Origin of the sequence: Amycolatopsis sp. 195334CR (genome assembly GCF_017309385.1) — a bacterium.
Taxonomy (GTDB): domain Bacteria; phylum Actinomycetota; class Actinomycetes; order Mycobacteriales; family Pseudonocardiaceae; genus Amycolatopsis.
In genome coordinates, this window is record NZ_JAFJMJ010000001.1 from 2,758,464 (window position 1) to 2,979,853 (window position 221,390).

General features: G+C 70.7%; 235 protein-coding genes, 4 tRNA genes and 1 riboswitch (2 of these 240 cut by a window edge). Of the genes, 144 read left to right on the forward strand and 95 right to left on the reverse strand.

Going from position 1 to position 221,390, the window contains the following annotated elements:
- Together JYK18_RS13435 and JYK18_RS13440 are read right to left on the reverse strand one after the other, a co-directional pair.
- Positions 1-282: the 5' end (the start) of a lysozyme gene (locus tag JYK18_RS13435; RefSeq protein ID WP_206802393.1), read on the reverse strand. The gene continues 525 nt to the left of window position 1, outside the view; the window shows 282 of its 807 coding nt (coding positions 1-282); it begins with the start codon at positions 280-282; its stop codon lies off the left edge, out of view.
- Positions 283-377: 95 nt separating this feature from the next.
- The gene (locus JYK18_RS13440; protein ID WP_206802394.1) at positions 378-998 is read right to left on the reverse strand and encodes a type VII secretion system-associated protein; all 621 of its coding nucleotides are present in this window, start codon (positions 996-998) and stop codon (positions 378-380) included.
- Positions 999-1,062: 64 nt separating this feature from the next.
- On the opposite strand from JYK18_RS13440, the gene JYK18_RS13445 reads away from it, so the two are divergent.
- Positions 1,063-1,443 (forward strand): sterol carrier family protein, encoded by a 381-nt coding sequence (locus JYK18_RS13445; RefSeq protein WP_206802395.1) that lies wholly within the window; start codon positions 1,063-1,065, stop codon positions 1,441-1,443.
- A gap of 3 nt (positions 1,444-1,446) precedes the next feature.
- Here JYK18_RS13445 and JYK18_RS13450 read toward each other — a convergent pair whose 3' ends face one another.
- Positions 1,447-2,283, reverse strand: a complete 837-nt coding sequence (locus JYK18_RS13450) for an SAM-dependent methyltransferase (protein ID WP_242579094.1) — start codon at positions 2,281-2,283, stop codon at positions 1,447-1,449.
- Between the two features lie 211 nt (positions 2,284-2,494).
- Here JYK18_RS13450 and JYK18_RS13455 point away from each other — a divergent pair, with 211 nt between their 5' ends.
- The 6 genes from JYK18_RS13455 (at position 2,495) to arfB (ending at position 7,400) form a co-directional block, all read left to right on the forward strand.
- Positions 2,495-3,316, forward strand: coding sequence for a helix-turn-helix transcriptional regulator (locus tag JYK18_RS13455; RefSeq protein ID WP_206804216.1), 822 nt, complete (start codon positions 2,495-2,497; stop codon positions 3,314-3,316).
- A 239-nt stretch (positions 3,317-3,555) separates the two neighbouring features.
- Positions 3,556-3,771, forward strand: coding sequence for a DUF397 domain-containing protein (locus tag JYK18_RS13460; protein WP_206804217.1), 216 nt, complete (start codon positions 3,556-3,558; stop codon positions 3,769-3,771).
- Positions 3,758-4,156 carry a hypothetical protein gene (locus tag JYK18_RS13465; protein WP_206802396.1) on the forward strand — a complete coding sequence of 133 codons (399 nt, stop codon included), beginning with the start codon at positions 3,758-3,760 and terminating at the stop codon, positions 4,154-4,156. The genes JYK18_RS13460 and JYK18_RS13465 overlap by 14 nt, the downstream gene beginning before the upstream one ends.
- A gap of 186 nt (positions 4,157-4,342) precedes the next feature.
- Complete coding sequence (gene purF / locus JYK18_RS13470; protein WP_206802397.1) at positions 4,343-5,881, forward strand: amidophosphoribosyltransferase; 1,539 nt, start codon at positions 4,343-4,345, stop codon at positions 5,879-5,881.
- A 30-nt stretch (positions 5,882-5,911) separates the two neighbouring features.
- On the forward strand, positions 5,912-6,982 hold the full coding sequence (purM, locus tag JYK18_RS13475; RefSeq protein WP_206802398.1) for a phosphoribosylformylglycinamidine cyclo-ligase: 1,071 nt from the start codon (positions 5,912-5,914) through the stop codon (positions 6,980-6,982).
- Positions 6,963-7,400 carry an alternative ribosome rescue aminoacyl-tRNA hydrolase ArfB gene (gene arfB / locus JYK18_RS13480; protein ID WP_206802399.1) on the forward strand — a complete coding sequence of 146 codons (438 nt, stop codon included), beginning with the start codon at positions 6,963-6,965 and terminating at the stop codon, positions 7,398-7,400. Before purM ends, arfB begins: the two co-directional genes overlap by 20 nt.
- 41 nt (positions 7,401-7,441) lie before the next feature.
- Here arfB and JYK18_RS13485 read toward each other — a convergent pair whose 3' ends face one another.
- The 3 genes from JYK18_RS13485 to JYK18_RS13495 all read right to left on the reverse strand — a co-directional run bounded on the left by JYK18_RS13485 (position 7,442) and on the right by JYK18_RS13495 (position 10,550).
- The gene (locus JYK18_RS13485) at positions 7,442-8,116 is read right to left on the reverse strand and encodes a VanZ family protein (protein WP_206802400.1); all 675 of its coding nucleotides are present in this window, start codon (positions 8,114-8,116) and stop codon (positions 7,442-7,444) included.
- A gap of 140 nt (positions 8,117-8,256) precedes the next feature.
- On the reverse strand, positions 8,257-8,946 hold the full coding sequence (locus tag JYK18_RS13490; protein WP_206802401.1) for a response regulator: 690 nt from the start codon (positions 8,944-8,946) through the stop codon (positions 8,257-8,259).
- Positions 8,943-10,550 (reverse strand): sensor histidine kinase, encoded by a 1,608-nt coding sequence (locus JYK18_RS13495; protein WP_206802402.1) that lies wholly within the window; start codon positions 10,548-10,550, stop codon positions 8,943-8,945. The genes JYK18_RS13490 and JYK18_RS13495 overlap by 4 nt, the downstream gene beginning before the upstream one ends.
- A gap of 168 nt (positions 10,551-10,718) precedes the next feature.
- On the opposite strand from JYK18_RS13495, the gene JYK18_RS13500 reads away from it, so the two are divergent.
- The 3 genes from JYK18_RS13500 to JYK18_RS13510 are packed head-to-tail and all read left to right on the forward strand — an operon-like array spanning position 10,719 to position 13,758.
- Positions 10,719-11,705 carry a tripartite tricarboxylate transporter substrate binding protein gene (locus JYK18_RS13500; RefSeq protein ID WP_206802403.1) on the forward strand — a complete coding sequence of 329 codons (987 nt, stop codon included), beginning with the start codon at positions 10,719-10,721 and terminating at the stop codon, positions 11,703-11,705.
- Positions 11,702-12,244 (forward strand): tripartite tricarboxylate transporter TctB family protein, encoded by a 543-nt coding sequence (locus tag JYK18_RS13505; RefSeq protein ID WP_206802404.1) that lies wholly within the window; start codon positions 11,702-11,704, stop codon positions 12,242-12,244. Before JYK18_RS13500 ends, JYK18_RS13505 begins: the two co-directional genes overlap by 4 nt.
- Positions 12,244-13,758, forward strand: a complete 1,515-nt coding sequence (locus JYK18_RS13510) for a tripartite tricarboxylate transporter permease (protein ID WP_206802405.1) — start codon at positions 12,244-12,246, stop codon at positions 13,756-13,758. The genes JYK18_RS13505 and JYK18_RS13510 overlap by 1 nt, the downstream gene beginning before the upstream one ends.
- Before the next feature lie 57 nt (positions 13,759-13,815).
- On the opposite strand, the gene JYK18_RS13515 is transcribed toward JYK18_RS13510, so the two are convergent.
- Both JYK18_RS13515 and JYK18_RS13520 read right to left on the reverse strand, forming a co-directional pair.
- Complete coding sequence (locus tag JYK18_RS13515) at positions 13,816-14,451, reverse strand: TNT domain-containing protein (RefSeq protein ID WP_206802406.1); 636 nt, start codon at positions 14,449-14,451, stop codon at positions 13,816-13,818.
- Positions 14,452-14,502: 51 nt separating this feature from the next.
- On the reverse strand, positions 14,503-15,405 hold the full coding sequence (locus JYK18_RS13520) for a Gfo/Idh/MocA family protein (RefSeq protein WP_206802407.1): 903 nt from the start codon (positions 15,403-15,405) through the stop codon (positions 14,503-14,505).
- Between the two features lie 55 nt (positions 15,406-15,460).
- Between JYK18_RS13520 and JYK18_RS13525 the strand changes: the two genes are divergently transcribed.
- The 7 genes from JYK18_RS13525 (at position 15,461) to JYK18_RS13555 (ending at position 22,359) form a co-directional block, all read left to right on the forward strand.
- Entirely contained in the window at positions 15,461-16,126 is a 666-nt protein-coding gene (locus tag JYK18_RS13525; RefSeq protein WP_206802408.1) for a hypothetical protein, read from the forward strand.
- Between the two features lie 10 nt (positions 16,127-16,136).
- Positions 16,137-16,263: riboswitch (cobalamin riboswitch) on the forward strand.
- A gap of 81 nt (positions 16,264-16,344) precedes the next feature.
- Entirely contained in the window at positions 16,345-17,748 is a 1,404-nt protein-coding gene (locus tag JYK18_RS13530) for a hypothetical protein (protein WP_206802409.1), read from the forward strand.
- Positions 17,745-18,605, forward strand: coding sequence for an ABC transporter substrate-binding protein (locus JYK18_RS13535; protein WP_206802410.1), 861 nt, complete (start codon positions 17,745-17,747; stop codon positions 18,603-18,605). Before JYK18_RS13530 ends, JYK18_RS13535 begins: the two co-directional genes overlap by 4 nt.
- On the forward strand, positions 18,595-19,677 hold the full coding sequence (locus JYK18_RS13540) for an energy-coupling factor transporter transmembrane component T (RefSeq protein ID WP_206802411.1): 1,083 nt from the start codon (positions 18,595-18,597) through the stop codon (positions 19,675-19,677). The genes JYK18_RS13535 and JYK18_RS13540 overlap by 11 nt, the downstream gene beginning before the upstream one ends.
- Positions 19,674-21,272 (forward strand): ABC transporter ATP-binding protein, encoded by a 1,599-nt coding sequence (locus tag JYK18_RS13545; protein WP_206802412.1) that lies wholly within the window; start codon positions 19,674-19,676, stop codon positions 21,270-21,272. The genes JYK18_RS13540 and JYK18_RS13545 overlap by 4 nt, the downstream gene beginning before the upstream one ends.
- Positions 21,269-21,517: a hypothetical protein gene (locus tag JYK18_RS13550; protein WP_206802413.1), complete on the forward strand. Its 249-nt coding sequence runs from the start codon at positions 21,269-21,271 to the stop codon at positions 21,515-21,517. The genes JYK18_RS13545 and JYK18_RS13550 overlap by 4 nt, the downstream gene beginning before the upstream one ends.
- Positions 21,514-22,359 (forward strand): ECF transporter S component, encoded by an 846-nt coding sequence (locus JYK18_RS13555; RefSeq protein ID WP_206802414.1) that lies wholly within the window; start codon positions 21,514-21,516, stop codon positions 22,357-22,359. Before JYK18_RS13550 ends, JYK18_RS13555 begins: the two co-directional genes overlap by 4 nt.
- On the opposite strand, the gene JYK18_RS13560 is transcribed toward JYK18_RS13555, so the two are convergent.
- A complete protein-coding gene (locus tag JYK18_RS13560; protein ID WP_206802415.1) occupies positions 22,350-23,207 on the reverse strand; it encodes a 3-hydroxybutyryl-CoA dehydrogenase in 858 nt (285 codons plus the stop codon). The genes JYK18_RS13555 and JYK18_RS13560 overlap by 10 nt on opposite strands.
- Before the next feature lie 95 nt (positions 23,208-23,302).
- Positions 23,303-23,491 carry a DUF3073 domain-containing protein gene (locus JYK18_RS13565; protein WP_153036347.1) on the reverse strand — a complete coding sequence of 63 codons (189 nt, stop codon included), beginning with the start codon at positions 23,489-23,491 and terminating at the stop codon, positions 23,303-23,305.
- Between the two features lie 185 nt (positions 23,492-23,676).
- Between JYK18_RS13565 and JYK18_RS13570 the strand changes: the two genes are divergently transcribed.
- Positions 23,677-24,588 carry a hypothetical protein gene (locus JYK18_RS13570; RefSeq protein ID WP_206802416.1) on the forward strand — a complete coding sequence of 304 codons (912 nt, stop codon included), beginning with the start codon at positions 23,677-23,679 and terminating at the stop codon, positions 24,586-24,588.
- Here JYK18_RS13570 and JYK18_RS13575 read toward each other — a convergent pair.
- The 3 genes from JYK18_RS13575 to JYK18_RS13585 form a co-directional block, all read right to left on the reverse strand.
- Positions 24,585-25,541, reverse strand: a complete 957-nt coding sequence (locus JYK18_RS13575; RefSeq protein ID WP_206802417.1) for an asparaginase — start codon at positions 25,539-25,541, stop codon at positions 24,585-24,587. The two genes, JYK18_RS13570 and JYK18_RS13575, sit on opposite strands and share 4 nt — an antisense overlap.
- The gene (locus JYK18_RS13580; protein WP_206802418.1) at positions 25,538-26,110 is read right to left on the reverse strand and encodes an aerial mycelium formation protein; all 573 of its coding nucleotides are present in this window, start codon (positions 26,108-26,110) and stop codon (positions 25,538-25,540) included. Before JYK18_RS13580 ends, JYK18_RS13575 begins: the two co-directional genes overlap by 4 nt.
- Positions 26,111-26,194: 84 nt before the next feature.
- Complete coding sequence (locus JYK18_RS13585; RefSeq protein ID WP_206802419.1) at positions 26,195-27,322, reverse strand: folate-binding protein YgfZ; 1,128 nt, start codon at positions 27,320-27,322, stop codon at positions 26,195-26,197.
- Positions 27,323-27,351: 29 nt separating this feature from the next.
- Here JYK18_RS13585 and JYK18_RS13590 point away from each other — a divergent pair, with 29 nt between their 5' ends.
- The gene (locus JYK18_RS13590) at positions 27,352-28,200 is read left to right on the forward strand and encodes an aminodeoxychorismate lyase (RefSeq protein WP_206802420.1); all 849 of its coding nucleotides are present in this window, start codon (positions 27,352-27,354) and stop codon (positions 28,198-28,200) included.
- Here the strand turns inward: JYK18_RS13590 and JYK18_RS47990 are convergent.
- The 10 genes from JYK18_RS47990 to JYK18_RS13635 all read right to left on the reverse strand — a co-directional run bounded on the left by JYK18_RS47990 (position 28,191) and on the right by JYK18_RS13635 (position 34,624).
- The gene (locus tag JYK18_RS47990) at positions 28,191-28,895 is read right to left on the reverse strand and encodes a hypothetical protein (protein ID WP_307795898.1); all 705 of its coding nucleotides are present in this window, start codon (positions 28,893-28,895) and stop codon (positions 28,191-28,193) included. The two genes, JYK18_RS13590 and JYK18_RS47990, sit on opposite strands and share 10 nt — an antisense overlap.
- 17 nt (positions 28,896-28,912) lie before the next feature.
- Positions 28,913-29,773, reverse strand: coding sequence for a biotin-dependent carboxyltransferase family protein (locus JYK18_RS13600; protein WP_206802421.1), 861 nt, complete (start codon positions 29,771-29,773; stop codon positions 28,913-28,915).
- Positions 29,770-30,381, reverse strand: a complete 612-nt coding sequence (pxpB, locus tag JYK18_RS13605; RefSeq protein WP_206802422.1) for a 5-oxoprolinase subunit PxpB — start codon at positions 30,379-30,381, stop codon at positions 29,770-29,772. The genes JYK18_RS13600 and pxpB overlap by 4 nt, the downstream gene beginning before the upstream one ends.
- A gap of 11 nt (positions 30,382-30,392) precedes the next feature.
- A complete protein-coding gene (locus JYK18_RS13610; RefSeq protein WP_206802423.1) occupies positions 30,393-31,007 on the reverse strand; it encodes an FABP family protein in 615 nt (204 codons plus the stop codon).
- Between the two features lie 175 nt (positions 31,008-31,182).
- On the reverse strand, positions 31,183-31,491 hold the full coding sequence (locus JYK18_RS13615) for a DUF1416 domain-containing protein (RefSeq protein WP_162788664.1): 309 nt from the start codon (positions 31,489-31,491) through the stop codon (positions 31,183-31,185).
- The gene (locus JYK18_RS13620) at positions 31,491-32,327 is read right to left on the reverse strand and encodes a sulfurtransferase (protein ID WP_206802424.1); all 837 of its coding nucleotides are present in this window, start codon (positions 32,325-32,327) and stop codon (positions 31,491-31,493) included. The genes JYK18_RS13615 and JYK18_RS13620 overlap by 1 nt, the downstream gene beginning before the upstream one ends.
- A 47-nt stretch (positions 32,328-32,374) precedes the next feature.
- Positions 32,375-32,809, reverse strand: a complete 435-nt coding sequence (locus JYK18_RS13625; RefSeq protein WP_206802425.1) for a DUF4395 domain-containing protein — start codon at positions 32,807-32,809, stop codon at positions 32,375-32,377.
- An 87-nt stretch (positions 32,810-32,896) separates the two neighbouring features.
- Positions 32,897-32,998 (reverse strand): putative leader peptide, encoded by a 102-nt coding sequence (locus JYK18_RS48295; RefSeq protein ID WP_374195014.1) that lies wholly within the window; start codon positions 32,996-32,998, stop codon positions 32,897-32,899.
- Positions 32,999-33,063: 65 nt separating this feature from the next.
- A complete protein-coding gene (locus tag JYK18_RS13630) occupies positions 33,064-33,450 on the reverse strand; it encodes a thioredoxin family protein (protein WP_206804218.1) in 387 nt (128 codons plus the stop codon).
- A 295-nt stretch (positions 33,451-33,745) separates the two neighbouring features.
- On the reverse strand, positions 33,746-34,624 hold the full coding sequence (locus JYK18_RS13635) for a DUF2993 domain-containing protein (protein ID WP_307795899.1): 879 nt from the start codon (positions 34,622-34,624) through the stop codon (positions 33,746-33,748).
- A 186-nt stretch (positions 34,625-34,810) separates the two neighbouring features.
- On the opposite strand from JYK18_RS13635, the gene JYK18_RS13640 reads away from it, so the two are divergent.
- The 6 genes from JYK18_RS13640 (at position 34,811) to pstB (ending at position 40,619) form a co-directional block, all read left to right on the forward strand.
- Positions 34,811-35,557 (forward strand): response regulator transcription factor, encoded by a 747-nt coding sequence (locus JYK18_RS13640; RefSeq protein ID WP_206802427.1) that lies wholly within the window; start codon positions 34,811-34,813, stop codon positions 35,555-35,557.
- A gap of 9 nt (positions 35,558-35,566) precedes the next feature.
- Positions 35,567-36,442: a mycothiol synthase gene (mshD, locus tag JYK18_RS13645; RefSeq protein ID WP_206802428.1), complete on the forward strand. Its 876-nt coding sequence runs from the start codon at positions 35,567-35,569 to the stop codon at positions 36,440-36,442.
- Between the two features lie 222 nt (positions 36,443-36,664).
- A complete protein-coding gene (gene pstS / locus JYK18_RS13650) occupies positions 36,665-37,804 on the forward strand; it encodes a phosphate ABC transporter substrate-binding protein PstS (RefSeq protein WP_206802429.1) in 1,140 nt (379 codons plus the stop codon).
- 55 nt (positions 37,805-37,859) lie between these two features.
- Positions 37,860-38,906, forward strand: coding sequence for a phosphate ABC transporter permease subunit PstC (pstC, locus tag JYK18_RS13655; RefSeq protein ID WP_206802430.1), 1,047 nt, complete (start codon positions 37,860-37,862; stop codon positions 38,904-38,906).
- Between the two features lie 3 nt (positions 38,907-38,909).
- On the forward strand, positions 38,910-39,836 hold the full coding sequence (pstA, locus tag JYK18_RS13660) for a phosphate ABC transporter permease PstA (protein ID WP_206802431.1): 927 nt from the start codon (positions 38,910-38,912) through the stop codon (positions 39,834-39,836).
- 6 nt (positions 39,837-39,842) lie between these two features.
- Positions 39,843-40,619 (forward strand): phosphate ABC transporter ATP-binding protein PstB, encoded by a 777-nt coding sequence (gene pstB, locus JYK18_RS13665; RefSeq protein WP_206802432.1) that lies wholly within the window; start codon positions 39,843-39,845, stop codon positions 40,617-40,619.
- Between the two features lie 7 nt (positions 40,620-40,626).
- Here pstB and JYK18_RS13670 read toward each other — a convergent pair whose 3' ends face one another.
- Positions 40,627-41,196 carry a TIGR03086 family metal-binding protein gene (locus JYK18_RS13670; RefSeq protein WP_206802433.1) on the reverse strand — a complete coding sequence of 190 codons (570 nt, stop codon included), beginning with the start codon at positions 41,194-41,196 and terminating at the stop codon, positions 40,627-40,629.
- 85 nt (positions 41,197-41,281) lie between these two features.
- Here JYK18_RS13670 and JYK18_RS13675 point away from each other — a divergent pair, with 85 nt between their 5' ends.
- The 3 genes from JYK18_RS13675 to JYK18_RS13685 all read left to right on the forward strand — a co-directional run bounded on the left by JYK18_RS13675 (position 41,282) and on the right by JYK18_RS13685 (position 43,176).
- The gene (locus JYK18_RS13675) at positions 41,282-42,190 is read left to right on the forward strand and encodes a DMT family transporter (protein ID WP_206802434.1); all 909 of its coding nucleotides are present in this window, start codon (positions 41,282-41,284) and stop codon (positions 42,188-42,190) included.
- A 306-nt stretch (positions 42,191-42,496) separates the two neighbouring features.
- Positions 42,497-42,697, forward strand: a complete 201-nt coding sequence (locus tag JYK18_RS13680; RefSeq protein ID WP_206802435.1) for a hypothetical protein — start codon at positions 42,497-42,499, stop codon at positions 42,695-42,697.
- Positions 42,694-43,176: a helix-turn-helix transcriptional regulator gene (locus JYK18_RS13685; protein ID WP_206802436.1), complete on the forward strand. Its 483-nt coding sequence runs from the start codon at positions 42,694-42,696 to the stop codon at positions 43,174-43,176. The genes JYK18_RS13680 and JYK18_RS13685 overlap by 4 nt, the downstream gene beginning before the upstream one ends.
- Here the strand turns inward: JYK18_RS13685 and JYK18_RS13690 are convergent, their stop codons facing one another.
- Positions 43,177-43,758 carry a TetR/AcrR family transcriptional regulator gene (locus JYK18_RS13690; protein WP_206802437.1) on the reverse strand — a complete coding sequence of 194 codons (582 nt, stop codon included), beginning with the start codon at positions 43,756-43,758 and terminating at the stop codon, positions 43,177-43,179.
- Positions 43,759-43,811: 53 nt separating this feature from the next.
- Between JYK18_RS13690 and JYK18_RS13695 the strand changes: the two genes are divergently transcribed.
- The 3 genes from JYK18_RS13695 (at position 43,812) to JYK18_RS13705 (ending at position 45,618) form a co-directional block, all read left to right on the forward strand.
- Positions 43,812-44,450 (forward strand): 1-acyl-sn-glycerol-3-phosphate acyltransferase, encoded by a 639-nt coding sequence (locus tag JYK18_RS13695; RefSeq protein WP_206802438.1) that lies wholly within the window; start codon positions 43,812-43,814, stop codon positions 44,448-44,450.
- A 4-nt stretch (positions 44,451-44,454) separates the two neighbouring features.
- The gene (locus JYK18_RS13700; protein WP_206802439.1) at positions 44,455-44,883 is read left to right on the forward strand and encodes a hypothetical protein; all 429 of its coding nucleotides are present in this window, start codon (positions 44,455-44,457) and stop codon (positions 44,881-44,883) included.
- Between the two features lie 111 nt (positions 44,884-44,994).
- Positions 44,995-45,618 carry a GGDEF domain-containing protein gene (locus JYK18_RS13705; protein WP_307795900.1) on the forward strand — a complete coding sequence of 208 codons (624 nt, stop codon included), beginning with the start codon at positions 44,995-44,997 and terminating at the stop codon, positions 45,616-45,618.
- 303 nt (positions 45,619-45,921) lie between these two features.
- Here the strand turns inward: JYK18_RS13705 and JYK18_RS13710 are convergent, their stop codons facing one another.
- A complete protein-coding gene (locus tag JYK18_RS13710) occupies positions 45,922-46,566 on the reverse strand; it encodes a hypothetical protein (RefSeq protein ID WP_206802440.1) in 645 nt (214 codons plus the stop codon).
- A 2-nt stretch (positions 46,567-46,568) separates the two neighbouring features.
- Here JYK18_RS13710 and JYK18_RS13715 point away from each other — a divergent pair, with 2 nt between their 5' ends.
- The 4 genes from JYK18_RS13715 (at position 46,569) to JYK18_RS13730 (ending at position 53,365) form a co-directional block, all read left to right on the forward strand.
- On the forward strand, positions 46,569-48,215 hold the full coding sequence (locus JYK18_RS13715) for an LCP family protein (protein ID WP_242579095.1): 1,647 nt from the start codon (positions 46,569-46,571) through the stop codon (positions 48,213-48,215).
- An 86-nt stretch (positions 48,216-48,301) separates the two neighbouring features.
- On the forward strand, positions 48,302-48,970 hold the full coding sequence (gene phoU / locus JYK18_RS13720; RefSeq protein ID WP_206802441.1) for a phosphate signaling complex protein PhoU: 669 nt from the start codon (positions 48,302-48,304) through the stop codon (positions 48,968-48,970).
- Positions 48,971-49,139: 169 nt separating this feature from the next.
- On the forward strand, positions 49,140-50,879 hold the full coding sequence (locus JYK18_RS13725; protein ID WP_206802442.1) for an SDR family NAD(P)-dependent oxidoreductase: 1,740 nt from the start codon (positions 49,140-49,142) through the stop codon (positions 50,877-50,879).
- On the forward strand, positions 50,879-53,365 hold the full coding sequence (locus tag JYK18_RS13730; RefSeq protein WP_206802443.1) for an acyltransferase domain-containing protein: 2,487 nt from the start codon (positions 50,879-50,881) through the stop codon (positions 53,363-53,365). Before JYK18_RS13725 ends, JYK18_RS13730 begins: the two co-directional genes overlap by 1 nt.
- On the opposite strand, the gene JYK18_RS13735 is transcribed toward JYK18_RS13730, so the two are convergent.
- Positions 53,307-55,763: a helix-turn-helix transcriptional regulator gene (locus JYK18_RS13735; protein ID WP_206802444.1), complete on the reverse strand. Its 2,457-nt coding sequence runs from the start codon at positions 55,761-55,763 to the stop codon at positions 53,307-53,309. The two genes, JYK18_RS13730 and JYK18_RS13735, sit on opposite strands and share 59 nt — an antisense overlap.
- A 321-nt stretch (positions 55,764-56,084) precedes the next feature.
- On the opposite strand from JYK18_RS13735, the gene JYK18_RS13740 reads away from it, so the two are divergent.
- Positions 56,085-56,903, forward strand: a complete 819-nt coding sequence (locus JYK18_RS13740; RefSeq protein WP_206802445.1) for an AfsR/SARP family transcriptional regulator — start codon at positions 56,085-56,087, stop codon at positions 56,901-56,903.
- Between the two features lie 54 nt (positions 56,904-56,957).
- Positions 56,958-57,614, forward strand: a complete 657-nt coding sequence (locus JYK18_RS13745; RefSeq protein WP_206802446.1) for a ScbR family autoregulator-binding transcription factor — start codon at positions 56,958-56,960, stop codon at positions 57,612-57,614.
- Here the strand turns inward: JYK18_RS13745 and JYK18_RS13750 are convergent.
- The gene (locus JYK18_RS13750) at positions 57,601-58,254 is read right to left on the reverse strand and encodes a ScbR family autoregulator-binding transcription factor (protein ID WP_206802447.1); all 654 of its coding nucleotides are present in this window, start codon (positions 58,252-58,254) and stop codon (positions 57,601-57,603) included. The genes JYK18_RS13745 and JYK18_RS13750 overlap by 14 nt on opposite strands.
- A gap of 222 nt (positions 58,255-58,476) precedes the next feature.
- On the opposite strand from JYK18_RS13750, the gene JYK18_RS13755 reads away from it, so the two are divergent.
- Complete coding sequence (locus JYK18_RS13755; RefSeq protein WP_206802448.1) at positions 58,477-59,454, forward strand: ScbA/BarX family gamma-butyrolactone biosynthesis protein; 978 nt, start codon at positions 58,477-58,479, stop codon at positions 59,452-59,454.
- Positions 59,455-59,457: 3 nt separating this feature from the next.
- Entirely contained in the window at positions 59,458-60,471 is a 1,014-nt protein-coding gene (locus tag JYK18_RS13760) for an NAD(P)-dependent oxidoreductase (RefSeq protein ID WP_206802449.1), read from the forward strand.
- Between the two features lie 3 nt (positions 60,472-60,474).
- On the opposite strand, the gene JYK18_RS13765 is transcribed toward JYK18_RS13760, so the two are convergent.
- From JYK18_RS13765 to JYK18_RS13790, 6 genes are all read right to left on the reverse strand, one after another.
- Entirely contained in the window at positions 60,475-60,891 is a 417-nt protein-coding gene (locus JYK18_RS13765) for a hypothetical protein (RefSeq protein ID WP_206802450.1), read from the reverse strand.
- Entirely contained in the window at positions 60,888-61,112 is a 225-nt protein-coding gene (locus tag JYK18_RS13770) for a hypothetical protein (protein WP_206802451.1), read from the reverse strand. The genes JYK18_RS13765 and JYK18_RS13770 overlap by 4 nt, the downstream gene beginning before the upstream one ends.
- Positions 61,113-61,121: 9 nt before the next feature.
- Positions 61,122-61,799 (reverse strand): Crp/Fnr family transcriptional regulator, encoded by a 678-nt coding sequence (locus JYK18_RS13775; RefSeq protein ID WP_206802452.1) that lies wholly within the window; start codon positions 61,797-61,799, stop codon positions 61,122-61,124.
- A gap of 36 nt (positions 61,800-61,835) precedes the next feature.
- On the reverse strand, positions 61,836-62,981 hold the full coding sequence (dusB, locus tag JYK18_RS13780) for a tRNA dihydrouridine synthase DusB (RefSeq protein ID WP_206802453.1): 1,146 nt from the start codon (positions 62,979-62,981) through the stop codon (positions 61,836-61,838).
- A gap of 41 nt (positions 62,982-63,022) precedes the next feature.
- On the reverse strand, positions 63,023-63,394 hold the full coding sequence (locus JYK18_RS13785; RefSeq protein ID WP_206802454.1) for a hypothetical protein: 372 nt from the start codon (positions 63,392-63,394) through the stop codon (positions 63,023-63,025).
- A 310-nt stretch (positions 63,395-63,704) separates the two neighbouring features.
- The gene (locus JYK18_RS13790) at positions 63,705-64,259 is read right to left on the reverse strand and encodes a superoxide dismutase family protein (RefSeq protein ID WP_206802455.1); all 555 of its coding nucleotides are present in this window, start codon (positions 64,257-64,259) and stop codon (positions 63,705-63,707) included.
- A 116-nt stretch (positions 64,260-64,375) separates the two neighbouring features.
- On the opposite strand from JYK18_RS13790, the gene JYK18_RS13795 reads away from it, so the two are divergent.
- A complete protein-coding gene (locus JYK18_RS13795; RefSeq protein ID WP_307795901.1) occupies positions 64,376-65,290 on the forward strand; it encodes an EamA family transporter in 915 nt (304 codons plus the stop codon).
- On the opposite strand, the gene lysA is transcribed toward JYK18_RS13795, so the two are convergent.
- The gene (gene lysA / locus JYK18_RS13800) at positions 65,287-66,609 is read right to left on the reverse strand and encodes a diaminopimelate decarboxylase (RefSeq protein ID WP_206802456.1); all 1,323 of its coding nucleotides are present in this window, start codon (positions 66,607-66,609) and stop codon (positions 65,287-65,289) included. The genes JYK18_RS13795 and lysA overlap by 4 nt on opposite strands.
- A 121-nt stretch (positions 66,610-66,730) precedes the next feature.
- The gene (locus JYK18_RS13805) at positions 66,731-67,477 is read right to left on the reverse strand and encodes an SDR family oxidoreductase (protein ID WP_206802457.1); all 747 of its coding nucleotides are present in this window, start codon (positions 67,475-67,477) and stop codon (positions 66,731-66,733) included.
- 98 nt (positions 67,478-67,575) lie between these two features.
- Here JYK18_RS13805 and JYK18_RS46655 point away from each other — a divergent pair, with 98 nt between their 5' ends.
- A complete protein-coding gene (locus JYK18_RS46655; RefSeq protein WP_206802458.1) occupies positions 67,576-67,995 on the forward strand; it encodes a MarR family winged helix-turn-helix transcriptional regulator in 420 nt (139 codons plus the stop codon).
- On the opposite strand, the gene JYK18_RS13815 is transcribed toward JYK18_RS46655, so the two are convergent.
- On the reverse strand, positions 67,975-68,556 hold the full coding sequence (locus tag JYK18_RS13815; protein WP_206802459.1) for an alpha/beta fold hydrolase: 582 nt from the start codon (positions 68,554-68,556) through the stop codon (positions 67,975-67,977). The genes JYK18_RS46655 and JYK18_RS13815 overlap by 21 nt on opposite strands.
- A gap of 101 nt (positions 68,557-68,657) precedes the next feature.
- Between JYK18_RS13815 and JYK18_RS13820 the strand changes: the two genes are divergently transcribed.
- Positions 68,658-69,194: an ATP-binding protein gene (locus tag JYK18_RS13820; RefSeq protein ID WP_242579096.1), complete on the forward strand. Its 537-nt coding sequence runs from the start codon at positions 68,658-68,660 to the stop codon at positions 69,192-69,194.
- On the opposite strand, the gene JYK18_RS13825 is transcribed toward JYK18_RS13820, so the two are convergent.
- Positions 69,166-70,821, reverse strand: coding sequence for a serine/threonine-protein kinase (locus JYK18_RS13825; protein ID WP_206802460.1), 1,656 nt, complete (start codon positions 70,819-70,821; stop codon positions 69,166-69,168). The genes JYK18_RS13820 and JYK18_RS13825 overlap by 29 nt on opposite strands.
- Entirely contained in the window at positions 70,818-71,594 is a 777-nt protein-coding gene (locus JYK18_RS13830; protein WP_242579097.1) for a hypothetical protein, read from the reverse strand. Before JYK18_RS13830 ends, JYK18_RS13825 begins: the two co-directional genes overlap by 4 nt.
- 277 nt (positions 71,595-71,871) lie before the next feature.
- Here JYK18_RS13830 and JYK18_RS46660 point away from each other — a divergent pair, with 277 nt between their 5' ends.
- The 4 genes from JYK18_RS46660 to JYK18_RS13850 all read left to right on the forward strand — a co-directional run bounded on the left by JYK18_RS46660 (position 71,872) and on the right by JYK18_RS13850 (position 75,159).
- The gene (locus JYK18_RS46660; RefSeq protein WP_242579098.1) at positions 71,872-72,528 is read left to right on the forward strand and encodes a hypothetical protein; all 657 of its coding nucleotides are present in this window, start codon (positions 71,872-71,874) and stop codon (positions 72,526-72,528) included.
- A 96-nt stretch (positions 72,529-72,624) separates the two neighbouring features.
- Positions 72,625-74,172: a carboxylesterase/lipase family protein gene (locus tag JYK18_RS13840; RefSeq protein ID WP_242579099.1), complete on the forward strand. Its 1,548-nt coding sequence runs from the start codon at positions 72,625-72,627 to the stop codon at positions 74,170-74,172.
- Between the two features lie 32 nt (positions 74,173-74,204).
- Positions 74,205-74,549: a helix-turn-helix transcriptional regulator gene (locus JYK18_RS13845; RefSeq protein ID WP_206802462.1), complete on the forward strand. Its 345-nt coding sequence runs from the start codon at positions 74,205-74,207 to the stop codon at positions 74,547-74,549.
- Positions 74,542-75,159 carry an SRPBCC family protein gene (locus tag JYK18_RS13850; protein WP_307795902.1) on the forward strand — a complete coding sequence of 206 codons (618 nt, stop codon included), beginning with the start codon at positions 74,542-74,544 and terminating at the stop codon, positions 75,157-75,159. The genes JYK18_RS13845 and JYK18_RS13850 overlap by 8 nt, the downstream gene beginning before the upstream one ends.
- Positions 75,160-75,347: 188 nt before the next feature.
- On the opposite strand, the gene JYK18_RS13855 is transcribed toward JYK18_RS13850, so the two are convergent.
- Positions 75,348-75,965, reverse strand: a complete 618-nt coding sequence (locus tag JYK18_RS13855) for a TetR family transcriptional regulator (RefSeq protein ID WP_206802463.1) — start codon at positions 75,963-75,965, stop codon at positions 75,348-75,350.
- Between the two features lie 129 nt (positions 75,966-76,094).
- On the opposite strand from JYK18_RS13855, the gene JYK18_RS13860 reads away from it, so the two are divergent.
- Entirely contained in the window at positions 76,095-77,261 is a 1,167-nt protein-coding gene (locus JYK18_RS13860) for a lipase (RefSeq protein ID WP_206802464.1), read from the forward strand.
- On the opposite strand, the gene JYK18_RS46665 is transcribed toward JYK18_RS13860, so the two are convergent.
- Both JYK18_RS46665 and JYK18_RS13870 read right to left on the reverse strand, forming a co-directional pair.
- Positions 77,251-78,030, reverse strand: coding sequence for a hypothetical protein (locus JYK18_RS46665; protein ID WP_242579101.1), 780 nt, complete (start codon positions 78,028-78,030; stop codon positions 77,251-77,253). The genes JYK18_RS13860 and JYK18_RS46665 overlap by 11 nt on opposite strands.
- A gap of 20 nt (positions 78,031-78,050) precedes the next feature.
- Positions 78,051-79,091: an NAD(P)-dependent alcohol dehydrogenase gene (locus JYK18_RS13870; protein ID WP_206802465.1), complete on the reverse strand. Its 1,041-nt coding sequence runs from the start codon at positions 79,089-79,091 to the stop codon at positions 78,051-78,053.
- A gap of 86 nt (positions 79,092-79,177) precedes the next feature.
- Between JYK18_RS13870 and JYK18_RS13875 the strand changes: the two genes are divergently transcribed.
- Both JYK18_RS13875 and JYK18_RS13880 read left to right on the forward strand, forming a co-directional pair.
- A complete protein-coding gene (locus JYK18_RS13875; protein ID WP_206802466.1) occupies positions 79,178-79,765 on the forward strand; it encodes a TetR family transcriptional regulator in 588 nt (195 codons plus the stop codon).
- Positions 79,766-79,852: 87 nt separating this feature from the next.
- Positions 79,853-80,257: a hypothetical protein gene (locus JYK18_RS13880; RefSeq protein WP_206802467.1), complete on the forward strand. Its 405-nt coding sequence runs from the start codon at positions 79,853-79,855 to the stop codon at positions 80,255-80,257.
- 52 nt (positions 80,258-80,309) lie between these two features.
- Here JYK18_RS13880 and JYK18_RS13885 read toward each other — a convergent pair whose 3' ends face one another.
- The 3 genes from JYK18_RS13885 to JYK18_RS13895 form a co-directional block, all read right to left on the reverse strand.
- Complete coding sequence (locus tag JYK18_RS13885) at positions 80,310-81,524, reverse strand: peptidoglycan-binding protein (protein ID WP_206802468.1); 1,215 nt, start codon at positions 81,522-81,524, stop codon at positions 80,310-80,312.
- 32 nt (positions 81,525-81,556) lie between these two features.
- Positions 81,557-81,868 (reverse strand): hypothetical protein, encoded by a 312-nt coding sequence (locus tag JYK18_RS13890; RefSeq protein WP_206802469.1) that lies wholly within the window; start codon positions 81,866-81,868, stop codon positions 81,557-81,559.
- A gap of 133 nt (positions 81,869-82,001) precedes the next feature.
- Positions 82,002-82,074 (reverse strand) — tRNA-Lys (locus tag JYK18_RS13895).
- Positions 82,075-82,202: 128 nt separating this feature from the next.
- Here JYK18_RS13895 and JYK18_RS13900 point away from each other — a divergent pair.
- Positions 82,203-82,829: a maleylpyruvate isomerase family mycothiol-dependent enzyme gene (locus JYK18_RS13900; RefSeq protein ID WP_206802470.1), complete on the forward strand. Its 627-nt coding sequence runs from the start codon at positions 82,203-82,205 to the stop codon at positions 82,827-82,829.
- On the opposite strand, the gene JYK18_RS13905 is transcribed toward JYK18_RS13900, so the two are convergent.
- Positions 82,813-83,148, reverse strand: coding sequence for a hypothetical protein (locus tag JYK18_RS13905; protein ID WP_206802471.1), 336 nt, complete (start codon positions 83,146-83,148; stop codon positions 82,813-82,815). The two genes, JYK18_RS13900 and JYK18_RS13905, sit on opposite strands and share 17 nt — an antisense overlap.
- Before the next feature lie 146 nt (positions 83,149-83,294).
- Positions 83,295-83,849: a dihydrofolate reductase family protein gene (locus tag JYK18_RS13910; protein WP_206802472.1), complete on the reverse strand. Its 555-nt coding sequence runs from the start codon at positions 83,847-83,849 to the stop codon at positions 83,295-83,297.
- A 381-nt stretch (positions 83,850-84,230) separates the two neighbouring features.
- On the opposite strand from JYK18_RS13910, the gene JYK18_RS13915 reads away from it, so the two are divergent.
- The 4 genes from JYK18_RS13915 to JYK18_RS13930 all read left to right on the forward strand — a co-directional run bounded on the left by JYK18_RS13915 (position 84,231) and on the right by JYK18_RS13930 (position 91,412).
- Positions 84,231-84,371 carry a hypothetical protein gene (locus JYK18_RS13915; RefSeq protein WP_206802473.1) on the forward strand — a complete coding sequence of 47 codons (141 nt, stop codon included), beginning with the start codon at positions 84,231-84,233 and terminating at the stop codon, positions 84,369-84,371.
- A 128-nt stretch (positions 84,372-84,499) separates the two neighbouring features.
- Positions 84,500-85,522, forward strand: a complete 1,023-nt coding sequence (locus JYK18_RS13920) for a multicopper oxidase domain-containing protein (RefSeq protein ID WP_206802474.1) — start codon at positions 84,500-84,502, stop codon at positions 85,520-85,522.
- 78 nt (positions 85,523-85,600) lie between these two features.
- The gene (locus JYK18_RS13925; RefSeq protein ID WP_206802475.1) at positions 85,601-89,485 is read left to right on the forward strand and encodes a ThuA domain-containing protein; all 3,885 of its coding nucleotides are present in this window, start codon (positions 85,601-85,603) and stop codon (positions 89,483-89,485) included.
- Positions 89,486-89,567: 82 nt separating this feature from the next.
- Entirely contained in the window at positions 89,568-91,412 is a 1,845-nt protein-coding gene (locus tag JYK18_RS13930) for an OmpL47-type beta-barrel domain-containing protein (RefSeq protein ID WP_206802476.1), read from the forward strand.
- A gap of 35 nt (positions 91,413-91,447) precedes the next feature.
- On the opposite strand, the gene JYK18_RS13935 is transcribed toward JYK18_RS13930, so the two are convergent.
- A complete protein-coding gene (locus JYK18_RS13935; protein ID WP_206802477.1) occupies positions 91,448-93,082 on the reverse strand; it encodes an Hsp70 family protein in 1,635 nt (544 codons plus the stop codon).
- Between the two features lie 90 nt (positions 93,083-93,172).
- On the opposite strand from JYK18_RS13935, the gene JYK18_RS13940 reads away from it, so the two are divergent.
- The 3 genes from JYK18_RS13940 to JYK18_RS13950 all read left to right on the forward strand — a co-directional run bounded on the left by JYK18_RS13940 (position 93,173) and on the right by JYK18_RS13950 (position 95,292).
- A complete protein-coding gene (locus JYK18_RS13940) occupies positions 93,173-93,790 on the forward strand; it encodes a hypothetical protein (protein WP_206802478.1) in 618 nt (205 codons plus the stop codon).
- A gap of 43 nt (positions 93,791-93,833) precedes the next feature.
- Positions 93,834-94,415 (forward strand): TetR/AcrR family transcriptional regulator, encoded by a 582-nt coding sequence (locus tag JYK18_RS13945; protein WP_206802479.1) that lies wholly within the window; start codon positions 93,834-93,836, stop codon positions 94,413-94,415.
- A gap of 121 nt (positions 94,416-94,536) precedes the next feature.
- Positions 94,537-95,292 carry a hypothetical protein gene (locus tag JYK18_RS13950; RefSeq protein ID WP_206802480.1) on the forward strand — a complete coding sequence of 252 codons (756 nt, stop codon included), beginning with the start codon at positions 94,537-94,539 and terminating at the stop codon, positions 95,290-95,292.
- On the opposite strand, the gene JYK18_RS13955 is transcribed toward JYK18_RS13950, so the two are convergent.
- From JYK18_RS13955 to JYK18_RS13975, 5 genes are all read right to left on the reverse strand, one after another.
- A complete protein-coding gene (locus JYK18_RS13955; protein ID WP_206802481.1) occupies positions 95,274-95,909 on the reverse strand; it encodes a DedA family protein in 636 nt (211 codons plus the stop codon). The genes JYK18_RS13950 and JYK18_RS13955 overlap by 19 nt on opposite strands.
- Positions 95,894-96,610, reverse strand: coding sequence for a lysophospholipid acyltransferase family protein (locus JYK18_RS13960; protein ID WP_206802482.1), 717 nt, complete (start codon positions 96,608-96,610; stop codon positions 95,894-95,896). The genes JYK18_RS13955 and JYK18_RS13960 overlap by 16 nt, the downstream gene beginning before the upstream one ends.
- Positions 96,607-97,332: a GNAT family N-acetyltransferase gene (locus JYK18_RS13965; protein ID WP_374195015.1), complete on the reverse strand. Its 726-nt coding sequence runs from the start codon at positions 97,330-97,332 to the stop codon at positions 96,607-96,609. The genes JYK18_RS13960 and JYK18_RS13965 overlap by 4 nt, the downstream gene beginning before the upstream one ends.
- A 111-nt stretch (positions 97,333-97,443) precedes the next feature.
- Positions 97,444-97,686 (reverse strand): hypothetical protein, encoded by a 243-nt coding sequence (locus tag JYK18_RS13970; protein WP_206802483.1) that lies wholly within the window; start codon positions 97,684-97,686, stop codon positions 97,444-97,446.
- Positions 97,683-98,003, reverse strand: a complete 321-nt coding sequence (locus tag JYK18_RS13975; protein ID WP_206802484.1) for a winged helix-turn-helix domain-containing protein — start codon at positions 98,001-98,003, stop codon at positions 97,683-97,685. Before JYK18_RS13975 ends, JYK18_RS13970 begins: the two co-directional genes overlap by 4 nt.
- 144 nt (positions 98,004-98,147) lie before the next feature.
- Here JYK18_RS13975 and JYK18_RS13980 point away from each other — a divergent pair, with 144 nt between their 5' ends.
- The 13 genes from JYK18_RS13980 to JYK18_RS14040 all read left to right on the forward strand — a co-directional run bounded on the left by JYK18_RS13980 (position 98,148) and on the right by JYK18_RS14040 (position 112,791).
- The gene (locus tag JYK18_RS13980; RefSeq protein WP_206802485.1) at positions 98,148-98,792 is read left to right on the forward strand and encodes a molybdopterin-dependent oxidoreductase; all 645 of its coding nucleotides are present in this window, start codon (positions 98,148-98,150) and stop codon (positions 98,790-98,792) included.
- A 334-nt stretch (positions 98,793-99,126) separates the two neighbouring features.
- The gene (gene lanKC, locus JYK18_RS13985) at positions 99,127-101,697 is read left to right on the forward strand and encodes a class III lanthionine synthetase LanKC (protein ID WP_206802486.1); all 2,571 of its coding nucleotides are present in this window, start codon (positions 99,127-99,129) and stop codon (positions 101,695-101,697) included.
- A 22-nt stretch (positions 101,698-101,719) separates the two neighbouring features.
- Entirely contained in the window at positions 101,720-101,866 is a 147-nt protein-coding gene (locus JYK18_RS13990; RefSeq protein WP_206802487.1) for a SapB/AmfS family lanthipeptide, read from the forward strand.
- Between the two features lie 118 nt (positions 101,867-101,984).
- Positions 101,985-103,658, forward strand: a complete 1,674-nt coding sequence (locus JYK18_RS13995; RefSeq protein WP_206802488.1) for an ABC transporter ATP-binding protein — start codon at positions 101,985-101,987, stop codon at positions 103,656-103,658.
- Complete coding sequence (locus JYK18_RS14000; RefSeq protein ID WP_206802489.1) at positions 103,655-105,376, forward strand: ABC transporter ATP-binding protein; 1,722 nt, start codon at positions 103,655-103,657, stop codon at positions 105,374-105,376. The genes JYK18_RS13995 and JYK18_RS14000 overlap by 4 nt, the downstream gene beginning before the upstream one ends.
- A 9-nt stretch (positions 105,377-105,385) precedes the next feature.
- Positions 105,386-105,925: a hypothetical protein gene (locus JYK18_RS14005; protein ID WP_206802490.1), complete on the forward strand. Its 540-nt coding sequence runs from the start codon at positions 105,386-105,388 to the stop codon at positions 105,923-105,925.
- A gap of 116 nt (positions 105,926-106,041) precedes the next feature.
- Positions 106,042-107,679: a thiamine pyrophosphate-binding protein gene (locus JYK18_RS14010; RefSeq protein ID WP_206802491.1), complete on the forward strand. Its 1,638-nt coding sequence runs from the start codon at positions 106,042-106,044 to the stop codon at positions 107,677-107,679.
- A gap of 103 nt (positions 107,680-107,782) precedes the next feature.
- A complete protein-coding gene (locus JYK18_RS14015) occupies positions 107,783-107,959 on the forward strand; it encodes a hypothetical protein (protein ID WP_206802492.1) in 177 nt (58 codons plus the stop codon).
- Positions 107,960-108,206: 247 nt separating this feature from the next.
- On the forward strand, positions 108,207-108,410 hold the full coding sequence (locus JYK18_RS14020) for a cold-shock protein (protein ID WP_206802493.1): 204 nt from the start codon (positions 108,207-108,209) through the stop codon (positions 108,408-108,410).
- Positions 108,411-108,540: 130 nt separating this feature from the next.
- The gene (locus tag JYK18_RS14025; RefSeq protein ID WP_206802494.1) at positions 108,541-109,656 is read left to right on the forward strand and encodes a sensor histidine kinase; all 1,116 of its coding nucleotides are present in this window, start codon (positions 108,541-108,543) and stop codon (positions 109,654-109,656) included.
- Positions 109,653-110,288, forward strand: coding sequence for a response regulator transcription factor (locus JYK18_RS14030; protein WP_206802495.1), 636 nt, complete (start codon positions 109,653-109,655; stop codon positions 110,286-110,288). Before JYK18_RS14025 ends, JYK18_RS14030 begins: the two co-directional genes overlap by 4 nt.
- A gap of 92 nt (positions 110,289-110,380) precedes the next feature.
- Entirely contained in the window at positions 110,381-111,826 is a 1,446-nt protein-coding gene (locus JYK18_RS14035) for a hypothetical protein (protein ID WP_242579105.1), read from the forward strand.
- A complete protein-coding gene (locus JYK18_RS14040; RefSeq protein ID WP_206802496.1) occupies positions 111,823-112,791 on the forward strand; it encodes a glutamate ABC transporter substrate-binding protein in 969 nt (322 codons plus the stop codon). Before JYK18_RS14035 ends, JYK18_RS14040 begins: the two co-directional genes overlap by 4 nt.
- Here the strand turns inward: JYK18_RS14040 and JYK18_RS14045 are convergent.
- The gene (locus tag JYK18_RS14045; protein WP_206802497.1) at positions 112,782-113,567 is read right to left on the reverse strand and encodes an IclR family transcriptional regulator; all 786 of its coding nucleotides are present in this window, start codon (positions 113,565-113,567) and stop codon (positions 112,782-112,784) included. The two genes, JYK18_RS14040 and JYK18_RS14045, sit on opposite strands and share 10 nt — an antisense overlap.
- Before the next feature lie 123 nt (positions 113,568-113,690).
- Between JYK18_RS14045 and JYK18_RS14050 the strand changes: the two genes are divergently transcribed.
- From JYK18_RS14050 to JYK18_RS14065, 4 genes are all read left to right on the forward strand, one after another.
- On the forward strand, positions 113,691-114,797 hold the full coding sequence (locus JYK18_RS14050; RefSeq protein ID WP_206802498.1) for a mandelate racemase/muconate lactonizing enzyme family protein: 1,107 nt from the start codon (positions 113,691-113,693) through the stop codon (positions 114,795-114,797).
- The gene (locus tag JYK18_RS14055; RefSeq protein ID WP_206802499.1) at positions 114,797-116,236 is read left to right on the forward strand and encodes an aldehyde dehydrogenase; all 1,440 of its coding nucleotides are present in this window, start codon (positions 114,797-114,799) and stop codon (positions 116,234-116,236) included. The genes JYK18_RS14050 and JYK18_RS14055 overlap by 1 nt, the downstream gene beginning before the upstream one ends.
- The gene (locus tag JYK18_RS14060) at positions 116,233-117,288 is read left to right on the forward strand and encodes an iron-containing alcohol dehydrogenase family protein (RefSeq protein WP_206802500.1); all 1,056 of its coding nucleotides are present in this window, start codon (positions 116,233-116,235) and stop codon (positions 117,286-117,288) included. Before JYK18_RS14055 ends, JYK18_RS14060 begins: the two co-directional genes overlap by 4 nt.
- Positions 117,289-117,354: 66 nt before the next feature.
- Entirely contained in the window at positions 117,355-120,345 is a 2,991-nt protein-coding gene (locus tag JYK18_RS14065; RefSeq protein ID WP_307795903.1) for a tetratricopeptide repeat protein, read from the forward strand.
- 48 nt (positions 120,346-120,393) lie between these two features.
- Here the strand turns inward: JYK18_RS14065 and JYK18_RS14070 are convergent, their stop codons facing one another.
- From JYK18_RS14070 to JYK18_RS14100, 7 genes are all read right to left on the reverse strand, one after another.
- Positions 120,394-121,536 carry a metallophosphoesterase gene (locus JYK18_RS14070; RefSeq protein WP_206802501.1) on the reverse strand — a complete coding sequence of 381 codons (1,143 nt, stop codon included), beginning with the start codon at positions 121,534-121,536 and terminating at the stop codon, positions 120,394-120,396.
- Positions 121,536-122,114 carry a PaaI family thioesterase gene (locus JYK18_RS14075; protein WP_206802502.1) on the reverse strand — a complete coding sequence of 193 codons (579 nt, stop codon included), beginning with the start codon at positions 122,112-122,114 and terminating at the stop codon, positions 121,536-121,538. The genes JYK18_RS14070 and JYK18_RS14075 overlap by 1 nt, the downstream gene beginning before the upstream one ends.
- Before the next feature lie 43 nt (positions 122,115-122,157).
- Entirely contained in the window at positions 122,158-123,540 is a 1,383-nt protein-coding gene (locus JYK18_RS14080) for an MFS transporter (protein ID WP_206802503.1), read from the reverse strand.
- A 32-nt stretch (positions 123,541-123,572) separates the two neighbouring features.
- The gene (locus JYK18_RS14085) at positions 123,573-124,064 is read right to left on the reverse strand and encodes a hypothetical protein (protein WP_206802504.1); all 492 of its coding nucleotides are present in this window, start codon (positions 124,062-124,064) and stop codon (positions 123,573-123,575) included.
- Positions 124,061-124,612: a SigE family RNA polymerase sigma factor gene (locus JYK18_RS14090; RefSeq protein ID WP_206802505.1), complete on the reverse strand. Its 552-nt coding sequence runs from the start codon at positions 124,610-124,612 to the stop codon at positions 124,061-124,063. The genes JYK18_RS14085 and JYK18_RS14090 overlap by 4 nt, the downstream gene beginning before the upstream one ends.
- Positions 124,613-124,616: 4 nt before the next feature.
- On the reverse strand, positions 124,617-124,970 hold the full coding sequence (locus JYK18_RS14095; protein WP_206802506.1) for a hypothetical protein: 354 nt from the start codon (positions 124,968-124,970) through the stop codon (positions 124,617-124,619).
- A gap of 92 nt (positions 124,971-125,062) precedes the next feature.
- Entirely contained in the window at positions 125,063-126,247 is a 1,185-nt protein-coding gene (locus tag JYK18_RS14100) for an Ig-like domain-containing protein (protein ID WP_206802507.1), read from the reverse strand.
- A 388-nt stretch (positions 126,248-126,635) separates the two neighbouring features.
- On the opposite strand from JYK18_RS14100, the gene JYK18_RS14105 reads away from it, so the two are divergent.
- Positions 126,636-126,839 carry a cold-shock protein gene (locus JYK18_RS14105; protein WP_027941311.1) on the forward strand — a complete coding sequence of 68 codons (204 nt, stop codon included), beginning with the start codon at positions 126,636-126,638 and terminating at the stop codon, positions 126,837-126,839.
- Positions 126,840-126,903: 64 nt separating this feature from the next.
- On the opposite strand, the gene JYK18_RS14110 is transcribed toward JYK18_RS14105, so the two are convergent.
- Complete coding sequence (locus tag JYK18_RS14110; RefSeq protein ID WP_206802508.1) at positions 126,904-127,347, reverse strand: hypothetical protein; 444 nt, start codon at positions 127,345-127,347, stop codon at positions 126,904-126,906.
- A 707-nt stretch (positions 127,348-128,054) separates the two neighbouring features.
- Between JYK18_RS14110 and JYK18_RS14115 the strand changes: the two genes are divergently transcribed.
- The 4 genes from JYK18_RS14115 to JYK18_RS14130 all read left to right on the forward strand — a co-directional run bounded on the left by JYK18_RS14115 (position 128,055) and on the right by JYK18_RS14130 (position 128,977).
- A complete protein-coding gene (locus JYK18_RS14115; protein ID WP_206802509.1) occupies positions 128,055-128,306 on the forward strand; it encodes a hypothetical protein in 252 nt (83 codons plus the stop codon).
- Between the two features lie 397 nt (positions 128,307-128,703).
- Positions 128,704-128,776 (forward strand) — tRNA-Glu (locus tag JYK18_RS14120).
- A gap of 22 nt (positions 128,777-128,798) precedes the next feature.
- Positions 128,799-128,872: transfer RNA gene (locus JYK18_RS14125), tRNA-Asp, on the forward strand.
- 31 nt (positions 128,873-128,903) lie between these two features.
- Positions 128,904-128,977 (forward strand) — tRNA-Phe (locus tag JYK18_RS14130).
- A 600-nt stretch (positions 128,978-129,577) separates the two neighbouring features.
- Here the strand turns inward: JYK18_RS14130 and JYK18_RS14135 are convergent.
- Entirely contained in the window at positions 129,578-130,732 is a 1,155-nt protein-coding gene (locus JYK18_RS14135) for a Fic family protein (RefSeq protein WP_206802510.1), read from the reverse strand.
- Positions 130,733-130,802: 70 nt separating this feature from the next.
- Between JYK18_RS14135 and JYK18_RS14140 the strand changes: the two genes are divergently transcribed.
- On the forward strand, positions 130,803-132,017 hold the full coding sequence (locus JYK18_RS14140; RefSeq protein WP_206802511.1) for a hypothetical protein: 1,215 nt from the start codon (positions 130,803-130,805) through the stop codon (positions 132,015-132,017).
- Between the two features lie 165 nt (positions 132,018-132,182).
- On the opposite strand, the gene JYK18_RS47515 is transcribed toward JYK18_RS14140, so the two are convergent.
- Positions 132,183-132,881 carry an HAD family hydrolase gene (locus tag JYK18_RS47515; RefSeq protein ID WP_206802512.1) on the reverse strand — a complete coding sequence of 233 codons (699 nt, stop codon included), beginning with the start codon at positions 132,879-132,881 and terminating at the stop codon, positions 132,183-132,185.
- Complete coding sequence (locus JYK18_RS14150; RefSeq protein ID WP_206802513.1) at positions 132,878-133,720, reverse strand: GntR family transcriptional regulator; 843 nt, start codon at positions 133,718-133,720, stop codon at positions 132,878-132,880. The genes JYK18_RS47515 and JYK18_RS14150 overlap by 4 nt, the downstream gene beginning before the upstream one ends.
- Positions 133,721-133,996: 276 nt before the next feature.
- Here JYK18_RS14150 and JYK18_RS14155 point away from each other — a divergent pair, with 276 nt between their 5' ends.
- From JYK18_RS14155 to JYK18_RS14200, 10 genes are all read left to right on the forward strand, one after another.
- Positions 133,997-134,416 carry a hypothetical protein gene (locus tag JYK18_RS14155; RefSeq protein ID WP_307795904.1) on the forward strand — a complete coding sequence of 140 codons (420 nt, stop codon included), beginning with the start codon at positions 133,997-133,999 and terminating at the stop codon, positions 134,414-134,416.
- Positions 134,416-134,694, forward strand: a complete 279-nt coding sequence (locus tag JYK18_RS14160) for a hypothetical protein (RefSeq protein ID WP_206804230.1) — start codon at positions 134,416-134,418, stop codon at positions 134,692-134,694. Before JYK18_RS14155 ends, JYK18_RS14160 begins: the two co-directional genes overlap by 1 nt.
- 283 nt (positions 134,695-134,977) lie before the next feature.
- Positions 134,978-135,208 (forward strand): hypothetical protein, encoded by a 231-nt coding sequence (locus tag JYK18_RS14165; protein WP_206802515.1) that lies wholly within the window; start codon positions 134,978-134,980, stop codon positions 135,206-135,208.
- Positions 135,209-135,442: 234 nt separating this feature from the next.
- A complete protein-coding gene (locus JYK18_RS14170) occupies positions 135,443-136,936 on the forward strand; it encodes an FtsK/SpoIIIE domain-containing protein (RefSeq protein ID WP_242579107.1) in 1,494 nt (497 codons plus the stop codon).
- The gene (locus JYK18_RS14175; protein WP_206802516.1) at positions 136,933-137,316 is read left to right on the forward strand and encodes a hypothetical protein; all 384 of its coding nucleotides are present in this window, start codon (positions 136,933-136,935) and stop codon (positions 137,314-137,316) included. The genes JYK18_RS14170 and JYK18_RS14175 overlap by 4 nt, the downstream gene beginning before the upstream one ends.
- Positions 137,316-138,923: a replication initiator gene (locus JYK18_RS14180; protein ID WP_242579109.1), complete on the forward strand. Its 1,608-nt coding sequence runs from the start codon at positions 137,316-137,318 to the stop codon at positions 138,921-138,923. Before JYK18_RS14175 ends, JYK18_RS14180 begins: the two co-directional genes overlap by 1 nt.
- Before the next feature lie 12 nt (positions 138,924-138,935).
- Positions 138,936-139,145 (forward strand): helix-turn-helix domain-containing protein, encoded by a 210-nt coding sequence (locus JYK18_RS14185; RefSeq protein ID WP_206802517.1) that lies wholly within the window; start codon positions 138,936-138,938, stop codon positions 139,143-139,145.
- Complete coding sequence (locus tag JYK18_RS14190; RefSeq protein ID WP_206802518.1) at positions 139,145-140,278, forward strand: site-specific integrase; 1,134 nt, start codon at positions 139,145-139,147, stop codon at positions 140,276-140,278. The genes JYK18_RS14185 and JYK18_RS14190 overlap by 1 nt, the downstream gene beginning before the upstream one ends.
- 725 nt (positions 140,279-141,003) lie before the next feature.
- Complete coding sequence (locus JYK18_RS14195) at positions 141,004-141,981, forward strand: hypothetical protein (RefSeq protein ID WP_242579111.1); 978 nt, start codon at positions 141,004-141,006, stop codon at positions 141,979-141,981.
- 495 nt (positions 141,982-142,476) lie between these two features.
- Positions 142,477-144,357, forward strand: coding sequence for a lyase family protein (locus JYK18_RS14200; RefSeq protein ID WP_206802519.1), 1,881 nt, complete (start codon positions 142,477-142,479; stop codon positions 144,355-144,357).
- Positions 144,358-144,408: 51 nt separating this feature from the next.
- Here JYK18_RS14200 and JYK18_RS14205 read toward each other — a convergent pair whose 3' ends face one another.
- Complete coding sequence (locus tag JYK18_RS14205; protein ID WP_206802520.1) at positions 144,409-147,435, reverse strand: PQQ-dependent sugar dehydrogenase; 3,027 nt, start codon at positions 147,433-147,435, stop codon at positions 144,409-144,411.
- A gap of 165 nt (positions 147,436-147,600) precedes the next feature.
- Positions 147,601-148,275, reverse strand: coding sequence for a TetR/AcrR family transcriptional regulator (locus JYK18_RS14210; protein ID WP_206802521.1), 675 nt, complete (start codon positions 148,273-148,275; stop codon positions 147,601-147,603).
- Positions 148,276-148,833: 558 nt separating this feature from the next.
- Between JYK18_RS14210 and JYK18_RS46685 the strand changes: the two genes are divergently transcribed.
- On the forward strand, positions 148,834-149,244 hold the full coding sequence (locus JYK18_RS46685) for a nitroreductase family deazaflavin-dependent oxidoreductase (protein ID WP_307795905.1): 411 nt from the start codon (positions 148,834-148,836) through the stop codon (positions 149,242-149,244).
- 86 nt (positions 149,245-149,330) lie between these two features.
- Positions 149,331-150,287 carry an SdrD B-like domain-containing protein gene (locus JYK18_RS14220; RefSeq protein ID WP_206802523.1) on the forward strand — a complete coding sequence of 319 codons (957 nt, stop codon included), beginning with the start codon at positions 149,331-149,333 and terminating at the stop codon, positions 150,285-150,287.
- Here the strand turns inward: JYK18_RS14220 and JYK18_RS14225 are convergent.
- From JYK18_RS14225 to JYK18_RS14240, 4 genes are read right to left on the reverse strand one after another with little or no spacing between them, the layout of a single operon-like run.
- Complete coding sequence (locus tag JYK18_RS14225; RefSeq protein WP_206802524.1) at positions 150,232-150,660, reverse strand: thioesterase family protein; 429 nt, start codon at positions 150,658-150,660, stop codon at positions 150,232-150,234. The genes JYK18_RS14220 and JYK18_RS14225 overlap by 56 nt on opposite strands.
- 9 nt (positions 150,661-150,669) lie before the next feature.
- Positions 150,670-151,515, reverse strand: a complete 846-nt coding sequence (locus tag JYK18_RS14230; protein ID WP_206802525.1) for an oxygenase MpaB family protein — start codon at positions 151,513-151,515, stop codon at positions 150,670-150,672.
- A 10-nt stretch (positions 151,516-151,525) separates the two neighbouring features.
- Positions 151,526-152,080, reverse strand: coding sequence for a TetR/AcrR family transcriptional regulator (locus JYK18_RS14235; protein WP_206802526.1), 555 nt, complete (start codon positions 152,078-152,080; stop codon positions 151,526-151,528).
- The gene (locus JYK18_RS14240) at positions 152,077-153,450 is read right to left on the reverse strand and encodes an amidase (RefSeq protein ID WP_206802527.1); all 1,374 of its coding nucleotides are present in this window, start codon (positions 153,448-153,450) and stop codon (positions 152,077-152,079) included. Before JYK18_RS14240 ends, JYK18_RS14235 begins: the two co-directional genes overlap by 4 nt.
- A gap of 57 nt (positions 153,451-153,507) precedes the next feature.
- Between JYK18_RS14240 and JYK18_RS14245 the strand changes: the two genes are divergently transcribed.
- Positions 153,508-154,470, forward strand: a complete 963-nt coding sequence (locus JYK18_RS14245; RefSeq protein ID WP_206802528.1) for a D-cysteine desulfhydrase family protein — start codon at positions 153,508-153,510, stop codon at positions 154,468-154,470.
- Here JYK18_RS14245 and JYK18_RS14250 read toward each other — a convergent pair.
- On the reverse strand, positions 154,463-155,137 hold the full coding sequence (locus JYK18_RS14250) for a DUF998 domain-containing protein (protein WP_206802529.1): 675 nt from the start codon (positions 155,135-155,137) through the stop codon (positions 154,463-154,465). The genes JYK18_RS14245 and JYK18_RS14250 overlap by 8 nt on opposite strands.
- Before the next feature lie 73 nt (positions 155,138-155,210).
- A complete protein-coding gene (locus JYK18_RS14255) occupies positions 155,211-155,972 on the reverse strand; it encodes a hypothetical protein (protein ID WP_206802530.1) in 762 nt (253 codons plus the stop codon).
- A gap of 61 nt (positions 155,973-156,033) precedes the next feature.
- Here JYK18_RS14255 and JYK18_RS14260 point away from each other — a divergent pair, with 61 nt between their 5' ends.
- Together JYK18_RS14260 and JYK18_RS14265 are read left to right on the forward strand one after the other, a co-directional pair.
- Entirely contained in the window at positions 156,034-156,243 is a 210-nt protein-coding gene (locus JYK18_RS14260) for a helix-turn-helix domain-containing protein (RefSeq protein ID WP_113695664.1), read from the forward strand.
- Position 156,244: 1 nt separating this feature from the next.
- A complete protein-coding gene (locus JYK18_RS14265) occupies positions 156,245-156,793 on the forward strand; it encodes a Clp protease N-terminal domain-containing protein (protein WP_206802531.1) in 549 nt (182 codons plus the stop codon).
- Here JYK18_RS14265 and JYK18_RS14270 read toward each other — a convergent pair.
- The gene (locus JYK18_RS14270; RefSeq protein WP_206802532.1) at positions 156,770-157,411 is read right to left on the reverse strand and encodes a YitT family protein; all 642 of its coding nucleotides are present in this window, start codon (positions 157,409-157,411) and stop codon (positions 156,770-156,772) included. The two genes, JYK18_RS14265 and JYK18_RS14270, sit on opposite strands and share 24 nt — an antisense overlap.
- A 61-nt stretch (positions 157,412-157,472) precedes the next feature.
- Here JYK18_RS14270 and JYK18_RS14275 point away from each other — a divergent pair, with 61 nt between their 5' ends.
- Positions 157,473-158,915 (forward strand): PLP-dependent aminotransferase family protein, encoded by a 1,443-nt coding sequence (locus tag JYK18_RS14275; protein WP_206802533.1) that lies wholly within the window; start codon positions 157,473-157,475, stop codon positions 158,913-158,915.
- 420 nt (positions 158,916-159,335) lie between these two features.
- Here JYK18_RS14275 and JYK18_RS14280 read toward each other — a convergent pair whose 3' ends face one another.
- The gene (locus tag JYK18_RS14280) at positions 159,336-160,409 is read right to left on the reverse strand and encodes a hypothetical protein (protein WP_206802534.1); all 1,074 of its coding nucleotides are present in this window, start codon (positions 160,407-160,409) and stop codon (positions 159,336-159,338) included.
- A gap of 311 nt (positions 160,410-160,720) precedes the next feature.
- On the reverse strand, positions 160,721-161,887 hold the full coding sequence (locus JYK18_RS14285; RefSeq protein ID WP_206802535.1) for a pyridoxal phosphate-dependent aminotransferase: 1,167 nt from the start codon (positions 161,885-161,887) through the stop codon (positions 160,721-160,723).
- Between the two features lie 29 nt (positions 161,888-161,916).
- Here JYK18_RS14285 and JYK18_RS14290 point away from each other — a divergent pair, with 29 nt between their 5' ends.
- The 4 genes from JYK18_RS14290 (at position 161,917) to JYK18_RS14305 (ending at position 165,245) form a co-directional block, all read left to right on the forward strand.
- On the forward strand, positions 161,917-163,203 hold the full coding sequence (locus tag JYK18_RS14290) for a DUF445 domain-containing protein (protein WP_206802536.1): 1,287 nt from the start codon (positions 161,917-161,919) through the stop codon (positions 163,201-163,203).
- A 118-nt stretch (positions 163,204-163,321) separates the two neighbouring features.
- Positions 163,322-163,696, forward strand: coding sequence for a DUF6069 family protein (locus JYK18_RS14295; RefSeq protein WP_307795906.1), 375 nt, complete (start codon positions 163,322-163,324; stop codon positions 163,694-163,696).
- 11 nt (positions 163,697-163,707) lie between these two features.
- The gene (locus JYK18_RS14300) at positions 163,708-164,058 is read left to right on the forward strand and encodes a YciI family protein (protein ID WP_206802538.1); all 351 of its coding nucleotides are present in this window, start codon (positions 163,708-163,710) and stop codon (positions 164,056-164,058) included.
- A complete protein-coding gene (locus JYK18_RS14305) occupies positions 164,055-165,245 on the forward strand; it encodes an RNA polymerase sigma factor (protein WP_206802539.1) in 1,191 nt (396 codons plus the stop codon). The genes JYK18_RS14300 and JYK18_RS14305 overlap by 4 nt, the downstream gene beginning before the upstream one ends.
- A 137-nt stretch (positions 165,246-165,382) precedes the next feature.
- Here JYK18_RS14305 and JYK18_RS14310 read toward each other — a convergent pair whose 3' ends face one another.
- Entirely contained in the window at positions 165,383-165,910 is a 528-nt protein-coding gene (locus JYK18_RS14310) for a CGNR zinc finger domain-containing protein (protein ID WP_206802540.1), read from the reverse strand.
- A 39-nt stretch (positions 165,911-165,949) separates the two neighbouring features.
- Here JYK18_RS14310 and JYK18_RS14315 point away from each other — a divergent pair, with 39 nt between their 5' ends.
- The 3 genes from JYK18_RS14315 (at position 165,950) to JYK18_RS14325 (ending at position 167,424) form a co-directional block, all read left to right on the forward strand.
- Positions 165,950-166,327, forward strand: coding sequence for a VOC family protein (locus JYK18_RS14315; RefSeq protein WP_206802541.1), 378 nt, complete (start codon positions 165,950-165,952; stop codon positions 166,325-166,327).
- A gap of 68 nt (positions 166,328-166,395) precedes the next feature.
- Positions 166,396-166,785 carry a zf-TFIIB domain-containing protein gene (locus tag JYK18_RS14320; protein ID WP_242579115.1) on the forward strand — a complete coding sequence of 130 codons (390 nt, stop codon included), beginning with the start codon at positions 166,396-166,398 and terminating at the stop codon, positions 166,783-166,785.
- A 3-nt stretch (positions 166,786-166,788) separates the two neighbouring features.
- On the forward strand, positions 166,789-167,424 hold the full coding sequence (locus tag JYK18_RS14325) for an AAA family ATPase (RefSeq protein ID WP_206802543.1): 636 nt from the start codon (positions 166,789-166,791) through the stop codon (positions 167,422-167,424).
- Here the strand turns inward: JYK18_RS14325 and JYK18_RS14330 are convergent.
- Entirely contained in the window at positions 167,413-168,558 is a 1,146-nt protein-coding gene (locus JYK18_RS14330; protein ID WP_206802544.1) for a methyltransferase domain-containing protein, read from the reverse strand. The two genes, JYK18_RS14325 and JYK18_RS14330, sit on opposite strands and share 12 nt — an antisense overlap.
- A gap of 146 nt (positions 168,559-168,704) precedes the next feature.
- Between JYK18_RS14330 and JYK18_RS14335 the strand changes: the two genes are divergently transcribed.
- The 7 genes from JYK18_RS14335 (at position 168,705) to JYK18_RS14365 (ending at position 173,721) form a co-directional block, all read left to right on the forward strand.
- A complete protein-coding gene (locus JYK18_RS14335) occupies positions 168,705-169,109 on the forward strand; it encodes a helix-turn-helix domain-containing protein (protein WP_242580858.1) in 405 nt (134 codons plus the stop codon).
- Between the two features lie 8 nt (positions 169,110-169,117).
- Complete coding sequence (locus JYK18_RS14340; RefSeq protein WP_206802545.1) at positions 169,118-169,825, forward strand: hypothetical protein; 708 nt, start codon at positions 169,118-169,120, stop codon at positions 169,823-169,825.
- An 87-nt stretch (positions 169,826-169,912) separates the two neighbouring features.
- Complete coding sequence (locus JYK18_RS14345) at positions 169,913-170,209, forward strand: DUF2516 family protein (protein WP_153036213.1); 297 nt, start codon at positions 169,913-169,915, stop codon at positions 170,207-170,209.
- Between the two features lie 41 nt (positions 170,210-170,250).
- Positions 170,251-170,802 carry a YbaK/EbsC family protein gene (locus tag JYK18_RS14350; RefSeq protein ID WP_206802546.1) on the forward strand — a complete coding sequence of 184 codons (552 nt, stop codon included), beginning with the start codon at positions 170,251-170,253 and terminating at the stop codon, positions 170,800-170,802.
- Positions 170,803-170,876: 74 nt separating this feature from the next.
- Positions 170,877-171,413, forward strand: a complete 537-nt coding sequence (locus JYK18_RS14355; protein ID WP_206802547.1) for a YbaK/EbsC family protein — start codon at positions 170,877-170,879, stop codon at positions 171,411-171,413.
- Positions 171,410-172,417 carry an ornithine cyclodeaminase family protein gene (locus tag JYK18_RS14360; protein ID WP_206802548.1) on the forward strand — a complete coding sequence of 336 codons (1,008 nt, stop codon included), beginning with the start codon at positions 171,410-171,412 and terminating at the stop codon, positions 172,415-172,417. The genes JYK18_RS14355 and JYK18_RS14360 overlap by 4 nt, the downstream gene beginning before the upstream one ends.
- Positions 172,414-173,721: an aromatic amino acid lyase gene (locus JYK18_RS14365; protein WP_206802549.1), complete on the forward strand. Its 1,308-nt coding sequence runs from the start codon at positions 172,414-172,416 to the stop codon at positions 173,719-173,721. The genes JYK18_RS14360 and JYK18_RS14365 overlap by 4 nt, the downstream gene beginning before the upstream one ends.
- Here the strand turns inward: JYK18_RS14365 and JYK18_RS14370 are convergent.
- On the reverse strand, positions 173,675-174,409 hold the full coding sequence (locus JYK18_RS14370; RefSeq protein ID WP_206802550.1) for an ABC transporter permease: 735 nt from the start codon (positions 174,407-174,409) through the stop codon (positions 173,675-173,677). The two genes, JYK18_RS14365 and JYK18_RS14370, sit on opposite strands and share 47 nt — an antisense overlap.
- Positions 174,406-175,089 carry an ABC transporter permease gene (locus tag JYK18_RS14375; RefSeq protein ID WP_206802551.1) on the reverse strand — a complete coding sequence of 228 codons (684 nt, stop codon included), beginning with the start codon at positions 175,087-175,089 and terminating at the stop codon, positions 174,406-174,408. The genes JYK18_RS14370 and JYK18_RS14375 overlap by 4 nt, the downstream gene beginning before the upstream one ends.
- Before the next feature lie 130 nt (positions 175,090-175,219).
- Here JYK18_RS14375 and JYK18_RS14380 point away from each other — a divergent pair, with 130 nt between their 5' ends.
- The 4 genes from JYK18_RS14380 (at position 175,220) to JYK18_RS14395 (ending at position 177,930) form a co-directional block, all read left to right on the forward strand.
- On the forward strand, positions 175,220-176,128 hold the full coding sequence (locus tag JYK18_RS14380; RefSeq protein WP_206802552.1) for an ABC transporter substrate-binding protein: 909 nt from the start codon (positions 175,220-175,222) through the stop codon (positions 176,126-176,128).
- Between the two features lie 52 nt (positions 176,129-176,180).
- Positions 176,181-176,612 (forward strand): SRPBCC family protein, encoded by a 432-nt coding sequence (locus JYK18_RS14385; protein WP_206802553.1) that lies wholly within the window; start codon positions 176,181-176,183, stop codon positions 176,610-176,612.
- A 75-nt stretch (positions 176,613-176,687) separates the two neighbouring features.
- Positions 176,688-177,698: an NADP-dependent oxidoreductase gene (locus tag JYK18_RS14390; protein WP_206802554.1), complete on the forward strand. Its 1,011-nt coding sequence runs from the start codon at positions 176,688-176,690 to the stop codon at positions 177,696-177,698.
- Complete coding sequence (locus JYK18_RS14395; RefSeq protein ID WP_206802555.1) at positions 177,691-177,930, forward strand: glutaredoxin domain-containing protein; 240 nt, start codon at positions 177,691-177,693, stop codon at positions 177,928-177,930. The genes JYK18_RS14390 and JYK18_RS14395 overlap by 8 nt, the downstream gene beginning before the upstream one ends.
- 19 nt (positions 177,931-177,949) lie before the next feature.
- On the opposite strand, the gene purU is transcribed toward JYK18_RS14395, so the two are convergent.
- The 4 genes from purU to JYK18_RS14415 are packed head-to-tail and all read right to left on the reverse strand — an operon-like array spanning position 177,950 to position 180,750.
- Positions 177,950-178,816: a formyltetrahydrofolate deformylase gene (purU, locus tag JYK18_RS14400; protein WP_206802556.1), complete on the reverse strand. Its 867-nt coding sequence runs from the start codon at positions 178,814-178,816 to the stop codon at positions 177,950-177,952.
- A complete protein-coding gene (locus JYK18_RS14405; RefSeq protein WP_307795907.1) occupies positions 178,789-179,418 on the reverse strand; it encodes a VTT domain-containing protein in 630 nt (209 codons plus the stop codon). The genes purU and JYK18_RS14405 overlap by 28 nt, the downstream gene beginning before the upstream one ends.
- 52 nt (positions 179,419-179,470) lie before the next feature.
- Entirely contained in the window at positions 179,471-180,271 is an 801-nt protein-coding gene (locus JYK18_RS14410) for a class I SAM-dependent methyltransferase (protein ID WP_206802557.1), read from the reverse strand.
- Positions 180,253-180,750, reverse strand: coding sequence for a DUF2505 domain-containing protein (locus tag JYK18_RS14415; protein ID WP_206802558.1), 498 nt, complete (start codon positions 180,748-180,750; stop codon positions 180,253-180,255). The genes JYK18_RS14410 and JYK18_RS14415 overlap by 19 nt, the downstream gene beginning before the upstream one ends.
- A 25-nt stretch (positions 180,751-180,775) precedes the next feature.
- Between JYK18_RS14415 and JYK18_RS14420 the strand changes: the two genes are divergently transcribed.
- The 8 genes from JYK18_RS14420 (at position 180,776) to JYK18_RS14455 (ending at position 189,389) form a co-directional block, all read left to right on the forward strand.
- Complete coding sequence (locus JYK18_RS14420; RefSeq protein ID WP_206802559.1) at positions 180,776-181,849, forward strand: UDP-N-acetylmuramate dehydrogenase; 1,074 nt, start codon at positions 180,776-180,778, stop codon at positions 181,847-181,849.
- Positions 181,850-181,926: 77 nt separating this feature from the next.
- A complete protein-coding gene (locus tag JYK18_RS14425; protein WP_307795908.1) occupies positions 181,927-183,105 on the forward strand; it encodes an Ig-like domain-containing protein in 1,179 nt (392 codons plus the stop codon).
- 17 nt (positions 183,106-183,122) lie between these two features.
- A complete protein-coding gene (locus JYK18_RS14430) occupies positions 183,123-183,953 on the forward strand; it encodes an alpha/beta fold hydrolase (RefSeq protein WP_206802560.1) in 831 nt (276 codons plus the stop codon).
- Between the two features lie 29 nt (positions 183,954-183,982).
- The gene (gene mshA / locus JYK18_RS14435) at positions 183,983-185,278 is read left to right on the forward strand and encodes a D-inositol-3-phosphate glycosyltransferase (protein WP_206802561.1); all 1,296 of its coding nucleotides are present in this window, start codon (positions 183,983-183,985) and stop codon (positions 185,276-185,278) included.
- The gene (locus JYK18_RS14440) at positions 185,275-185,787 is read left to right on the forward strand and encodes a YbjN domain-containing protein (RefSeq protein ID WP_206802562.1); all 513 of its coding nucleotides are present in this window, start codon (positions 185,275-185,277) and stop codon (positions 185,785-185,787) included. The genes mshA and JYK18_RS14440 overlap by 4 nt, the downstream gene beginning before the upstream one ends.
- 55 nt (positions 185,788-185,842) lie before the next feature.
- Positions 185,843-186,751 carry a DUF4349 domain-containing protein gene (locus JYK18_RS14445; protein WP_206802563.1) on the forward strand — a complete coding sequence of 303 codons (909 nt, stop codon included), beginning with the start codon at positions 185,843-185,845 and terminating at the stop codon, positions 186,749-186,751.
- 802 nt (positions 186,752-187,553) lie between these two features.
- On the forward strand, positions 187,554-188,297 hold the full coding sequence (locus tag JYK18_RS14450; protein ID WP_206804236.1) for a phosphoglyceromutase: 744 nt from the start codon (positions 187,554-187,556) through the stop codon (positions 188,295-188,297).
- 180 nt (positions 188,298-188,477) lie between these two features.
- Positions 188,478-189,389 (forward strand): GNAT family N-acetyltransferase, encoded by a 912-nt coding sequence (locus JYK18_RS14455; protein ID WP_206802564.1) that lies wholly within the window; start codon positions 188,478-188,480, stop codon positions 189,387-189,389.
- On the opposite strand, the gene JYK18_RS14460 is transcribed toward JYK18_RS14455, so the two are convergent.
- A complete protein-coding gene (locus JYK18_RS14460; RefSeq protein ID WP_206802565.1) occupies positions 189,386-190,252 on the reverse strand; it encodes a hypothetical protein in 867 nt (288 codons plus the stop codon). The genes JYK18_RS14455 and JYK18_RS14460 overlap by 4 nt on opposite strands.
- Positions 190,253-190,275: 23 nt before the next feature.
- Positions 190,276-190,911, reverse strand: coding sequence for a DNA-binding response regulator (locus JYK18_RS14465; RefSeq protein ID WP_206804237.1), 636 nt, complete (start codon positions 190,909-190,911; stop codon positions 190,276-190,278).
- A gap of 57 nt (positions 190,912-190,968) precedes the next feature.
- Here JYK18_RS14465 and JYK18_RS14470 point away from each other — a divergent pair, with 57 nt between their 5' ends.
- The 8 genes from JYK18_RS14470 (at position 190,969) to JYK18_RS14505 (ending at position 199,026) form a co-directional block, all read left to right on the forward strand.
- Positions 190,969-191,820, forward strand: coding sequence for an oxidoreductase (locus tag JYK18_RS14470; RefSeq protein WP_242579120.1), 852 nt, complete (start codon positions 190,969-190,971; stop codon positions 191,818-191,820).
- Between the two features lie 107 nt (positions 191,821-191,927).
- Complete coding sequence (locus tag JYK18_RS14475) at positions 191,928-193,157, forward strand: cell wall metabolism sensor histidine kinase WalK (protein ID WP_206802567.1); 1,230 nt, start codon at positions 191,928-191,930, stop codon at positions 193,155-193,157.
- Positions 193,154-193,843, forward strand: coding sequence for a response regulator transcription factor (locus JYK18_RS14480; protein WP_153036193.1), 690 nt, complete (start codon positions 193,154-193,156; stop codon positions 193,841-193,843). Before JYK18_RS14475 ends, JYK18_RS14480 begins: the two co-directional genes overlap by 4 nt.
- Before the next feature lie 60 nt (positions 193,844-193,903).
- Complete coding sequence (locus tag JYK18_RS14485) at positions 193,904-194,902, forward strand: Ppx/GppA phosphatase family protein (RefSeq protein WP_206802568.1); 999 nt, start codon at positions 193,904-193,906, stop codon at positions 194,900-194,902.
- Positions 194,899-196,416: a hypothetical protein gene (locus JYK18_RS14490; RefSeq protein ID WP_206802569.1), complete on the forward strand. Its 1,518-nt coding sequence runs from the start codon at positions 194,899-194,901 to the stop codon at positions 196,414-196,416. Before JYK18_RS14485 ends, JYK18_RS14490 begins: the two co-directional genes overlap by 4 nt.
- Before the next feature lie 12 nt (positions 196,417-196,428).
- Positions 196,429-197,220, forward strand: a complete 792-nt coding sequence (locus JYK18_RS14495) for a sugar phosphate isomerase/epimerase family protein (protein ID WP_307795909.1) — start codon at positions 196,429-196,431, stop codon at positions 197,218-197,220.
- A 67-nt stretch (positions 197,221-197,287) separates the two neighbouring features.
- Positions 197,288-198,208: a proline dehydrogenase family protein gene (locus JYK18_RS14500; protein WP_206802570.1), complete on the forward strand. Its 921-nt coding sequence runs from the start codon at positions 197,288-197,290 to the stop codon at positions 198,206-198,208.
- Positions 198,205-199,026: a thioesterase family protein gene (locus JYK18_RS14505; RefSeq protein WP_206802571.1), complete on the forward strand. Its 822-nt coding sequence runs from the start codon at positions 198,205-198,207 to the stop codon at positions 199,024-199,026. Before JYK18_RS14500 ends, JYK18_RS14505 begins: the two co-directional genes overlap by 4 nt.
- 118 nt (positions 199,027-199,144) lie before the next feature.
- Here the strand turns inward: JYK18_RS14505 and JYK18_RS14510 are convergent, their stop codons facing one another.
- On the reverse strand, positions 199,145-199,906 hold the full coding sequence (locus JYK18_RS14510; RefSeq protein WP_307795910.1) for a hypothetical protein: 762 nt from the start codon (positions 199,904-199,906) through the stop codon (positions 199,145-199,147).
- Between the two features lie 365 nt (positions 199,907-200,271).
- Here JYK18_RS14510 and proC point away from each other — a divergent pair, with 365 nt between their 5' ends.
- From proC to JYK18_RS14535, 5 genes are all read left to right on the forward strand, one after another.
- The gene (gene proC / locus JYK18_RS14515; protein ID WP_206802573.1) at positions 200,272-201,078 is read left to right on the forward strand and encodes a pyrroline-5-carboxylate reductase; all 807 of its coding nucleotides are present in this window, start codon (positions 200,272-200,274) and stop codon (positions 201,076-201,078) included.
- 195 nt (positions 201,079-201,273) lie between these two features.
- Complete coding sequence (locus JYK18_RS14520) at positions 201,274-201,492, forward strand: helix-turn-helix domain-containing protein (RefSeq protein WP_153036187.1); 219 nt, start codon at positions 201,274-201,276, stop codon at positions 201,490-201,492.
- A gap of 118 nt (positions 201,493-201,610) precedes the next feature.
- Positions 201,611-201,712, forward strand: a complete 102-nt coding sequence (locus tag JYK18_RS14525) for a 30S ribosomal protein bS22 (RefSeq protein ID WP_017986394.1) — start codon at positions 201,611-201,613, stop codon at positions 201,710-201,712.
- A 286-nt stretch (positions 201,713-201,998) separates the two neighbouring features.
- Entirely contained in the window at positions 201,999-203,048 is a 1,050-nt protein-coding gene (locus JYK18_RS14530; RefSeq protein WP_206802574.1) for an NAD-dependent epimerase/dehydratase family protein, read from the forward strand.
- Positions 203,045-204,118, forward strand: a complete 1,074-nt coding sequence (locus tag JYK18_RS14535; protein ID WP_206802575.1) for a lysophospholipid acyltransferase family protein — start codon at positions 203,045-203,047, stop codon at positions 204,116-204,118. The genes JYK18_RS14530 and JYK18_RS14535 overlap by 4 nt, the downstream gene beginning before the upstream one ends.
- Positions 204,119-204,339: 221 nt before the next feature.
- Here JYK18_RS14535 and JYK18_RS14540 read toward each other — a convergent pair whose 3' ends face one another.
- The 3 genes from JYK18_RS14540 to JYK18_RS14550 form a co-directional block, all read right to left on the reverse strand.
- A complete protein-coding gene (locus JYK18_RS14540; RefSeq protein WP_206802576.1) occupies positions 204,340-205,326 on the reverse strand; it encodes an HAD family phosphatase in 987 nt (328 codons plus the stop codon).
- Positions 205,327-205,391: 65 nt separating this feature from the next.
- Positions 205,392-206,450, reverse strand: a complete 1,059-nt coding sequence (locus JYK18_RS14545) for a DUF5667 domain-containing protein (RefSeq protein WP_206802577.1) — start codon at positions 206,448-206,450, stop codon at positions 205,392-205,394.
- A 60-nt stretch (positions 206,451-206,510) separates the two neighbouring features.
- Positions 206,511-207,191, reverse strand: a complete 681-nt coding sequence (locus tag JYK18_RS14550; RefSeq protein ID WP_206802578.1) for a sigma-70 family RNA polymerase sigma factor — start codon at positions 207,189-207,191, stop codon at positions 206,511-206,513.
- Between the two features lie 167 nt (positions 207,192-207,358).
- On the opposite strand from JYK18_RS14550, the gene JYK18_RS14555 reads away from it, so the two are divergent.
- Genes JYK18_RS14555 through JYK18_RS14565 form a run of 3 tightly spaced genes read left to right on the forward strand, consistent with a single transcriptional unit; the run spans position 207,359 to position 210,783 of the window.
- Positions 207,359-208,954 (forward strand): AMP-binding protein, encoded by a 1,596-nt coding sequence (locus JYK18_RS14555; protein WP_206802579.1) that lies wholly within the window; start codon positions 207,359-207,361, stop codon positions 208,952-208,954.
- Positions 208,955-208,965: 11 nt separating this feature from the next.
- Entirely contained in the window at positions 208,966-209,202 is a 237-nt protein-coding gene (locus tag JYK18_RS14560; RefSeq protein WP_153036181.1) for a glutaredoxin family protein, read from the forward strand.
- 57 nt (positions 209,203-209,259) lie between these two features.
- The gene (locus JYK18_RS14565; protein WP_206802580.1) at positions 209,260-210,783 is read left to right on the forward strand and encodes a molybdopterin-dependent oxidoreductase; all 1,524 of its coding nucleotides are present in this window, start codon (positions 209,260-209,262) and stop codon (positions 210,781-210,783) included.
- A gap of 41 nt (positions 210,784-210,824) precedes the next feature.
- Here the strand turns inward: JYK18_RS14565 and JYK18_RS14570 are convergent, their stop codons facing one another.
- Genes JYK18_RS14570 through JYK18_RS14590 form a run of 5 tightly spaced genes read right to left on the reverse strand, consistent with a single transcriptional unit; the run spans position 210,825 to position 215,119 of the window.
- On the reverse strand, positions 210,825-211,547 hold the full coding sequence (locus tag JYK18_RS14570) for a hypothetical protein (RefSeq protein ID WP_206802581.1): 723 nt from the start codon (positions 211,545-211,547) through the stop codon (positions 210,825-210,827).
- Positions 211,544-211,867: a type VII secretion target gene (locus tag JYK18_RS14575; RefSeq protein WP_206802582.1), complete on the reverse strand. Its 324-nt coding sequence runs from the start codon at positions 211,865-211,867 to the stop codon at positions 211,544-211,546. Before JYK18_RS14575 ends, JYK18_RS14570 begins: the two co-directional genes overlap by 4 nt.
- Before the next feature lie 58 nt (positions 211,868-211,925).
- Complete coding sequence (locus tag JYK18_RS14580) at positions 211,926-212,120, reverse strand: hypothetical protein (protein ID WP_206802583.1); 195 nt, start codon at positions 212,118-212,120, stop codon at positions 211,926-211,928.
- A complete protein-coding gene (locus JYK18_RS14585; RefSeq protein WP_206802584.1) occupies positions 212,117-212,410 on the reverse strand; it encodes a YbaB/EbfC family nucleoid-associated protein in 294 nt (97 codons plus the stop codon). Before JYK18_RS14585 ends, JYK18_RS14580 begins: the two co-directional genes overlap by 4 nt.
- 36 nt (positions 212,411-212,446) lie before the next feature.
- Positions 212,447-215,119, reverse strand: a complete 2,673-nt coding sequence (locus tag JYK18_RS14590; protein ID WP_206802585.1) for a BTAD domain-containing putative transcriptional regulator — start codon at positions 215,117-215,119, stop codon at positions 212,447-212,449.
- Positions 215,120-215,381: 262 nt separating this feature from the next.
- Here JYK18_RS14590 and JYK18_RS14595 point away from each other — a divergent pair, with 262 nt between their 5' ends.
- The 6 genes from JYK18_RS14595 to JYK18_RS14620 form a co-directional block, all read left to right on the forward strand.
- Positions 215,382-216,224, forward strand: coding sequence for a redox-sensing transcriptional repressor Rex (locus JYK18_RS14595; RefSeq protein ID WP_206802586.1), 843 nt, complete (start codon positions 215,382-215,384; stop codon positions 216,222-216,224).
- Positions 216,221-217,543, forward strand: a complete 1,323-nt coding sequence (locus tag JYK18_RS14600) for a glutamyl-tRNA reductase (RefSeq protein ID WP_206802587.1) — start codon at positions 216,221-216,223, stop codon at positions 217,541-217,543. Before JYK18_RS14595 ends, JYK18_RS14600 begins: the two co-directional genes overlap by 4 nt.
- Complete coding sequence (gene hemC / locus JYK18_RS14605; RefSeq protein WP_206802588.1) at positions 217,540-218,481, forward strand: hydroxymethylbilane synthase; 942 nt, start codon at positions 217,540-217,542, stop codon at positions 218,479-218,481. Before JYK18_RS14600 ends, hemC begins: the two co-directional genes overlap by 4 nt.
- An 89-nt stretch (positions 218,482-218,570) precedes the next feature.
- A complete protein-coding gene (locus JYK18_RS14610; RefSeq protein WP_206802589.1) occupies positions 218,571-220,103 on the forward strand; it encodes a bifunctional uroporphyrinogen-III C-methyltransferase/uroporphyrinogen-III synthase in 1,533 nt (510 codons plus the stop codon).
- Between the two features lie 122 nt (positions 220,104-220,225).
- The gene (gene hemB / locus JYK18_RS14615; protein WP_206802590.1) at positions 220,226-221,197 is read left to right on the forward strand and encodes a porphobilinogen synthase; all 972 of its coding nucleotides are present in this window, start codon (positions 220,226-220,228) and stop codon (positions 221,195-221,197) included.
- A 27-nt stretch (positions 221,198-221,224) separates the two neighbouring features.
- A protein-coding gene (locus JYK18_RS14620) for a hypothetical protein (RefSeq protein ID WP_307795911.1) crosses the window boundary here: on the forward strand, positions 221,225-221,390 show its 5' end (the start). Its footprint extends 350 nt past the window's final position; 166 of the gene's 516 nt are visible here — the first part of the coding sequence; its start codon is at positions 221,225-221,227; its stop codon lies off the right edge, out of view.

The following is a 221,390-nucleotide window of genomic DNA, read 5'->3' on the forward strand; positions in this document are numbered from 1 at the left end:
GCCTTCGGTGGCCTTGACGTAGACGAACTTCGCGCCGGCCCCGGCGGCGGCGGGCCAGTCGACCGCGCCCTGGTGCCCGCTGACGTCGTGGCCCAGCGTCTGGCCTTCCGCCGCGTACCGGCCGTGGTCTGGGACCCCGTGCACACCTTCGACCGCCGCGATCTGGGCGCCGGCTCGGTTGTCCTCGGCGAGCGAATAGTCGGCGGTGGCGGGGACGGCGCTGATCGCCGGTGCGATCAGGGCCAGCCCGGCGCACATCGCGAGACACGGAAACGGGCGCATCACATCGCTCCTGCCGCGTAGGGGCTGATCATCCAGACGACACGATGCCTCCATCGAGCCGGCCCCGCGCGGCGAGCGTCCCGCGATCGAGTGAATCAGCCCTGGTCAGCGGCTTCCTCGGCGAGCGCCTTGAGCAGGTGCTCGGCGGGCACGACGGCGGTCACCACGTCGTGCGGGTTGATCGCCACCGGGTGCCCGGCGAGCAGTTCGACCATGTCCCGGCCGAGCACCGCGCGCGCGTGCGGCCAGTCCTTCGGCACCAGGCTCTTCGCCGTGTAGGCGGGCACCATGACCCGGCCGTCGGTGTTGTGGAAGCCGATCACCGTGCGCTGGACCGGCGACATGGCGTAGACGAAGAGCGTCGAGTCGAGGATGACCCTCGGCAGGTCGCCCGCCGGGCGGTGCTTGGTCCGGACCAGTTGCAGCAGGCGCTCCAGCTCGTTGCCCGGCTCGGGGAAACCGAGCGCCTTGGGCGACGGGCGGTACCGGTCGTTGGGGTGGAAGTCCTCGACCACGTTCCCCGCGGTGTTCACCGGGTACGCGCCGACCACCGCCCACGAGGGCACCGGGCCGTTCGGGTCGAAGGCCTCGTCGATCACGTACAGCCAGCTGTCCGGGTTCGCCCTGGCGTTCGCGCGCATCTCGTCGGTGATCTTCGGGACCGCCACCGGGCGGCCGTCGGCCGTGGCCCGGTCCGAGTCATCGCGCTGCGCCATGTCGTTCCTTCGAAATCCTGGGTTTTGAGCAAGCCGGCTGAGCGCCCACTCTACTGTGGAGGGCATGCCCGCTTCGCGTTCGGTCGACCCCGCTGAGTTACGGACCGCGGTGACCGCGGTCGCACCTTGGCTGACCGGGGACGGCCCGGAGCCCGCGCGGCCCGAGCTGGCCAAGGCGGTCCGGCTGAGCCTGCGCACGCTGGCCGCCGACGCGCCGGGCCGGTCGGTGGAGGTGCGGGTGCCGCCGTTCGCGGCGGTGCAGTGCGTGGACGGGCCGCGGCACACCAGGGGCACGCCGCCGAACGTGGTGGAGACCGATCCGCGCACCTGGCTCGAACTGGCCACCGGGCGGCTGGACTGGGCGGCCGCGGTGGACGGCGGGCGGGTCAGCGCGTCGGGCAGCCGCGCCGACCTCGCCCACTGGTTGCCGATCCTGAAGCTGTGACGCTCAGTTCTTGCGGCCGATGCCGCCGGCGATGCAGTGCTGGACCTGGTTCAGCGGCTTGATCCGCGGGCCGTCCGGCCACCAGTCGGCGCACCGGGTCAGGCCGGGGTCCACCATCTCCAGGTCGCCGAAGAGCTCCATCAGCTCCTTGTGCGTGCGGAACGAGCCCGAGCCCATCGGGCTGTGCACGAACACGTCCTCCATCTTGCGGGCCACCGCGCTGTGCTCGTTCTCCGGATCCAGGAAGTGGCTGATCACCACGTACGAACCGGGCGCCAGCGCGTCGATGTACTCGCGCATGATCCGCGCGGGCTCGTCCGGGTCGCCGACGTGGTGGTGCAGGGTGCCCGCCTGCAGCAGTGCGATCGGCTGGCTGAAGTCGAGGTTCGCCCGCACCTCTTCGTGCTCCAGCACCTCGCGCGGGTGGAAGATGTTCGCCGAGATCAGGTGGGTCTGGTCGTTCTCCTCCAGCAGCGCGCGCCCGTGCGCGAGCACCACCGGGTCGTTGTCCACGTAGACCACCACCGACTCGGGCACCAGCCGCTGCACCACCTGGTGCGTGTTCTCCGCGGTGGGCAGGCCGGAGCCGAGGTCGAGGTACTGCGTGACGCCGGTCTGGGAGGCGAGGAACCGGCAGGCCCGGATCAGGAAACCGCGGTTCTCGGTGGCCAGGTCCTGCGCTTCGGGCGCCTTCTGCTGGACGCCGCGGAGGACCTCGCGGTCGATCTCGTAGTTGTCCTTCCCGTTCAGGAAGGCGTCGTAGACCCTGGCGATGCTGGCTCGCGTGGGGTCCACCCCCACCGGTACGCGTTCGGACGGAGCTGCGGTTCCGGCAGGCATGGCGAACCTCCTGGGATTGTGAACTGGAGCACGTTCCACGTAGCGTAGGGGGGTACGTCCAGCGGGTAAACGCGGGCGGGCTTGACAGTGCACAATGGATATGTACGTTGGGTGGTCGCCTCACTGCTGGTGTGAGTGAACAGGGAGCGGAGCGCAAGTGACCTCGATCGAGGGACCGAGTGGTGAGTCCTTCGGGCCCACCGCGCGGCGCATGGTGCTCGGCACCCAGCTCCGGCGGCTCCGCGAGCGCGAAGGCGTGACCCGCGCCGAAGCCGGGTACAGCATCCGCGCCTCGGAGTCCAAGATCAGCCGCATGGAGCTGGGCCGCGTCGGCTTCAAGGAGCGCGACGTGGTCGACCTGCTGACCATGTACGGCGTCGACGACCCGAACGAGCGCGAGGTCTTCGTCGAGCTGGTCAAGGCGTCCAACCAGCCGGGCTGGTGGAACCGCTACAACGACCTGCTGCCCCGCTGGTTCGACGACTACGTCGGGCTGGAGGAGGCCGCGCAGCGCATCCAGACCTACGAACTGCAGTTCGTGCCCGGTCTGCTGCAGACCGAGGACTACGCGCGGGCGATCGTCAGCCACGGCCGTCCCGAATCGCGCGACGACGACGTGGAGCGCCGCGTGGCGATCCGCATGCGGCGGCAGAAGCTGCTCAACCGGCCGGAGGCGCCGCGGCTGTGGGCGGTCATCGACGAGTCGGTGCTGCACCGGCCGATCGGCGGCCGGAAGGTGTTCAAGGAGCAGCTGGACAAACTGCTCGAGATGACCACCATGTCGCACATCTCGCTGCAGGTGGTGCCGTACCGGCTGAGCGGTTACTCGGCCGAGGGCGCGTTCACGCTGCTGCGCTTCGCCGAGCCCGAGCTGCCGAACGTGGTGTACATCGAACACCTCGCCGGGGCGCTCTACCTGGACAAGCTGGCCGACTTCGAGTCGTACAGCCGGGCGATGGACCGCCTCGCGGTCGACGCCGAGACCCCGGAGCGCAGCCGCACCACCATCGCGAAGATCCGCGCGGAGCACTGACGCTCACATTTTGTGACGGCGGTGCCCGCCGTTCAGGGCGTGTTCACACCTTCGTGGGAACTTGACAACCACTGTCCTCACGCAGTGAGAACGGGTGCAAGATTTTCTGCACGTGCATCCTCATCTGCGGAACTGCGTGCTAGAGTCATCAGCACAAGTCAAATGCACGTGCATTTGCACCCGCTGAACATGTAAATCCGGGAAGGTGGGGGGTCGAAGTGCCGCGGATCGCGAACGGCATGTCTGCCGAGTTGCTGGCCGACGCGCGGTGGCGGAAGAGCTCCCGCAGCGGCGCCCTGGGCAACTGCGTCGAGGTCGCCCCGCTGGCCACCGGGGAGATCGCGGTGCGCAACTCCCGTTTCCCGGCCGGCCCCGCCCTGGTCTACACCCGGGCCGAGATGGCCGCCTTCCTCGCCGGAGCCAAGGACGGAGAGTTCGACGATGTCCTCAGCTGATCTCGCGACCGCCCCCGCGCCCCCGGTCAGTGACACCGAGACCGGCCTGCGCCGCCTGATCGACCGCGGTTTCCAGTTCGTGCACCCGCGCAGCCCCGAGGGCGAGGTGCTGGCCGTGGTCGGCATCCGTGCGCACGAAGACGTCATCGACGTGGTGCGCCTCCACGCCGAGGACGACGTGATCGCCACCCGGATGCCCGGTGGTGAACCGGACATCCTCGCCCCGCGCACCACGCTGTGGCAGGTCAGCGGCTCCGTGCTGACCGTGATCGACCAGCTGCTCGCGCTGCCCGAGCGCCCCGCCGAGCCCGAGCCGGAGACCAGCCGCGGCTGCTGGGTCCCCGGCCGCACGGGCGTCGCGAAATGGCTCCCAGCGAGCGCTTGAGTTTTCGGCCGCGCCTCCGGCACGGCACCGTGATCGTGGAGTCGCGCCACCGGCCCCGGGTGACCTCGTCACCCGGGGCTTTCGCATGTGGACGGACCGCGTTGTGATGCCGCGCGCAGCCCGGCGGATCCACCGGATCAGCGTTTACACTGGCCCTGCCCGACCACTTCTCCAGGGAGCTCCTCGGTGGTATCCGACCAGTCGACTACTGGACCTGCCGTTACCGACCAGCCCGATCCGGAACCCCGCGAGGAATGCGGTGTCTTCGGGGTCTGGGCGCCCGGCGAGGAGGTCGCGAAGCTCGCCTACTACGGGCTCTACGCACTCCAGCACCGCGGCCAGGAAGCCGCGGGCATCTCCGTCTCCGACGGCAGCCAGATCGTCGTGTTCAAGGACCTCGGCCTGGTGAGCCAGGTCTTCGACGAGCAGGTGCTGTCCTCGCTGCAGGGCCACATCGCGGTCGGCCACTGCCGGTACTCGACCACCGGCTCGACCATCTGGGAGAACGCGCAGCCGATCTTCCGCACCACCGACACCGGCAGCGGGCTGTCCTTCGCCCACAACGGCAACCTGGTGAACACCGCCGAGTTGCGGGAACGCACGCTGGCCGCCGGGCTCAAGCCGCACGCCGGGCTGACCGGCTCCTCCAGCGACTCCGACCTGGTCTGCGGGCTGCTCGCCTCGGCGGCCGCCGATCGCGGGATCGAGGCCGCCGCGCTGGACCTGCTGCCCACCCTGCGCGGTGCGTTCTGCCTGGTCTTCGCGGACGAGTCGACGCTGTACGCCGCGCGCGACCCGCACGGGGTGCGCCCGCTGGTGCTCGGCAGGCTCGAACGCGGCTGGGTGGTGGCCAGCGAGACGGCCGCGCTGGACATCGTCGGCGCGTCGTTCGTGCGCGAGGTCGAGCCGGGTGAGCTGATCGCCATCGACGCCGAGGGCCTGCGGTCCTCGCGGTTCGCCAACCCGGAGCCCAAGGGCTGCGTGTTCGAGTACGTCTACCTGGCCCGCCCGGACACCTCGATCGCCGGGCGCAGCGTGCACGCCACCCGGGTGGACATCGGCAAGCGGCTGGCCAAGGAGTTCCCGGCCGACGCCGACCTGGTCATCCCGGTGCCGGAGTCCGGCACTCCGGCGGCCATCGGGTACGCGCAGGCCAGCGGCATCCCGTACGGCTCGGGCCTGGTGAAGAACGCCTACGTCGGCCGCACCTTCATCCAGCCCTCGCAGACCATCCGCCAGCTGGGCATCCGGTTGAAGCTGAACCCGCTGCGGGACGTGATCCGCGGCAAGCGGCTGGTCGTGGTGGACGACTCGATCGTGCGCGGCAACACCCAGCGCGCGCTGGTGCGCATGCTGCGCGAGGCCGGTGCGCTGGAGGTGCACGTCCGGATCGCGTCGCCGCCGGTGCGCTGGCCGTGCTTCTACGGCATCGACTTCGCCTCGCGCGCCGAGCTGATCGCCAACGGCGTCGACGCGGACGGCGTGCGCCGGTCCATCGGCGCCGACTCGCTCGGTTACGTTTCACTCGAAGGGCTGATCGCGGCCTCCGAGCAGCCGAAGTCACGCCTGTGCTCGGCGTGCTTCGACGGTGAGTACCCGATCGCGTTGCCCGATGACGCGCTGATCGGCAAACACCTGCTGGAGAGTCTCGATGCCGCCGACGGTGCCGCCAAACCCGTCACTCCTGCGGGGTACGGTGCCGAAGACGCCGTCCGGCGTCCCTAGTCGCTTTTCCCAAGGACGGAGACCGCTTTCGTGAGCGAGTCCACGAGCGCAACCTACGCCGCGGCCGGCGTCAGCATCGATGCCGGTGACGAGGCGGTTGAGCTGCTCAAACCGCATGCCCAGCGGGCGACGCGGCCCGAGGTGCTCGGCGGGGTCGGCGGGTTCGCCGGGCTGTTCTCGCTGAAGCTGGACCGCTGGACCGAGCCGGTGCTCGCCTCCTCCACCGACGGCGTCGGCACCAAGATCGCCGTGGCGCAGGCGCTGGACAAGCACGACACGGTCGGCATCGACCTGGTCGCCATGGTGGTCGACGACCTGGTGGTGACCGGGGCCGAGCCGCTGTTCCTGCAGGACTACATCGCCGTCGGCAAGGTGGTGCCGAAGAAGATCGAGGCGCTGGTCGGCGGCATCGCCGAGGGCTGCGTGCAGGCGGGCTGCGCGCTGCTCGGCGGGGAGACCGCGGAGCACCCCGGGCTGATGGGCGAGCACGACTACGACATCTCGGCCACCGGGGTCGGCGTGGTCGAGGCCGCCGCCGTGCTCGGGCCGGAGCGGGTGCGCCCCGGTGACGTGGTGATCGGGATGGGTTCCTCCGGACTTCACTCGAACGGGTACTCCTTGGCGCGCCACGTGCTGCTGGAGATCGCCCGGATGCCGCTGGACGGCCAGGTCGAGGAGTTCGGCCGCACGCTCGGCGAGGAACTGCTCGAGCCGACCAAGATCTACGCGAAGGACTGCCTGGCGCTGGCCGCCGAGACCGAGGTGCGCACGTTCGCGCACATCACCGGTGGCGGCCTGGAGGCGAACCTCGCGCGCGTGATGCCGCGCGGGCTGGTGGCCTCGCTGGACCGCGGCACGTGGACGCCGGCGCCGGTGTTCCCGCTGATCGCGCACCGCGGCCGGGTGGAGCGCGCCGAGATGGAGAAGACCTTCAACATGGGCGTCGGCATGGTCGCCGTGGTCGGGCCGGAGGAGGTCGACCGCGCGCTCGCCGTGCTGACCGCGCGGCACGTGCCCGCCTGGGTGCTCGGCGACGTCCGGCCCGCCGAGGACCCGGACGGGCCGCGGGCGGTGCTCTCCGGTGACCACCCCCGGTTCTGATCTCCGCGTCGGTTCCCGGTTCGTCATCCCGGCCGGGGAACTGGCCGAACGGTTCTCGCGGTCGTCGGGACCCGGCGGTCAGGGCGTGAACACCACGGATTCACGCGTGGAGCTTTCGTTCGACGTGGCGCGCTCGCCTTCGGTGCCCGAGCCGGTGCGGGCGCGCCTGCTCGACCGGCTCGCGGGCCGGTTGGTGGACGGCGTGCTGACCATCGCGGCGAGCGAACACCGGGCACAACTGGCGAATCGCGAAGCGGCGCGGGCGCGGTTGGTGATGGCGTTGTCGGAAGCCGCCGCACCACCGCCGCCACCGCGCCGCCCGACAAAACCGACTCGAGGTTCGAAGGAACGGCGGATCGCCGCGAAGAAACGCCGCGCGGACGTCAAGAAAACCCGGCGCCGCGGCTACGACGACTGACTCTTTCGCCATTCATCGCGTTGGTGGAAAAAGCCGCGCATTCAGGTGCGTTCGGCGGTGGCCAGGTGCTGGGCGGCCGGGCGGTCGACACCGCATCTGATGCAGCGCGTGCCGCTCCACACGACTCTCGAGCGCGCGGCGTACGGCCGGTGCTGCCCGCCCACGCTGCGCCGCAACTGGGGTGGGATGACCGGCGGCCGCGGCCACCAGTTCCGGGTCAGCGCGGCGCCGATCGTCGCGCCGGCGGTGTTCAGCAGGACGTCGTCGGCCGAGGTGACCCGGCCCGCCTGGATGACGAACTGCATGACCTCCACCAGCAGCGACGCGCTCAGCGCGGCCACCGTCACCCGGCCGACCGTGCGCAGCGCGACCACCCGGAGCGGCAGCAACGCGCCCAAGGGCAGCAACAGCACCAGGTTCCCGGTGATCTGCCACAGCGAGCCCTGCCCCGACAGCGCGAGGTCGAGGTCGGTGCCAGGGGCCAGCTGGAGCGTGCTCCCGCTCGCCCCGGGAATGGGCATCGCCACCAGCACGAAGGCCAGGGTGCCGATCAGGGTGATGGCCGAATCCGCGCCCGCGGTGAGCACCGCGGAGCGCGCGGGTCTTCTTCTCCGCCGTCGCTGGGCGGCCAGGAGGAACCAGCCCGCGGCGGTGAAGGGTAGTGCCATGAAACCGATGGTGATCAGGATGCCGAAATCTCGCAGCAGCGCATCCACGCGTTCCCCTTTCCCGAACGCATCAGCTCAATGGGGGTGCCGGAAAACGCGCTGTCGCGTTTTGGCGGTGGCAAGATCACCATCGCACCGGCCGATCGGATCGGCACCTCAGGGAACCCGCCCGAATAGGTGATCTTCGGTTATTCGGCGTTCCAGTGGTATAACCGCTCGGGTCGTCCGGTACCGCCGTAACGCAGGCGGACCTCGGCTTTTCCGGTTTCCGCGAAATATTCGAGATAGCGGCGCGCACTGGGCCGGGAAAGCTCGGTGGCCTGCGCGCATTCGGTGGCGGACAACCCGTCCGGGCGGGCACGCAGCGCCTGCGCCACCAACTCGGCGGTCTGCTGGGTGAGGCCCTTCGGCAGCACGCCGGCACCGCGTGGCCGCGCGGCGAACACGTCGTCCACGTCCTCCTGGTTCGACACCTCACGCCGTTCCGAAAGGCGCGCGAGTTTTGCCTGCAACGCGGCGAAGTGCAGCAGCTGGTCGCGCAGCGCGGCGGCGGAGAATGGTTTGATCAGGTAGTGCAGCACGCCGCCGCGCATCGCGTTGCGCACGGTGTCCACGTCACGGGCGGCGCTGATGATCACCACATCGGTGTCCACTGTGGAGGGATCGGCGCGCAGCGCGCGCAGTACCGCGATCCCGTCCATGTCCGGCAGGTAGATGTCCAGCAGCACCAGATCCGGGCGCAGGTCGCGGACCGCACGCACCGCGTCCGCGCCGGTGTGGGCGACCCCCACCACGCTGAACCCGGTCACTCGTTCGACGTATCCACTGTGGACCTTCGCGACCATGAAGTCGTCGTCCACCACCAGAACCCGGATCACCGCGCCACCCGCTCGGGGATCAGCGGCAGGACCGCGGTGAAGACCGCGCCACCCGATCGGTTCGGGGGCCCGGTAGTCGTAGGCGGCGCAGCGTTGTGCACCTCGACCGAGCCACCGCGCCGGATGCAGGTCTGCCGGGTCAGGGCCAGGCCGAGCCCGCGCTGCCCGCCGTGCTCGGCGGCCTTGGTGGTGAACCCGTGCGCGAACACCTCGGTGGCGATCTCCGGCGCCACCCCCGGTCCGGAATCCCGCACCACCACCTCCACCCGGGTCTCGTCCTGCCGGATGCCGATCTCGATCCAGTCTCCGTGCCCCGGCCCGGCCGCGCGCAACGCGTCGAGCGCGTTGTCCACCAGGTTCCCGACCACGGTGACCAGATCCCCGGACAGCCGTTCGTCCACCGGGTCCAGTCTGCTGTCGTCGGTCAGCCGCAGTCCGGCACCCTGCTCGGCGGCGAGGCTGGCCTTGGCGATCAGCAACGCGGCCACCGCCACGTCGGACACCCGGCTGGTCACCTTGTCCTGCCACTCGCCCTGCTCGTGCGCCACCAGGTCGACGTACTCGCGCACCTCGTCGTACTCGCCGAGTTCGATCAGCCCGGCGATGGTGTGCAGCCGGTTGGAGAATTCGTGCGCCTGCGCCCGGAGCGTGTCGGTGGCGCGTGAGCTGGCCGCCAGCTCCTCGCGCAGGTTGACCAGTTCGGTGCGGTCGCGCAGGGTGGCCACCGCACCCAGTTCGGCGATCGGCAACCGGTTGAGCACCAGCACCCGCCCGGCCCGCAGCACGATCTGGTCCACCCCCTCGGCCCGGCCGGTGAGCACGTCCTTCAGCCGTTCGTTGATGTCCAGGTCGGCCACCGACGTGCCGACGCAGTCGTCCGGCAGCGCCAGCAGTTCACGCGCGTGGTCGTTCACCAGGGTGATCCGGTGCTGCTGGTCGAGGCCGAGCACGCCCTCCTTGATGCCGTGCAGCAGTGCCTCGCGGTGCTCGGCCAGCCCGGCGATCTCCCTCGGCTCCATGCCCAGCGTCTGCCGCTTGACCCGCCACGCGAGCAGCGCCGAACCGGCGATGCCGAGCACGGTGGCGATGCCGAGCAGGGCCAGCGCGTCGCTCGCCGAGTTGCCGAAGCCCTCGAAGAAGCCGGGCGTGGCCTTGCCCGCCGCGACGATGCCGTCGACCGTGCCGCGATCGCTGATCACCGGGACGTGCGCGACCAGCGAGTCGCCGATCTCGCCGACCCAGGCGCGGCCGCTGGTGATCATGCTGTCGCCGAGGTCGAGCGTGGTGCCGACCTGCTTCGGGTCGGGGGAGGTGATGATCCGGCGCGCGCGGTCGGTGATGATCACGAAGTCCGCGCCGGAGAGGCTGCGGGCGCCCTCGGCGAACACCGGCAGCGGGTCGCGGCGCAGCGGGTCGGGCAGGTTCTCGCGCACCCCCGGCGTGGCGGCGACGTTCTCCGCGACCGAAAGCAGGCGGCGGCCCTCGACGTCGGTGAACGACTTGTTCGACTGGGCCACCGAGAACAGCGCGACGCACGCGAGCAGGGCGAACACGATCACCAGCTGCCACCCGAGCAGCTGGCGCGCCAGTGATCCACGCTGCATGGCGCTCACTATGACAGCTTTTGCGCATGAAGCATCCGTGAGCAAAACGAACACAAGTACCGATAAGCGCGCAAGCGAGACAGACGGCCCGACCGAAGGCACGATGACTCGCTAACCGGGCCTCGTGTAACCGAGGTCACCCCGTGCAGGCGTACAACGGAGTGCCTGATGAAGAACCCGAAGACCTGGCTGTCGGTGCTCGTCGCCGCGGTGCTGGTCCTACTCATCCCACCACTGGTCTCCACCGGGAGCGACGAAGCCGGCGACCAGATCCGCAACTTCCGGGTGATGGTGCCGAACTCACCGGGTGGTGGCTACGACATCACCGCCCGCACCGCGGTCAAGGCCATCGAGGAGGCCGGGCTCAACGGCACCACCGAGGTGTTCAACCTGCCCGGTGCCGGCGGCACGGTCGGCCTCGGCAGGCTGGTCAACGAACGCGGCAACGGCAAGCTCGCGATGTCGATGGGCCTCGGCGTGGTCGGCGCGGTGTACACCAACCGCGCGCCGTCCTCGCTGCAGGACACCACCCCGATCGCCAAGCTCACCGAGGAATCCGACGTCGTGGTGGTCGGCAAGGACTCGCCGTACCAGAACATCGGCCAGCTGATCGAGGCGTGGAAGGCCAATCCCGGCGCGGTCCCGGTCGGCGGCGGCTCGGCCCCCGGCGGACCGGACCACCTGGCCCCGATGCTGATGGCGAAGGCCGCCGGCATCGCCCCGCCCACGGTGAACTACGTGCCGTTCGACGGCGGCGGCGAGCTGATGGCCTCGGTGCTCGGCGGCAAGGTCGGCTTCGGCGTCTCCGGCATCGGCGAGACCCGCGACCAGATCGAGGCCGGTGAACTGCGTGCGCTGGCGGTGACCAGCCCGAATCGGGTGCCCGGCCTGGACGCGCCGACGCTGCAGGAGTCCGGCGTGGACGTCAGCTTCACGAACTGGCGCGGCATCGTCGCACCGCCGGGAATTTCCAACGGTGACAAGGAAAAGCTGGTCTCGCTGTTCACCAGGCTGCAGGACACGCAGCAGTGGCAGGACGCGCTTCGGCTCAACGGCTGGACCAACGCCTTCTCCGCCGGGGACGAGTACGGCGCCTTCCTCAAGGCGGAGAACGACCGCGTGGCTTCGGTGCTGAAGGAGTTGGGGCTGGCATGACGACCACAGTGGACAACGAGCCGGTGGACGAGCGCCCGCCGGAGAAGCAGAGCTGGTGGCGCGAGCACTCCGAGCTGGGCATCTGCGTGCTCCTGCTGGCCACCGGCGTGCTGGTGCTGACCGACGCGCTGAGCATCCCGACCGACTTCACCCAGCGCGGCCCGGTCGGGCCGAAGGCGGTGCCGGTGCTGGTCGGGTCCGCACTGGTGCTGGTCGCCGCGCTGCTCGCGGTCAACGTGCTGCGCGGCGGCAAGGGCGAGGCCGAAGCCGGTGAGGACATCGACCTCGACGCGCCGACCGACTGGCGCACGGTGCTCCTGCTGTCCGGGGCGTTCCTGCTGAACGCGGCGCTGATCGACACGGTCGGCTTCCCGATCTCGTCGGCGCTGATGTTCTGGGGCGCGGCCTTCGCGCTGGGCAGCCGGAACTTCGTGCGCGACCCGCTGATCGCGGCCGGGGTCTCGGTGATCACCTGGCTGGCGTTCAACGAACTGCTCGGGGTGCCGCTGCCCGGTGGCCCGCTGATGGGAGTGCTGTGATGGACGCGCTGACCAATCTGCTGGACGGGTTCGGCACCGCGCTCACCCCGCAGCACCTGCTCTTCGCCGCGATCGGCGTCATCCTCGGCACCGCGATCGGCGTGCTGCCGGGCATCGGCCCGGCGATGGCGGTGGCGCTGCTGCTGCCGGTGACCTACGGGCTCGACCCGACCGCGGCGTTCATCATGTTCGCCGGCATCTACTACGGCGGCATGTTCGGTGGTTCGACCACCTCGATCCTGCTGAACACCCCGGGCGAGAGCGCGGCGGTGGTGGCCGCGATCGAAGGAAATCCCATGGCCCGCAAGGGCCGCGGCTCGCAGGCGCTGGCCGCGGCGGCGATCGGGCACTTCATCGGCGGCATCATCGGCACCACCGCGCTGGTGCTGCTGGCGCCGATGGTGGCCAAGCTCGCGGTGGACATCGGCGCGCCGGACTACTTCGCCATCATGGTGCTCGCGTTCATCGCGGTGACCTCGGTGCTCGGCAAGTCCCGCATCCGCGGCTTCGCCTCCCTGCTGATCGGGCTGACCATCGGCCTGGTCGGGCTGGACGAGATGACCGGGCAGTCGCGGCTGACCTTCGGTTCGCTGCACCTGTCCGACGGCATCGACGTGGTGATCGTGGCGGTCGGCCTGTTCGCCGTCGGCGAGTCGCTGTGGGTGGCCGCGCACCTGCGGCAGAAGCAGGCGAAGCCGATCCCGGTCGGGCGGCCGTGGCTGTCCAAGGCGGACCTCCGCCGGACCTGGAAGCCGTGGCTGCGCGGCCCGGTGATCGGGTTCCCGTTCGGCGCGATCCCGGCCGGTGGCGCGGAGATCCCGACTTTCCTGTCCTACGTGACGGAAAAGCGGCTGTCGAAGCACAAGGACGAGTTCGGCAAGGGCGCCATCGAGGGCGTCGCCGGTCCCGAATCCACGGCCAGCGCGTCGGCCGCCGGGACCCTGGTGTCCATGCTGACGCTGGGCCTGCCGACCACGGCGGTGGCCGCGGTGATGCTGGCGGCGTTCCAGCAGTACGGCATCCAGCCGGGCCCGCTGCTGTTCGAACGCGAGTCGGCGCTGGTGTGGGGCCTGATCGCGAGCCTCTTCGTGGGCACGGTGCTGCTGCTGGTGATCAACCTGCCGATGGCACCGGTGTGGGCGAAGCTGCTGCGTATCCCGCGGCCGTACCTGTACGCGGGCATCCTGTTCTTCGCCAGCGTCGGCGCCTACGCGGTCGGCGGCGAGGTGATCGACCTGGTGCTGTTGTTCATCATCGGGCTGATCGGGTTCGCCATGCGGCGCTACGGGCTGCCGGTGCTGCCCGCGGTGATCGGGGTGATCCTCGGGCCGAGCGCGGAACAGCAGATGCGGCGGGCGCTGCAGCTGTCCGACGGTGAGCTGACCGGACTGGTGAACTCGCCGATGGCGGTGGTGGTCTACGCGATCATCGCGGTGCTGCTGGCGTGGCCGCTGCTGCGCAAGCTGCGGCGGAAGCCCGCGGAGACGCCGGAGCACGAGCGCATCGACGCCTGACCCCCAGGACGGCGAGCGGGGCACCCACCGGGCGGTGGTGCCCCGCTCGTTTTTTGTTCAGAGGCGGGCGAGATACCCGTTGTCCACCAACCAGAGCACGTTCAGCTGGGCCGGGGCGCCCGGCACCAGCGCGCCGTTGAGCTGGTACTGCTCCCCGCCGCCCGGCTGCGCGAACCACGGCGCGATCGGGCCCTCGTACACGGAGAACTCCCGCAGCACCTGGTAGGCGCGGTAGTTGCACTGCTCGGCCGGGACGCCGACGAGGTTCTGCGGCGGGATCGCCCGGGTGGAGTAGTGCGAACCCTTGGGCGCGAGGAAACCGCCGTACTCACTGCCGTAGCGGTCGATCCGCTCGCCCGGTTCCAGCGCACCGACCTCGCGGTCGGGTTGGCCGTCCGGGCCGATCACGTAGCCGTCGGCCGGCGGGTACCGCCAGCTGCCCGCCCCGGTGTCGTAGTACTCGGCGAGGAACCGCTCCTCCGGCAGGTGGCCGGTGCGGTGGTAACCCAGCAACTGCCAGCCGACCACACCCACCTTCGGCAGGCGTTGCGGGCCGAGGCGCTTGTCACCGTGGAAGAAGGTGGCGGAGCACTCGGTGAGGCGGGAATCGGTCGACGCCGAGGCCGTCGGCGGTACCACCAGTACCGCGGAGAGCAGGGCGACCGCGGTCGCGAAACTCTTGAACCAGCGCATGTCCGGAAATTCTTCCCGGCGCGGAAGACCCCGGGTAGCGCCTGATCCGGGCTACTTCGAAACCACCCGAAGGGCTTGGTCGATCACCCGCTGGATGTGCAGCCCGCGCCGCACGTCGCACGGGTGGTCGCGGGTGCCGCTGGCGATGAGCGCGGCGAAGTCGTCGAGCAGGGCGGTGTAGCTGTCCTGCGGGGTGCCGGGCCGCTGGTTCACGCTGCGGAACCCGTTTTCGCCGAACACCGCCAGTTCCACCACCGTCGGCAGGATCGGCAACCGCAGCGAGAGCACCGCCGTGCTGGTGATGCCGCCTTCGTGTTCGAGCAGCACAGTCCACAGGTCGCCGTCGGTGCGGTGCGCGGCGAGCACCCCGGTGATCGGCCCGAGCGCCGCGTCGAGCAGGTCGAACGCGTGCGGTCCGACGTCGGCGAGCGCGCCCGCGTTCTCGTGCCGCCACGCCGAATCGCGGTAGGTCTCGTTCAGCAGCGCGCCGGAGAGCCAGCGCGCGCTGCCTCCGGCCCAGCCGCCCGCTTCCTTGAGCCCGGCCAGCCACTCCTGGGTCTGGATCGCGTACCGCAGGGTGAACATGACCAGCGCGGCGACGCCCGATTCGGCCACGGTCCCGGCGAGCCGTTCCGCGGTGGCGAGATCGGCGGCGATCGGCTTCTCCAGGATCAGGTGCTTGCCCGCGGCCGCCGCCCGGGTGGCGATCTCGGCCTGCACGGACGGCGGTACCGCGAAGGCGACCGCGTCCACCTGGTCGAGCAGCTCGTCGACGGTTTCGACGGCGGTCGCGCAGTGCGCTTCGGCCAGCTCACGGGCGGCCTCGGGACGCCGGGTCCAGATCGCGGTCAGATCGGTGCCGGGGTGTTCGGCCAGTCCCGGCGCGTGCACCGTCTTCGCCCAGGGACCGCCACCGACAAGACCTACCCGCAACTGCTGATCCACGGGGGACATCCTGCCTTACGCGGTCGTGGGTTAACGTCTGGTGCCCTCTCGGAAAGGTTGTCCCATGCGCCGCCTTCGCTCGGTTCTCGCGGTCGCGGCACTCGTCGCGGCCCTCTCCCCGGTGACCACCGCCGCCGCCGTGGACCAGGGCAAAGGCACCCCGGGGTACTGCCCCGGCGGCAACGGGATCACCGTGGTGGTCGACTTCCACGAACTCGGCGGGGACACGATCGTCCGCTGCGCTCCCGGCGAGCAGGCCAGCGGCCTGAGCGCGTTGCAGAACGCGGGCTTCGAACTCACCGGCACGCAGCGCTGGGGTCTGGCCACGCTCTGCCGGATCGAGGCCAAGCCGGGACCCGAGGCCGAGGGCTGCGCCGACTACCCGCCGGTCACCGCGTACTGGAGCTACTGGCAGGCGCCGGACGGCGGGAGCTGGGGATTCGCCCAGGCCGGCGTGCAGGAGTCGAAGCCGCAGGCAGGCGGCTTCGAGGGCTGGTCGTTCGCCAAGGACAAGAGCATGGACACCACGCCGGCGCCGCGGATCGCGCCGGTCCGGCAGGCCGGGACCTCCGGGGTCACGCCGGACGGGGTCGCCTGGACCGGCGGGCAGGCGCAGCAGGCCGAACCGGACGCCGGTTTCCCGTGGGGCGCGGTGCTCGGCGGAGCCGCGGTGCTCCTGGTCGGCGGGGCCGCGGTGGTCACCGTCGTCCGGCGCAAGCGTTCTTCCTGACGCTTCCCCGGCGCCACCGCCGTGGGTTAGTGTCAAGTGCTCGTGTGGGGGAAGCCGGTGCGAATCCGGCGCTGACCCGCAACCGTGATCGCCTCGTGGCGTGAGCCGGAATGCCCACTGAGCAGGCAAGGCTCCACTGTCGAGGATTACGGGCGGAGTCCTGGGTGTTGGTGGCTTCGCGCTGCACGCGTCCCGGGCGTCCCGGGAGAGGCCCTTCCATGCGCGCCGCCGTCCGTGCGCTCGCCGGGATCACCGGCGTGGCCGGGATCGCCACCGCGATCGCCCTGCCCGCACCAGCCGTCGAAGTGAACCCGCACGCCGCCGCCGGGACCGCCGCCGCGAAGTGGCTGGCCGGTGAGCTGGTGGACCACCGGCTGCCCGGGTTCATGGGCACCGACTGGGGCCTGACCATCGACGCCCTGTTCGCGCTCCGCGCCACCGGGCAACCGCAGGCGGCGGGCGTGGCCGACGCGATCGACAAGGACGGCGCGGGCTTCTACACCTTCCCGATCGACCAGACCCAGAGCGCCTGGATCGCCGGTGCGACGGCCAAAACGCTGGCCGCGGCGGTGGCCGCGGGCCGCGATCCGAAGAACTTCACCGGCCGCGACCTCCGCCAGGCCACGCTCGACCTGGTCGCGCCCGACGGCCAGTTGCGCAGCAAGAACACCGGCAACGACGGCTCCAACACCTTCGACCAGGCCCTCGGCGTGATCGGCCTGGCCCGCAGCGGTGGGGTGCCGCCGGAGGTGGTCGGCTTCCTGGTCAAGCAGCAGTGCCCGGCCGGTGGTTTCCGCCTCGGCGGTGACTTCGGTGGTGACGCGGTGACCTGCACCGACGACAAGACCATCGACCCGGACTCCACCGGCATGGCGGTGCAGGCGCTGCTGGAGGCGGACAAGAACGGCGTGGCCGGCGCGAAGGCGGCGGCCGACAAGGGCGCCGCCTACCTGGCGCAGACCCAGCGCGCCGACGGCTCGTTCGGCGGTTCCGGCCCGACCGTCGGCTCGAACACCAACTCCACCGGACTGGTCGGCCAGGCGCTGGCCGTCACCGGCCACACCGCCGCCGCGAACCGGGCCGCCGACTGGGTGGTGACCCACCAGCTGACCGTGCAGAACGCCGGGAAGGCCGCCGGGGACGTGGGTGCACTCGCCTACAACAAGGAGGGCCTCGACGACGCGGCGGCGAACGCGGTCGACGGCAAGATCCCCGGCATGCAGCGGGACCAGTGGCGCCGCGCGGGCGCGCAGGCCCTGCTGGCGCTGGCGAAACTGCCGCTCACGCACGCCCCGTCCGGTCCAGGCCCCGACCCCGGCCCCGATCCCGGTCCTGGCCCTGGCCCCGGCCCCGGCCCCGGCCCCGGCCCCGGTCCTGGTCAGCCCTCGGAGCCCTCGGTGCCGTCCTCGACGCCCACCTCCACCTCGTCGGGTCAGCCGAGCACCACGACGAGCAGCACGTCACCGGGGCTGGCGGCGGCGCCGAAGCACACCGGCGGCACGCAGCAGAAGAAGCTCGCGCAGACCGGGTCCCCGGTCGCGGAGGTCCTGGTCGGCGGTGTGGTGCTGATCGCCGTGGGCGTCGGCCTGCTGGTCGCCGGACGACGGAGGAGCGCCCGATGAGACTCGCCCGGATCGCCGCCTCGACCGCGCTGGTGCTGTCGATGGCCCCGCTGGCCACCGCCTCGGCCGTCGACCACGGCAAGGGCTCGCCCGGTTACTGCCCCGACGGCACCGGGGTCACCGTGGTGGTCGACTTCCAGGAACTCGGCGGGGACACGATCGTCCGCTGCGCTCCCGGTGGCCAGGCCAGCGGACTGACCGCGTTGCAGAACGCGGGCCTCGAACTCACCGGCGTGCAGCGCTGGGGGCTGGGCTTCATCTGCCGGATCGAGGGCAAGCCGGGCGCGGACACCGAGGCCTGCATCGACACCCCGCCCGCCACCGCGTACTGGGCCTACTGGCACGCGCCGAACGGCGGCAGCTGGACCTACAGCCAGCTGGGCGTGATGAACCGGAAGCCGCCGCCGGGCAGCTTCGAAGGCTGGTCGTTCGCCAAGAACAAGTCCGCCGGGAACAACCCGGCCCCGCGGATCGGGCCGGTCCGGCCCAACCAGGCCGTCGAGCCACCGCCACCCGCCGAGCAGCAGAACGGCGCGATCCCGGGCCGTGACGGCGTGCCGGCGGCGCCGCCCGCACCGGAAGAAGCCGTGCCACCACCCGCGGAAGCGCCACCCTCGGAAGCGCCGACCAGTTCGGCCGCGCCGACCTCCGCGCCCGCGCTGGTCGCGACACCCCCTCCGAGCCCGTCGCCGGTCGGCGGGGTCGCGCCGGGCGGCGTCGCGTGGACCGGAGGCGAGGCGTTGCCGTCCACGCGGGACTCCGGCTTCCCGTGGGGCGCGGTGCTCGGTGGCGCCGCGGTGCTCCTGGTCGGCGGAGCCGCGGGGGTCACCGCCTACCGTCGCAAACGTGCTTCCTAGGAACCTCCACCCGGCGGCGTGGTGGCTGTGGGCCCTCGGGCTCGCGGTCGCCGCCAGCCGCACCACCAACCCGTTCCTGCTCGGCCTGATCATCGCCGTGCTCGGGTTCGTGGTGGCCAACCGCCGCAGCGACGCGCCGTGGGCGCTGGCCTTCCGGCTGTACGCCTACATCGGGTTGTTCATCGTGGTGATGCGGGTGCTGTTCCGGATCCTGATCGGCGGGCAGGACGGCGGGCACGTGCTGTTCGACCTGCCGGAGATCCCGCTGCCGTCGATCGCCGCCGGGATCACCCTGCTCGGCCCGACCTCGGCCGAGGAGCTGCTCGGCGGTTTCTACGACGGGCTGAGGCTGGCCACCATGGTGCTCTGCGTGGGCGCGGCGAACGCGCTGGCGAACCCGAAACGCCTGCTCAAGGCGGTTCCCGGGGCGCTGTACGAGGTCGGCACCGCGGTCACCGTGGCGTTGTCGGTGGCGCCGCAGCTGGCCGAGAGCGTGCTGCGGGTGCGGCGCGCGCGGCGGTTGCGAGCCGGTCGCCAGAAGGGCATGAGGGCGTTGAAGGGGATCATCATCCCGGTGCTCGAGGACGCGATGGACCGGTCGCTGATGCTGGCGTCGGCGATGGACTCGCGGGGGTACGGCCGTCGCGGGTACCTGCCGCGATCGGTGCGGGTCGTGGTCGGGGTGTGCGTGCTGGCCGGGCTGACCGGGGTGTGCGTCGGGGTCTACGGCGTGCTCGACGGCACGTCCGGCTGGCTGGGCACGCCACTGCTGCTCGGCGGGCTGGTTGTCTCGGTGGTCGGGTTCCTGCTCGGCGGACGGCGAGTCCGGCGCACCACCTACCGGCCCGACCCGTGGCGGTGGCCGGAGACCGTGGTGGCCGCGGCCGGGGTGGGCGCGGCGGCGGCGCTGTTCGCCACCACGCAGATCGACGCGGCGAACCTGTACCCGTCGCTGAACCCGCTGCGCTGGCCGGAACTCTCGCCGTGGCACGCTGGGGCGTTGCTGCTGGGCGTGCTGCCCGCCTGGCTGGCACCACCACCACTGCTGACCGGGGAGGGGGTCCGGGCGTGATCGAGTTCTCGCGGGTGAGCATCACCTACGCCGAAGCCACCACCCCGGTGCTGTCCGATGTGGACCTCCTGGTCGAGGAGGGCGAGCTGTGCCTGGTCGCCGGGCGGACCGGCTCGGGCAAGTCGAGCTTCCTCGGCGCGATCAACGGACTGGTGCCGCACTTCACCGGCGGTCACCTGCGCGGCAGCGTGCGGGTGGCGGGCAAGGACACCGCACAGCACCCGCCGCGCGAGTTCGCCGAGCTGGTCGGCGTGGTCGGGCAGGACCCGCTGGCCGGGTTCGTCACCGACACCGTCGAGGAGGAGCTCGCTTACGGCATGGAGCAGCTGGCCGTGCCGCCCGAGGTGATGCGCAAGCGGGTCGAGGAGACGCTGGACCTGCTGGGCATCGCCGAGTTGCGCAACCGTCCACTTCGGACGCTTTCCGGCGGGCAGCAGCAGCGGGTGGCGATCGGCTCGGTGCTCACCGCGCACCCGAAGGTGCTGGTGCTGGACGAGCCGACCTCGGCGCTGGACCCGACCGCGGCCGAGGACGTGCTGGCCGCGATCACCCGGCTGGTGCACGACCTCGGCACCACCGTGGTGGTCGCCGAACACCGGATGGAACGCGTCGCGCAGTACGCCGACCGCCTGCTCTACCTGCCCGGCGACGGCTCGATCCGGTCCGGCACCCCGGCCGAGGTGCTGGCCGGCGCGGACGTCGCGCCGCCGCTGGTCGAGCTGGGCAGGCTGGCCGGGTGGTCGCCGCTGCCGCTGTCGGTGCGGGACGCCCGGCGCCGGGCCGGGCCGCTGCGCGAGCAGCTGACCGGCCGGTCGCCGGTGGTGGTGTCGCGGCCGGACGCGCCGGTGAAGCTGGCGGCGGAGAAGGTGGTGGTGCGCTACGGCGAGCTGGTCGCCGTGCGGGAGGTCAGCCTCGACCTGCGTGGCGGGCAGATCGTGGCGTTGATGGGGCGCAACGGGTCCGGCAAGTCGTCGCTGCTGTGGGCGTTGCAGGGCAGCGGGCCGCGCGCCGGCGGCAAGGTGGACGTCGGTGGCCAGGATCCGAAGGCGTTGAAGCCGCATCGGGCGAGGCGGCTGGTCGGCCTGGTCCCGCAGACCCCCGGTGACCTGCTCTACCTCGATTCGGTGGACAACGAGTGCACGCAGGCCGACCTCGAATCGGGGGCCGCGGCGGGCAGCTGCCGCGCCATGCTCGACCGCCTGACCCCCGGCATCGACGGCGGCAAGCACCCGCGCGACCTGTCCGAGGGGCAGCGGCTGGCGCTGGTGCTGGCGATCCAGCTGACCGCCGCGCCCGAGGTGATGCTGCTCGACGAGCCGACCCGAGGCCTGGACTACCACGCGAAACGGCACTTCAGCGCGGTCCTGGCGGAGCTGGCGGCGAAGGGGGCGGCCATCGTGCTCGCCACGCACGACGTGGAGTTCGTCGCGACGGCGGCCGACCGCGTGGTGGTGATGGCCGAAGGCGACGTGGTCGCCGACGGCCCGACGGCGGAGGTGGTGGTGGCGTCGCCCGCCTTCGCCCCGCAGGTGGCGAAGGTCCTGGCCCCAGCCGAGTGGCTCACGGTCGACCAGGTAGCGAAGGCCCTGGCATGACCGCCTCCGGCGACCGCGGCTCAGGTCGCGGCGGCCTCGTTCCGACCGGCTCGGTCGGCCGCGGCTCAGGTCGCGACGGTCTCGTTCCGACCGGCTCGGTCGGCCGCGGCTCAGGTCGCGGCGGCCTCGGCCCGACCGCCACCGTCGACTGCGGCTCAGGCTCCGAAGGCCTCGGCCGGCCCGGCTTCCTCGGCCGCGATAGCACCGCCATGGCCGATCTCAACAACCCCGGAGAGCGGGCATGACCGAAGCCGGTGACTTCCTCGAGCGGCCCAAGGTTGTGCGCATCACCCCGCGCTCCGCCGTGGTGCTGACCATCGCGGCCGTCCTCGGGCTGTCGATGTTCTTCTGGCCGCTGTTCGCCTCACCTCAGCCGGGCGCGCAGGCCCACTCGGCCGACGCGCCCTTCATCTTCATGTTCACCCTGCCGGTGCTGATCCTGATCGTGCTCGCCGAGGTCTCCGGCGGCGGCATCGATTCGAAGGCGCTGGCCATGCTGGGCGTGCTGTCCGCGATCAACGCCGGCCTCCGACCGCTGGGCGCGGGCACCGGCGGCATCGAGACCGTCTTCTTCCTGCTGATCCTCGCCGGGCGCGTGTTCGGCCCCGGCTTCGGCTTCGTGCTCGGCTCGACCTCGCTGTTCGCGTCGGCCCTGCTCACCGCCGGGGTCGGGCCGTGGCTGCCGTTCCAGATGCTGTCGTCGTCGCTGCTGGGGCTGGGCGCGGGCCTCCTGCCGCAGCGGGTCCGCGGCAGGGGCGAGATCGCCATGCTGGCCGCGTACGGCGTGGTCGCCGCCTACTTCTTCGGCTTCGTGATGAACATGTGGTTCTGGCCGTTCCTGGCCGGGACCTCGATGGACCCGGCCACCGCCGGCCTGGCCTTCGTCCCCGGCGACGACCTCGGCGCGAACCTGCACCGCTTCTTCGTCTTCTCGCTGCTGACCTCGACCTTCGGCTGGGACACCGGCCGCGCGATCACCAACCTGATCGCCATCGTGCTGGTCGGCCCGGCGGTACTGGCCACCCTCCGGCGCGCCTCCCGCCGGGCCGCCTTCAGCGCCCCGGTGACCTTCCGGTCTCAGCCGTAGGAGTAGAAGCCCCGGCCGGTCTTCTTGCCGAGCAGCCCGGCGTCCACCATGCGCAGCAGCAGCGGCGGCGACGAGTACAGCGGCTCCTTGAACTCGGCGTACATCGAGTCCGCGATCGCCTTGATGGTGTCCAGCCCGATCAGGTCGGACAGGCGCAACGGCCCCATCGGGTGCGCGGTGCCCAGCTCCATGCCGCGGTCGATGTCCTCCGCCGAGGCGAAGCCCGACTCGATCATCCGGATCGCCGAGAGCAGGTACGGCACCAGCAGCGAGTTCACGATGAACCCGGCCCGGTCCTGCGACCGGATCACCGTCTTGCCCAGCGTGCCGGTCGCGTGCTCCTCGGCCGCCTTGATGGTGTCCTCACCGGTCAGCAGCGAGGGCACCAGCTCGACCAGCGGCAGCACCGGCACCGGGTTGAAGAAGTGGATGCCGACCACCTGGGCCGGCCGCCGGGTGGCCATGCCCAGCTTCATGATCGGGATCGACGAGGTGTTGGAGGCGAAGATCGCGTCCTCGGCCTCGACCACCTTGTCCAGCGCGCCGAACACCTCGACCTTGGCCTGCTCCTGCTCGAGGATGGCCTCGACCACCAGCTGGCGGTCGGCGAACGCGTCGAGGTCGGTGCTGAAGGTCAGCCGCGCCAGCGCCGCCTCGGCGTCCTCTGTGGAGAGTTTGCCGCTGCGCGTCCCGCGCTCGAGTGACTTCTCGATGCGCTTGCGCCCGGCATCCAGCGCAGGCTGGGACACCTCGCTGACCACCACGTCGAGGCCTGCCCTCGCGTGCACCTCGGCGATACCCGAGCCCATCAGGCCCGCACCGATCACTCCGACCCGTTCAACCCGCACCGTTGCCTCCTAGTTGAAGCCCTGTTCGCGGAGGCACGCGTGAGGCGAGGGTGGGCGCCGGGTTCACCGGCTCACCCACCCTCGCGTTCATGCGTTCAGCGGCGATACTCGTCGTACTCGTCGGCGTACGGGTCTTCGTATCGCTGATCGTCCTCGCGTGGTTCCACGTCCGAGGACCTACCAGACAGCTCGCGCTGCAAAGCGTCGAAGTCCGTTTCGTGGGAGGAGTACTTGAGCTCCCGCGCCACCTTCGTCTGCTTAGCCTTAGCCCGGCCGCGCCCCATGGCTCGACCCCCTCGCACAGGGGCGGGGCGGCCGGGGGTAGCGGCGGCCCCGCATCGTCTCGACAATTCTTTCCTGAACACACCGTACCGTGTCCGGGGGGTGGAATGCGACGCGGCACGGTGTGCAAGACGCGACATTGACCTCCGGTGGTGATCCGCGCAGGTAGCCGTGTCACGATTCACGGGTGCTTCGTCCGTTCGTGGCCTACCTCAGGGTGTACGAGCCGCTGTCCGCGTTCGGCGACACCGTCGACCCGCGCCTGGTCGAGGCGGTCGAGAGAGCCAAGCTGACCCGCGCCAGCGTCGGCGAGCGCGAACAGCGGATGTGGCTCAGGTCACAGGTCACCACGCCCGCCCGGTTGCTGCCGGCGGAGCTGGTCGACGGCCGCCCCGCGCCGAGTGCGAAGACCGACCTGCTGGTGCTCGATCCGGCCGAGGTGCCGGTGGTGCCCGACGGCGGTGCCGAGGTCGGCCCCGGCCCGCTGGTCTGCCCGCTGGAACTCCGCGCCCGCTCGGCCGCGGCACTGGTCAACTTCCTCGGCGACGCGCACCCCGCGCTGCGAGCCGCCGTGCTGACCGCCGGCGGGGTGACCGCCGAGTCCATCCGGGCCAGGACCGCCGCCGCGCTCGGCGAGCTGCGCGGCTCGGTGGTGCACGTGCTGTCCACCACCTGGACCGTGCCGCTGCCGTGGTTCGCCCTGGTCGACCCGGACCAGCGGCGGCTGGTGCTCGGCTCGTCCCGGCACGACCCCCGCCGCGAGCTGTCCTGGCGGGTGGCCATGGGCGACGCCCAGCGCCGGGTCGAGGAGGCCTACGAGCTGGTCGAGCAGACCTTCGGCGACTCGGGCCCCGGCCGCGTGCTGGAGGAGACCGGGCGCTGGCTCTCGCACTTCCACCCCAACTCCGCGGTCGAGCTGGACTACGGCGGCCTCGTGCAGTTGATCGCCGACCCGATCCTGGAATCGGACAAATCCGCCGAGGACGTGCACAACATCCTCGACGCCCTGCGCGAGGGCAATGTCGAGGAGCTGGCCGAGCTGTTCGGCGAGCTGCGCGACTACTGGAGCGAGCTCGCCGCCCGCGAGCGGTTCAACTAGAACGTCACCCGGAACTCGCCGACCTCGCGCCCACCGCCGAGCACCCAGCCGGCCCCGCGCGCGAGACCGTCCAAAACGGACGCTGCCGCGTCGGAGGCCGGGGTGTGCCCGAGCTTGCGCAACGCAGTCACCAGCACCGCCTCGCGGACGCGCTGGCCACCGTCGTCGATCTTCACCGTGATCGCGGAGCCGTCCGGCAGGGCCACCGCGTGCACGCCCTCCGCGCCGCCCTTGGCGAGCAGGCCATCGACCGCCAGCATCAGCACGGTGTCCTCGCGGCCGGTGCCGCCGATCAGCCACGGGTTCGCCCGCATGCACCGGTCGATCCGGCGCTCGGCTTCGTCGTCCGAGGTGGTCAGGCGCGAGAACGAGCGCGCGAGCCCGGCCAGCGAGAAGGCGAACAGGGGCGCGCCGCAGCCGTCGACCCCGGTGTGCGCGATCTCCTCACCGATCAGGTCCTCGATGGCCTCGCCGATGATCCGCTGGAGCTTGTGGTCCGGCGACAGGTAGTCCTCGGTCGACCAGCCGCGCTGCACGCAGGTGACCAGCATGCCCGCGTGCTTGCCGGAACAGTTCATCGCCAGCCGGTCGGGCGCACCGGCGCGGATGGCGTCGATCCGGCTCGGCCCGTGCAGCGGGTAGTCGGCCGGGCACCGGAGGTCCGCTTCGCTCAGGCCGTGCCGCGCCAGCAGCTCGGCGACCCGGCGGACGTGCTCGGGCTCGCCGTTGTGCGAGGCGCAGATGATGGCGAGGTCCTCGTCGTCGACCTCCAGCCCGGCCCGCAGCATGCCGAGCGCCTGCAGCGGTTTGTTCGACGACCGCGGGTACACCGGGACCCGGGTCTCACCCAGTTCTAGCACCGGCTCGCCGCCGGGTCCGGTGATCAGCAACGACCCGCGGTGGAAGCTCTCGGTGAAACCGGAGCGGACCACCTCGACGAGCGTGGGGTTCAAGAAGCGTCCTCGCGTTTCCCTCGTTCACTGGCGAGCAGTTCGTCGACCGAGGCCAGCCCCTCGGCGTAGCGGCCGGCGATCTCGCCGTTGATGGTGTCGACCACCACCTGCACCTCGCGGCGGCGCGCGGAGACGGACTCCTCGGCGCGGTGGTAGTCGGCGAGCGTGCCGGCCAGCTTCTCGTCGGTCAGCTCGGTGACGTCGGTGAGCCCGGAGTCGCCGGCCAGCGCCTCGGCCTGCCGCCGGTAGTCGCCCGCCCGTGACGGCTCCAGCTGCTGGAGCCTGCCGAGCGCGGCCGGGCCGAGCGCGTTGTCCGCGAGAATGGTGGCCAACTGGTCGACCACGCTGCCGGACAGCTCACCGCTGGAGCGGCGCTGCTGCTCGGCACGCACGATGTCGATGCGGGCGTGCAGCACGCGGCGCAGGTAGGACAGATCGGTCTCCTCCTGCGCGGCCTCGTTGCGGCGCTCGCGCAGCGTGTTGAGCGTGAGGTCGTCGAGCCCGCGCACGTATTCGGGGTTCAGGACGCGGTCGATGCGACGGCGCCCACCAGGCCGGACTTCAATCACGTGATCATCCTTCGTGCTGCCCCCCGGTTCCGCGATGAGGTACCAGTGTGGCGCAAAATTTCGCATCCGGAAGGGACCACTCGCTCAGCCACGCAGCCGGGCAGCCGCTTCGCGCCCCGGCGCGGCCTTCTCCGCGGGTACCGAGTCGGGGTCGACGGTGGCCTGGATGCGCCGGTCCTCGGCACCGGCCAGCAGTTCTTCCGTGGTCGGCGCGGACCGCTTGAGCAGGGCGAGCGCGATCGGGCCGAGTTCGTGGTGCTGGATGACGCTGCCCACCCGGCCGACGGTCTTCTCGCCGAGCAGCACCGGATCACCCGTCTCGGGGGTGATTTCGGGCGACCCGTCCAGGTGCAGCAGCACCATCTGCCGCGGCGGGCGGCCGACGTTGTGCACCTTCGAGACCGTCTCCTGGCCGCGGTAGCAGCCCTTCGCCACGTGGGCGGCGGAGCCGATCCAGTTCACCTCGTGCGGAATCGTGCGCTCGTCGGTGTCCACGCCGACGCGGGCGTGCAGCGATTCCACGCGCAGCGCGTCGTAGGTCCAGCTGCCGGCGGGCCGGGCACCCGCGTCGGTGATGCGGGTCCACCAGTCGGCGAGGTCGGCGCGCGGCACCACCAGGTCGACGCTGCTGCGGCCGGGCCACGGCATGCGCCGCGCGAAACCACCCTCGAACGAGGCGACGTCGTACGGCGCGTCGCCGAGCGAAATGCCCAGCGCGTCGAGGATCCGGCCGGACTCGGGGCCGAGCAGGGTGAGCAGCGCGTGCTCGGCGGTGGTGTCCCGAATGTCCACTTGGGACCAGAACTTCATCGCCTCCAGGTAGCCGATCAGCGGCTGCTGCCCGCCCTTGGGCAGGGCGCTGGTGGCCACCGCGCCCGGATCGGTGTCCAGGTGCACGGTGTCGCCGGTGTGGGCGAGCACCATGTGCGACTCCACCCGGCCGTGCGTGTCGAGCACGAGTGCCTCGGTACCGCTGTCCGCCGGGAGTCCGGTGACGTGCTGGGAGATCACCAAGTGCAGCCAGGACAACCGTTCCGGGCCGCTGACGCTGATGAACTCGCGGTGCGAGCGGTCGACCACCGCCACCGACCGGGCGGCGGTGCGCTGCTCGGCGAACGGATCACCCCAGTGCCAGGGCACGCCTGCCTCCGGGTGGTGGTCCGGGGTCGGGACCGCGCGCGGAAGTTCCAGCAAGGGTGAGCTGTAGGGCATGTCCCCATGCTAGTGAGTAGGGTCGGCGTATGCGCGTGCTTGCTTTCCTGGACGGAACTCTGGCCGATCCCGACGCCGCCCACCTCCGGGTCACCGATCTCGGCCTGCTCCGCGGGGACGGGGTCTTCGAAACGATCCTGGTGGCCGACGGCGAGCCAAGGGAGCTGGGCCCGCACCTCGACCGGCTGGCCCGGTCGGCGGCCATGCTCGACCTGCCCGAGCCCGACGCGGCGGCCTGGGAGCGGGCCGTCCGGCAGGTCGTCGAGAACTGGCCAGGCGACGGCGAAATCGCGGTGAAACTGGTCTACACCAGGGGGTTGGAGGGCGATCCCGCCGCCGAGCCGACCGCGTTCGCGCTCGGGCTGGAGATCGATCCGAAGGTGTTGCGCGCGCGGGCCGAGGGCGTCGCCGCGGTGACCCTCGACCGCGGCATCGACCCCGGGCTGGCCGAGCGCGCGCCCTGGCTGCTGCTCGGCGCGAAGTCCCTCTCCTACGGGGTGAACATGGCCGCGTTGCGCGAGGCCGACCGCCGCGGGGCGTCGGATGTGATTTTCACCGCTACCGACGGATCGGTGCTCGAAGGCCCGACCGCGACCGTGGTGCTGGTGCGCGGCCGGACGCTGTCCACCCCGCCCCCGAACATCGGCATCCTGCCCGGCACCACGCAGGCCGCCGTCTACCGCGGTGCCGAGCGCGCCGGGTTCACCGCCAAGATCGAGGACCTGACGGTGGACGACCTGCACTCCGGCGACGGCCTCTTCCTCGCCTCCTCGGTGCGCAAGCTGACCAGGGTGCACACCCTCGACGGCAAGGCCCTGCCCGACGCCACCGCACTGCACCAGGAGCTGAGCGCGGCCTACGAAGCCGTCTACGCCTGATCCAGCACGCTCAGCAGGCTGCCGAAGTCGCGGTGCGCCAGCGCCTTGTCGCTGAACGCGCCGCGCACCTCGGCGGCGGTGATCGGCGGCGCGTCCAGCCGCGAGATGCGCACCACCTGCGGCACCACCTTCTCGGCCAGGTAGGCCGCCACCTTGTGGTGCCCGTCCAGGATGAACCCGCTGTAGCGCCGCTTGCCCGCGAGGTGCAGCAGCGCCGCGGTCGGCCGGTACCCGGCGCGGATGGCCGTCCGGTAATAGCCGACCCGCGGTTCGTCGGCGGGCGGCCACTCCTCCGTGGGCACCAGGTAGCGGTCCGGTTCGTCCTCGTAGAGCCACTTCGGCTCGTCCGCCTCGACCCCCATGACGTACCAGTCGCGCTGCTCGGCGGCCGCGGTGAACAGCGGCTCCGGACCGCTCAGCTCGTACCGCCCGTCCGCGAGCAGGTCCGTCAGCGGCCGCAGCGTCTCGGTCAGCGGCCGCCGGATCTGCCCGGTGGCCAGCGCGATGCGCAGCCGGTCGGTCATCTCCGGCCGGGCCGGTGCGGCCGGCGCCCGCGCCACCAGCCTGCCGATCGACCCCTCGTACGCCGAACTGTCCAGCGCCGCCACCGAGCCGCGCAGGTACAGCAGGCTCTCGACGTAGTCCTGCTCGGCAACTCTCCCCCTGATGTCGACAACGCCTTCGTTGCCGCTCACCGTCACCTCTTCCATACTCAGGTCGACGAGCGGAAGCGCAGCTTGGTTCCTGGCCGTGCCTGTGCCAGTGCGGCGAGTGATTTCGCTCCCACTACACCGAGTACCGGATAACCGCCGGTGCTCGGGTGGTCGGCGAGGAAAACCACTGGCAGGCCGCTCGGCGGCAGTTGCACGGCCCCGGTGAGGATGCCTTCGCTGGGTAGTTCCGCCCCGGCACGGTCAGCCGATCGGCGCAACGCCGGTCCGTCGAGCCGCAGGCCCACCCGGTTGGACTCCGGGGTGACCGTCCACGGCCCGGCCAGTTGCGCGGCGGCGTCGTCGAACCAGTCGTCGCGCGGGCCCAAGCGCACCGGCACGCTCAGCTCGTCGGGAAAGGACGGTGGCGCCAGCACGTCCACGCCCGCCGGGACCCCGGTCGGGGCACCCACCGGCAGCACGTCACCGGCGGCGAGCGGTGGCGGCCCGATCTCGGAGAGCACGTCCCGCGACCGGCTCCGCAGTTCCGGCGCGACCGCGATGCCGCCGGAAACCGCCAGGTAGCACCGCAAACCGCGGGCGGGCGTGCCGAGCGCGACGGTCTGGCCGGTGCGCAGGTGCACCGGGACGTGCGAGCCGACCGGCCTGCCGTCGACGGTGACGGACACCGCCGCGCCGGTCACCGCGATCGTGCAGGACGCCCCCGCGCGCAGCCGCAGCCCGCCGAGCAGCGCCTCGATGCCCGCCGCGGACTCGGGATTGCCGGTGAGCCGGTTCGCCAGGCGCAGCGCGGGCTGGTCCAGCGCACCCGACGGCGGTACGCCCAGGTGCGCCAGCCCCGGCCTGCCCAGGTCCTGCACCAGTGCGGCCGGGCCGGGGGCCAGCACCTCGAGTGTCCTCATCGGACACTCCGGAAGCGCACGCGGTCACCGGGCGAGAGCAGGGCGGGCCGCTCGGCGCGTGGATCGAACAACGCGGTCTCGGTGCGCCCGATCAACCGCCAGCCGCCCGGCGAGGAGCGCGGGTAGACCCCGGTGAACTCCCCGGCCAGGCCGACCGAACCGGCGGGCACCCGCGTCCTCGGACTGTCCAAACGCGACTGCCGGAGCGGTTCCGGCAACCCGGTCAGGTACCCGAAACCGGGCGCGAAACCGGTGAACGCGACGGTGTACTCGGCGCCGGTGTGCAGGTCGACCACGTCCGCGGTGCTGATGCCCGCGGTCCGCGCCACCTCGTCGAGGTCGTCACCGTCGTAGTGCACGTCGATGGTGATCTCCCGCGGCTCACCGGACGGCGGGTGGTCGAGGTCGGCGGCTTCGACCAGGGCACGGATCTCGCCGAGTGCGCCGGATCCGGGTGCCACCGCGACCAGCACGGTGCGTGCGCCCGGCACTATCTCGGTCACCTCGGGCACCGCCGCGGCGGCGACCACGGCACGGACCGCGCCGGCCTCCTCGAGCGAGGAGCACTCGATCAGCGTCGCGTCGGGTCCGTAGGGCAGCCAGCGCATCGAGCCGCGGCTCAGCCCACCACGCGGCGGAGGTAGGCGGACACGTGCGGCTGCATCTCCTCGCCGACCATCGCGCGCTCCTCGACGTACCCGAGGTCGGCGTTGTTGATCAGGCCGTACAGCCGCTTCGCGCCGGTGACCTCCTTGGCCGAGGTGCTGCGGACCACCGCGTCGGTGGCCATCTCCCACGACGTGAGGTTGCGCGGCTCGCCGTAGAACAGCTCGACGATGCCGGTGTTGTGCGCGAGCAGCAGCTCGAAGGAGTCGTCCGGCTGCGGCCGCCACCAGCCGGTCTCGCGGGCGGCCGGGCGGATGACCTCGCCGTTCTCGTCGAGCAGCCACGAGCGCGCCTCGTGGTAGAGGAACGGGCGGCCGTCGTGCGCGATGGTCAGCTGCTGCGCGAACCGGCGCGGGCCGTCGATGGTGGGGTAGCTGATCTCCCCTTCACCGCGCCAGACGCCGACGAGCGGCAGCAGGGGCACGCACTGGGCGTGCAGTTCGGGACCTTCCCGCAGGTTCGCCGTGTCGGCCGGGATGGGCAGATCGTCGAACTGGGGGAGGTTGAGCGCGCGCGTCTGCTCCGCGCGTTCAGCCGCGGCCTGGATCGCGTCGTCGCCGGAGGTCATGGGGTCAGCGGTTGTCGGTGTAGAGGCGGTACACCACGTACGCGGCGAACCACGTCACCAGGACTCCCGACAGCACCAGCAGCACCGTGAAGAAGATATGCACGCGTGCAGGATAACCGGACACAAAACGAGGGGCCCTCCCGGCCGGGAGAGCCCCTCGTACGAAAAGCCGTGGTCAGGAGACCGCGACCGCCAGCCGGTGCAGGCCGGGGCCGTCGGCGGTGACGCTCGCCTCACCGTTCCCGGTGCGGTGCAGCGCCCGCACGGTCCACTCGCCGGGCGCCGCGTAGAAGCGGAAGTCGCCGTCGGCCGAGGAGACCACCTCACCGGTGAAGTCGCCGCCCGAGTCGAGCAGGCGCACGAAGGCACCGCCGATCGGGCCGCCGTCACCGGTCACCTTGCCGGCCAGCACGACCTGGCCGTTGGTGTCGAAATCGGCCGGGGTGGCCTCCTGCGCCGGAGCGCCGCAACCGTCGTCCGCCATCACTTCGCTCCCGTCTCGACCGGCACGCCGACCAGCGAGCCGTATTCGGTCCACGATCCGTCGTAGTTCTTCACGTTCTGGTAGCCGAGCAGCTCGCGCAGGGCGAACCAGGCGATCGAGGAGCGCTCCCCGATCCGGCAGTACGCGATGGTGGCCTTCGACTCGTCGAGACCCTCCGCGGCGTACAGCTCCTTGATCTCTTCCTCGGTCTTGAAGGTGCCGTCCTCGTTGGCGACCTTCGCCCACGGCACGTTCAGCGCGCCGGGGATGTGGCCGGGCACCTGGGACTGCTCCTGCGGCAGGTGCGCCGGGGCGAGCAGCTTGCCGGAGAACTCGTCCGGCGACCGCACGTCGACGAAGTTGTTCGAGCCGATGGCCTGGACGACCTCGTCGCGGAAGGCGCGGATCGACAGGTCCTGCTCCTTGGCCTGGTACTCGGTGCGCTCGCGCTTGACGTCACCGGTGTCGAGGGGGCGCCCGTCCAGCTCCCACTTCTTGCGGCCGCCGTCGAGCAGCTGCACGTTGTCGTGGCCGTAGAGCTTGAAGTACCAGTAGGCGTAGGCGGCGAACCAGTTGTTGTTGCCGCCGTAGAGGATGACGCGGTCGTCGTTGGAGATGCCCTTCTCCGAGAGGAGGGCCTCGAAGCCGGCCTTGGAGACGAAGTCGCGGCGGACCGGGTCCTGCAGGTCCTTGCGCCAGTCGAACTTCACCGCGCCACGGATGTGCCCGCCGTCGTAGGCGGTGGTGTCCTCGTCGACCTCGGCGAAGACCACACCGGGGGTGTCGAGGTTCTCTTCTGCCCATGCTGTGGTGACCAGCACGTCTTCACGGCTCATGGAGCGGCACTGCCTTTCTTGGGTTCGGGACGGGTTTTCTCTTCGGCTCAGGTGGGTTTGGCGGTCGGCGCGAACCGCCTGATCAGCAGGTACACCTCGCAGCCGAGGCAGAAGTTGACCGCCGCGTTGAGGAAGGCCGCGAACAACGCGAAGGCGGTGGCGACCACCCCGAGCGCGGTCACCTCGGTGGCGTAGCCGATCGTGCCGACCAGCGCGAACACGAAGCCGACGGCCTGCGCGAACCGCAGCGGTGCCGCGTCCTCGCGCTCGGTGGGCGGCTTCAGCCGCGGGGCGACCAGGTAGCGGTAGAGCAGGGAGTACGGCGCCGGTTTGAGCCCGACGAAGGCGCCGATGGCGAAGACCACCGTCTGGGCGGCCAGCAGTGGCCACCAGCCGGTGACCAGCACGACGGCCAGCACGATGGTGGTGAGCACGGCCGCGAAGCGGGGGCCTCGGGGATCGACCGCTGGTCCTGCCGACATGCCACCTCCTTGGCTCGGGTGGGCGCGTGGGTACGCACGGGGAATGAGCTGGGGGAGAAAGGGGTCACCGACGACGCGGTGACCGCGTCAGCGGCGACAGAGGCTGCTGCGGACCCGGCACAGGTCGACCGCGCGCCGCTGGGTCAGGAACCAGCGCCGCATGGAGGAGTCCGGCTGTGGCAGGTGCACGAGCGCCAGCGTACCCACGCTTCCCTCAGAGTGGGAACACTGCTCACCTGATGGGACGGATCCCGCTATGCGGACAGCTGGAGGTGTGGTTCGAGGGCTTTCAGCAGGTCAGGGGCCTTGGGTAGGCCGCCGACCCGGAGCAGCTCGCGACCGTCGGCGGCATAGGCCACCGTGGTCGGGGTGCGCAACACGCCGAGCCGCTGGGCGACCTCGGGCTGGTTCGTCACGTCGAGGTCGACGTGATGGAGCCCGTCGGTCTTGTCCGCGAGGTGGGTCAGCAGCGCCCGGGTCTGACGGCAGGGCGCGCAGAAGGTGGTGGAGATCTGCACCAGGGTGACCGCGGCGGTCGGGTCGAGCGCCTCGGCGACCGGCGCGGGCAACCGGGTGGCGGGCCTGACGCCCCGCCCCTTCGCCCCGGCTGCCTTGCGCTGTGGCCCGGCTGCCTCGCGCACCGGCCCGACCGCTTCGTGTCCCGGCTCGGCTGCCTCGTGCCCCGACCCGGTTGCCTTGCGCCCTGGCTTGGCGGGCTCGTGCCCCGGCTCGGTCGAGTCTCGCCCCGGCTCGACTGCTTCGGTTCCGGGGCCGGTCGCCGTGCGGGCTGCTTCGGTCGCGGGTGCCGCGGCCTCGGAACCGACCGGTTCCGTCACCGGCTTGGCGAACTTGATCCGGCCGTCCCGCCGCTGCAGCAACAGACCGGCCGCGGTCGCCACGACCAGCGTGCCGAGCAGCACCCAGATGCCGACCAAGTCACCCTCCCGCGTTCGCCCCGGCTCCGGCGAAGGTCACGTTCTTCGCCTCGCCCTTCAGGATCACCGCGCCCTGCTCCACCCGCACCGCCTTCGGCGTCACCTCGAACGGCAGGCTGCCGGCGTCGATGGTGGCCTTGAAGTTGGGCAGCAGCGCCTTCTGCACCTGAGGGGGAACGACGGTGGTCTCGCCGTCATTCCCGAACTGGAGCCGCTCGGGCGTGATGTGGATCGACGCGCCGTCCAGCTCGATCATCGCGAAGCAGTACAGCTCCAGCTTCTCACCGGCCAGCTGCAGGGTGCCCGACATGCGGACCCCGGCCGAGGCGTCGTCCTCCGACTCGTCGCCCGGCTCGATGGTGGTCGGCGCGTCGGGGTCGGAACCGCCGTTGAGCACGTAGTCGTCGCTGGCCGGGTCGATCTTCAGGTTCTCGATCTTGGTCAGCGGCTCCACCCTGGCGATGTCGCTGTCCTTGATCTTGACCTGGCCCTCCAGCGTGCCGATCTTGATCGAGTCGACCTTCCCACCGACCAGGTCGGACAGCGGGGCCTGCACGTCGCGCAGGTCCGCCTTGAGCTCCACGTCCCGCAGGAGGTCCTGGATCGGCACCCCGGCGGCGGACAGCGAGATGTGACCGTACTCACCACCGAGCGCCTGGGTCAGGAACGGGAAGCCGTGCACGGTGACCGACGGGTCCTCGGTCAGCTTGAACTGCTCACGGGCCTTCTGGGACACCGTGTGCTCGGCGAACGCGGCGGCCCCGAAGTCCGCCGCGGTGAGGATCGCGGCCAGCACCACCACCACGATGATGATCCGCCTCGCCCGCCTCCCGCGCGGTCGCCCTTCGGGTCGTGGGGCGCTCGTGTCGTACTGGGTCACCGGGCCACTCACTCGTCCGCGCTTCCTCTCACCAGGTGTTCTGGATCGACGCAAGCTGCCGTGATCGGATGTGACCAAGGTGGCAGCGCTATGTCTTTCCCGTGTTCAGTCGCTATTCTCACTCAGCACCGACCCGAGCCGTTCTCCGAAGCGGCGTGCTCGCGACAACGATAAGGCGGTGTGGCGATGAGCCTGGACCTGCTGGTGCTGACCGCGGAACCGGATGCCACTTCGGTGCTTCCCGCGTTGGATCTGCTGCCGCACACCGTACGCGTCCGGCCGCCGGAGGTCACCGCCCTGCTCGACGCGGGCCACCGCGACGTGATCCTCCTGGACGCGCGTACCGACCTGGCCTCGGCGAAGAGCCTGTGCCGGCTGCTCAAGGGCGCCGGTGACGAGGACACCGCCACCCCGGTGATCGCCGTGGTCGGCGAGGGCGGCCTGGTCGCGGTCAGCTCCGAGTGGCGCACCGACGACATCATGCTCCCCACCGCCGGCCCGGCCGAGGTGGACGCGCGGCTGCGGCTGGTCAGCACGCGCGACGGTGGCGGCCAGCAGGCCGACGCCGAGGTCCGCATCGGCGACCTGGTGATCGACGAGGCCACCTACACCGCCCGCCTGCGCAAGCGCACCCTCGAACTGACCTACAAGGAGTTCGAGCTGCTCAAGTACCTCGCGCAGCACGCCGGCCGGGTGTTCACCCGCGCCCAGCTGCTGCAGGAGGTCTGGGGTTACGACTTCTTCGGCGGCACCCGGACGGTCGACGTGCACGTCCGGCGGCTGCGCGCCAAGCTCGGCCCGGAGCACGAGCAGATGATCGGCACCGTGCGCAACGTGGGCTACAAGTTCGAGCGCCCGGTCAAGGGCGCGAGCAAGCCGATGGCCGCCGAGCCGCAGGCCGAGGTGCCGCAGCAGGAGTTCTCCCGCCGATAGATTGGCGGTATGTCGAACGCGCGGTGGTCGGAGCAACTGGACGAGGCCGGGCGGGTGCGCGAGTTGTTGCGCGCCGCCCGCGAGGCCGACGGGCGGCCGGAAGAGGTCGAGCCGCCGTCCGGCGGGCTGCACCTGCTGGCGCACGAGGACGGGGCACTGGTCGGGTACACCCACCTCGACACCAGTGGGGACTCGTTCGGCCGCCAGGTCGCCGAGCTGGTCGTGCACCCGGACCACCGCCGCCGCGGTCACGGCACCGCGATGACGCGGGCGCTGTTCGCCCGTGACGGCGAGCTCCGCGTGTGGGCGCACGGTGATCACCCCGGTGCCGCGCGGATCGCTTCGAAGCTCGGTCTTCAGCGCGCGCGGGAACTCCTGGTGCTCAGCGCGGAGGTCGACGGCCAGGAGTGGCCAGAGCCGACCCTCGCCGAGGGGGTCTCCCTGCGCACCTTCGAACCCGGTCGCGACGAGCAGGCCATGGTCGCGGTGAACGCGCGTGCCTTCGACTGGCACCCCGAGCAGGGCGCGCTGACCGTCGACGAGGTGCGGGAAACCGAGCGCGAACCCTGGTTCGACGCCGACGGCTTCTTCCTCGCCGAGCGCGACGGCGAGATCATCGGCTTCCACTGGACGAAGGTGCACCCGCCGAACCCGACCCGCTTCGGCGGCGAGCCGGTCGGCGAGGTCTACGTGGTCGGCGTGGATCCCGGCGCGCAGGGCGGCGGCCTCGGTAAGGCGCTGACCCTGGCCGGGCTCCGGTACCTGCGCGAGCGCGGCCTCAAGCAGGTGATCTTGTACGTGGAAGGGGACAACGCCCCGGCCGTCGCCGTGTACACGAAACTGGGTTTCCAGCGCTACGAGGTCGACGTGCAATATTCCCGTTAACCCGGAGCCAGCGTCTCGTCACGGTGGGCAAACACCCAGGTCACGGGCAGGACACGAGCGGCTGTCGAGTCTAGTAGCACTGCTCACAATGGCCGCCTTGTTCACCTTCCGTTCATTTGTTGACGGTCAGCCGTCCACTGTCGCTGCCTACTGTCCGGAATCGGCGCGGCCAGCCGCCGCGGCCGAAACCCCCCGGACTCTCTTCCACGCGGAGGAAATGCAGTGAAGATCAAGCGGCCGCACGCGGTCATCGGCCTGGTGGCGGGTGCCGCCCTCGTGCTGACGGCCTGTGGCTCCGACCCCGCGGCGACCAACAACAGCGCCCCGCAGACCGGCGCCGCCGCGGCGCCGTCGGGCACCGCCCAGGTCGACTGCGGTGGCAAGAGCCCGCTGTCGGCTGAAGGTTCGTCGGCCCAGAAGGCCGCGATCGACATCTTCAACCTGAAGTACCAGCAGAAGTGCTCCGGTCAGCAGCTGAACTACAACCCCAGCGGCTCCGGCGCGGGGGTCAAGCAGTTCATCGCCGGCCAGGTCGACTTCGCCGGTTCGGACTCGCCGCTGAGCGCCGAGAAGGGCGAGGTGGAGAGCGCCAAGCAGCGCTGCGCCGGCAGCGAGGCCTGGAACCTGCCGCTGGTGGTCGGCCCGGTCGCGGTCGCCTACAACCTGCAGGGCGTGGACAAGCTGGTGCTCACCCCCGAGGTCACCGCCAAGATCTTCAACGGCGGCATCAAGACCTGGGACGACCCGGCGATCAAGGCGGTCAAGGGCAACGAGAGCCTGAACCTGCCCGCCAAGCCGATCCAGGTCGTCTCCCGCTCGGACGAGTCGGGCACCACCGACAACTTCCAGCTGTACCTGAAGGCCGCCGCGCCGCAGGCGTGGACCCAGGGCGCCGGCAAGCAGTTCAAGGGCGGCGTGGGCAACGGCGCGGAGAAGTCCAACGGTGTGGTCGAGGCCGCCAAGGCCGCCGACGGCGCGATCACCTACGTCGAGGCCGCCTTCGCCAAGGACGGCGTCAAGCCGGCCCTGATCGACAGCGGCGCCGGTGGCGTCGAGCTGACCCCGGAGAACGTCGCCAAGACGCTCGACGGCGCGAAGTTCAAGACCGAGGGCACCAACGACCTCGCGCTCGACCTGGACGCGATCTACTCGTCCAAGGCCGCGGGCACCTACCCGCTGCTGCTGGTCACCTACGAGATCGTCTGCTCGAAGTACACCGACCCCGAGGTCGCCAAGGCGGTGCGCGCCTACCTGAACGTGGCCGCCACCGACGGCCAGCAGCCGCTGGCGGAGAAGGGCTACGTGTCCATCCCGCAGAGCCTGCAGGACAAGGTGCTGACCGCGGTCAAGGCAATCGCCTGACCTGCTTGCGGACAGCTTGAGACGAGGGTAGAGACAGGCCAAGGCGATCATGCCGATGAACGAGCCAACCTCGACGCGGACGCCCACCGGTGACCCCGGTGGGCGTCCGCCGTCCGCATCCGTGCCGGAGGGTCCGATTTCCGAGCAACCAGCCCCCGACCGCGCCCGGCAGGGCAGCAAGGTCCGGCCGGGCGACCGCATCTTCAAGAACCTGACCACCGGCAGCGGCATCTTCGTGGTCATCCTGATCGGGTTGATCGGGTTGTTCCTGCTGCTGCAGGCGATCCCCGCGCTGCAGGCGAACCAGGTCAGCTTCTTCTCCAGCGTCTGGGAGACCAGCGACTCGAAGAACCTGAAGTTCGGCATCGCCGACCTGCTGTCGGTGACCGTGGCCACCTCGCTGGTCGCGCTGGTCATCGCCATGCCGGTGTCGCTGGGCATCGCGTTGTTCCTCACCCAGTACGCCCCGCCGCGGCTGGCCAGGCCGTTCGCCTACATCATCGATCTGCTGGCCGCCGTGCCGTCGATCATCTTCGGGCTGTGGGGCCTGCTGTTCCTGGCGCCGACCATCGAGCCGGTGGCGCAGTGGATCAACGACACCTTCGGCTGGATCCCGATCTTCGGCGACGGCAACATCGCGCCGAACATCCGCAGCACCATCTTCACCGCCGGCGTGGTGCTCGCGGTGATGCTGCTGCCGATCATCACCTCGCTCACCCGCGAGGTGTTCGAGCGCACGCCGACCGCGCAGATCGAGGGCGCGCTGGCGCTGGGCGCCACCCGCTGGGAGGTCATCCGGACCACCGTGCTGCCGTTCGGCAAGGCGGGCTACATCGGCGCCTCGATGCTCGGCCTCGGCCGCGCGCTCGGGGAGACGATCGCGCTGTCGATCATCCTGTTCATCCCGGTCGGGCGGACCTTCGACTGGAGCGTGTTCGACGGCGGTGCCACCTTCGCCTCGAAGATCGCCTCGAACTACGCGGAGTTCAACGACGTCACCTCGGCGGGCGCCTACATCGCCGCCGGTCTGGTGCTGTTCCTGCTGACCTTCGTGGTCAACTTCGCGGCCCGGTCCATCATCGGCGACAAGAAGGGGGACTGAGCCATGACCGCGACGATTCCCGACGCCGACCGGCCGGCCGTCACACCGGCGTTCCAGCAGGTCAGCCTGGCGCGCAAGAGCAAGAACGGGCTGGCCACGGTGCTGGTCTGGCTGGCTTTCCTGGTCGCCGTGATCCCGCTGGTCTGGGTGCTCTGGACGGTGGTCGAGAGCGGGATCACCCGCATCCCGTTCACCAACTGGTGGACCGAGGACTTCTCGCAGGTGCTGTCCGACGAGGTCGGCGGCGGCGTGCTGCACGCCATCGTCGGCACCCTGCTGCAGGGCCTGGTCTGCGCCATCATCGCGGTGCCGCTGGGCCTGCTGGTGGCCATCTACCTGGTCGAGTACGGCAGCCGGACGAAGCTGGCCAAGGTGACCACGTTCATGGTCGACATCCTGTCCGGGGTGCCGTCGATCGTGGCCGCGCTGTTCATCTACGCGCTCTGGGTCACCACGCTGGGCCTGCCGCGCAACGGCTTCGCCGTGTCGCTGGCGCTGGTGCTGCTGATGATCCCGGTGGTGGTGCGGTCCTCGGAGGAGATGCTCCGGATCGTGCCGGATGACCTGCGCGAGGCCTCCTACGCGCTGGGCGTGCCGAAGTGGAAGACGATCGTGAAGATCGTGCTGCCGACCGCGCTGTCCGGCATCATCACCGGCATCATGATGGCGCTGGCCAGGGTGATGGGCGAGACCGCGCCGCTGCTGGTGCTGGTCGGGTACTCGTCCTTCGTGCACTGGGACATGTTCCAGGGCGAGATGGCCTCGCTGCCGCTGCTGATCAACAACGAGCGCGCGACCAACTCGATGACCGAGGGCAGTGTCGGCTTCGACCGCATCTGGGGCGCCGCGCTGACGCTGGTGCTCATCATCGCCCTGATCAACCTCGCGGCCACGCTCATCGGGCGCCTGGTCGCCCCCAAGAAGAAGTAGGAACTGATGGCCAAGCGCATCGATGTCAAGGACGTCGACATCTACTACGGCAAGTTCCACGCGGTGGACAGCGTGACGCTGTCGGTGCCGCCGCGGAACGTGACGGCGTTCATCGGGCCGTCCGGCTGTGGCAAGTCGACCGTGCTGCGGACGCTGAACCGCATGCACGAGGTGATCCCGGGTGCCCGGGTCGAGGGCCAGGTGCTGCTGGACGGCGAGGACATCTACGCCGGTTCGGTGGACCCGGTGCAGGTCCGGCGGACCATCGGCATGGTGTTCCAGCGGCCGAACCCGTTCCCCACCATGTCGATCAGGGACAACGTGGTGGCCGGGCTGAAGCTGGCCGGGACGAAGAACAAGAAGCAGCTGGACGAGGTGGCCGAGCGCGCGCTGCGCGGCGCGAACCTGTGGAACGAGGTCAAGGACCGGCTCGGCAAGCCGGGCGGTGGCCTCTCCGGCGGTCAGCAGCAGCGGTTGTGCATCGCGCGGGCGATCGCCGTGCAGCCGGACGTGCTGCTGATGGACGAGCCGTGCTCGGCGCTGGACCCCATTTCGACGCTGGCGATCGAAGACCTGATCGCCGAGCTGAAGAAGGAGTTCACCATCGTCATCGTCACGCACAACATGCAGCAGGCGGCGCGCGTGTCGGACCAGACGGCCTTCTTCAACCTGGCCGGCGTTGGCCAGCCGGGGCAGCTCGTGGAGCTGAACGACACCGAGAAGATCTTCTCGAACCCCGACCAGAAGGCGACCGAAGACTACATCTCCGGTCGCTTCGGCTGAGGGCTTCCTAGCGAGGACGGCGGCCGAGGTAGCGGAGCAACTCCGCGGCCTCGCCGCCGTTTTCGCTGTTCAGGGCGGGTGCGTACGCGCCATACGCGCGCAACGGCTCGACGATCGCCTCGGCCGTCGGCCGCAACTCGCGGGCCAGCTCGTCGGAAAGCGGCGACGGCTGCCCGGTCGCGATCGCGATGTCCCAGGCGTGGATCGCCGCGTCGAGCGCGCACGCCCCGGCCCCGATGGCCACCGGCAGCTTGTTGGGCGGGACGGGCACCGGCACCTCGGTGGTGTTGTCGTCCACCGTCGCCCAGGCCTTCGCCGCCGCGTCGATGGCGGCCTCGACCAACTCTCTGGGGTCTCTGCCGTCAAGTTCACCCGAAGGCGCGAACGGGTCCTCGGTCGGCCCGTCCCCGCCGGTGAGGAACGCGGCGAAGCCGAGCTGGTCCCCGGCGGCGTGCTGGAGGACCTGGGTCACGTTCCACTGGTCGCAGGGGGTGGGGAGGCCCCACCCGTCGTCGGGCACGCCGTTGACGGCGGTGCGGAGGGCCTGGTGGGCTGCTTCGAGCGTCTTCTTCCACATGCCATGAGTGTATCAGAACGGAATGCTCTATTCCAATAGGTTGCGGCATCCGGGATTGTCGGAGTGGATTGGTACGTTCGTACCCATGGTCAGTGCGTACATCGGCGGTGCGGGGGAACCGCTGCCCCGGCCGGGTCTCCTCGCCCTCGCCGGGCGGACGCTCGGTGCGGTGCCGCCGACGTTGCAGGTGCTCATCGGCATCGTGAGTGTGCAGGTCGGGGCCGCTTTCGCGAAGCAGCTGTTCGCCATCACCGGGCCGTCGGGCACGGTGACGCTGCGCCTGTTCTTCGCGGCCGTGGTGTTGTTGCTGATCTGGCGCCCGGCGCTGCGGATGGGCCGCCGGGCGGTGCCGGTGGTGCTCGGGTACGGCCTGGTGCTGGCCGCCATGAACATCTTCTTCTACCAGGCGATCGCCCGGATCCCGCTGGGGATCGCGGTGACCATCGAGTTCCTCGGCCCGCTGGGTGTGGCGCTCGCCGGCTCCCGCCGCTGGCGGGACGCGGTGTGGGCGTTGCTGGCCGCCGGCGGGGTGATCCTCCTGTCGGAAACCCGCGGGGACATCTCCCTGCTCGGGATGGGTTTTGCCCTGGCGGCGGGCCTGTGCTGGGGCGCCTACATCCTGCTCGGCGCGGCACTGGGGAGTCGCACGAGCGAGGGCAACGGGCTGGCGCTGGCGATGGCGTTCGGTGCGCTGGTCGCCATGCCGACCGGGGTGATCGAGAGCGGGACGAACCTGCTGGACCCGTGGGTCCTGTTCATCGGGTTGATGGTGGCGCTGCTGTCGTCGGTGATCCCGTACTCGCTGGAGCTGGAGGCCCTGCGGAAGATCCCGCCGCGGGTATTCGGCATCCTGATGAGCCTGGAACCCGCGGTGGCGGCCGTGGCCGGGTTGATCGTGCTGGGTGAGGCGCTGCACGTGCCCCAGTGGCTGGCGATCTGCTGCGTGGTAGCCGCCTCGATCGGCGCCACCCGCTCAGCCAAGCCCGACGTGTAGTCCCCTGGCGCGACAACGGATCGCGCTCACGAGGCCCGTGTGCTGCATGGAATTCGTTGCCCGGGTGACTCCGTGAGTTGTTGCGTGGCAACGGCGTTGCCCGCGTGGGCCGTGAATCGTTGTGTGACAACAGCCTTTGCCCGCCCAGATCCCGCGCTCTTAGGTGAATAGCTATCCGCGCCCCCGGATAAATCGTTGTGTGGCAACGGAATCGGGGCGCCCCGACTCGCCGACACCCAATCCATGAAACGTCCGCCTCCCATGATCGATAGTGGCATATGCCACTATTTGTACGAGGGGGTGGACATGGGTCAACGAGACGAGCGTGCCCTTGCCCGGTTGATCAGGGTCAACCGCGGCGTCGGCACCGTGGTGATGCGCCTGACCAGGGAAATCGACGACGCTGAGTTCAGCGCCGCCGAGTTGCGGCAGCTCGCGGAGCTGCTGGCCGGTCTGGCCGAGGAGGCGCGCGAGCGCGCCGAACGGATCGAAGGGGTGGGCCGATGAGCGGCGTGTCCGTGGATCCGGACTTCGACCAGCCGTTCCGTGAGGTGCTCGGCGAGCACCTCCGCCGGCTCCGGCGGGCGCGCAAGCTCAGCCGCGAGCAGGTGTGCGCGCGGCTGCACAACGACATGTCGATCGGCACGCTGGGCAGCTACGAGTCCGGCGCCCGCCGCCTGACCGTGTCGCGGCTGGTGGAGCTGTGCGAGGTGCTCGGCACCACCGCGCACGAGGTGCTCGCCGACGTGCACCGGGACCTGCGGAAGGTGGGCCCGCGCATCCGCGTGCGGCTCAAGGTGATCACCCGCGCGCGGAACCCGGAGTTGCGTCCGCTCCGCGCGTGGGCGGAGGCGAAGGTGGCCCTGTTGCCACCGGGGCCGGACCCGGAGATCGAACTCGACGAGCCCGCACTCCGGGAAGCCGCCACCCTGTGCGGCCTCAGTCCGGTCGAGCTGCTGTGCCTGCTCCAGGAGAAACGCGGGTAGTCAGCCGAGGGTTCGTGCCAGTGCGAGGCGCGCTCGGGACAGGGCTTGCGGATCTCCGCTCAGGTGGAGTGCGTGGTTCGCCGCGAGGATGGTGCCGATCAGGTCGAACAGGATCTGGTCGGCGTCACCATCGAGGTCACCGTCGGTGAGGGCCAGCCGCACGTGCATCCGCAGGTCACGCTCCCACAGGGCGCTCATCCCGGCGATCGCGTCGCGTACCGGGCCTGGGCGCCGGTCGAATTCGGCGGCGGCGGAGACGAAAAAACCACCGCACGGGTGGGTCAGGTGGGCCAGCCACGCCTCGCACAGCGCGCGCAGGCGGGGCAGGCCCGGGGTGGTGCCGGTGCTCGGCTCCACCACCTCCCGCCCGAACTGCTCCGTCGCCGTCTCGACCACGGCCAGCTGCAGCGCCTCCTTGGCCCCGAAGTGCCCGAGCACACCCGACTTGGACAGGCCGAGGTCCGCCGCGAGCCGCCCGATGGTGAGGCCGTCGAGACCTTCGACGGTCGCCAGTTCGACCCCGCGGTCGAGGATTGCGGACCGGGTGGATCGGGCATCGGTGACAGAACGGCGTGGGCTCACCGGCCGATTTTAGCGTCCGACCGATCGGACGCTAAAAGAGCTATAGTGCGCACGTGATCCTTCTCCGACTGCTCTTCCGCCTGGTTTTCCGGCCGGTCGTGCGCGGCCACGAGCACCTCCCGCGCACCGGCCCGGTCATCCTCGCCAGCAACCACCTGTCCTTCATCGACAGCGTGGTCCTCCAGCTGGTCACCCGCCGCCAGGTCCACTTCCTGGCGAAGGCCGAGTACTTCCAGGGCACCGGGCTCCGCGGCCGCGTGATCCGCTGGTTCTTCACCGCGACGGGCGCGGTGCCGGTGGAGCGCGGCACGCACCGCGCGGCGCGGGGCGCACTGGAAACCGCGCTCGGCGTGCTCGCCGACGGGAAGGTGTTCGGCATCTACCCCGAGGGCACGCGCTCGCTCGACGGCAGGCTCTACCGCGGCCGCACCGGCGTCGCGTGGCTGGCGCTGACGGCGGGCGTGCCGGTGGTGCCGGTCGCGCTCACCGGCACCGACCGCCTCCAGCCGGTCGGGCGGAAGCTGCCGCGCCCGCACCGGGTCGGCGTCACCTTCGGGCCGCCGATCCACCGCAGCGGACCACCGAAGTCGGGCCCGGCGCGCCGCGAGGTGACCGACGAGGTGATGCACGCGATCCAGCGGATGTCGGGCCAGGAAACCGCGCCGGAGTTCAACAGCTCCCCGGTAATCTGACCGCATGCGGAAAGCGGTGGCCCTGGCGCTCGCCCTGCTGGTCAGCGGCTGCGGAGTGACTCCGCTCAAGCCGCGGCAGGAGACCGACACCGACCTGATCGGCCGCTACTTCGACAACTTCAACCGGGCCGGCGACCAGGGCCCCGAGGAGCAGGAGCGCTTCCTCGAAACCGTGCAGCACCCGGACTTCACCGGCCAGGACTGCGACCTCGGCGACCTCACGCTCGACGTCTACCCGGCGATGTCCACCGCCCGCCCCGATCCCGAGTGGTCACCCGATGGTGGCGACCCGCCGCGGGGCGAGGTGTACGTGGTGGCGGTGTCGCTGACGATCCGCCGGGCGGGCGCCGCGATCGGTGAGCAGATCGCCTCGCAACGCGTAGTTCTGCTCGATCGACGGGTTTACGGCTTCGCTCCGTGTCCGAAATCGTGAACCGGTTACGCTTCGTCGTCCGGTTGAGCGATTTTCGCCTTCGCCGCGTCCCGATATCTCAAGCGCCGCCTCTTGCTCGACGACGAACATCAGGTGGCGGAGGTGAAAGCGGTGTCAAAGGACGGGATCGCAGTCCACGCCGAGGCCGCGGATCTGCCCGCGCTGCACGAGACGATGGCCTCCGTTTTCGCCGCCCAGGGCAACTGGGAACGCGCCTACCTGCACCTTCGCTCCGCGCTCGAGCGTGACGCGCTCACCGCGGGTTACAACCGCCGCTTCCTCGACCAGCAGCTGGCGCGGCTCGCCGACGGCCACCTGTCGCTCGCGATGGTCGACATCGACCTGTTCAAGCACGTCAACGACACCTTCGGGCACCTCGTCGGCGACCGCGTGCTGCGGAGCGTGGCCGCGCTGCTGAAGCACGAACTGCCGCACGGCGCCTTCTGCGCGCGTTACGGCGGTGAGGAGTTCGTGCTGGTCATGCCCGATTTGGGCGCCCGTGAGGCATTGGCGACCGTCGAGCGGGCACGGCTCCGCGTGGCGCGGTACGCGTGGCACCGCGTGCGGCCGGGCCTCGCCGTGACGGTCAGCGCGGGCCTGACGGCCAGGCCGGGACCCGCGGAGGAACGCCTCCGCGAAGCCGACGCCCTCCTTTACGCGGCCAAGCGCGCCGGCCGTAATGTGGTCGCCTATCCCGATTCGGAAATTCCCGGACAGATTCGCCACTCTGGGTAACTCGTGTTCGCGCGAATTCCCACTGCGGGTGATAACCGGTGGACTGGAACCTGTCGGTAACCCGCTGAACTCACACCGTGTGTAAAAACATCACGGGATGGTGTCGTCACGAACGGCGGGTATCCGTAGGATAACGAAAGCCATCCGGCTGGCGATGATCCTCCGGAGCCCGCCTGCCCCGAGTCCAGTCGAGGAACGTGGTCGACTCACCACCGTTGTGCTGAAGGGAGACTGAGTGCCTGACGATCACCTCCCCTCTGGCACCGGTCGTTCCCGCAGGTCGCGGCGCCGCTCGATGGACACCTACGGCGGCATCAGCGTCAACGAGGTGATGGCCAAGGCGACCGGCAAGTACCCGGTCCCGCCGGTGGCCGAGCCCGAACCCGAGCCGGAGCCGGAACCCGAGCCTCCGCCGCCACCGGCGCCCGAGCCGCCGCCCCCATCGGCGCGGTCGGCGCGGTCGCGGTCGGCCTCGCCGGGGCACGCCAGCTCTTCGGGCCTTCCGGCGCCGGGGCACCCCAGTTCCTCGGGGCTTCCCGCCCCGGGGCACCCGAGTTCTTCCGGGCTTCCCGCGCCGGGGCACCCCAGTTCGTCGGGGCTTCCTGCGCCGGGTCGCTCCGGTTCTCCGGGGCACCCGAGTTCACCGGGGCTGCCCGCACCAGGACATCCGAGCTCGCCCGGCCTGCCCGCGCCTCGGCCGGTGCCGCCGCCGCGGAACAAGCATGAGGAGATGCCGCCTCGACGCCAGCCGGTGACCGGCTCGAACCCGGCGCCCGGTGGGGTGCCGCCGCGTCGGTCGCCCGGACGGCGTCGGCAGGCGGGGCCGCCGGCGAACGGCATGCCGCCGTCGGCACAGCGCCCCTCCCCCGCCGCGCGCCCCGCGTACGCCGCCCGCGCCGCCGAGGCCGTCGCGTCGTCAGCCGCCGCCACCGCCGCCCGTGGCGCCATCCATGCCGCCCGCGGCGAACGCGGCGCCACCCGCGATGAACGCGGCGAACGTGGCGCCGCCCGCGCACGCGGCGCCACCCGCGAAAGCCGCGCCGCCCGTGCCCCCGGCCGAGGCCAAGACCACGGTCACCCCACCGGTGGCCAACCCGCGCCCGCCGCAACCGCAAGCACAGCCACAACCACAACAGCCGCCGCGGCCCAAGCCCGTGCGTCCCGAACGGCCGTCCCCCGAGGACCGGCTGATCATGACCGACCAGATGGAGCCGGTCGACGACGCGACGATGTACCGCCGCAAGATCGACAACACCCTCGCCCGCTTCTCCGCCGCGCACGACGAGATGGCGGCCGAGGAGGCCAAGCGCAAGGAGCGCCTCACCCGCTTCACCGCCGCGCCGGTCAAGCTGATCGAGCAGACCCGCACGCGGCTGCAGCGCGTCGTGCACCCGAGCGAGAACGCGGCCAAACCGCGACCGCACCCGCTCGGGCACCTGAACGCCGAAGAACCCGAGGAAGAGCCCGCGCCCCAGACCCGGCTGCAGGAGAAGAAGCAGCGCAACCAGGAGCGCACCGCCAAGGCGGGCCGGATCACCGCGATCGTGATGGCCTGCCTGATGTTCGTGCTCAGCGCCGCCGGGTGGGGCATGAAGACCTGGTTCAACAGCAAGTTCAACCAGATCGCCGCGCTCGACGAGAACTCGGCGGACATCCAGGACGCGGCCGGGCAGCTCGGCGACGAGAACTTCCTCATCGCCGGTTCGGACACCCGCGCGGGCGCCGAGGCCGAGGAAGGCGTCGGCACCGCGGACTCGGTCGGCGGCGCCCGGTCGGACTCCCTGATGATCGCCCACATCCCGGCCGACCGGAAGCGCGCGATCGTCGTCGGCTTCCCGCGCGACCTGGAGGTGGACCGGCCGGACTGCAAGCGCTGGGACTCCGGCACCGGGCAGTACCTCGACGAGGTCGTGCCCGGCAAGAAGCGGGCCAAGTTGAACGAGGCCTACGCGATCGGCGGCCCGCAGTGCACCACCAAGCAGATCCAGCAGCTGACCGGGATGAAGATCAACCACTTCGTCGGCATCGACTTCCACGGCTTCAAGGACATGATCAACGTGGTCGGCGGGGTCCCGGTGCACATCGAGGAACCGGTGATCGACGAGGTGCTCGGGGTGGTCGTGCCCCAGGCGGGCGACCAGATCATCACCGGTGACCAGGCGCTGAACTTCGTCCGGGCGCGGAAGGTCAAGGGCGACGTCACCTCCGACTACGGCCGGATCAAGCGCCAGCAGCTGGTGATCGGCTCGCTGCTGAAGAAGACCATGTCCAAGGAAGTCCTGTTCGACGGCGGCAAGCTGACCGGCTTCATCAACGCGTTCACCGCGGCCACCTTCGGCGACAACATCGGTGTGGACCAGATGCTCACGCTGGCGCAGTCGATGAAGGGGCTCAACCCGGACACGGTGAAGTTCATCACCGTGCCGACCGTCGGTGACGCGAACGAGCGCGGCAACGAGGTGCTGTTGCAGAAGCAGTCGAAGGAACTGTTCGGCGCGCTGATCACCAACAGCCCGCTGCCCGACGAAAAACCGGCCGCGCCACCGCCGGCGAGCCAGGGCGGCACGCAGAAAGGCCAGGCCGAGCCGGGGAAGTAGGCCCCGCCGGATTCGTTAGGCCGGGTTCACGCCCGGTTCACCCAGCGATGCGGCGTTCGCGTGGTCCTGGCCGTATGGTGAGGCCCATGCGCGAGGCTTACCACGTCGAACTCGAACAACTGGCCGACAAGCTGGCGGCCATGTCCGTGCAGGTGGCGGACGCCATGGAGCGGGCCACCCAGGCCCTGCTCGACGTCGACCTCGCGGTCGCCGAGCAGGTGATCAGCGACGACGCGAAGGTCGACGACGCCAGGGCGGCCTGCGAGGAGCAGGCGTACGCGCTGCTGGCGTTGCAGGCGCCGGTGGCCACCGACCTGCGGACCGTGCTCGCCGCCATCCACGCGGCGGAAAGCCTGGAGCGCATGGGTGACCTGGCGCTGCACGTGGCCAAGGCGGCGCGGCGGCGGCACCCGGAACCGGTGCTGCCGGAGCAGGTGCGCGGCTACTTCGCCGAAATGGGCACGATCGCGGTGCGGCTGGCGCGGCAGGCGGAGCAGGTGATCAAGACCAAGGACGTGAGCGCGGCCAAGGAGCTGGAGGCCGACGACGACCAGGTCGACGACATCCACCGCCACCTGTTCACCGTGCTGATGGACCGCGAGTGGCCGCACGGCGTGGCCGCCGCGGTGGACGTCACCCTGCTGGGCCGGTTCTACGAGCGCTTCGCCGACCACGCGGTTTCGGTGGCGCGCCGGATGATCTTCGTGGTCACCGGCCGCATGCCCGGCTACGGCCCCGGCGACGACGAACTCTGAGCCACCGCACCCCTGCTTCCCGATTGCTGTTCCCGGCCGGTGACCCCTTGGCCGTACGGGGACCGGGATCGGGGTAGGGGCCTCCGGCGCTGATAGGGGTGGGCGGTATCCCCGCCCGCCCCGATGCTGGTTCCGCGAGCGAGAGCCGTTCTCACCGGAGGGCCGCGGAATGAGCGACAGGATCGACAACGCGCTGGACTGCTGGCGCCACCGCCTCGACTGGCGGCCGGTGTCGGGCACCCCGGCGCTGTCCGGCCGCTGGGCGATCGTGGTGCCCGACCTCGACGACGGCGACCGGTTCGCCGCGGTGCTCCGGGAGTTCGGCGCCGAGCCGATCCTGGTGCCCGCCGGCGACCGCGGGGCGATGGCCGACTGCTTCCGCATCTTCCGCGAGCTGTCCGGGGTGGTCTCCCTCCTCGCGCTCGCCGAAACCGACGGCGACCTCCCGCCCGGCGTCGCGTCCACTGTGTACCTGATGCAGGCGCTCGGCGACGCGGGCCAGTCCGTACCGCTCTGGTGCGTCACCCGCGGCGCGATGGCCACCGGTGGCGACCCGGTGCAGGCGCTGCTCTGGGGCCTCGGCCGCGCCGCCGTGCTGGAGAACCCGCACCGCTGGGGCGGCATAGTCGACCTGCCCGCCGAGTTCGACGCGGACACCGCACGCCTGTTCGCCACCGCGTTGTCCCACCGCGGCGGGGACAACCGCTTCGCCATCGACCGCGGCAGGCTCTACGCGGCCCGCACCGTTCGCGAGCCCGGGCACGACTGGGTCCCGCGCGGCACCGTGCTCATCACCGGCGGCACCGGCGCGCTCGGCACCCGCGTCGCGCGGTGGGCGGCCGAACAGGGCGCGGAGCACCTCGTGCTGGTCAGCCGCCGCGGTCCGGCCGCGGCCGAGGCGGCGGAGCTGCGCAAGCTGCTGGCGGGCACCCGGGTCACCATGGCCGCCGCCGACGTCACCGACGAGGCTTCGCTCGCCAGGCTCAAGCAGGAGTGCGGCCCGATCGACGCGGTGGTGCACACCGCCGGGCACGACGCCGTCGGCCCGTTGCCCGAACTGCGCCCGGCCGACCTGCTCACCCGGGTCGTCGGCGCGCGCAACCTCGACCGCGTCTTCGCCGCCACCGAACTCGACGCCTTCGTCCTGATGTCCACATTGGACGGCGTGCAGGGACGGGCCGGCCAGGGCGCGGCGGCGGCGACGAGCGCCTACCTGGCCGCGCTCGCCGAACGCCGCCGCGCTCGCGGCGGCCGGGCGCACGCACTGGCCTACGACTGTCGCGGCACCGACGACCTGCGGATCTTCGTGTTCCCGGACCGGCTCGGCCAGCCTGGGCTGGCCGCGGACCTGTGCGATCGCTCGCCCGACTTCGCCGCCACCTACGCCGAATGCGAGCAGCGGCTGGCCAGGTACACCGATCCCCGGCACGGCCAGGACTGGGCGACGATGGTCGCGCTCGCCGCGATGTGGCGGGCCCACGGCGTGCGCCCGGCGCGGGTGCTCGGCCACGGCGTCGGCGAGATCGCGGCGGCGGTGGTCGGCGGCTCGCTCACCGTGGAGGAGGGCGCGAAGGCGGTCGCCGTGCGCTCGCAGGAGATGGTCGCGGTGTCCCTGCCGGAGAGCGAGGTGGCCGACCGGATCGCCCGCTGGCACGGCCGGATCGGCGTGCTCGCGGTCGACGGGCCCCAGTCGGTGGTGGTGTCCGGGGACCCGGCCGCGATCGACGAGCTGACCTTCCGCTTCCGCGCCGGTCGCATCACCGTGCGCCGCCTGGTCCGGGCGTCGTCGGGCGGTGCGGAGGCGTTCCAGCGCAACCTGTCCGCCTACCGCGAGCACGGGTACCGGCTGATCGAGATGACCGGCCCGCCGGTGCCCGCGCGCCCGGCGCGATCGCTCGAGGTGGGCTGATGGTCTTCGACCTGGTCGAGCCGATCGCCGGGACCGGCGCGCTCCTGTGCTGCGGAGACCTCCGCGAGGAAACCCACCCGTGGCTCGCGGGCAAGCCGTTGCCCGCCGAGCTGGTGACCGAACTGCTCGCGCTCGCCGGTGCGGAGGCGGGGTGCGGGCACGTGCGTGAACTACGCGTGGAAGCGGATCTCCTGCTGCCCGCGCGGTTCCAGGTGCGCGTCGGCGCGCTGGAGAACGGCATGCGCGCGGTCCACCTCTACACGCGCTCCGGCGAGGACTGGACCCGGCACGCGACCGGCATCGTCGAACCCGCGGTGGCCACCGAACCCGCCGACGACGGTTGGCACCCGCGGCCACCGCTGCCCCGGGCGGCCGGACCGGAGCCGCGGGTGGTCCCGTTCACCACCACCGAGCAGGCCCGGGAACTGGCGCGCGGCGGGGAACGCCTGGTGTTCGCCGACGAGCACGAGGCCACCGCCGTGGTGCTGCCGGAGGTGCTCGGTTCGGCCACACCACCGCTGATCGTGCGCGCGGGCGTTGCGTATGCGTTGGACAGCAACGAAAGCACGGACGACGAACCGATCGCGGTCATCGGGGTGAGCGGGCGCTTCCCCGGCGAGATCGGGCCGGTGCCCGAGGATCGCGGCTGGGATGTGGCGCCACACGGCGCTTTCCTGCGTGCGCCGGGCGATTTCGACGCGGCGTTCTTCGGGATGACCGGGGAACAGGCGCTGGTGGTCGATCCGCAACACCGGTTGCTGCTGGAAACCGCTTGGGAGGCCTTCGAAAACGCCGGGATCGACCCGGAACGGATGCGCGGCGAGAAGGTCGGGGTGTTCACCGGCGTGCACGGCAGGCACTACGAATCGCTGGTGTGGGCGGCCTCCATGGACGCGCCGCCGATGCCCGCCGCGGTGCGCGTGGCGCAGGCGTTCGGCCTCGCCGGTCCGGCGGTGGAGACCGGTGAAGCGTGCCGGCGGGCCGTCGAATCGCTGCGCCGGGGCGAGTCGTCGATGGCGCTGGCGGGCTGGGCGAGCGTGCTGGCCACCCCGGACGCGGTCGCCGACGATCCGGCGGAAGGCGCCGGAATCCTGCTCCTGCAACGACTTTCCGAGGCCGAACGGCTCGGCCATCCGGTGCTGGCCACGGTGCCAGAGCGACCGGGCTCGGTACCGGAACTGCTCGAATCGGTGCGGCGGACGGTCCGGCCGGAACCCGCCGAGCCGATCGCCGACCTGCCGATGGCGTGGCCGCTGTCGGCGAAGTCCGAAGCCGCCTTGCGCGCGCGGGCCACCCAGCTACTGTCCTGTTTGGACACCGACGCGCCGGCGGACATCGGGCTCTCACTGACCGAGCGGACCGAGTTCACCCAGCGGGCGGTGATCATCGGCGAGCACCCCGACGAGTTCCGGGAAGCGCTGACCGCACTCGCCGAAGGGCGCACCGCGCCGAACCTCGTACTCGGATCCGCCGCCGAAACCACCGCGCCGGTGCTCGTCTTCCCCGGCGGTGAACTGGACTGGACGAGCAACGAACTGCTGGAGCACCCGGTGTTCGCCGACCGGATCGCCGACTGCGAGCGGGCGCTGTCCCCGCACGTCGACTGGTCGCTGACCGAGTTGCTGCACAACGAACTGGTGCCGGACCGCGTGGACGTGGTGCTGCCGGTGCGGTGGGCGGTGCAGGTCGCGGTCGCGGCGCTGTGGGAGTCGTTCGGCGTGCGGCCGTCCGCGGTGCTCGGGCACGGCGACGGGGAGATCGCCGCCGCCGTGGTCTGCGGTGCGTTGTCCCTCGAGGACGGTGCGAAGGTGGCCGCGCTGCGGGCGCGGGCGTTGCGGGGCATCGTCGGCCGCGGTGGCGTGGTCGCGGTTTCCCTGCCGGAGCACGAGGTGGTGGACCGGATCGGCTTCTGGCCGGGCCGGGTGGCCGTGGCCGCCATCGACTCGCCGGAGTCGGTGCTGGTCAGCGGCGACGCCGCGGCGCTGGACGAGCTGATGTACCGGTTCAAGGCGGACCGGATCCGGGTGCGGCGGCTGCCGGTCGGCCACGCCGCGCACTCGGCCCACGTGGAGGAGATCGAGCAGCTGGTCAAGGACCTGCTCGCCGGGATCACCCCGGCCGCGGCCGCGGTGCCGTTCTTCTCCACGGTCACCGGCGACTGGTTCGACACCACCGAGCTGACCGCCGACTACTGGTACTGGAACCTCCGCCAGCCGGTGCTGTTCGCGCACGCACACAAGGCGCTCGCCGACCAGGGCTGCGTGTTCGCCGAGGCGGGCGATCCCGGTGGCCTGCGGCCGTTCCTCACCGCGGTGGCCGGCGCGCACCTGCGGGGTGCCGCGGTGGACTGGCGCGCCTGCTTCCCCGGTGCCCGCCGCGTCGCGCTGCCCACCTACCCCTTCCAGCGCGAGCGGTACTGGATCGACCTCACGCACTCCGGATCGCCAGCGTCTGCAGCTCGACCGGCAGGTCACACCGCCGCTTGATGCCCAGTTTCCGGTACGTCCTGGTCAGGTGCTGCTCCACAGTGGACACCGTGATGTAGAGCTTGCCCGCGATCTCCCGGTTCGAGCAGCCGCACACCGCGAGCGCGGCCACGCGGCTCTCCGACTCGCTGAGTTTTTCCAGTCCGCGCACGGTTTCCGCGGCCGGGCGCACCATCGGCTTCGGCTTGACCTTCGGCACCTGCGGGCGCCGTTCTCCGGCCAGCAACTGCAATGCCTTGGCCCGTTCGAGCCGGTCACCGCCGGCTTCCAGCAGCTTGACCGCCTCGGCCACCAACTGCGGTCGCTGGCCGGGTTCGCTGGCCGCGGCCAGCACCCGCAGGGAGATCCCGCGCACCCGCGGCTGGTCGGGACCGGCCAGCGCGAGCTGCGCGTCGACCAGTTTGCGGGCCTGCCCTCGGTTGCCCAGTTCGAGCCAGGCCTGGGCGGCGCCGGTCCGCCACGGCACCACCGACGGCTGGTCCATCCCCCACTTGTGCATCAGCTCACCGCAGAACAGGAAGTCGGCGAGCGCGGCCTGGTGCCTGCCGATGGTCATGCTGTACTGCCCGCGCGCGTAGGCGTAGTGCAGGCCGAACCGGGTGTCGAACATGGCCTGCGGCACCGGCCGCTCGGCGATCTCGGCGGCCTCGTCCAGCCGCCCCATGCCGATCAGCGCCAGCAGCAGGTTGGCCAGCGGGAAACCGATGCCGACGCCCCAGCCGCGTTCGGACAGCACCCGCAGCGCTTCACTCGCCTCGCGGTGCGCGACGGTGAGTTCCCCTTGGCGCATCGCGATTTCCGCGCGGACGGCGGCCAGCAGCGCCTGCCCGGTGCGGCTGGTGGTGCGCAACCGGAGGTGGTGCAGCCGACCCCAGTGCGCGGCGGCGTCCAGCCTGCCCGCGTAGATCAGCGTGAGCAGCGCGCCGAACTCCTCCTGCGGGGAGATCTGGTCGCGCTCCCCGAACTGCGAGCGCTGCAGCAGGTGCTCGGCGCCCAGCACGGTCGGCTTCGGCGCGCCACCCGCCTGCCCGCCGGGCAGCAACTGGTCGAACCGGATCCGCCGCTTCAGCCCGGGATAGGTGGTGCTGAGCCAGAGTTCGGCCTGCGCCAGCTGGTGCGCGTCCCCGGCCAGACCGCGGATGGTGGCCAGTGCTTCCTCGTGCTTTCCCTGCCACAGCAGGTAACCGACGAGTTCGGTGGTGTCGCGGCCGGCGAGCCTGCCGTCGCGGGCGGCGGTCACCAGCGGTTCGAGGTGCCGGGCGGACTGCCCGGGGTCGAGCCGCCAGGTGATCCTCGCCAGCAGCGCGGCCAGGTCGAGCCGGTGCGCGGGATCGGTGGTGCAGGTGCGCGCGAGTTCCAGGTACCGGACGGCGTCGGCGGGGCGCTGGTCGCGCAACGCGGCGTCGGCCGCGTCGCCCAGCACGGCGGCCGCCCAGTCCGGGCGCAGGCGCGGGGCCCGCAGCAGGTGCCCGGCCACCACCTCCGGTGCCGCACCCGCGGTGTGGGTCAGCACGGCCGCGCGTTCGTGCAGGTCGGCGGCGGCCTCCGCGGAGAACGTGCCCAGTGCCGCGGCGGCGACGTCCGGGTGGGCCTGGTCGCCGGGGTTGAGCAGGCCGCTCGCCCGCAGCGCCAGCAGGTCGGCGTCGACCTCGCGGCCGAGCAGTTCGGCCACGTCCTCGGCCGAACCGACCACGGCGATGCCGCCGAGCACCTCGACGGTGGACGGCGCCGCCCGGTGCAGGCAGCCGAGCAGCGCCTCGGTGAACCGGCCCTCGGTCAGCCCGCGCATCAGCTGGGGGTTGCCGCCGGTGAGCGGGAGGTCGTTCCCGGCGGGCAGCGGGTCCACCGGCAACGCGGTGAAGTGCGGCTGGCGCGAGAGTTCCGCGCGCACCGGCGGGTCGAGGGCCAGCGGACCGGCGCCTTCGGTGAGCACCACGGTCACCCGCTGCCCGCCGAGCCGCCGCACCAGGTAGAGCAGGCAGCTCATCGAGGGCGCGTCGCAGTACTGGGCGTCGTCGAGCAGGATCGCCAGCGGCCGCTCGGCTGCCAGCGCGAACAATGCGGCGCCGACCGCGCGTGACACCCGCAGCAGTTCGTTGTCGGCCACCACGCGGTCGGGATCGTGGTCGAGCGCCTTGGCGATCCGCTCGTCGGCGAGCGCGGACGCGGGGAGCAGCTGGGCGAGCGCGCCGAAGGGCAGGCCCTGCTCGGCACGGGCGCAGCCGGCCCGCAGCACGAGCGCGCCGGAGTCCTCGGCGAGGTCGGCGAACCGGGTCAGCAGCGCGGTCTTGCCGCAGGTGACGCCCCCGGTCAGCACCGTCGCGGAGCCGGTGCCGGACTCGGCGGCGGCCAGCCGCGCCTTGAGCACCGCGACCTGCTCGTCCCGTGCGATCAGCATGATGTCCCCTTTGCGTCGTGTGCGGGGTTCGAGCGAAAGTTAGCCGAGAAAAAGGGGTCGATCCCGGGAATCGAGGTCGGCTCGAGTGGGATCCGACAAGCTGTCGAGGTGGGCGCGATGGCCAAGATCGGCAGCTTCCGGTCGTTTTGCCCGACTCCGCGCGGCTGTCTGCGTAAGGTGGGAGGGGTCGACCACTCGACGAAAAAACCGACCGACCGGTACCGAAACCGTTGACAAAACCGACCGCCCGGTTTTGAATTTTGGGTATCGGGCCGCTGGCAGGGGTGACCACCGGCTCGCCGACGAGCTGAGGGAGCTGTGATGGACATCCGGGTGCTGGGTCCGCTTGAAGTCCAGTTTTGCGGCAGAACGGTCGCGCCGACGGCGGCCAAGGAACGCAAGCTGCTGGCCATGCTCACCGTGCACGCCGGAGAGCTCGTTCCCGACTCGGCGCTGTTCGAGGAGTTGTGGGGTGGCAAGATCCCCCGCAGCGCCCGGACCACCCTGCAGACCTACGTGCTCCACCTGCGGTCCATGATCGGTGCGGCGGGCGCGGGCGCCGAAGACGGCCGCACCCGGGACCCGAAGGCGATCCTGGCGCGGGAGATAGGGGGCTATGTTCTCCGTGATGAGGGGTTCACGATCGACGTCAAGGAGTTCGACCGGCTCGCCGAGGCCGGGCACCGCGCTCGCGAGGCCGGTGACTTCGCCGGGGCGTCGGAGAAGTTCGGGCGCGCGCTGGCGCTCTGGCGCGGTCGCGCGCTGGCCGACGTGATGCCAGGGGGGTTGCTCGAGGTCGAGGTGCACCGCCTGGAGGAGGCCAGGCTGTGCGTGCTCGACCGCCGGATCGACGCCGATCTCCGGCTCGGCAGGCACCACGAACTGCTCGGTGAGCTCACCGCGCTGGTGGCCCGCAACCCCACGCACGAAGGACTGCACGGGCACCTCATGCTCGCGCTGCAGCGGGCCGGCCGACGGGGCGACGCCATCGACGTCTACCTGCGGTTGCGCACCCGCCTGGTCGAGGGACTGGGCCTCGAGCCGTCCTTGACCCTGCGCCGACTGCACCGGTGCATCCTCACCTCCGATCAGGAACCGACCCGGCCCGGGGACGCGCTCTTCCCCGCGCTCACCGCATGAGGCGGGCCGGGATGAGCTGTCACATCGTTCGTCCCAGCAGTCGAGGAGCCCCCTGTGGCCAAGCAGCACCGGTCGGAGCAGACCAGGAACGAGATAGTGAGGTGTGCCGCCAGGCTCTTCGACCGTGACGGCTTCCCGACCGCCAGCATGTCCGAGATCAGCCAGGCGGCCGGGGTGACCAAGGGGGCGGTCTACTTCCACTTCGCGTCGAAGGACGAGCTCGTCGGCGCGGTGCAGGAACTCGGCTGCGTGATGCTGGAGTCCCACGCGGCCAAGCTCGCGTCCAACGAGAACTCCCCGCTGCAGACCGTGATCGACCTGACCCACACGCTCGCCGCCTGGCTGGACGCCAGCCCGGTGGTCCGCGCCTGCATGCGCACCGCCCGCGAGTGCGCCGACCGCGGCGCCCCGTTCAGCGACTTCTACCAGGCCTTCCTCAAGGCGATCAGCGACGCGCTCGCGCGCGCGGACGCGGCGGGCGAGCTCAAGCCGGGCGTGGCCCAGGACGCGGTGCTGACCCAGGTGGTCGCCGCCAGCGCCGGCCTCGAGGTGCTGTGGTGGGCGGGCACCCTGCCCCGGCCGCGCACGCTGGCGGTGACCAAGGTCTGGGAGGTGCTGCTGCCCGGCATCGCGGTGCCCGCGCGCACCAGCCGGCTGGAGCGCACCGGCAGCTCGGCCGCCGCGGCCCGGCCCCCGGTCAGCTTCGGCTGACCCCGTTCGCCGGTTCGGCGACCTCCCCCAGCTCACTGCCCTCGGGGCGGAACTTGTGCAGCCGCCGCGCCGGCACGATGCCGGGCAGCGTGATCCGCCACATCATGGTCACCCGCTCGGTGATGTCCTCGCGCTGGGTGAGCACCTCGGAGCTGATCTGCACCCCGGTGAACGAGGCGATGACGAAGGTGGCGATGTCCACCGGATCCAGTTCCGGGCGCAGATCCCCTTGGCGCGCGGCGCTTTCCAGGCAGGTCTGCACCAGCCCGATCCAGTTCCGGTAGGCGTCCGGGGTGGGCGTGGAGAAGGTGCCCTGCTCGATCACCAGCCGGATGCCCGCCCGCACGCGCGGGTTGTTCCGCAGGCTGATCGCCATGCCGTGGGACAGGTCGATCGCGGTCTGCAGGGTGACCAGGTCCGGGTCCTCCGGCGGGGTCCAGATGGTGAACTGCTCCGAGATGATCGCCTTGGCGATCTCCTCCTTCGAGGAGAAGTGGAAGTACAGCGCTCCCTTGGTGACGCCCGCGCCCGCGATGATGTCGGTCAGCGTGCCGCCCTGGAAACCTCGCTCGTCGAACACCGTCGCCGCCGCATCCAGGATGGCCGTTCGCGTGAGCTCGGCCCGTTCCTGCTTGGGCACGTACTACTCCCTGGGTTCTCGGGGGATCCAGTCGCCATTCCTTCGGCTGTTCGGAGGACTCAGGTACCGGTTCCCTGGTCTGTTCGGACGACTCAGCGGCCGAGATCCTACGGCCTGTAAGCGGTTAACCGAGAATTTATCATCCGAAGGGGTTGTAAAAAAAACCGGGCAGTCAGTATGTTCAAAACGGTCATACCGTGAGCTTCCACACAAGGAGTGCTGATGACAGCGATGATGACCCGGCCGGCTGGGGCTGTGGTCACGGCCGCGCCGGAGTTCGGTAACGCCGTGGTCTCGCAGCGGTCCGACGTCCTCTTCGACCAGACGATCCCGCGGGCGCTGGTGCACCGCGCGGCCGTCTCCGAGGTGTTCCTGACCGACCTGTGCACGCTGGGTGACACCGAGTTCCAGGTGGGTGCGCAGTGGCCCCGCGGCCACAGCTTCTTCAGCCTGCTGAGACCGGACTACCACGATCCGATGCTGATGGCGGAGACGATCCGGCAGGCGGGGCTGCTCATCGCCCACGCCGAGTTCGGCGTCGCGCTGGACTGGAAGTTCATCGTCCACCGGCAGACCTTCTCGCTCGGTTCGGACGGACTGCGGCTGGGCGCGCGCCCCGCCGACATCGTGCTGGCGGTCACCTGCCACGACCTCAAGCGGCGCGGCAAGCGCGTGGCGGGCGGGCGCCTGGAGATCGGCTGCTACCGCGACGGCGAGCTCATCGGCTCCGGCGGCGCGGTGTGGAGTGCGGTGTCCACTTCGGCCTACCGGCGGTTGCGCGGGGAGCGCGCCGACGCGGTGGTCGAGGTCGAGCCGCCGGTGGGCGTCGCGCCGCTGACCGTCGGCCGCGACCGCGCCCGCGACGTCGCGCTGGCCCCCGGCGAGCGCGACCGCGAGTGGGTGCTGCGGGTGGACCAGGCCCACCCGGTGATGTTCGACCACCCGGTGGACCACGTGCCGGGCATGGTCACCATGGAAGCCGCCCGCCAGGCGGCGAAGCTGGTCGCCGGGCAGCCGGACGCGCTGCCGGTCGGCTGCGACTTCCACTTCGAGCACTACATCGAGCTGGACGCGCCGGTGCAGGTCAACGCCACCGAGGTGACCGCGGTCCGGTCGGGCGTGCGCTCGGTGGAGGTGGTGTTCGGCCAGGCCGGCCGCACCGCCGCGTTCGGCACCGTCGACCTGCTGGTGCACGGCTGAGGCATGGGAAGAGCCGCTGGGGGAACTGGGGGAAGACCGGTCCTGCTGACCGGGGCGACCGGATTCATCGGCACCGCCGTGTTCCGGGAACTGCACCGGGTGGGCTGGTTCGACTGGGGTCCACCGCTGGTGGTGCTCACCCGTTCTCCGCCGGACTGGCTGGTCGAGTCCGGGGTCGAGGTGATCAAGGGTGACCTGTCCGAACCCGGGGAGCTGCGCGGGATCGCGAACGGGGTCTCGACGATCATCCACATCGCCGCGCAGATCGGTGGTGACGCGGAGCTGTGCCGCCGGGTCAACCGGGACGGCACGAAATTCCTGCTGGGGGAAGCCGAGCAGGCCGGAACCCAGCGGTTCCTGTACATGAGCACGACGGCGGTCTACGGGCACGGGCCGCACCGCGGGATCAGCGAGTCGCTGCTGGCGCCGGAACCGGTGTCGGCGACCAGTCTGAGCCGCGCGCAGGCGGAGCGGGAGGTGCGGCGGTTCGGCGGCACCGTGCTCCGGCCGCACCTGGTGTACGGGCCGGGTGACACGTGGTTCGTGCCCGCGTTGTGCCGGTTGGTCAGGGCGGTGCCTGCGTGGATCGAGCGCGGTGCCGCCCGCACCAGCGTGATCGAGGTGAACGACCTGGCCGCGCTGGTGGTGCGGTTGATGGGGTTGTCGTGGGGGAAGAGCCGGGGGGCGGTGTTCCACGCGAACGATCCCCGGCCGGTGCGGATGCGGGAGGTGATCGGAACGGTGTGCCGCGAGCTGGGCGTGCGCCCGCCGTCGCGGAACCTGGGGTTCGAGGCGCACCGGGAGCGCACGAGGAGGGTGCTGCCCGGGTTGACCGACCACCAGTTCGCGTTGCTGGCGGAGGACCACTGGTACGAAAGCGACCGGCTCTGGCGACGTGCCGACCTGACCCCGGGCGGCGACTTCGGCGAGAAGTTCGCGCGCTCCGCCGAGTGGTACCGGGAGCACATTTCGGCGGACGCCACGGATCCGGTGGACATCGGCTACTCGGAGACGTGAGCGTCAGCTCGCCATCGCGTCCAGGTCGGCCAGGTCCTTGGGACGCGCCAGCAATCGTTTGTAGGCAAGCACTTCGCTCAGCGCGGCGAAGCGCACGCCCGCGACGGTCTCCCCTTCGTCGATCAACCGGTCGACGTCCCAGTCGGGGGTGAGCCACGACCGGAAGAACTGGATGCGCCCGTTCCAGAACTGCACGCAGGGGTCACCGGTGATGGCGCCGAGTGCGGGCGTGCCCGACTCGACGGCCCGCGTCCACGCGGCCCCACGGGCGACCACATCGAGATCCTGGATGTTCCGGCGAATCCCGTACGCGAGCAGCGGTCCGCTGCCGAAGACGACGAAGTCGGCGGGGTCGAACCCCAGTGCTTTCAGCCGCCGGATCAGCGGGTGCCGGGCGACCGCCCGTGCCGCCGCGGTCATTCGCCCGGCCGCTCGAGCCGGCCGAACGCCTGGATGATCTTCGGCCGTTCCTCCGGGCTGGCGCCGTCGATGGCCCGGAACAGCCGGTCGTTGCGCAGCCGCTCGCTCAGCACCTTCGTCCGGTGGGTCAGCCAGTGGCGGGCGATCGACATCGCCGCCAGCGCGACGATCGCGAGCGCGGCGATGATCCAGTTCTGGCTGGTGAACAACTGGACCGGCATGGCGCGTCCTCAGCTCGCGGCCGTGCGGTGGCCGTCGGCGATTTCGCGCAGCTTCACCGGATCCCGCAGCAGCAGGGTCTGCCTGCCGGTCCCGAGCAGCCCGGCGGTCTTGAAGTTCCGGACGATCTTCTTCACCGAGTCCAGGGAGGCGCCGGTGAGGTTGGCCAGGTCCTGCTGGCTGAACCGGAGCCCGACCCCGGTCGGGGACGGCGTGCCGATCCCGCTGTCGGCCAGTTCGATGAGCGACTTCGCCAGGCGCTGTTCGATGGCCAGCTCCGATTCGGCGATCTTGCGCGTGGCCTGTTCGACCCGCTCGAGCTGGCTGGCCAGCTGGGCGTGCATGGCGCGCGGGTGCTCGTAGAGGAAGTTCAGCCACGCACCGGCGGGCAGGTGGAGCACCTCGACCTCGTCGAGGGCGACCACGCTCGCCGACCGCGGCATCCGGCGGATCGCGGCCATCTCGCCGACCATCTCGCCCGCGTGGCGGATGGCGACGATCCTCGGCGGCTGGCCGACCACGATCTTGACGTGGCCCTTGCGGATCAGCAGCGCGAAGTCGGTCTCCTCGCCCTCGCTGATGAAGACGTGGCCCGCCTCGCGGTGCAGGGTCTGCCCCAGGGTTTCCAAGGTGGCGAGCTCGTCCTCGGTGAGGAGGACACTGCTGTTCTCGTACAGGGCCTCAGCCATACCTCTGAGTGTAAAATTACACCCAGCTGCGGTCAACTAGCCGCCGGAGTGCATGTCCTCGGCTTCGGGGACACAGTTGTCGTCGGGGTCGTCGAGCCAGCCGTGCGGCAGGGTGACCTTGCCGGGTGAGCCCTGGCGCCCGCGCGGGCCCTCGGCGTCGGCGGGGAAGGGCGCGTCGTGGTCGAGGCGGGCGATGAGGTCGTCGAGCTGGTCCATGCTCGACACCATGGCGAAGCCGCGGCGGAGTTCGGAGCCGACCGGGAAGCCCATCAGGTACCAGGCCATGTGCTTGCGCAGGTCGCGCAGGGCCTTGTCGGCGCCGTCGTGCTCGACGAGCAGTTCGGCGTGGCGGCGCAGGACCTTCGCGACCTCGCCGAGCTTGGGCGGGGTGGGGAGCGGCCGCTGTTGGAACGCGGCCTCCAGTTCGCCGAACAGCCACGGCCTGCCGAGGCACCCGCGGCCGACGACGACGCCGTCGCAGCCGGTCTCGTCGACCATGCGCAGGGCGTCGGCGGCGGAGAAGATGTCACCGTTGCCGAGCACCGGGATGGAGGTGACGGCCTCCTTGAGCGCGGCGATCTTGGTCCAGTCGGCCTGGCCGGAGTAGCGCTGCGCGGCGGTGCGCGCGTGGAGGCTGACCGCGGCGGCGCCCTCGGCCTCGGCGATGCGCCCGGCGTCGAGGAAGGTGTGGTGGTCGTCGTCGATGCCGACGCGGAACTTCACCGTGAACGGCACGCCCGCCTCGGCTGCGGCCTTCGCCGACTCGCGCACGATGCTGGCGAAGAGCTTCCGCTTGAACGGGAGGGCGGCGCCGCCGCCCTTGCGCGTCACCTTGGCGACCGGGCAGCCGAAGTTGCTGTCGACGTGGTCGGCGAGCCCCTCGCCGACGATGATCTTGACGGCCTCGCGCATGGTCTTCGGGTCGACCCCGTAGAGCTGCATGGACCGGGGCTTCTCGTGCTCGCCGAAGGTCATCATGTGCATCGTGCCGGGGTGCCGCTCGACGATGGCGCGGGCGGTGATCATCTCGCAGACGTAGATGCCGGCGCCGTACTCCTGGCAGAGCCTGCGGAAGGCGACGTTGGTGATGCCGGCCATCGGCGCGAGCACCACCGGGGGATCGACCTCGTAGGGGCCGATCTTCAGCGCGGGCTTGCTCAGGGTGGCGGTCACACCCTTCATTGTCGCCTGTGGTGTCGATCACATCGACAAGGGCAGGCGATTCAGGGTTTGACCAGTTGGCTGACCCGCTGGGGCGAGACGTGCAGCACCTTGGCGATGTCCTGCTTGGACAGCCCGCTGTTCAGCAGGCGGTGCACCACCTCGCGGGTCCGCTCGGCCGCTTTGCGCTGGGCGAGGTCGGCTTCGCGAGTGGCTTCCCTCGCGCGCCGGATGTCCTCTCCCAGCGGGCCGGGGATGTCGAATTCGACCGAGATCGTGAACTCGTCCGGCGCGAGTTCCTCCATCATTTCCACGAGATCCGCGGCCATGCGCTGAGCCTCGGCGGTCGAGCGACCCTGGGTCGCCCCGACGCCTTCCACCTCGACCACCCACCACTTCTCCTCGCGGTGAGCTGTCGCCCGGTACGTCTTCATTGCAACCACCCCTCCGGAAGACAAGCCATCTGCTTGCCGATGCTCTGTGCGACACCCGCGGTGATCGTGCGGTGGTTCGGCACCGCGGTCCGGTGATAGCCGCACGGACACCCGTAGATCTCATGTCCACCTCTGTTGCGCAGAGGCACGCACTTCTGGGTTGTCCGCGCGGCGGCGACAGCTGCCCGCTTCCGCTCGAACGAGCGGTGGCGCCACTTTCGGGGCGATTCGTGCGGCTTCGCGGCCATGAACGGTCTGCCGCCGGCTGAGGACGGCAGACCGTTCATGACACCCGCGCCTCGCCAGGGGGTCAGAAGGGGACGGTCAGGCAGGCGAGCCTCGCGCCCGCCGTGCCGGCGTGTCCCGGGTGCGTGTGCGTGTGGGTTTCGTGCAGGACCACCGAGGCGGCGCGCCGGTCGCCCGAGAACTGCCATGGGACCCGCGTGGTGCTGAAGCCGGTGCCGAAGCGGTCGGTGGTCAGGTCCAGCCAGATCTCGTTCGACGGGTTCGCGTAAGCCGGGTCCACCGAGGGCGAGACCGGGTCCACGCGCTTCTGGTAGTGCGGGCCCGCCGCCGCGCCGTCCGGGCCGCACGGCTTCGTGTGCGCGTGGGCCCCGTAGTCCCGGCCGGGCACGAGACCGTGCACCACCAGCGTCACGCCTGTGCCGTACGAGGGCGCGGAGAGCGAGTACACGCTCGCCCGCGCGCCGACCGGGACCAGCGAAGGCTGGTACGTGAACGCCGTCGATCCGAACTCGCCGCGGGCGGTGACCAAGCCGAAGTCCGAGGACGAGGCAGCCTCGGCCGGGCCGGCCAACGCGGCCGAACAACACAGCGCAAGCAAGGTGGGGACCAGACGTCGCATGGACATTGCCTATCGCTCCACCAGGCGATCGCGCCACCGCACGCCCCTGATGAGGTGAATCCCACGGGAGGCCTTGACAGCCCCATCTATTCGATAACCGTCGTACTATCGGCGACGTGACTGCGGAACGAACTCCGGCTGACCGGACCTGGCTGGTGGCCATCGCCGCCGCGCTCTGGGGCACCGACGGCCTGCTGCGCCTCCCACTGGCCAACGCCCTGCCCCCGGCCACCGTGGTGTTCTGGGAACACCTGATCGTCGTGCTCGTGCTCTCCCCGCTCGTCCCCCGCGCGCTGCGGGCGCTGCGCGGCTGCGGCCCGCGCGAGTGGATCGCGGTGCTGATCATCGGCGGCGGCTCGTCGGCACTGGCAACGGCCCTGTTCACCGCGGCTTTCCGCACCGGCGACCCGGTCACGCCACTCGTCCTGCAGAAGCTCCAGCCGGTGTTCGTCGTGCTCGCCGCCTTCTTCGTGCTGCGCGAGCGCATCCGCCCCGGTTACGCGCTCTTCGCGGCGCCCGCGTTGCTCGGTGCCTGGCTGCTGGCGTTCAAGAACCCGCTCGACATCGAACTCAACGCCCTGCGCGCGGCCCTGCTCGCGATCGGCGCGGCGGTGCTGTGGGCGGCGGGCACCGTGCTCGGCAGGCTGGTCTCGAACAGCCTGCCCGCCAGGGACGTCACCGTGCTGCGGTTCACCGTCGGCCTCCCGGTTTCCGCGGCGATCGTGGCCGTGCAGGGCGTTTCCTTCGTACCTGGTTGGGCGAATGCGCCCGGCCTGCTGCTGCTCGCGTTCATCCCGGGCCTGCTCGCGCTCAGCCTCTACTACGCGGGCCTGCGGACCACCCCGGCTTCGCGCGCGACGCTGGCGGAACTCGCGTTCCCGGCGACGGCCGCGATCATCGGCGTCGCCTTCCTGAACACGACGCTGACCGCCACGCAGTGGATCGGCCTGCTCGTCGTGGTCGCGTCGGTGACCACGCTCGGCTGGCACGAGAAGGTGCGCGCGAAGCCGATGGTGCTCGAATCGGTCTAACCGAGGTCGCGCGCCAGCAGGTCCTCTTCGGTTTCGCGGCGGATCAACAGGGATGCGACGCCGTCACGCACGCTGACCAGCGGGGGCCGTCCGACCTGGTTGTAGTTCGACGCCAGCGAGTGGTGGTACGCCCCCGTGCCCGGCACCGCGATCAAGTCGCCCGGGTGCACGTCCGCGGGCAACGGCACGTCGTGCGCGAGGACGTCGCCGGACTCGCAGTGCCGCCCGACCACCATCATCGGCTGCCGTTCCGCGCGCGAGTACCGGTTCGCCAGCCGCGCGGTGTAGCGCGCGCCATACAGCGCGGGGCGCGGGTTGTCGCTCATGCCACCGTCGACCGCGACGAACGTGCGGCTCCCGCGCTTCACCGCGCACACCCGGTACACCGTGATCCCCGCGCGCGCGACGATCGCCCGGCCCGGTTCGACGGTCAGCCGCGGCATCGGGAACTCGTGCACCGAGCACTCGTACGCCAGCGCCACGCGCAACCGCCGGGCGTACCCGGCGAGGTCGAAGTCGACCGCGTGCCCGCCGCCGAGGTCCAGGTGGGTCAGCTCCAGCCCGTAGGTCGCGCGGACGTGCACCAGCGCCTCGACCATCCGCCGCGCCGCCTGCTCGTAGGCGTCCACTCTGGACACTTGCGAACCGAGGTGGCAGTGCAGCCCGGTCAACCGCAGCGACGGCTGCGCGAGCACGGCGGCGACCGCGCGGTCGAGGTTGTCGGTGACCCTCGGCAGCAGCGAAAAGCCGAACTTCTGCCCCTCGGTGCCGGTGGTGATCGCGGCGTGCGTGCCACCGTCGACACCGGGCACCACGCGGATCAGCACCTTCTGCCTGCCGTGCGCCAGCGCGCCGATTTGCTCGATCTCGTCGAGCGAGTCGAGCACGATCCGGCCGACGCCGTACTCGAGCGCGGTCTTCAGGTCCTCCGGCGTCTTCACGTTGCCGTGCAAGAGAATCCGCGACGCGGGGAAGCCGGCCGCACGCGCCACGGCGATCTCACCACCCGAGCAGGTGTCCAGCGAAAGGCCCTCTTCGGCGACCCAGCGGAGCACGGACTTGGTGCACAGCGCCTTGCCCGCGAAGGCGATTTCCGCCTCCGGCAAGGCTTCCCGGTACGCCCGCGCCTGGCGGCGCACGTGTGCCTCGTCGAGCAGGTACGCGGGCGTGCCGAAGCGCGCGGCGAGCTGGGTGACCGGCGCGCCGGCGAACACGAGTTCACCGTCGCGCCCGATCCGGGTGCCGGGCGGCCATTCGGCGGCGTCCAGCCGGTCCGCGACGGCACAGCCCAGGCTGGGCAGCAGCTCGGCGAGTGTCACGACTACCTCCGGGGGTCGGGAGTGCTACCCGCCAAGCACAACCCCGTTCAGTCCGGAGTGGACCGCTCGCCTACGGCCCGCTGACACTCCGGCGAGCGTTGTTGACGCCGCGTTGACGCCGTCAGAGCGCGTGCCCGCCCGCCACCTGCACCACCTGGCCGGTGATCCACCTGGCCTGGTGCGAGGCGAGGAAGACCACCGCGTCGGCGATGTCCTCCGGCAGCCCCTCGCGGCCGAGCGGCACGATCCGGCGCACCTCGTCGAGCAGGTCGGCGTCCATCCAGCCGGTCTGCACCGGGCCGGGCGCGACCGCGTTGACCCGGATCCCGGCGCCCGCGAGGTCGAGCGCGGCGGCCCGGGTGAACGCCTCCAGCGCGGCCTTCGACGTGCCGTACCCGAGCTGACCGGGGAAGGCGCGGGCGGCGTCGGTGGAGATGTTGACCACGCACGGCGGGGTGCCGCCGCGGTGGCGGCGGGCGACTTCCGCGGTGAGCAGCGCGGGCGCGATCGCGTTGACCCAGTAGTGCCTGCTCAGGCTGCCGCCGTTGATGGTCTCGATGGTGTCCGGCGTTTCGCAGTGCGCGGCGTTGTTGACCAGCACCTCGACCGGGCCGAGCTGGGCCTCGATCCGGTCGAGCAGGCGCACCGGCGCTTCGTCGTCGGCAAGGTCGGCTTCGAACGCTTCACCCTCGACCGGACTCACCGTGTGCGACCACTGCACACCTTCGGGTGGTTCTTCCTGATGACCCAGGTAGTGGACGGCGACGCGGGCGCCTTCGGCGGTGAAGGCGCGGGCGATCGCCGCGCCGATGCCGCTGGCGGCCCCGGTCACCAGCACCACGCGGTCGGCGAGGCCGGTATCGATCATGGGGCCGGACGATAGGGCGGATCGGGCCGGTCCCGCATCCCGGATTCGGCCAGTAGTTTGTTTTGCAAACTAAGGGCGTCTTCAACTAGTGTGCGCCCGTGAGCACCTTCGACGAGCTGACCGCGGTCCTGCTCGCGGTCGCCGACCACACCAGCTCGCGGATGGAGCGCACGCTCGCCGAGTTGTCCCTGACCGCCCCGCTCTCGCAGGCGCTCTACGCGATCGACCCGGACCAGTCGCCGCCCGCGATGAAGGTCCTCGCCGAACGGCTGCGCTGCGACCGCTCCAGCGTCACCTTCCTGGCCGACCGGCTGACCGAACGCGGCCTCGCCGAGCGCGTGCCCGGCCACCGCGACCGCCGGTCGAAGGCGCTGCAGCTCACCCCGGAGGGCGTGCGCGTGCGCACCGCCATGCTCTACGCGCTGACCGAGGCCTCCCCGCTGGCCAAGCTGAGCGACGCCGACCAGGGGATGCTCCTGCTCCTGCTGCGCCGCGCGCTAGCTGCGGCAGAGGGTTAGCGCGACCGGCCGGAAGCCGAGGTTCAGCCTAGGGCGGACCAGATCACCGATGACCTGGGCGAGGCAGGCCGACCAGTTCTGCCCGGCCGAGATCAGCAGGTGGCCCGGCTGGCCGAGCGCCAGGTTAAGCGCGTTCATCGCCGACCACGACCAGGTCCGGTCCGCGCTCCACAGCAGCGAGACCGGCAGCTCGCGCCGCGACAGGGCCTCGAGCGCCGGGCGCAGTGCCGACGCGCCGGTCGAATCGAGCAGCACCAGCCGCTGCACGGTGTGCAGGGTGGCGTGCGCGGTCCGGACGGCGACCGCCCCGCAGAGCCCGTGCCCGACCAAGGTGACCGGTTCACGGAGACCTGCCGAATGTAAAAATTCGGTCACCCATTCGGGATCGCTGCCCGGTTGCTCCGGGGCGAACACCCGGATACGGCGCGTAGTCATCATCTCGAGCGCCTGCCGGAACGCGGTGCCCTCGTCGTGCAGAAACACCACCGGCGTGCCGAAGCCACCCGTGGTGTAGCGGACCCGGCGACCACGGACCGTGGTGGTCAGTTCTTCCAGTCCCATCGAACGTCCCCCTCGTATCGCTTAGAGGAGGCGCGAAAGCGGCCGCAGATACCACCAGGATCTAACCCCGACGGGTGACACCGAGTGGGTGAGCTGGCATTATGCCGGTCACCGTGGTCGGGGACGAAGGGAGCACGGTGAGCACACAAGCCGCCCAAATCGACGACATCCGACTGGTCGCGCTGCCGAGTGCGGTCAGCTGTTCGGCGATGTTCGTCAGGTTCACGCTCGGGGAATGGTCCCTGGACCCGTTGATCGACCGGGCCGAGGAACTCGTCGCCCAGTTGGTCACCGCGTCGGTCGAGAGCGCCGCCCCGAGCACCCCCGGCTTCGTGCTGGTGCGGCTCCAGGTGCGCGGCGACTGCCTGGTCATCGAGGTCGAGGACGGGCAACCGCCGGAGACCGCGCCCGAGCTGGACGGTGACCACGCCGGCGTCGAGCCGCTGCGCAACGGCGGCAAGCGCATCTGGTGCGAGCTGCCGCTGCCGATCGGCATCACCGCGGGCGCGGTGTCGCTGCCCCGCCGCAACGTGCACCGCTCCTCCGTGCCGGAACCGCTGATGACCGGGGAACCGATCGGCGCGGACGCCGACTTCCTCGGCCGCATCCTCACCGGGCTGACCCGGACCGAGGCCTGACCCCGAGCACCACGCACGCGGCCGCGACCGCACCGGCCGCCGCCGCGCCCAGCGCGAACAACGGCGACGGTTCGTGCTCCAGCAGCACCGAGGCGAACAGCCACGCCGTCACGCCGAACACCGCGCCCAGCACCGGACCGGCCACCTTCGCCGCCCGCCAGCGCCGTCCCTGGCGCAGGGTGCGCAGGCCGGATTCGAGGTAGGCGGCGGCGAACAACGCGAGCAGCAGGCTGCCCGCCCCCATCGCGCTGGCCAGCGGGTGCTGCTCGGTGCGCAGGGTGAAGCGCTGCACCTCGACCGGTTCCCCCGGCCGGGACAACCGCAGCTCACCGGTCACCGCCCCGCCGACGATCCACCGCGACAGGCCCGGCTGCTCCACCTCGGTGACCAGGCGTCCCTCATCCGTGGTCTGCGCGGGTGCGGAAGCCGAGCCGAGCGGTACGTTGGCCGCGGCCAGGTCGAGCCGGACGTCGACCGGACCGTCCCCGGCGTTGCCGACCTCGATGGTGATCGGCCGGCTCAGGTTCACCGTGGCCGGGCCGGGCAGTGGTGCACCGGCGACGACGGTCGCCTCGTGTGCCACGTGCGGCAACCGGCTCGGGGAGAAGAACGCGAGTGCGAGGAGGGCCAGCAACGCCGCTACCGCACCGAAAACCGGCCACTTCGGGCTGGGTGAGATCGGCCGGGGCGTGGTCAGCGTCGGTGTCTTCGGCACCAGGTGCGGGGTCGCCAGCGCCGCGAGGACCCGGGGCGTCAGGTGCAGCACGGGCACCCCGGACCGCTCCAGCCAGCCCGGCCCGTAGACCGCCGTCGCCGCCGACGCGAGGTCGGCCGCAAACGTTTCCGCCTCGCGATACCGCCCGGGGAGCTCCCGCGCGATGCTGCGCATGACCACCGACGCCAGCGGCTCCGGCACTCCCCGGATCGGCTTCGGATCGGTGAACATGTGCTGCCGCATCATGCTCAGCGCACCCCGCGTGTTGTCGAACGGGATCTCGCCGCTGAGCAGTTCGTAGAGCACGGTCCCGGCCGAGTAGACGTCCGCCGCCGGGCTCAGCGCGTTGCCCATCGCCTGCTCCGGCGCGATGTAGGCCGGGGTGCCCTGCACCTCGCCGCCGTGCGTGACCAGGGTGGCGCCCTCGCTGATCACCTGCGCGATGCCGAAGTCCGCCACCTTCAGCACCCCGCCCGCGCTGAACAGCAGGTTCTTCGGCTTGACGTCGAGGTGCAGCACGCCGGCGGTGTGCGCGGCGTGCAGCCCGGCGAGCGTGGCCAGCAGGATCGCGCACGCCTGTTCGCCGGTGACCCGGCCCGCCGCGAAGCGGTGGTAGACCGTGCCGCCGTCCAGTTTCTCCATCACCAGCAGGCTGCCGCGCCCGGCGCGCACGTAGTCGTAGACCGGCACGATGTGCGGGTGGTCCAGGCTCGCCAGCACGCGGGCCTCGTGGTCGAACCGGTCGTTCAGGCCCGGTTTTCCGGCGATCTCGGCGGGCAGCTGCTTGATCGCCACCTGCCGTCCCAGCGAGCGGTGGACCCCGGCGTAGACCACGCCCATGCCACCGGACCCGATCTCCTCGCCGATCCGGTACTGCGGCAGCGCCGCGCTCAGTGCGGCCGGGGCGGTCATCCGGGGTAGCCCTCCGTCGTCGGGTCGATCGGCCTGGTGGTGATCGGGATGGTGGCGTCGTCGGCGGGCTGGGTGTGCGGGGTGAGGTATCCGAGCAGCAGCGCGATCGCCGCCGCGCCCAGCACCACCGGCACTTCGAGCGCGGGTTCCGGCGGCATCACCCGCAACACCGACAGCGTCACCACCGCGGTCAGGCCGGTGCCGAATCCGGCGGGCAGGAAGCGCAGGGCCCGGCGGGCGCGGCTGCGCGGGAGCCGGTGCCTGGCCAGTGCGAGCAACGCGGTCGCCCACGCGAGCACGGTCAGCGACAGCACGGCGAGGCCGAAGAGGCCGTACACCGACCAGAACGAGCCGCGGATGTCGGTGACCAGCGCGGCGCTCGCGGCCAGTTCGCGGTCGGCGTCGAGCAGTTCGACCGAACCGGGCAGCAGGCCCATCGCCTGCCCGTCCAGTTCGGCGAGGTCGAGCACGAGCGTCCTGGTGACGCGGGCGCCCGCCGGTACCTCGAACGGAACCGTGGTGTCGTAGGAGAAGAAGGTCAGCGCCAGCGCCACGCCGGAGACCCGCACGCTGCGCACCCGCACCGGCTGGGTGCCGCGGTTGATCGCGGTGAGCCCGAGTTCCACCGGTTTCGCCGGGTCGATGGTGACCGTGCGGTCCGCGATGTCCTGGCCGTCGACGGTCACCGCCACGGCCAGCGGCTCGTCCTGCGCGCTCGCGGGAATTGTTCCGATGAGTGAAAAAACCGCGGCGGAGACAACCGCGGCGGTCATGATGCGTCTCATCCGGTGGTCCCAGCCTCAGATTTGCCGACAGTGCGAAAATGCTACAACACACAAGGAACGCGGCATGCGGAAGATCTTTGCCACAGCAGCACTTTTTGGCCTCGTTGCGGGGTTTTCGCTGACCGGCACGGCGGCCGCGCAGGCGCCGTCGGTGAGTTTGAAACCGTCCAGCGGAATGGCAGGTAGTCAATTCACCATAGGCTGGTCTGGATTTGGAAAATGTCGAACAATCGCTTTCAGTTGGGACGGTGCGGGACTGGCTTCGGTGGTCGCCCCGCCGTCGAGCGGCTCGGTCGGCGCGACCGTGCCCGCCGGGGCCGCGCCGGGCGCGCACACCGTGCAGGGCGTGTGCGCGTCGCAGGAGCTGAGCGCCTCCGCGGTGTTCACCGTGGTCGGGCCGACCACCACCAAACCGCCGGTGACCACGACGAAGCCGCCGGTGGTGACCACCAAACCGCCCGTGGTGACCACCAAGCCGCCGGTGACCACAACGACTCCGCCGACCACGACCACCACGACGACAACCACCACGCCGCCGGTGGAGATCGAGACGCCCGAGTCGGTGCCCGAGGAACCACCGCCACCCGCCGACGGGGTGCTCCAGCTCGACCGCGCCACGGTCAACCCCGGTGACCCGCTGGTGGCCTCGGGCATCGGCTGCGATCCGGGCGCGAGGGTGGAGCTGACCTCGGAGGGCGAGCAGGTGGGCCGCGCGGTCGCCGACGCCGGGGGCGCCTTCGGCACCACCGTCGAGTTCACCCGGATCGAGCCGGGGAAGCACTGGGTGCTGGCCGACTGCGGCATCCGGCTGGCCGGCGCGGTCGAGCAGGTGCTGACCAGTTCGACCGGCGGCGGCAGTGCCGCGCTGGTGGTGCTGGTGTTCTTCGTGCTGGCCGGGATCACCCTGGTGCGGGTGCGCTGATCAACCGATCGGGGGACACCCGGCTGACTGCTCAGGTGATTCGCCGGGCCGCCGCGGCGGCGAGGCTGGGTTCCTCAGCAACGAGGGAGGGACCCGATGAGAAGGTTGACGGCCGTGTTCGCCGGCCTGCTGGCACTGTCCACAGTGTCCAGTCTGATCACACCAGCGGTCGCGGCGGGGGATCCGGCGGTGGTCCGCACGGACGCGGGCGCGGTGCGCGGCACGGTGACCGAGCAGGTGCGCACGTTCCAGGGGGTGCCGTACGCGGCCCCGCCGGTCGGCGGGCTGCGGTGGCGCGCTCCGCAGCCGGTCCGGCCGTGGACCGGCGTCCGCGACGCCACCGCGCCGGGCAGCGTCTGCCCGCAGGACAAGAATCCCGAGGCACCCGGCGGCAGCACGAACGAGGACTGCCTGTACCTCAACGTGACCACGCCGACCGGCGGCGCGAAGCACAAGCCGGTGGTGGTCTGGACGCCCGGCGGCGGCTTCTTCATGGGCGCGGGCAGCAACTACGGCGCCCAGCGCATGGCCGAGCGCGGGGACGCGGTGGTGGTGACGATCAACTACCGCCTCGGCATCTTCGGCTTCTACGGCCAGCACGGCCTGCCCGGCTCCGGCACCTTCGGCCTGCAGGACCAGCAGGCCGCGCTGCGCTGGGTGCAGCGCAACATCCGCGCGTTCGGCGGTGATCCCGGCAACGTGACGATGGCCGGGGAGTCGGCGGGCGGGATGAGCACCTGCGCGCAGCTGACCTCGCCGTTGTCGGCGGGGCTGTTCCACCGTGCGATCATGCAGAGCGGCTCGTGCGACTTCAACTGGGCGGACGCGAGCCAGTACCCGAGCCAGAAGGCGGGCTCGTACTGGGTGCCGGAGGAGACGATCCAGGCCGACGGCGACGCGATGGCCGCCGAACTCGGCTGCGCCTCGGTCGACTGCCTGCGGGCGCGGCCGGCGGCCGAGCTGATGGGCCAGTTCACGCGGTTCACCAGTTCCGCGACGGGCACGCCGGTGCTGCCGACGGACCCGGGCCAGGCGTTGCGTGACGGGCGGTTCCACCGCGTGCCGGTCATCTCCGGCAACAACCACGACGAGGCGCGGAGCTACCTGATCGCCTTCGACGGCGGGAAGATCGACGCGGCGAAGTACCGGGAACTGCTGGTCGCCATGGCCGGGCCGGAGCAGGCGGCGCGGATCGCGGCGGAGTACCCGCTGTCGGCATACGAAAGCCCGGCGCACGCGTGGGCGGCGGTGACCACCGACCGGATCTGGTCGTGCACGCAGCTTTCGACCAGCCGGAAGCTGGCGCGCGAGGTGCCGGTGTACGCCTACGAGTTCGCCGACCGGCACTCGCCGCTGGCCGAGCTGACGCCGGGGCCGATCCCGCTGGGGGCCGCGCACACGATGGAGCTGCCGTACCTGTTCGCGCTCGGCGGGTACGAGTTCCCGCTGCGGCCCGATCAGCAGCGGCTGGCCGACCAGATGGTCGACTATTGGACCGCGTTCGCCCGCAGCGGTGACCCGAACGGTGCTGGTCGTCCACAGTGGACGCCAGGGCGGGCGCTCTCGCTGGCGCCGAGCGGGCAGGGTGGCATCCGCCCGGTCGACCTGGCCGCCGAGCACCACTGCGGGTTCTGGCAGACTTGACTTATATAAGCCGTTGCTGAGATAGTCGGCGGGTGCACGCGTTCGACGTTCTCGGTGACCCGGTGCGGCGCCGCATCCTGGAGCTGCTCGCCACCGGTGAGCAGACCTCGGGTGCGGTGACCGCGGTCATCAGCGCGGAGTTCGGGATCTCCCAGCCGGCGGTCTCGCAGCACCTGAAGGTGTTGCGGGAGAACGGGTTCGCGACCGTCCGTGCCGAGGGTACGCGCCGCCTCTACGCCGTCGACGCGACACCGATGCGCGAGGTCGACGAGTGGCTGGCGCACTTCCGCCAGTTCTGGAACCAGCGCCTCGACGCGCTGGGTACCGAACTGGCCAGGGGCAAGCGAGAACGGCGAAAGGGCAAGTCCGGTGATTGACATCGTCCACGAGATCAACGCGGTGCGCCGCGAAGTCGCCAACCGGCCGGGTGCCGACGGGGGTGAGGTGCGGGCGCTGAGCCTGACCCGCACCTACGACGCCGAGGTCGAGGACGTCTGGGACGCGCTGACCAGCGCGGAACGGATCGCGCGGTGGTTCCTGCCGATCACCGGTGAGCTGAAGGTGGGCGGCACGTTCCAACTGGAGGGCAACGCGGGCGGGGAGATCCGGCGCTGCGAGCCGCCGACGTTGTTCGAGGTGACCTTCGGGGACGAGAACAGCCTCGTGAAGGTGGAGCTGTCCGCCGGCGAGGGCGCGACCACGGTGCTCGTGCTGGAGCACACCGTGCCGGCCGGGATCTTCCCCGATTCGGGCACGCTTTCGGTGGGGCCCGGCTGGGACCAGGCCGTGCTCGGCCTCGCCCGCCACCTCGGCGGCGAATCGTTCGATGACCCCGCCGCCGAGCACGACACGCCGGAGTCGCGTGCCTACGCGGGCGCTGCGGTGGACGCCTGGGCCGCCGTCCTGGACGCCGAAGGCCGCGTCGGCGCGGACGAACTCAAGACCGCCGCGGCCGAGGCCATGGAGCACTACAACCCTTCGTCCTGAGCCTCCGCGACGTTGGGGCGTTACGGTCTGTCGTCCGGCTTCCGCGAGGTTGGGGCTTTACGGCTTGTCGTCTCCGGCTTCCGCGAGGTGCTTCAGCCGGGCGAGGCGGCTGTCCCAGTTCTCCGCCAGTAGCCGCCCGGTGACCAGGCTCGCGCTTCCACCACGCAGGACGGCAGGTGCTCAGTGTTTCAATCCACTGTGGACCGGTTGCGCGAGTCGAGCCCGGCGAGGGCGAGATCGCCTGCCCGCCGCATGGCTTCCTGGGTGGCCTGGGGGTCGTCGCCGCGGCCACGCGAGGCGGCGATGGCCATCTTGATCGCGCCCACCAGCGCCCCGACCATGGCGGCCGCCTCGACCAGGTCCAGTTCGGCCGGGCACGCGCGGTGCAGCGCGTGGGCGAGCCGTCGCTGCGTGTCGAACAGCAGGTGCAGTTCCCGCGCCCGCAACGCGGGGACCGAATCGATCAGCCGCGCCCGGTCGAAGTCGGTTTCGTCGGCCAGCTGGAACACGCTCTGCTCCAGCACCCGCCTCAGCAACTGCCCGGCACCCTCGCCGGGGCGACGCTGGTTCAGCAGCTCCAGCGACCGCGCGAGCCGCGCGCGGTAGTCATAGAAGACGATGTCGTCCTTGCTCTCGAAGTAGCTGAAGAAGGTGCGCGTGGAGATATCGGCCGTCGCGGCGATCTCCGCGACGGTGGTCTCGTCGAACCCCTTGTCGTGGAAGAGCCGGAGGGCGCCCCCGATGAGCGCCTTCCTGGTGCGCAGCTTCTTGCGCTCGCGCATGCCCAGTTCCAGCTCGTTCTCCACCCGGGGGAGCCTAGTGGGCGATCGCGATTAATCGTACCGACCGTGATTCCGGTGTGACTTCGGATCTCCGGGCCGGGCTCGGTGATCATCCGGATGTGCCGCCGCCCGGCGGTTCCTAACTTCGTGGCCATGAGAAAACGAGCAATCGTGGCGGGCGCGCTCGCCCTCACCGCACTCGCCGCACCGGCCGCCACCGCCGAACCCGGGTCCGTGTTGCCGGAACCGGGCGGGCGGTACGCGGTCGGCGTCACCGAACTGCACTTGGTCGACCACGCGCGCCAGGACCCGTGGGTGCCGGGTGCGGTGCGGGAGCTGATGGTCACCGTCCGCTATCCCGCGCTGCCCAGTGGAAAGCCGCGCGCGCCGTACCTGCCGCCCGGTGTCGCCGCGGCCGCGGCTGAAGAGGACGGTCGCCTGATCGGCGTCGACCCGGCCGAGTTCGACTACGGGTTCGCCACGCACTCCCGCACCGGCGCCCCGGCCTTCGGGCACCAGCCCGTGCTGCTCCACTCGCCCGGGGCCAAGCAGTCCCGCGCACTCGGCACCGCGCAGGCGGAACACCTGGCGAGCAAGGGATACGTGGTGGTGGCGATCGACCACACGCACGAGGCGGTGGCGGTCGAGTTCCCCGGTGGCCGGGTGGCCGGGCACGCCATGCCACCACGCACCATCGAGGTGGCGAAGCAGATGATGGCGACCAGGGTGCAGGACACCAGCTTCGTGCTGGACCAGCTGGAAGTGCTGGCACGCGGCGGAAATCCCGACGCCGCCCACCGGCGGTTGCCGCCGGGGCTCGGCCGGGCGCTGGATCTCGACCGGGTGGGCATGTTCGGCCATTCGGGGGGCGGGTTCACCGCCGGGGAGACCATGGTGACCGATCGCCGCGTCGACGCGGGTGCCAATCTCGACGGCAGCATGGCCTACCACCAGGAGAACCGCGATTTCGGTCGCGTGGCCGACGAAGGTCTGGACCGCCCGTTCCTGCTCATGAGCGCGGGCGACCACAGCGCGGCGTCGGACCTGTCGTGGCAGGAGTTCCTGCGCCACCACCGCGCCTGGGTGCGGCAGCTGCACCTGCCGGCCGGTGAGCACTTCGGCTACACCGACCAGCAGGTGCTGGCGCCGCGGCTGGGCGTGGACACCACGCCGTTCCTGGGCACGGTGGACCCGGCTCGCAGCATGGCCTCGCAACGCGCCTACCTGACGGCTTTCTTCGACGAGCACCTGAAGCACCGCCCGCAACCGCTGTTCGACGGGCCGTCGCCGCGGCACCCCGACTTCGAGTTCAGGGGCTGAGCACGGGGTCCGGCGGGATCCGGTCCCGGTCGATGGTGAAGGTGGCGAGGAAGTAGTTCGCGGTGACGCAGGTCGTGCCCTCGCCACCGGTCGCCTTCGCGGTCAGCGTCCGGTGGTCGACGACCAGCACCGCGGCCAGTTCGGCGCAACCGGACAGCACGAAGGCGAACCCCCGGCGGCGCTGCGGTGGCCTGCTCTCCAGCGTGGCGCCCGCGCGGACGAGGTTCGCGCTGCCCGCGCGCTCCAGCGCCTGGTACAGGTCCTGCGCGTGGTCGGTGCCGAGTTCCGCGTGCCGGAGGTCGACCGGACGGCTGCCGAGCGCGATGAACTCCTCCAGCGTGCCGGGCCCGTCCGGGGCCAGCGGTGGCTTGCCGCCGATGGTCCGGACGCCGCGCACGGCGTCGGCGTTGACGGTGAACTGCGCGATCCAGCCGTCCGCCTGGGCGCAGTCGACCTCGTCCTCCTCGATGAAGCGGGCGTGCAGGTCGTCGCCGGTCCGGACCAGTTCGGACTGCTCCGGCAGCGTGCAGCCGCTGCCGGAGACCACCACGTAGTGGCTGCCGGGCCGGGCGGTCACCTGGTGCCCGAGCGTCGAGCCCCGGCCGTACCAGCCCTGGAACACCCCGGTGTCGATCGGCCGGTCGCTCAACGCGCCACCGGACTCGGGCACCCCGGGCACCACCGCGACGTCGGCGGGCAGCGCGTCGCCGCCATCCGCTCCACACCCCGCGAGGAGGAGCAGGACCAGCACCACCCGAGCAGTTTTCATGCCACCAGGACGGTAGCGGGTCACCGCCCGGTTGCCTGCTCGGGGAGGTCGGCCAGATCGAGCACGAACCGATACCGGACGTCGTTGCGCGCCAGGCGGTCGAGTGCCTCGTTCACCTGCGCCGACGGCAGCAGTTCGATGTCGGCGGTGATGCCGTGCTCGGCGCAGAAGGCCAGCATGGCGGCCGTCGCGGGCAGGCCGCCGCTGCCCGCGGAGCTGAGCTTCTTGCGGCCCACGAGCAGATCCATCACCTCCACGGTGACCTGCCCGAGATAACCGACCTGGCTGAGCGTGCCGTCCATGGCGACGGCCTTCAGGTAGGGCGCGAGGTCGTGCGGTGCCGAGATCGTGTCGATCACCACGTCGAACCGGTCGCGCACCCCACCCATTTCCGTGGTGAGCAGGAGATCGCGGGCCCCGAGCGCGGCGGCGTCCCCGGCCTTGTCCGCCGAGCGGCTGATGACCGTGGTTTCGGCGCCGAGCGCCACGGCGAACTTGACCGCGAGGTGCCCGAGACCGCCCAGTCCGGCCACCGCGACCCGGGTGCCCGGCCCGACTCCGAGGTGGTGCAACGGTTCCCACACGGTGATCCCGGCGCAGAGCAGCGGTGCGGTCGCCGCGGGATCGAGGCCGTCGGGCAACCGGTGGGCGAATCGCTCGCGGACGACGTACTCACGCGAGAAGCCGCCCAAGGTGGTCGAACCGTCGTGGCGATCGGTACCGCCGTAGGTCAGCGTGGGGAACTCGTGGCAGAAGTTCTCCTGTCCCGCACGGCACATCGCGCATTCGCCGCACGAGTCGACGATGTTGCCGACCGCGACCGGATCACCGGCGGCAAAGCGGGTCACCTCGGGACCGGCGGCGGTCACCACGCCGGTGAACTCGTGCCCGGGCACGAGGGGCGCGGTTCCGCTGTGCGCGCGGAGGCTGTGCAGATCGGTGTGGCAGACACCGCAGTAGTCCACGCGGACCGCGATGTCGTCGGCACGCAGGTCGCGTCGGTCGAGGCGGACCTGGCGCAGGAGCTGGCCGTCGGCCAGCCAGCCGAGGGTGGGGCGCATGGGGACTCCAAATCAAACAGACTGTTCGGTCTATTTCACCGTAGCAGCTATCCAGACCGACTGTTCTGTTTGATAGCCTGACCAGCATGGATGAGCCTTCCCTGACGGCGCGCGGGGCAGCCACCCGGCAGCGCATCCTCGACGCGGCCACCCGGGAGTTCGCCGAGCACGGCATCGCCGGTGCCCGCGTCGAGCGCATCGTGGCCGCGGCGCGGACCAACAAGGCGCAGCTCTACGGCTACTTCGGCAGCAAGGACGGCTTGTTCGACGCGATCTTCTTCGGCTCGCTGGAGCGGATCACGAACGTGGTCCGGATCGACGCCACCGATCTGGCGGACTGGGCGGTCCGGCTCTACGACGAGTACCTGCGGCGCCCCGACCTGATCCGGTTGGCCACCTGGGCCCGGCTGGAGCGGCGCCCGGCCGGTCACCTGGTGGCGGACGCGGACCGGCTCGACGGGGTCAAGCTCGGTGCCATCGCCGACGCGCAGGCGGCAGGCCTGGTCCGCGACGGCGACCCGTTCGACCTGATGGCGATGGTCATCGCGATGTCGATGGCGTGGTCGCCGGTGAGCAACGTCTACGCGGCCACCGCGGACGAACCGGAGGAGGTGCACGAACGCCGCCGCGCGCTGCTCCGGGAAAGCGTCCGGCTGGCGGTGCAACCACGCTGAATGCCAGTACCGGGACCACGCGAAGCTGTAGCATCAGCGGGGCCAGCGCGGTCGCCGTCGCTGTCCTGCTATTGGGAGGTAGCTCGAATGCACACCCCGTCCGCACAGTCCGCTCCGCAGTCGCTGGAGCCCGGTGACCCGGTCCGGGAAGCGGTGCTCCGCGCCGCCACCGCGCCGCTCGGCGAGGTGTTCGGCGATCTCGCCCAGGTGGTGGTGAACAGCCTCACCCGCGTCGGACCGTGGGTGTTCCTGCAGGGCAACATGCACGGCCCGGACGGGGGCAGGCCGAACTTCGCCGGTACCTCGTACGGGGCGCGCCAGGCCGACGGCGCGATGTCCGACGTCTACGTCGCGCTGCTCCACAAGGAAGCGAACGCGGTCGCCGACGCGCGGTCGTGGAGGCTGGTCGCGCACGCCATCGGCCCGACCGACGTGGCCTGGCTGACCTGGCCGGACGAGTACGAGGCCCCGCGCGCGGTCTTCGGCTTCTGAGTTCCCCGCACCGTCCGGCGAGGCAGCCTCGCCGGACGGTGCGTCAGGCCGCTCAGCCCGGCGGGGTGAGGACCTTCACCAGGCCGCCGCCGCCACCCATGCTGATCTGCTGCGAGCCGTCCGGGTTGATGTTGTTCGAGCCGATGAACTGGCCGTCGCCGGCGTAGAGCACCACGTGCCCGCCGCCGTTCGAGATGACCACGTCGCCCGGCTTCGCCTCGGACAGCGGCACCGACTTCCAGCCGTCCGCCTCGAGGTTGGCGGTCAGGCCCGCCACCGACGCGCTCGCCTGGCCCTTGTCGATCAGGCCCGCCGCCTCCAGGCAGCCGGAGACGAAGTTCGCGCAGTTGACGTTGTTGGGCACCCACGACTGCATCGCCGGGAGTTCACCGCTGCCCTTGAGGTCGCCCGCGTTGCGGCCGAGGAACTGCTCGGCGATCTTGGCCGGGTTGTCCCCGCGCGCGTCGATCGGCTTGGCCGGCCGCCCGTCGCCGGGCACCCCGGCCGGCGATCCACCGCCGCCGCCGTAGTCCCCGCCACCGCTGCTGCTCCCGCCACCGCTGTAGGACGGCGCGTTGCCGCCGTTGCCGACGGGCGTGGAGCCCGCGCTGGAGGCGGTGGTGGTGCTGCCGGTGTCGGCGGGCACGAGCGAGACGAAGCCGTCGTCGATCTGCAGGCCGAGCGGCTTGAGAAGGTCGTCGATCTCCTTCTCGGCGGCGTCCAGCGCCTGCTCGATCTCGTCCTTCTTGCCGTTGGAGTCTTTTTCGTTCAGCTGGCGCAGCCGCTCGATGTCGGCCGCGGCCGCCTCGATCTCGCTGTCCTCGGTCGCGCTGTTCTTCCGCTTGCGGGCGGCGTCGATCAGGTTGCGGTTGTCCGCGTCCTTGTCGTTCGCTTCCTGGGCGAGCTGGGCGACCTTCTGCTTGACGTTCTCCAGGATCTCGGAGACGCGCTGGAGGATGTTCTTGGCCGCCTCGGCCTTGTCGCTGACCTTGTAGCTGGCCTTGCCGAGCTGCTCGAGGTGGTCGGCGACGGCGTCGGCGTCCTTGCCCTCCCAGTTGCGCAGCACGTCGTCGCGGAAGATCTTGAGGTCGTCGCCGAGGTCACTGGCGCTGGTGGCGGCCCCGCCGACCTTCTCGGCCTGGTCGTTGACGGCTCTCGAATTGAGCTTTTCGGCCTGCTGGGCGTGCTGGTCGATGGCGTCCATGGATTTCGGACGGTCCTGCGCCGGGTCGTCGAGCGGGCTCAACTGCTGTCCTGCGGTGGTCATCGGTTATCCCCTGGTTTCCCGTCCTGATCCGATCAAGCCTGCTCGCGGCCGCTGCCGAGGGTGTGGATGACCGCGTCCTCGTCGTTGCGCATGCGCTCGGCGGCGATGGACAGGGCCTGCGACGCCGCCTCGACCAACCCGGCGGCGGCGGTGAACTCGCTGTTCACGCCGCTGTAGAACCCCTTCGTCGCCTGACCGGCGTTGGCCGCGTTCTTCAGCGAGCCGTAGGCGCCGCCGGGGTCGCCGTCGCCGAGGTCGGTGCCCGCCGTGGTGAAGCGGTCCTGCAGCGCGCCGACCTTCTTGGCCAGCTCGGCGATCTGATCCGGGTCGAAACGGCGGGTCATGAGTGTTCCCTCCAGAGGCTGCTTTGCCACTCAGTCTAGGAACTCGCCCCACCCCGCGCGCGGGTTTCCGGAAACGCGCTGGTGCCCGAGGTATCCGCGCAGGTCAGAACGCTGCGCCAAGACGCCGATCGAGTGGGCCGCCTGGGGCTCGAACCCAGAACCTACGGATTAAAAGTCCGCAGCTCTACCAATTGAGCTAACGGCCCGTACTCGTGAGTCTAGCGGGCCGGGGGCCGGTGCCGAGCAGGGTGGGTCCGGCCGGTGCCCATGCGGTGTCCACAAAGGACCAGAGGGCCGGGTTGACGCGGCCGGGCGGCGGGGTCAGGGTGGGGCCATGAGCGCCTCGGGGGACACCATGGGCCTGGCCGTGCGCGAGCGCGCCGACTTCGCCGACTTCCTCGCCACCCTCACCCCGGCGCAGTGGGCCGCGCCCAGCCTGTGTGCACAGTGGACCGTGCGTGAGCTGGTCGCGCACACCACCAGCTACGACGAGCTGAGTTGGCCGGACACCCTCCGCCGGTTCGCCAGGGGCCGCTTCCGGCCCGGCCGGGTCAACGACCTCGGCGTCGCGGAGTACCTGCGTGAGCCGGACGAGCTGATCGCCCTGCTCCGCGCGCACCCCCGGCCGCGCGGGCTCGCGGCCGGCTTCGGCGGCATGATCGCGCTGGTCGACACCACCATCCACCACCAGGACATCCGCCGCCCGCTCGGGCTGCCGCGCGAGATCCCGGCCGAGCGGCTCCGCGCCGCCCTGCGGCTCACGCTCAGGGCCCCGCCCGTCGGCGCCTTCGCCCGGGCGCGCGGCCTCACCCTGGTCGCCACCGACGTCGACTGGCGGCACGGCCGCGGCCCCGAGGTCCACGGCCCCGGCGAGGCGTTGCTGATGGCGATGGCCGGGCGCGGGCACGCCCTGCCCGAACTGGGCGGGCCCGGGCTGCCCGTGCTCACCGCCCGGGTCTGACCCCGGCGAGCCATTCGACGCGGTCCCAGTGCCGGAGGGTGTAACCGGACTCGGCCAGTGCGTCGACGAAGACCTCGCCCGCCTGTTCGAGCGCCGGGTAGACCGAAAGCAGGCTCCGGCCCGCCACGCCGAACCGCGCGCCGTCGACGAGCAGGTCGACCAGGTGCTCGCCGTGCACGCGCTCGGCCACGGCGCGGGCGGTCTCGGCGTCGATCGGCCGGTCCAGGGTGCCGACGACGACGGTCAGGTTCCACGCGGCCGACCCGGTCGAGGTTTCGACGTGCGGCCAGTCTTCCGCTCGCGTGCGGGTTCGCGTCATGGTTCCACTTCCCCAGGGTGCTCGCCCGTCATCGTGCCACACGGGCGGCCCTACGAAAGTCCACAATGGACGTATACCGCGTGTCTACATCGGAATCTTCCGAGCCCGCCGGGAAAAATAACGCCGTTCCGGCGGGCTGCCGCCGGTCAGGCCGCGTTCTTCGCGAGGTAGCTCAGGATGATCAGCCCGGTGTCGTGCACCTCGACGCCGTTGTAGGTGAACTTTGCCTGCGGCGTGTCGCGGTAGAGCAGCTCCGAGGGCTGCGCCTTGCCCGAGAGCACCGGGTGCAGCCACAGCCGCAGCTCGTCGAACAGGCCGTTCTCCAGCAGCAGCCTGGTGACGTCGCCGAAGCCGTACTGCAGCAGGCTCGTGCCGGATTCCTTGATCTCGCGGACCCGCTCGACCACGTTCTCGCTGATCACCTCGGTGTTCGCCCACTCGGGCTCGGTCAGCGTGGTGGAGACGACGTACTTCTTGATGCTGTTCATCCGGTCGGCGAACTCGTCGGCGCCGGCCCGCGAGGACCACGCCGCGGCGAACCCTTCGTAGGTCTCGCGGCCCATGATCAACGCGTCGGCCTCGGCGAGCTGCACGGTGGCGGCCTTCTGGGCCTCCTCGCCGAAGTAGTCGAAGTGCCAGTCCATCATGTTGCTGATGTCGCCGTCGAGGGTCATGTAGGTGGCGCTGACGATCTTGCTCATCGGATGCTCCCGTGGCTCGGTGTCTCGGTGCGTTCGGTGATGCGTCGAGCGGGTCCGGGCGACATCGACAGCCTCGACGAACTTTTTTCCGCGACTTTCCGGTCACCGTGAGCTACGGCTGCTAGCAGAACGTACGTGTGCTTGCCGTTAGGCCATTTGGCCCTTAACTTTTGCCACGAGTCAACATAAGTTGTTCTCATTTCGTCGGAAGAACGATGTCCGTGCGCCGCTAGAGGGACGCCCGGGTCGAAAGGCGAGGCACGTGGCAATGGTGTCAACGATGTCAACGATGTCGCCACCGGGTCGATACGGCCGCGGGGCGCCCCGGGCTCCGGCATTTCCACTGACCGCCGCCGGGCCAGCCCCGGGCTGGTGGCAGCCGTGAGGAACCCCCGGAACCGCCCGGGCCGACGAGCCGCCGGGCCACCACCCGGCCTGGCCGGCCACCTGGCCACCACCGACGCGACGGGCCGCCAGGCCACCGCCCGCCCCGACCAGTCCTCGGACGAACACCCGACCTGACCAGCCACCCGGACCGGCACCCGGCCGACGAGGCCGACGAGCTGACCAGCCCGCGAGCCGGTGCCGGACCTGACGAAGCCCGCTACCCCGAGCCTCCCTCCCCGAAGTCCCCGAAACGGAGATCCGCCATGGACAAAGCCGCCCAGTCCGCTCGTTCCGGGCTGTCGCGACGCTCGATGCTGGCCACCGCCGCGGCCGGGGTGCTGATCCCGGGCATGGTGGCCGGCGCCGCCGCCCCGCACGCCGCGGCGGCGGCCGGGGTGACCCGCCGGGTCACCGTCTACGCCGAGCCGCTGCCCGGCGGCCAGTTCGGCTACGGCCTCGAACCGGGCAAGGCCACCATCCCCGGCCCGCTGCTGGAGATCTACGAGGGCGACACGCTGGAGATCGAGCTGGTCAACAACACCGACCAGCGGCTGTCCATCCACCCGCACGGGGTCAACTACGACACCAACTCCGACGGCGCCCCGCTGAACAACTCGTTCAACAAGCCGGGCGAGACCCGCACCTACATCTGGCGCACGCGCACGCAGTACAAGGCGGCCAACGGCTTCTGGATGCCGGGCAGCGCGGGCTACTGGCAGTACCACGACCACGCCATGGGCACCGACCACGGCACCGTCGGCCTGCAGAAGGGCCTCTACGGCGGGCTGATCGTGCGCAAGCGGGGCGACCTGCTCCCGAGCAGGCAGTACACCGTGGTCTTCAACGACATGCTGATCAACAACAAGGTCGCCCCGGACACCCCGATGTTCGAGGCCAACCAGGGCGAGCGCGTCGAGTGGATCTGCATCGGCCACGGCATCTTCCCGCACACCTTCCACCTGCACGCGCACCGCTGGGCGGACACCCGCACCGGGATGCTCAACGGCGAGAACGACCACGCCAACGTGATCGACAACAAGAACCTCGACCCCGGCGCCTCCTTCGGCTTCCAGGTGATCGCCGGCGAGGGCGTCGGCCCGGGCGCCTGGATGTACCACTGCCACGTCCAGAACCACTCGGACATGGGCATGGCGGGCATCTTCCTGGTCCGCAACCCCGACGGCAGCATGCCCGCCGGTGCGCAGGAGGCGATCGACCGGTTCAAGAACCACGACCACTCGGGCCACACGGCCGAGTCCAGTGCGACCGCGCACAGCAACCACTAGTTCCCAACCACAATGAAGGAGTCAGGGATGGGGCGAAGAGTTTCGACAGGCTGGTCGAAACGGCGACGATCGGCGGCGATGCTGGCCGTCGGGGCGGTGGTTTCGCTCGCGGCGCCACTGGCCACCTCGGTCGTGGCGCAGGCGCAGCCTGCCGCGACCGCGGCGGCACCGGTCTCCGTGCTGGTGTTCCACGGTCCGGTGGCGGACCAGAAGGACCCGGTGCAGCGGGCCAGTGACGCGATCGCGCGGCTCGGGCAGGACAACGGGATCACCGTGGTGTCCAGCTCGGACCCGGGCGTGTTCACCGCGGCGAACCTGGCCAACCACCGGGCCGTGGTGTTCCTCTCCGCGCAGGGCGTGACCCTGTCCACCGAGCAGGAAACCGCGCTGAAGAACTACATGAAGGCGGGCGGCGGCTTCGTCGGCCTGTCCGACGCGGCCAAGGCCCAGCCCAACTCGGACTGGTTCACCGGCCTGATCGGGGCTCGCCCGGCAGGCGCGCGCACGGCGATCACCGCCAGCGGCGAGAACCCGCCGAACGAGACCAAGGAAAAGCTGAACGACCGCGACCAGAACACCAAGTGGCTCGCGTTCGCCAAGTCCGGCTGGGTCAGCTACCAGCTGCCCGCCCCCGCCACGCTCACCAAGTACTCGATGACCTCGGCCAACGACTTCGCCGGCCGGGACCCCAAGGACTGGACCCTGCAGGGGTCGAACGACGGCCAGGCCTGGACCGACCTGGACAAGCGCACCAACGAGGACTTCCCCGAGCGCTTCCAGACCAAGACCTTCGAGTACGCCAACACCACCAGCTACGCGCACTACCGGCTGAACATCACCGCGAACTCCGGTGACACGGCCACCCAGCTGGCCGAGTTCGACGTGCACTACGACAACTCGCAGAACCCGCCGCCGCCGGAGCCCGCGCCGGCCGAGGCCACGGTCAACGTGCTCGACCGCCAGCACCCGGCGAACGAGGGCCTGCCGCTGAACTGGAAGCGGACCGACCGCTGGCTGAACTGGGAAGCGAACCCGGTCGGCCAGGTGCACACCATCGCCCAGGTCGAGGAGAAGGGGTACAACCCCGGCCCGACCGCCAACGGCCCGTTCCACCCGATCTCCTGGTGCCGCGACTACGACGGCGGCCGCTCCTTCTACACCGGGATGGGGCGCACCGAGGGCAGCTACGGCGAGGACCAGTTCCGCGGCCACCTGCTCGGCGCGCTGAAGTGGTCCACCGGCATGGTGCGCGGCGACTGCAAGGCCACCATCGCCTCGAACTACAAGATCGAGAAGCTGTCCGGGCAGAACGCCGCCGGGCAGATGGACCAGATCGGTGAGCCCCACGGGCTGACCATCGCGCCGAACGGCCGCGTGTTCTACATCGGCAAGGCCGCCTGCGCCACCGGCCCGGTGCCCAGCTGGGACAACCCGAACGTGGGCCTCGGCTGCGGCACGATCCACCAGTGGGACCCGGCCACCAAGCAGGTCAAGCTGCTCACCACGCTCAAGGTGATGGGCAACCGGGGTTCCGGGGACGAGCTGGTGAAGAACGAAGAGGGTCTGGTCGGCATGACGCTGGACCCGAAGTTCGCCGAGAACGGCTGGTTCTACGTCTACTGGATGCCGTACGAGTCCATCGACAAGGACAAGCGGATCGGCAAGCGCACGGTCTCGCGGTTCACCTACGACGCCGCGAAGGCCACCATCGACCAGGCCACCCGCAAGGACCTGCTGTCCTGGGACACGCAGATCCACAGCTGCTGCCACGCCGGTGGCGGCATGGCCTTCGACAAGGACGGCAACCTCTACATCGGTTCCGGTGACAGCAACTCGTCGCAGGGCTCGAACGGCTACTCCGGCAACAACTGGACCGCCGACTACAAGGGCGTCTCGTTCCAGGACGCGCGCCGCACCTCGGGCAACACGAACGACCTGAACGGCAAGATCATCCGGATCCACCCGGAGGCCGACGGCACCTACACCGTGCCGGCGGGCAACCTGTTCAAGCCGGGCACCGACAAGGCGCGCTCGGAGATCTACGTGATGGGCGTGCGGAACATCTCGCGCCTGCAGGTCGACCCGGTGACCAACTGGGTCACCGCCGGCTGGGTCGGTCCCGACGCGGGCTCGCCGAGCCCGGAGCTGGGCCCGGCGAAGTACGAGACGGCGACCGTGATCACCGAAGCGGGCAACCACGGCTGGCCGTACTGCATGGGCAACCGGCAGCCGTACCGCGACCGCAGCAGCTCCGACGCCGCGGTGCTGACCGGCTGGTACGACTGCAACAACCCGGTGAACACCTCGCCGCGCAACACCGGCCTGGTGAACCTGCCGCCGATCAAGGACAACATGATCTGGTACTCGCCCGACGGCGGTGGCCCGATCTTCCCGAACCGCCCGAACAGCTCCGTGCCGACCTACAACGCCGCGGACGCCACCTACACCCAGCCGTACCTGCGCGGTGGCGGTCAGGCGGTCATGTCCGGCCCGACCTACCACCACGAACTGGTGAACGCCAACAGCGGCGTGGCCTGGCCGGAGTACTGGGACAACAAGTGGTTCATCGGTGACCAGTCCAACTCGCAGAACCGCGTCGCGGTGACGGTGGACCCCAACGGGGTGCCCACGCAGCAGCCGCCCGCCTTCGCCGAGACGCTCCGCCAGATCATCCCCGGCGGCAGCGGCGACTCGAAGCTGCTCAGCTGGATGGACGCCAAGTTCGGCCCGGACGGCGCGCTCTACCTGCTGGACTACGGCAACGGGTTCTTCAGCCTCGACGCCAACCAGAAGCTGATCCGGATCACCTACACCGGCGGCGCGGCCACCCCGACGCCGGCGGCGACGAACACCAACGTGCAGAGCAAGCCGCTGACGGTGGCGTTCAACGGGCTCAAGTCCGGCGGCGTGGCCTGGGAGTGGGACTTCGGCGACGGCACCATGTCGACCGAGGCCAACCCCCGCCACACCTACACCCGCACCGGCCCGTTCACCGCGAAGCTGACCACCACCTACGCCGACGGCGAGAAGGTGGTCTCGCGGACCACGGCGAACGTCGGCTGCCTGGTCGCCGATCCCGGGGCCACGGTCACCATCGGGGACACCGACACCGCGGTGCCCAACCAGAACGCCGGTGGTGGCTGCAAGGTCGACGACATGATCGACGACGAGAGCACCTGGCCGACCAAGGCCGGCTTCATGGACCACGTCAAGAACGCGACGCGGAACCTGAAGCAGCTCGGGATCATCAACGACAAGCAGCGCGACAAGATCAACCAGATCGCGCAGGACTCGCCGATCGGGACGCCCGGCCACGTCGGGTACACCTCGATCTACGACGGGACCTCGCTCAAGGGCTGGGAGATGGCGCCGTCGGGCGAGTTCAAGATCCAGCCGGACGGTTCGCTGCGGCCCAGCGGCGGGCTGGGCATGCTCTGGTACGCCGGGCAGTCGTTCGCCAACTACTCGGTGAAGCTGAAGTTCAAGGACATCGCCCCGCAGGGCAGCGCCAACAGCGGTGTCTTCGTGCGGTTCCCCGACCCCCGGATCCCGCTGGACCAGCGGCCGCCGGGCAGCTGCGGCACCACCGGTTCCGCGGCCACGTCGCAGGCGTGGGTGGCCATCTACTGCGGTCACGAGATCCAGCTCTACGACGGGACCACCGGCGAACCGCAGAAGACGGGTTCGGTCTACAACTTCGACCCGAACCCGCTGGACGCCGCCGGCGTCACGCCCAAGGGCCAGTGGAACGAGTACGAGATCAAGGTTGTCGGCCAGCACTACACGATCATCCGCAACGGCAAGGTGATCAACGAGTTCGACAACAAGCCGGGACTGCAGTCGTCGCGGGCGGGCGACCCGCCCACGGACCTGCGGCAGTTCGCCGAGGGGTTCATCGGCCTGCAGAACCACGGTGACAACGACCTGATGGAGTTCCGCGACATCAGGGTGCGGCCGCTGTAACCGGTTGACCAGCTGGGCGGTGGCGCGGTGCGCCACCGTCCAGCCCTCAGCGGTCACAACCACCTAGGAAGGTTTTCCCGCTATGTCCCGACGAATGCTCGCCGCGCTGGCCGCGGCGCTGACCATGCTGGGGCTGGTGGTGATGCCGGCGTCGGCGTCGTCACCAGTGGCTGCCGCGGCCCAGACGCTGACCTGGACTTCGGACGAGAACGTCACCAAGTACACCTCCGCGCCCACCACCGCGGTGGCCGGCGAGACCACCATCGTCTTCGAGAACAGCGTGGCGACCGGGAACGACACCGGCATGCTCCACACGCTGACCTTCGACACCTCCACGCCGGGCTACAACCACGACGCGCAGGTGAACATCACGGCCAGCCCGTCGGACGCGAACCAGGGCCGCCACGAGCTGACGGTCACCCTGACGCCGGGCAAGTACCGCTACTTCTGCGCGCTGCCGGGGCACAGCTCGATGCAGGGCGAGTTCGTGGTCACCGAAGGCGGTGGCGGGGAGGACACCACGCCGCCGGTGGTCACCGCGAAGGTGACCGGGGAGCAGAACGCGGACGGCGACTATGTCGGTTCCGCCGCGGTCGAACTGTCCGCCACCGACGACAACTCGGGCGTGGACAAGGTCGAGTACCAGCTCGACGGCGGTGCGTGGACCGCTTACACCGCCCCGGTCCAGGTGACCGCGGTCGGCGCGCACATGGTCCACTACCGCGCCACGGACAAGGCGGGCAACGCCTCCCAGGAGGGCATGTCGTCGTTCACCATCGTCGAAGGCGGTGGCGGCGAGGACACCACCCCGCCGGTGGTCGCCGCGAAGGTGACCGGCAACCAGGACCCCGACGGCAACTACGTCGGCTCGGCCTCGGTCGAGCTGACCGCCACCGACGAGGGTTCGGGGGTGGACAAGGTCGAGTACCAGCTCGACGGGGGCGCCTGGACCGCTTACACCGCACCGGTCGTGGTCTCGACGCCGGGCGCGCACATGCTGCACCACCGCGCGACCGACAAGGCGGGCAACACCTCCGCGGAGGGCATGGCGCACTTCACCGTGGTCGAAGAAGGCGGTGGTGAGGACACCACCCCGCCGGTGGTCGCCGCGGTGATCGAAGGCACGCAGAACTCGGACGGCGCCTACGTCGGTTCGGCTTCGATCAAGCTGAACGCGACCGACGAGGGTTCGGGTGTGGACAAGGTCGAGTACCAGCTCGACGGCGGTGCGTGGACCGCTTACACCGCACCGGTCCCGGTGACCGCGCTCGGCGCGCACACGGTCAAGTTCCGGGCCACGGACAAGGCGGGCAACGCCTCCGCGGAGGGTTCGTCCGCGTTCACCATCGTCGAGGGCAGCGGTGACGTCGAGCCGCCCAAGACCTCGATGGCGGTGACCGGGACGCAGAACTCGAACTGGGCCTACGTGGACAAGGCGACGGTGACGCTGACCGCCACCGACACCGGTTCCGGCGTGGACAAGATCGAGTACCAGCTGGACGGGGCCGCCTGGGCGGCCTACGCGGCCCCGGTCGAGGTGACCGCGGTCGGCACGCACACGGTCAAGTACCGGGCGTCGGACAAGGAAGGCAACGTGGCCGACGAGCGCACCGGCACGTTCACCGTGGTCAAGGGCGGTTCCGGGCCGGGGCAGGACGTCTGCCCGGATTCGGACCTGCGCTCGACGGTGATCATCGGTGGCATCGACAGCCAGGTGCGCAACGTCGACATCGGCAACGGCTGCACGATCAACGACGTCATCGCCGAGAACGCCGAGTACGCGACGCACACGAAGTTCGTGCGCCACGTCAAGGCGGTGACGAAGGAACTCGTCGGGTACGGCGTGCTGACCAGTGCCAACCGGGACCGGATCATCACCGCCGCGATCAACTCCGACATCGGGATGCAGACCAGCAACGCGGTCTGATCCTCCGGGCGGTTTCGTGGGTGCGTAGGGCTTTCCTACGCACCCACGACCATTTCCCAGGCCTGCCGGACTTCCGGCATCGGCGGGTTCTGCTCGGTGCTCGCGCCGAAGAAGGCGCACAGCGACTGCGTGTCGGTGTACCAGAGCACGTTGTTCCCGCTGGTCGCGGCGATGTCGTGCGACTTGCCCCGCAGGTCGCCGCCGGTCCAGTCCTCTTCGGAGAGCCACTGGGCGCCGGGCAGTTCGGTGAACTCCTCGTTGAGCCTGCCGCAGGTTTGCGGGCTGTCCGAGGACAGGTAGTTCGCGAAGTAGGCGATGCCGTCGACGTCGAAGCGGCAGCGCACGTGGTTGCGCGCCGAGTACAGGTCGCCCTGGCTGGCGGTGCCCATGACGTTGACGCACTCGTCGGCCTTCCCCGCGGCGGATCCGGCGAACGCGATCAGCTGCTGGTCGCCGCGGAAAGCCGGGTTGTCCGGGGGTGCTGACGGCGTCGGGCCCGCCACCGCGGTGCCGATGGTGTCCGGGCGCAGCAGCGCGGCCGCGGTCACCCCCGCGGCGGCCAGCAGGACCACCACGATCGCCGTGGTGATGGCGGCGACCGGCGGTTTCCTGCTTTCGGGCGGCGGTGGCGGGGGCACCGGGGTGGACCGGGGCAGTGGTGGCGGCGGCGGCGTCCACTGTGGACTCCTCACCGGGCCGAGCGCACCCAGCGCGACGCTGGTCTCCGGCGACTCGACGATCGTCGGCAACAGGCCGAGGCGCTCGTTGATCAGCCGGGCCACCAGCGGCATGCGGGTGGCCCCGCCGACCAGGTGGACGGCGGTGAGCGAGGTCGTGCCGACGGTCTCCGCGAGCAGTTCGACGGCCCGTTGCAGGGCCGGTTCGACCAGGGTTTCCAGTTCCTGCCGGGTCAGGTGCGCGTCGGGCTGGGGCGCGGGGAGCGGGATGTCGGTCTGCGCGTACTGCGACAGCGCTTCCTTGCCCGCCCGGACGTCCTCGGCGAGCACGCGGGCCGCGCGCCGGCCCGCCGCGTCGGTCGTCTGGTTCGGCTGGACGCCGAGGTGGTCCAGCAGCAACTGGTCGAGGTCGCGGCCGCCGAAGTCCGGCAGGCCCGCCTCGGCCAGCACGTCCCAGCCGGTGTGCGTCCGCCGCAGGACGGCGACGTCGGTGGTGCCGCCGCCCATGTCGAACACCGCGACCGCCTGGCCCGGCGGCACGTCCGTGGCCTGCGAGGCGGCGGCGACCGGTTCGGCGACGAGCTGGACGTCGCCGTGCCAGCCGGCTTCCCTGGCTGCCGCCAGCAACACCGCGCGGCGCGAGCTGTACCAGTCGGCGGGGTGGGTGAGCACCACCCGATCGGGCGCGGGTACCTCGGCGGCGACCCGGTGCAGCACCGCCGCGATCAGCGAGACCACCGGCACCGCGGCGTCGCCGAGCAGGACCTCGCCCTCGTCGATGCGTTCCTTGGGGTGCGGTTCGAAGCGGGCTGGGTCCAGCCGCGCGCCACGCAGCGCCTCCCGGCCGACGACCAGACCGCCGTCGCGCCCGCGCAGCACCGCGGACGGCAGCACCGGCCAGCCGTCGAACAGCAGCAGGCGCGGCGGCCCACCGTCGGCCCGGACCGCGGCGACGGTGTTGGAGGTCCCGAAGTCGACAGCGAGTTCACGCACGGCCAGACGGTACTGAGGTGATCGTGTCCAGACGGCCGTTGTAGCCGAAAAGCGATGTGCCGCTTTTCCGCGCTCGGGCATGATCGTGTGGTGGCTGACTCCGCGGCGTTCACCCTGGCTGACAACTGGTACGGCGGCTTCTACGAGCTCGCGCTGGAGCTCGGGCCGACCAGTGACGCGCGGTTGGCGCGGGCGCTGACCGCGCTGGATGAGGCCGTCGCTGTTCCGGGTTGGTACGGGAGCGTCGACCGCGAGCCGCAGGACCAGGCGGCCGTTGGCTGCACCTTCGAGTCCTTGCAGCGGTACCAGCACCTGCGTGGGGTCGTCGCGCTGCCGGACGGGACACCGATCGTGTGCGGGGTGGTTGCCATCCGCGAGGACGACGGGAGCGACTGGCTGGACTTCTACCTGCCGTTGGGTGCGTTGGAAAACGCTGATCCCCGGGTTGGTGCCTACCCGCACCCGTTCGAAGGCGAGGCCGCGCTGGCGCACCTCGCCTGGCGGCGGCCGATCGACGACTGGCTGGCCGAAATCGGCAGGCGGATCTATGCCCGTGCCGGCTTCTCGCTCGGACTGATCGGCGATGAGGTGTCCGGCCGGGTCTACGCCGCCGATCTCGCCGAGGGGCCGCCCGAGCCACGCGGCATCGGTTACCTCGTCCCGGCCCACGGCGATCTCCGTTACTGGCCGGGTACCGGATCGGCGTGATTAACAGAGTGTCCGCTCTGGTAATGGGTTATCCTGGACCTCGATGCGCACCGTCAACCCCGAGCAGCACGCCCGCAAGCGCGCCCAGATCCTGGAGGCCGCCGCGCAGGAGTTCGCCGCGGCCGGGGTCGACGGCACCTCCACCGCGGACATCTGCCGCCGGGCCGGCATCGGCTCGGGCACGCTGTTCCATTACTTCCCGACCAAGCGGGACGTGTTCCACGCATTGTTCAGCGACGACCTGTCGCGCAACGGCGAGGTGTGCGCGCAGGCGCTCGCCGCCGCCGACCCCGCCGACGGCGTGCGGCAGGTGGCCGAGCACCTGATGGCGGATCTGGCGGACCCGCTGGTGCCCGGCCTGATGGCGGCGGCGTTGCTGCAGATCAACCAGGACCAGGAGTTCGCCGAGATGATCGCGGCGGACGAGCTGCGGATCCGGGCCACCCTCACCGAACTGCTCGGGCGGCTGGACCCGGCGCGCCTGGCCTTCCCACCGGCGCGGGCGGCGGTGTGGATCCAGCGCGTCTCGGACGCCGCCTTCCTGGCCGCCGACGAAGCGGGCTTCGACCCGGCCGAGCACCTGGCGGAGTACCGCACCTTCCTCACCTGGCTCCTCGGCGAGTGACGTCACCCGTTCGAGGGCAAGTGGATGACGTTCCGGTCACGCGGGTGGGGTGGCCGTAACGGAGCGCAGTCGGGGCGCGAATTGTTGGGCAATTGCCCGCAGAACTTTCGGAGTCGCCGCCATGACCGCTCAGCCCTACGCGCCCCCGCCGGCGATGCCTCCCGTCAAACCGGCGAAATTCGCCGCGCTCGCCTGGGCCGCGCTCATTCTCGGAATCATCGGCGTGGTCGGTTCGCCGATCATCTTCCTGAACAACCTCACCGCGGTGATCGCCGGAGTGGGGTTCATCCTCGGCGCGATCGCGCTTTTCGGCAGCAAGAAGATCCTCGCCGGGATCGGCGTCGCGCTGTGCGTGGCGGCGATCGTGTTCACCGTGATCGCGCAGCAGGCGGCGGTGGAGAAACTGGACGAGATCCTCAACGGCACCACCAACCAGGGCCAGGTCGGCAACGCCGGCCGGGGCGAGGGCGGGGTGCCCGCGGACAGTCCGACCTGGGGAAAGCGGTACACCTGGGAGAGCGGCCTCGCCGTGGACGTCACCGCTCCGGCCGCGTGCAAGCCGAGCGACTCCGCCGCGCCGCCGAACATCGAGCGCGCGGTCAAGATCACCGTCACGGTGACCAACGGCACCAGCGAACCCTTCGACGCCACCCTCCTCTCCCTCGGTGGTGACGCCCAATTCAACGGCGCCAGGGCCGACCAGGTCTACGATTTCGGCGGTGAATGCGCGGGCGGGCTGGAATCGGCGACCGTGCTGCCCGGGAAAACCTTCACCTATTCGGTCGCCTACGCCGTCGGCCCGCAACCCGGTGAAATGCAAATCAGCTTCCAGCCCGCCTTCGGTGCCGACAAAGCCATCTACGTCGGCGAGGCCTGATCGAGCGAGGCCCGTCGCCGTGCGTAACGGCGGCGGGCCAGTTCGACCACGCCCACCGTGGCCAGCCCGATGCCGAAGGCGACCAGCAGGCCCATCGCCGGGTTGCCGGCGAAGGCCGCCCCGCCCAGGTACCCGACCAGCACGCTGTACACCGCCCAGATCGACGCGCCGAGCGCGTCCAGCGCGACGAACCGCCGCAGCGGGTAGCGCAGGCTGCCGGTGGCCAGGCCGACCGCGACCCGGCCACCCGGCAGGTACCGCCCGGCGATGATCAGCGTGGTGCCGTGCCTGACCAGCTTGTCCCGCACCCACTCGTACCGCCGCCGCCCGCGGTCGCCGCGTTGCAGGCGCGCCAGCGCCCGCGGGCCCGCCCGGCGGCCGATGGCGTGGCTCAGGCAGTCCCCGGCCAGCGCCCCGGCCGCCGCCAGCACGGCCAGCGCCACCAGGCTGCCGGTCGCCTGCCCCAGCAGCACCGCGACGGTGAGCACCGTGGTCTCACTGGGCATGAACGGCAGCAGAGCGTCCAAAGCGGACACGAAGAACACCAGCACCCACAGCCACGGCGAACCCAGCGCGCCGGACACCAGCTCGGCGAACGAGTTCAGGAGATCAAGCATGGGCGCTGGGCCAGAGCGGCGAGGCGGCGCCGGTCACCGAGGGGCTCGAGCACCGGACTGGAGCTGACGCGCACGCTCAGCTCGCGAGCGCGCAGCACCCGGCGCACCGAGGCCAACACCGTGTCGTCGCCGACGAACGCGGGCACCGTGCTCGGCACTTCGCCCTGCCAGTAGGAAATCCGCACCGGCTGGATCGGCGCGCCCGCGTCCAGCGCGGCCTGGAAGGCCGCCCGGCGGAACGGCACCGAATGCACCCCGCAGCACGTGGTGGCTTCCGGGAAGACCACCACGGAACGCCCGGAACGCAAGGTGCGCGCCAGATCCGCCACGGTCCGCGGCAACCCGCGATAGCTGTGCCGGTCGATGAACAACGCCCCCGAGCGCTTCGCCAGGCCGCCGACGAACGGCCACCTCGCGACTTCGCGCTTGGCCAGGAACACCGCGGAATCCAGGGCCAGCAACACCGGGATGTCCAGCCACGAGATGTGGTTCGCCACCACCAAGGTGCCGGGTTCGCTTGGTGTGTAAGCGGAATGGTCGACTTCGACGTCCAGCGCTCGCAACGCCCGCCACGACCGGTCCTGCAGGCTCCCGCCCGCACAAGCGGAAAGCAGCGCGGAAGCCCGGCGCGCGAACACGGCGGTGTCGACCGGCGGCAGTGGATCAGTTATGCACAGGGGTGTGCACGGGCTGTGGATCATCGCACCGCCCCCAGGAAGTAGCGGAGGTAGCGCTCGTTGATCCGGTCCAGCGGCAACAGGATGAAGAAGTCGGCGACGCCGAAATCCGGGTCGTGGGCGGGTTTTCCGCAGATCCACGCGTCGAGCCGGAGGTAACCGCGCAGCAGTGGTGGCACCTGTGCATAACTCGGACGTCCTTCCACCGAAGGAATCCACGGCAGGTGCGGCGTCACCTCGTACGGCCCGGCGTGCTTCGCGGACAGGGCGAGCGTCGAGGCCGCGGCGAAACCACCATCACCGAGCGGGACCGAGGCGCACCCGGCCAGGTACCGGTTGCCGGACAGGTGCGCGTACCTCGCCACAGCCGTCCACATCAGACCGATCACCGCGCCACCCCGGTGGTCCGGGTGCACGCACGAGCGGCCCAGTTCGACCAGCGACGAGCGCAACGGGTCCAGCGCGCCGAGTTCGAATTCGCCCTGCGAGTACAGGAAATCGCTGCGTCCCGGCGGGAGCAGGCGGTAGGTGCCGACCACCTCGCCGGTGGGTTCGTGCCGGACGACCAGGTGGTCACAGAACCGGTCGAACTCGTCGGCGTCGAGTTCGCCGTCGAGCCGGGCGCCCAGCTCACCGGCGAAAACCCGGTAGCGCAACCGCTGGGCGGCGCGGAGTTGCTCGGCGGTGTGCGCGATAGAGGTGGTGTAGACCCCAGCGCGCGCGGGTAGCATCGACAAGGAAGACATGCGTGCCTCTCTCGGGTAACACACGCGCGGATCGTGGTCAGCGGACGCGCGTGCGGTGTCTTCGTCCGGGGTCGCCGAGTTCCCGCTCGGCGGCCCCTTCTCCGTGGGTTCCTAGTAGTCGACTTCGCGCACCCTCCGTCCCGTTTCCTCGACGATGCGGCGGATCTCGGCGACTTCGGCGCTGAGGTGCTCCTGGCCGGCCCGCAGTTCGACGGCCAGGTCGCGCAGCACCCGCTCGCGCCGGGCCGAGGCCACCGTGCTGATGATCTTGCTCAGCTGCAGCACCACCACGATGACCAGCGCCATGCCGAAGACGATGGAGACCATCGTGATGGTGGTTTCCTGCCAGCTCATCGATCCTCCCCCTGCCGCTCGGACAGCGTCGGCACCGCGGCGGCGATCGTCGCCGGGCTGAGCCGGACCGCGAACGCCGTTGCCTCGAAGTACTTCATGAGTTTTCCGTCCTCACCGGTTTCCAGCGTGCCGACGACGAGTCCGGCCGCCTCCAGCCGCTGGAGGTGCATGTGCAGCAGCGGCCTGCTGATGCCGAGTTCCCTGGCCAGCTTGCTGACGTACTGGCGCCCACCGGCCAGCGCGCCGATCACGCGCAGCCGGTGGGGGTTCGCCAGCGCGGTCAGCGTGCGCAGGAGCGCGTCGCCGGTCTCGGGCATCGGACTCATCCCCTCACGTGTAAGGAAAGGCTGACAGGTGCGCGGCACCGCGGCCATCGGCGGCGGGCGATCTCCGGGAGAACTCAGGGTTGAGCCCCGAGTGGTAATAATGGAGACTACTCTCTAAAACAGGAGGTGCCCACGATGTCCGTGCTGCCCCCGGGACAACGGCCCGCCGCACGTCAGCGGTTCGGCCTGCCCGAGTTCGCCCGCGTCCGGCCGGAGGTGCCCGCGCGCCCGGTGGTCACGGTGACCGGTGTGGTCCGCCGCCCGGTGCAGCTCGACCTGGCCGAACTGCTCGGGGAACCCCGGCGGGAGCAGGTCGCCGACCTGCACTGCGTGACCACTTGGAGCGCTCTTTCCCTGCGCTGGGGCGGGGTGCCGTTCCGCCAGGTGCACGAGTTCCTGTCGCGGCGCGTGGCACCGCACCCGAAGTGCCGCTGGGTGGTTTTCGCCGGGCTGGATGGGTTTCGCGCTTGCCTCGCGCTGGAGGACGCGCTCGCCGACGACGTGCTGCTCGCCGACTCCCTTGCCGGGCAACCGCTCGATGCCGACGCGGGCGCGCCGCTGCGACTGGTCGCGCCGGCGCACTACGGGTACAAGGGCGTCCGCCACGTCTGCGCCATCGAATACCGGACCCGCTACGACCAGGGTTCCGCGCGCTGGAAGGCGCACCGGCGCGGCCGGGTGGAGCTGGAGGAGCGCAGCGCCCTGCTGCCGGGCCGGATCTGGCGCCCGCTGTGGCGCCGTTTCGCGCCTGTGGGTACTTCTACCGCCACCAAGGATTGACCTCCGCTACGGCGATCGTACGATACAAGAGGAAAACCGATCACCAAGTCGGACGATCTCGTTAGAATGAATTAGTGCACTTTCCTTAAGCGGTCCTACCAGCACCTATGTCGATGACCTTGCTCGTTACGCACCGACCGGGTGAACCAACTTTTGGTGATGTTGACACAGTGTTGACCTACTCGTCAGTACGCCCAGTGTCGATGGTCCGGTCGGCTCGGCCGAAACGCCGAAATGGCGGATTGGCCGCCGGCCCCCCGGCGTGCGGAAATATTGCGGCATCCCAAACGGCGATCGGCCGCCGGGAAATCCCCTTGAGAAAGGTCTCTGCTGGATGGACCTCCGGTACGAAGCATTCTGCTTCGCGGATCCGCTGTTCTTCGACGAACAGCGCGACGACAGCCAGGCGAAGGAAGATTTCGCCGCGCTGCTGCCGTCGCTGGACTCCGGGTGGCGGTCCGGCGAGCGCGGGATCTGGCGCTCGCTGTCCCCGGCGGACGCGGTTTTGCCTGCTCAGGGCTGGAAGATCCATGTTTCGGCCGGGATGGCGAACGCCGAGCGGGTACTGCTCGCGGTGGCTGCCTACTGCGTCGAGCACCGCATCGCCTTCAAGCACCTGCGCAGCCGGGCGATCCTGCTGGCGCGCAATTCGAAATATGCGCCGCGAGATGGTAGTGGCAAGCTGATAACCATTTATCCGCCGGATGAAGAGAGTCTCCAGCGGGTGCTGGCCGACCTTTCCGCCGAGCTGAAGGGTGAGTCCGGCCCGTACATTCTCAGCGACCTCCGTTACGGGGAAGGGCCGCTCTACGCCCGTTACGGCGGTTTCGCCGAGCAGTGGGTGGAAGCCGACGGCACCCGGGTGCTGGCGATCAGCAAGCCGGACGGCACGCTGGTACCGGACAAGCGCGGGCCGAGCTTCCACGTGCCGGACTGGATCGAGCTGCCGGAATGCCTCGCGCCGCACCTGGCGGCCCGCAAGGGCGGCGATCCCGCGCAGTTCCCGTACCAGGTGTCGAAATCGCTGCACTTCTCCAACGGCGGCGGGGTCTACCTGGCCAAGCGGCTGGCCGACGACCACGAGCTGGTGCTCAAGGAAGCGCGTCCGCACGCCGGCCTGGACCGCGACCTGGTGGACGCGGTGGCGCGGCTCGAACGCGAGCACCGGATCCTCCAGCGACTGGCGGGCATCCCCGGCATTCCCGAGGTCTACGACCGCTTCCAGGTCTGGGAGCACCACTTCCTCGCGATGCAGTTCGTGCCGGGCAAGCCGGTCGGCTCCTGGCTCGCCCGCAACTACCCGCTGACCAGGCGGGACGCCACCGAGCAGGACATCGCCGAGTACACCGAGCGCGCGCTGGCGCTGTTCGGCCGCGTCGAGCGGCTGGTCGCCGAGGTGCACGAACGCGGGGTGGTCTTCGGTGACCTGCACGCGCTGAACGTGCTGGTGGACGACGAGAACGACGACGCGGTCTCCCTGATCGATTTCGAGCTGGCGGCGGGAATCGAGGAGGAGGCCAAGCCGGCGCTCGGCGCGCCCGGCTTCCGCGCGCAGCGGGATCGCACCGGTTTCGAGATCGACGAGTACGCGCTGGCCGCGCTTCGGCTGTGGTTGTTCCTGCCGCTCAACACGATCCTCGAACTGGCGCCGGCCAAGATCGCTTCGCTGGTGGAGTTCGCCGAGCGCCGGTTCCCCCTGCCCGAGGGGTACGGCCGGAGCATTCTCGACGTGCTCACCCCGCGCGGGGACGCCGAGTCGCGTCCGGCCGTCACCCCGCTCGACGAGACCAAGCCGGACTGGGCGTTGGTGCGCAAGTCGATCGCGACGGCGATACTGGCCAGTGCCACCCCGGACCGGCACGACCGGCTCTTCCCCGGTGACATCCAGCAGTTCGAGGTCGGCGGGCTCGGCTTCGGCTACGGTGCCGCCGGCGTGCTGCACGCGCTGCACGTCACCGGGGAGGGCCGGTACCCCGAGCACGAGCAGTGGCTGCTCGACGCGGTCCGCCGGACCCCGCCCAGCCGCCCCGGTTTCTACGACGGCACGCACGGCATCGCCTACGTGCTGGAGAACTTCGGGCACCACGACCGGGCCGACGAGCTGATCGCGGCCTCCCGGCGCCTGGTCCAGACCACCACCGACCACAACCTCGAAGGCGGGCTGGCCGGGATCGGCCTGAACTACCTGCACTTCGCCGGGACCCGGCGGGACAGCGAGTTCGAGCAGGCCGCGATCACCATCGGCGAGCAGCTCGGCGACGCGCTGGGCACCGACGGCGGACCGCTGCAGTACGCCAGGGCCGGGCTGATGAGCGGCTGGTCCGGGCCGGGCGTGCTGTTCGTGCGGTTGTTCGAGGCCACCGGCGACCAGGCCTGGCTGGACCTGGCGGCGAAGGCGGTCGAGCGCGACCTCGAGGAGTGCGTGCCCGCCGACGACGGCTCACTGCAGGTGCGCGACGGCGGGTCCCGGACGCTGCCGTACGTCGGCATGGGCAGTGCCGGGGTGGCGATGGCCGCCGAGCAGCTGGCCGCGCACCGGCCGGACGCGCCCTGCCTGGAGAAGCTGCCGCGGCTGCTGGACGCCTGCCGCGGTGAGTTCGCCATCCACCCCGGCCTGATGCTCGGCCGCGCCGGGCTGATGGCCACCCTGTTCGCCGAGGTCCAGCGCACCGGTGACCCGGTCGCGCGGGCGGCGGTGGACCTGCACCTGTCGCGGTTCGCCTGGTACGCGCTGCCGTACCGGGACGGGCTCGCCTTCCCGGGCAACCAGCTGCTGCGGTTGTCGATGGACCTCTACACCGGCGGTGCCGGGGTGCTCCTCGCCCTGGCCGCCACCCTCGACGGGAACGGCGCCGTGCTGCCGTTCCTGTCCCCCGGACCCCGGTCGAGCACGACCGGCGGATGAACACCCGACGAAAGGAACTCCCATGGAGCTCGTTCTGGACCTGCAGGCCATGGAAGACACCGAGGGCCCCCAGTTCGGCGGCGGCAGCGGTGGCGGCGGTGGCGGCTCGAACCTGAGCCTGCTCGCCTCCTGCGACAACAGCACCATCTCCCTGCTGACCTGCCACTGAGCTAGGCGCGGCTAGGCGAGACGCGGGAGCGGCACAGGCCAAGTGCGCCGCTCCCGCGTTCTTATCTAACCCGGTACGGGCAGGCGGGCAACAGTGGTTCGGAAGGTGGGACACGCCGATGCGGGGTGATCGGTTGCTGGCCGAGGTGGCCGGCGGGGACCGCACCCGGCTCGGGCTGGTGCTGCTGACCGCGCTCACCGCGACCACCGCGGGCCTGCTGCTGCCCGGCGCGCTCGCCGGCGCGGTGGACGCCGCGATCTCCGGCCAGCGCAGCTGGCCCCAGGTGCTGTGGCTGCTCGGCCTCGGCGCCATCGACATCACCGCCGACGTGCTCGGCGGACTGCTCACCGTGGTCGTCACCAGCACGGCCACCGCGACCCTGCGGCGACGGCTCACCCGGCACCTGCTCGGCCTCGGCACCCGCTCGCGGTTCGCCGACGGCGACGCGATCAGCCGGCTCACCGGCGACTGCGTGAGCGCCGGTTCGGTCGCCTCCATCCTGGTGCAGCTGGGTTCGGCGGCCTGCCTCTCGGCCGGCGCCATCGTGCTGCTGGCGGTGCTGGACTGGCGGCTCGCCCTGGTTTTCCTCGGCAGCGTGCCGGTCGCGCTCTGGCTGGCCCGCTCCCACCTCCGGCACACCGCCGACGACGTGCTGACCTACCAGCGCGTGTCCGGCGAGATCGGCGCACGCCTGCTCGACGCCATCCGCGGCCTGCGGACCATCGCCGCCTCCGGCACCGCCGAGCGCGAGACGCGCCGGGTGCTGCGCCCGCTGCCCGAACTCGGCCGGGCTGGGTCCGGGATGTGGCAGACCCAGGCGCGGATGATCTGGCGTGCCGCCCTCCTGCTGCCCGCGGTCGAGGTCGCGGTGCTGATCGCCGCCGGTTTCGGCGTGTTGCAAGGCCGCCTGAGCGTCGGCGACGTGCTCGCCGCACTCGGGTACGTCGCGCTCGGCATGGGCCTGGTCGGTCAGATCCCGCTGCTCACCACGCTGGCCAGGGCGCGCTCGTGCGCGCAGCGGATCAGCGAGGTGCTCGACGAACCGCTGCCGCACCGCGGCCGCGCCGATGTGCGCCCCGGTCCCGGTTCGGTGGAACTGCGGCGGGTCACCGTTCCCGGCGCGCTGTCCGAAGTGGACCTGACCATTCCCGGCGGCACCTTTCTCGCCGTGGTGGGGAAATCCGGGTCCGGCAAGTCCGCGCTGGTCGGGGTGGTCGGCGGGTTGATCCGGCCGGAGGAGGGCCGGGTACTGCTCGACGGCGTGTCCACCGGCCGCCTGCGGCCCGAGGTGCTGCGGTACTACGTGGCCTACGCGTTCGAGCGGCCCGCGCTGCTCGGCGCCACGGTTGCCGACGCGGTCTCGTACGGGACGTGGGCCGGGGAGATCGCCGTCCGCAACGCGTGCCGGACCGCGCAGGTGCACGATCTGGTGGTGCGCCTGCCCGACGGTTACCGCACGCCGTTGTCGGAAACCCCGTTGTCCGGTGGGGAAGCCCAGCGGCTCGGCCTGGCGCGCGCGATCGTGCGCAACCCGCGTGTGCTGGTGCTCGACGACGCGACCGCCAGCCTCGACACGGTCACCGAGGTCCAGGTCGACGAAGCCATCGAAACCGCGCTGCCGGGGCGCACCCGGCTGGTGGTCACGCACCGGGCCGGGACCGCGGCCCGCGCGGATCTGGTGGCGTGGCTGGAAAACGGGCGCGTGCGGGCGGTCGGCCCGCACGACGTGCTGTGGCAGGAACCCGGCTACCGCTCGGTTTTCACCGAGTCCGTTGTGGACACCGAGCGATGAGCGTCGTCCGGTTGTACTGGGGATCGCTCGGCAGGCAGTGGCGGGGCGGGCTGGTCCTGTTCGGCTGTTCGGTGCTGGAAAGCGTGCCCGCCTTCCTGTCCGGGCGGCTGGTCGCGCTGTCCGTGGACCGCGGGTTCGCCGCGGGCGCACCGCTGACCGGCGTGCTGTGGCTGCTGGTCTTCGCGCTGGTCGCGGTGGTCGGCGCACTGGGGTCACGGCTGGTGTGGCGGCAGCTCGGCATGGTGATCGAACCCCTGCGCGACGCACTGGTGACCGCGGTGGTCGGCGGTGTCCTGCGCAACGGTGCCACCAGCCGGAACGCGCCCGACGCCAGCGGGGTCGCCCGCATCACGCAGCACGTCGAGGTCATCCGCGACGCCACGGCCGGGCTCCTGGTGCAGGCACGCGGAATGCTGGTGACCACGGTCGCCGCGATCGCCGGGTTGTTCACCGTGGCGGGCGGCCTGGCGTGGCTGGTGGCGATCCCGGTGCTGACCGCGCTCGCGTTGTTCGCCTGCCTGCTGCCCGCGCTCGCGGCCCGTCAGCGCGCGGTGGCCATCGCGGACGAACGCACCGCGGAGGTGGCCGGTGGGGTGCTCGTCGGCATGCGGGACGTGGTGGCGTGCGGGGCCGAGCAGACCGCGGGCATGGCGGTGTTCGACGCCGTCGACGACCAGGCGCGCGCCGCGGTCCGGATGGCGAAGGCGACCGCGCTGCGCACGCTGGTCATCGCGATCGGCGGCTTCTCCCCGCTGATCCTGGTGCTGCTCAACGCACCCGGCATGGTGGCCGCGGGGGAACTGACCGCCGGCGCCGCGCTCGGTTCGCTGGTCTACCTCGCCACCACCATGCAGCCCGCACTGCAGGGCTTGGCGTCCACCGCGAGCACGGTGGTGCTGCGCCTGTTGGTCGCCGTCCGCCGACTGTCCGAAGTGGCCGGTTCGCCGGAACCACCCAGCGGTGACGCCGAACCGGCGGGCGCGGCGATTTCCGTGCGGGGACTGACGTTCGGCTGGGGCGAGCACGCGGAACCGGTGGTGCGCGGGCTGGATCTGGACCTGGTGCCCGGTGACCACCTCGCGGTGGTCGGCCCGAGCGGGATCGGCAAGTCGACCCTGGCCGGGCTGCTCACCGGACAGCTCGAACCGCAGGATGGCGTGGTGCGGCTCGGCGGGGTGCCGGTGCGGTCGGTGCGGGCGGAGTCGGTGCACCGGATGGTGGCGCTGATCCCGCAGGAGGCGTACGTCTTCGCCGGGACCGTGCGGGAGAACCTGGCGCTGTTCGCCCCCGAGGCGACCGACGACCGGTTGCACGAAGCCGCGCGTGCGGTCGGCGCCGGGGCACTCGTGGACCGCCTCGGCGGGCTGTACGGCGAAATCGGCCACGCCGCGGAAGGGCTTTCCGCCGGGCAGGCCCAGTTGCTCGGCCTGGCCAGGGTGTACGCGAGCCAGGCGGAAGTGATCATCCTGGACGAGGCGACCGCCCACCTCGACCCGGCCGCCGAAGCCCACGCGGAACGGGCTTTCGCCGCGAGGGGCGGGATTCTGGTGGTCATCGCGCACCGGCTCAGCTCGGCGCTGCGGGCGAACGGCCTCCTGGTGATGGACGGCGACCACACCCTGCTGGGCACGCACGAAGGGCTGCTGGCCGAGTCTGCCAGGTACGCCGAGATGATGCGTGCCTGGACCGGCCCGCCCGAGCGGGTGCGGGCCTCGTAACCTACCGCCGTGACTGCGGAAACCGATGGCAACCCGTTCGACGGCGGGGTCAGCTGGGACCGGCGCGGCGAGCACTGGGTCGGCGTGTTCCACCCCGGCTACCTCAGCCTCTTCCGCGAGCACATCGCCACCCTGCGCGGGATCATCCGGCGCCGCCTCGACCAGCACGCGGCCGGCGTGCCGGAGCGCGAACCGGATCCGCGGGTGGCGGCGATCCTGCGGTTGCGCGGCGGCGACGGGCGCTCGGAACTGGAGATCCTCTTCCCGGTGGTGAACCGCCTCGCCGAGGTCGAAGCCGAGGTGCCGGAGTCCGGCGGGGTGGTGGAACTGCGCGGCTGGGAGGACCGGTACCGCTGGGGCTCGGCCGCGCTGGACGTCTGCATCGCCATCACCGAGTGGGTCCAGCGCTGGTCGCGCGGGGAACAGGTGGACGGCGCGCCCTGCCCCGACCCGGCCGCGCTGGTGCTCTGGAGCAGGCAGTGCGAATGGCTCAACGAGCACATCGTGGTGCCGCTGCGGCCGCTGGTGGACCCGGCCCCGGAGAGCTGACCGCCGACCGGCCCCTTGTTACTCACCAGTAAGACTGGCACAATTTTCCTGATCGTCTCCGGCCGGAACCGGGTACGATAACCCGCGCTCGGGCGGACCGAAGGGTGGCACGCCGCATGGGGTTGACCGTTGCGCGCACCGTGGTGCGCCTCCTGGCCGAGGCCGGGGTGCGACGCGCGTACGCGGTTCCCGGTGAATCCGTGGTCGACCTGCTGGAAGCGCTCCAGGTGGAACCCCGCCTCAACCTGGTCTCCGCGCGCCACGAAGCCGGCGCCGCCTTCATGGCCGACGCCGACGGCAAGCTCTGCGGCACCCCCGCGGTCGCGGTGGCGGGCAGCGGTCCCGGCGCGGCGAGCATGACGGCCGCGGTGCACACCGCCTTCCAGGACGAGACGCCGATGGTGGTGCTGCTCGGCCAGGTACCCTCCGGCGACCTCGGCGAGGAGACCTTCCAGGAGGTCGACCTGGTCCGGCTGTACGCGCCGCTGGCCAAGTGGACGGCGCAGGCGGCCACCCCGGACGAGGTGCCCGGCCTGCTCGCCGAGGCGCTGCACGCGGTGAACACCGGCCGCCAGGGGCCCGCCGTGCTCTCCGTGCCCGCCGACTTCTGGGCGCGCCCGTTCGAGAGCGTGGTGCAGCGACCGGCCGAGGTCGCCGTGCCGCCCGGCTCGCTGGAGCGGCTGGCCGGCGAGGTGGCGCGGCTGGTCGACGACGCGCGGTACCCGGTGATCATCGCCGGTGGCGGCGTGCGGCTGGCCCGCAAGCAGCTGATCGACGCGGTGGACCACCTCGGCCTGGCCGTCTACACCGCGTTCCGCAGGCAGGACGCCTTCCCGGAGAACCACCCGAACTACGTCGGCCACCTCGGCCACCACGTCCCGGACGACCAGCTCCGCGCGCTGGAGCAGGCGGACCTGGTGCTCGCGCTGGGCACCCGGCTGGACGAGGTGACCACGCAGCGGTACCGCTACCCGGCCTACACCCAGCCGCTGGTGATGGTCGGCGGCGGCCGTCCCGGGCCGCGGCGGCGCGGCCTGACCTTCCACGTCGACACCGACGTGGCCCGGTTCCTCAGCGAACTCCGGCAGGCCGCCAAACCGCGCAAGCGCAACTGGACGGTCGCGCACCAGGCGGTCAAGGAGTTCATGCGCCCACCGCAGCGCGGCACCTCGGGACCGGTCCACCCGGCCGACGTGGTGCGCTCGCTGCGCCAGCTGGCCCCCGAGGACACCGTGGTGACCAGCGACGCGGGCAACTTCGCCGCCTTCGTCCACCGGTACTGGTGCTTCACCCAGCCGCGCACGCAGCTCGGCCCGTGCAACGGCGCGATGGGCTACGCGGTGCCCGCCGCGGTGGCCGCGAAGCTGGCCGAACCGCACCGGACCGTGGTCGCCATGGTCGGCGACGGCGGCGCGCTGATGACCGGGCAGGAGATCGAGACCGCGGTGCGCCACCGGGCCCCGGTGATCGTGGTGGTGTTCCAGAACGGCCTCTACGGCGCGATCGCCGCGCACCAGGCCCGCTCGCACGGCCGGTTGTCCTCTGTGGCCGTCGGAACGGTGGATTTCGCTTCCTGGGCAAGGGGTCTGGGCGCGGCCGGGTACACCGTCAACGACCAGGAGGAGCTCGAACCGGCGTTGGCCAGCGCGTTGATGCGGCAGCGGCCGTGCGTGGTCGACGTGCGCACCGATCCCGACGTGATCGCCCCCGACCAGCGGCTGAGCAGCATGCTCCGGTCCCGGCTGGAGAGCTGACGCGCGAAGCCTTCTCACTGACCGGTTTTTGTCGGTCCGCCGTGGCACAATCGGCGGCACACGGACCGAGCGGTACGGGGTCCGCGGAGAGAGGGTGGCGAACATGGGGAACGAAACAGCGGGGCATCCGGCCAGGACCTCCGGCGTGGCGCCGGTGGCCTTCAGCAACACCGAGGCGCCGGAGCCGATCAAGTCGATGACCAGCGCGGCCGACCGGGACGCGGTCACCCGGTCCCCGTTCTCGGCCGAGGTGGCGAGCGGCAGGCGGACCGGGGAATAGCTCCGGGTCGGGCAGATCACCCGGACGGGCCTCATCACTGGCGGGCGGCCCCGGTTGTGTGCTTTACTTCCGGTGGTCTCAAGCTTTTGTGTTCGTGCTGGGTGCTGACACCCGTTCTCTTCTCAGCCACGCTCGCAAGACTTAGCGGGCGTAGTGCGTTCCCCACTCGGGGAGGCAAACCGTTCCGTTTTGACCCGGGTGGCCGGCCTGGCCCCTCGTTTGTTTTTACGCATGGAGATTGTTTTATATGACTCAGGGCACCGTGAAGTGGTTCAACTCCGAGAAGGGGTTCGGCTTCATCACTCCCGACAACGGCGGCGGCGACGTCTTCGTTCACTACTCGGAGATCCAGGGCAACGGCTTCCGCACGCTGGAGGAGAACGCTCGCGTCGAGTTCGAGATCGGCCAGGGCCAGAAGGGCCCGCAGGCCACCTCGGTCAACGTCATCTGACCTGACCCTCAGCTCTTCGACGAAGGGGCTGTCACCGTTGCTACCGGTGGCGGCCCCTTCGCCGTATCTCCACCCGGTTCTCCACCCTCGGGCGGGTTCCGCGAGCCGGGCGCGCACCTAGGCTGACCAGGTGAAGTCTTCCGGTGGCATCGCCCCGTCCTGGGTGATCATCCAGGGCCTCGGCACGGTGCTGATCGCCTTCTTCCTGATCGTCTCCGACGACCGCGACCCGTGGGTCTGGGCCGGGTACGGGGTGTCGGCCGCGGCCTGGCTGGTCTTCGTGGCGACCCTGGGCAGGCGGCCGCGGCTCGCCGTGCCGATGCTGGTCGTCTCCACCGCGACCGCCGCCGCGCTGGCCGGGCCCGCCGCCGGCCTGACCGCGACGATCATCACCCTGCTCACCATCGGGCGGTTCGCCGGGCTCACCATCGCCGGTGGCCGGCTGATCGCCGCAGTGGTCGGCCTCGACCTGGTGCTGGTGATCGGCAGCTGCCTGCTCTGGGACCGCCCGGCCTGGGACGTCGGCGGCGCGTCCGCCGCGGTGCTGGTCTCCGCGTTGTGCGGGCTCAACCGCCGCCAGACCGACCTCCGCGTGCGGCAGACCGAGCAGCTGCTCGAACAGACCCGCCTCGCCCACGCCGAGCACGCCAGGGCGGCGGCGCTCGACGAACGCACCCGCATCGCCCGCGAGATCCACGACGTGCTCGCGCATTCCCTTGGCGCGCTGGGGGTTCAGCTCGAACTGGCGGAGGCGCTGCTGGCCGAGCGCGACGACCGCGACGCCGCGCTCACCACGATCCGCCGGTCGCGGCGGCTGGCGGTGGACGGGCTCGGGGAGGCCCGCGAGGCGGTGGCCGCGCTGCGCCAGGACTTGCCGTCGCTGCCGGAGGCGGTCGCCCGGCTGGTCGAGGTGCACCGGCGCGATCGCGGTCCGGTCGACCTTGACCTGTGCGGTGAGGTGGTCGCGGTGCCGACGGTGGCCACCGTGGCGCTGACCGCGGTCGCCCGCGAAGCGCTGACCAACGCGGCCAAGCACGCCCCCGGGGCGCGGGTCGAGGTGCTGCTGCGGTCCGGTGACCAGGGCGTTCGCCTCGAGGTGGCGAACGGGCTGCCGCCGGGACCCGGTCGGGGGAAGGGCTTCGGGCTGACCGGTATGCGCGAGCGGCTGGAGCTGGCCGGTGGCACCCTGAACGCGGGACCGGACGGGGGAGAGCGATGGCTGGTGACGGCGGAGGTGCGGCGATGATCAAGGTCATCGTCGCGGACGACCAGCAGGCCGTGCGCGAGGGCCTGGCCGCGTTGCTCGGCATGGCCGGGGACGTGCTGGTCACCGGGACCGCGGCGAACGGCCGCCAGGTGCTCGACCTGCTCGCCGCCGGGACCGAGGCCGACGTGGTGCTGATGGACCTGCGCATGCCGGTGCTCGACGGGGTGGCGGCGACCACCCGGATCACCGCCGAGCACCCCGGGATCGCGGTGGTCGTGCTGACCACCTACGCGGACGACGAGTCGATCGGCGGCGCGCTGCGCGCCGGGGCCCGCGGTTACCTGACCAAGGACGCCGGGCGGACGGAGATCGCCACCGCGTTGCGCTGCGCGGTGGCCGGTCAGTCGGCCTTCGACCCGGCGGTGACCCAGCGCCTGGTCGAGGCGCTGGACGCGCCGCCGGCCACCCGCGTGCCGCCCGATCGGCTGACCACGCGCGAGGCGGAGGTGCTGGGCCTGATCGGCGGCGGGCTGACGAACGCCGAGATCGCGGCGCGGCTGTTCATCGGGGAAACCACGGTCAAAACGCACATCAACAACGCGTTCGCGAAGATCGGCGTCCGGAATCGCGCGGAAGCCGTGCGCTATGCGTACCAGCACGAGCTGGGCTGATTTCGATTCGGTTGTGCCCCGCAGGTCGGTGGTGACGGTCGCGGTATCTCCTATACGTTCATGCGCGTACGCAGGAGGGGTGGAGGAATCCGATGACGAGCACCGGTAGCACCGGCAGCGTGGCGACGCCGCCCCGGCCGCCCAGCTCCGGGCCGCCGCGCGGGCCGGGCGCGGAACCGCCGCCGACCACGGCGGAGACGCGGACCGGGCTCGCCGGGCTCTTCGCGCTGCCGGGACTGGCCGTGCGCGCGGTGGTGCGGTCGGCCGCGGCCACGCCGGGCAGGCTGTCGGTGATCGCGGTCGGCTTGGTGCTGCTCGCGCTGATCGCCGGCATCATCGGCGCGATCTCGGTGCAGGGCAAGAAGGACACCATCAACGAGCTGATCGACCACCGCGAACCGCTGGCGGTGGCGGCGCAGCAGGTGTACCGCTCGCTCTCGGACGCCGACGCGACCGCGGCCAGCGCCTTCCTCGCCACCGGCACCGAACCGCCCGCGCTGCGGTCGCGGTACGAGCTGGACGTGGCGCAGGCCGGTTCCGCGCTGGCGAAGGCGGCCTCCGACGCGGGCGGGGTGCCCGAGGCGGCCGCCCAGGTCGACGTGATCAACCAGCAGTTCCCGGTCTACACCGGGCTGATCGAGACGGCCCGCGCGAACAACCGCCAGGGCTTCCCGGCCGGTGCCTCCTACCTGCGCGAGGCGTCCGAGCTGATGCGGACGAAGATCCTGCCCGCCGCGGCCGACCTCTACCGCATCGACACCGAGCGGCTGCTGACCGAGCAGGACGACGCCACCGACGTGCCGTGGGTGGCCGGCGTGCTCGTGCTCGCGCTGCTCGGGTCGCTGATCGCCACCCAGGTCCACCTCAAGCGCCGGACCAACCGCGTGCTCAACGTCGGCCTGCTGGTGGCCACCGGCGCGGTGGTGCTCGCGCTGCTCTGGAGCGCGGTGGCGCTGGTGGTGCAGGGCATCGCGGTCGGCAGCGGCAGCGAGAACGGCACCCGCCAGGTGGACCTCGCGGTGCAGGCGCGGATCGCCGCGCAGCAGGCCAGGGCGGACGAGACGCTGACACTGGTCGCGCGCGGGGACGGCGCCAAGTACGAGAAGGAGTTCACCGAGCTGACCACGAAGATGGTCGGCCCGCCCGAAGCGGGTGGCAAGGGCGGGCTGCTCGGTGAGCTGCGCACACTGGCCGCCGACGGTGGTGACACCGAGCAGGTCGACCGCGCGATCACCGAGGCGGGCACCTGGCTGCAGGCGCACCGCAAGGTCCGCGAGAACGACGACAGCGGGAAGTACGACGAAGCCGTCAGCCTGGCCATCGACGAGCGGATGGCCGACGGGTCCACCGGCGCCTTCCTGCGGATGGACGAGAGCCTGGTCGAGGTGATCAAGGACGGCAGGCAGGAGTTCCTCGACGAGACCTCCTTCGCCGACGGCGCGCTGACCCTGCTGGCGCCCGGGGTCGCCGTGCTCGCGGTGATCGCCGCGGCCGGGGCGACGATGGGGATCCGGGAAAGGCTGATGGAGTACCGATGACGCACAAGAGGACCCGGATCGCACTGGCACTTCTCGCGGTGGGCGTGTTGCTCGCCGGGTGCGGGAGCGCGGGCACCCCGGTGGAGCCGGCGCCGATCGCGTCGGCAGCGCGGCCGCTCCCGGCGAACGTGGTGGAGGGCGCCGAACCGCCGCCCGAGCCCAAGGGCGAGGACTGCAACGCCACGGCGAGCCTGCGCCCGGAGGGCACCGGCATGCCGCCCGGTTCGACCATGGACAAGATCAAGGAACGCGGGCAGCTGATCGTCGGCGTCGACCAGACCACCTACCTGTTCGGCTTCCGCAACCCGACCAGCGGTGAGCTGGAGGGGTTCGACATCGACATCGCGAACGAGGTGGCGAAGGCCATCTTCGGCAACGCGTGGCGCTCGCACATCCAGTACCGCGCGATCTCCTCGGCCCAGCGGACGGAGCTGCTGAAGCAGAACGAGGTGGACATCGTGGTGCGGACGTTCAGCATCACCTGCGGCAGGCTCAAGGACATCGGGTTCTCGTCGGTCTACTACACCGCCGGGCAGCGGCTGCTCGCGCCGAAGAACGCCAACGTCCGCAGCCTCGCCGACCTGGCGGGCAAGCGGGTGTGCGCGACCAGCACCTCGACCTCGTCGAAGGTGATCGCCGCGGACGTGAACAACCCGGTGCTGGTGACCGTGGAGAACTGGTCGGACTGCATGGTGCTGCTCCAGCAGAACCAGGTGGACGCGGTGTCCACCGACGACACCATCCTGGCCGGCATGGCCGAGCAGGACCCGACGACCAAGGTGGTCGGCGAGCCGTTCACCGTGGAGTCCTACGGCATCGGCGTGCCGAAGCAGAACACGGACATGATCAAGTTCGTGAACGCGGTGCTGGAGGGCGTGCGGAACGGGCCGTGGCAGGAGAGCTACAACCGCTGGCTCTCGGAAAGCCTTGGCCCGGCGAACCCACCGCAGCCGACCTACCGCTGAGGCCGGTGGCCGAGCAGGGCGGAGATCTCGCCCGCCGCGTGGCGGGTGCGGCGGCCCGCGTCGTGCAGGCGGTCGCCGAGGCGTGACTTCGGCGCGGCGAGGTTCAGCGCCGCCACGGCTCGGCCGCGGAAGTCCCTGATCGGCGCGGACACCCCGACCAGCCCCGGCTCGTACTCCTCGTCGACCACCGCGTACCCCCGCTCGCGCACCCGGTTCAGCTCCACCCACAGCTCGGCGATGCTGCGGGGCCGGATCGGGTGCTCGGCGCAGAGCGGTTCGGTGGTGCCGAACCGGATGTGCAGCTCGTCCGGGGTGAGATCGGTCAGCAGCACCCGACCGACCGAGGTGCACGCCGAATGCGTCGAGTGCCCCTCGCTCCCCGCCAGCCGGAACGAGTGGCCCGGCGACACCGAGAACACCGTCAGCACGCCGTTCTCCCGCAACACGCACAGGTGCGTGGTCTCCTCGACTTCGGCGGCCAGCCGGTGCATCACCGGTTCGGCCTGCCGCTCCAGCCGCGTCTCGGCGGCCCGCGAGACCAGCGCGAACAGCCGCCAGCCCAGCTGGTAGCGCAGCGTGCCGGGGTGCCGCTCGACCACGCCCTCCTCGGCCAGCGCACGCATCGCCCTGGACACCTGGCTCTTCTCGCGGCCGGTCAGCTCGGCCAGCCGGAGCACGCCGAGCCCGTCCGCGGCGGCGGCCTCCGGCGAGGCGAGCGCTTCGAGCAGGGCGAAGTCCCGGCGCAGGCCGGCGCCTCGCTGCGGGTCCCGGGGCACCGGACCAGCATATGCGCGGTAGTTGCCACCAGCGCAACAACGATTCCGATTCGGCCTATGCCCCTTGTGACTCCTCGGCCGTGAACGTAACTTCGGCGTTCGCCACCGAGGGGGAGGGTGCCGATGAAAATCGTCGACATCACCGTGGACCAGCTCCGGCTGGAGCTGGACCCGCCGTTCGCCGCCGCGTGGGATCCGGTGCCCCGCACCGCGTTCGACGCGACGGTGGTGCGCGTGCACACCGACGCCGGGCTGACCGGCATCGGCTCCGGCGACACCATGGCCGGCTTCGACGCCTACCGCCACCTGTTCCTCGGCACCGACCCGCTGGACATCTCGCGCCACGTGCGCGCCATCGAATCGGCCAACTTCCACGGTGCCAAGTACTGGCCGCTGGAAGCGGCGTTGTGGGACATCATCGGCAAAGCGAGCGGGCAGCCGGTGTCCATGCTGTTCGGCAACGCGGCGAAACGGTTGCGCGCCTACGCTTCCACCGGTGAGCTGAAGACCGCGGAGCAACGCGTCGAAGCCTCGCTGGAAATGGCGAAGACCGGTTTCCGCGCGCTGAAGATCCGGATCGATTCGCGGCGCCTCGACGAAGGCGTCGACGTGGTACGGGCGGTCCGCGAGGCGCTCGGTGACGGGGTGGACCTGATGGTCGACCTGAACCAGTCGTGGCGGATGCCGGGTGACGTCGAACCGGCGATGGACTTCGCGAAGGTGCGCGGGGTGGTTCGCCGCCTCGCCGAGCTCGACGTGTTCTGGGTGGAGGAACCGCTGCCCTACGCCGACGTCGCCGGGTTCAAGGCGCTGCGCTCGACCGGGGTGCGGATCGCCGCCGGTGAAATGCAGTCGTCGATCCCGGAACTGCTGTCCTACCTGGAAGCCGACGCGCTCGACGTGTACCAGATGGACGTGGTGCTGGCGGTCGGCATGCACCGGGCCCGAACGCTCGCCGAACTGGCGCGGCTCAAGCACCGCCAGTTCACCCCGCACAGCTGGACCAACGGCATCGGCGTGCTGGCCAACCTGCACGTGGCCGCCGGGGTGGGCGCCACCCCGTACTTCGAGTTCCCGTACGACCCGCCCGGCTGGACCCCGGCTCGCCGGGACTTCATGCTCGCCCAGCCGCTGATGATCGATGTGGACGGTGATCTGGTGGTACCCGCTTCGCCCGGACTCGGGATCGACCTCGACGAATCCGCCATCGACGCCACCAGGACCGCGTGATGGAACGCCTGTTCGTCGACGGGTCCTTTGTGGACGCCGTCGCCGGGGAGACCTTCACCACCACCGCGCCGAGGGACGGCAGCGCGCTCGCGGAGGTGGCGTCGGGGCACGGCGAGGACGTCGACCTCGCGGTCCGCGCCGCCCGCCGCGCCTTCGAGGACGGCCGCTGGCGGTCGCAGCCACCGGCGGCGCGCAAACGCGTGCTGCTGAAGCTGGCCGACCTGATGCGCGTGAACTCCGAGGAACTGGCGCGCGTGGAGAGCATGGACACCGGCAAGCCGATCGGGGAGGCGAGCCGGGTCGACGTGGCCAAGGCGGCCGACACCTTCACCTGGTACGCCGAGGCGATCGACAAGGTCTACGGCGAGATCGCGCCGACCGGCGGCGACGCGCTCGCGCTGGTCAGCCGCGAGCCGCTGGGCGTGATCGGCGCGGTGGTCCCGTGGAACTACCCGCTGCTGATCACGTCGTGGAAGCTGGCCCCGGCGCTGGCCGCCGGGAACTCCGTGGTGCTCAAGCCCGCCGAGCAGTCGCCGCTGTCCGCGCTGGTGCTGGCCAGGCTGGCCGCCGAGGCCGGTCTGCCGGACGGAGTGCTCAACGTGGTGACCGGGTTCGGCGAGACCGCCGGTCGCGCGCTGGGGCTGCACCCGTCGGTGGACAAGATCGCGTTCACCGGTTCGGCGCCGGTCGGGCGCGCCTTCCTCGGGTACGCGGCGGCGTCCAACGGCAAGCAGATCTCGATCGAGGCGGGCGGCAAGTCACCGCAGCTGGTGCTCGCCGATGTGTCCGATGTGGACAAAGCGGCGGAGTCGATCGCCTGGGGCTTCTGCTACAACGCCGGGCAGACCTGCAACGCGGGGTCGCGGCTGGTGGTGCACTCCTCGATCGCCGCGGACCTGGTGGACGCGGTGCGCAAGGTGCTGGCGGGGTTCACCGTCGGCGATCCGCTGGACCCGGCGACCACCATCGGCCCGGTCATCGACGACACCCAGCTGGCCACCGTGCTCGGTTACCTCGATGTCGGGCAGGAGGAGGCGACGGCCGTGCACGGCGGGCGGCGGCTGCACGAGGAGACCGGTGGCTGGTACGTCGAGCCCGCCGTGCTGGAGGGCGTGCCGAACACCGCCACCGTGGCGCAGGAGGAGATCTTCGGGCCGGTGCTGGTCACCACCACCTTCGACGAGCTGGAGGAGGGCGTGCGGATCGCCAACGAGACGCGGTTCGGCCTGGCCGCCTCGGTGTGGACGGCCGACTTCCGGACCGCGCACCGGGTGGCCGCGCGGCTGCGGGCGGGCACGGTGTGGGTCAACACCTTCGACGCCAGCGACGTGATCACCCCGTTCGGCGGCTTCGGCGAGACCGGCGGCGGGCGGGACAAGTCGCTGCACGCGCTCGACGGGTACACCGGGCTCAAGACGACCTGGTTCGACCTCTCATGAGGACGCGGGTGGAGTTCGGCATCGGCGCCACCGGCGCGCTGCCCGCGGTGCTCGACGAACTCGGGTACCGGCGGGTCTTTGTGGTGACCGACAACGGGTTGCGCGCCACCGGCGTGCTCGGGCGGGTGCTGCGCGTGCTGGAACGCGCCGGGATTCCTTATGGCTGCTACGAAAGCGTGCGCGCGAACCCGTCGGTGTCGATCATCGAGGAGGGCGGGCAGGTGCTGCGGCGGTACGGTCCGGCCGCGGTGCTCGGGGTCGGCGGCGGTTCCGCGCTGGACGCGGCCAAGGCGATCTCGCTGCAGGCGGCCGGGCCGGGGGCGGACGGCCAGCCGGTGATCGCGGTGCCGACCACCGCGGGCACGGGCGCGGAGACCAACGGCTTCGGCGTGTTCGAGGACGCCGGGCGGAAGGTCTACCTGGGACACGAGTCGGTGCGGCCGGTGGCGGTGGTGCTGGACCCGGAGCTGACCGTCGGCCTGCCGCCGCGGGTCACCGCGGTGACCGGGGTGGACGCGCTGGTGCACGGGATCGAATCGCTGTCCTCGCCGCGCGCGGACTCGGAGTCCATCCGGTACGCGGGGCGCGCGATCGCGAAGGTGACGCGGTGGCTGCCGGTGGCCGTGCAGGACGGGGCGAACCTGGAGGCGCGCGCGGGCATGCTGCTCGGCGCGCACCTGGCCGGGCTGGCGCTGACGCGGTCCGGGCTGGGGCTGGTCCACGGATTCGGTCACGCGATCACCGCGCGGCTCGGCATCTCGCACGGGCTGGCGCTGTCGGGCGTGCTGGAGCCGGTCATGCGCTACTCCGCGACCGCGGCGGCGCCCGCGTACGCGCAGGTGGCGCTGGCCGGTGGGTACGACTCGGCCATCGGCATGGCGGGTGAGCTGCTGGACCGGGTGGGGGTGCGGCCGACGCTCGCGCAGCTCGGCGTGACCCGTGACCTGGTGCCGGACCTGGTCGCGGCGGCGCTCGCCGACCCGGTCACCGACAACGCGCCGCTGCGGCCGAGCCCGCCGGAGGCGATCGACCTGCTCGCATCGGCGCTGTAAGGCACTCGGCGGCAGGCGACCATCTAGGATCAGGCGGGGAGATCCGCGGTCGCTTGGAGGTACGCAGTGTCGGAGGAGCCACGCCGGCCGAGGCACGCCGCGCCGGACGAGCCCGGCGGTGGCTGGACCGAGCCGCCCGCCGACGACGACCAGGGCACCGGCTGGCGGTTGTCGCCGGACGTACTCGGCGGCGGTGACCAGGTGGCCGAAGCCGACCGAACGGTCCACCAGCCGAACCGGCGCCCAGCCCAGGAACAACCGACGGTGCAGGACATGCGCCCGGTACAACGCTCGACGCAGGCCCCGGCCGCTTCGTCGGGCACGCCCGCTTCGTCGGGCACTCCCGCTTCGCCGGGCCAGTCGGCTTCGTCGGGCCAGTCCGCCTCGCAAGGCCGGGCCGCTTCGCGCGGCCAGGCGGACTCGCAAGGTGCGCCCGCCTCGCCGGACCAACGCGGCCAGGCCGCTTCGGCGGGCCAGCGCGGCCAGTCGGCGCAGCAGGGGCCGTCGTCCCCACCGCAGGGGCTGCCGGCCCAGGGACCGAGCAGCCAGCCCTTCCCCGCGCAGGGCCGAGCAGGCCAGCAGCAGTCCGGTTACGCGCAGGGCCCATCGAGCCAGCCCGCGCAGCAGGCGGGCCGCGTTCCCCAAGCGGGTCAGCCCCAGGGCGTGCGCCCGGGCCAGGTGCCCCGCCGCCAGCCGCCGTCGCAGCCGCAGGCCGCGGAGGCCCAGCCGACCAGCGTGCTCGCCGCCCCCGCGCCCGCGACCCAGAGCATCACGCCGCCCCCGCCGATGCCCGAGCCGAGCGGCCCGATGCAGCTGCCCGACCCCGGCACCGAGAGCGTGCTCCCGCCCAGCAGCAGCGACGGCATGTCCCCCGGCACCGGCACCGGCCGCGGCACCGGGACCGGCACCGGAACGGGCACCGGCCCGCACACCGGCTCCGGCGCCTTCCCCGGCACCTCCCGCCGCACCGGCTCGCGCACCTCGCGCCGCGGCCGCCTCGGCGCCGGGCTGGTCGACGTCCCGCAGGTGCCCTACCGCGACCCCGCCTCCGCCGTGCTCACCGACCCGATGGTGTCGGAGGAGAAGCGCTTCTGCGGCAACTGCTCGGCCAAGGTCGGCCGCGGCAAGGACGGCCAGCCCGGCTCGCCCGAGGGCGTGTGCGCCAAGTGCGGCAACGCCTTCTCGTTCAAGCCGAAGCTGCGCCCGCACGAGATCGTCGGCGGGCAGTACGAGGTGCTCGGCGCGCTGGCCTACGGTGGCCTCGGCTGGATCTACCTGGCCCAGGACCACAACGTCAGCGACCGCTGGGTCGTCCTCAAAGGACTGATCGACACCGGTGACGCCACCGCGATGGCCGCCGCGGTGAACGAAACCCGGTTCCTCGCCGAGGTCGAGCACCCGAACATCGTCAAGATCTACAACTTCGTGCAGCACCCGGACTCGGTCACCGGCAACTCCGTCGGTTACATCGTGATGGAGTACATCGGCGGTCAGTCGCTGCGGCAGCTCGCCCTGGCCCACCACCGCACCGCGGGCCGCGCCGAGCCGCTGCCGATCGGCCAGGTGATCGCCTACGGGCTGGAGATCCTGCCCGCGATGGGCTATCTGCACAGCCAGAACCTGCTCTACTGCGACCTCAAGCCGGACAACGTGATCCAGACCCACGAGCAGCTCAAGCTGATCGACATGGGCGCGGTCCGGCGGATGGACGACTACGAGAGCCCGCTGTTCTTCACCACCGGGTACAGCGCGCCCGAACTGGCCACGCACGGCGCTTCGGTGGCCTCGGACCTCTACACCGTCGGCCGCACGCTGGCCGTGCTGAGCTTCGAGTTCACCGGCTACACCAACAAGTACAAGTCCACCCTGCCGCCGGTCGACCAGGTGCCGCTGTTCGCGCTCTTCGGTTCGTACCACCGGTTCCTGAAGCGGTCCACGCACGCCGACCCGGACCGCCGGTTCCTCTCCGCCGAGGAGATGGGCGACCAGCTCACCGGTGTGCTGCGCGAGATCATGGCCATGGGCACCGGGAAACCGCGGCCCGGCGCGTCCACCGTGTTCGGCCCGGAGACCCGGTCGTTCGGGGTGGACATGGACGTGCCGGAGGCGGGCCGGCCGGTGCCGCTGCCCAGTCCGGATGACGTGGTCGGCGGGCTGCCGGTGCCGCAGGTCGACACCGACGACCCGGCGGCGGGCGTGCTGGCCACCACCGCCGCGGCCGATCCGCGCGAGGCGATCGAGGCGCTGGTGAACGCGCCGCACAACTCGATCGAGGTGCGACTGCGGATCGTGCGGGCGCGGATCGAGCTGGGCGAACTGGCCGAGGCCAACCGCCAGCTGCAGGCCGCGCAGTACCTGGCGGTCAAGAACGGATTCCCGCACGACTGGCGGATCGACTGGTACCGCGGCCTGATCGAGCTGGCCGGCGGGCGGCCGCGGGTGGCGCAGGTGGCCTTCGACGCGGTCTACGACGAACTGCCCGGTGAGATCGCGCCGAAGCTGGCGCTGGCGATCAGCGCGGAGGCCAACGGCGACCCGTTCGGCGCGTCCCGGTTCTACGAGCTGGTGTGGAAGACCGACCACAGCTACGTCAGCGCCGCGTTCGGCCTGGCGCGGGTGTACCTGGCGCAGGGCGCGCGGGCGGGCGCGATCGAGGTGCTGGAGTCGGTTTCGTCCTCGTCCTCGCACTACATCGCCGCGCAGGTGGCCGCGATCAAGATCAAGACGCGGCCGAACCGGGAGTCCGGTGTGGCCTCGGACCGCGACCTGCTCGACGCCGGCGCTCGCATCGAACGCCTCTCGCTCGACGCGGAACGCCGCACGCGGCTCTCGGCGGAGGTGCTGGAAGCGGCGTACGGCTTCGTGCGCGCGGGCGCCGCGAAGCCGGAGACGCATCGCGGGCTGAAGGTGCTGGGCTGCGAACTGGCTTCGGAGCGGGAACTCCGCTTCGGCCTGGAACGCTGCTACCGCACCCTGGCCCGGCTCGTCAGTACGACGGATCAACGAATCGCCTTGGTGGACAAGGCAAACGCCATCCGCCCACGCACGCTCACCTGAGTGCGGTGAATGTGGCTTTCACTGCGGAATCCGCAGTGAAAGCCACATTCACAGCGCCCGCAGCTCCACGATGGTCACGTCTGGTGGGGCGCCTACCCGTACCGGCGGGCCCCAGAAACCCGCTCCCCGCGTCACGTACAGCTGCGTGTTCCCGTGTTGTGAAAGGCCTGCGACGGCGCCCTGTTGCAGGCTCACCAGCAGCTCGAACGGCGTGATCTGCCCACCGTGCGTGTGCCCTGAAAGCTGCAGGTCCACATCGTGCGCGACGGCGTCCGCGACATCCACCGGCTGGTGTGCCAGCAGCACCACCGCGCGCGAAGGATCGCGACCCTGCAGAGCCTTGCCGACGTCCGCGTCGTCCTGCCACTGGTAGGCCGTCGCGTCGTTGACGCCCGCGAGGTCGAAGGTGCCGCCGTTGTGCGTGATGGGCACGCGTTCGTTGCGCAGCGGGCGGATACCGAGCGTCGGCACGTGGTCGACCCATTCGGTGTACCCCGAGTAGTACTCGTGGTTGCCGGTCACGAAGAACGTGCCGTGCGTGCTTCGCAGCTCCCGCAACGGTTCCGCGGCCTCCGCCAGGTGCTCGACCGTGCCGTCGACCAGGTCGCCGACGATCGCCACCGCGTCCGGGCGCTGTTCGTTGACCAGGTCCACCACGCGCTGCGTGAACGACCGGCCCAGCAGCGGCCCCAGGTGCACGTCGCTGATCAGGGCGATCCGGAACCCCGACGCCCGCGGGTCCAGCCGCCGCAGGGTGATCGGGACCTGGCTCACCGTCGGCCCGCCCATCGCCACGGAAGTGCCGTAGCCGACGATGCCGACCGCGGCCGCACCGGCGATCGCCGCGGTGCCGCGCGCCAGGAACACCCGGCGGCTGACCCCGGCGATCGGCTCCTCCGACTTCGCCCACTTCCGCAGGAACAGCCGCGGCACCTCGAGCACCAGCGTGGCCAGCATCAGGTAGTAGAACAGCGCCAGCCACAGGTACCCGGGCCAGGCGAACCACTGCGCCACCGCCGGATCCGACCGCGTGCCGAAGACGAAGGCGGCGATCATGAACGCCACCAGCAGGATCAGCGCCACCGCCGCCACCCGGCGCACGAGCCCCGGTGACGTGGTGTCGCGCACCAACCGCTTCCAGATGTAGATGTGCAGGAGCGCCAGGCCCCCGCCGACGACGAGCAGGAACATCAGGGGTTGATGTCCCAGTCCCGCTCCGCCGCCCGGCCGCTGGCCTTCAGCCGCTCGACCGACTCCTCACCGGCGTGCTTCGCGAAGTGCTCGAAGCCCACCTGCACGAACAGCCCGCGCGCCCGCAGCGCGATCGGACCGTCCTCGGCGTCGAGGCGGCCGTCCGCGCTGACGTAGATCTTGCGCCCGGCGACGCCGTCGAGCTTGGCTTGGATGAACAACGTCGAGCCGACCGGCACCGGCTTCACGAAGTCGGTCTCCAGCTTCCCGGTCACCGCGGGCCGTCGCAGCAGGTGCCCGACGGTGGCGCCGAGCGCCTCGTCGAACGCGCAGGCCAGCAACCCGCCGTGGGCCAGGCCCGGCGCGCCCTGGTGCGCCTCGGTGACCAGGAACTGCGAGGTCACCGTGCCGCCTTCACCGACGGTCGAGCGCAGCCGCAGCCCGGCGTCCTGCTGGTCGCCGCAGCCGAAGCAGTGCTCGTAGTGCATGCCGAGCTTCGTACCGGCGGGCGGCGCCTGCGGGTGCGGTACCGCGGGCTCGGTCTCCACCGGCGGCCACGGCTGGGGCGACTTGGTCATGCGCCCACGTTAATACGACTACGCGAAGTGGTTGAAAGCGCACTTACTTCGCGGCGGCCGCCCGCCCGCGCCGGGTGATCCGCGAACTGACGATGCCCCGCAGCGACACCCCGGCCGTCTCCGGCAGCAGCAGGATCGGGATCGCCGCGATCGCGCCCGCCGCCATCAGGTAGAACGCCGGCCACAGCGTGTTCCCGGTCGAGTCCACCAGCGAACCGACGATGTAGGGCGCGGTCCCGGCGAACGCCGCGGTGGAGAAGTTGTACCCGATCGAGAACGCGCCGTAGCGGACCTGCGTCGGGAACATCGCGGGCAGCGTCGAGGCCACCACCGACAGGAACAACACCAGGCACAGCCCGAACAGCGCCAGCCCGCCACCGAGCATCAGCGCGTTCACCCCGGTGTCCGTCTTGCTGTTCTCCATCAGCGTGAACGCCGGGATCGGCACCACCAGGAACCCCGCGCAGCAGGTGATCAGGATGGGTTTCCGGCCGATCCTGTCCGACAGCGAGCCGATCGGCACGATCACCGCGAGCATGCCGAGGATCACCGCCATCACGATCAGCAGCGGCGCGTGGCCCTCGAGCTTCAGCACGTCCTTCAGGTACGTCTCGATGTAGCCGAACATCATCCAGTCGCCCACGTTGAGCAGGATGACCAGGCCGATCAGGTGCAGGATCGACTTCCAGTGCTTGCTGAGCAGCTCCTTCAGCGGCGACTTCGAGACCTGCTTGGCCTTCTCGATCTCCTGGAACACCGGGGTGTCCTCGAGCTTGTTCCGCAGGTACAGCCCGACCAGGCCGAGCGGCCCGGCGAGCAGGAACGGGATGCGCCAGCCCCAGTCGGCCATCGCCTCGTTGCCCAGCAGCACGGTCGCCAGCGTCACCGTGCCCGCGCCGAGGAAGAACCCGACCAGCGTGCCGAACTCCAGCCAGCTGCCGAGGAAACCGCGCTTGCGGTCCGGCGCGTACTCGGCGATGAAGGTGGCCGCGCCGCCGTACTCCCCACCGGCGGAGAACCCCTGCAGCGCGCGCAACAGGATCACCAGCACCGCGGCGGCGGGCCCGATGGTCTCCCACGACGGCAGCAGGCCGATCACGAAGGTGGAGCCGGACATCAGGATCACGGTCAGGGCGAGCACCTTCTGCCTGCCCAGCTTGTCGCCGAGCGGGCCGAGCACGACGCTGCCGAACGGCCGGATCACGAACGTCACCGCGAGCAGCGCGAACGTGGCGAGCGCGCCTTCGGAGGTGCTGCCCGCGTTGAAGAAGACCTGGCCGAGGATGGCCGGCATGAAGCCGAAGACCCCGAAGTCGTACCACTCGATGCAATTGCCCATCGCCGAACCGGCGACGGCTTTCCGGATCTGCTTCGGATCCGCTTCCCGCGGCGCCGCGTCCGTGGCGCCGACCGCCTGATCGCTCATTCGTCGACCCTAGAACGGCTGTTGGAAACTTTCTAGCTGGACGCCTTAGTGGACGGTGGGGCCGGGATGTGTGGTTTGGAGCCCGGCGACTGCGGCGGCGCGGAATTCGGCATATCCGCAGGTGAGGAGCTGGACGGCTGGGCGGCCGGGGGTGCGGAGGGCGCGGCGGGCGTGCTTTTCCTGGAGGTTTCGGATGGTTCCGGCGCACCGGTCGGGACGGGCATTTCCGGCATGCTCGACGTCGGTGGTGACGGCGGCGGCGGGGCGATGCTCAATGGGGGTTTCGCGGGCATCACCGGCGCGGGTGGCGCGGGTACAGCGGCATTGCCGGTGAAGAAGACCACCAGCACCGCGACCCCGATCGTGGTGCTCGCGCTCGCCGCGATCGCGAGCCGTTTGCGCAGCCGCCGGATCCGGGTGCCGCGGGCGGCGATCTCGTCGGCACGCAGGCCCAGCGGGGGCCCCTCACCCGCGCCGGTGGTGGCCAGCAGCCGCCGGATCTCCGTCGGGTCGTTCTCGGTCATGTGCTGCCTCCCTTCGACGTGAGCGAGAGTTCGTGGAAGTGCGGGCCGAGCCGGTCGCGCAGGGTGGCCAGGCCGCGGGCGCTCTGGCTCTTCACGTTCCCGGTGGAGCAGCGCAGGGCCGCCGCGGTCTCCTCCACGCTCAGATCGTGCCAAAACCGCAGCACCAGCACGGCGCGTTGCTTCGGCGGCACCGCGGCGAGCGCGCGCAGCACCAGCATGCGCTGCTCGGGGCCGCCCGGTTCGCCCGCCTGCTCCGGCGGGAGGTCGGTGAGCTGCTCTCGACGGCGCCACGGCCGTCGCCGTTCGGCCAGGAAGGTCCGGGTGACGACCTGGCGGGCGTAGGCGTCGAGGCGGTCGTGCCGCTCCAGCTTCGGCCAGGCGAGGTAGAGCTTCAGCAGCGCGGCCTGGGTGATGTCCTCGGCGTGGTGCCAGTCGCCGCAGAGCAGGTAGGCGGTGGACCGCAACTGGTGCGCGCGCTCGCCGAAGAACCGGGCGAACTCGTCGTCGTACGACGAGTCCGGCCCGGTCGACGCGGTCCGGCGCTTCAACGGATCAGCGGTTGTCGCCCGTCGGCCCGGCCGGGATGGCCTTCGGCACACCGGGCGCGGCCGGCTTGGTCGACGGCGGCGCGGGAGCCGCGGACGGCGCCGGCACGGCGGGCTTCGACGAGGACGGCACCGCGGTGGGCGGCGGTCCCGGCTGCTCCGCGGGCGCGGAGGTGGGCGCGGGAGCCGGCGGGATGGTCGGCCGCTCGGACTGGGTGGGCGGGGCCGGCTGGGCGGCCGGCGGCGCCGTGACCGCGGGCGCCGGCTCGGGCGGCGTGGTGCTGGCCAGAGCGGGCACGGTGACGGCCGCACCGGCGGCGAGCAGCAGGGCTCCGGCCCCGAGCACGATTCGAGTACGCAATTCGGCTCCTAGTCAACGGAAGCCGCCGGGGTGCGGCGGCACTTGCACAGTCAGACATGCGCCGCCGCACCTCCCGGGTTGCATCGGATTTTCTAGCTGTTGAGCGCGGACATCTTGAGCCACTGGTCCCAGGAGTAGGTCCAGTCGTGGTAAGCGCCGTCCTTCGGGCCGAGCTGCTGCGTGCTGCCCTCGATCTCGACCGGATCGCCGGTGAGCGCGCTGTCGTAGTACTCCTTGGCGTTCTCCACCGACATGTTCAGGCAGCCGTGGGAGACGTTCTTCCGGCCCTGGTCGCCGACCGACCACGGGGCGGCGTGGGTGAACTCGCCGTTGTTCGAGATGCGCACCGCCCAGTTGACCTTGAAGTTCTCGTAGTCGTAGCGGGCGTTGTTCATGAAGTACGTGTCGTGCTTGCTCATCACCACGTGCGTGCCGCTCTTGGTGACGCGGCCCGGATCGCTGTCCAGCCCGTAGCTGACCGGGTAGTCGGCCACCTGCTGGCCGTCGCGGATCACCTGCATGCGGTGGGTCTGGGTGTTGCCCTTGACGATCTGCGAGCGCCCGATCTTGAACGAGGCGCTGACGTTGTCCTTGCCGTACACGCCGTTCGCCAGCTTCACGCCGTACAGCTTGGCGTTGACCTTCACCTCGGTGTTCGGCTGCCAGTAGCCCTTCGGCCGCCAGTGCACCGCGGTGTCGTTTTCCAGCCAGGCCCAGGATCCCTCGGTCTTCGGCGTGGTCTCCACCGTAAGCGCGCGCTCGACCGCGGCCTTGTCGGTGACCTTCTGGTCGGGGAAGGTCACGCTGATCGGCATCGCGATGCCGTAGGTCTGACCGTCGCCGACGTTGAGCTGGCCGTGCTGCTGGCGCTTCGGCGTCACCGTGGTGAACGCGCCGCCGACCGGCGCCTTCGAGCCGTCGGTGCCGACCGCGGTGCCGCCCCAGGTGTAGGTCTTGCCGTAGCCGAGCGGTTCGGTGGTGGTCCAGCTGCGGTTGTCCGGCGCGGGCTGCCCGGCCACCTGCTTGCCGTCCGGATTGGTCAGCGTGACCTGCTCCAGCGTGCCGTCGGTGACGGTCACCTGTACCGGTTCGCCCGGCGAGACCTCCTTGGCCCCGGCCGCGGGCTGCACCGCGACCTTCGCCGGGCCGGCCGGGGCCGGCTGGCCCCCGTCGGTGCCCGCCGCGTTGTTCCCGGTTTCCCCGGTGCAGGCGCTCAGCCCCAGCGCCGTGATGAGGGCGAGCCCGGCCAGTGCCCGCCGTCGGAAGTGAAGTGTCACTGCGTGTCCCCTTATCGTCCCCTGACGCCCTTCTGACGCCTGGCGGAGCTCAGGCGTTGATCCAGGAAAACGTGATGAGGATCACTTTTCACGCGGCCGCCGGACGCGCTAAGGGGGATCCGCCGGGCGGGCGGATGCTTACAACGTTTCGGTGACTTGGTGCCGCTGTTCTGCCCAAGACTGCTTTGTGGGGTTCAGATTCCGTGAGATCCCGGTACGCTGCCCACAGGCCGTCGTTTTGCGTGTTCGTGGCTTCACACTCGCGGAACTTCTGACGCGGGCCATGAGCCGCTCCAGTGCTCTTCGCTCGACTCGTTGGAACCGCCCGGGACGGCCCGGGTACTGCTCCGGCGGAGGCCCGAAGCGGATCTGTAACGAGGAGTAAGCGGTGGCGCAAGGCACTGTGAAGTGGTTCAACGCTGAAAAGGGCTTTGGCTTCATTGCCCAGGACGGCGGCGAGGGCGACGTGTTCGTGCACTACTCGGAGATCGACGGGCGCGGCTTCCGCACCCTCGAGGAGAACCAGCGGGTGGAGTTCGAGGTGGGCCAGGGCCAGAAGGGCCCGCAGGCTCAGAAGGTGCGCGTCATCTGAGATCGGTCACCTGAAGCAACCGGGCCCCGGCGGAACTTCCGCCGGGGCCCGGTTTCTTTTGGCTTCAGCGCAGGCGTCCGGAGACGGGCTGCTCCCAGTTCTGGTCGAAGGTGAACTGGTCGGTGTGGGCGTCGCTGACGCGGTTGTGGCGGGACTGGGTCTGGTCCTGCGCCGAGGAGGCCTGCGCCTCCCAGGAGAGGCGCTCGAGGACCCACTCCATGGCGAGCGCCTGCGGCGAGGTCTCGCGCTCGGCGGCGAGGTCCTTCAACTGTTCGCTGGCGATGGTGTTCATCCGGATCTGGAAGACCTGGGCCTCACCGAACCGGCGGCCGGTACCCGTGCTCTCCGGGTCGTCCGCGTCGGGGGCGAGCGCGGCGAGGTAGCTGGTCAGCTCGTGGTCGTCGACCGCGGTCTCGGCCTCGCGCGCGGGGCTGTTGCGGTGACGTCCGGGGTTGACCGCCTTGAGGTTCGTCTTGGTGCTCAGGCGTCCAAGTGAGGGAAGAGGCACCCGGACAGGATAACGGTAAGGTTTCGGGTCCGTGTCGAGTGTGGCGCGCGACACACCGTCTGTTGCCACCTTTTCCCCGCAATAGTCCATCCGCGCTAATCCCGATCAAGAAAAACCCACCCTCCGTAATCCCCCCACTCCCCGCCGACACCATTCCCCCCCGGTCTGGGGGACGCGCCCATTGTCCAAAACAATCACCACTGGACAATGTTCAACCGACAGCAAACGATTACCAATGATCCATTAGATGGCGGCCCCGAACCGGGCTGGTAAATCGCCGCTCGACCAGCGCTCGCCCAGGGTGAGGAGCACGCACCGCGGGGGTTTGGGGGCTCGGCCCCCAAGCGGAATGGGGAGCCTGCGAACAGGCCCGAAGGGCCTGGAGCAGCAATGGAGAGGCCCCCGCGCCAGGGGGAGGAACGCGGGGGCCGGAGGGGATCTCCACAGGCGCTGACCGGGGGTGTGTCAGCAAGTCGATTGTTACACGAGTCGGCGGGGTTGGGCGAGTGGTAGACGCGAAAAATCCGGCGGCCGTGTCACTTTTGGTTTGCCCGGCGTTCATTGTGGGCAGTCGGCGGGTGCGTTCGTCATCGTCGCGGAGAGCGAACATCCGGTCATGGGAGGTTCACTCTGCGGGGGGCTGTGGGGGGCAAGGTCCGCTCGCTAGCCTCGCGGCCAAGCTTTACGGAAACCCTGAGGAGGAGCCAATGAGCGGGTCTCTCGAAGTTCGACAGTTCCTCCTTCGCTATGAAGGTGACGCGGGGAACGGCTCGGCGAACGGTGGGGTGCCGGCGCAGCGGTCCGGGCACTCGGACACGCCGAGGATCTCTGATGATCAGGTGCGCCGTGCCAGGCTCGCGGTGGCGCAGGGCGCCACCGGTGTCGACGACTGTGCCGAGCTGCTGGACATGCTGGGGCTGACACCCGACGAGGAAGGGCGATTGCCGGTTCAGCGGTGATCGCCGTGGCCGGCCCATGAGGTCGCGGCGGGAGTAGTGGGGCCCAGGTGCACACCCCCTGGTGGCGCACCTGGGCGCTGGTTCGGAACGTAGTGCCGGTGAGCCTGCTTGGCAATCGATTTCTCACACCATTTTCACGGGCGTGCGTGCGATAACACCGTTATGACTGATTTGAGAGGAGTGCCCGTGGTTCGCTGTCCGTCGCCGAGCCCCGCGGCCCCCTTCGCCCCCTCCGGCGCCTTGTGCGGGCCGGAGCGCGGCAAAAGCGCAGTTCGCAGGCCCTGTCGGGGCTTAAGGGATACCCCCGTGAAACCCGGTTGGGGCGTGCCCTATGCTTATGTTCGCTCCCAGGGACGACCTGAGAGCGCGGTCGGGTCGGTTTACCGAAACCGGCCGGGCTCCCATCGTCCAGCGGCCTAGGACTCCGCCCTTTCAAGGCGGCAACGCGGGTTCGAATCCCGTTGGGAGTACGCAGTACAGTAGTAAACGCAAGGCCCTGTGGCGCAGTTGGTTAGCGCGTCGCCCTGTCACGGCGAAGGTCGCGGGTTCGAGTCCCGTCAGGGTCGCAAGATCGTTCGGCTCCTCGCCGGCGTTCCCGGCCAGGTAGCTCAGTTGGTACGAGCGTCCGCCTGAAAAGCGGAAGGTCGCCGGTTCGACCCCGGCCCTGGCCACCGCTCCACGAACCGTCCTGACTCAGGTCAGGACGGTTTTTTCGTGCCCGGGGGTGGCCTGGCTCACTTGCCGTCGCTTGCCTCGGTTGACCGCCGTTGCCCGCCCGTAGTTGCACGCGGGATGCACGACCCTCCCGGCCGCTTGCTCCGCCCCCGTCACCTTCGTCCCTGCCGTCTCGTGGCTCCGGGCTCGGCGGGTCAAGGGTGGGCTCCGCCCATCGCGCAGCGACGCCGTAGGCGCCCTTGATGCGGCGAGGCTGGTGTACGACGATCCGCGGGGAAGGGGACGCTCGGTGACCCGCGCTCGTCTGCGTGAGTGCTCCGGAGCCAGCGTTGCTCGCCGAGTCGGTGTGGTTCGTCGGGTTGCTCTGGGAGCTGGCGTCACCCGTCTGCGCGCTGCCTGCGGCTGGTGACCCGGCCGCGCCCTGGCGGGCGCACCGGGCGGCCGCTGGGCGGAGCGGAGCGGGAGCCCAGTGTGTCGCGATGGGTGCGCCCGCCGAGGCGTGGCCGGTGTCGGCCAGTCCGCCCGCGCGCCGCCGCTGGCGGCGCGCCTTGATCCCATAGAGCCAAATTCGGCAACTTTAGCGAACAATAGTAAAACTAGGCTCCGCTTTCATCGCCCGCGATTGCGGCAAATACTTCGTTCGCCAGCCAGAGAGTGCCCCCACCTTTGCCGTGCACTCCAAGTTCCGTGAGCCAGCCACGTGATGCCAGGCTGCGAATCAGATTCAAGGCTCCTTGATTGGTTACGCCAAGCTGCTTACGTATTAGTGATGATGTAACTATCGGGTTCATGAATAGTGTCTCTACTACCTCGATGGCACGACTTCGGGTCCCTGCTAGTTCGGCTCTGTATCGCTCACGTAAGCCGAGTAGCTCGCGAGATCGTAGAACTCCGTCGTCTGCTTGGGCGGCAACAGCGGTTAGGAAGAACTGTAGCCATTGTTGAATCTCGCCACGTTCGCGGACCGCCTGCAGTCGGTCGTAATACTCTCGCCTTCGGTTGGCGAAGTAGGGGCTTACGTAGAGCAGTGGTACCGACAGGATCTCCTGCTGACGCAGGAAGAGAAGGACCAGCATCCTTCCAGTGCGGCCGTTGCCATCAACGAACGGGTGTATGGTCAGGAACTGGTAGTGCAACAACGCTGCGCGAATTAGAGCGGGCACTCGGGGTGGGTTCTCTAGGTAGTCTTCCCAGTCGGCCAGTGCTCGATTTAGCGCGTCTCCTACCGGCGGAACAAAAATAGCAGTCTCTGGTCTTTGAGTTGGAGACCCAAGCCAAACTGGGTCCGATCGAATCGATTCTCCAGGTTTAGTTGCTCGGTCAGGCTCCATTAGAATCCTATGGACTTCACATAAGACTTTGACGCTTAGCTGCTCGGAGGCTATTTCGAATCCTCGCTCAAGGGCGTCCACATGAGCCGACACTTCCGCGATATCCCGTTCACGTGTGGGCGTGCGACTGGCTTCCGCTTGGAAGACGTCGGTAAGGCTGGCTTGGGTGCCTTCGATGCGTGCACTGGCCAGGGCTTCGCGGACGGCATAGGGGCGCATCAGCAAGCGTGGCTCGCGGAGCATGCCGCCAACGCCTGAGAGGCGGCCGAGGGCGGCGTCCGCGTTCGACAAGGCGAGCTGAGTCTCGGGGTCAAGGGTGAGGTCGCGTGGTACCGGGGCAGGGTCGAACCACCAGTAGTCACCGTCTTCTTGGTGTCGAGGGTGACCGAAAGTAGTCACTTGGATCTGCTCAGGTTGCACTCTTTCAACTTACAACACTGAGGCCGGTTGTGTTGAGAGAAAGCCGATCGGGTGTATGATGCGTTGCATCGTGAAGGATGGGAAGGTGGGAGCGTTGGGAGCTGTCGTCGCCGTGGTTGTGGACAGCCGCAACGTCTACCACCAGAGCGGAGACGCGATCGGGTTGCGTGCTCTGCCGACTGTGCCGGGCATCCGTGCCGCATTAGTGCCGTATGGATTCGATGTGGCCGCTGTCCATGTAGGGCTTGCTTTGGCGCGCCCTCGGGACAGGGTGAGCCTGGCTCGGTTCCATGCGGACAACGATGCCTACCGGAAGAGCGTTATCACTGATGGTGGTGACCCTTTGCTGGGTGAGTTGCATGTGAAAGCGGCTGGTCGGCCCGAGGAGAAGATGGTCGACTGCGCTTGCTGCGTGCGGATCACGCGGTATGTGGAGGAGATCGCTGCTGGGAAGTCGGCAGTTGAGGGCATCGTTGTCCTGAGCAAGGACATTGATCTCACACCTGCAGTGAACTATGCGATGGAACGCAAGGTGCCAATCACAGTCGCGGCTGTCGATGTCGTGCAGCACCGCGGTCATCCGTATGCCTTGCTCAGTCCTGCGGCCTACGCCACGATGTCGGGAGACGCGAGACTCACCACCGGCCACGAGTACAGGCAACTACTGGCGTGTGCTCTGTTTGACGGTAAGGCTGTCAACTGGACCGTTGGAGGATCACGAAGTCATCCGCGTCTCGAGCATCATTCGGGGATCGTGGGGATCCCGGAGTCCAGCACGGCCCTCCCTGGGCGAGGGCAAGTCGCCTCCCTCTATCCCGTCGACATAGCCTGGGAGGAGCGAGTGCTCGGTTCGTTCCCGGCGTTGATCTGTGGGAATGCACCTCAGACCCAGCCCACATGGTCGACCGCGATCGTGGTCAAGCGTTCGGGTCCCCTGGCGATAGAAATTGATCACGGAGGCGGTGCCCACAAGCGAGTGCCGTTCATGCTGGGTGGGGTACGGCCGGGCGATACTGTGGTGGTGCATCGGGGAGCTGACGGCGTGGACCGCGTTGTGGGTCAGCTACTCAAGGGCAACGCTACGTTCGATCCGGACGTTGTGGAGCCATTGCGTGTTACTTCGCCACTGCCGAGGGGTGGTGCACTGGTAGCGGCAGGAAGCGGAGTGCGTGGACTCCTTACTACCAATCAGTCGTTGGTCGCCGGCCAGAGAGTTCCAGGGATCCAGGTCGACTTGAAGCCGAAGGGACCTGTGTGGGCGGCAGTCGGTACACCACTGCCGTAGACGAAGCAAAGGGGACGGCTAAGCCGTCCCCTTCGATAAGACGGGCCCAAGGTCCCGCAATGAGTCGGCTCTTAGCTTACATATGTCGTCAAGCGACGTCAACGGAGGTGCCGCGTGGTCGACCCTCTCCCTGCTCCGCAGGCCGGGATGACGACGGCACGCTTGCTAGTGGTTCGGAAGACAAGTCAGCAGACTCGCGATGCTTGATGTGTTGGCTGCCGAGCCCGCTTGGGTAAGGCAGCGCTCCTTGGCTGACTTGTTCGTGTAGCCGACGGGTACCGCGCCTGCAGCTCTTGCAGCCTCTACATCCGTTCTCGAGTCCCCGAGCATGATGGTCTGACCTGGAGATTCGCTGAGGAAAGTCAGTGCCTGCTGAACTAGGTAAGGGTTCGGCTTAAGCAGTTCGACCCTGTGGTCGGAGCGAGCGGCGACGAGTTCGATGATCGACTCTACGTCGTAGAGTGCCATGTATGAGCGAATCGCTGTGACACTGTTGTTGCTGACGATGGCCAGTGGGCGATCGGTCTCGTGCCAGGCGTGGATGAGGTCGTGGGCGCCTGGGGTGGGTTCGGCGGTGGCGATGGCTTCGACTTCGAGGGCGGTGAAGGCGGCTTCGACGTAGCGGGCTTCGTCGTCGCCAAGGGTGGCGGCGTAGCGGAAGACGTCGAAGGGGTCGCCGGTGGTGGCGACGGATTCCGGCAGATCGGTGTGACCGCCATCGGCCAAGACCACGCGCAGTTGTTCGGCGACGGCCGGGGCGGGCAGGCCCGCGAAGACGGAGCAGATGGGCCCGTCGAAGTCCAGGAGCAGGGCCTTGGCGTTGGCTAGGAGTTCGCGGGCTTTGGCTTCGTCGCCGGTGGTCACCGCTGGTATTCCTTGGCGACGGTGGTCCACATGCTGGTGAACCACGTCTTTGCCTGGTCGACGTACTGACTGCCCGTCGAGGTGTCGTCGTCGTTGGCGGAGTGGTGGAACAGGATGGCGTCCTTGCCCATCAGGTCGTACATCGCTTGGGTCTCGCCGCCGAAGGTGATGACGTGCTCCCGGACCGGGTAGAAGCCGAAGAAGGCTTCTTCCTCGTTGATCAGGTAGAGCTTGAACAGCGGCGCGGCGGGGTGGACCCGGATTTCCGCGGTGGCTTCCTGGACCAGGCCAAGTCCGGCCAGTTCGGTGACGGAATCGACGATGGCCAGGGTGTGGCGGCGCATGATCTCTTCGGCGCGCTGGCGGAAGCCGGGGCTGTCGGCCTGGTCCTCGACGGTGACCGGCAGGCTCCAGGGCTGGCGCGGGTCGGGCAGCAGCAGGCGCACATGGATCGACTCGGGGCGCAGCCGGCCGATTCGGATCTTGTCCAGCGGTTCGGCCATCGCTCCGTGCAGAGTCTCGCCGGAGAACCCGGCGAAGTCGATCGTGACGTGCTGGGCCTCGAAGGCGCGTTCGATGTGCGGGCGCAGGCCAACGGGGCGTTCGGTGCGCTCTCGGACGAAGACGCCGCTGCCCTGTCGAGAGACGATCAGCCCTTCTTCGCGCAGCTCGCGCAGGGCGTTCTGCACGGTCATCGGGGCGACGTTGTAGGTCTTGGCCAGCTCGTTCCGCGACGGCAGCTTGTCCCCGGCGGTGAACTTGCGGGTGAGGATGGCCGCTCGCAGGGCGTTGGCCACCTGCACATATGGCGGACGCGGGTCGTCTGGATCCAGCGCCATCAGGCATTCCTCTCTCGCTTCTCAACCTCGCACGTGCGTGCTTTCGTGAACCGAAGTGCGCACATCGAGGTGCGCACGTGCGCATGTCAAGGGTATCTGCCTTGTCTAGGCCAGCTAGCGAGCTAGGCCGATCACTGCTTGATTGACTTGTCTAGCCAGGCTAGGTAGCCTGGCAGGGTCAGCCACGTTAGACAGCACCGAATGGGGTGCCCGGCCTAGGAGCAATCACAGATGGCAGTAGCACGCGGAACGCGTTTCGAAATCGACCATGACCAGGTGTTTCCCGAGGGTGCCGCGATCGTCGGCCCGGTGACTCCGGACATGGAGTACGTCTCCAACGAGGACAAGGCCCGCGGCAAACAGCCCAAGCAGAAGATCGACGAGCAGACCGGCCTGCCGCAGTGGAAGGTCACGGTGACCGACCCCTCGGCCGAGAAGGACCGCGACAAGTCCGCCACGGTGACCTTGCTCGACCGGGTGCAGCCGGTTCCGCCTGCGGCGGCGATCGCGGGCTTCGACTTCCGTCCGGTCGTGTTCGAGGGCCTGACCGTGGAGGCCCGCGTCATGGGCGAGAAGTTCAAGTACCAGGGCTGGGTCTTGCGCGCCTCCGGGATGCGGGAGCCCAAGTCGGCCACTCCGGCGAAGTCCTCGACGGCGAAGACCAGCGGTCCGAACGAGCAGAAGACGGCTGCGTGATGGTCAAGCGGCCGTCGCGTGAGGCGGTCGCTCGGTGGAACACCGCGTATGCCGAGCAGACCGCCGCACTGTTCGCCGCGATGCGCTCCGAGGTGGGTGACGTGGCGGCGGTGCGGCGGTTGGCGCTGGCGTACCACGTGGTGGCGGAGTCCTGGCGTGTGCTGTCGGCCGATCTGGCAGCACCGCTGTGGGCTCGTCACGCGGCATCTGTTGCCGCTGAGGAATTCGAACGGCGGGCGCGGGTCGAGAACCTGCGCGCCGACTCAGCCCAGAACTAGGGAGCAAGGCGGATGGTGTCGCACGAACGGATCGCGACCTGGGAACAGGCGTACCGGGAGTTCACGGCGGCTTCTGCGGTCGCGGCCCGCACCAACAACCACAGCGGTCAGGCCCTCGCGGACCTGGCCGCCGCCTCGGCGTCGGTCGCCACGGCCTGGCGGGAAATCCGCGGTGAGCACCGCTTCCCGTGGTGGCTCTCGGCCGCGCTGGAGTCGGCGGCGCAGGCGTTCGACGCGCAGGCAATCGACTGCGAACGCGCAGCACAGGAAGGCGAACTCAGCCATGGCGTTCAACGCGACGTGGTTCCCGGGCCCGGAAGCGGTCGCGGGGATGCAACAGCTTGGTTCAGCACAGGAGCTGGCGGCCCTGGTGATCTACCTCGACCCCGACAGCTTGGCGATCATGCCCCCGACCGACCCGGCGGAGTGGCCCCGCTTCATTGGCCTCCTGCGCCAGCTCCGCGACGGAGCGGCGGAACTCGCTGACCACCTCGCCCGCTCCGGCGGCGAATAGATCCACATAGGACAAACAACGCGCGCTGGTCGTGCGGCGTACAAGCACGCCCAGATGCGGAAATTTCCCTACATAGCGCGCAGAACCGGAACTCTGGCTACCAACCTTCGCCGGTCCTGCGCTGCTCACAACCTCACGGAAGTGAACAATGACAACGCTAGACGATGGCAACTGTCGCACACCAGAGGGGATTACCCATCTCACCCGAATTGCCGTGGTGGGCGGTGATTTCCGATGAACCACAACGGTTCCCGATGGATCGACCCGGCGCCGCTGGAAGTCGCCCGTCCCCGACTGCCCTGGTGGACCCTGCTTCCCCGCTGGGTCAAGGTCGTCCTGTCGCCGGTCATTCTCGCGTGGCTGATCTGCTGGACCACGTACCAGGTCGGCCGCATCCTGTGGCGCTACCCGCTGACCATGGGCGTCGCTCTGCTCGCTGGATGGCTGGACGCCGCACTCGGTCACCTCGGCCTGCTCTGGGTGCTCACCGGAGTGGCGGCCGTGCTGGCGCTGTGGTGGTGGCGCGCTCGCTCCTCCTTCCAGCGCTTCGCCTTGCCGCAGGCCCGGACCGAGTATCGGCGGGTCGCCATTTATGCCGGCCACTGGCGAACCGTCATGCGGCTGTCCGACCTGGTGAAGACCAGCCGTGGCCGCGAGTACCGGCCCACACTCGGCTTGGTCCGCTCCGAGGGCTGGCGGGACCGGGTGCGGGTTCGCATGGTCAAGGGCCAGGCTCCGGAACAGTGGGAGCTGCGCGCCTCCGGCCTGGCGCACTCCTTCCGCGCCACCTCGTGCCGAGTCCGCGTCCGCAAGCCCGGTCGGCTCGAACTCGACTTCGTGCACCGGGACCCGCTCGCCCGTGCCATCCCGGCCCCGCCGCTGGCCGCCGAGGAATCCGCGGTGGACCTCAAGCGCGTGACCGTAGGGCGACAGGAGAACGGCAAGCCCTGGCGCCTGCCCCTCCAGGGAACCCACGTGCTCGGCGTCGGCGTCACCGGTGCGGGCAAGGGCTCGCTCGCCTGGGCTGTGGCCTGGGCGCTGGCTCCCGCGCTGCGCTCGGGCGCGGTTCGTATGTACGGCATCGACCCCAAGGGCGGGATGGAACTCGGCCAGGCCCCGGAGGTCTTCCGCTCGGTCGTGTTCAACAACGGCGAAGAGGCCGTGAGCCTGCTCGAAGAGATCGCGGCCGAGGTCAAGCAGCGTGCCGAGCGGTACCGGGGCTTCCTGCGCTCGTGGAACCCGAACACCGGTGACCCCTTCCTCCTGGTGGTCATCGACGAGTTGGCGGACCTGCTCGCGTACCAGCCGGACAAGAACCTGCGGGAGCGAGCGAACCGGGCTGTTCAGACGATCACCAGCCAGGGCCGCGCGCCCGGTGTCTGCGTGCTCGGGCTGGTCCAGGACCCGCGCAAGGAGATCGTCGCCTTCCGACACCTGTTCTCCACCCGGATCGCGCTGCGCCTGGACGAGAAAGCGCAGGTGGACATGGTCCTTGGCGACGGTGTGCGCGAACGCGGCGCGGCGGCTCACGAGATCTCCGAGCACACGCCCGGTGTTGCCTGGGGCAAGGAAGACGGCAAGCGTGAACCGTTCCGCGCTCGGGCCTTCCACATCACCGACCACGACCTGATTGAGCTGGTCGAGTACGTCACCGGCGTGCCCGTCCGGCGTGCTGACGTGCTGCCCTTCCCGGCCCGCAACGACTCGGACGGGGGTGCGGTGGCGTGAACGTGATCCCGTTCCTTGATGCCGTCCAGGACCACCTCGGGCGTCATGATCTGCCGTCTCCGGCCATGGTCACTGTGGACTCCTGGTCCCGGCCGGTGACCGTGCAACTCTGCGAAGTCGGCCTCACGCGGACGTGCGCGGCGCTGGTCACCTGGGCGGACACGCTCGCCGAGGTCTCCGCGTCGTTGTGGCGCACGCCCTCGGGCGACTCGGTGCACCTCGACGTGACCGGCCGCGTGCCTGCGGGCGTCCCGATCCGGGTCTATGACGCGGTGCCCTTCGACGCGGTGTCCTTTCCGGACCTGCCACCGGACACCCGGCAGGACCTTGCCGTGTCGCTGCTGCGCAGGTGGGCACGCGGCGGGGAGGTGGCCGCTTGATGAGCACCCGTGCCGAGCGGATGCGGCTGCCGCTGTCCGCCGACGTCATGAAGGCCACCGCCGAGAAGCACGGCGTGTGCGTCCGGCCGTTCACCATGGAAGCCGGAGACCTCGACACCGGGGAACTCCGGTACGTCGCCGTGCCCTGCGGGTCCACTGTGGAATCCGTCTGCGCGCCCTGCGCCAAGAAGGCCAAGGCGCTGCGGATGGCCCAGTGCCGCGAAGGCTGGCACCTCACCGAGGAACCCGACTTCACGCCGGACCCGCCGAGCAAGGAACAAACCGAACTCATGGAACTCCGCGCGGACCTCGTGCAGGAGTACCGCAAGACCATGGCCGAGGGAGAGGAGGCAGAAGCCGAGGAACTGCGCGAAGAGATCCGCTCCGTCGACGACGAACTTCGGCAACTCGGCATGCGCGGCCGTCTGCCGTCGCCGGACCTGCCGGAGAACAAGCCGGTGAAGCGGTCCACCAAGCGGCGACAGGACGCGCCCAACCTGCCCCGGCAGAAGGTCGCCAAGACCACGCTCGGGCGGGAGTTCGCGGGCAAGTTCCGGCCGTCCATGTTCGTCACGCTGACCTGTGACACCTACGGGCGCGTGCGGGAGGACGGGGCGCCGGTCGATCCGGCCAGTTACGACTACCGGCGGGCCGCTCGCGACGCGGTGCACTTCTCCGCGCTGGTGGACCGATGGTGGCAGAACCTCCGGCGCTGCGTCGGCTGGGACGTGCAGTACTTCGCGACGGTCGAGCCGCAGAAGCGGACCGCGCCACACTTACACGCCGCGCTCCGCGGTTCGATCCCGCACGACGTCGTCCGGCAGGTCACGGCGGCCACCTACCACCAGGTGTGGTGGCCCAACCATGACCAACTCGTCTACGACGGCGACCGGCTCCCAGTCTGGGACCCCCGGACGCGGGCCTTCCTCGACCCGGAGACCCGGACTCCGCTGACGCCGTGGGATGAAGCCGTGGAAGCGGTCGAGGAACCGGCCCACGTGGTGACCTTCGGCCGTCAAGTGCACTCCAAGGGCATCCTCGGCGGCTCGGAGGAAGCCGGACGGCACATCGGGTACCTGACCAAATACCTCACTAAGGCCACCGGCGAAGTGGTCGAAGCAACGACGGCAAGCCAGCGGGACCACCATGACCGGCTTCACGCTGAGCTGGCCATCACCCCGTGTTCGCCTCGGTGCGCGGTCTGGCTGCTCTACGGCGTCCAGCCGCAGGGCGCGGGCTCCCGCACGATCCCCGGGCACTGCAAGGGACGGGCTCACCGGCGGACCACGCTCGGCCTGCCCGGTCGTCGCGTGCTTGTCTCCCGGAAGTGGTCGGGCAAGTCGCTCGCCGACCACAAGGCGGACCGGAAAGCGTTCGTTCACCAGGCGTTGGCCGCAGCCGGCATAAGTCGGCCCGCCGAAGAACCGGCACGGCTGGTCTGGCGCAAGGTCCAGTCCGGAGACCCGCACGTTCCGCCCCGGGCTCACCTGCTCATGCATGCCATCTCGGAGCGCATCTCCTGGCGGGCCGAGTACGACCGGGCGCTACTCGCGGCGCAGGGACCACCAGGTGATCCAGAAACTTCGGCAACTCCGCAAGCGGCCTGACCTGGGGGACAGATGGAAGCGAAGTACCTGAACGTGGCGGATGCCGCTGTCTACCTCGGGACCTCGGTGCGCTTCGTCCGGCGGCTCGTGGCGGAACGGCGGATCGCCTTCCACAAGTTCGGCGCTCACGTGCGCCTGGCGGTCGAAGACCTGGAGACCTTCGTGGAGGCGTCCCGTGTGGAGCCGATCGAGGTCCGTTGGTTCGGCGGGAGGGCTGCGTGATGGCGAAGAAGGGAGGTCGTCGCCGGTTCGGCCTGGTGCGGCAACTGCCGTCGAAGCGCTGGCAGGCGTCGTTCATCGGGCCGAACAACAAGCGGCAGTACGCGCCGAACACCTTCCGCACGAAGACGGATGCGGATCGGTGGCTGGTCGGCGTGGAAGCGGACATCAGCCGTGGTGCCTGGCTGGATGACAAGCTCGGGCGCCAGCCGTTCGGCGAGTACGCGGACGCGTATCTGCGTGACAACCCGGACGTGGGCGACCGGTGGGAGGAGACTTGCCGCCGCAACATGCGGCTGCACATCGTCGAGCTTCTGGAGCTGCCGCTGATCGCGATTACTCCACCCGTGGTGCGGAGTTGGTACGCCAAGGCGCTCGCCGGGAAGGGTGGCAAGACGTCCATCGCGCAGTCATACCGGTTCCTGCGGGCGGTGATGAACGCCGCGAAGCGGGACGGGGCCATTTCGAACAACCCATGCCAGATCCCGGGCGCCGGGTCGGACAAGGCGAAGGAACGGGGCATCGCCACCCCGGCGCAGGTGGCCGAGGTGGTGGAGGCCATCACGCCGAGGTACCGGGCGGCTGTCCTGCTGGCGGCCTGGTGCGGCCTCCGACGAGGGGAGATCTGCGCCCTCCGGACTGAGGACGTCGACCTGGTGAACGGCGTGGTCTGGGTCCGGAAGAACCGGGTCGAGCTGCTGGAGAGGCCACTCACGTACGACAAGGACCCGAAGACGGACGCGGGTCTGCGGGACGTGGCGATTCCGCCTCACGTGCTGCCCTACCTGGTCGAACACATGCGGGAGTGGGCTGGGAAGGATCGGTTCTTCGTGGGCAAGGACGGTCGACCGATGCGGGGCAACGCGGTCTACCAGGCGTTTGTCCGGGCTCGGGACCGCGTGGGCCTGGCGGTGAGCTTCCACGACCTGCGGCACACGGGGCAGACCCTCGCCGCTTCGACCGGGGCCACGCTGGCGGACCTCAAGAAGCGGCTGGGCCACGCGTCGGCGGCTGCTGCGCTGCGGTACCTGCACGTGGTCGAAGGGCGGGATCGTGAGCTGGCAGGCCAGTTGAGCGAGCTGGCGGCCCGAGGTAGCGCCGTGAAGCTCCCGAAGACGATCGTGGTTAGGCACTGAGGAAATGCTGTACCGTCAGCGCCAGGAGCTGCGAAAACAGGGATATGACGCGTCCAGTCCAGCAGCTTCGGGGCTGTGCGCTGTCCAGTGGTCATCGCCGCTGTCCACAAGCCAGAATGTTGACTATTCAAGGTCATCTCTGGTTCTGGCGTCGGCGGTCCGTACCCTAGACTGCGCGATCCCCGCTGTGTCCAGGCGACGTCGCATGGGCCCGTGGTTGCAGCCACCGGGCCCTTCTATCTGTAACCAGTCGGCTACCCTAAGTGACCTTGCTTCCCTTTGTGGTCGCGGTGCGTCAGAATTGGTCTGTCTCGCGCGGCCGGAGCTGCAACTTCGGCGGCAGTTTGCTGAGGCACGTTGCCTGGACACGTTTTAGCCGAGAGGATCACGCAAGATGCCGTTTTTTCGCAGAAGGCAGCCCTGCATGCCCAACATCGAACCTCCTCAAGTTGAGAACCCTCTTGGTTCGGTAGTTATCGTTATCTTGATTCAGTTATTTGCTGGCTTTCTGGTGCTTCGGGGGTATCCCTTAGAGGTGGCGCTAGCTGCGTCCGCTGCAAGTTGGATACTCGCGTATCAATTGGGAAGCAGGTCCAGTAGGTTCAATCTGCGCCCGGTGGGTTGATCATGGTGGCCGCGCGCAAGTGCTTCATTTTTGTTGAGGTCGGCCAATCGGGTCAGCTTGCGTGTGGTCGCCAGTTCAAAGTCATGATTCGGTGCATGCTATGACAGAATCCGTGCGGGCTTTGGTTGAAGAGCTTAAGGTTCTTCGCAAGGGTAGAGGGATTGCGGCAAGTCAACTTTCTGATCGAATTGGACCTGTTGCTCGTCGCTTGAGCGGCATGTCGTCCGGTGACGACAATGCTGAGGTTAGAAGAAAACTGGTCCAGTGGATGCAAAATCTTGCCGAATTGCTGCCTGTTGATTCAGCGCAAATGATACGCGGAGCCTTCGGTATTCAGGGTACCTCAAGCCCGTTCTATCAGGATCGAGTGCGTCAGCTTGCGATTTCAATGGACCGGGATGACCGTACGGTCCGCAGGAGGATCGATGACGCCATAGAGCAGATGGCGCAACTGGCTCACTCGTCTGTTGGGTCGAATAGCTCGCAATTGAAAGATCGTAGTTGGCATACTGAAGAACTGCGAGTGGCATTGATTTTAGACTTAGACACGCCTGAGGTCTTTGAAACTCGTAGGATTATTATCGATGCCGATGAGCTCGCCGAAGTCGACTTCGCCTTAACTGCCGATGTGAGCAGGTCGACCAAGGCGGAGTCCCCGAAGCTTCCTGTTGAAATCGACATGATATACGGTGGGACGTTGTATTTTCGAGTGATGGAGTCGAGTGATCGGGCTCGCATGATGCTTCGATTACCGATGCCGCTGCGCCGCGGTGCGCTTCACGAATTTGGTCTTCGGATGCGAGTGCCGGGGCCGCCGGAGGAACTGCACTACGTTTGTGTTCCGCGTAAGCAATGCGACTTCTTTGACTTGCGAGTCCGTTTTGGGAAAGAATGTCCAGAATCGGTCGATTTGATCGAATCTGCCTTTCAGGGAGACATACGCGATCCTTATGTTAAGAATGAAAAAATTATCCCAGATGGTGCGGGCGAAGTTCATGTTCAATTTCGCAGCTTGACCCCGGGATTTGCCTACGGGATCAGGTGGAGTGAGTCGTCGAGTGGGCTTCAAGCCCACTGACCAGTCGGGGTGACTTGATCGACTGATGCACGCAAGGTGCACAAGTCAGGGATGCATGTCTTCTGACCTGCTGTAACGTCTGCGCCTGAAAAGCGGAAGGTCGCCGGTTCGACCCCGGCCCTGGCCACCACTCCACGAACCGTCCTGACTCCGGTCAGGGCGGTTTTTTCGTGCCCGGGATCCGGCGGGTCCTCTTGCCGCCGTTGATCGGGGCTGGTGGCTTCCTGTGCCCGCGGTGGCCCGTCGCTTGTCGGCGAACGGAGCCGTGGCCGCTGCTTCCCAGCCGCCGGGAGCCGGGGGTGGCGTGGGAATTCCACCGGGGGTTTTCCCAGGTCCACGGGCGGTTCGGCTGTGTGATCGGGTGTGGGCCGTTCGGGTTGGGGTGGGGGGTGCCGACGGGTGAAATGTGGGGGTGGGTCGTGGCGGGTGGGGGTGCCGGGGCTCAACATCGGTACGTCCGAGGTAGGACGCGACGAGGCTGCTGGGAGTGCCGTGATGACCGCTCGGTACCGCGTGGAGGAGGATGCGCTCGGCAGGGTGGAGATCCCCTTCCAGGCGTACTACGGCGTCCAATCCGAGCGCGCGCGGCGCAACTTCGCCGTGTCCGGGCAGACGCTGGGGGCCCAGCCCGGGCTGGTCGGCGCGATCGCCGAAGTGAAGAAAGCCGCGGCACTGGCGAACCTCGACGCCGGTGTCCTGCGTGAACCGGTCGCCGAGGCGATCTGCCAGGCCGCCGACGAGGTGGTCGCCGGGCTCCTCGGCCCGGAGGAGTTCCCGGTCGACGTGCTCAGCGCCGGCGGCGGGGTCTCGCCCAACATGAACGTCAACGAGGTGCTCGCCAACCGCGCCAACGAACTGCTCTCCGGCCGCCGCGGCTACGAGTTCGTGCACCCGGCCAACCACGTCAATGCCGGACAGTCCACATCGGACGCGATGGCCACCGCGGTCAACATCGCGCTGCACCGCGACATCGTGCGGCTCAAGGAGTCCGTCGGCTACCTGGCCGGCGTGCTGGAGCAGAAGATCGAGGAATACCGCGACACCGTCAAGCTCTCCCGCACCTGCCTCCACGACGCCGTCCCGGTCACCTTCGGCCAGGCCTTCAGCGCGTACCTCGCCGTCGCGCGCCGCGGGGGTGAGCGGCTGACCGACGCCGCCGAGCACTGCCTCGAAGTGCCGATGGGCGGCACCATCGCCGGCACCGGGCTCGGCGTCGGCGCCCGCTACCTGGACCGGATCTACCCGCGCCTGCGGGAAACCACCGGCCTGGAACTCCGCAGGCACACCAACTTCTTCGACGCCTTCCAGAACGGCGACGTCTTCCAGTACGTCTCCACCGTGTTCAAGGCGCTCGCCTGCGGCCTGATGAAGGTCGCCAGGGACCTCCGCATCCTGGCCAGCGGCACCGAGGTCCGGCTGCCCGCGGTCCAGCCCGGTTCGGCGTACACCCCGGGCAACGTCAGCCCGGTGATGGCCGATCTGGTGGTCCAGGTCGGCTTCCAGGTCTGCGGCAACGACACCGTGGTCACCATGGCCGTCGAGGGCGCGGAGCTGGACTTCAACGCGTGGACCGCGGTGATCGCCAAGAACCTCTTCGAGTCGGCGCACCTGCTGACCAACGCCATGCCGTTGTTCGCCGACAAGTGCCTCCGCGGACTGGAGATCGACGCGGAAGCCAACCGCCGCCACGCCGAGGAAGCCCTGGGACTGTCCACTGTGGTCGGCGGGGTGTTCGGCCACGACGCCGGAATCCGCGCCGCCCAGCACGCCGCCGATCGCGGGGTGTCGGTCAAGGAAGCCGTGGTGGAACTCGGGATCGCGCCCCGGGCCACGGCGGAGCGGTTGCTCGACCCGATGGTGCTGACCGACGCCGCGCGCAGCGCCAACCTCCTCGACCAGATGGTGGCCGACGAGCGGTCGGCGACCAGGGCACTGGTGCACGGACTGGCCACCGAAGCCCGCCAGGCCATCTTCCACGCGGCCCGCCTGGTAGCCCGAGCGGACGAAGACGTGTCCCGCCAAGAGGAGCAAGCGCTCAAGGTGGTGGCCGAGGCGTTGGGACTCAACGGGGTGCCGGTGGCCGAGAGCGAGGAGCTCGTCCCGGTGGCGATCGCGACGCTGTCGGCGGCGGACCGTGAGCTCGTCTACGCCGCGGCGGCGTGGCTCGCCGGCGCCGATTCGGTGACCGAGGCACGCGAGGTCGCGTTGCTGAGCCAGCTCAGCGAGGAACTGGACCTGGCTCCGGAAGTGGTGACCGTGCTCCAGGCCAAAGTGGACGCCCTGCTCGAGCAGCGCCGCAAGTACCTGCCCCGCTCCGAGCAGTTGCCCTGGTGGGAGGAGTTCGGGGACCTCCTGCGACGGTTGCTGGAGGCATGAAGAAGGGCGCGGGGCCGTCGTGATGACCCCGCGCCCTTGCTTCAGTTGCCGCTACTTGTGGTCGTACGCCCCGGTGCTCGGCGTCCAGGTGATGAAGCCGCCCTGGTAGTTCTGCCTGCGCCAGGTCGGCTGACCGGCCACGGTGTACTCACTGCTGGTCGGGTACCCGAGGTAGCCCTTCTCCCAGCCCAGTGACGCCCACTTGTTCTTGATCTGGCAGCACATCGACTGCGCGCCGTACGACGGCGTCCAGTAGATCGAGCCGTTGTTCGAGAAGTGGTTGTACCGGCCGATGGTGTCCGGCGTCATCAGCTCGTCGGTCACCGGGTAACCGAGGAAGCCCCCGGCACCACCGTCGAAGTACCAGCGGTCCCGGATCTGCGACATGATCGACCACGCCCCGCTGCCCGGCGAGTTGTAGTGCCAGTAGATCGAGGCGTAGTTGCTGAAGTTGTTGTAGCGCCCGCCGTTCGGGCCCACCAGCTCGTCGGTGATCGGCATGCCGAGCACCCCGGTCGCGCCACCCATTGCCAGCCACTTCGACCGGATCTGGGAGTAGACCGCCGCGGTGCCGTTGCCCGGCGTGGTCGGCAGCCAGTAGATCGACGCGTTGTTGGTGAAGTCGACGAACTGCCCGCCACCGGTCGGCGTGGCCACTTGGTCGGTCGCCGGGTAGCCGAGAATGCCGCCCTCCCAGCCCATCCAGCCCCACTTGTCCCGGATCGGCCCGCCGATGCTGTGCGCACCGGTGCCCGGGGTCCAGTAGATCGACCAGTTGCCGGTGAACGCGTTGTAGCGGCCGACGCCGTCCGGCGTGCCCGTCTCGTCGTTCTGCGGCGGGCCGAGTGCCTGGTGCCCGCCGAGGGCCAGGTACTTGGTCAGGATGTGGCCGTAGATGGCCACCGCGCCGGTCTGCGGCGAGGAGTACAGGCGACCCCGCTCGTAGGCCCGGTAGCGGACGTTGCCGTCCTTGACCTCGGCCGCGGTCGGGTTGCCGAGCAGCCCGCGCACCGTCGCGTCGGAGCTGTAGCGGCTGTCGATCGGGGTCAGGTAGGTCGCGTTCACCACGGTGTCCGCGCCGGGCATGGTGAACGCCCGCGAGAGGTTCGTCGAACCGTTGTCCCACTTGGAGAAGGACGCGATGCCGTCGGTGGCCTTCGCCCCGGCGATCAGGTTCGGCGTGGCGCCCTCGGTCACCATCGCCACGTTCCCGTTGCTCTCGCCGGAGATGACCAGCGACGCCGGGAAGTTGCTCTTCAGCGTGAGCTTGAACTCGTTCGGCTTGGCCACGTAGGTCTTGGTGGCCGTGACGCCCTGCGAGTCGGTCACCTTCGCGGTGAAGTCGATGCGCGAGTCGGTGTGCTTGGTGAACGGCATCGAGAACGAGCCGCCGGTGCCACCCGCGTCGGGGTGGGTGTGGCAGGTGGTTTCCTCGGCGCAGTGCACGATGTCCGAGGTCCAGGTGATGGTCAGCGGACCGTCCTCGGCGTCCGTCGCGGTGCCGCTGAGGTTGACCGGTTCGTCCACCTTGAACTTCTTGGTGTCGCCCGGGGTGGTCAGCGTGATCACCGGCGAGTGGTTCGACGGGGCCACGGTGAGCGTGGCGGTGCCGGTGCCGTTCGACTTGTCCTTCACGGTCAGCGTGGCGGTGAACTTCGCCGGGCTGGCCGGGTAGGTGTGCGAGACGGTGGCGCCGGTGCCGGTGGTGCCGTCACCGAAGTTCCAGGTGTAGGTCAGGTCGCTGGCCGGGCCGTCGAAGTCCATCGACTTGGTGGCGTCGAAGCTGACCGTGCGGGTGGCCGGGTCGGTGGTGCTGGTGGCCTTCGCGACCGGCGCGATGTTGCCGGTGACGTAGACGATCCGGCGCACGTTGCCCGAGGCGATGTCGGCGTAGACCACGTCGCCGTTGGTCGCCGCGCCGAACTCCACCGGGCCGCCGAGGCCGGTGCCGAACGGCGCGTCGGCCGCCGGTGCCTGGACCAGCTGGCCCTGGGCGTTGTACTTCAGCGTCCAGATGCGCTGGCTGACGTAGTCGCCGTAGAAGAACTGGCCCTTGTAGGCCGCGGGGTAGCTGTCACCGGTGTAGACGAACCCGGCGACCACGGAGTTGCCCTGGCCCGGCGCCATGCCGTGCTGGTAGGTCCACAGTGGTGGGTTGTTGGTCACCCCGTTGCACTGCGGTTGCGTGCTGTAGCCGGGGGTCGGGCCGTTGCCCTCGAAGCAGGGCCACGAGTAGTTGCCGCCCGGGACCACGTAGTTGAGCTCTTCCCAGGTGCCCCAGCCGACGTCGCCGACCACCGGCAGGCCGCTGGTCTTGTCCAGCGAGAGCCGGAACGGGTTGCGGAAGCCGCTGGCGAAGACCTTGCTCTTGGCGGAGTTCGGGTTGGCCGCGTCGTAGTACGGGTTCTCCGGCACCCCCGCGCCGGACGGGGTGATGCGCAGGATCTTGCCGTAGACCGAGTTCAGGTCCTGCGCGCGGAACGCCTCGGCGTGCCAGGTGTCGGTGTCGGTGTTGTCCCCCACCGAGACCCACAGGTTGCCGGTCGCGTCGGCGACCATGCCGGAGGCGCTGTGCAGCTGGATGGTGCCGGGGACGTCGAGCAGGATCTGCTCGTTGGCCAGCCCGGTCGGCTCGGTGGTGCCGGTGACCGTCCAGCGCGAGATCCGGCTGGTGAAGCCGGACGGCGTGGGAATGGTCCTGGCCAGGTAGATCTGCTTGGACGTGGCGTAGTCGGGCGCGATCTCGAGGCCGGTGAGGCCGATGTCGCAGCAGCTGCTGACCGGCAGGTGGATCAGCTGCTTCGGTCCGTTGGGACCGACCCACTTCACGTCGCCGGTCTTGCCGGTGGCGATGAACGAGTCGTCGGGCAGGTAGCCGAAGTCGGTCAGGTTCCAGGCCCCCAGCCCGGTTCCGGTGTCCTGCAGGGCGAAACCCGGTGGCAGCTTGAGCGGCTCACCGGGATTCGGTGGTTGCGCGACCGCGACCTGGGTCGCCGGGACGGCGACGGCCAGGCCGGCCGCGAGCAGAGCTGAGCAGGCGAAGCCGAGCGCAGCCCTCCCCAGGCTGGAAAGTCTCATGTGGGCCCCCTTCAGAGCGTCGAACTCTTCTCGCTCGAAAGGGTGATTTCGTTGCAGGAATCCGGGCTGGTTATCGAATTGTGACGAGGGCGTCAGCTCGGTGAAAAGCGATTCCCCAGCTCAATCGAGTCAGTTGTCCGGATCGGGGGGATTTGCCCACCGAAGTCAGAGCCCGACAAAATCCGCCATCTGCCCAGTGGTATAAGCGAAGAACGAGTCGGCAGGGTCCACGCTGCCGACGTACTGCCCGTTGAGTTCGAAGCTGATCATGCCGAACAACTGGGTCCAGGAGATCAGCATCCGGGTGATCAGGTCCGGGGTGAGGTCGTTGCCGAGCGCGCCGAGCAGGGTGGTCGCCTGCGCGCGGAGTTCGGCGGGCAGCGGCGGGGCCGGCGGCGGGGTGACGTGGGCGCTCCTGATCACGTGCACCAGCGCCATCGCTACGCGGGCCGCGGGCATGACGGTGTCCTGCGGGGCCTGGTAGCCGGGGATCGGCGAGCCGTAGATGAGCGCGTACTCGTGCGGGTGGGCGCGGGCCCAGGCGCGGGTGGCGGCCCAGATGTCGAGCCAGCGCTGGCGGGGGGCGAAGCGGTGGTCGTCGGCGGCCTCGGCGGCGGCGCCGATGGCGTCGTAGGCGTCGATGATCAGCGCGGTGAGGAGGTGGTCGCGGCTGGGGAAGTAGCGGTAGAGGGCCGAGGAGACCATGCCGAGCTCGCGGGCGACGGCGCGGAGGGAGAGGCCGGCGCCGCCGGCTTCGGCTAGTTGCCTGCGGGCTTCCTCCTTGATCTCCCTGGTGAGTTCGGCCCTGGCCCGGTCACGGGCGGTACGCGTTGCCGGCATGCGGATCACTGTAGCGCTTCGAGAGCGCTGCACCAATTCGAGAGCACTGCTCTTGACTCGGAGCGCCCCCGCGTGTTCACTGCTCTTAAACGAGAGCACTGCTCTCGGAACCGTCTGAGGAGGCTTTCGATGAGCAACGCCACTCCTGCCGCTGACCGGGGCACTGCTGCGGGTGCCGCTGGTCCGGCCGCCCTTGCGGGTGCCGCTGGTACGGCCGCCCCTGCGGGGGTAGCTGGTCCGGCCGCCATCACGGGGGCCGCTGGTCCGGCTGCCATCACGGGGGCCACTGCCACCACGGCTGTCGCTGGTCCGGCCGCCGCGGCGGGGGCCGCCGACATCGCGGCTGTCGCTGGTCCGGTCGCCGCGGCGGGTGCCACTGACGCTGCAGGTGTCGTTGGTCCGGCTGACGCCGCGGGTGCCGCAGGCATAGCGGCTGTCGCTGGCCCGAGTGTCGCCGAGGCTGGCGCTCCGGCGGTGGCTGGCAAGAGAGCGACGGCGACCAAGGGGGCTGAAGCCGGTAGCGGTGCCTCCGCCGCCAGTCGCTATCAGGAGCCTGGGGTGGGCACCAAGGTGTTCAACCGGATCGTCACCACGTTGACGCGGCTTGGGGTCAGCGTTTGGGGTAGCCGCGAGCTGCAGGTGCGCGGGCGCAAGTCCGGCGAGTGGCGCACTGTGCCGGTCAATCTGCTCACCTTCGAGGGCGAGCGCTACCTCGTCGCCCCGCGGGGGCGGACGCAGTGGGTGCGCAACCTCCGCGTCTCCGGGGAAGGGCGATTGCGCGTCGGTAGGCGGATTGAGGAGTTTCGCGCCGTTGAATTGTCTGACGACGAGAAGCCCGAATTGCTCCGCGCCTATTTGAAGCGCTGGAAATTCGAGGTCGGCGTTTTCTTCCATGGAGTCGACGCGAATTCGCCGGAAGCCGAACTGCGGCGCATTGCTCCTGGTTATCCGGTTTTCCGGGTGGGTTAACACGAACGGATGAGGCTGCCGTTCCGATCTTTCCCGGCGCCCCCTGCCTGCTTACGCTGATCGCCCGACTGGGCGGGAGCGCGAAGATGAACAGCAGAAGATGGCGTCGTTGGGTGGTACTCGGAGCGCTGGCCACACTGGCCTGCCTGCTGACTTCGTGCGTTGGGGTGGCGTCGGCCGCCACCACGCACTTCGTCGGTGACTACGTCTGGCTCGACACCGATCGCAACGGTCTCCAAGACCCGGGCGAACCGCCGGTCGAGGGGGTCCGGGCGACGCTCTACGACGGAGCCGGGAACACCGTCGAGACCACGCGCAGCGCGGAGAACGGGCGCTACCTGTTCGGCGACCTGCCCGACGGCACCTACCACGTGTGTTTCGCCCTCGGTGAGTTGCCGGAGGAGGTTGGGGACTTCCGGTTGACCGCGATGAACGCGGGCAACGACGAGGTGGACTCGGATGTCGACCCGGCCACCGGCTGCACAAAGCCGGCGCTCACCTCGACCGACCTGACCCTGGACGCCGGCCTCGCCGCCCCCGGCAACGAACTCGGCGACTACGTCTGGCTCGACCAAAACGGCGACGGCCTGCAAACCGCGGAGCAGCCGACGCGCGGGGGCGAGGCGCCGCGGGCCTCGGCGGGGGCGATGCGCGAAGGCGAGGGGCCGCAGGTTTCGGCGGAGTCGTCGGTGGTGGGAGTGCGCGCAGGCGAGGGGGCGCAGGTCGCGGAGGAGCCGCCGGTTGAGGGGGTTCGTGTGACCCTGCACCACGGCGACGGCACCCCGACCGGGTTCGCCGTGAGTACTGGGCCTGACGGCCGCTACGGCTTCAGCAACCTCCCCGACGGCACCTACCTGGTCTGCTTCGACCTCGCCGGGCGCCTTGCCACCACCCCGAACGCGGGCGACGACGCCCACGACTCCGACGCCGATCCGACAACCGGCTGCACCGAGGCGGTGACCCTCGGCCTGGGCGCCCGCCAGGACCTCAAGCTGGATCTGGGCTTGCTCCCAGCGCCTGGTACGCCACCAGCTTCGCCCTGATCTCCTCCGGCGGCACCTTCTTCGTGAGCGTCTTCTCGTCGACGAACACGTAGCGGTTCGTCCCGATCGCCACGGTTTCCTCACCGCGCCAGATTTCGAATTCCAGCACCAGCGACGTGGTGCCCAGATGCGCGATGCGCACGCCGACCACCAGCTCGTCCTCGAACCGCAGGGCACGCAGGTAGCGCACGTTCGACTCGGCCACCACAAAATCCACGCCGTGGTCGTTCAGCCCGGTGGACTTCCCGAGCACCGCGGCCAAGAACTCGAAACTCGCCATGTCGAAGTACGCGAGGTAGTTCGCGTTGAACACCACACCCTGCGGATCGCATTCGTGGTACCGCACCCGCAGCGGCATCCGGACCGGTTCCATGATCCGACCCTAACCGAGACGGCGGTCCCGCAACCAGACGTTGAGCCAGCCGATCGACCGCAGGTGCACCGAGCGCACCGGCACGGGCACCACCTCCGCCAGCCGCAGCACCCGGCAGAACCGGTCGAACCGGACCTGCTGCCGTTCCGTCCACTGTAGACCCAAAGCACCACGCAGCGCGGGCGGTAGCGTGCCGCCGATCATGAAGAGCTGGAACCGGTGCTGTGCCCGGCGCAACCGAGTCCACAGTGGAGCAGGCAGCCACCGCCACGGGTTCGGCACCGTGCGGATGGTTTCCAGCAACGTCTCGATGGCCGGGTTCGGGCCGAAGCCTTCGACCATCTCCGCGTAGTACCGCTCGAACGCGGACCAGTCCGGCGGCAGGTCGCGTTCCCGCAGGCCGAGGATCCGGCCGATGTCGCACATCTGCGCGTAGTACTCGGCCAGCTCGTCGGCCGGGATCTCGCGACCGAAGAACCGTTGCGCGTCAACGGGAAGCATCACGAGCGTGGCGTGCACCCAGGCGTAGGCCGCCGGGTTCAGCGCGCTGTACCGCCGCCCGCTGAAGTCCGTCCCGGTGAACGGGCGGTGCAACTCGCGCAACCGCTGGGCCTCGTACAACGCCCCGCGACGACCGCCGTACACGCAGATCGACAGCGAACCGGCCGTCCGCATCAACCGCGTCCACGGGTCCTCGCGGTATTCCGAGTGGTCCTGCACCCCCGCGCCCACCACCGGGTGCGCGACCTGCAGCAACAACACCTGCCCGGCGAGCAGCGACCCGCGGAAGTCCCCGAAGTACTTCCACGCGGCCGTGCCGCGCAACACCGGCGGCGCGTGCACGAGCGGGACCATGAACCCCAGCCTAGGCGCCTGAACCGCGGATCAACATGGTCAGCGCGGTGGACGCCGGGGTGGCCGGCGCCTCGCCGGTGGCCAGGCGCCGCAGTTGCAGACCGGCGATCAACGCGACCACCGGACCCGCCAGGCGTTGCGGATCCGGTACGCCCAACGCGGCGAGAATGGTGGTGGCCAGCTCGTCGTACGCGGCGAAGCAGCGTTGCGTGGCGTCCCGCAGTTCCGGATCACGCCCGGCCTGGAGGTACAGCTCCAGCGGCGCGATGTCGTCGGTGGTGAACGTCATCTGCTCCAGCACCTGCTCCACCGCGGCCGCCGCCTGCTCGACCGAAATGCCGTCCGTGCGGTGGGTATCGGCGAGCCCCGTCAGCTTCTTGGCCTCCTCCGAGGCGAAGAGCAGCATGGCCTCGTGCAGCAGTTCGGTCTGGCTCGGGAAGTGGTAGGTCAGCGAGCCGAGCGAAACCCCGGCCTCGGCGACGATCCGCCGGTTCGTCAGCCCGGCTACGCCCTGCTCCCCGACCACCTTCAACGCCGCGCGCAGGACGGCCTCGCGTGCGCTCATTCCGGCGGCCGTCGATCCTGCCAGCGCTCCACCGATTCCAGCTGCGCGGCCAGCGAGATCAGCAGTTGCTCCGACTCGCCGGGCCCGAGCAGCTGGGCCCCGAGCGGCAGGCCGGACCCGGTCAGCCCGGCCGGCACGTTCACCCCCGGCCAGCCCAGCACGTTCCACGGCCACGCGTACGGGCAGGCCGCGATCATCGCCTGGTCGGTGGCCCAGCCGGACAGCCCGTCGAAGCTCCCGATCCGGGGCGGCGGGGTGGCCGTGGTCGGCGTGAGCAGCACGTCGACCTTGCGGAACACCGCGCCGATCTGCAGGCGCAGCAAGGGTTCCGTGGCCTTCGCCAGGCGCAGCGCCGGGCCGGCCAGCGCGGTGCCGTGCCGCGCGTTGGCCCTGGTGCGCGGGTCGAGCAGCGCACCGTCGGGGACCCGGCGGCACCAGTCGCGGACGCCGGTGAGCGAGCGCGGCAGGAAGTTCAGCCCGACCATGCCGTAGTTCGGCTCGATCTCGACGATCTCGTGGCCCAGCCCGGCCAGCGACTCCGCCAGCCGCTCGACCGCCCGGCGCACTTCGGGATCGAGCCGCGTGCGGGTGGCGGTGAACGCGATCCGGGTGGACAGGCCGATCCGCAGCTTGCCGGGTTCGCGCTCGGCGGCGGTGCGGAACATGCTGGTGGTGCCGGTCGCCGCGTCGAGCAGGGCGGCCGCGTCGGCGACCGTCCTGGCCAGCGGCCCGAGCACGGTCAACCCGTGGAACAGCTCGGGATCCGGTGCGGTCGGCACGCGGCCGCGGTGCGGTTTGATGCCGACCAGGTTCGTCCACGCCGACGGGATGCGGATCGAGCCGGCGCCGTCCGAACCGAGTGCCGCGGGCACCAGCCCGGCGGCCACCGCGGCGGCCGAACCGCCCGACGAGCCGCCGGGGGTGTACTCGAGCTGCCACGGGTTGCGCGTCGCGCCGAACTCCGGGCCTTCGGTGAACGGCCACTGGCCCAGTTCGGGGGTGTTCGTCTTGCCGACGATCACCGCGCCCGCGTGGCGGAGGTTGCGCACCACGGCGGAATCGGCCCGTGCCAACGGGAATTCACCACAGCAGCCGAACGCGGTGGGCTGGCCGGCGATGTCGACGTCGTCCTTGATCGCCAGCGGCACGCCGAGCAGCGGGGCGCGGTTTCCCTTGGCGAGCAACGCGTCGGCGCGAGCCGCGTCGGCCAGCGCGTCCTCGGTGCGCAGCCGCCGGAACGCGTTGAGCCGGGGCTGGGCGGCTTCGATGCGCTTGAGCGCGGCCTCGGTCAGCTCGACCGAGGTCACCTCGCCCGCCGCCAGGCGCGCGGCCTGCTCCAGCAAGCCGGGAAACGTGAGCGTGCCGGTCATCGCGACCTCCTCGTTCGTTCGAACGAACGATACCAGCCGTCTGGCAAACTGGCAGCCATGACGCTCGATCGGTTCCCCCGCGTTCACCTCGGTACCTGGCCGACCCCGCTGGAGGAGGCGCCCCGGCTGAGCGAGGCGCTCGGCACCACCGTGCTGCTCAAGCGGGACGACGTGAACGGGCTGGGCGTCGGCGGCAACAAGCTGCGCAAGCTGGAGTTCCTGCTCGGGCAGGCGCTGGCCGACGGGGCCGACACGGTGATCACCTTCGGCGCGTTGCAGACCAACCACGGCCGCCAGACCGCCGCCGCGTGCGCGAAGCTCGGGCTGCGCTGCGAGCTGGTGCTGACCGCCAAGGTCCCGCGCGACGGGGACGCCTACGAACGGTCGGGCAACATCATCCTCGACCACCTCTTCGGCGCGAACGTCCACCGCTGCGCGGACGCCGAGGAAACCGGCGCCACCTACGACCGGCTCGTCGCGGAGGCGGCGGCCGACGGCCGGAAGGTGGCGACGCTGCCGGTCGGCGGCTCGGACGCGGTGGGCCTGCTGGGCTACGTCGCGGCTGCCGAGGAAATCCGCAGGCAGCTCACCGGGCCCGCGCGAATCGTTGTGGCACAAGGCAGTGGCGGTACCGCGGCCGGTCTCGCGCTCGGCTGGGGCGGCAGGCTGGACGTCGCGTGCGTCGGGCACGACGCGGCCGAATCGGCGGAAACCCTGAGCGCGCTCGTCGCCGACGGCGCGAAGCACCTCGGCATCGACGCCCCGGCGCTGGACCACGTGCGGATCACCGATCGCACCTTCGGCCCCGGCTACGGTGTGCCGACCGACGAGGTGTGGGAGGCGTTGCGGCTGTTCGGGCGGACCGAAGGCGTGGTGCTCGACCCGGTCTACACGGGCAAGGCCGCGGCGGCGCTGATCGCCGAACCGCGGCCGGAGGAAGGGCCCGTGGTGTTCTGGCACACCGGTGGCCTGCCCGGGGTTTTCGGGTACGGCCCGGAGGCGCTCACCGCGTTCAGCTGATCGACTTCGCCGATCGGGAAGCGGCGAGCGCGAGCGCGCCGAGCAGGGCGAAACCGGTGCCGAACGAGATCCGCTGGGCGAACCCGACCGGGACCACGGTGTTGATCCACTCCAGCGGTGGAATGTCCCTGGTGATGTAACTGAGGCCGAACAAGAACAGCCCGCCGGCATAGACCACGCAGATCCGGTTGAGCAGAATCCGGGTGTGCTCGAGTTCGACTCGTTCCCGCAACGACATTCCGATACCGGGAAGACACAAAAACGCGATCAGGCTCGCGTATTGGTGCACCACGCCGGCGGCGACGTCACCGCCGGAATCCAGCGTGGCCGGGAAGAAAGCGGCCAGGCTGAGCCCGAGCGCGGTCGCCCCGAACAGGATGTAGGTGGTCAGCCCCAGCCGCATCCCGGTGGCGCGCAGGGCACCGAGCACGGCGATCGTGCCGACCGCGAGGGAAAGCAGCGCGGCTTCCAGCATTCCGCCACCGCGCTCCGAATGCGCATAACTGCTCAGCGTGTCCGTCACCGGATTTCTCGCGCTGACCGCGTGCAAAATGATCAGGGTGAACAACGCCCACCCGATCGCCGCACTCGCGATGACCACCCAGCGCCTCGCCCTGGCCGCGGTGATCGCGGGTGCGGCGAGTTTTCTCGCCCCTGGATTCCCCATGCGGGAATAGTCCCGCTTTCCCGGCTCGGTGAGATCCGGGTAAGTCCCTGATATCCCCCGAATTGACTACCGCCTACCGGAAGTCGAGCACCGCCAGCGCCTGGTCGTCGTGCCGCTTCGGCCTGGGCCACCGGATCCGGTCGGGGTCGCCCTCCTCGGCTTCGCGAACGGCTTTGAGCACCGCGTGCGCGCCGCGGTCCCGCGCCAGCGCGCGGGCTTGCGGCCAGTCGAAGAGGTGGTAGTCGTCGACGCCGGTGGACACGCCGTCGGTGGCCATCAACACGGTTTCCACCACCGGCAGCGGCCAGCTCGCGGTGACCGCCTTGCCCGCCGCGGTGGGATCGGCTTCGGCGACCCAGAACCCGCCCTCGGCGTTGCGCCGCACGCGGACGTCGTGGCCGGTCTGGAGTTTGCCGTCCCCGCGCAGGGAAGCGATGCGGTCGTCGGCGAGCAACTGCGGCCCGGACCGCCCGAACACCACGATCGGGCTGTCCGCGAGCACCAGACCGTCGAGCCGGTCCTCGGTCCAGCGCACGATGGCCACCGTGCTCGACGGCGAAGCTCCCGGGCGCAGGCCGTTTTCCTCGGCCACCGCGGTGATCGAGGCGGCGAGTACGGCGGCGAGATCGGCCTCGGGCGCGGCACGCAGACCCTCCGCGAGACGGGCCGAGAGCAGTCCGGCGTACCAGCCGCCGCTGGGCACGTCCGGGCTCGGCGCGGTGGCGCCGTCGAGCAGCACCACCGCGTTGTCCAGAACCAGGAGGTGGTCCTCGCTCGGGCGCGGACACCCGTCCGCCCCGACGCCTGCCTGTTCGGCGACCTCGATCACGGGCATGCGCCGACGATAGCCGTCAACGGCGGTTGACAACGCCGGATTGTCAATCTACGTTGACATCATGACGGAAGCGACGGATCTGGCCGAGCGGGCGGGCGACCGCGATCCCCGGGTGGGATTGCGCGCGGTCGCGGCGCTCCGCCGGTTGCTGGAACAACTGGAAGCGGTGCAGGTGCGCAGTGCGCGGGTGCACGGCTGGTCGTGGCAGGAGATCGCCGGTGAGCTGGGCGTGACCCGCCAGGCCGTGCACAAGAAGTACGGGAGGAGCTGAGATGTTCGAACGATTCACCGTCGGCGCGCGCCTGAGCGTGGTCGGCGCGCAGGAGGTGGCGCGCGACGCGGGCGCCGGGGAGATCGGGCCCGAGCACCTGCTGATCGCCTTGCGCGGCAACGCCGACGGCCCGGTCGCGGAACTGCTCGACGCGCGGTTGCCCGACCAGGCCGGGCTGATCGCGCAGTTCGAGGAGATCCGACGGCGCGGCGGGCTCAGCGACGCCGACACCGAAGCGCTGGAGCAACTGGGGATCGACGTGTTCAAGATCGTCGACGCGGTCGAGCGCTCGCACGGCGAATACGCACTCGCGGGCCGCGCGCCGCAGTCCCGCCGCCGGTTGAGGCACCTGCCGTTCACCAGGGAGGCCAAGGCCGCGCTCGAAGGGAGTCTGCGCGAGGCGACGGAAATGGGTGACCGCCACATCGGCAGCGAGCACCTGCTGCTCGCGCTGACCGTGCAACCGGGTCTCGCCGCCGACCAGCTCGCCGCGCACGGCATCACCGTCGCGAGCGTGCGGCTGGCGCTATCCCGCCGTCGTACCGCGTGAGCGCGGCCGCCAGGCCACGTAGCCGAGCATCCACTGGGTGAGCGGGCCGATCGAGACCGCGTAGAGCACGGTGCCCAGGCCGACGGTGCCGCCGAGCAACCAGCCGCCCGCCAGCACGACGATCTCGATCAGCGTCCGCACCAGGCGGACCGACCAGCCGGTGCGGGCGGCCAGGCCGGTCATCAGCCCGTCGCGCGGGCCGGGGCCGAGGCGGGCGCCGACGTAGGTGGCGGTGGCGAGCGCGTTCAGCACCACCCCGCCGACCAGCAGCACCACCTGCCAGAACAGGTCGTGCTGATCGGGCAGCACCAGGCGCACCGCGTCCACGGTGACCGAGATGATCAGCACGTTGGCCACGGTGCCGATGCCGGGCCGCTGGCGGAGCGGGATCCACAGCAGCAGCACGACCAGTGACGCGATCCCGGTGACCGTGCCGAACGACAGGCCGACCTGCTTCATCACGCCTTCGTGCAGCACGTCCCACGGGTCCAGCCCGAGGCCGGCTCGAGTCAGCATGGCCATGCTCGCGCCGTAGAGCGCGAGTCCGCCGATCAGCTGCGGGAAGCGCCGTCCGGGATCGACGGTCGCCTTGACGGGGTGCAATTCCAACTGGGCCACATGTCCCACTATCGGAAAGAGTGGCTCGATTTACCATGGCCAATTGGCAATAATTGGCCTTATGAACGAAGCACTCCCACCAGGTGGACGGGTATCCGGCAGTCGACTGGCCACCATGCTGGGGGTGTGGCGGAAGAGCGGCTCGCGGCAGGGCGCGGCCGACCTCGCCGCGGCCATCGAACTGCAGGTGTTCGACGGCCAGCTCCCGCTGGGCACCCGGCTGCCCGCCGAGCGGGAGCTGGCCGAGGCACTCGGGGCGAGCCGGACCATGGTCGGCGCCGCGCTGGACCGGCTGCGCGCGGACGGCGTGGTGGCCAGCAGGCGCGGCTCCGGCTCGTGGATCACTTCCCCGCGCAAGGCGCTTCCGGACGCCGAGCCGTCCGGGCGCGGCCTGATCGACTTCGCGCGCGCGGCCCCGCCCGCGGTCGCCGGGCTCATCCCCGCGGTGGACTCGGCGAGGAACCTGCTCGCCGCGGAACTGCCCGAGCACGGGTACTTCGACCAGGGCCTGCCGTTGCTGCGGGAGCGCATCGCGGCGCGGTTCACCGCCCGCGGCCTGCCCACCACGCCGGACGAGGTGATGATCACCAACGGCGCGCACCACGCGTTCGTGCTGGCCCTGCGCATGCTCGCCGGGCCGGGCGACCGGGTGCTGGTCGAGCAGCCGACCTATCCGAACGCGCTGGAGGCGATCCGCGGGGTGCACGCCACCGCCGTCCCGGTCGCGCTCGGCGACGGCGGCTGGGACCTCGACGGCATCGAGGCGGTGCTGCGGCAGGCCTCGCCCCGGCTGGCCTACCTGGTGGTCGACTTCCACAACCCGACCGGGCACCGGCTCGACGCGGCCGGGCGCGAACGGCTCGGTTCGCTGCTGACCCGCGCCCGCACGCCGGCCGTGATCGACGAAACCCTGGTGGAACTGGATTTGGAGGGTGATCCGCTCGACGGGCCGCCGCCGCTGGGGAGGTTCGCGCCGGACTGGACGATCACCATCGGCTCGGCGTCGAAATCGCACTGGGGCGGCCTGCGGATCGGCTGGATGCGGGCCCCGGAGGAGCTGCTCGGGCGGCTGCGGTCGGCCCGGTACGCGATCGACCTCGGTTCACCGGTGCTGGAGCAGCTGATCTTCGCGGAACTGCTCGCCGATCCGCGGCCACGACTGGCCGAGCGGCGCGGCGAGCTGCGCGACCGGCGGGACGCGCTGGTCGGAGCGCTGCGGTGGTACTGCCCGGACTGGGAGTTCCTCGTGCCCGCCGGCGGGCTTTCGGTGTGGTGCAAGCTGCCCGAGCCGATGAGCACGCGGCTGGCGGTGACCGCGGCGAACCACGGACTGCAGATCGCGCCGGGTTCGCGCTTCGGCGTGCACGGCGGCCTCGAACGACGGCTGCGGTTGCCGTTCGCGCTGCCTGCGGACCAGATCCACGACGCCGTCCGGCGGCTGAGCACGGCAGCGGCGGCGGTCCGCGGCTGCGACCGGTCCGGATTGGACGTGCCGGTGGCCTGAACCAGCCGCGAAAACACGATGCGGCCGGTGCACTGGATTTGGTCCGTCGCTTCCAGGGAGGTGAAACGGCGATGGAATCCAGCGCACCGGCCGCACGGCCGCCGCAGCTTCCCGGCACAGCCCCTCGACGTGCCGGGAAGCGCGCGGCCTCAGGCTCGTACCGGGTGGTTGCCGCTGCTCGGCGCGGTGAGCAGCGGCGCCCGGTATGAGCCCGGTGCGGGCCCCGGCGTCGCAGGGGCAGTGCGACGCCGGGGCCAGGTCCCGAAACGGCCGGGCGCGGTCGGCCGAACGGGAAGCTTGATGGGCGAACGGAACAACGAAGACCCCGATGAATGGCGGAGGCAAAGGACTCCGAACAGCGCAACGCGGGAGAAGTTGATCTTGAACTGAACGCAGTTCTCCCCGCGGGACCGGGTGGGGTCAGTCGGGGGAGGTGGTCGGCAGGGCGGCGTCCCTGCCCGCACCGTCGGCCGCGTGGTCGCGGCTGGTGCCGATCAGCCGGAGCTGGGTCGTGCTGTCCGAAGAGGTCAGCACGCCGAAGTGACCCCGGCCGCCGTTGTTGTCCTGCCCCGGGTGGGCGGACGCGGAATGCCCGGCTGGTGCGCAGGGCGGTGCCGATGGCGCGCTGCCGCCCGGTGAACCGCCGCCACCGCCGGAACCGGCGCGCACCTTGGCGTCGTCGTCCGACTTGGGCGCGGGGGCCACGGGAGCGGGCGCGGGTTTGTCCTTGACCGGCGCGGTGACCGTGGTCAGCTGCGCGGGGGTGACCCTGGCGGGTTCCGGCTCGTCGGCCGGAGCTTCGGTGGTCCCGGTGGCGGCGGGCGCGTCGGCCGGCTCGACCACGGCGATCGTGCTAGTGCGGCCGCGCGCGTCGCCGGTGGCGGGCGCGGGCCAGGCGTCGAAACCGCTGTCCAGCTCGGGAATCGTGACCACGATGTCCGTGCCGCCGGGGCAGTGGTCGATCGGCGCCACGATGGGCGCGATGATCGGCTTGAGCACCGCGTCACCGACCGAGCCGACGGTGCTGGTGACCGCGTTGAGCACGCCGCCGACGGTGTTCACCAGGCCGCCGAGCAGGCCGCCGCCGCTGGACTGCGGCTTCACCGGCTCGGGCTCCGGCTCGTCCTCGACAGTCGAGGTGGCCGTGGTGGCCAGCGCGGTCGAGCTGGTCTCCGGCTCGGTGGTCTTCGGCGATTTCGCCTGCTGGGTACTGGTTTTCCCGGTCGACGGGGTGGCTTCCGGCTCGGCCGTCTCGGTGGACGGCTCCTCGGCGGGCTCGCTGGCCGCCGGGGCCGAAGTGGTCTCGGCGGTCACCGCGGCCGTGGTGGAGGACTGGCCGGTACCGCTGGAGGTGCTGGTGTCGTCGGCCCAGGCGGCCGAGCTGAAGGTGAAGGTGAGCGCGGCCCCGGCGACGGTGAGACCGGCGGTGACCAGGAACCGGCGCGCGGCAGCACGAACGGCGGAGCGGCGCTCCGTTTCCGTTGTGCTGTGCACCGCCATCACCACCGTCCTGGACCGGGTGCCCGGAAGATCGTCGGTTCGCTGGGGACGGGGGGAACTGTCGAAACCTGCGACGGACCCCCGGGTTCGCCTTCTTTCTAGCATTCGTGTGGAGTGTTTCACTTCGATCGCGTTCGATCCACCCCGGAAGGCGGAACAGGGCTACCGTGCCCGGTGGCTCTCCGCTGGTTGTTGATCACTCACCGTTGCCCACCCGGGGGTGCGCACGACCACCCGGTTGCGCTGAGTGTAACCAGCCGGCCCGCTTTCCGTGTCCGATTCGGACCCCGAGCACCGGGCGCGGCCTAGCCGGCCAACTTGTGCAGGCGCACGATCGCTTCGTCGAGCACCTCGTCCCGCTTACAGAAAGCGAACCTCAGCACGTGCTGCCACTCGTCCGGGTGGTCTGTGAACACCTTGACCGGAACGGCGGCCACGCCGACCCGTTCCGGCAGCTGCCAGGCCAGTTCCGCGGCGTCGGTGAAGCCGAGCGGACGCACGTCGGCGCAGATGAAGTAGGTCCCCGCGCTCGGCCGGACGGCGAACCCGGCCTCGGCCAGGCCGGCGGCGAGCCGGTCGCGCTTGGCCGACAGCGACCGCCGCAGCTGCTCGACCCACTCCAGTTCGTGCTCCAGCGCGTGGGCCACCGCCGGTTGCAGCGGGCCGCCGGAGACGAAGGTGATGAACTGCTTGGCCGCCTTCACCGCGGCCACCAGCTCGGGCGTCGAGCAGACCCAGCCGATCTTCCAGCCGGTGCAGTTGAACGTCTTCCCAGCGCTGGAGATGCCGACCGTGCGCTCGCGCATGCTGGGGAAACCGGCCAGCGGCAGGTGCTCGGCGTCGTCGAAGACCAGGTGCTCGTAGACCTCGTCGGTGATCGCGATCAGGTCGTGGTCCACGCAGATCGCGGCGAGCGCGGTCAGCTCGGCCGGGGTGAACACGGTGCCGGTCGGGTTGTGCGGCGAGTTGACCAGGATGGCCCGCGTCTTCGGGGTGACCGCCGCGCGCACGGCCTCGGTGTCCAGCGCGAACCGGCCGTCCCGCTCGACCAGCGAGACCACCCGCCGGGTGGCGCCCGCGAGCGCGACGGCGGCCGCGTACGAGTCGTAGTAGGGCTCGATCACGATCACCTCGTCGCCCGGCTGCGTGAGCGCGAGCAGGCTGGCGGCGATCGCCTCGGTGGCGCCGGCGGTGACGAGGATCTCGCCGTCGGGGTCGTAGTCGAGGCCGTAGCGGGCGCGGTGCGCGGAGATCGCCTTGCGCAGTTCGGGGCGGCCGGGACCCGGCGGGTACTGGTTCGCGCCCCCGAACAGCGCGTCCTTCGCCGCGTCGAGCATCCCGGCGGGGCCGTCGGTGTCGGGAAAGCCCTGGCCGAGGTTGACCGCCCCGGTGGCGGTGGCCAGTGCGGTCATCTCGGCGAAGATCGTCGAAGTGAACGGCTGCAGACGGGGGACGAGAGCTGGTTCGCGCACAAGGGTGAATCTTCACGGAGAATGGCGGTGTGGAGCAACTGACGAAGCCCGCCGACCCGCCGGGCGGACTGGCCGGCGAGGAAGCCAAGCGCGCCGGCCTGCGGAAGATGAAGCTGGTCGCGCTGTCCTTCCTCCTCGGCGCGTTCGTGATCTTCCTGCTGACCAGCTGGGCCCAGTCGGCCGGGTGGCCGGGCTGGGTGGGGTACGTCCGGGCGGCCGCGGAGGCGGGCATGGTCGGCGCGCTGGCCGACTGGTTCGCGGTGACCGCGTTGTTCCGCCACCCGCTGGGGATCAAGATCCCGCACACCGCGATCATCCCGAACAAGAAGGACACCCTCGGCAAGAGCCTCGGCGAGTTCGTCGGCAGCAACTTCCTGTCCGAGGCGGTGGTCCGGGACAAGCTGCGCCGGATCGGCATCTCCGAACGGCTCGGCGGCTGGCTTTCGCAGCCGGAGAACGCCGACCGGGTGACCTCCGAGCTGGCCACCGTGCTGCGGGGCGCGGTGACCGTGCTCCGCGACGACGACGTGCAGGCGGTGGTGGAGCAGGCCGTCACCCGCCGCCTGCTGGACCGGCCGTGGGGCCCGCCGCTGGGCAGGCTGCTGGCCTCGGTGTTCGCCGACGGCGCGCACCACAAGCTGGTCGACCTGCTGTGCGACCGCGGGTACGAGTGGGTGCGGGACAACCACACCTCGATGCTGCGGGTGGTCTCCGACCGCGCGCCGAGCTGGTCGCCGAAGTTCGTCGACGAGATGCTGGCGGACAAGGTCTACGGCGAGGTGCTCTCCTTCGCCTGGGCGATCAAGACCGACGTGAACCACCCGATGCGGCTGGCGCTGGACAAGTTCCTCGGCGAGTTCGCGCAGGACCTGCAGTCCGACCCGAAGACGATGGAGCGCGCGGAGCAGGTCAAGCAGCAGGTGATCGAGCACCAGGAGGTGCAGAAGCTGATCGGCTCGGCGTGGGGCACGGCCAAGGGCATGCTGCTGACCGCCGCCGAGGACCCGTCGAGCGAGCTGCGCAAGCGCGTGCGCGACGGCCTGCTCAGCCTGGGCGGCAAGCTGAAGTCCGACGACTCCCTGCGGGAGAAGGTGGACGGCTGGGTCGAAGGCGCGGCGGCGTACGTGGTGCTGAACTACTCCAACGAGATCACCACGATCATCACCGACACCGTGGAGCGCTGGGACGCCGAGGAGACCTCGCGGAAGATCGAGCTCCAGGTGGGCCGCGACCTCCAGTTCATCCGGATCAACGGCACCGTGGTGGGCGCGCTGGCCGGACTGCTCATCTACACGCTGGCGCAACTGCTCTTCTGATTTTTCCCGCGGCGGGTGTCGAACGGGCCCGCCGTCGTTCGTAGCCAAGGTGAGGGACCGGCACCGGGCCGGTCACCGCGCACCGGAGGCACCCATGTCCGTCACCACCGTTCCGTTCGTGAAACCCCTGATCACCGGCGGCCTGACCGCCGCGGCCGTGGCCGGCGCGGCCACCGCGACCGTCGCCGCGGCGGCGGAGTTCGCCGGGATCGTCCCGGTGGTCGGCGGCACGCCGATCCCGGCGTTCGGCTTCGCCGTGCTGACCGTCCTCTGCTCCGTGCTCGGCCTGGTGCTCGCGCTGGTGCTGGCCCGTTCGGCGCGTCACCCCCGCACGGCCTTCGTTCGCGGCACTATCGCTCTCACCGCGCTGTCGCTGGTACCGGATGTGCTCGCGGACGCGTCGGTGGCGACGAAGGCGCTGCTGATGCTGACGCACGTGGTCGCCGCCGCGATCGTCATCCCGGCCATCGCCCGCCGCCTGTCCGACCGCTGAGGGAGTTCGCCGTGAAGCAGTACCTGCTCGCCGTCCAGCTCGACGAGACCACCATGGAGACCGGCGCCGAACTGGACGCGCAGATGGCGCGCACGAGCAAGGTCACCGAGGAGATGCGGGCCGCCGGGACCTGGCTGTTCGCCGGTGGCCTGCGCCCGTCGCACGCCAGCACGGTGGTCCGGCCGGGCAACGGCACGACCACGATGACCGACGGCCCGTTCGCCGAGACGAAGGAGCAGCTCGGCGGGTTCTGGGTGATCCAGTGCGAGGACCTCGACCAGGCGCTGGCCTGGGCCGACAAGTGCGCGCTGGCCTGCGGGCGCCCGATCGAGGTGCGGCCGTTCGACGGCATCGTCGAATGAGCGTGGACCTCGACGGCGTCTACCGCGCGGAGTACGGCCGGTGCGTGGCGACGCTGACGCGCCTCCTCGGCGACATCGGGCTCGCCGAGGAGGCGGTGCAGGACGCGTTCGCGGTGGCCGTGCGGAAGTGGCAGGAGGCGCCGCCGGCCAACCCGGGCGCGTGGATCGTGACCACCGCCCGCAACCGCGCGATCGACCGCCTGCGCCGGGAATCCACCAGGGAGGCCCGGCACGCGCAGGCCTTGCTGCTGCACCAACCCGACGAGCCGGAGGAGGTGGGACCGGTGCGCGACGACCAGCTCCGGATGATCTTCACCTGCTGCCACCCCTCGCTCTCGCCGCTCGCGCAGACCGCGCTCACGCTGCGGTTGATCGGCGGGCTGGAGGTGGCCGAGATCGCGCGGGCGTACCTGGTGCCCGAGGCGACGGTCTCGCAGCGGATCGTCCGGGCGAAGAAGAAGATCCGCGACGCGAACATCCCCTACCGGGTGCCGGGTGCGGCGGAACTCCCCGACCGCCTTTCGTCCGTGCTGACCGTGTTGTACCTGGTGTTCAACGAGGGCTACACGTCGACTTCCGGCGAGTTGCTGCGGACGGACCTGTGCCTGGAGGCGGTCCGGCTGGCGCGGGCGCTGGCCGGGCTGATGCCCGACGAGCCGGAGGTGACCGGCCTGCTGGCGTTGTTGCTGCTCACCGAGGCCCGGCGGCCGGCGCGGGTGGGGCCGTCGGGTGAGCTGGTCGTGCTGGCGGAGCAGGACCGGTCGTTGTGGAACCGGGCGCTGATCGCCGAGGGTCACGAGCTGGTCCGGCAGTGCCTGCGGCGTGGCCGGCCGGGGCCGTACCAGTTGCAGGCCGCGATCAACGCCGTGCACACGGACGGGCCCGCCACGGACTGGACGCAGGTGCTGGCGCTGTACGACCAGCTGCTGGAGTACGCGCCCACCGCGATCGTGTCGCTGAACCGGGCGGTCGCCGTCGCGGAGGTGCACGGCCCGGCGCTCGCGTTGGCCACGATCGAGGACCTGGAGTTACCGGGGTACCACCTGCTTCCGGCCACGCGGGCGGATTTCCTGGCGCGGCTGGACCGCCCGGCCGAGGCAGCGGCGGCCTACGACGAGGCGATCTCCCTGTGCACGAACGACACCGAACGCGCTTTCCTGCAGCAGCGGCGGGACCAGCTCACCTGAGCCGAGTTCACTCTGAGCGTCACCTGGATGGCGGTTGGCGTTCCTCCGGGTGACCCTCCAGCGGGGGAGTTATCCACAGAATCCCGAGTTATCCCCCGGGTTGTCCACAGGTGGAAGGCGTGTGGTAGGGCCTGGCTTCACGATTGGGTGGAGCGCTGCCGCCAGGCGCGGGCCTTCTCGCGGTTGCCGCACGCGCTCATCGAGCACCACGAGCGGGAACGGTTGCGCGAACGGTCGTAGAACGCCCAGCGGCAGTTGTCGGCCGGGCAGATCTTGACCCGCGAGAACTCGCCGAGCAACGACAACCGCGTCGCGGCGGCGAGCACGGACCCGACCGCCGAATCCGCGACCAGCGACGGTCCGTTCGCGGTGACCGAAATCCGCACGGGTATCTCAACGTCTTCGGCGGGTGCGGCGGTCGTGTCGCCGACCAGCGCGCGGAGCGACTTCCGCGCCGCCCTGGCCTCGGGCACCGGGCACGGGCGCAGATCGCGCGCGGAAACCCAGGCGCGCCAAGAATCAGCACCGTCCAGCGCGTCGGTGCCCTCCTCGACGTCCAGCGTGTTCAGGAAGTCGAGCACCAGCGTGACATCGGCTTCCGGGGTGGTGCGCACGTCACCAGTGTAGGCGTCACGCGGGTTGTGGCTGCCGACGATAACCGCCATACTTCTCATGCTGGTTACGCAGAACGGAGAGGATCCCGGATGACCACCGCGGTACCCGCGTTCGGCTCGGTCGTGCTCGACTGCGCCGACACCCTCGAACTGGCCGACTTCTACGCCAAGCTCCTCGACTGGCCCGCCGCCGACGGCGACGAGGGCTGGCTGACCCTGACCAACCCGGCGGGCGGGCCCAAGATCGAGTTCCAGCGCGTGGCCGACTTCCGCGCCCCCGACTGGCCGTCGGCGAAGAAGCCGCAGCAGTTCCACCTCGACCTGACCGTGTCCGACCTGGCCGCCGCGCACGAGCGCGCGGTGCACCTCGGCGCCCGCCTGCTCGACGACACCCGCGACCACGAGGGCAAGGGCTTCCGCGTCTACGCCGATCCGGCGGGTCACCCGTTCTGCCTCTGCGCTTGCTGAGGCGCACCCATGCGGCCCCGGTTATGCGTAGGCTGTGACACGTGATTTGTCCGAAGTGCCAGAACCAGATGAGGACGCTGAACAAGAACGGCGTCCACCTCGAACAGTGCGGTGGCTGCCGCGGCATCTTCCTGGATGCCGGTGAGCTGGAGCAGATCGTCGCGGCCGAGGGCTCCTACTACAGCCATGGCGCGCCGCCGCCGTACGCGGCGGGCGGGCACATGCCGCGGCACGGCGACTCGCCGAAGCCTTTCCGCGGTGGCCACGGCGACTCGCCGAAGCCCTTCCGCGGCGGCCACGGCGACTCCCCGCGGCCCTACGGCGGACACGGTGGTCACGGGTACTCGGACTCGCCCCGCGGTTACCGCGGCGGGCACGGGTACGGCGACTCGCCGCGGGCCTACGGCGGGCACGGGCACAAGCGCCGCAAGAGCTTCCTCGAGAACCTGTTCGACTGAGTAGTGCTCGACCTGAAGATCTGCCCGGCGTGTGGTGACCGGGGCGACCACCCGGTCACCGCCGGCGCCGAACTGGCGTGCGCGCGCTGCGGTCACCACTGGCCGTTCCGCAGGCTGCCGCTGTTCGCGCTCACCGGGCCCAGCGGCGCGGGCAAGTCCACCGTCGGCCCCCGGCTGGCGGAGAAGCTGAGCGGCCGGGTGGTCGCGCTGGAGCAGGACGTGCTCTGGACCGGCGTGCTGCGCGAGAACTCGCCTGACGGGTACGGCCACGGCGCGTTCCGCTCCACCTGGCTCCGGATGGCCGCGATGATCCACCAGAGCGGGCGCCCGGTGGTGCTCTGCGGCACGGTGGCGCCACCGGAGTTCGAGCCGCTGCCCGAGCGCGCCTACTTCGATCCCATCCACTACCTCGCCTTCGTCGCCGAACCGGACGCGCTGGCCGAGCGGCTGCGCGCGCGACCGGCCTGGCGCGAATGGGACGAGCCGCGGATCGCGGAGATGCTGGAGTTCAACGACTGGCTGCGTGCCTCGGCGGCCACGCTCGACCCGCCGGTGGAGTTGTTCGACACCACCCGCGCCACCATCGACGACGCGGTCGACCACGCCCTCGCCTGGATCGAAAAGCGCCTACCCGCCTAACGGCCACCGGTGCCGGCTGCCCGGGTCGTCCAGCCAGAACTCCTGCCGGTCGCCGTCGACGGTGACACCGAAGCGCGCGCGGCCGGGCTTGCCGAGCTTGCGCCAGCGCACACGGGCCTGTTCGGCGAGGTCCCAGAGGTTGCGCGGCCCGCCCTGCGACACCACCAACCGGCCGTTCTCCTCGGCGTGCCGAACCCAGGAACCGTCGGGGTGCACCAGGTAGACGACGCCCGTTTCCCCGGGGTAGGCGGGTAAAACGCCCTCCAGCGCCAGGCTCGCGAAGAACTCCAGCGGACTCGACGGGCTCAGCACCGCCGAGACCGGCAACGAGGTGCGGCGCGTTTCGCGGGCGTCGCCGATATCGGACAGCAGCCTGGCCGGGTCGGCGAGCCGATGGGCCCGCAACGGCATGAAGCGGCCGTCCTTCGCCAGCACCCGGCCGTAGGCAAGGGTGCCCTCCTCGGCGACCAGCCGGACCAGTCCCGCGCCGATCGGCCGGTTCAGCGTGGTGACGATCAGCCCGCCCGGGCGCGTCTGCGCCACCCAGTCCGGCGGGATGGTGGACACCGCGCAGGTGCAGAGCACGCGGTCGAACGGCGCACTGCCGGGCAGCCCGCGCGCCCCGTCGCCGGTGACGCACTCCGGGTGGTGACCGGCTTCGGCGAGCGCGGCGGTGGCGGTCCGCACCAGCGCCGGGTCGATGTCCACAGTGGACACGTTCGGAGCGCCGACGCGGTGGCACAGCAGCGCGGTGTTGTACCCGGTGCCGGTGCCCACCTCCAGCACCCGCGCCCGGTCGCCGGTGTGCAGCTCCTCCAGCATGATCGCCATGATCGTCGGCATGCTGGAGGAACAGGTCGGCGTGCCGGGCAGCGGGCCGTCCGCGCGGGCCCGGTCCCACGCCGAGTCGTCGCCGTCGAGCTGGGTGACCAGCACCTGGTCGGAGTAGACCTGGTCGAGCCAGCCGTCGTCGCCCGCGGCGACCGCGCGCCAGCCGTCGCCCGCCGCGGCGAAGAACCGCCGCACGAACAGTTCGCGCGGCACCGCGGCGAAGGCCTCGACCCAGGCGCGCTCGGTCAGCACACCGGACCGCCGCAGGCGGGCGGCCAGCGCCTGGCTCCGCTCGAGTGCCATAAGCCCAGGTTAACCCCGTGACGCAGACCTCACTCGATGGTTGCAAGCAGAGTGCTTGCAATAGCTAGCACTGCCGCGTACCGTCGGTGGTGTCGAGAGGAGAGGTTCCGCGGATGACCGATTCGGGCGAGCAGCACGGCAAGCCGATGGACAAGGTCGCGGACATCGCTTCCGACATCGGCGAGTACATCAAGCAGCAGCGCAACAGCGCGAAGATCTCGTTGCGCCAGCTGTCGAAGCTCGCCGGCGTGTCCAACCCGTACTTGAGCCAGATCGAGCGCGGGGTCCGCAAGCCGAGCGCGGAGATCCTGCAGCAGATCGCGAAGGGTCTGCGCATCTCCGCCGAAGCGCTCTACGTGCAGGCCGGGATCCTCGACCTGCCGAAGGGCGGACCGGTCGGCGACGCCATCCGCGCCGATCCGGAGCTCAGCGAACGGCAGAAGCAGGTCCTGCTCGACGTGTACGAGTCGTTCCGCCGCGAGAACCACGTGGCGGAGGCGGCCACCAAGCCACCAGCCACCGCTGGCGAAACCGGAACCAGCAAGGAGTGAGGAAGCAGATGAGCACCCCCACCAGCAGCAACCGCACCGAAGAAGCCCGCAAGAACCTGAACGCCGCGCTGGAGCAGGTGCGCACGCCGCTGCTCGCCGCGCTGGGTGCGGGCAACCTGGCCGCCGAGGCCGTCGCCGACGCGGTGAACAAGGCCAAGACCCGGGTCACCGAGGGCAGCGAGACCGCCCGCAAGAACATCGAAGAGCTGCCCACCGACGTGGAGAGCCTCCGCGAGAAGCTGGACCCGGCCGAGCTCCGCAAGGTGATCGACGAGTACACCGACGCGGCGCTGAAGCTGTACCACAAGCTGGCCGAGTCCGGTGAGCAGGCGTGGGACAAGTTCGCCGCGCAGCCGCAGGTCAAGAACGTGATCGACCAGCTGGAAGAGGTCGTGCACACGGTCGAGGAGCGCGTCGAGGGCGTCACCGCCGAGACCCGTGAGCGCGTCGAGGACGTGCTGGGCAAGGTCACCCGCAAGACCCGCTCGGTGGGCGAGAAGACCGCCCGCACCGTGGAGAAGGTCGCCGACGAGGCCGCCGAGTCCGTCGAGGAGTTCGGCGACGACGTGGCGCACGAGGTCCGCAGCGCGAGCCGCAAGGCCGCCAACCGCACCTCGCCGAAGCCCGCCACCACCACCCGGCGCAGCACCACCACCAGCACCGGCACGGCGAAGAAGAGCACCGGCAACACCGCCACCCCGAAGACCGAGAAGTAGGTCTTCGCCAGCGCGGAACCGCAGGCCCCGGCACCCGTGAGGTGCCGGGGCCTGAGCCGTTCGCCCGGTTTGCCGTACCCTGGCAGCGTGCCGTTAATCGCAGGGTGGATCGTGGACATCATCCACTGGGCCGGGGTGGTGGCTGGTGCGTTCGCGTTCCTGCACTCGCTGACCCAGCGGGCGGACGCCTACACCGCGGCGGACCGCAAGACCAAGCCGATCTGGATGGCCATCACCGGTGGCAGCACCGCGGCGATGGCGTTGTTCGGCTTCTACGGGCCGGGCATGATCTTCTGGCTGGCCGGGCTGGTCGCCTCGCTGGTCTACATAGTGGACGTCCGGCCGAAGCTGATCGAGGTCCAGCGCGGCGGCCACAACTGGTGAGGCCCGTCACCATCCGCAGCGGACGCCACTAGCCTGGTCGCGTGACCACCTGGACCATCGCCGGTTCCCTTTCGGTCGAACCGGCCACGCAGCGCACCGATCTGCTCGCCGAGCCCGTGGCCAAGGCACTGGCCGCCATCGAGCACGAGGTGGGCGTCGCCTCGATCGATCCCGAACTCGCCGACACGGCCGCCTTCTGCGAGGCCTACGGCTCCCCGCTCGCCGCTTCCGCCAACTGCGTGGTGGTCTCGGGCAAGCGCGCCGGCGAGGTCCGCTACGCCGCGGCCATGGTGCTCGCCACCACTCGCGCAGACGTGAACAACGTGATCAAGCGGCGGCTCGACGTTCGCAAGGCGAGCTTCGCGCCGATGGCCGAGGCGGTGGAGCTGACCGGGATGGAGTACGGCGGCATCACCCCGGTCGGGCTGCCCGAGGGCTGGCCGATCCTGGTGGACAAGGCCGTGGCCGAGGCACCCGAGCTGGTGATCGGCAGCGGCGTCCGCGGCAGCAAGCTGCTCGTCTCGGGGGCGCTGCTGGCGTCGCTGCCCGGCGCGGAGGTCATCGAGGACCTCGGCAAACCGGTAGCAGGCTGACCCGCCGCTTTCCCCCGCGAAACCTGGATCCGCTGATATACCTGCGGTATTTCCGGCGTGGCTAGCTTGGCGCGGTGACCCGCACTTGGACCATCGCCGGTTCCCTCACCGTCGAACCGGCCATCGAGCGCACCGAACTCCTCGCCGACCCCGTCGCCAAGGCGCTGACCGAGCTCGAGGGCGAGGTGGGCGTCGCGGAGATCGACCCCGGCCTCGCCGACACCGCGGCCCTCTGCGCCGCCTACTCCTTCCCGCTGTCCGCCGCCGCCAACTGCGTGGTGCTCTCCGGCAAGCGCACCGGGGAGGTTCGCTACGCTGCGGCGATGGTGCTCGCCACGACCCGCGTGAACAACGCGATCAAGCGCCGGATCGACGTGCGCAAGATCAGCTTCGCGCCGATGGCCGAGGCGGTGGAGCTGACCGGGATGGAGTACGGCGGCATCACCCCGATCGGCCTGCCCGGCGACTGGCCGATCCTGGTGGACAAGGCCGTGGCCGAGGCGCCCGAGCTGGTGCTCGGCAGCGGGATCCGGGGTAGCAAGCTGCTGGTCTCCGGGGCCTTGGTGGCCTCGCTGCCGGGCGCGGAAGTGGTGGAGGGCTTGGGCAGGTGACCTCGGTCTGGCTGCGGTACCTCAACGCCGCCGATATCGACTCCCTCGGCGTGACCGGCGCGGACATCGTCGGCGCGGTCGAGGACGTGCTCGTCGACCACGGCCACGACCGCGTGGTCTTCGAGCCGCGCACGCACCTGGTGCCGGACAACGGCGGCAAGGGCCACTTCAACGTGCTGCGCGGGCACCTGTCCTCGCAGCAGGTCAGCGGGGTCAAGGTGGTCGGCGACTTCGTCACCAACTTCGAGCGCGGCCTGCCCAGCGAGATGGCGCTGATCCTGCTGCTCGACCCGGACACCGGCATGCCGAAGGCCATCGTGGACGGCACGATGATCACCGACGCGCGCACCGGCGCGATGACCGCGGTCGGCGCGAAGTACCTGGCGCGCCGGGATTCCCGCGTGCTGGGACACATCGGCGCGCGGGGTACCGCGTGGTGGAACGTGGTGCTGCTGGACTCGCTGTTCGACTTCGCCGAGATCCGGGTGACCAGCAAGCGGCCGGAGTCGCGGGAGGCGTTCGGGGCGAAGCTGAGCGAGCACCTCGGCAAGCCGGTGCGGGTGCTCGACAACGCCGCGGACACCCTGGACGGCGCCGACATCATGGTCGAGGCGTCCCGGCTGGTCGAGCCGGAAGCGCTGGTGCGCAAGGAGTTCCTGCGGCCGGGCAGCTTCCTGGTGCCCTACGGCACGATCAGCGCGCTGGAACTGGACCTGCTCGACGCGATCGACAAGGTCGTGGTGGACAACTGGCGTGAATCCCGGTCGGGCAACCCGAAGTTCGGCGCGCTGCGGCCGCAGCTCAACGCCGGACTGCTCACCGAGGACCGGGTGCACGCCGAAATCGGTGAGGTGGTCGCGGGCAAGCGCCCGGGCCGGGAAGGCGACGACGAGCGCATCCTCTTCTGGCATCGTGGACTGTCCACAACGGACCTGTCGGTGGCGAACATGATCCTCAAGCGGGCCGAGGCGGCCGACGTCGGCACCATGCTGCCCTACCGATGATCACCGCGCCCGAAGACCTCGACGCCGCCGCGATCGTCGCGGTGGCGGAAGGAAAGCACGTCGAACTGGCGCCGGGGTTGCTGGCCTCGCTGGCGGCGAACCGGGCCGCGGTGCTCGACGCGCTGACCGCCGCCGCGCGTCCCGTCTACGGCGTGAACACCGGCATGGGGCGCATGGTGGACGTGGTGCTGTCGGCCGAGGAACAGGCCGGGCACCAGCGCCGCCTGCTGATCGGACGGGCCGTCGGCGGACCGCCGTGGTTGCCGGAACGCGATGTCCGCGCGCTGTTCGCCGTACGCCTGCGCGGAATGCTGCTGCCGTCCACCGGCGCGAGCGCGGAAGCGGTGGAGTTCCTGGTGGACCGGCTCGGCGACGGGTTCGTCCCGGCCGTACCGCGTGACGGAATCGGCAGCGCGGGCGAGATCCTGCCGCTGAGCCACGCGTTCCAGACGTTCGTCGGGATCGGACGGATGCTCGACGGCCAGTCCGCCGTGGACGCGCTTGCGGAGCGTGGGGTCCAGCCGTACCAGCCGGGGCCGAAGGAGGGGCTGACCTTCATCCAGGGCACCCCGATCGCGATCACGCACGCGATTCTCCGTGGCGCGGAAGCAAACCAGGTGGTGGACCGGTTCGCGGCGGCGGAGTTCCCGGTCAAACCGGGGACCGTGCAGCCGCCGGTCTCGGCGCGGGTGGGCGCCCGCGCCACCGCGCACGCCCGCCGCGTGCTCGCCGAGTTGGCCGAGGAGGTCGAACGCGCGCTGGTGGTCACCGACTCGCCCGCCTTCCTGGACGGCGAGTTCGTCTCCACCGACGTGTTCCACGGCTCGGACCTCGGGCTCCGGATGGACGCGGTGAGCGCGGCGCTCGCGCACCTCGGGGAGATCGGCGTCCAGCGACTGCACCGCCTGCTCGACGAGCGCTTCAGCGGGCTCAACCCGCAGCTGGCGGTGACCCCGGGACCGCAGACCGGCCTCACCCCGCTGCACAAGCGGGCGGTCGGGGAACTGCACGCACTGCGACGGCTCGCCGCCCCCGCGACGCTCGGCTCGATCGACACCTCCAACGGTCAGGAGGACGTGCAAGCGTTTGCCTGTGCGGCCGGGGAGCAGTTGCGCGCGGCCGTCGAGCGGCTGCTGGTGATCACCGCGTGTGAGCACATCGGACTCGCGCAGGCGGCTTTCCTGCGGGGTGAACCGACCGGGCTGATCGACCCGCTGACCGAGGACCGGCCGCTCGGGCCGGAACTCGAAGCGCTGGTCAGGAAATGGTCGCCTTGGCGCGACTCGGCAGCTCGTTCCGCGTGAGCCGGAGCCCGCGCGGCACGGCGAACCGGGTGATCAGGGAGAACACGGCTTCGCAGACCAGCGCCAGCACGATCACCGCGATCCCGCCGCCGAGGATCTCGCCGTAACCACCGGCGCCCTGCGCGAACCCGTCGACGATGTAGCGGCCGAGGCCGCCGCCGTCGTTCACGATCGCGCCGATCGCGACGGTGGCCACCAGCTGCAGGAACGCCACGCGGGCACCGGCGAGCACCACCGGCAGCGCCAGCGGCAGTTCGATGCGCAGCATGATCTGGGTCTCGGTGTAGCCGGTGCCGCGTGCCGCGTCGACCGGGGCCTGGTCGAGCGTGGTCACGCCGGCGTAGGTGTTGGTGAACAGCGGTGGCAGGGCGAGCGCGACCAGCGCGATCAGCAACGGCCAGAAGGTGGTGTCGACCTCCCAGCGGCTGGCCAGGAACCAGAACAGGATGATCAGCCCGAAGCTCGGGATGGCCCGGCCGATGTTCACCGCGCTGGAGGCGAGGAAGGCGGCCTTGCGGTAGTGCGCGAGCCAGAGCGCGAGCGGGATGGTCAGCACCGCGGCGACGGCCAGCGACAGCAGCGAGAAGCCCAGGTGCTCGACGGTCCGGTACGGGATGCCCGCCGAATCGGTGAAGCTCCAGCGGCCCGGCTGCCCGAGCCAGGCGGTGAGCTGGTCGAAGACGTTCATGCGCGGGCCTTCCGCGTCCAGGGCGCGAGTGCGCGTTCGCTCAGCCACAGCAGCAGGTCGACCAGCACGGCGAGCACGATGGACAGGCCGATGCCGACGATGATCGCGGTCGGGTTCGGCGTGGTGGTCTGGATGCCCTGGCGGATGAAGAAGCCGAGGCCGCCCATGCCGAGCATGGAGGTGACGGTGACCAGGCCGATGGTGGTCACCGCGGCCACCCGGAGCCCGGCGATGACCACCGGCAGCGCCAGCGGGAGCTCCACCTTGAACAACAGGTTCGCCCGGGTGAAGCCCATGCCGATGGCGGCTTCGCGGACTTCGGTCGGCACCTGCTGCACGCCGGTGACGATGTTCCGGACCAGGATGAGCAGGGTGTAGGTGGCCAGCGGGATCACCGCGGTGGTGAACGACAGCCCGGTGAACGGCACGAGCAGCGCGAAGGCGCCGAGGCTCGGGATGACGTACAGCGCGCCGGCCGTGCTCAGCGCGACCGGGTAGAACCAGCGCCAGCGCAGGGACAGCACGGCCAGGCCGATGGAGAGCACCAGCCCGATGCCGAGCGCGGTGGCGGTCAGCGAGAGGTGCTCGGTGAAGCGCGTGACGATGTTGTCCGCGTTGCGCTCGACCCAGCGCCATTCGAACAGGGGCCGATCGCTTTGAGTAGCGAAGGGGGCTCGCACCGCGTGAGCCTACCCCGGATGGACCTGGTGCTCCCGCGATTTGGGAAGCGGTCTCGGTCGTATCTCGGAATGTGGATGGATGTCGTGGCTCTTGGTTAGCGTTGCCACTCCCGGACGAAAGAGACTTCTCATGCGCAGGACATTCCGACTGGCCGCCGTACTGGCCGCCGCGACGCTCGGCCTGACCGCCTGCGGCGGCGGGGACACCGGCAGCACCGCCGAGAGCAAGGGCGGCGCACCGATCGTGCTCGCGTCCTTCAACTTCACCGACAGCACCATTCTCGCCGAGCTGTACGGCAACGCGCTGGAGGCGAAGGGCTACCCGGTCGAACGCAAGCTGAACCTCGGCTCGCGCGAGCTGATCTACCCGTCGCTGCAGAAGGGCGAGCTGCACTTCCTCCCCGAGTACCAGGGCGCGGCGATCGTGAACGGGTTCAACGAGACCGCGCCGAAGGACGCCGCCGCCGAGCACGCGAAGCTGACCGAGCTGTTCGCGCCGTCGAACATCGGGCTGCTGAACTACGCGCCCGCGGAGAACAAGAACACCTACCTGGTGAAGGCGGACCTGGCGCAGTCGCAGGGGCTGGCGAAGATCAGCGACCTGAAGAAGCTGCCGAACGTGGTCGTCGCCGGTGGGCCGGAGTGCGAGAAGCGGTCGACCTGCTTCGCCGGCATCCGCGACACGTACGGGGTCAACGCCACCTTCCAGGCGGTGCAGGAGGCCGGGCCGCGGGTGGAGCAGCTGCGCTCGGGCGCGGTCACGGTGATCCCGGTCGACTCGGTGAACCCGCTGGTGGTGGACCCGGCGTTCAAGGCGCTGGAGGACGACCTGTCGATCGTGCCCACCGAGAACGTGGTGCCCGCGGTGGCGAAGAAGGTGCTCGACGAGCGCGGCCCGGACTTCGCCGCGGTGGTCAACGCGGTGAGCGCGAAGTTGACCACCGACGAGCTGCGGGGCCTGAACAAGCTCGTCGACTCCGACGGTGAACTGCCCGCCGACGTGGCCAAGGAATGGCTGACCAACCAGGGGTTGATCTAGTCGCTGTGGGAGGGTGGTGACCTGCCGGAACCCGTTTTCAGAAGGAGTCTTCATGGGCAAGGTCACCGCCACCGCGGAGCGCAAGATCGACGCGCCGGTGGAGAAGGTGCGCGAGCTGGTCGCCGACTACACCGCGCGGCCGACCATCCTCACCGAGCAGTACCGCGACTACGAGGTCGTCGAGGGCGGCACCGGGGCGGGCACCGTGGCCAAGTGGAAGCTGCAGGCGACCTCGAAGCGCGTGCGCGACGTCGCGGCCACCGTGTCCGAGCCCACCCCCGGCACCCTGGTCGAGACGGACGCCAACTCCACCATGGTGACCACCTGGACCGTGCGCGAGGTCGGCGAGGGCAGCCTGGTCCGGATCGAGACCAGCTGGACCGGCGCGGGCGGCATCGGCGGCTTCTTCGAGAAGACCTTCGCGCCCGGCGGGCTCAAGCGCATCTACGACGGCGTGCTGCAGAACCTCGAGAAAGCGGTCTGAGCCACAGACCGGAATGCCCCGCCTACTGAGCCCGTTCTGCCCAGAGGCACGTCCTCGACGAACAGGAGTTCCGCGGTGACCGCACCGACCGAGGCGACCGAGATCCGGCTCGCCGCCCGCCCGCACGGCCGTCCGACCCCGTCGGACTTCTCCATTGTGGACACCGAGGTCCCGTCGCCGGGGCCCGGGCAGATCCTGGTGCGCAACGAGTTCATCAGCGTGGACCCGTACATGCGTGGCCGGATGTCCGAGGCGAAGTCCTACGCCGAGCCGTACGAGCTGGGCAAGGTGATGCACGGCGGCGCCGCCGGCGAGGTGGTCGAGTCCACTGTGGACGACTTCAAGCCGGGCGACAAGGTGGTGCACCAGCTCGGCTGGCGCAGCCACGCCGTGCTGGACGCGAAGCACGCGGTGAAGGTCGACGCGAACCTGGCGCCGTTGAGCAGCTACCTCGGCGTGCTCGGCATGACCGGGCTCACCGCCTGGGTCGGCCTGCACGAGATCGCGCACTTCACCCCGGCGGACACCGTGTTCATCTCGGGCGCGGCCGGTGCGGTCGGCTCGGTGGCCGGTCAGCTGGCGAAGCTCAAGGGCGCGAAGCGGGTGATCGGCAGCGCCGGTTCCGCGGAGAAGGTCCGCTGGCTGACCGAGGAACTCGGCTTCGACGCGGCGTTCAACTACAAGGACGGGCCGGTCGCGGCGCAGCTGGCCGAGGCCGCGCCGGACGGGATCGACCTGTACTTCGACAACGTCGGCGGGGAACACCTCGAAGCGGCGATCGAGTCGTCGAACCTGCACGCGCGCTTCGCGGTGTGCGGCATGATCTCGACCTACAACGACACCGAGGCCGCGCCCGGGCCCCGGAACCTGATGAAGATCGTCGGGAAGCGGTTGAACATCCAGGGTTTCCTGGTCTTCGACCACAACGCCAAGCAGCCGGAGTTCGTCGCCGAGGTGGCGCCGCTGGTGGCCGGCGGGCAGCTGAAGTACTCCGAAACCGTGGTGGACGGTATCCGCAACGCGCCGCAGGCCTTCATCGATCTGCTGGGCGGCGCCAACACCGGGAAGATGCTGGTCCGTGTCTGAACCGATCGTCTACGGGGCCGGTTGGTGCCCCGATGTGCGCCGCAGCCGGGCGTTCCTCGACCGCGAGGGCGTCGCCTACCGGTACGTCGACGTGGAAGCCGATGCCGAAGCGGAAGCCGCCGTCCGCGCGCTGCAGGACGGTGCCCGCCGCATTCCCACCATCGTCTTCGACGACGGCACCTTCCTGGTCGAACCCACGGACGAGGCCCTCTCCGCCCACCTGAGCCGGTAACGCCGGGACCGCGCCGCCGTCAGAAGACGACGGTGCGGTTCCCGTGCACCAGCACGCGGTTCTCCAGGTGCCACCGCAGGCCCTTGGCCAGGGTGAACTTCTCGATGTCGCGGCCCTTCCGCACCATGTCGACCACCGAATCGCCGTGGCCGACGCGGATCACGTCCTGCTCGATGATGGGCCCGGCGTCGAGGTCCGCGGTGACGTAGTGGCAGGTCGCGCCCACCAGCTTCACGCCCCGCGTGTGCGCCTGGTGGTACGGCCGCGCGCCGATGAACGACGGCAGGAAGCTGTGGTGGATGTTCAGCGCCCGCCCGGCCCACGCTTCGCACAGTTCCGCGGGCAGGATCTGCATGAAGCGCGCCAGCACGACCGCGTGCGGGTCGTGCGAATCGACCAGCTCCCGGACCTTGGCGAACGCCTCGGCCTTGCCGTCGGCCGGGAACGGCACGTGGTGGAACGGGATGCCGTGCGCCCTGGTGATGTCGCCGAGCGACTCGTGGTTGCCGATCACCGCGCTGACGTCGACGTCCAGCTCGCCGGAGGCGACCCGCCCGAGCAGGTCGTACAGGCAGTGCCCCTCCTTCGAGACGAGGATCACCACGCGCCGCCGCTCGGCGGAGTCGGCCACCGCCCAGTCCGTGTCGCTGCCCAGCGAGCGCGCCACCCCGGCGAACCGGGCGCGCAGCTCGTCGACGTCGAACGGGAGCGAGTCGGCCCGCACCTCCTGCCGGGTGAAGAACCAGCCGGTCTCCGGATCGGTGTGGTAGGCGGCCTCGACGATCCAGCCGCCCGCCTCGGCCAGGAAGGAGGCGATGCGCGCGACGATCCCGGTCCGGTCGGGACAGCCGAAGGTGATCACATATCTGCGTTCTGACGGTGGCACGGTTGCCCATCCTTCCCCGTGCGCCCCGGCACGGCGCGGCGGGCCACCTCCAGCGCGGCCACCACGGCGAGCCCGATGCCGAACGCCAGCGCGAGCCCCTTCACCGGCTCGTCACCGAACTGGGCACCGCCGAGCAGGCCGAGCACCACGCTGTACACCGCCCACAGCGAGGCGCCGAGCGCGTCGAGCGCGATGAACCGGCGCAGCGGGTAGCGCATGCTCCCGGTGGCCAGCCCCGTCGCGACCCGGCCGCCGGGCAGGTAACGCGCGGCGACGATCAGCAGCGCGCCGCGTTCGGCCACCTTCCGCTGCGCCCAGGCGTAGCGCCGGGCACCCTTCTCGCCGCGTTGCAGCCGCGCCACCACGGACGGGCCCGCGGTGCGCCCGATCGCGTGGCTGAGCAGGTCGCCGCCGAAGGCCCCGGAGGCGGCGACCGCGGCCAGCAGCGCGAGCATCCCGAAGTCGACGCCGACCAGCACGGCCAGGCCGACCACGGCGGTCTCGCTCGGCATGAACGGCAGCAGGGCGTCCAGTGCGGACACCGCGAACACCAGCAGCCACAACCACGGCGAACCGAGCGCGGCCTGCAGGAATTCGAGCACGAACTCATCGTCGGCAACCGCGGTGACGGCCCGGGATGATCGGGATGAACACTCAGCGTGGGGCGACGCTCGAATAGGGCACGGTCACCTCGCCGAGCCGCCAGCGCGGGTGCCGGTCGAGCACCGGCCAGCCCCGGTCGGCCAGCAGGCGGACCGCCTCGGCCCACCGCGCCCGCGCGCCGAAGGCCTGGTGCCCGGCCGCGGTGTCCCAGCAGGCGTCGAACACCGTGAGGAACTCGTGCACCGGTTCACCCGGCACGTTGCGGTGGATCAGCGACTTCGGCAGCCGCTCGGCGATCCCGGACGGCCGGTCGAGGCTCTCCGCGCGGCACGACAGCGTCAGCGTGCGCGGCCCGTCCACGGCCAGGGTGATCCACGCGCACCGGCGGCCGATCTCGTCACAGGTGCCCTCGACCAGCAGTCCACCGGGCGCGAGCCGGTCCAGCACGCTCCGCCAGGCCGCCTCGACCTCGTGCTCGGCGTACTGCCGCAGCACGTTGAACGCCCGGACCAGCACCGGTCGCGCCCCGGCCAGTTCGAACCCGCCGCGCCGGAACTCCAGCCACGGCGGATCGGCGGCGGGTGCCGCCGCGGCCACCCGCTCGGGATCCAGTTCGAGCCCCAGCACGCGCACGCCGGGGCACACCGAACGCAGCCGGTGGGCCAGTTCGACCGTGGTCACCGGTGACGCGCCGTAACCGAGATCGACCACCAGCGGGTCGTCGGCCGCTCGCAGCACGGCCCCGATCGCGGGCGTGCCGGTCAGCCAGCGATCGATCCGGCGCAGGCGGTTCGGATTGGTGGTCCCCCTGGTCGGCGCGCCGACGGGGTGGGTCAGCCGTCCGCGAGCCACTTGGCGGTGAACTCCGCTTCCCGCACCAGCAGCCGGGTCACCTGCTCGGCGATCACCTGCTCCAGCTTGGCGCCGACCAGCGGGATGCGGACCTTGACCTCACCGCTGGTGACCAACGTCGCGCCGGTGCCGTTCGGCACCAGCTCGGTGCGCGCGGTGATCTCGCCGGGCACGCCGTCCACGGTGGCCTTCGCCGAGCCGGTGTACCCGTCGCCGGACCGCTCCCACACCTGTTCGCGGTGGACGATCAGATCACCCTTGTGGAGGGCCCGCACGGCCGACGGCAGCTGGTCCGCGCCGATGCCCTGCACCAGCTTGTAGGCCGCGCGGTGCTCGTCGGCCGAGTGCTCCGGCAGCCCGGCGTGCTTGCCGCCCAGCAGCTCGAGGCGGGCCCGCAGCACCTCTTCGGCGGACTGCGCGTCGTAGACCTCGTGCACGTCCTGCGCGAACTCCGCGCGGTGCTCGATACGGGATGCCATGAGCGGGACAGTACCGTTCAAGGGCGTGAGCACTCTCCGATCTCCCGCCCAAGCGGCCCTGCGCGAGCACACCACGTTGCGCCTCGGGGGCCCGGCCGTCCGCTTCGACGAGGCCACCACCAGCGACGATCTGGTCGCCAAGGTGCGTGCCGCGGACGACGGCGGCGAACCGCTGCTGCTGCTCGGGGGCGGCTCCAACCTGGTGGTCGCCGACGAGGGCTTCGACGGCGCCGTGCTCAAGATCTCCACCAAGGGCCGCAGCCTCAGCCAGGACGGGCCGATCGTGCGGGTGACCGCCGAAGCCGGCGAGAACTGGGACGAGTTCGTCGAGTGGACCGTGCGCGAGGGCCTCGGCGGGCTGGAGTGCCTGTCCGGCATCCCCGGTCTGGTCGGCGCCACGCCGATCCAGAACGTCGGCGCCTACGGGTTCGAGATCGGCGACCTGCTGCGCTCGGTGCGCCTGTACGACCGGCGGATGGGCGAGGTGCGCACGCTGGTCAAGGAGCAGCTCCGGCTCGGCTACCGCACCAGTGTGCTCAAGGGCACCGACCACGGCGTGGTGCTCTCCATCGACGTCGACCTGCACGGCGACGGCCTGTCCAGCCCGATCCGGTACGCCGAGCTGGCCAAGCGGCTCGACGTGGAGATCGGCGCGCGGGTGCCCACCGCGTCGGTCCGCGACGCGGTGCTCGACCTGCGGCGCGGCAAGGGCATGGTGCTCGATCCGGCCGACCACGACACCTGGAGCGCCGGCTCCTTCTTCACCAACCCGATCCTGCCGGAGGCCCGCGTGGCCGCGGTGCTGGCGCGGATCGGCGAGGTGGTCGGCGACGACGTGCCGGTGCCGCAGTACCCCGCCGACAATGGGGTGAAGCTGTCCGCCGCGTGGTTGATCGAACGGGCCGGGTTCGGCAAGGGTCACCAGGGTGCGGGTGGCCGGGTTTCGTTGTCCACCAAGCACACCCTGGCGCTGACCAACCGCGGTTCGGCGACCACGGCCGACTTGCTGGAACTGGCGCGCGAGGTCCGCGACGGGGTTGAAAACCGCTTCGGCGTGGAACTCCACCCGGAGCCGCTCTTGATCAACTGCGGCCTGTGACCTGGGCCGCAAGCAACCGGCGACGGGTCGGCGGCGTCTAGGGGGCGAGTGCTTCATCGGGGACATGGAGGTGTGCGGTGTTCGAACGGCGGACGGTTCTGCGGGCGGCGATGGTGACTCCGGTGGTGCTGTCGCCCATCGCGCTGGCCGCCTGCTCCGGGGACGAGGGCGGCGGTACCAATCCGGGCGGTGGCGAGGCGCAGGCGCCCGAGCCGCCCAAGGCCGTGGTCACCGCCGAACCCGCCGTGGACGCCAAGGACGCGCCGGTGGCCAAGCCGGTGACGGTCAAGGTCACCGACGGCACGCTCACCGAGGTCAAGGTGACCAATCCGGAGGGCAAGGAGCTCGAAGGCGGGCTCAACCCGGAGAAGACCGTCTGGACCAGCACCGAGCAGCTCGGTTACGGCAAGTCCTACACCTACGCGGCGAAGGCGGCGGGCAGCGACGGCAAGCCGGTCGAGCTGGCGGGCAAGTTCGACACGGTCAAGCCGGCCAAGGTGATCCGCGCCACGCTGAACCCCGGTGACGACGCCGAGGTGGGCGTCGGCATGCCGATCAGCGTGAAGTTCGAGGCCGCGGTCGGCGACCGCAAGGCCGCGCAGGCCGCGCTGGAGGTGAAGACCTCGAAGGAGGTCGAGGGCGCCTGGGCCTGGCTGTCCGACCGGCAGGTCAACTGGCGGCCGAAGGAGTACTGGCCGGCCGGCACCGAGGTCGAGGTCAGCGCCAAGCTGTACGGGGTGGACCTGGGCAAGGGCGTCTACGCCAAGGCCGACGTGACCACCAAGTTCAAGATCGGCCGCAACCAGGTGGTCAAGGTGAACACCCCCGACCACGTGATGAAGGTCTACCGGAACGGCGCCGAGCACGCGAGCTACCCGTGCAGCAACGGCAAGGACGCCGACCCGAACCTGAACACGCCGAACGGCACGCTGATCGTGATGACCAAGGAACCCACCTCGATCTTCGACAACGCGCGCTACGGCTACACCAACGTCAAGAAGAAGTGGTGCTGCCGCATCTCCAACCACGGCGAGTTCATCCACGAGAACGAGGAGAACCGCGGCAACATCGGCAAGGCCAACACCTCGCACGGCTGCGTGAACCTGCTCGAAGCGGACGCCAAGGCCTACTTCGACTCGGCGCTGATCGGCGACCCGGTGGAGATCACCGGCTCCAAGGCGAGCATGCCGACCACCTCCGATGTGATGGACTGGCTGCTCGACTGGAAGACTTGGCAGTCCAAGTCGGCCATCTAGGTTCTCGGGAGCCAGCCTTGCTCACCGAAGTAGTCGGTGCCGGTGGTGTGCGGCTCAGCCTGCGGGTAGCGGGTGCGGCGAACGCCTCGGCCATCGTTTTTGTGCACGGCTGGGCCCAGTCTTCGCTGGCCTGGTCCCCGCAGCTGGCCGATCCGGGGCTCAGCGGCCGGTACCGGCTGGTCGGTATGGACCTGCGCGGGCACGGGGGTTCCGATGTGCCCGCGCTCGGCTACGACGACCCGCGGGCCTGGGCCGAGGACCTGGCCGCGGTGATCGACTTCGCCGGGGCGGGCGCGCCGGTGCTGCTGGTCGGCTGGTCCTACGGCGGCCTGGTGATCACCGACTACCTGCGGGTGCACGGCACCACCAACGTGGCGGGCATCGTGCTGGCCGGGGCGATCACCGAGATCGGGCGCGGCAGGCCCGGCGGGAAGACCGGCCCGGCGATGCGGGGTGCGCTGCCCGCGGCGTTGTCCGACGACCCGGCCGAGGCGGTGCCCGCGCTGACCGCGTTGTGCGCCGGGATGTCCTCGCGGCCGGTCGACGGCCCGCTGGCGCAGTCGCTGCTCGGCACCAGCCTGTCGGTGCCGCCCGCGGTGCGCGCGGCGCTGTTCCGCCGGGACGTGGACAGCTCGGTGGTGCTCGGCGGGCTGGACGTGCCCGCGCTGGTGGTGCACGGCGTGGAGGACCAAGTGGTGGATCTCTCCGCCGGGGAGTACGCCGCCGGGAAGATTGCGGGGGCCCGGACGCGTTGGATGCCAGGGACAGGGCATCTCCCGTTCGTCGAGGCCGCCGCGGAGTTCAACTCCGCGCTCGCGCAGTTCGCCGGCGAGCGATTCGCCCACTGAGCTGCGCGGAGTGAACAAGGAGCGACCACGTGACGGTCTCGTTGCACAGGGCCACCCGCTGGCCACGCCGGGTTGCGGTGCTGTCGGTGCACACCTCGCCGCTGGAGCAGCCGGGCACCGGTGACGCCGGCGGGATGAACGTGTACGTCAGCCAGACCGCCACCGAGATGGCGCGCCGCGGGATCAGCGTGGAGGTGTTCACCCGCGCCACCTCCTCCGACCAGCCGCCGGTGGCCGAGCTGGTGCCGGGCGTGCTGGTGCGGCACGTGCCCGCCGGGCCGTTCGAGCCGCTCGGCCGCGACGAACTGCCCGCGCAGCTGTGCGCGTTCACCTCCGGCGTGCTGCGCACCGAGGCCTTCCACGAGCCGGGTCACTACGACGTCATCCACTCGCACTACTGGCTGTCCGGGCAGGTCGGCTGGCTCGCGCGCGACCGGTGGGGCGTGCCGCTGGTGCACACCGCGCACACGCTGGCCAAGGTGAAGAACGCCGCGCTCGCCGACGGCGACACCCCGGAGCCGCGGACGCGGGTGATCGGCGAGGAGCAGATCGTCGCCGAGGCCGACCGGCTGGTGGCGAACACCGCGGTCGAGGCCCGCGAGCTGGTCGGCCTGTACGACGCCGCGCCGCAGGCCGTGCACACCGTTTCGCCGGGCGTGGACCTGGACCGCTTCACCCCGGGATCGAAATCCGCCGCGCGGGCCGCGCTGGGCCTGCCGCCGGACGCGGTCGTGCTCGCCTTCGCGGGCCGGATCCAGCCGCTGAAGGCCCCGGACGTGCTGCTGCACGCGGCCGCGGCGATGGTGCGGCGCGATCCGTCGCTGGCGGAGAAGCTGGTGGTGCTGATCGTCGGCGGGCCGTCGGGCAGCGGGCTGGAGCAGCCGCAGGCGCTCAAGGAGCTGGCCGTCACGCTCGGTATCGACCGGCAGACGCGGTTCCTGCCACCGCAACCCGGTCCGGCGCTCGTGGATGTTTACCGGGCGGCCGATGTGGTAGCCGTGCCCAGTTACAACGAGTCGTTCGGGCTGGTGGCGCTCGAGGCGCAGGCGTGCGGGACCCCGGTGGTCGCGGCGGAGGTCGGCGGGTTGCCGGTGGCGGTGGCGCACGGCGTCTCCGGGCTGCTGGTGCCGACGCACCGCGCGCGGGACTGGGCCGGTGCGCTGGCTTCGGTCGCGCTGAAGCCGGGACGACGCGGGGAACTGGCGGCGAACGCCGTGCAGCACGCGCGCCGCTTTTCCTGGCGGCGCACCACCGACGCGCTGCTGGACGCCTACGCCGAGGCGGCGGCGTCGTTCAGCGCGTTCCGGACGGAGGTGGCGGTTTGACCGTGGACGGTGTGATCCGGTCCACTTTGGACGCGGCGGAACTGAAGTACGAGCGCAAGGGCGAGGGGCGGTACTTCGTCACCCTGCCCGGGACCAAGAAGCTGCAGACGAACTGCTGGCTGGTGGCCGGGGAGCACGCGTTCTCGGTGGAGGCGTTCGTCTGCCGACGGCCGGACGAGGCGCATGAAGAGGTTTACCGCTATCTGTTGCGCCGCAACGCGAAGCTGTACTCGGTGCACTACACGGTGGACGCCATCGGCGACATCTACCTGGTCGGCAGGCTGGCGCTGGACGCGGTCACCGAGGCCGAACTGGACAAGATCCTCGGCCAGGTGCTGGAGGCCGCCGACGGCGACTTCAACACGTTGCTGGAGATCGGTTTCGCCACCTCGATCCGGCGGGAGTGGGACTGGCGCGTCTCGCGGGGCGAGTCGCTGGCGAACCTCGAGGCGTTCAAGCACCTGATGCAGCCGGAATCGGCGTCGACCGGGCCGGTGATGGATTCGTGATGCCGGGCGTGCAACTGTCCTGAGGCCGTTCTCCGTCTACTCGCCCATGAAGCGCATGGGACAGAGACGTTTTGCGGTAGCGGCGCTCGTGCTGGGGGCCATCGTGCTGGGCGGGTGCACCGCCGAGGAGAAGGGTGCGTCGAGCGGTGCCGCGGCGCCGGAGGTGGCCGCGCCGAACGCGGCGCCCGACAAGGGGACGGAGAAGGGGGCTTCGAAACCGCAGCAGCAGAGCGAAAGCGCGCCCGCCGGGGACGCCGGGGTGCCGCCGGGCCAGGCGGTGGCGATCACCGACCGGAAGCTGGTGCGCACGGCGACGTTGTCGCTCAGCTCGGGTGATGTGGCCGTGACGGTGCAGAAGGCCGCGCAGATCGCGACCGGCGCGGGTGGTTACACCGGCCAGGAGCGCACCGACGAGCGGTCGGCCTCGCTGAGCATCGTGGTGCCCGCGGAGCGGCTGGACCAGGTGCTGTCGGATCTGGCGGGCACCGGCGAGAAGGTGCTGCGGCGGGAGCTGCAGACGAAGGACGTCACCGAAGAGGTGGTGGACGTCGAATCGCGGCTGAACAACCAGCGCGCGAGCGTGGAACGGGTCCGGGCGCTGCTCGGGCAGGCGAGCTCCATCAGCGAGATCACCTCGGTGGAGCGGGAGCTGACTTCGCGGGAAGCGGAGCTGGAGTCCTTGCAGGCGCGGCAACAGGCATTGGCGGGGAGCGTGGCTATGTCGACCATTTCACTGAACGTCAGCATGGTGCCGGGCGGTCCGCCGACGGTGGAGGAGGACCGCGGTTTCGTCGGGGGGCTGGCGGGCGGCTGGGACGCGTTCCTGGATTTCGGGGGCGGGTTGCTGACGGTGCTGGGGGCGGTGCTGCCGTTCGCGGTGCTGCTGGGGGTGCCGTTGTACTTCGCGATCCGGTACGTGCTGAAGCGGCGGGCTGCTGCGCCGTCGGAGGGGGTTGAGGGGTGAGGGGCCATCCCGGTTTTTCAGTGTGACTACGGCGGGAGTTCTGTTGTCAAGGCGGGAAAGATGCCTTGACAACAGAACTCCCGCCGTGCCGAGTGATGCGGCGAAGCCGCGAACGTTTCCCGTTTGTGGCCGCGAGGTCCTGTCCCGTGGCAGCCCAGCTCCCGTCCCGAGGGCGAACCCGGCAGGCACCCAGTGATGCGGCGAAGCCGCGAACGATCCACCGCAAGGGCCGCGCTGGTTCCCCCACAACGTGCCCAGCGCTCGCCAAGACGAGGAGCTCGCACCGTGGGGGTCCGGGGGGGCTCGGCCCCCCGCTACCGGCACGCCGTCCCGCCGCCGGGGGCGAAGTGGCGCAGCCACGAAGTCCCCCGGGGAAAGGCGGGACGGCTCGAGGGAGGGGGGAGTCGCGAACTCGAGCCGCCCCGCTTAACGTTCCCGCCGCTTCTGGACCCGGTGACGAGGGGGGTGCCAACGGGGCCGGCGGGCCGCAGCTCGGCAGGGGGGAGACGAGCTGCGTCCTAGCTCGCTCAGGCCGGGGAGTGCGTGGATCCGGCCGAGCGAGTCGATAGCCAACTTGGCAGAAGCAGGTCTGTAATCACAAGACTACTGGCTACTCCATTCGAGTGAAATCTGCCGTTGGGGCTAACTGAGCGCAGTTCGCTGGCCAACCGAATGCTGACTTGCGTGTCACTACCAGCATTCGGGTGATACTCCTACCCGGCGGTAACGCACTGTGGGTAGAACCCTGTTCACCCCGCACCCGACCACACCCGCCGGGCGCGCGGCTGGCAGGCTGACCACCATGGCCGATCTAGGGACCTTGGTGCTCCTCCGACACGGGCAGAGCACGTGGAATGCGGAAAACCTGTTCACCGGCTGGGTGGACGTGCCGCTGTCCGAGCAGGGCGCCGCGGAGGCGAAGCGCGGCGGCGAACTGCTCGCCGAGGCGGGGCTGCTGCCCGACCTCGTGCACACCTCGCTGCTCCGCCGCGCGATCTCGACCGCGAACCTCGCGCTCGACGCCGCCGACCGGCACTGGATCCCGGTCCGCCGGGACTGGCGCCTCAACGAGCGCCACTACGGCGCGCTCCAGGGCAAGAACAAGAAGCAAACCCTGGACGAGTTCGGCGAGGAGCAGTTCATGCTCTGGCGCCGCTCGTACGACACCCCGCCGCCCCCGATCGAGCCCGGGGACGAGTTCAGCCAGGCGGGCGAGCCGCGCTACGCCGGCATCGACGCCCCGCTGACCGAATGCCTCAAGGACGTGGTCGAGCGGTTCATCCCGTACTGGGAGTCCGACATCGTGCCGGACCTGCGCGCGGGCAAGACCGTGCTGGTCGCCGCGCACGGCAACTCGCTGCGTGCACTGGTCAAGCACCTCGACGGGATCTCCGACGCGGACATCGCCGGGCTGAACATCCCGACCGGCATCCCGCTGCGCTACGACCTGACCGAGGACCTGAAGCCGATCAACCCCGGCGGCACCTACCTCGATCCCGAAGCCGCCAAGGAAGCCGCGGCCGCCGTGGCCAACCAAGGGCGATAAAAAGCTTGACGGACGTCACGGACATCGGGATACGGTGTCCGTGACGCCCGCTGGGACGAGGAAGAGGTGTGAGCGATGAACGTGAACCTGTTTGCCGCTCCCGCCGCCACCGGGCGTCGTCAGCTTGCCGATTGCTGACCGGGAGCGTGTTTCCCCCACCGCTCCTGAAAGGCAACCACCTTGACCGATCTGGTCATCCGCCCGCTCACCGCGGGCGAAGGTTCTCTGTTCGACACCCTGGACCTGCCTCAGCTGGTCGGGTTCGGCATCTTCGGCCGGGACTTCGCCGAGATGTGGGCCAAGGGTGAGTACCGGCCCGACTGGACCTGGGTCGCCCTCCGCGAAGGCCGCGTGGTCGCCCGCGCCGCCTGGTGGGGTGGCCCCGAGGACACCGAGCCGGTAGCACTGGACTGGTTCGACTTCACCGACTTCGACGCCGGGGTGGCGGTGCTGCGCGCCGCCGGGTTCCGCGCCGAGTACGAGCTGGCGCTCCCCGCCGACTGGCGGGAACGGCCCGAGGTCGTGGCCGCCAGGCAGACCCGCATCGACGCCGCGCTGGCGGCCGGGATGCGGCAGCTGGTCGACCGGTTCCGCTACACCTGGACCCTCGACGACGGCCTGCCCGAGCGGCCGGGCCGCCTCGTCTTCCGGCCCGAACCGGACGACGACGTGATCCACGCCGCGTTCATGCGCACCCACGAGGGCACGCTGGACGCCCACGCACAGCGCGCCATCGCCCAGGGCGGCCTGAAGCAGGCCGCCGACGAAGAGCTGGAGTTCCTGCGCTGGCTGCCGTCCCCGCGCGAGTGGTGGCGGCTGGCCTTCACCCCCGACGGCGACCTGGTCGGCATCACCGTGCCGGGCCGCAACTACTCGGGCGCGGTGGTCGGCATCATCGGCGTGGTGCCCGAGCACCGCGGCCACGGCTACGGCTACGACCTGCTGGTGGAGTGCACGCACGTGCTCGTCGAACACGGCGAGACCACCGTGCTGGCGGCCACCGACCTGGGCAACAAGCCGATGGCCGCCGCGTTCGAGCGCGCCGGGTACCCGGTTTCGCAGGAACGCGCCGTGCTGGAGTGGCCGGGCTAACCGGGCAGGATCGACAGGGCGCGGAACTTCCAGCCGTCGGGCTGCCGCGCCAGCTCGAACGCCACCCGGTCCACCCGCTCGGCCGGTTGCGGACTGGCGGTGCTGGTCACCGAGGTCTTCACCACCGCCAGTCCGACCACCAGGTCCGGGGTGGCCGACTTCGCCGCGACCGCCGCGTCCGGCGCGACGGTGACCTTCGTGCCCTGCTGCCGCACCGCGGCGGCGGCCCCCTGCTGCCCGGCGCGGAGTTCCGAGAGCAGCGGGTCGGTGGCGATGGCCAGCTGGCCGCTGAACCAGCCGTCGACGTCGTTGCTGTCCACGGACATGAAGGTGACCAGGCCGGAGCGGGCCGCGGCCAGCGCGGAGTCACGGGCGTCGGCCACCGGGCCGCCCGGCGACGCCGGTACCGGCGGGAGCGCCGGGTTGACCACGATGTCGGCGGCGCGCCAGGTGGTGCCCTCGCGCTGGGCCGTCACCAGCACCGCCGCGCCACCGGTGCTCGACGCGGCGGAGCCCGGCCGGGTGCTGGTCTGGTCGAGCATCATCAGCACCTTCGCCGAGGCCGGGGTCAGCTCGGCCACCGCGGCCTCGCGCACGGTGGTGGTGGCCTTGACGCCCGCCTGGCGCACCTGGCCGAGCGTGCTCTCCACCTGCGTGCGCGCGCCGCCGGTCAGGTGCTTCGCGGCGGCGTCGGCCTGCGCGCCCGGATTCGCCGGGTCGAAGCTGAACACGGCCTCGATCGCGGTCCTCGACGCAGTCAGCACGTCATTGGTGGCCACGACGTCGACCAGCGCCAGGTTCGACGACACCGGCGGCAGCGCGGGCGCGCCGGGCACCGCCTGCGCGCATCCCACCAGCACCACCAGGCACAGAACGGGCCAAACCCTCACAGCAACCCCAGTTCTCCCGCTCGGACCCCGGCCTGGAAGCGCGAAGTGGCCCCCAGCGCGGTCATCAGTTCGGCCACCCGGCGGCGGTAGGTCCGCAGGCCCAGCCCGAGCGAGCGGGCCGCGGTCTCGTCCTTGCACCCCGACGCCAGCATGTCGAGGATGCGCGGCGCCAGCACCCGGATCTCCGCCACCCGCGCGTCGTACACGGCCAGCTCGGTCGCGCCGCGCCAGGCCGCCTCGAACAGCGACACCACGCCCTGCACGGTCTCCTCGGCGGTCAGCACGCTGTAGGAGCGCGTGCCGGCGACCAGGTCGCCCGCCAGGATGACCACCCGCCGGTCCAGGATGATCGTCTCGTTGATCTCGTCCGCGCTGATCCGGATGTCCGCGCCCATGCCGACCAGCTGCTCGAGGTGCGTGGCGGCGACGGGTTCCAGCAGCACCGGCGGCCGGTAGATCTTGCGGACCCGCTTGCCCCGGTGGTCCGCGGCGGTGACCGGGGGCCGCTGGGACACGGCGAAGGTGCGCAGATCGGCCGCCGCGCAGGCGACCTCGGTCGCGCTCGCGAACAGGTGCGCGGTTCGCGCGAACAGTTCTTCCTCACCCTTGACCACGGTGATCACGAGTTCGATTCTGGCAGCAAGTTGCCGATGGTGGATGAAATAACGATGACCGCGAAGGCTGGAGCCATGACCAACTCCACCTGGAAACTCGGTGACAAGCTCGTGCACCGGCTCGGCTTCGGCGCGATGCGGCTGGCGCTCGGCCCGAACGGCGCCGAACGCGACCCCGAGCAGGGCATCGCCGTGCTGCGCCGGGCCGTCGAACTCGGCGTCGACCACATCGACACGGCCGCCTTCTACTTCCACGGCGCGGTCGCCGCCAACGACCTGATCAAGCGGGCCCTCGCCCCCTACTCCGACGACCTGGTGATCGCCACGAAGGTCGGCCCCAGCCGGAACGCGGCCGGTGAGCACCAGCCCGAGGCCCGTCCCGACCAGTTGCGCGCGCAGGTCGAGCAGAACCTGCGTGAACTCGGCCGCGACGAGCTCGACCTGGTGTACCTGCGGATCGGCAACGCGCTCGACCGCGGTTCCGGCTCGCTCGCCGAGCGGTTCGGCGTGCTCGCGGACCTGCGCGAGCGGGGCCTGATCCGGCACCTCGGCATCTCCAACGTCGGACCGGAGCACCTGGCCGAGGCCACCGCGATCGCCCCGGTGACCGCCGTGCAGAACTGGTACGGACTGTCCAAACGGGACGACGACGCGCTGCTGGACACCTGTGCCGAAGCCGGAATCGCCTTCGTCCCGTTCTTCTCCGTGCAGGACGGAGCCCCGGACGGGGCGGTGGCCGCGGTCGCCGCCGCGCACGGGGTGACCGAGGCGCAGGTCCTGCTCGCGTGGACCCTGCACCGGTCGCCGAACGTACTGGCCATTCCGGGCACCGGCAGCGTCACGCATCTCGCCGAAAACGTGGCGGCCGGGAGCCTCGAACTCACATCGGAGGAACTCGGCCGACTGAATTCGGCTACGAATGCGTGAACACGCACTGACGCGCGCGCGAACAAACCGCCCAAAGGTGTCACGGGCGTCACGACCAGGCAGCCAGGACTAGGCCAAACGGCCACCTGACTGCTTACGATTCCCCCGTGACCGTGCCCGCTTCACTCGCTCTGGCCATCGGTGCACTGGTGGTCGGCGCGGTAGCCGGTTTCCTGGCGGCCTCGCTGCGCCGCCGTCGAACCGAGCGCCGACGGCCGGTCGGCCCCACCGTGGCCGAACTGCTGTCCCGGCTGATCCACTCCTCGACCAACGGCGTGGTGGTGCTGAACCGCTTCGGCGACATGGTGCTGCACAACCCGCGGGCCGAGGAGCTGGGCCTGGTCCGGGACAACCGCGCCGACGCCAGGGCGCGCAAGGCCGCCGAGCAGGTGGTCGAGACCGACGACCCGATGGAGATCGACCTGTCCCCGCTGGAGACCAGGGGTCGCCAGCCGGAGGCGGTGCTCGGCGTGCTCCGCCCGCTCGGGGACGGGTTCACCGTGGTCGAGGCGGTGGACCACTCGGACGCGGTCCGCCTGGAAGCCACCCGGCGGGACTTCGTGGCCAACGTCAGCCACGAGCTCAAGACCCCGGTCGGTGCGATCGCGCTGCTCACCGAGGCCGTGCTCGACGCGGCGGAGGACACCGAGGAGGTCCGCCGGTTCGGCGGCAAGATCCTGCGGGAGTCGACGCGGCTGGGCCAGCTGGTCACCGAGCTGATCGCGCTGTCGCGGCTGCAGGGCGCCGAGCGGCTGCCCGACCTGAACGTGGTCGAGGTGGACGCGGTGGTGCGCGAGGCGCTCGGCCGGGTCCGGCTCTCGGCCGAGTCCTCGGAGATCGCGGTGACCACCGACCAGCCCAGCTCGCTGCTCATCGAGGGCGACCGCACGCTGCTGGTCACCGCGTTGTCCAACCTGCTGGAGAACGCGATCAACTACTCCTCGCCGGGCAGCCCGGTCTCGGTGAGCAGGCGGCTGGTCGACGGCGCGGTCGAGATCGCGGTGACCGACCGCGGCATCGGCATCGAGGAAGCCGACCAGCAACGCGTGTTCGAACGCTTCTACCGCGCCGACAAGGCGCGCTCGCGGGCCACCGGCGGGACCGGGCTCGGCCTCGCCATCGTCAAGCACGTCGCCGCCAACCACGGCGGCGACGTGCGCCTGTGGAGCAGCCCGGGAACCGGCTCCACGTTCACCCTGCGCATACCCGCGCACCTGCCGGAGAACGGCCGCGGCGCCGGTGCTCCGGCCGCGGCCACCCGCGCCGACATGCCCCCCGAGCGGACTCCCCGCCTCGTGGTTGCCCAGGACGTCACCGATCATGGAGGACAGTTGTGACCAGGGTGCTCATCGTCGAGGACGAGGAGTCCTTCGCCGATCCGCTGGCCTTCCTGCTGCGCAAGGAGGGCTTCACCGCCGCGGTGGCCACCACCGGCCAGCAGGCGCTGGAGGAGTTCGACCGCAACGGCGCCGACATCGTGCTGCTCGACCTGATGCTGCCGGGCATGAGCGGGACCGACGTGTGCAAGCAGCTGCGCCAGCGCTCCGGTGTGCCGGTGATCATGGTGACCGCGCGCGACAGCGAGATCGACAAGGTGGTCGGCCTGGAGCTGGGCGCCGACGACTACGTGACCAAGCCGTACTCGGCCCGCGAGCTGATCGCCCGCGTGCGCGCGGTGCTGCGGCGCGGTGGTGAGCCGGGCACCGACGGCGAGCTGGCCCCGCTGGTGCTGGCGGCCGGTCCGGTGCGGATGGACGTCGAACGGCACGTGGTGACCGTCGACGGCGCGGACGTCTCGCTGCCGCTCAAGGAGTTCGACCTGCTCGAGTACCTGCTGCGCAACGTGGGCCGGGTGCTCACCCGCGGCCAGCTGATCGACCGGGTGTGGGGCGCGGATTACGTCGGGGACACCAAAACCCTGGACGTGCACGTCAAGCGGCTGCGGTCGAAGATCGAGCCGGACCCGGGCTCGCCGAGGCACCTGGTCACGGTGCGTGGTCTCGGCTACAAGTTCGAGTCATGATCTCGGTTTAATCTCGGTTGCCGACCAGCGGGTCTGCTCAGCCGGGTACCGTTTACCCCCGTGCGCCTTGGGGTCCTCGACGTCGGTTCCAACACCGTCCACCTGCTCGTGGTGGACGCGCACCGTGGTGCGCACCCGCTGCCGATGCACTCCGAGAAGACCGTCCTGCGGCTGGCCGAGCAGATCACCGGCTCCGGTGAACTGAGCAAGGCGGGCGGGGACGACCTGGTCCGGGCGGTGGAGTCGGCCAAGGCGGCGGCCGCGCGGCTGGGCTGCGCCGAGGTGATGGCGTTCGCCACCTCGGCCGTGCGGGAGGCGAAGAACTCGGCGAAGGTGCTCCGCAAGGTCACCGAGGAAACCGGGGTCGACCTGCAGGTGCTCTCCGGGGTGGACGAGGCGCGGCTGACCTTTCTCGCGGTCCGCCGGTGGTTCGGCTGGTCGGCGGGCAAGCTGCTGGTGCTGGACATCGGCGGTGGCTCGCTCGAGGTCGCGATGGGCATGGACGAGGAGCCGGAGCTGGCCGAGTCGCTGCCGCTGGGCGCCGGGCGGATCACCAGGACGCGGTTCAAGCACGACCCGCCGAGCCGGTCCGAGCTGATCGCCACCTCGGCCTGGCTGGAGGAGCAACTGGCCGGGCTGGCGAAGAAGGTGGCCAAGCAGGGGCTACCCGATCGGGTGGTGGCGACTTCGAAGACCTTCCGCTCACTGGCCCGGCTGACCGGTGCGGCACCGTCGGCGGACGGACCCCGGGTCCGCCGCGCGCTCACCGACACCGCGCTGCGGCAGTTGATCTCGTTCATCTCGCGGATGACCGCGGCCGACCTGGCCCAGCTCGAGGGGGTCAGCGGCAGCCGTTCCCACCAGCTGGTGGGCGGCGCGCTGGTGGCACAGGCCGCCATGCGAGCTTTGTCACTGCCGGAACTCGAGATCTGCCCGTGGGCGTTGCGGGAGGGAGTGATCCTGCGGCGGCTGGACCATTCCAACGGGGCCGAGGACACTGCACTGGGCGGACGGGGACTGGACTTCGACGACGGGCGACAGGCACGGTGGAAGGGATGACCCAAGACAGCGGTGGCGAGCAGCCCCAGAAGACGGTGGCCGAACTGCTCGCCCAACACGGTGCACAGGGCGGCTCACGCCGCCGTCGTCGGCGTGCCGACGACGAGGAGGAGACTCCCCGGCGCGACATCAGCGACACCGCTCCGCAGGCGATCATCGAGCGCGTCCAGGGCGACACCCCGCCCCCGGCGAACCGGCGCAACGGCACCCCGCGCCGGTCGGGCTCGCGACACGACTCCGGCGCGCTGCCCCGGCCGCCGCGGCAGGAGTCGGGCGCGTTCCCGCGGCCGCAGCAGGACTCGGGCGCCATGCCGCGCCCCCAGCAGGAGGCGCGTCCGCAGGAATCGGGGGCCTTCGCGCGGCCCGCGCAGGACTCCGGGGCGCTGCCGCGTCCGCAGCAGGAGTCCGGCGCGCTGCCCCGGCCCCAGGACGAGCCGCCCGCTCGCGCGCCCCGCTCGCGGCATGGCGCCCCCGCGGCCGAGAACCCGGTCGACCCGCCCACCCGGCGGGTCCCGCCACGAGGCCGCCGCCAGCAGCCACCACCCCCCGCCGCACCGCCGCCCGGCGCGCTCTCGGCGCGCCTGGACGGCCTCGACTCCGACGCCGAGGCGCCGCCCGCCGAGCCGGAGGCCGGTCCGCCGCCGACCGGCGGGTACCCGGTGCCGCCGCGGGCGCCGCGCCGCCGTGGTGGCCCGGTGCGCCGGCCCACGCCGCCGAAGCGCGAGGAGCACACCGAGCAGATCCCGGTGGTGCCCGACGAGCCGGACAACGGCCCGCCCAGCGGGTACAACAGCGGTTACGCGAGCGGGTACGCCAGCGGTTACCAGAGCGGGTTCAACCCGAGGCCCGCCCAGCCGCCGGAACCGGAGCCCGAGCCCGACGAGCCGCCCGCCGGGCTGGCCGGCTGGCGCCAGCGCCGGGAAGAGGCGCGCCTGGAGGACACCCAGGCCGCGATGACGCCGGTGGACGACCCGATGGACGGGCCGCCCGGCGACCCGTACGCCAGCGGTCAGTTCGCCTCGGGCCGGTTCAGCACCGGTGACTTCGAAGCCGTGCAGCGGCCGGTCGCCGGCGAACTGGGCGGTCCCGCCTACGCCGACGACTTCGACGCCCCGCCGCGGCGGGACCGCGGGCCCGGCTACGACGACGGGTTCGACACCGAGCTCGACGCCGAGGACGGCGACTTCGCCGAACTGGACGACCCGTACGACGGGGTCGCCGGGGTCGACGAACTGCCCGAGGACGAGGCGTCGCCGGGCAAGCAGTGGCTGGTCATGGGCGCGCAGCTGGCGCTCGGCGTGATCGGCGGGGCCGGCGTCTGGCTGGGTTTCAACTGGCTGTGGGGCCGGATCCCGGCCGCCGCGCTGATCGCCGCGCTGCTGGTGATCGTGGCGCTGGTGTGGATCGTCCGGAAGATCCGCCGGGCCGACGACATGCAGACCACCGTGCTCGCGGTGCTGGTCGGCCTGGTGGTCACGGTGAGCCCCGCCGCACTGCTCCTGCTGTCCAAGTAGGACCATGCCCGCGTGAGCACTCCGATCGGCCTGTCCACCGCCTCGGTCTGGCCGCTGAAAGCCGGCGCCGGGTTCGAGCTCGCCGCCGACCTCGGTTACGACGGGGTCGAGGTGATGGTCTGGGCCGATCCGATCAGCCAGGACGTCGGCGAGCTGCGGAAGTGGTCGAAGCGCACCGGGATGCCGGTGCTGTCGGTGCACTCGCCGTCGCTGCTGATCACCCAGCGCGTGTGGTCACCCGATCCGGTGGTCCGGTTGCGCCGGAGCGTGGAGGCGGCCGAGGAGCTGGGCGCCGCCACCGTGGTGGTGCACCCGCCGTTCCGCTGGCAGCGCCGCTACGGCGACGGCTTCGCCGACCTGGTCGCCGAGCTGGAGGACCGCAGCGGGGTGGCGATCGCGGTGGAGAACATGTTCAAGGTCCGGCCGCCGGGCCGGAACCGGGACGCGCGGGTGTCCGCGTTCCGGCCGTCGATCGACCCGACCGACGTCGGCTACCGCCACTACACGCTCGACCTGTCGCACACCGCGGCCGCCGGGATGGACCCGATCGCGCTGGCCGAGCGCATGGGCGCGGGCCTGGTCCACCTGCACCTGGCCGACGGCACCGGCCTGCCGAAGGACGAGCACCTGGTGCCCGGCCACGGCGGGCAGCCGTGCGCGGAGGTGCTGGAACTGCTGCGCGGCAGCGGGTTCGCCGGGCAGGTGGTGCTGGAGATCAACACCCGCCGCGCCGGGGAGCGGTCCCGCCGGGTCAAGGACCTCGCCGAAGCGCTGCTGTACGCGCGCCTGCACCTCGGGCAGTAACGAACCAAGATCATTTTTGTCTCGGGCTGACTCGGTTTCGGGACGGCGAACACGTAAAGTTCCGGGCGTGAACCCCGTGCGATCAACGATCCTCGCCGCCGCAGGCAACGACCGCCTGCGCCGGCTCGTGGCCACCGCACCGGGTACGCGGTCGGTGGTCGACCGCTTCGTCGCCGGGGAGAGCTGCGCGCGGGCGGTCGAGGCGGTGCGTGCGCTCGCCTCGGACGGGCTCACCGCCACCCTGGACTACCTCGGCGAGGACACCACCGACGCCGAGCAGGCCGAGCGCACCGTGCGGACCTACCTGACCCTGCTCGACCAGCTGCACGGCGAGGGGCTGGCGCCGCACGCGGAGGTGAGCGTCAAGCTGTCGGCGGTGGGGCAGAAGCTGTCCGAGCGGCTGACCATGGACAACGCCTACCGGATCTGCGCGGCGGCCGAGCAGTGCGGCACCACGGTGACCCTCGACATGGAGGACCACACCACCACCGACGCCACCCTGGCCACGGTCGCGGAGCTGCGCCGCACCTGGCCGTGGGTGGGGGCGGTGCTGCAGTCGTACCTGCACCGGACCGAGGCGGACGCGGTGGCGCTCGCCGGTTCCCGCGTCCGGTTGTGCAAGGGGGCCTACGCGGAACCGGAGTCCGTGGCCTTCGCCACCGCGCACGAGGTGGACCTGAGCTACGTGCGGGCGGCGAACGCGCTGCTGGCCGGCGAGGGTTACCCGATGTTCGCCACCCACGACCCGAGGCTGGTGGACATCCTCGGCGAGCGGGCGCGCTGGTACGGGCGCAAGCAGGGCAGCTACGAGTTCCAGATGTTGTACGGGATCCGGCCGGACGAGCAGCGCCGGCTGGCCGGGGAGGGGGAGACCGTGCGGGTGTACGTCCCGTTCGGGGAGCAGTGGTACGGCTACCTGATGCGGCGCCTGGCCGAGCGCCCGGCGAACCTGAGCTTCTTCCTGCGCGCGCTGGCCAGCCGTTCGTGAGCGCAGCAGAAGAGGCCGTGCCGTTCGGCGCGGCGATTTCGGTCCGCTCGCTGGGCGACGGCACGTTCACCGCCGATCTGCGGCCGGAGTGGTCGATCGGCACCCACCCGCACGGCGGGTTCCTGCTGGCGCTGCTGGCCAGGGCCGCGCAGGCGGCGCTCGGCGAACGCGGGGAGTCGCAGGCGGAACCGCTGGTGGTCTCGGCCGAGTTCCTGCACCCGCCCGCCATCGGGCCGGTGCTGCTGCGCACCGAGCTGCACAAGCTGGGCCGTCGCGCCACGGTGATCGGGGTGCGGCTGGAGCAGCGCGGGCGCAGTTGCGTCGAGGCCAGGGTGACCACCGGGCGGCTGCCCGTCCGGCGTCCGGAGTGGACGGACGTGCCGCCGGTGCCCGCCGAACCGCCGCCCGGCGCGATCCAGATCGGCGGCAACACCGCCGAAGGCGCGTTCAACCTGGCGAAGGCCTGCGACGTGCGGCTCGACCCGTCGACCGTGGGGTACCTGGCGGGGCGGACCGCGGACGCGCCGAGGATCCGGCTGTGGGTCCGGCCGAGGGCCGGGCAGCCGGACCCGTTCTTCGCGCTGCTCGCCGGGGACGTGAACCCGCCGGTGGTGTTCAACGTGGGCCGGATGGGGTGGGCGCCGACGGTGCAGCTGACCGCACTGGTCCGGTGCCGCCCCGCGCCCGGCTGGCTCCGCGTCCAGGTCGACTGCCGCTCGATCCACGAGTCCTGGTTCGACTCGGACGCCACGGTGATCGACTCGGCGGGTCGCCTGATCTGCCAGGCGCGCCAGCTGGCGCTGGCCCCCGGCAGCTGACCACCGCCCGTGCTACACCCATGCCGACCGCGCCCAGCTGAATGCTATGAGTGGGGCATTACTTGCATTCAACGCAAGTAATGCCCCACTCATAGCATTGGACCTCCGGCAGAGCCCGTTATGAGGCGGGTAGCTGGAGCATGATCTGCGGGCGTGGGCGCTTCTTCGCGACCTCGTAGGCAGCGCGAAGTTCCTTGACCACCTCGCCCGGCTCTGCTGTCAACCGGCTGGGCAATGTCTGCAGGAAGACGATGCCCAGGCTCGTATAACGCGCGTTGCGCGCAAGCGTCTGGCGGTAGTCGGCGTGCTGGTAGTGATGTTCGAACGAGTCGATCTCCCAGGCGAGACCGACCTCATCGCACCACAGGTCGGGCATGGCGACGCATTCACCGGTGAGATCGAAGAGCGGAGTGTTGAGCCTGGCCGGTGGTAATCCGGCACGGCGCCAGATCGTGGCCGCCGTGGCCTCGGGCACCGAGCGGACGTCCTCGTCGAGGAGTTTCAGCAGTGCACGCGGGAGGGCGGTGCCCCGGCGGCTGCCCGTCTCGAGTTCCGCGCAGAGCTCAGAGCGTGAGCAGAGGCCGGTGCGGACTGCCTCGATCAGCAGTGCGAGGACCGGATCCCGCTTGCGCACGCGTCTTACGCCGTCGAGCACCGCGCGAGCTGGGGGCGCGAGCGGGATGCCGTCGATCCACCTTGGTTCGGGCGGGTGGATGGTGCGTTCGACGAACGCGAAACCAGAGCTGCGCACTTGCTGGGTGGCCGGCAGCAAGAGGTGGATTTCGCTGCTGGTGGGCACGTTCCGCAGGCCGTACCGGCGGGCAGCCTCGAACCCGGTCACGATCCCGTGCCCCTCGGCGTGCAGCAATGCCGCTTCCACGCGTTGTCGCGGGGTTGGACTGGCTCTGGCGAGCAGCACGATTCCGGGTAAGAGATGCGTCCACGGACCACCGGGCTGGCAACGTCGGTACGTGGTGCTCTCTGGCACGGCCAAGCACCGCAGTTCGGCGGCGCGGATTACTCCGTACCTGGCGTGTTTGCGCAGGTAGGACTCGGTTGAATGCGGTAGACGGCTCATGCGGCCGGATCCTGCCCGTCAACACCGACAGTTCCGGATCGATTGCTATGAGTGGGGCATTACTTGCGTTGATTGCAAGTAATGCCCCACTCATAGCAATCAACCGGGGGTGGGGGCGGAGGAGGCCCGGGGCGGTGCGCGGCCGGGCGGGCCGGTGATAATCGGGTATGGCTGTCATCGCGGTGCTCGGGGCGGGAAAGATCGGCGAGGCCCTTCTGTCGGGGCTGTTGCACGGCGGGCGCAGGCCCGACGAGCTGCTGTTCACCGAGCGCTACCCGGAGCGCGTCGACGAGCTGACCCGCCGCTACGGCGTGCGCGGCGTCGACGTGCCCGAGGCCGCGAAGCTCGCCGACGTGCTGATCGTCGCGGTCAAGCCGCAGGACATCGAGCCGTTGCTCGACGAGCTGGGGCCGCTCCTGCGCCCCGAGACGCTGGTCGTCTCGCTGTGCGCGGGCCTGCCGACCGCCCTCTACGAGCGCCGCCTGGCCGAGGGCACCCCAGTCGTCCGGGTGATGCCGAACACCCCGATGGTGGTCGGCGAGGCGATGAGCGCGATTTCACCCGGTCGGTACGCCACCGCCGACCACTTGGCGCTCGTCGAAGAGCTGCTCACCTGCGTCGGCAGCGTGGTGCGCGTGCCCGAGTCGCAGCAGGACGCGGTCACCGCGCTCTCCGGTTCCGGCCCGGCGTACTTCTTCTTCCTGGTCGAGGCCATGATCGATGCGGGCATCCTGCTCGGCCTCCCGCGCAACATCTCGGAGAAGCTCATCGTGCAGTCGGCCGTCGGCGCGGCGAAGATGCTCGCCGAGACGGGCGAGCACCCGGTCACCCTGCGTGAGGCGGTCACCTCACCGGCGGGCACCACGATCAACGCGATCCGCGAACTGGAGAACCACGGCGTCCGCGCGGCGCTGCTCGCGGCCATCGAAGCGGCCCGCGACCGGTCGGTGGAATTGGGCAAGGCACACGACTGACCGCCCCCGTTCCCCCAGGTGGCTGGCCAGCAAACGGGGGAATCCTGGCGATATCGGGCCTGGTTGGGGCCATTTCCGGTGACAGGCGTCGCATTAGTCTCACCTGTCCCGCTACCCTCGCTAGAAGCACGTGCGTGTCGGTACCGCCGGTGGGGAAGCCGCGCGGCGCGACACGTGTCGAAGGACGCGGTGACTATGCCGACGAAGAAGAAACAAGAGGACCTGACACCACCACGCCAGGTCCAGTTCCTGACGGTTGCCGAGGTGGCCACGCTGATGCGGGTCTCCAAGATGACCGTCTACCGGCTCGTGCACTCGGGCGAACTCCCGGCCGTCAGGGTCGGGAAGTCGTTCCGGGTGCCGGAGAAGTCGGTGCACGAATACCTGGACAGCGCCTACTACGACGTGGGATGACACCTCCCCCGCCGACCGGTGGCCGCGCGGCCACCGGTAACCTAGTAGGCCGCTCGTCCTGTTGCGCTGCACGCCGCGCCGGGCCGGGTGATCACTGACGAGAGGTTAAGGAGCACCTGTGGGCTCGGTCATCAAGAAGCGCCGCAAGCGCATGTCCAAGAAGAAGCACCGCAAGCTGTTGCGCCGCACGCGGATGCAGCGTCGCAAGCAGGGCAAGTGAGCGGCGAACCACAGGTTCCATCGGCTGCGTGACCAACGCAGCGAACGGCCCGTCCGGCTCAGCCGGGCGGGCCGCCGCCATTAGTGTGGTCCATCCCCGGAATCGGTTGAGCTGCGTTAACAGCTGGTAAGACGGTCTTCCGGCCCGCTCGTCGCGGGGTAACATCTCCGGTGCGTCAGCGCGATACGGTCTTGAGTAACCAGCCGCGCACCGAGTGACAGCGTCCGGAGTTGCGGCTGTCCCGCCCGAGAGACCCGATGCCCGCACAATCCCGCCAGGGGGCCGAATGCCGTCCAGAATCGTGCTCGTCACCGGAGTCGGCGGAGAGCTCGGCGGGCGCCTGCTCGCCCGGCTCGGCAGCAACCCCGACTTCGAGCGCGTGATCGGCGTCGACACCACCTCCCCGGCCAAGTCCGTGCTCCAGCGCATGGGCCGGGCCGAGTTCGTCCGCGCCGACATCCGCAACCCGCTGATCGCCAAGGTGATCAGCACCGCACAGGTCGACACCGTGGTGCACGCCTCCACCACCTGCCACCCGGCCGCCCCCGGCCGCCGGACGGCGATCAAGGAGGTGAACGTGATCGGCACCATGCGCCTGCTCGCCGCGTGTCAGCGATCGCCGCAGGTGCGCAAGCTGGTGGTGAAATCCACCGCCGCGGTCTACGGCGCCAGTTCGCGGTCGCAGGCGGTGTTCACCGAGGACTCCGAGCTCATCCCCACCTCCAGCAGCGGGTACGCCAAGGACGCGGTGGAGATGGAGGGGTACGTGCGCGGGCTCTCGCGCCGCCGCCCGGACATCACCATCACCATGGCGCGGTTCACCAACCTGATCGGCCCCGAGGTCGACACCGTGCTCTCGCGCTACTTCTCGCTCCCGGTGGTCCCGACCGTGCTCGGCTACGACGCGCGGATGCAGCTGCTGCACTCCTCGGACGCGCTGGCCGTGCTGGAACAGGCCACGCTGGAGGACAAACCCGGGGTGTTCAACGTGGGTAGCGAGGGGGTACTCACCCTCTCGCAGGCGATCCGGCGAGCCGGCCGAGTCGAGTTGCCGATGCCGCGCGGTGTGGTGCCGTCGGTCGGCAAGGTGCTCCGCGGGGCGAAGCTGGTGGACTTCTCCGCCGACCAGGTGCGGTTGCTGAACTTCGGCCGCGTGGTGGACACCACCAAGCTCAAGCGGGAGTTCGGGTACACGCCCCGGTGGACCACCCGCGAGGCGTTCGACGACTACGTGCAGGGGCGCGGGCTGCGGCCGGTGCTCGACGGCCCGCGGCTGGCCAAGCTGGCAGGCAAGGTGGCCGTCGCCGCCGCCACCGGTCAGGCCGGCGGGCGATGAGCCGCGCGGACGGGGTCAGGGACAGAAGGGAAGGCAGGGCGCAGGAAGTGACCACGAGCATGAGCGCGCAGGTGATTCCGCTGCACGGACCGGGCCGTGAGAAGGCCCCCGAGCCACCGGCCGCGGGTGCGCGGCCGGAGGGCGCCGCGGAGGAAGCGGCCGGGCTCGCCGACGCGCCGGTCGTCCAGTTCCCGAAGGCTCGGCCCGCACCGGTCGTGCCTGCCGAGGCCGAACTGCCCGATGCGCTGGTCACCCTGCTGAAGTTCGTGCGCAACCGGCTCACCGGCGACTACACCGTGGACGAGTTCGGCTTCGACGCCGAGCTGACCGACGCGCTGCTGATGCCGCCGTTCCGCGCGCTGTACGAGAAGTGGTTCCGGGTCAGCACGCACGGGGTGCACAACCTGCCGGTCGAGGGCGGGGCGCTGCTGGTCAGCAACCACTCGGGGACCATCCCGCTGGACGCGCTGATGACCGCGGTCGCGGTGCACGACGAGCACCCGGAGCACCGGCACCTGCGCGGGCTCGGCGCCGACCTGGTGTTCCGCATGCCGCTGGTGGGTTCGCTGGCGCGCAAGTCGGGGCAGACGCTGGCCTGCAACCCGGACGCCGAGCGGCTGCTGCGCGCGGGTGAGCTGGTCGGCGTGTGGCCGGAGGGGTTCAAGGGCATCGGGAAGCCGTTCTCCTCGCGGTACAAGCTGCAGCGCTTCGGCCGCGGCGGCTTCGTCTCGGCGGCGATGCGGGCCGGGGTGCCGATCATCCCGTGCTCGATCGTGGGCGCCGAGGAGATCTACCCGAAGATCGGCGACATCAAGCCGCTGGCGCGCTTGCTGGGGCTGCCGTACTTCCCGGTGACGCCGTTCTTCCCGCTGCTGGGGCCGCTGGGCGCGATCCCGCTGCCGACGAAGTGGCACATCGAATTCGGCGAACCGATCCGCACCGACCAGTTCGGCCCGGACGCCGAGGACGACCCGATGCTGGTGTTCAACCTGACCGACCAGGTCCGCGAGTCGATCCAGCACACCCTCTACCGCCGCCTGGCCCAACGCCGCAGCATCTTCCGCGACTGAGCTACGGGAAAGTTCGGCGTGGCTTGCGTGGCGGTGCGGGTGGCGGAACCTCAGGCGTCTTCTCGCTCCGGGATCTCCACCTCATGAATAACCGATTCACCACGGTGAAGCTGTCCTCGCGAGAAGCCGCCTGAGAACCCGCTGCGGTGCGAGCTGACGGCCCACAGCAAGCGGCTCCGCCGCTTCGGCGTGGCTGGCGTGGCTGGCGTGGCGACCGTGCGTCAGCGGCGGCGGTACGCCAGGCCCGCCGCGACCGCGCCGGCGACGGCGCCCGCGCCCAGGACGGAGGGCACGCCGATCTTGGCGGCCTTCCGGCCGGTGCGGAAGTCCCGGATCTCCCAGCCCCGCGCCCGCGCGACCTCCCGCAGGCCCGAGTCCGGGTTCACCGCGACCGAGGTGCCCACCGCGGACAGCATCGGGATGTCGTTCGACGAGTCCGAGTACGCGGTGCAGCGGCGCAGGTTCAGGCCCTCACGCGCGGCCAGCGCCCGCACCGCGTGGGCCTTCGCGCGCCCGTGCAGCAGGTCACCGACGAGCCGTCCGGTGTAGACACCGTCGACGCTTTCCGCCACCGTGCCGAGCGCGCCGGTCAGGCCGAGCCGCCGCGAGATGATGGCGGCCAGCTCCACCGGGGTGGCGGTGACCAGCCAGACCCGCTGCCCGGCGTCAAGGTGCATCTGCGCCAGCGCCCTGGTGCCGGACCAGATCTTCTCGGCCATCAGCTCGTCGTAGATTTCCTCGCCGACGTCGACCATCTCCTGCACCGTGCGACCGGCCACAAAGGACAGGCCCTTCTCCCGGTGCGACTTGATGTCGTCGTGGTTCTCCCGGCCGCCGACCCGGAACTTCAGCTGCTGCCAGGCGAACCCGGCCAGGTCGGAGGTGGTGAAGAAGTTCCGCGAGGCCAGCCCGCGCACGAAGTGGAAGATCGACGCGCCCATCATCATCGTGTTGTCCACGTCGAAGAAGGCGGCGGCGGTCAGGTCCGGCGGCGCGGCGGCGACCGGGGGCTCGGCCCCGTCGGCCTCGGCCGGCCCGGCGACCGGCTCCGGCGGCACCGTACCGGCGGCCAGGTCCTGCGCGGGAACGGTCAGCACGGCGGACGGCGACTGCTCCATCGCGACGGCGGCCTCGGCGGAGGCCTCACCGGCCAGTTCCGCGAGCCGCTCCAGTTCCTGACTCTTATCCTTGCCACTCCACCGCGACACGCTCACCGCCTCCGATTTGTGGGAAACGCCTGTGCACAGGGTAGCGAGCCGGAGTGGCCGCCGGGTTACCAGCCGACCCTCACCTCGGGCAATCCCGGCAACAGTGGGGGAAGTCTCAGGAGTTCACCAGGTGGCGGCGGCATTATCGGCGGCCTGGGCCGCGTGACCGGTGGTGGCGCTTCGGTCACCGGTGGTGCCGGGAGCGAGGGCGCGACGAGGACCGGCGTGGCCGTGATCGGGCGGTCGTCGACCGGCGGCGTGGCCACCGTGGGTGACTCCGGCCGGTCCACCGGCACGAGCGCCGGGTCGTCGGGATCGGCAGGGGCGCCGGGATCGGCCGGTACGGCGGGTGGCGGACTGCCGTCACCGCAGCCGGCCGTGGCGGGCAGTGCGCCCAGGTCGTCGTGCTTGCCCGAGGTGATCTGGTAGCAGCTCATCCGCTCGGCGAGCGCGGCCGCACGCCGGTCGACCCGGTCCATCAGTACGACAGCGTTGTCAAAGGCGACACTGGCTCCTTCCGGCACCGAAGGTCGCAGGTCGGCGAGCACCCGCGCCTGCTCGGCGGCCCACGACCGCAGGCCGGTGAGCTGCGCGCCGGAGGTCCCGGTGGCGACCGCGGTCAGCTCGGCGGTGCCCTCCCGGGCGGCCTGGCCGAAGCTGTCCAGGGTGGCCCGGAACTCCGCGGCGTCGCGGCCACCGAGTTCACGGAGTTCGGCGAGCCGCCCGCCCGCGTGGTCGAGCCGCTTGCCCGCCCTGGCCTCGTCGTCGAAGGTCAGCCCGACGGTGGCGGTCTCACCAGCGAGTTTCATGCCGTAGAGGGAGTCGCCGGGCAGGGCGTCCCCGGCGAGGGCCACGCCGAGACCACCGATCCCGATCAAGCCGGCCAGCCCGCCCGCGATCACCGGACCCCACCGCGTGCGGCGCCGCGGTGGGGGCACGACCGGACGCGCCTCGATGGCGGCGGCGATGCGCTCCCTGGTCTCCGGACCGGGGGTGGCGGTGTTGCCGAGCCTGCGGAGCTGGCCGACCAGGTCCAGCTCGTGGCGGAACTCGTCGTCGTCCGGCGACGGGTCCTCGACGGCGCGCGCGAACCGGTCGCGCTCACGCTCCCACGGCAACTTCACGGCTGGCTAACGAACAGCGGATAACGACAGTTACGGCGTACTGGCCAGTATCAATCCGGGTTACCGCAAACCGCTCGGCATGAGCTGGGCCAGCCGCCGGACCGCGCGGTGCTGCAGTGCCTTGATGGCGCCCTCGTTGCGGTTCATGATCTCCGCCGTCTCGGCCACCGAGAGCCCCTGCATGAACCGCAGCAGAATGCATTCGCGCTGGTCACTGCCCAGCTCGTCGATGCAGCGGAACAGCTCGGAGCTGGTCGCGCGGCTGATCACCTGCTGCTCGGGCCCGGCCGGGCTCTGCGCGGTGGACCCGGTGAACGGGCTCGCCCCGCCCTCGGCCACCTCGTCGGTGACCACTTCGAGGCGGAAGCGGCTGGACTTCACGTGGTCGAGGATCAGGTTGCGGGCGATGGTGACGAACCAGGCGCCGACGTCCCGGCCCTGGTAGGTGACCGAGGTGATCCGGCGCAGCGCGCGCAGGAAGGTCTCACTGGTCACGTCCTCGGCCAGGTCGCGGTCGCCGAGGCGGAACAGCACGTACCGGAAGACCATGTCGACGTACCGGTCGTACAGCTTGCCGAAGGCGCCGGCGTCGCCCTGCTGGGCGGCGTGCACCAGGTCCCACGCCTCGGCCTTGACGGCCTCGGCCTGCGCGGCGCGCTGCGCGGCGACGGCCCGGCGGCTCGGCGCGCTCGTGCCGATGAGCGTGCCCGAACCCCCGGCCAAGGCGACCTGCAGGCTCATCGATCCGCACCTCCCGGGCCCCGTTGGCGAGTCGTCAGTCCGTCGCTGAGTGATCAACACCACCTCAGGACCAGTGCAGCATACGTGTTGTTACCGCGAAGTAGGTAGTGGTGTTCCGGTGATGTGACCGCCACGAACGGGCGATATCCCCGCTTCGGGGGAGGGGGATGACAGACTGGTTACGGTGTGGGTGCGCTCGCGGAAGGGGTTGGGATTTGTCGTCCGAACAGGGGAATCACCAGAACCACCAGGCCACGGCAGGCACCGCGGGCTCCGTCTCGGCGCTGGTTTCCGCGGCCGCCGGGAGCTGGCCGGATTCACTCGCACTTATCGATTCAGGAACCGGCCGGAAGAGCACCTGGGCACAGGTCGACGCGGCGGTGAACGCTGAAGCGCGCCGCCTCACCGACGCCGGGCTGAGCCCCGGTGACCGGGTGGTCGTGCGCCTGCCGACCTCCACCGCGTTCGCGGTGACGCTGTTCGGCGTGGTGCGCGCGGGCGGGATCGCGGTCCCGCTGTCGCCGCAGGCGCCGGGCGCCGAGATCCAGCCGCTGGTCGAGCACTCCGGGGCGAAGCTGGTGGTCAGCCACGACCCGGAGGCCGAGGAACTGCCGGACGGGGTCACCGCGCTGCCCGCCGCCGACGTCAGCGCGACCGGGGAGCGAGTCGAAGCGGTCGGCGGTGGTGAAGACATCGCCGTGGTCTCGTACACCTCGGGCACCACCGGCCCGCCGCGTGGCGTGATGTTGTCGCACCGGGCGCTCCTCGCCAACATCGAGCAGCTCTCGTCGGTGCGGCCGCTGGTGCTCCAGCACTCCGACCGCGTGTTCGTCGCGATCCCGCTGTTCCACGTCTACGGCCTGGGCCCCGGGCTGCTCCAGGCCGCCGCGGTCGGCGCCACCGTGGTGCTGTCCGAGCGGTTCGACGCCCGGCGCGCGCTGGCCGATTGCGCCGAGTACCGCGTCACCACGATCGCCGGCGTGCCCGCGATGTACGCCGAGTTCGCCGCGCTGGACGCCGACGAACTGGGCACCGGGCTGGCCACCGTGCGCCGGATGACCTCGGGCGCGGCGCCGCTGCACCCCAGGGTGCTGGCCGCGATCCGGGCCGCCACCGGGCTGGACGTCTACGAGGGCTACGGCCTGACCGAGGCCGCGCCGGTGGTGACCACCACGCTGGTCACCGGTTACCCGAAGCCCGGTTCGGTCGGGCGCGCGCTGCCCGGCATCGAGCTGCGGCTGGTGGAGAGCGACGGCACCACCGGGCCGGTGCTCTCCGATCCGGAGGACCTGGTGGACAGCTTCGACGAGGAGGACGGCGGCACCGGGCTGGTGGCGCTGCGCGGCGCGAACCTGTTCTCCGGGTACTGGCCCGACGGCGCGCACGGCCCCGACGACGAGGGCTGGTTCCGCACCGGCGACGTCGGCTACCTGGACACCGACGGCGATCTGCACCTGGTCGACCGCGCCAACGACCTGATCATCGTGAACGGGTTCAACGTGTACCCGAACGAGGTCGAGTCCGTGCTCACCGAGTTGCCCGAGGTGGTCGAGGCGGCGGTGGTCGGCGTGGTGGACGAGCGCAGCGGCGAGGCGGTCAAGGCCGTCGTCGTGGTCGCGCCGGGTGCCTCGCTGTCCGCCCAGCAGGTGGTCGACCACTGCGCGGGCAAGCTCGCCGGGTACAAGGTGCCGCACACCGTCGAGTTCGCCGAGAGCCTGCCGCATTCGGCGACCGGCAAGCTCCGCAGGCTGCGGTTGCGGTAGGAAGGCAAACCATGGCGCATGAGGTGACGGTGGTGACCAGGGATGGCTGCTCGGCGTGCGTGCGCGCCGAGGCCGACGTGGCGCGCATCTGCGGGGAGCTCGGGGTCGCGTGGTCGACCTTCGACGTGGACAGCGATCCGGAGTGGCGGGCCGAGTACGGCGACCGCGTGCCGGTGATCCTGGTCGACGGCGACGAGCACGGGTATTGGTCGGTCGAGGAGGACCGGCTGCGCGCGGCGCTCGCGTAATGCACTCGTAAGGGCGCGGGAGCGGCGATCCGGCCCGCGGCTGACGACGATGGAGGCATGGACACACGCCTGCCACGCCTTCGCGCGGCCGCGATCGGGGTGGTCGCCGTCGGCGCGGCGGCCGCGGCCGGGCACCTGCTGTCCGCGTTCCTCGGGCGGAACTCGTCGCCGGTGGTCGCGGTGGGCAGCACCATCGCGGAGTTCTCGCCGAGCTGGCTGACCGAGTTCGGCAAGGACACGTTCTACCTGTACGACAAGCTCGCGCTCTTTGTCGGCATGGGCCTGGTGATGCTGGTGCTGGCCGCCGTCGCGGGGTTGATCTCGCGGCGTTCGCGCACGCCGGGGCTGGTGCTGATCGGGGCGTTCGGCGTGCTCGGCGTGGTTGCCGTGCTGCGGCGGCCGGACCTCGGGCAGCTGGCGATCCTCGCGCCGCTGGCCACGCTGCTCGTCGGGTGCTGGGTGTTCTCCTGGCTGCACGGGGTGGCGTCCGCCGAGGAGGCCGTCGACGGCGGCATGAGCAGGCGGCGGTTCCTGGTCGGCGGGGCCGGGGTCGCGGCCGGTGCCGGGGTCGCCGCGCTGGCCGGTCAGGTGATCGGGGTGAGCCGCGACGCCGAGCTTTCGCGGGCAGAAGTCGGTGGGCTGGTCCCGGCGCGGCCCGCGCCGCCGATCCCGGCCGACGCCGACTTCCGCAAGCTCGGCACACCGTCCTTCCTGACCCCGAACGCGGACTTCTACAAGATCGACACCACCCTGGCGCTGCCGCAGGTGCGGGCCGAGGACTGGCGGCTGCGGGTGCACGGCCTGGTCGACCGCGAGCTCACCTTCACCTACGCGGACATCCGCGACCGCCCGCTGGTCGAGCGCGCGGTGACGTTGTGCTGCGTGTCGAACGAGGTGGGCGGCGACCTGATCTCCACCGCCACCTTCGTCGGCGTCGACCTGCGGGACCTGCTGAACGAGGCGGGCGTGCGGCCGGGGGCCGAGCAGCTGTTCTCCACCAGCACCGACGGCTGGACCTGCGGCACGCCGATCTCGGCGGTGCTCGACCCCGGCCGCGGCGCGATGCTCGCGCTCGGCATGAACGGGGAACCGCTGCCGGTGAAGCACGGCTTCCCGGCGCGGCTGGTGGTGCCCGGCTTGTACGGCTACGTGTCGGCGACCAAGTGGGTCACCGATCTCGAGGTGACCACCTGGTCGGCGCGGCGGGCGTACTGGCTGGAGCGCGACTGGGCGCGGGAGGGGCCGGTGAAGACGCAGTCCCGCATCGACGTGCCGAAGCCGTTCGCCGCGCAGGCGGCAGGGAAGACCGTGGTCGCCGGGATCGCCTGGGCGCAGCACACCGGGATCGACCGGGTGGAGGTGCGCCTGGACCAGGGGCCGTGGGTGCCCGCGACGCTGTCGGCCGAGGTGAACGCGGACACCTGGCGGATGTGGTGGGTGCAGCTGGACGTGCCGAAGGGGCCGCACCAGCTGTACTGCCGGGCGGTGGACCGGTCGGGTTACGTGCAGACCGGCGAGGTACAGGGCACCGTCCCGGACGGCGCCACCGGCTGGCACTCGATCTCGATCACCGCCGCCTGAGCGTCACGGATGTGGCTCGGAAGCCACATCCGTGACCCGGGTCAGTTGCCGCCGCTGCCCGCGCCGCCGGACGGGGCCTGATGGCCCTCGCCCCCGTCGCCGCGGTTGACGCCGCCTTCGGAGCCGCCGCCGTCGGAGGTGCCGGCTTCGGCTTCACCCTCGTTGACGCCGCCCTCCGAGGAACCGGGGCTCCCGCCGCCCGCTTCCGCCTCGGCGGGTCCCGGCACCAGCGACTGGAACTTCTGGCGCAGCTGGTCGACCTGCGCCTGGAACTGCTGCGCGAGCCGGATGATCTCGTCGATCGCCTTGATGACGCGCTCTTCGTCCCCGTCCTCGGCGACCCCGGCGGCCACCGCCTCGGCGGCCGGCCTGGCCCCGTTCGCGATCGAGGCGATCTGCTCGCACGTCGACACGACCAGCTGTTCCATCTGCTGCCCGATCTCGCTGATCTGGCCGCTGAGCTTGTCCAGCTCCGCGCGGTCCTGCTCGAGTTCGGAGAGTTCCTTCTTGGCCTCGTCGATCGCGGCGGCCGCGCCCTCGCCCTCCTCTTCCTGGAGTTCGGTGATCGTCGCCTTCTGCTCGTCGATGGCCTTGTCCAGCTCGGCGACCGAATCGCGGAGCTTGGCGGCGTAGGACTCGATCGACGCGGGATCGCAGTCGACGTGCGCGAGGACCTCGGCCGGGTCGGCGGCACCGAGGGTGCTCGCCGCGGCCGAGAGCGGACGGCAGGCGTCCAGTGCCTTCTGCAGTGCCGGGTGCGTCATTCCGACCGCCCGGCGGCTCGCAGGTCTTCCTGGGTCTCGGCGTCGGAGCGGTCGTAGTCGTCGGCGGCGGTGTCGAGCTTCCCGGCGAGTTCACCGAGGCGGGTCTGCCGCGTGCGCAGCCGCTCCAGCCGGTGCCCGACGGCCTTCTCGATGTCGGCGGCCAGTTCCGGCCCCGGCCCGGAGATGCCGAAGGCCTCGGCCGGCACCTTGGCCGCCGAGAGCCGCTCCACCGTGGTGCCGACGGAATCCGCGTTCGCGCGGAACCCGCCCGCCGTCCGGCGGAGCCGCCCGGTGTCGACGCGGAACCCTGATCCGGTCATGCTTTCCCCCTTCGTGCTGGTCCGCGCCATGATGCCGGGGGCTGCTTTCCCGGCGCTTTCATCTCGGCGGCAGCTCGAACGACGGCACCAACCAGGTCGACGGCGGCTCGTGCTCGTCCTCCACGCGCACCCGCACCCCTGCCGGTAATGCCTTGACTTCGCCATCCGCCTTGATCCAGACCGGCTTTCCCGCCGCGGGCACGCGGATCGGCGCCGCCTCGTCGTCGACGTGCGCGCGGACCCAGGTGCTCATGTGCCCAGGTGGTACGCCCGGCGTTCCGCGACCAGCTCCGCCGCCGCGCGCTGGGCGCCGGTGGAGGCCTGCAGGATCGCGTTCGCCAGCGTCTTCGCGTCGACCTTGCGCACCAGCGTCGAATTCACCGAAACCGCGAGCACCTTGCCGCCGGAGTCCACCTCGACCTCGACCAGGTCCCCGCGGTCCCGCGCGGTGACCGTTCGCTGGGCGAGGTCCTTGCGCAACGCGAGCAGGCCCTCGTCGGCGCGGTTGTTGCGCGCGGCCAGCGCGGTCAGCGAAGTCGCCATGCCGGAAGGGTGGCAGTTGCCGCTTTCATCGTGGTTTCACCCGATCTCGGCGAGCAGTTTCCGCACTTCCGCCGCCTCCGCGTCGCCGTTGCGCAGGAACACCTCCAGCGCCTCGCGCAGGAACTCGCGCGCTTCGCCGTCCCGCCCGATGCTGTGCAGGACCGCACCGAGGCGCGCCTGGACCCGCGCCGCGCGCCAGCTTTCGTTGAGCAGCCTGCTGATCTCCACCGCCTCCCGGTACGCCTCCAGCGCGCGTTCCGGCTCACCGCTGTCGCGGTGCAGATCTCCGAGCGTGCACAGGGTGAACCGGCGCGCGGGGGTGTCGGCGGCCCGCCGATGGACCTCCATCGCTTCCCGCAGGTACGCCTCGGCTTCGGCGTAGGAACCTTGCTGCCGGAGCACATCGCCGAGGTTGTTCAGGCAGTAGCCCTCGCCACGCGGGTCGTCGAGCGCGCGGAACCGCCGCAGGCCGTCCTCGTAGCAGGCGGCGGCTTCGGGGAACCGCTTCGCGTTGTCGTAGGCCACACCGAGGTTGTTCTGGTTCCACGCCGCCGCGAGCCCGTCATCCTCGGCGTCAAAGAGCTCAGCCGCCTCCAGGTGACAAGCGATCGCCCGGTCGTGGTCGTGCAGGTCGTCGTAGGCCACGCCGAGCCCGTTCAGCATGTGCGCGCGGCCCAGCGCGTCGGCGCCTTCGAGCGCGGTCCGGTGCGTGCCCAGCCAGTCGTCCCAGCGGCGGCTCGAATAGAAGTAGATGAGCAACGCCGACGCCAGCTGCCAGGCGACCGTGGTGTACCCGCGGGCCACGGCGTCGCGGACGGCCGCGCCGAAGTTCTCCCGCTCCAGCTCGAACCAGGCCAGTGCCGCCGCGCGGTCGCCGAAGACGGGCAGGTGGGACGGCGGTTCGACGGCGTCGCTCCACATCGGCCGGGCGTGCGGATCGAGCGCGGCCCGCGCGGCGATCGCCGAATGCACGTACCAGCCGAGGATCCGCCGTGACGCCTCATCGTCCTCACCGGCCGACTCACCGGCATATGCCCGCAGAAGGTCATGCATCGCGTAGCGGCCGTCGGGGCCGGCCTCGACCAGGTTCGCGCGCCGGAGCTGCCCGAGCGCGCGCCGCGCGGTCCGCAGGTCGGTGTCCGCCAGCGCGGCCACCGCCTGCTCACCGGTGTCGTGCCCGGGGTGCAGCCCGAGCAGCCGGAACACCCTGGCGGCTTCCGCGGGCAGGTGCTGGAACGACCACGAGAAGGCCGAGCGGACGGCGGCCCTCGGGTCCCCGTCGGCGTCGAGCAGGTCGAGCCGCGCGCGTTCGTCGGCCAGTTCCTCGACCAGTGCGGAAATGCTGCGAGCTGGCCGGTCGCGAATGGACTCGGCGGCGATCCGCAGCGCCAGCGGCAGCCGCGCGCACAGCTCGATCACCTCGGCGGCGGCTTCGGGCTCGGCGTCCACGCGGTCGCCGGTCAGCTCGCGGAGCAGGGTGAGCGAGGCCGCCGGGGACAGCCGGTCGAGCTCGTGCCGCCGCGCGCCGTCGACCGCGGCCAGTCCGGTCAGCGTGTCGCGGCTGGTCACCAGCACCACGCACGAACCGGTGCCGGGCAGCAGCGGCCGCACCTGCTCGGCGGTCCGCGCGTTGTCCAGCACGATCAGCAGCCGCCGCCCGGCGACCTGCGTGCGGAACTTCGCCGAGCGCTCGGCGAGCACCGGCGACAGCGCGGCGCCGTCCACCCCGAGCGCGCGCAGGAACCCGGCGAGCACGTCGGACGGGTCGGCGGGGCGGTCGGGGCCGTAGCCGTGCAGGTCGGCGTAGAGCTGCCCGTCGGGGAACCGGTCGCGCGTGCGGTGGGCCCAGCGCAGCGCCAGCGCCGTCTTGCCCGCGCCCGCGGTCCCGGTGATCACCGACAGCGGGGTGAGCACGTCCAGCTCGGCGAGTTCGCGCTCGCGGCCGGTGAACCCGCGTGCCTGCGCGGGGAGTTGCGCCGGAACGGGTGACGGCCCGGCTGGCTCGGTCTCGCGGCCTTCGAAGATCGCCTGTTCGAGTTCCCGCAGTTCGGCGCCCGGCTCCAGGCCCAGCTCGTCCCGCAGCACGCGGCGGGCGGTCCGGCACGCGGCGAGCGCGTCGGCCTGCCTGCCGCCGCGGTACAGGGCCCGGACGAGCAGCGCGTGCAGGCGTTCGCGCAACGGGTGCGCCCCGGCCAGCGCGCCCAGCTCACCCACCACGGCCAGGTGCCGCCCGGCGGTCAGCTCCGCCTCGAACAACGCCTCCAGCAGGTTGAGCCGGGTCTCGGCGAGGCGCCGGGCTTCGTCGGTGAGCAACGGCACGTCGAGCCCCTCGAACGGCGTGCCCTGCCACAGGTCCAGCGCCTTCCTGGCCAGTGCGGGGTCGTCGGACGCCTCGCCGGAAAGTGACGCGAATCTCTCCGCGTCCAGCTCACCGGGCAGCACGCGCAGCAGGTAGCCGCCGGAGTCGAAGACCAGCCGGTCCGGTTCGCCGAGCAGCCCGCGCAGCCGGTGGACGTGCAGCTGCAGCTTCTGCGCGGCCCGCCGGTCGGCGCGCTCCCCCCACATCGCGTCGGTCAGCACGTCGACGGGGACCGGGCGGTTCGCCCTGGTCAGCAGCACTCCCAAGAGGATCCGCTGCAATCTCCCGGCCGGCTGGGACGGACCGTCGGCCCGGCGGACGCGCATCGGGCCGAGCACTTCGAACTCCATGTGCACCACCGGCCACCCCCTATCGACCAGTGTGACGCGGAATACCGGGACTCGGTTTCCGTTTTCGGCGGATGGAAGCCGGGCGGGTAGCCTCGGGTTCAAGCGCTCTACCAGTCACTTTGTGCATGCGTTCACAAGTGGCTACCGTAGTGCCATCGCCCCGCGCGGCGCCGGGTATCGAACACTGAGTCGCCCGCCGGGTCAAGGGTTGATTTTTCGACCCGGATCTGTCAGCAGAACGGCATCAACGAGGAGAGCAGGCGTGGTCGCACAGGGGGGCCATCGGGGCCGCCGAGGTGGTTCGGCCAGGCAGGCGGGCACCCCCGACGCCGACAACGCGCCGACCGCCGAGATGCCGACCGTGCCGGTGAACGGCAACGGGGCCAACGGGGCCAGTGGAGTCAATGGGGTCGCCGACCCGGTCCGCGCCAAGTCCATTCCCGAGGCCGCCGTCGCCCGCCTCGCCGTCTACCTGCGGGTGCTCTCCGCGATGGCGGAGCAGGGCGCGACCACGGTCTCCAGCGAAGAGCTCTCCTCGGCCGCCGGGGTCAACTCGGCGAAGCTGCGTAAGGACCTGTCCTACCTCGGTTCCTACGGCACCCGCGGCGTCGGCTACGAGGTCTCGGTGCTGGTCGGCCACATCGAGCGCACGCTCGGGCTGACCCGCAAGCACAAGGTGGCCGTGGTCGGCATCGGCAACCTCGGCCACGCGCTGGCCAACTACGGCGGTTTCCCCGGCCGGGGCTTCCCGGTGGAGGCCCTGTTCGACCTCGACCCCGACCTGATCGGCGTGCCGGTCGGCGGGCTGCCGGTCTCCCACCTGGACGAGATCCCGAAGGTGTGCGCCGAGCGCGAGATCTCCATCGGCGTGATCGCCACCCCGCCGACCGCCGCGCAGTCGGTCTGCGACCGGCTGGTGGCCGGTGGCGTGCAGTGCATCCTCAACTTCGCGCCGGTGGTGCTCCAGGCTCCGCCCCACGTCGAGGTGCGCAAGGTAGACCTGGCGGTGGAACTGCAGATCCTCTCGTTCCACGTGGCGCGCAGGGCCGACGAAGAAGCGGGTGTGAACGGCGTGGCGAACAACGGCATGGTGGTGCGATCGTGAGCATTCTGGCCATCGGGCTCTCCCACCGCACCGCGGACCTGACCATGCTGGAGCGGGCCGCGGTGCCCGCCGCCGAGCTGGGCAAGGTGCTCCACGAACTGCAGCAGGCCCCGCACATCGCCGAGGTCATGGTGCTCTCGACGTGCAACCGCATCGAGGTCTTCGCGGTGGTCGACGCCTTCCACGGTGGGCTGTCCGACGTCTCCGCGGTGCTCGCGCGCCAGGCCGGGGTCGAACCCGCCGCGCTGTACGACAACCTCTACGTGCACTACGCCGGTGCCGCCGTCGAGCACATGTTCTCGGTGGCCTCCGGCCTCGACTCGATGGTCATCGGCGAGACGCAGATCCTCGGCCAGGTGCGCACCGCCTACGCCACCGCGCGGGAGGCGGGCACGGTCGGCCGCGTGCTGCACGAGCTGACCCAGACCACCCTGCGCGTCGGCAAGCGCGTGCAGACCGAGACCGGCCTCGGCGAGCTGGGCGCCTCCGTGGTGTCCGAGGCGCTGCGGGCCGCCGGGGACATCGAGGGCAAGCACGCGCTGGTCATCGGTGCCGGGTCGATGGGCGCGCTGACCGGCTCGCACCTGCGCAAGGCGGGCATCGGCTCGATCACCGTGGCGAACCGCACGCTGGCCAACGCCCAGCGGCTGGCCGCCTCGATCGCCGAGCAGGGCGTGCCCGCCACCGCGGTGCCGATGACCGAGCTGACCGCGGCGGTCGGCCGGGCGGACGTGGTGGTCTCCAGCACCGGTGCCGCCGACGCCGTGCTCGACACCTCGCACGTGCTCCCGCGCGACGGCCGTGAGCTGGTCATCTGCGATCTCGGCCTGCCGAGGGACGTCGAACCGGCCGTCGCCGAGCTGGCCGGCGTCCGGGTGGTCGACCTGGAGACCGTCCGCCGCCGGATGAGCGCGGCGACCGGCACCTCCGAGACCGACCGCCAGCTCGCCAAGGCCACCGGCATCGTGCTGGACGAGGTGCGCGAGTACCTCGCCGGCCAGCGCAGCGCCGAGGTCACCCCGACCGTCACCGCCCTGCGCAAGCGGGCCGCGGAGGTGGTCGACGCCGAGTTGCTGCGGCTGGACAACCGGCTGCCGGAACTCGACACCACGGTCCGCGAGGAGCTGGGCCGCACCGTCCGCCGCGTGGTGGACAAGCTCCTGCACGCGCCGACCGTGCGCGTGAAGCAACTCGCCGGACAGGACGCCGGAACCGACTACGCCAGCGCGCTGCGCGAGCTGTTCGAGCTCGACCCCGCCGCGCCGCAGGTGGTCGCGCGTCCCTCCGATCCACAAGAAACCAACGGTGAACTTCAGTGAGCAGGACCATCAGGATCGGCACGCGCGGCAGCAAGCTCGCGCTGGCCCAGACCGGCACCGTGGCCAAGGCGCTGGAAGAGACCGGCGCCAAGGTCGAGCTGGTCACCATCTCCACCCCCGGCGACCGCTCCAGCGCGCCGATCACCGAGATCGGCATCGGGGTGTTCACCTCCGCGCTGCGCGACGCGCTGACCGCCGGGGAGATCGACGTCGCCGTGCACTCCTACAAGGACCTCCCCACGGCGCCCGCGCCGGGACTGGTGATCGCGGCGGTCCCGCCGCGCGCCGACCCGCGTGACGCGCTGATCGCCCGTGACGGCCTGACCCTCGGCGAACTGCCGCCGGGGTCGACCGTGGGCACCGGCTCGCCGCGGCGGACCGCGCAGCTGCGCGCGCTCGGCCTCGGCCTGGAGATCGTGCCGATCCGCGGCAACATCGACACCCGCATGGGCAAGGTGTTCAGCGGTGAGCTCGACGCGGTGGTGCTGGCCAGGGCCGGCCTGGCCAGGGTCGGCAAGCTGGACCGGATCACCGAGACGCTCGACCCGATCCAGCTGCTGCCCGCGCCCGCGCAGGGCGCGCTGGCGGTGGAGTGCCGGTCGGACGACGCCGAGGTGGCCGCGCTGCTCCAGTCCACTTTGGACGACGAAGCCACCCGGATCGCGGTGACCGCGGAACGGGCCATGCTGGCCGCGCTGGAGGCCGGGTGCAGTGCCCCGGTCGGGGCGCTGGCCGAAGTGGTGGAGGACCTCGACGAGAACGGCTCGGTGATCGAGCGGGTTTCGCTGCGGGGCACCGCGGCCGTCGGTGGTGACGGTGAAGCGGTGGACATGCTGCGCGCCTCCGCGGTGGCCGGCAAGGCCGAGGCGGAGAAGCTCGGCCGCGAGCTGGCCGCCGAGTTGCTCGACCTCGGCGCCGGCGCGCTGACCGCGAACTGATTCTCGTTTTCCCTGGTCAACCGGGGAACAATGCTTGCCAGATGGCCGAGGTGTTCAGGCGGCCGATTGTAAAGAGGAGAGACGTAGAGATGACCCCCGCGCGCAAGACCACCGGGCGCGTCGCCTTCGTGGGCTCGGGCCCCGGCGACGCCGGTCTGCTGACCGTCCGCGCCCAGGAGCTGCTGGGCAAGGCCGAGGTCGTGGTGACCGATCCGGACGTGCCCGCCGGCGTGCTGGCCTTCGCCCACCCCGACGCCGAGGTGCGCCCCGCCGTGGGGGACCCGGCCGAAGTGGCCAAGGACCTGGTCAACGAGGCCAAGTCGGGCCGGCTGGTGCTCCGGCTGGTCGCCGGTGACCCGCTGACCCAGTCCGCCGCGGTGGCCGAGGTGCAGGCCGTGGCCAAGACCAGCGCCGTGTTCGACGTGGTGCCCGGCGTCTCGCCCGGTGCCGCGGTGCCCGCCTACGCCGGGGTCGCGCTCGGCGGCACGCACATCGAGGTCGACGTGCGCGGTGAGGTCGACTGGGCCGCGCTGGCCGGCACCGGTGCCCCGCTGGTGCTGCACGCCACCTCCAGCCACCTCGCCGAAGCCGCCTCCCGGCTGACCGAGCACGGGCTGGCCCCGGCCACCCCGGTCGCGGTCACCTCGAACGGCACCATCAACACCCAGCGCACGGTGGACTCCACGCTGGCCTCGCTCTCGGCGGACGCCGGTGAGCTGGTCGGCCCGCTGGTGGTCACCGTCGGGCAGGCCGCCGGGCAGCGCTCGAAGCTGTCGTGGTGGGAGTCGCGCGCGCTGTACGGCTGGAAGGTGCTGGTCCCGCGCACCAAGGAGCAGGCGGGCGACATGGCCGACCGGCTGCACAGCCACGGCGCCACCTCGCACGAGGTGCCGACCATCTCGGTCGAACCGCCGCGCAGCCCGGCGCAGATGGAGCGCTCGGTCAAGGGCCTGGTCGACGGCCGGTACCAGTGGCTGGTGTTCACCTCCACCAACGCGGTGCGCGCGGTGTGGGAGAAGTTCGAGGAGTTCGGCCTGGACGCGCGGGCGTTCTCCGGCGTGAAGATCGCCTGCGTCGGCGAGGCGACCGCGGCGAAGGTGCGCTCGTTCGGCATCATCCCGGAGCTGGTGCCGACCGGTGAGCAGTCCTCGGAGGGCCTGCTGGCCGAGTTCCCGCCGTACGACGACGTGCTGGACCCGGTCGACCGGGTGCTGCTGCCGCGGGCGGACATCGCCACCGAGACGCTGTCCGCCGGGCTGCGCGAGCGCGGCTGGGAGATCGACGACGTGACGGCCTACCGGACCGTCCGGGCCGCCCCGCCGCCCGCCGACACCCGCGAGATGATCAAGACCGGCGGCTTCGACGCGGTGTGCTTCACCTCGTCGTCCACCGTGCGGAACCTGGTCGGCATCGCGGGCAAGCCGCACACCCGGACCCTGGTGGCCTGCATCGGCCCGAAGACCGCGGAGACGGCGACGGAGTTCGGCCTGCGCGTGGACGTGCAGCCGGAGGTGCCGAACGTGACCGCGCTGGTGGACGCGCTCGCCGCGCACGCCGCCCGGCTGCGGGCGGAGGGCGCCCTGCCCCCGCCGCGCAAGGCGAAGCGCGCTCGCCGCTCGTAGTCCGAATTGAGCTGACGCTTTGTCAGAAAATTGCACCACCGCATTTTCTGACAAAGCGTCAGTAAAAGCATTTCGCCGGGTCCCCGCAATTCCACGGAATTGCGGGGAGTACCGTCGGAAGGGTGTTTCCCGAACATCGCCCCCGCCGGTTGCGTGTCACCCCCGCGATGCGGCGCCTCGTCAGTGAGACCACGCTCCGCCCGCGGCAGCTGATCCTGCCGATGTTCGTGGCCGAGGGCGCCGACGCGCCGCGGCCGATCGCGAGCATGCCGGGCGTGGTCCAGCACACCCGCGACTCGCTGCGCAAGGCGGCCGTCGAAGCCGTGCGCGCGGGCGTCGGCGGGCTCATGCTGTTCGGCATCCCGGAGCGGCACGACGCCATCGGCTCCGGTGCCACCGACGAGAACGGCATCCTCAACGTCGCCCTCCGCGATCTCAAGGCCGAACTGGGCGACGAGACCGTGCTGATGGCCGACACCTGCCTCGACGAGTTCACCGACCACGGCCACTGCGGCGTGCTCGACGCGAACGGCGGCGTGGACAACGACGCCACCCTGGAGCGCTACGCCGAAATGGCGCTCGCGCAGGCGCGGGCCGGGGCGCACCTGCTCGGCCCGAGCGGGATGATGGACGGTCAGGTCGGCGTGATCCGCCGCGCGCTGGACGACGCCGGATTCACCGACACCGGGATTCTCGCCTATTCCGCGAAGTACTCCAGCGCCTTTTTCGGCCCCTTCCGCGAGGCGGTCAACTCGCAGCTCAAGGGCGACCGCAAGACCTACCAGCAGGACCCGGGCAACGCGCGGGAAGCGCTGCGCGAGATCGAGCTGGACGTGGCCGAGGGCGCGGACATGGTGATGGTCAAGCCCGCGCTCGCGTACCTGGACATCGTGCGCGCTGCTGCGGAGGTCTCGCCGGTGCCGGTGGCCGCGTACAACATCTCCGGCGAGTACGCGATGGTCGAGGCCGCGGTGGCGAACGGCTGGCTGAACCGCGAAGCGACCATCCTCGAGGTCCTGACCTCGATCCGCCGGGCCGGGGCCGACTCGATCCTCACCTATTGGGCGGCCGAAGCGGCGCGCTGGCTGGACTGACCGAGCGGGGAAACTAGAGTCACCGCCGTGACCGAGCCAACCGAGAAACCCGAACCCGAAGGCCTGCCCAAGGCGCCCGCGCTGTCCGGGGACGAGACCGCGAAGCCGGTGGCGGGCCCGCTGCCCCAGCCGGTGAAGGTGTCCTGGTACCTGTGGATCGCCGCCAGCGCGGTGATGGTGCTCGGCTTCGCGC

Coding starts and splice junctions, on each gene's coding strand:
- JYK18_RS14080 (WP_206802503.1), bottom strand. CDS start 123,540: ATGAGCGATCAGGCGGTCGGCGCCACGGACGCGGCGCCGCGGGAAGCG.
- JYK18_RS13525 (WP_206802408.1), top strand. CDS start 15,461: ATGCGCCGCCTTCGCTCGGTTCTCGCGGTCGCGGCACTCGTCGCGGCC.
- JYK18_RS14450 (WP_206804236.1), top strand. CDS start 187,554: ATGGCCGATCTAGGGACCTTGGTGCTCCTCCGACACGGGCAGAGCACG.
- JYK18_RS13520 (WP_206802407.1), bottom strand. CDS start 15,405: ATGTCCCCCGTGGATCAGCAGTTGCGGGTAGGTCTTGTCGGTGGCGGT.
- JYK18_RS13830 (WP_242579097.1), bottom strand. CDS start 71,594: ATGACCGCCGCGGTTGTCTCCGCCGCGGTTTTTTCACTCATCGGAACA.
- JYK18_RS14610 (WP_206802589.1), top strand. CDS start 218,571: ATGACCCCCGCGCGCAAGACCACCGGGCGCGTCGCCTTCGTGGGCTCG.
- proC (WP_206802573.1), top strand. CDS start 200,272: ATGGCTGTCATCGCGGTGCTCGGGGCGGGAAAGATCGGCGAGGCCCTT.
- JYK18_RS14320 (WP_242579115.1), top strand. CDS start 166,396: ATGAGGACGCTGAACAAGAACGGCGTCCACCTCGAACAGTGCGGTGGC.
- JYK18_RS14575 (WP_206802582.1), bottom strand. CDS start 211,867: ATGACCGGATCAGGGTTCCGCGTCGACACCGGGCGGCTCCGCCGGACG.
- JYK18_RS13775 (WP_206802452.1), bottom strand. CDS start 61,799: ATGGCTGAGGCCCTGTACGAGAACAGCAGTGTCCTCCTCACCGAGGAC.
- JYK18_RS14580 (WP_206802583.1), bottom strand. CDS start 212,120: ATGAGCACCTGGGTCCGCGCGCACGTCGACGACGAGGCGGCGCCGATC.
- JYK18_RS13675 (WP_206802434.1), top strand. CDS start 41,282: ATGGTCAGTGCGTACATCGGCGGTGCGGGGGAACCGCTGCCCCGGCCG.
- pstA (WP_206802431.1), top strand. CDS start 38,910: ATGACCGCGACGATTCCCGACGCCGACCGGCCGGCCGTCACACCGGCG.
- JYK18_RS14225 (WP_206802524.1), bottom strand. CDS start 150,660: ATGGAACCGGTCCGGATGCCGCTGCGGGTGCGGTACCACGAATGCGAT.
- JYK18_RS13960 (WP_206802482.1), bottom strand. CDS start 96,610: ATGATCCACAGCCCGTGCACACCCCTGTGCATAACTGATCCACTGCCG.
- JYK18_RS14265 (WP_206802531.1), top strand. CDS start 156,245: ATGTTCGAACGATTCACCGTCGGCGCGCGCCTGAGCGTGGTCGGCGCG.
- JYK18_RS13515 (WP_206802406.1), bottom strand. CDS start 14,451: ATGCGCTGGTTCAAGAGTTTCGCGACCGCGGTCGCCCTGCTCTCCGCG.
- JYK18_RS13815 (WP_206802459.1), bottom strand. CDS start 68,556: ATGGGACTGGAAGAACTGACCACCACGGTCCGTGGTCGCCGGGTCCGC.
- JYK18_RS13620 (WP_206802424.1), bottom strand. CDS start 32,327: ATGAGCCGTGAAGACGTGCTGGTCACCACAGCATGGGCAGAAGAGAAC.
- JYK18_RS13585 (WP_206802419.1), bottom strand. CDS start 27,322: ATGCCCTACAGCTCACCCTTGCTGGAACTTCCGCGCGCGGTCCCGACC.
- pxpB (WP_206802422.1), bottom strand. CDS start 30,381: ATGCGCTGGCTGCCCTACGGACCCGACGCGACGCTGATCGAGTGCTCC.
- JYK18_RS14565 (WP_206802580.1), top strand. CDS start 209,260: ATGGACACACGCCTGCCACGCCTTCGCGCGGCCGCGATCGGGGTGGTC.
- JYK18_RS13975 (WP_206802484.1), bottom strand. CDS start 98,003: ATGCCCGAGACCGGCGACGCGCTCCTGCGCACGCTGACCGCGCTGGCG.
- JYK18_RS13640 (WP_206802427.1), top strand. CDS start 34,811: ATGAGCCTGGACCTGCTGGTGCTGACCGCGGAACCGGATGCCACTTCG.
- JYK18_RS14020 (WP_206802493.1), top strand. CDS start 108,207: ATGACTCAGGGCACCGTGAAGTGGTTCAACTCCGAGAAGGGGTTCGGC.
- JYK18_RS14555 (WP_206802579.1), top strand. CDS start 207,359: ATGACAGACTGGTTACGGTGTGGGTGCGCTCGCGGAAGGGGTTGGGAT.
- JYK18_RS13565 (WP_153036347.1), bottom strand. CDS start 23,491: ATGGGGCGCGGCCGGGCTAAGGCTAAGCAGACGAAGGTGGCGCGGGAG.
- JYK18_RS14330 (WP_206802544.1), bottom strand. CDS start 168,558: ATGGCACTCGAGCGGAGCCAGGCGCTGGCCGCCCGCCTGCGGCGGTCC.
- JYK18_RS13680 (WP_206802435.1), top strand. CDS start 42,497: ATGGGTCAACGAGACGAGCGTGCCCTTGCCCGGTTGATCAGGGTCAAC.
- phoU (WP_206802441.1), top strand. CDS start 48,302: ATGCGCGAGGCTTACCACGTCGAACTCGAACAACTGGCCGACAAGCTG.
- JYK18_RS14470 (WP_242579120.1), top strand. CDS start 190,969: ATGACCAACTCCACCTGGAAACTCGGTGACAAGCTCGTGCACCGGCTC.
- JYK18_RS13730 (WP_206802443.1), top strand. CDS start 50,879: ATGGTCTTCGACCTGGTCGAGCCGATCGCCGGGACCGGCGCGCTCCTG.
- JYK18_RS14520 (WP_153036187.1), top strand. CDS start 201,274: ATGCCGACGAAGAAGAAACAAGAGGACCTGACACCACCACGCCAGGTC.
- JYK18_RS13840 (WP_242579099.1), top strand. CDS start 72,625: ATGAGAAGGTTGACGGCCGTGTTCGCCGGCCTGCTGGCACTGTCCACA.
- JYK18_RS14585 (WP_206802584.1), bottom strand. CDS start 212,410: ATGGCGACTTCGCTGACCGCGCTGGCCGCGCGCAACAACCGCGCCGAC.
- JYK18_RS14165 (WP_206802515.1), top strand. CDS start 134,978: ATGGCGTTCAACGCGACGTGGTTCCCGGGCCCGGAAGCGGTCGCGGGG.
- JYK18_RS14220 (WP_206802523.1), top strand. CDS start 149,331: ATGAACAGCAGAAGATGGCGTCGTTGGGTGGTACTCGGAGCGCTGGCC.
- JYK18_RS14055 (WP_206802499.1), top strand. CDS start 114,797: ATGGAACGCCTGTTCGTCGACGGGTCCTTTGTGGACGCCGTCGCCGGG.
- JYK18_RS14590 (WP_206802585.1), bottom strand. CDS start 215,119: ATGGAGTTCGAAGTGCTCGGCCCGATGCGCGTCCGCCGGGCCGACGGT.
- JYK18_RS13625 (WP_206802425.1), bottom strand. CDS start 32,809: ATGTCGGCAGGACCAGCGGTCGATCCCCGAGGCCCCCGCTTCGCGGCC.
- JYK18_RS13500 (WP_206802403.1), top strand. CDS start 10,719: ATGAAGAACCCGAAGACCTGGCTGTCGGTGCTCGTCGCCGCGGTGCTG.
- JYK18_RS14210 (WP_206802521.1), bottom strand. CDS start 148,275: ATGCCGGCAACGCGTACCGCCCGTGACCGGGCCAGGGCCGAACTCACC.
- JYK18_RS13765 (WP_206802450.1), bottom strand. CDS start 60,891: ATGACCGCGGCGGCACGGGCGGTCGCCCGGCACCCGCTGATCCGGCGG.
- JYK18_RS14305 (WP_206802539.1), top strand. CDS start 164,055: ATGAGCGTGGACCTCGACGGCGTCTACCGCGCGGAGTACGGCCGGTGC.
- JYK18_RS13885 (WP_206802468.1), bottom strand. CDS start 81,524: ATGACCACCGCAGGACAGCAGTTGAGCCCGCTCGACGACCCGGCGCAG.
- JYK18_RS13460 (WP_206804217.1), top strand. CDS start 3,556: ATGTCTGCCGAGTTGCTGGCCGACGCGCGGTGGCGGAAGAGCTCCCGC.
- JYK18_RS13590 (WP_206802420.1), top strand. CDS start 27,352: ATGCGCGTGCTTGCTTTCCTGGACGGAACTCTGGCCGATCCCGACGCC.
- JYK18_RS13725 (WP_206802442.1), top strand. CDS start 49,140: ATGAGCGACAGGATCGACAACGCGCTGGACTGCTGGCGCCACCGCCTC.
- JYK18_RS14310 (WP_206802540.1), bottom strand. CDS start 165,910: ATGGCGGTTATCGTCGGCAGCCACAACCCGCGTGACGCCTACACTGGT.
- JYK18_RS14180 (WP_242579109.1), top strand. CDS start 137,316: ATGAGCACCCGTGCCGAGCGGATGCGGCTGCCGCTGTCCGCCGACGTC.
- JYK18_RS14075 (WP_206802502.1), bottom strand. CDS start 122,114: ATGACCAAGTCGCCCCAGCCGTGGCCGCCGGTGGAGACCGAGCCCGCG.
- JYK18_RS14535 (WP_206802575.1), top strand. CDS start 203,045: ATGAGCCGCGCGGACGGGGTCAGGGACAGAAGGGAAGGCAGGGCGCAG.
- JYK18_RS13825 (WP_206802460.1), bottom strand. CDS start 70,821: ATGACCGCCCCGGCCGCACTGAGCGCGGCGCTGCCGCAGTACCGGATC.
- JYK18_RS14085 (WP_206802504.1), bottom strand. CDS start 124,064: ATGACCGAGAACGACCCGACGGAGATCCGGCGGCTGCTGGCCACCACC.
- JYK18_RS14190 (WP_206802518.1), top strand. CDS start 139,145: ATGGCGAAGAAGGGAGGTCGTCGCCGGTTCGGCCTGGTGCGGCAACTG.
- JYK18_RS13450 (WP_242579094.1), bottom strand. CDS start 2,283: ATGCCTGCCGGAACCGCAGCTCCGTCCGAACGCGTACCGGTGGGGGTG.
- JYK18_RS13535 (WP_206802410.1), top strand. CDS start 17,745: ATGAGACTCGCCCGGATCGCCGCCTCGACCGCGCTGGTGCTGTCGATG.
- JYK18_RS13980 (WP_206802485.1), top strand. CDS start 98,148: ATGTCCGTGCTGCCCCCGGGACAACGGCCCGCCGCACGTCAGCGGTTC.
- JYK18_RS13955 (WP_206802481.1), bottom strand. CDS start 95,909: ATGCTTGATCTCCTGAACTCGTTCGCCGAGCTGGTGTCCGGCGCGCTG.
- JYK18_RS14250 (WP_206802529.1), bottom strand. CDS start 155,137: ATGGGGAATCCAGGGGCGAGAAAACTCGCCGCACCCGCGATCACCGCG.
- JYK18_RS14115 (WP_206802509.1), top strand. CDS start 128,055: ATGAGCGGGTCTCTCGAAGTTCGACAGTTCCTCCTTCGCTATGAAGGT.
- JYK18_RS13790 (WP_206802455.1), bottom strand. CDS start 64,259: ATGCGACGTCTGGTCCCCACCTTGCTTGCGCTGTGTTGTTCGGCCGCG.
- JYK18_RS13505 (WP_206802404.1), top strand. CDS start 11,702: ATGACGACCACAGTGGACAACGAGCCGGTGGACGAGCGCCCGCCGGAG.
- JYK18_RS13715 (WP_242579095.1), top strand. CDS start 46,569: ATGCCGCCCGCGGCGAACGCGGCGCCACCCGCGATGAACGCGGCGAAC.
- JYK18_RS14380 (WP_206802552.1), top strand. CDS start 175,220: ATGCGCAGGACATTCCGACTGGCCGCCGTACTGGCCGCCGCGACGCTC.
- JYK18_RS13950 (WP_206802480.1), top strand. CDS start 94,537: ATGACCGCTCAGCCCTACGCGCCCCCGCCGGCGATGCCTCCCGTCAAA.
- JYK18_RS13860 (WP_206802464.1), top strand. CDS start 76,095: ATGAGAAAACGAGCAATCGTGGCGGGCGCGCTCGCCCTCACCGCACTC.
- JYK18_RS13550 (WP_206802413.1), top strand. CDS start 21,269: ATGACCGCCTCCGGCGACCGCGGCTCAGGTCGCGGCGGCCTCGTTCCG.
- JYK18_RS13495 (WP_206802402.1), bottom strand. CDS start 10,550: ATGCAGCGTGGATCACTGGCGCGCCAGCTGCTCGGGTGGCAGCTGGTG.
- dusB (WP_206802453.1), bottom strand. CDS start 62,981: ATGAAGGGTGTGACCGCCACCCTGAGCAAGCCCGCGCTGAAGATCGGC.
- JYK18_RS13770 (WP_206802451.1), bottom strand. CDS start 61,112: ATGCCGGTCCAGTTGTTCACCAGCCAGAACTGGATCATCGCCGCGCTC.
- JYK18_RS13440 (WP_206802394.1), bottom strand. CDS start 998: ATGGCGCAGCGCGATGACTCGGACCGGGCCACGGCCGACGGCCGCCCG.
- JYK18_RS13445 (WP_206802395.1), top strand. CDS start 1,063: ATGCCCGCTTCGCGTTCGGTCGACCCCGCTGAGTTACGGACCGCGGTG.
- JYK18_RS14530 (WP_206802574.1), top strand. CDS start 201,999: ATGCCGTCCAGAATCGTGCTCGTCACCGGAGTCGGCGGAGAGCTCGGC.
- JYK18_RS13600 (WP_206802421.1), bottom strand. CDS start 29,773: ATGAGGACACTCGAGGTGCTGGCCCCCGGCCCGGCCGCACTGGTGCAG.
- JYK18_RS13700 (WP_206802439.1), top strand. CDS start 44,455: ATGCGGAAAGCGGTGGCCCTGGCGCTCGCCCTGCTGGTCAGCGGCTGC.
- JYK18_RS13820 (WP_242579096.1), top strand. CDS start 68,658: ATGCCGGTCACCGTGGTCGGGGACGAAGGGAGCACGGTGAGCACACAA.
- lanKC (WP_206802486.1), top strand. CDS start 99,127: ATGGACCTCCGGTACGAAGCATTCTGCTTCGCGGATCCGCTGTTCTTC.
- JYK18_RS13710 (WP_206802440.1), bottom strand. CDS start 46,566: ATGGCGCCACGGGCGGCGGTGGCGGCGGCTGACGACGCGACGGCCTCG.
- JYK18_RS13755 (WP_206802448.1), top strand. CDS start 58,477: ATGACAGCGATGATGACCCGGCCGGCTGGGGCTGTGGTCACGGCCGCG.
- JYK18_RS13910 (WP_206802472.1), bottom strand. CDS start 83,849: ATGAGCAAGATCGTCAGCGCCACCTACATGACCCTCGACGGCGACATC.
- JYK18_RS14260 (WP_113695664.1), top strand. CDS start 156,034: ATGACGGAAGCGACGGATCTGGCCGAGCGGGCGGGCGACCGCGATCCC.
- JYK18_RS14315 (WP_206802541.1), top strand. CDS start 165,950: ATGACCACCGCGGTACCCGCGTTCGGCTCGGTCGTGCTCGACTGCGCC.
- JYK18_RS14060 (WP_206802500.1), top strand. CDS start 116,233: ATGAGGACGCGGGTGGAGTTCGGCATCGGCGCCACCGGCGCGCTGCCC.
- JYK18_RS13920 (WP_206802474.1), top strand. CDS start 84,500: ATGGACAAAGCCGCCCAGTCCGCTCGTTCCGGGCTGTCGCGACGCTCG.
- JYK18_RS14240 (WP_206802527.1), bottom strand. CDS start 153,450: ATGACCGGCACGCTCACGTTTCCCGGCTTGCTGGAGCAGGCCGCGCGC.
- JYK18_RS14195 (WP_242579111.1), top strand. CDS start 141,004: ATGACAGAATCCGTGCGGGCTTTGGTTGAAGAGCTTAAGGTTCTTCGC.
- JYK18_RS13465 (WP_206802396.1), top strand. CDS start 3,758: ATGTCCTCAGCTGATCTCGCGACCGCCCCCGCGCCCCCGGTCAGTGAC.
- JYK18_RS14070 (WP_206802501.1), bottom strand. CDS start 121,536: ATGTTCCTGCTCGTCGTCGGCGGGGGCCTGGCGCTCCTGCACATCTAC.
- JYK18_RS14200 (WP_206802519.1), top strand. CDS start 142,477: ATGACCGCTCGGTACCGCGTGGAGGAGGATGCGCTCGGCAGGGTGGAG.
- JYK18_RS14205 (WP_206802520.1), bottom strand. CDS start 147,435: ATGAGACTTTCCAGCCTGGGGAGGGCTGCGCTCGGCTTCGCCTGCTCA.
- JYK18_RS14230 (WP_206802525.1), bottom strand. CDS start 151,515: ATGGTCCCGCTCGTGCACGCGCCGCCGGTGTTGCGCGGCACGGCCGCG.
- JYK18_RS14490 (WP_206802569.1), top strand. CDS start 194,899: ATGACCCAAGACAGCGGTGGCGAGCAGCCCCAGAAGACGGTGGCCGAA.
- JYK18_RS14015 (WP_206802492.1), top strand. CDS start 107,783: ATGGGGAACGAAACAGCGGGGCATCCGGCCAGGACCTCCGGCGTGGCG.
- JYK18_RS14185 (WP_206802517.1), top strand. CDS start 138,936: ATGGAAGCGAAGTACCTGAACGTGGCGGATGCCGCTGTCTACCTCGGG.
- JYK18_RS14370 (WP_206802550.1), bottom strand. CDS start 174,409: ATGAACGTCTTCGACCAGCTCACCGCCTGGCTCGGGCAGCCGGGCCGC.
- JYK18_RS13870 (WP_206802465.1), bottom strand. CDS start 79,091: ATGCGCCCCACCCTCGGCTGGCTGGCCGACGGCCAGCTCCTGCGCCAG.
- JYK18_RS13805 (WP_206802457.1), bottom strand. CDS start 67,477: ATGATCGATACCGGCCTCGCCGACCGCGTGGTGCTGGTGACCGGGGCC.
- JYK18_RS13760 (WP_206802449.1), top strand. CDS start 59,458: ATGGGAAGAGCCGCTGGGGGAACTGGGGGAAGACCGGTCCTGCTGACC.
- JYK18_RS13880 (WP_206802467.1), top strand. CDS start 79,853: ATGCACACCCCGTCCGCACAGTCCGCTCCGCAGTCGCTGGAGCCCGGT.
- JYK18_RS13735 (WP_206802444.1), bottom strand. CDS start 55,763: ATGCTGATCGCACGGGACGAGCAGGTCGCGGTGCTCAAGGCGCGGCTG.
- JYK18_RS13925 (WP_206802475.1), top strand. CDS start 85,601: ATGCTGGCCGTCGGGGCGGTGGTTTCGCTCGCGGCGCCACTGGCCACC.
- JYK18_RS14035 (WP_242579105.1), top strand. CDS start 110,381: ATGACGAGCACCGGTAGCACCGGCAGCGTGGCGACGCCGCCCCGGCCG.
- JYK18_RS14050 (WP_206802498.1), top strand. CDS start 113,691: ATGAAAATCGTCGACATCACCGTGGACCAGCTCCGGCTGGAGCTGGAC.
- JYK18_RS14150 (WP_206802513.1), bottom strand. CDS start 133,720: ATGGCGCTGGATCCAGACGACCCGCGTCCGCCATATGTGCAGGTGGCC.
- JYK18_RS13510 (WP_206802405.1), top strand. CDS start 12,244: ATGGACGCGCTGACCAATCTGCTGGACGGGTTCGGCACCGCGCTCACC.
- JYK18_RS13965 (WP_374195015.1), bottom strand. CDS start 97,332: ATGTCTTCCTTGTCGATGCTACCCGCGCGCGCTGGGGTCTACACCACC.
- JYK18_RS13555 (WP_206802414.1), top strand. CDS start 21,514: ATGACCGAAGCCGGTGACTTCCTCGAGCGGCCCAAGGTTGTGCGCATC.
- JYK18_RS14040 (WP_206802496.1), top strand. CDS start 111,823: ATGACGCACAAGAGGACCCGGATCGCACTGGCACTTCTCGCGGTGGGC.
- JYK18_RS13875 (WP_206802466.1), top strand. CDS start 79,178: ATGGATGAGCCTTCCCTGACGGCGCGCGGGGCAGCCACCCGGCAGCGC.
- JYK18_RS13615 (WP_162788664.1), bottom strand. CDS start 31,491: ATGGCGGACGACGGTTGCGGCGCTCCGGCGCAGGAGGCCACCCCGGCC.
- JYK18_RS14245 (WP_206802528.1), top strand. CDS start 153,508: ATGACGCTCGATCGGTTCCCCCGCGTTCACCTCGGTACCTGGCCGACC.
- JYK18_RS14000 (WP_206802489.1), top strand. CDS start 103,655: ATGAGCGTCGTCCGGTTGTACTGGGGATCGCTCGGCAGGCAGTGGCGG.
- JYK18_RS14385 (WP_206802553.1), top strand. CDS start 176,181: ATGGGCAAGGTCACCGCCACCGCGGAGCGCAAGATCGACGCGCCGGTG.
- JYK18_RS14170 (WP_242579107.1), top strand. CDS start 135,443: ATGAACCACAACGGTTCCCGATGGATCGACCCGGCGCCGCTGGAAGTC.
- JYK18_RS14415 (WP_206802558.1), bottom strand. CDS start 180,750: ATGGCATCCCGTATCGAGCACCGCGCGGAGTTCGCGCAGGACGTGCAC.
- JYK18_RS13900 (WP_206802470.1), top strand. CDS start 82,203: ATGAGCGCCTCGGGGGACACCATGGGCCTGGCCGTGCGCGAGCGCGCC.
- JYK18_RS14340 (WP_206802545.1), top strand. CDS start 169,118: ATGAGCACCCCCACCAGCAGCAACCGCACCGAAGAAGCCCGCAAGAAC.
- JYK18_RS13740 (WP_206802445.1), top strand. CDS start 56,085: ATGGACATCCGGGTGCTGGGTCCGCTTGAAGTCCAGTTTTGCGGCAGA.
- JYK18_RS13455 (WP_206804216.1), top strand. CDS start 2,495: ATGGTGCTCGGCACCCAGCTCCGGCGGCTCCGCGAGCGCGAAGGCGTG.
- pstB (WP_206802432.1), top strand. CDS start 39,843: ATGGCCAAGCGCATCGATGTCAAGGACGTCGACATCTACTACGGCAAG.
- JYK18_RS13930 (WP_206802476.1), top strand. CDS start 89,568: ATGTCCCGACGAATGCTCGCCGCGCTGGCCGCGGCGCTGACCATGCTG.
- JYK18_RS13990 (WP_206802487.1), top strand. CDS start 101,720: ATGGAGCTCGTTCTGGACCTGCAGGCCATGGAAGACACCGAGGGCCCC.
- JYK18_RS46665 (WP_242579101.1), bottom strand. CDS start 78,030: ATGAAAACTGCTCGGGTGGTGCTGGTCCTGCTCCTCCTCGCGGGGTGT.
- JYK18_RS14010 (WP_206802491.1), top strand. CDS start 106,042: ATGGGGTTGACCGTTGCGCGCACCGTGGTGCGCCTCCTGGCCGAGGCC.
- JYK18_RS13685 (WP_206802436.1), top strand. CDS start 42,694: ATGAGCGGCGTGTCCGTGGATCCGGACTTCGACCAGCCGTTCCGTGAG.
- JYK18_RS14235 (WP_206802526.1), bottom strand. CDS start 152,080: ATGAGCGCACGCGAGGCCGTCCTGCGCGCGGCGTTGAAGGTGGTCGGG.
- JYK18_RS14365 (WP_206802549.1), top strand. CDS start 172,414: ATGATCACCGCGCCCGAAGACCTCGACGCCGCCGCGATCGTCGCGGTG.
- JYK18_RS13995 (WP_206802488.1), top strand. CDS start 101,985: ATGCGGGGTGATCGGTTGCTGGCCGAGGTGGCCGGCGGGGACCGCACC.
- mshD (WP_206802428.1), top strand. CDS start 35,567: ATGTCGAACGCGCGGTGGTCGGAGCAACTGGACGAGGCCGGGCGGGTG.
- pstC (WP_206802430.1), top strand. CDS start 37,860: ATGAACGAGCCAACCTCGACGCGGACGCCCACCGGTGACCCCGGTGGG.
- JYK18_RS14255 (WP_206802530.1), bottom strand. CDS start 155,972: ATGCCCGTGATCGAGGTCGCCGAACAGGCAGGCGTCGGGGCGGACGGG.
- JYK18_RS14570 (WP_206802581.1), bottom strand. CDS start 211,547: ATGACGCACCCGGCACTGCAGAAGGCACTGGACGCCTGCCGTCCGCTC.
- JYK18_RS13945 (WP_206802479.1), top strand. CDS start 93,834: ATGCGCACCGTCAACCCCGAGCAGCACGCCCGCAAGCGCGCCCAGATC.
- JYK18_RS14550 (WP_206802578.1), bottom strand. CDS start 207,191: ATGAGCCTGCAGGTCGCCTTGGCCGGGGGTTCGGGCACGCTCATCGGC.
- JYK18_RS14445 (WP_206802563.1), top strand. CDS start 185,843: ATGGGACAGAGACGTTTTGCGGTAGCGGCGCTCGTGCTGGGGGCCATC.
- JYK18_RS13785 (WP_206802454.1), bottom strand. CDS start 63,394: ATGAAGACGTACCGGGCGACAGCTCACCGCGAGGAGAAGTGGTGGGTG.
- JYK18_RS13530 (WP_206802409.1), top strand. CDS start 16,345: ATGCGCGCCGCCGTCCGTGCGCTCGCCGGGATCACCGGCGTGGCCGGG.
- JYK18_RS13905 (WP_206802471.1), bottom strand. CDS start 83,148: ATGACGCGAACCCGCACGCGAGCGGAAGACTGGCCGCACGTCGAAACC.
- JYK18_RS13970 (WP_206802483.1), bottom strand. CDS start 97,686: ATGAGCTGGCAGGAAACCACCATCACGATGGTCTCCATCGTCTTCGGC.
- JYK18_RS13890 (WP_206802469.1), bottom strand. CDS start 81,868: ATGACCCGCCGTTTCGACCCGGATCAGATCGCCGAGCTGGCCAAGAAG.
- JYK18_RS14030 (WP_206802495.1), top strand. CDS start 109,653: ATGATCAAGGTCATCGTCGCGGACGACCAGCAGGCCGTGCGCGAGGGC.
- JYK18_RS14335 (WP_242580858.1), top strand. CDS start 168,705: ATGGACAAGGTCGCGGACATCGCTTCCGACATCGGCGAGTACATCAAG.
- JYK18_RS13670 (WP_206802433.1), bottom strand. CDS start 41,196: ATGTGGAAGAAGACGCTCGAAGCAGCCCACCAGGCCCTCCGCACCGCC.
- JYK18_RS14160 (WP_206804230.1), top strand. CDS start 134,416: ATGGTCAAGCGGCCGTCGCGTGAGGCGGTCGCTCGGTGGAACACCGCG.
- JYK18_RS14275 (WP_206802533.1), top strand. CDS start 157,473: ATGAACGAAGCACTCCCACCAGGTGGACGGGTATCCGGCAGTCGACTG.
- JYK18_RS13610 (WP_206802423.1), bottom strand. CDS start 31,007: ATGACCTCCGGCGACGACGCGATCCAGGCCGCGGCTGAACGCGCGGAG.
- JYK18_RS14560 (WP_153036181.1), top strand. CDS start 208,966: ATGGCGCATGAGGTGACGGTGGTGACCAGGGATGGCTGCTCGGCGTGC.